At 42.0% G+C, this 230686-nt stretch carries 208 protein-coding genes and 1 pseudogene; 83 read left to right on the top strand and 126 right to left on the bottom strand.

Annotated features, from left to right (window positions below):
• Positions 1 to 409: 409 nt before the first annotated feature.
• The 5 genes from J3P37_RS06825 to J3P37_RS06805 all read right to left on the bottom strand — a co-directional run bounded on the left by J3P37_RS06825 (position 410) and on the right by J3P37_RS06805 (position 3746).
• Complete coding sequence (locus J3P37_RS06825; RefSeq protein WP_256010323.1) at positions 410 to 796, bottom strand: hypothetical protein; 387 nt, start codon at positions 794 to 796, stop codon at positions 410 to 412.
• Positions 797 to 1416: 620 nt separating this feature from the next.
• Positions 1417 to 1737, bottom strand: coding sequence for a hypothetical protein (locus J3P37_RS06820; RefSeq protein ID WP_256010322.1), 321 nt, complete (start codon positions 1735 to 1737; stop codon positions 1417 to 1419).
• A 374-nt stretch (positions 1738 to 2111) separates the two neighbouring features.
• Entirely contained in the window at positions 2112 to 2390 is a 279-nt protein-coding gene (locus J3P37_RS06815) for an AHH domain-containing protein (protein ID WP_256010321.1), read from the bottom strand.
• A gap of 205 nt (positions 2391 to 2595) precedes the next feature.
• The gene (locus J3P37_RS06810) at positions 2596 to 3342 is read right to left on the bottom strand and encodes a hypothetical protein (protein WP_256010320.1); all 747 of its coding nucleotides are present in this window, start codon (positions 3340 to 3342) and stop codon (positions 2596 to 2598) included.
• A 110-nt stretch (positions 3343 to 3452) separates the two neighbouring features.
• Positions 3453 to 3746 (bottom strand): YcxB family protein, encoded by a 294-nt coding sequence (locus J3P37_RS06805; protein ID WP_256010319.1) that lies wholly within the window; start codon positions 3744 to 3746, stop codon positions 3453 to 3455.
• Positions 3747 to 4234: 488 nt separating this feature from the next.
• Here J3P37_RS06805 and J3P37_RS06800 point away from each other — a divergent pair, with 488 nt between their 5' ends.
• The 3 genes from J3P37_RS06800 (at position 4235) to J3P37_RS06790 (ending at position 5882) form a co-directional block, all read left to right on the top strand.
• Positions 4235 to 4789: a hypothetical protein gene (locus tag J3P37_RS06800; protein WP_256010318.1), complete on the top strand. Its 555-nt coding sequence runs from the start codon at positions 4235 to 4237 to the stop codon at positions 4787 to 4789.
• 462 nt (positions 4790 to 5251) lie between these two features.
• The gene (locus J3P37_RS06795) at positions 5252 to 5560 is read left to right on the top strand and encodes a nucleotidyltransferase family protein (RefSeq protein ID WP_256010317.1); all 309 of its coding nucleotides are present in this window, start codon (positions 5252 to 5254) and stop codon (positions 5558 to 5560) included.
• Positions 5544 to 5882 carry a HepT-like ribonuclease domain-containing protein gene (locus tag J3P37_RS06790; protein ID WP_256010316.1) on the top strand — a complete coding sequence of 113 codons (339 nt, stop codon included), beginning with the start codon at positions 5544 to 5546 and terminating at the stop codon, positions 5880 to 5882. Before J3P37_RS06795 ends, J3P37_RS06790 begins: the two co-directional genes overlap by 17 nt.
• A 368-nt stretch (positions 5883 to 6250) precedes the next feature.
• Here J3P37_RS06790 and J3P37_RS06785 read toward each other — a convergent pair whose 3' ends face one another.
• Together J3P37_RS06785 and J3P37_RS06780 are read right to left on the bottom strand one after the other, a co-directional pair.
• Complete coding sequence (locus J3P37_RS06785) at positions 6251 to 6907, bottom strand: imm11 family protein (protein ID WP_256010315.1); 657 nt, start codon at positions 6905 to 6907, stop codon at positions 6251 to 6253.
• Positions 6907 to 7872, bottom strand: a complete 966-nt coding sequence (locus tag J3P37_RS06780; protein ID WP_256010314.1) for an AHH domain-containing protein — start codon at positions 7870 to 7872, stop codon at positions 6907 to 6909. Before J3P37_RS06780 ends, J3P37_RS06785 begins: the two co-directional genes overlap by 1 nt.
• 140 nt (positions 7873 to 8012) lie before the next feature.
• Between J3P37_RS06780 and J3P37_RS06775 the strand changes: the two genes are divergently transcribed.
• The 5 genes from J3P37_RS06775 (at position 8013) to J3P37_RS06755 (ending at position 19480) form a co-directional block, all read left to right on the top strand.
• Positions 8013 to 8240 (top strand): hypothetical protein, encoded by a 228-nt coding sequence (locus J3P37_RS06775; protein WP_256010313.1) that lies wholly within the window; start codon positions 8013 to 8015, stop codon positions 8238 to 8240.
• A gap of 754 nt (positions 8241 to 8994) precedes the next feature.
• The gene (locus J3P37_RS06770) at positions 8995 to 10077 is read left to right on the top strand and encodes a hypothetical protein (protein WP_256010312.1); all 1083 of its coding nucleotides are present in this window, start codon (positions 8995 to 8997) and stop codon (positions 10075 to 10077) included.
• 192 nt (positions 10078 to 10269) lie between these two features.
• Positions 10270 to 11124: a PhzF family phenazine biosynthesis protein gene (locus J3P37_RS06765; protein ID WP_256010311.1), complete on the top strand. Its 855-nt coding sequence runs from the start codon at positions 10270 to 10272 to the stop codon at positions 11122 to 11124.
• Positions 11125 to 11615: 491 nt separating this feature from the next.
• Positions 11616 to 18791 (top strand): FG-GAP-like repeat-containing protein, encoded by a 7176-nt coding sequence (locus J3P37_RS06760; protein ID WP_256010310.1) that lies wholly within the window; start codon positions 11616 to 11618, stop codon positions 18789 to 18791.
• Complete coding sequence (locus tag J3P37_RS06755; RefSeq protein WP_256010309.1) at positions 18788 to 19480, top strand: hypothetical protein; 693 nt, start codon at positions 18788 to 18790, stop codon at positions 19478 to 19480. Before J3P37_RS06760 ends, J3P37_RS06755 begins: the two co-directional genes overlap by 4 nt.
• A gap of 163 nt (positions 19481 to 19643) precedes the next feature.
• Here J3P37_RS06755 and J3P37_RS06750 read toward each other — a convergent pair whose 3' ends face one another.
• From J3P37_RS06750 to J3P37_RS06725, 6 genes are all read right to left on the bottom strand, one after another.
• Positions 19644 to 20231, bottom strand: a complete 588-nt coding sequence (locus J3P37_RS06750) for a hypothetical protein (protein ID WP_256010308.1) — start codon at positions 20229 to 20231, stop codon at positions 19644 to 19646.
• Between the two features lie 73 nt (positions 20232 to 20304).
• Entirely contained in the window at positions 20305 to 20535 is a 231-nt protein-coding gene (locus tag J3P37_RS06745) for a hypothetical protein (protein ID WP_256010307.1), read from the bottom strand.
• Between the two features lie 30 nt (positions 20536 to 20565).
• Complete coding sequence (locus J3P37_RS06740) at positions 20566 to 20922, bottom strand: hypothetical protein (RefSeq protein WP_256010306.1); 357 nt, start codon at positions 20920 to 20922, stop codon at positions 20566 to 20568.
• A gap of 103 nt (positions 20923 to 21025) precedes the next feature.
• Entirely contained in the window at positions 21026 to 21655 is a 630-nt protein-coding gene (locus J3P37_RS06735) for a dihydrofolate reductase family protein (RefSeq protein ID WP_256010305.1), read from the bottom strand.
• An 11-nt stretch (positions 21656 to 21666) separates the two neighbouring features.
• Positions 21667 to 22134: an SRPBCC domain-containing protein gene (locus tag J3P37_RS06730; RefSeq protein ID WP_256010304.1), complete on the bottom strand. Its 468-nt coding sequence runs from the start codon at positions 22132 to 22134 to the stop codon at positions 21667 to 21669.
• 5 nt (positions 22135 to 22139) lie between these two features.
• Complete coding sequence (locus J3P37_RS06725; RefSeq protein ID WP_256010303.1) at positions 22140 to 22463, bottom strand: ArsR/SmtB family transcription factor; 324 nt, start codon at positions 22461 to 22463, stop codon at positions 22140 to 22142.
• Between the two features lie 262 nt (positions 22464 to 22725).
• On the opposite strand from J3P37_RS06725, the gene J3P37_RS06720 reads away from it, so the two are divergent.
• The gene (locus J3P37_RS06720) at positions 22726 to 24084 is read left to right on the top strand and encodes a hypothetical protein (protein ID WP_256010302.1); all 1359 of its coding nucleotides are present in this window, start codon (positions 22726 to 22728) and stop codon (positions 24082 to 24084) included.
• Positions 24085 to 24153: 69 nt separating this feature from the next.
• Here the strand turns inward: J3P37_RS06720 and J3P37_RS06715 are convergent, their stop codons facing one another.
• From J3P37_RS06715 to J3P37_RS06690, 6 genes are all read right to left on the bottom strand, one after another.
• Positions 24154 to 24792: a hypothetical protein gene (locus tag J3P37_RS06715; protein WP_256010301.1), complete on the bottom strand. Its 639-nt coding sequence runs from the start codon at positions 24790 to 24792 to the stop codon at positions 24154 to 24156.
• Between the two features lie 31 nt (positions 24793 to 24823).
• Positions 24824 to 25090, bottom strand: a complete 267-nt coding sequence (locus J3P37_RS06710) for a hypothetical protein (RefSeq protein ID WP_256010300.1) — start codon at positions 25088 to 25090, stop codon at positions 24824 to 24826.
• 101 nt (positions 25091 to 25191) lie between these two features.
• Positions 25192 to 26580 carry a RagB/SusD family nutrient uptake outer membrane protein gene (locus J3P37_RS06705; RefSeq protein WP_256010299.1) on the bottom strand — a complete coding sequence of 463 codons (1389 nt, stop codon included), beginning with the start codon at positions 26578 to 26580 and terminating at the stop codon, positions 25192 to 25194.
• Between the two features lie 4 nt (positions 26581 to 26584).
• Positions 26585 to 29836 (bottom strand): SusC/RagA family TonB-linked outer membrane protein, encoded by a 3252-nt coding sequence (locus J3P37_RS06700; protein ID WP_256010298.1) that lies wholly within the window; start codon positions 29834 to 29836, stop codon positions 26585 to 26587.
• A gap of 64 nt (positions 29837 to 29900) precedes the next feature.
• The gene (locus tag J3P37_RS06695; protein ID WP_256010297.1) at positions 29901 to 31271 is read right to left on the bottom strand and encodes a TlpA family protein disulfide reductase; all 1371 of its coding nucleotides are present in this window, start codon (positions 31269 to 31271) and stop codon (positions 29901 to 29903) included.
• 4 nt (positions 31272 to 31275) lie between these two features.
• Positions 31276 to 31743: a hypothetical protein gene (locus J3P37_RS06690; protein WP_256010296.1), complete on the bottom strand. Its 468-nt coding sequence runs from the start codon at positions 31741 to 31743 to the stop codon at positions 31276 to 31278.
• A 557-nt stretch (positions 31744 to 32300) separates the two neighbouring features.
• Between J3P37_RS06690 and J3P37_RS06685 the strand changes: the two genes are divergently transcribed.
• Complete coding sequence (locus J3P37_RS06685) at positions 32301 to 32747, top strand: helix-turn-helix domain-containing protein (RefSeq protein WP_256010294.1); 447 nt, start codon at positions 32301 to 32303, stop codon at positions 32745 to 32747.
• 184 nt (positions 32748 to 32931) lie between these two features.
• On the opposite strand, the gene J3P37_RS06680 is transcribed toward J3P37_RS06685, so the two are convergent.
• The 6 genes from J3P37_RS06680 to J3P37_RS06655 form a co-directional block, all read right to left on the bottom strand.
• Complete coding sequence (locus J3P37_RS06680; RefSeq protein WP_256010292.1) at positions 32932 to 33552, bottom strand: hypothetical protein; 621 nt, start codon at positions 33550 to 33552, stop codon at positions 32932 to 32934.
• A gap of 287 nt (positions 33553 to 33839) precedes the next feature.
• A complete protein-coding gene (locus J3P37_RS06675; RefSeq protein WP_256010291.1) occupies positions 33840 to 34343 on the bottom strand; it encodes a hypothetical protein in 504 nt (167 codons plus the stop codon).
• A gap of 32 nt (positions 34344 to 34375) precedes the next feature.
• Positions 34376 to 34906 (bottom strand): CHAP domain-containing protein, encoded by a 531-nt coding sequence (locus J3P37_RS06670; RefSeq protein WP_256010290.1) that lies wholly within the window; start codon positions 34904 to 34906, stop codon positions 34376 to 34378.
• Complete coding sequence (locus J3P37_RS06665) at positions 34903 to 35283, bottom strand: hypothetical protein (protein ID WP_256010289.1); 381 nt, start codon at positions 35281 to 35283, stop codon at positions 34903 to 34905. The genes J3P37_RS06670 and J3P37_RS06665 overlap by 4 nt, the downstream gene beginning before the upstream one ends.
• Before the next feature lie 11 nt (positions 35284 to 35294).
• Positions 35295 to 35924 (bottom strand): DUF6266 family protein, encoded by a 630-nt coding sequence (locus tag J3P37_RS06660; RefSeq protein WP_256010288.1) that lies wholly within the window; start codon positions 35922 to 35924, stop codon positions 35295 to 35297.
• Positions 35925 to 35996: 72 nt separating this feature from the next.
• Positions 35997 to 36635: a DUF6266 family protein gene (locus J3P37_RS06655; protein ID WP_256010287.1), complete on the bottom strand. Its 639-nt coding sequence runs from the start codon at positions 36633 to 36635 to the stop codon at positions 35997 to 35999.
• Positions 36636 to 37428: 793 nt separating this feature from the next.
• Here J3P37_RS06655 and J3P37_RS06650 point away from each other — a divergent pair.
• The 3 genes from J3P37_RS06650 to J3P37_RS06640 all read left to right on the top strand — a co-directional run bounded on the left by J3P37_RS06650 (position 37429) and on the right by J3P37_RS06640 (position 40142).
• Positions 37429 to 38874, top strand: coding sequence for an aminotransferase-like domain-containing protein (locus J3P37_RS06650; RefSeq protein ID WP_256010286.1), 1446 nt, complete (start codon positions 37429 to 37431; stop codon positions 38872 to 38874).
• A gap of 47 nt (positions 38875 to 38921) precedes the next feature.
• Positions 38922 to 39218: a helix-turn-helix domain-containing protein gene (locus J3P37_RS06645; protein ID WP_256010285.1), complete on the top strand. Its 297-nt coding sequence runs from the start codon at positions 38922 to 38924 to the stop codon at positions 39216 to 39218.
• A 198-nt stretch (positions 39219 to 39416) separates the two neighbouring features.
• A complete protein-coding gene (locus tag J3P37_RS06640) occupies positions 39417 to 40142 on the top strand; it encodes a DNA-formamidopyrimidine glycosylase family protein (protein WP_256010284.1) in 726 nt (241 codons plus the stop codon).
• 357 nt (positions 40143 to 40499) lie between these two features.
• Here J3P37_RS06640 and J3P37_RS06635 read toward each other — a convergent pair whose 3' ends face one another.
• Together J3P37_RS06635 and J3P37_RS06630 are read right to left on the bottom strand one after the other, a co-directional pair.
• Positions 40500 to 41414, bottom strand: coding sequence for a helix-turn-helix domain-containing protein (locus J3P37_RS06635; protein ID WP_256010283.1), 915 nt, complete (start codon positions 41412 to 41414; stop codon positions 40500 to 40502).
• Between the two features lie 68 nt (positions 41415 to 41482).
• Complete coding sequence (locus J3P37_RS06630) at positions 41483 to 42277, bottom strand: SDR family oxidoreductase (RefSeq protein WP_256010282.1); 795 nt, start codon at positions 42275 to 42277, stop codon at positions 41483 to 41485.
• Between the two features lie 180 nt (positions 42278 to 42457).
• Here J3P37_RS06630 and J3P37_RS06625 point away from each other — a divergent pair, with 180 nt between their 5' ends.
• Positions 42458 to 43042 (top strand): Crp/Fnr family transcriptional regulator, encoded by a 585-nt coding sequence (locus tag J3P37_RS06625; protein WP_256010281.1) that lies wholly within the window; start codon positions 42458 to 42460, stop codon positions 43040 to 43042.
• 63 nt (positions 43043 to 43105) lie between these two features.
• On the opposite strand, the gene J3P37_RS06620 is transcribed toward J3P37_RS06625, so the two are convergent.
• The 4 genes and pseudogenes from J3P37_RS06620 to J3P37_RS06605 all read right to left on the bottom strand — a co-directional run bounded on the left by J3P37_RS06620 (position 43106) and on the right by J3P37_RS06605 (position 45546).
• Entirely contained in the window at positions 43106 to 43993 is an 888-nt protein-coding gene (locus J3P37_RS06620) for a helix-turn-helix domain-containing protein (protein WP_256010280.1), read from the bottom strand.
• Positions 43994 to 44210: 217 nt separating this feature from the next.
• Positions 44211 to 44453, bottom strand: coding sequence for a hypothetical protein (locus tag J3P37_RS06615; RefSeq protein ID WP_256010279.1), 243 nt, complete (start codon positions 44451 to 44453; stop codon positions 44211 to 44213).
• A complete protein-coding gene (locus J3P37_RS06610; protein ID WP_256010278.1) occupies positions 44414 to 44734 on the bottom strand; it encodes an NAD(P)H-binding protein in 321 nt (106 codons plus the stop codon). Before J3P37_RS06610 ends, J3P37_RS06615 begins: the two co-directional genes overlap by 40 nt.
• Positions 44735 to 44809: 75 nt before the next feature.
• A pseudogene (locus J3P37_RS06605) lies at positions 44810 to 45546 on the bottom strand (SDR family oxidoreductase).
• A 293-nt stretch (positions 45547 to 45839) separates the two neighbouring features.
• Between J3P37_RS06605 and J3P37_RS06600 the strand changes: the two are divergent.
• From J3P37_RS06600 to J3P37_RS06570, 7 genes are all read left to right on the top strand, one after another.
• Positions 45840 to 46130 carry a putative quinol monooxygenase gene (locus J3P37_RS06600; RefSeq protein ID WP_256010277.1) on the top strand — a complete coding sequence of 97 codons (291 nt, stop codon included), beginning with the start codon at positions 45840 to 45842 and terminating at the stop codon, positions 46128 to 46130.
• A 75-nt stretch (positions 46131 to 46205) separates the two neighbouring features.
• A complete protein-coding gene (locus J3P37_RS06595) occupies positions 46206 to 46973 on the top strand; it encodes a type 1 glutamine amidotransferase domain-containing protein (RefSeq protein ID WP_256010276.1) in 768 nt (255 codons plus the stop codon).
• 478 nt (positions 46974 to 47451) lie between these two features.
• Complete coding sequence (locus J3P37_RS06590) at positions 47452 to 48255, top strand: aldo/keto reductase (protein WP_256010275.1); 804 nt, start codon at positions 47452 to 47454, stop codon at positions 48253 to 48255.
• A gap of 115 nt (positions 48256 to 48370) precedes the next feature.
• The gene (locus tag J3P37_RS06585; protein WP_256010274.1) at positions 48371 to 49348 is read left to right on the top strand and encodes an aldo/keto reductase; all 978 of its coding nucleotides are present in this window, start codon (positions 48371 to 48373) and stop codon (positions 49346 to 49348) included.
• A 12-nt stretch (positions 49349 to 49360) separates the two neighbouring features.
• Positions 49361 to 50098: an SDR family oxidoreductase gene (locus tag J3P37_RS06580; RefSeq protein WP_256010273.1), complete on the top strand. Its 738-nt coding sequence runs from the start codon at positions 49361 to 49363 to the stop codon at positions 50096 to 50098.
• A gap of 16 nt (positions 50099 to 50114) precedes the next feature.
• Complete coding sequence (locus J3P37_RS06575) at positions 50115 to 51029, top strand: helix-turn-helix domain-containing protein (protein ID WP_256010272.1); 915 nt, start codon at positions 50115 to 50117, stop codon at positions 51027 to 51029.
• Positions 51030 to 51384: 355 nt separating this feature from the next.
• The gene (locus J3P37_RS06570; RefSeq protein ID WP_256010271.1) at positions 51385 to 51702 is read left to right on the top strand and encodes a peroxiredoxin family protein; all 318 of its coding nucleotides are present in this window, start codon (positions 51385 to 51387) and stop codon (positions 51700 to 51702) included.
• Positions 51703 to 51761: 59 nt separating this feature from the next.
• On the opposite strand, the gene J3P37_RS06565 is transcribed toward J3P37_RS06570, so the two are convergent.
• Together J3P37_RS06565 and J3P37_RS06560 are read right to left on the bottom strand one after the other, a co-directional pair.
• Positions 51762 to 52139, bottom strand: coding sequence for a helix-turn-helix domain-containing protein (locus tag J3P37_RS06565; protein ID WP_256010270.1), 378 nt, complete (start codon positions 52137 to 52139; stop codon positions 51762 to 51764).
• A 27-nt stretch (positions 52140 to 52166) separates the two neighbouring features.
• Entirely contained in the window at positions 52167 to 52613 is a 447-nt protein-coding gene (locus J3P37_RS06560) for an AraC family ligand binding domain-containing protein (protein ID WP_256010269.1), read from the bottom strand.
• Positions 52614 to 52700: 87 nt separating this feature from the next.
• On the opposite strand from J3P37_RS06560, the gene J3P37_RS06555 reads away from it, so the two are divergent.
• Positions 52701 to 53063, top strand: a complete 363-nt coding sequence (locus J3P37_RS06555; protein WP_256010268.1) for an alpha/beta fold hydrolase — start codon at positions 52701 to 52703, stop codon at positions 53061 to 53063.
• A complete protein-coding gene (locus J3P37_RS06550) occupies positions 53048 to 53563 on the top strand; it encodes an alpha/beta fold hydrolase (protein WP_256010267.1) in 516 nt (171 codons plus the stop codon). The genes J3P37_RS06555 and J3P37_RS06550 overlap by 16 nt, the downstream gene beginning before the upstream one ends.
• 216 nt (positions 53564 to 53779) lie before the next feature.
• On the opposite strand, the gene J3P37_RS23075 is transcribed toward J3P37_RS06550, so the two are convergent.
• Both J3P37_RS23075 and J3P37_RS06540 read right to left on the bottom strand, forming a co-directional pair.
• Positions 53780 to 54514 carry a helix-turn-helix domain-containing protein gene (locus J3P37_RS23075; RefSeq protein WP_256010266.1) on the bottom strand — a complete coding sequence of 245 codons (735 nt, stop codon included), beginning with the start codon at positions 54512 to 54514 and terminating at the stop codon, positions 53780 to 53782.
• Between the two features lies 1 nt (position 54515).
• Positions 54516 to 54929: an MBL fold metallo-hydrolase gene (locus tag J3P37_RS06540; protein WP_256010265.1), complete on the bottom strand. Its 414-nt coding sequence runs from the start codon at positions 54927 to 54929 to the stop codon at positions 54516 to 54518.
• 90 nt (positions 54930 to 55019) lie between these two features.
• On the opposite strand from J3P37_RS06540, the gene J3P37_RS06535 reads away from it, so the two are divergent.
• On the top strand, positions 55020 to 55451 hold the full coding sequence (locus J3P37_RS06535; protein WP_256010264.1) for a winged helix-turn-helix transcriptional regulator: 432 nt from the start codon (positions 55020 to 55022) through the stop codon (positions 55449 to 55451).
• 15 nt (positions 55452 to 55466) lie between these two features.
• Here J3P37_RS06535 and J3P37_RS06530 read toward each other — a convergent pair whose 3' ends face one another.
• Complete coding sequence (locus J3P37_RS06530) at positions 55467 to 56327, bottom strand: helix-turn-helix domain-containing protein (RefSeq protein WP_256010263.1); 861 nt, start codon at positions 56325 to 56327, stop codon at positions 55467 to 55469.
• A gap of 83 nt (positions 56328 to 56410) precedes the next feature.
• On the opposite strand from J3P37_RS06530, the gene J3P37_RS06525 reads away from it, so the two are divergent.
• From J3P37_RS06525 to J3P37_RS06495, 7 genes are all read left to right on the top strand, one after another.
• On the top strand, positions 56411 to 57346 hold the full coding sequence (locus J3P37_RS06525) for an NADP-dependent oxidoreductase (RefSeq protein ID WP_256010262.1): 936 nt from the start codon (positions 56411 to 56413) through the stop codon (positions 57344 to 57346).
• A 24-nt stretch (positions 57347 to 57370) separates the two neighbouring features.
• On the top strand, positions 57371 to 58495 hold the full coding sequence (locus J3P37_RS06520) for an L-dopachrome tautomerase-related protein (RefSeq protein WP_256010261.1): 1125 nt from the start codon (positions 57371 to 57373) through the stop codon (positions 58493 to 58495).
• 10 nt (positions 58496 to 58505) lie between these two features.
• Positions 58506 to 59993, top strand: coding sequence for an L-dopachrome tautomerase-related protein (locus tag J3P37_RS06515; RefSeq protein WP_256010260.1), 1488 nt, complete (start codon positions 58506 to 58508; stop codon positions 59991 to 59993).
• Between the two features lie 98 nt (positions 59994 to 60091).
• Positions 60092 to 60967 (top strand): SDR family NAD(P)-dependent oxidoreductase, encoded by an 876-nt coding sequence (locus J3P37_RS06510; RefSeq protein ID WP_256010259.1) that lies wholly within the window; start codon positions 60092 to 60094, stop codon positions 60965 to 60967.
• Positions 60968 to 61001: 34 nt separating this feature from the next.
• Positions 61002 to 61838 carry a helix-turn-helix domain-containing protein gene (locus J3P37_RS06505; protein ID WP_256010258.1) on the top strand — a complete coding sequence of 279 codons (837 nt, stop codon included), beginning with the start codon at positions 61002 to 61004 and terminating at the stop codon, positions 61836 to 61838.
• 215 nt (positions 61839 to 62053) lie between these two features.
• Positions 62054 to 62878: an SDR family NAD(P)-dependent oxidoreductase gene (locus J3P37_RS06500; RefSeq protein ID WP_256010257.1), complete on the top strand. Its 825-nt coding sequence runs from the start codon at positions 62054 to 62056 to the stop codon at positions 62876 to 62878.
• An 82-nt stretch (positions 62879 to 62960) separates the two neighbouring features.
• Complete coding sequence (locus tag J3P37_RS06495) at positions 62961 to 63851, top strand: helix-turn-helix domain-containing protein (RefSeq protein WP_256010256.1); 891 nt, start codon at positions 62961 to 62963, stop codon at positions 63849 to 63851.
• Positions 63852 to 63892: 41 nt separating this feature from the next.
• Here the strand turns inward: J3P37_RS06495 and J3P37_RS06490 are convergent, their stop codons facing one another.
• On the bottom strand, positions 63893 to 64765 hold the full coding sequence (locus J3P37_RS06490; RefSeq protein ID WP_256010255.1) for a helix-turn-helix domain-containing protein: 873 nt from the start codon (positions 64763 to 64765) through the stop codon (positions 63893 to 63895).
• 136 nt (positions 64766 to 64901) lie between these two features.
• Between J3P37_RS06490 and J3P37_RS06485 the strand changes: the two genes are divergently transcribed.
• The 3 genes from J3P37_RS06485 to J3P37_RS06475 all read left to right on the top strand — a co-directional run bounded on the left by J3P37_RS06485 (position 64902) and on the right by J3P37_RS06475 (position 66270).
• A complete protein-coding gene (locus J3P37_RS06485) occupies positions 64902 to 65030 on the top strand; it encodes a hypothetical protein (protein WP_369414057.1) in 129 nt (42 codons plus the stop codon).
• Between the two features lie 92 nt (positions 65031 to 65122).
• A complete protein-coding gene (locus tag J3P37_RS06480) occupies positions 65123 to 65692 on the top strand; it encodes a DUF417 family protein (protein WP_256010254.1) in 570 nt (189 codons plus the stop codon).
• Positions 65693 to 65727: 35 nt separating this feature from the next.
• The gene (locus tag J3P37_RS06475) at positions 65728 to 66270 is read left to right on the top strand and encodes a carboxymuconolactone decarboxylase family protein (RefSeq protein WP_256010253.1); all 543 of its coding nucleotides are present in this window, start codon (positions 65728 to 65730) and stop codon (positions 66268 to 66270) included.
• A gap of 134 nt (positions 66271 to 66404) precedes the next feature.
• Here the strand turns inward: J3P37_RS06475 and J3P37_RS06470 are convergent, their stop codons facing one another.
• Both J3P37_RS06470 and J3P37_RS06465 read right to left on the bottom strand, forming a co-directional pair.
• Positions 66405 to 66620 (bottom strand): hypothetical protein, encoded by a 216-nt coding sequence (locus J3P37_RS06470; protein ID WP_256010252.1) that lies wholly within the window; start codon positions 66618 to 66620, stop codon positions 66405 to 66407.
• A 124-nt stretch (positions 66621 to 66744) separates the two neighbouring features.
• The gene (locus J3P37_RS06465; RefSeq protein WP_256010251.1) at positions 66745 to 67038 is read right to left on the bottom strand and encodes a site-specific integrase; all 294 of its coding nucleotides are present in this window, start codon (positions 67036 to 67038) and stop codon (positions 66745 to 66747) included.
• Between the two features lie 519 nt (positions 67039 to 67557).
• Here J3P37_RS06465 and J3P37_RS23070 point away from each other — a divergent pair.
• Positions 67558 to 67944, top strand: coding sequence for a LytR/AlgR family response regulator transcription factor (locus tag J3P37_RS23070; RefSeq protein WP_369414056.1), 387 nt, complete (start codon positions 67558 to 67560; stop codon positions 67942 to 67944).
• Between the two features lie 50 nt (positions 67945 to 67994).
• Positions 67995 to 69011: a hypothetical protein gene (locus J3P37_RS06460; RefSeq protein ID WP_256010250.1), complete on the top strand. Its 1017-nt coding sequence runs from the start codon at positions 67995 to 67997 to the stop codon at positions 69009 to 69011.
• A gap of 43 nt (positions 69012 to 69054) precedes the next feature.
• On the opposite strand, the gene J3P37_RS06455 is transcribed toward J3P37_RS06460, so the two are convergent.
• From J3P37_RS06455 to J3P37_RS06390, 14 genes are all read right to left on the bottom strand, one after another.
• Positions 69055 to 71718, bottom strand: coding sequence for a carboxypeptidase-like regulatory domain-containing protein (locus J3P37_RS06455; protein WP_256010249.1), 2664 nt, complete (start codon positions 71716 to 71718; stop codon positions 69055 to 69057).
• Positions 71715 to 72578: a GLPGLI family protein gene (locus tag J3P37_RS06450; protein WP_256010247.1), complete on the bottom strand. Its 864-nt coding sequence runs from the start codon at positions 72576 to 72578 to the stop codon at positions 71715 to 71717. Before J3P37_RS06450 ends, J3P37_RS06455 begins: the two co-directional genes overlap by 4 nt.
• Positions 72579 to 72670: 92 nt before the next feature.
• Entirely contained in the window at positions 72671 to 73582 is a 912-nt protein-coding gene (gene lepB / locus J3P37_RS06445; protein ID WP_256010246.1) for a signal peptidase I, read from the bottom strand.
• A 167-nt stretch (positions 73583 to 73749) separates the two neighbouring features.
• Positions 73750 to 74865 carry a 6-bladed beta-propeller gene (locus tag J3P37_RS06440; RefSeq protein WP_256010245.1) on the bottom strand — a complete coding sequence of 372 codons (1116 nt, stop codon included), beginning with the start codon at positions 74863 to 74865 and terminating at the stop codon, positions 73750 to 73752.
• Positions 74866 to 74922: 57 nt separating this feature from the next.
• Positions 74923 to 75162, bottom strand: coding sequence for a hypothetical protein (locus J3P37_RS06435; protein ID WP_256010244.1), 240 nt, complete (start codon positions 75160 to 75162; stop codon positions 74923 to 74925).
• Positions 75163 to 75368: 206 nt separating this feature from the next.
• Complete coding sequence (locus J3P37_RS06430) at positions 75369 to 77396, bottom strand: hypothetical protein (RefSeq protein WP_256010243.1); 2028 nt, start codon at positions 77394 to 77396, stop codon at positions 75369 to 75371.
• 17 nt (positions 77397 to 77413) lie between these two features.
• Positions 77414 to 79021 (bottom strand): O-antigen ligase family protein, encoded by a 1608-nt coding sequence (locus J3P37_RS06425; protein WP_256010242.1) that lies wholly within the window; start codon positions 79019 to 79021, stop codon positions 77414 to 77416.
• 330 nt (positions 79022 to 79351) lie between these two features.
• On the bottom strand, positions 79352 to 80038 hold the full coding sequence (locus tag J3P37_RS06420; protein WP_256010241.1) for a bacteriocin fulvocin C-related protein: 687 nt from the start codon (positions 80036 to 80038) through the stop codon (positions 79352 to 79354).
• 3 nt (positions 80039 to 80041) lie between these two features.
• The gene (locus tag J3P37_RS06415) at positions 80042 to 80752 is read right to left on the bottom strand and encodes a permease prefix domain 1-containing protein (RefSeq protein WP_256010240.1); all 711 of its coding nucleotides are present in this window, start codon (positions 80750 to 80752) and stop codon (positions 80042 to 80044) included.
• A gap of 18 nt (positions 80753 to 80770) precedes the next feature.
• Positions 80771 to 81106 carry a PadR family transcriptional regulator gene (locus tag J3P37_RS06410; protein ID WP_256010239.1) on the bottom strand — a complete coding sequence of 112 codons (336 nt, stop codon included), beginning with the start codon at positions 81104 to 81106 and terminating at the stop codon, positions 80771 to 80773.
• Positions 81107 to 81453: 347 nt separating this feature from the next.
• Entirely contained in the window at positions 81454 to 84684 is a 3231-nt protein-coding gene (locus tag J3P37_RS06405; protein WP_256010238.1) for an error-prone DNA polymerase, read from the bottom strand.
• A 9-nt stretch (positions 84685 to 84693) separates the two neighbouring features.
• A complete protein-coding gene (locus J3P37_RS06400; protein ID WP_256010237.1) occupies positions 84694 to 86202 on the bottom strand; it encodes a Y-family DNA polymerase in 1509 nt (502 codons plus the stop codon).
• 3 nt (positions 86203 to 86205) lie between these two features.
• A complete protein-coding gene (locus J3P37_RS06395) occupies positions 86206 to 86943 on the bottom strand; it encodes an ImuA family protein (protein ID WP_256010236.1) in 738 nt (245 codons plus the stop codon).
• Between the two features lie 112 nt (positions 86944 to 87055).
• Entirely contained in the window at positions 87056 to 87325 is a 270-nt protein-coding gene (locus tag J3P37_RS06390) for an SOS response-associated peptidase family protein (RefSeq protein WP_256010235.1), read from the bottom strand.
• Between the two features lie 187 nt (positions 87326 to 87512).
• Here J3P37_RS06390 and J3P37_RS06385 point away from each other — a divergent pair, with 187 nt between their 5' ends.
• The 6 genes from J3P37_RS06385 to J3P37_RS06365 all read left to right on the top strand — a co-directional run bounded on the left by J3P37_RS06385 (position 87513) and on the right by J3P37_RS06365 (position 90869).
• The gene (locus J3P37_RS06385; protein ID WP_256010234.1) at positions 87513 to 87935 is read left to right on the top strand and encodes a helix-turn-helix domain-containing protein; all 423 of its coding nucleotides are present in this window, start codon (positions 87513 to 87515) and stop codon (positions 87933 to 87935) included.
• Between the two features lie 49 nt (positions 87936 to 87984).
• Positions 87985 to 88596 carry a DUF4304 domain-containing protein gene (locus J3P37_RS06380; RefSeq protein ID WP_256010233.1) on the top strand — a complete coding sequence of 204 codons (612 nt, stop codon included), beginning with the start codon at positions 87985 to 87987 and terminating at the stop codon, positions 88594 to 88596.
• A 48-nt stretch (positions 88597 to 88644) separates the two neighbouring features.
• Positions 88645 to 89022, top strand: a complete 378-nt coding sequence (locus tag J3P37_RS23065) for a sigma factor-like helix-turn-helix DNA-binding protein (protein WP_369414055.1) — start codon at positions 88645 to 88647, stop codon at positions 89020 to 89022.
• A 324-nt stretch (positions 89023 to 89346) separates the two neighbouring features.
• Positions 89347 to 89811, top strand: a complete 465-nt coding sequence (locus tag J3P37_RS06375) for an ATP-binding protein (protein ID WP_256010232.1) — start codon at positions 89347 to 89349, stop codon at positions 89809 to 89811.
• 125 nt (positions 89812 to 89936) lie between these two features.
• A complete protein-coding gene (locus J3P37_RS06370) occupies positions 89937 to 90260 on the top strand; it encodes an integrase core domain-containing protein (protein ID WP_256010231.1) in 324 nt (107 codons plus the stop codon).
• A 438-nt stretch (positions 90261 to 90698) separates the two neighbouring features.
• Complete coding sequence (locus J3P37_RS06365; RefSeq protein WP_256010230.1) at positions 90699 to 90869, top strand: hypothetical protein; 171 nt, start codon at positions 90699 to 90701, stop codon at positions 90867 to 90869.
• A gap of 304 nt (positions 90870 to 91173) precedes the next feature.
• Here J3P37_RS06365 and J3P37_RS06360 read toward each other — a convergent pair whose 3' ends face one another.
• Complete coding sequence (locus J3P37_RS06360; protein ID WP_256010228.1) at positions 91174 to 92154, bottom strand: carboxypeptidase-like regulatory domain-containing protein; 981 nt, start codon at positions 92152 to 92154, stop codon at positions 91174 to 91176.
• A 505-nt stretch (positions 92155 to 92659) separates the two neighbouring features.
• Between J3P37_RS06360 and J3P37_RS06355 the strand changes: the two genes are divergently transcribed.
• Entirely contained in the window at positions 92660 to 94012 is a 1353-nt protein-coding gene (locus J3P37_RS06355) for an ImmA/IrrE family metallo-endopeptidase (RefSeq protein WP_256010226.1), read from the top strand.
• An 83-nt stretch (positions 94013 to 94095) separates the two neighbouring features.
• Here the strand turns inward: J3P37_RS06355 and J3P37_RS06350 are convergent, their stop codons facing one another.
• The 18 genes from J3P37_RS06350 to J3P37_RS06265 all read right to left on the bottom strand — a co-directional run bounded on the left by J3P37_RS06350 (position 94096) and on the right by J3P37_RS06265 (position 119353).
• Positions 94096 to 94755 carry a SagB/ThcOx family dehydrogenase gene (locus J3P37_RS06350; RefSeq protein WP_256010225.1) on the bottom strand — a complete coding sequence of 220 codons (660 nt, stop codon included), beginning with the start codon at positions 94753 to 94755 and terminating at the stop codon, positions 94096 to 94098.
• Positions 94752 to 95159: a 7-cyano-7-deazaguanine synthase gene (locus tag J3P37_RS06345; RefSeq protein ID WP_369414054.1), complete on the bottom strand. Its 408-nt coding sequence runs from the start codon at positions 95157 to 95159 to the stop codon at positions 94752 to 94754. Before J3P37_RS06345 ends, J3P37_RS06350 begins: the two co-directional genes overlap by 4 nt.
• Positions 95141 to 95344 carry a 7-cyano-7-deazaguanine synthase gene (locus J3P37_RS06340; RefSeq protein WP_256010222.1) on the bottom strand — a complete coding sequence of 68 codons (204 nt, stop codon included), beginning with the start codon at positions 95342 to 95344 and terminating at the stop codon, positions 95141 to 95143. Before J3P37_RS06340 ends, J3P37_RS06345 begins: the two co-directional genes overlap by 19 nt.
• Positions 95337 to 96554 carry a PfkB family carbohydrate kinase gene (locus tag J3P37_RS06335; RefSeq protein WP_256010221.1) on the bottom strand — a complete coding sequence of 406 codons (1218 nt, stop codon included), beginning with the start codon at positions 96552 to 96554 and terminating at the stop codon, positions 95337 to 95339. Before J3P37_RS06335 ends, J3P37_RS06340 begins: the two co-directional genes overlap by 8 nt.
• A gap of 346 nt (positions 96555 to 96900) precedes the next feature.
• Positions 96901 to 97674, bottom strand: coding sequence for an 8-oxoguanine DNA glycosylase (locus J3P37_RS06330; RefSeq protein WP_256010220.1), 774 nt, complete (start codon positions 97672 to 97674; stop codon positions 96901 to 96903).
• Positions 97675 to 97954: 280 nt separating this feature from the next.
• On the bottom strand, positions 97955 to 98707 hold the full coding sequence (locus J3P37_RS06325; protein WP_256010219.1) for a hypothetical protein: 753 nt from the start codon (positions 98705 to 98707) through the stop codon (positions 97955 to 97957).
• Positions 98704 to 100029: an McrC family protein gene (locus J3P37_RS06320; RefSeq protein WP_256010218.1), complete on the bottom strand. Its 1326-nt coding sequence runs from the start codon at positions 100027 to 100029 to the stop codon at positions 98704 to 98706. Before J3P37_RS06320 ends, J3P37_RS06325 begins: the two co-directional genes overlap by 4 nt.
• Positions 100029 to 103097, bottom strand: a complete 3069-nt coding sequence (locus J3P37_RS06315; protein WP_256010217.1) for a DUF8426 domain-containing protein — start codon at positions 103095 to 103097, stop codon at positions 100029 to 100031. The genes J3P37_RS06320 and J3P37_RS06315 overlap by 1 nt, the downstream gene beginning before the upstream one ends.
• 5 nt (positions 103098 to 103102) lie before the next feature.
• Positions 103103 to 104179: a PD-(D/E)XK nuclease family protein gene (locus tag J3P37_RS06310; RefSeq protein ID WP_256010216.1), complete on the bottom strand. Its 1077-nt coding sequence runs from the start codon at positions 104177 to 104179 to the stop codon at positions 103103 to 103105.
• Positions 104180 to 104278: 99 nt separating this feature from the next.
• Complete coding sequence (locus J3P37_RS06305) at positions 104279 to 105355, bottom strand: hypothetical protein (RefSeq protein ID WP_256010215.1); 1077 nt, start codon at positions 105353 to 105355, stop codon at positions 104279 to 104281.
• Positions 105356 to 105864: 509 nt separating this feature from the next.
• Entirely contained in the window at positions 105865 to 108309 is a 2445-nt protein-coding gene (locus J3P37_RS06300; protein ID WP_256010214.1) for an SIR2 family protein, read from the bottom strand.
• Positions 108310 to 108514: 205 nt separating this feature from the next.
• Positions 108515 to 109936, bottom strand: a complete 1422-nt coding sequence (locus J3P37_RS06295; RefSeq protein ID WP_256010213.1) for a restriction endonuclease subunit S — start codon at positions 109934 to 109936, stop codon at positions 108515 to 108517.
• Positions 109933 to 111393: a type I restriction-modification system subunit M gene (locus J3P37_RS06290; protein ID WP_256010212.1), complete on the bottom strand. Its 1461-nt coding sequence runs from the start codon at positions 111391 to 111393 to the stop codon at positions 109933 to 109935. The genes J3P37_RS06295 and J3P37_RS06290 overlap by 4 nt, the downstream gene beginning before the upstream one ends.
• Positions 111394 to 111396: 3 nt before the next feature.
• The gene (gene hsdR, locus J3P37_RS06285) at positions 111397 to 114639 is read right to left on the bottom strand and encodes a type I restriction-modification system endonuclease (RefSeq protein WP_256010211.1); all 3243 of its coding nucleotides are present in this window, start codon (positions 114637 to 114639) and stop codon (positions 111397 to 111399) included.
• Positions 114640 to 114790: 151 nt separating this feature from the next.
• Positions 114791 to 115327: a hypothetical protein gene (locus J3P37_RS06280; RefSeq protein ID WP_256010210.1), complete on the bottom strand. Its 537-nt coding sequence runs from the start codon at positions 115325 to 115327 to the stop codon at positions 114791 to 114793.
• Positions 115328 to 115465: 138 nt separating this feature from the next.
• On the bottom strand, positions 115466 to 116929 hold the full coding sequence (locus J3P37_RS06275) for a hypothetical protein (RefSeq protein WP_256010209.1): 1464 nt from the start codon (positions 116927 to 116929) through the stop codon (positions 115466 to 115468).
• Positions 116930 to 117741: 812 nt separating this feature from the next.
• Positions 117742 to 118272 carry a hypothetical protein gene (locus J3P37_RS06270; RefSeq protein ID WP_256010205.1) on the bottom strand — a complete coding sequence of 177 codons (531 nt, stop codon included), beginning with the start codon at positions 118270 to 118272 and terminating at the stop codon, positions 117742 to 117744.
• A 28-nt stretch (positions 118273 to 118300) separates the two neighbouring features.
• On the bottom strand, positions 118301 to 119353 hold the full coding sequence (locus J3P37_RS06265; RefSeq protein ID WP_256010204.1) for a helix-turn-helix transcriptional regulator: 1053 nt from the start codon (positions 119351 to 119353) through the stop codon (positions 118301 to 118303).
• Between the two features lie 106 nt (positions 119354 to 119459).
• Between J3P37_RS06265 and J3P37_RS06260 the strand changes: the two genes are divergently transcribed.
• From J3P37_RS06260 to J3P37_RS06230, 7 genes are all read left to right on the top strand, one after another.
• Positions 119460 to 120899 (top strand): 3' terminal RNA ribose 2'-O-methyltransferase Hen1, encoded by a 1440-nt coding sequence (locus J3P37_RS06260; protein WP_256010203.1) that lies wholly within the window; start codon positions 119460 to 119462, stop codon positions 120897 to 120899.
• Complete coding sequence (locus tag J3P37_RS06255; protein WP_256010202.1) at positions 120896 to 123451, top strand: polynucleotide kinase-phosphatase; 2556 nt, start codon at positions 120896 to 120898, stop codon at positions 123449 to 123451. The genes J3P37_RS06260 and J3P37_RS06255 overlap by 4 nt, the downstream gene beginning before the upstream one ends.
• Before the next feature lie 66 nt (positions 123452 to 123517).
• The gene (locus J3P37_RS06250; protein ID WP_256010201.1) at positions 123518 to 124279 is read left to right on the top strand and encodes a nucleotidyltransferase domain-containing protein; all 762 of its coding nucleotides are present in this window, start codon (positions 123518 to 123520) and stop codon (positions 124277 to 124279) included.
• Positions 124276 to 125355, top strand: a complete 1080-nt coding sequence (locus J3P37_RS06245) for a DNA polymerase beta superfamily protein (RefSeq protein ID WP_256010200.1) — start codon at positions 124276 to 124278, stop codon at positions 125353 to 125355. Before J3P37_RS06250 ends, J3P37_RS06245 begins: the two co-directional genes overlap by 4 nt.
• A gap of 216 nt (positions 125356 to 125571) precedes the next feature.
• Positions 125572 to 126492 carry a hypothetical protein gene (locus tag J3P37_RS06240; protein ID WP_256010199.1) on the top strand — a complete coding sequence of 307 codons (921 nt, stop codon included), beginning with the start codon at positions 125572 to 125574 and terminating at the stop codon, positions 126490 to 126492.
• Between the two features lie 271 nt (positions 126493 to 126763).
• The gene (locus J3P37_RS06235; RefSeq protein ID WP_256010198.1) at positions 126764 to 126988 is read left to right on the top strand and encodes a hypothetical protein; all 225 of its coding nucleotides are present in this window, start codon (positions 126764 to 126766) and stop codon (positions 126986 to 126988) included.
• Entirely contained in the window at positions 126975 to 127367 is a 393-nt protein-coding gene (locus tag J3P37_RS06230) for a type II toxin-antitoxin system VapC family toxin (protein WP_256010197.1), read from the top strand. Before J3P37_RS06235 ends, J3P37_RS06230 begins: the two co-directional genes overlap by 14 nt.
• Before the next feature lie 85 nt (positions 127368 to 127452).
• On the opposite strand, the gene J3P37_RS06225 is transcribed toward J3P37_RS06230, so the two are convergent.
• Together J3P37_RS06225 and J3P37_RS06220 are read right to left on the bottom strand one after the other, a co-directional pair.
• Positions 127453 to 128532 carry a PorP/SprF family type IX secretion system membrane protein gene (locus J3P37_RS06225; RefSeq protein ID WP_256010196.1) on the bottom strand — a complete coding sequence of 360 codons (1080 nt, stop codon included), beginning with the start codon at positions 128530 to 128532 and terminating at the stop codon, positions 127453 to 127455.
• Between the two features lie 3 nt (positions 128533 to 128535).
• Positions 128536 to 137499: a PKD domain-containing protein gene (locus J3P37_RS06220; protein ID WP_256010195.1), complete on the bottom strand. Its 8964-nt coding sequence runs from the start codon at positions 137497 to 137499 to the stop codon at positions 128536 to 128538.
• Between the two features lie 779 nt (positions 137500 to 138278).
• On the opposite strand from J3P37_RS06220, the gene J3P37_RS06215 reads away from it, so the two are divergent.
• Complete coding sequence (locus J3P37_RS06215) at positions 138279 to 138572, top strand: type II toxin-antitoxin system HigB family toxin (RefSeq protein ID WP_256010194.1); 294 nt, start codon at positions 138279 to 138281, stop codon at positions 138570 to 138572.
• A gap of 12 nt (positions 138573 to 138584) precedes the next feature.
• Positions 138585 to 138986 (top strand): helix-turn-helix domain-containing protein, encoded by a 402-nt coding sequence (locus J3P37_RS06210; RefSeq protein WP_256010193.1) that lies wholly within the window; start codon positions 138585 to 138587, stop codon positions 138984 to 138986.
• A gap of 111 nt (positions 138987 to 139097) precedes the next feature.
• Here J3P37_RS06210 and J3P37_RS06205 read toward each other — a convergent pair whose 3' ends face one another.
• Positions 139098 to 139919, bottom strand: a complete 822-nt coding sequence (locus J3P37_RS06205; protein ID WP_256010192.1) for a hypothetical protein — start codon at positions 139917 to 139919, stop codon at positions 139098 to 139100.
• A gap of 329 nt (positions 139920 to 140248) precedes the next feature.
• Between J3P37_RS06205 and J3P37_RS06200 the strand changes: the two genes are divergently transcribed.
• Positions 140249 to 141202, top strand: coding sequence for an Rpn family recombination-promoting nuclease/putative transposase (locus J3P37_RS06200; protein ID WP_256010191.1), 954 nt, complete (start codon positions 140249 to 140251; stop codon positions 141200 to 141202).
• 38 nt (positions 141203 to 141240) lie between these two features.
• Here J3P37_RS06200 and J3P37_RS06195 read toward each other — a convergent pair whose 3' ends face one another.
• Positions 141241 to 141450, bottom strand: a complete 210-nt coding sequence (locus J3P37_RS06195) for a DUF2683 family protein (protein WP_256010190.1) — start codon at positions 141448 to 141450, stop codon at positions 141241 to 141243.
• Positions 141451 to 141739: 289 nt separating this feature from the next.
• Between J3P37_RS06195 and J3P37_RS06190 the strand changes: the two genes are divergently transcribed.
• Positions 141740 to 142381 carry a DNA alkylation repair protein gene (locus tag J3P37_RS06190; protein ID WP_256010189.1) on the top strand — a complete coding sequence of 214 codons (642 nt, stop codon included), beginning with the start codon at positions 141740 to 141742 and terminating at the stop codon, positions 142379 to 142381.
• A 48-nt stretch (positions 142382 to 142429) separates the two neighbouring features.
• Here J3P37_RS06190 and J3P37_RS06185 read toward each other — a convergent pair whose 3' ends face one another.
• A complete protein-coding gene (locus tag J3P37_RS06185; protein ID WP_256010188.1) occupies positions 142430 to 142834 on the bottom strand; it encodes a winged helix-turn-helix transcriptional regulator in 405 nt (134 codons plus the stop codon).
• Positions 142835 to 142956: 122 nt separating this feature from the next.
• Here J3P37_RS06185 and J3P37_RS06180 point away from each other — a divergent pair, with 122 nt between their 5' ends.
• From J3P37_RS06180 to J3P37_RS06170, 3 genes are all read left to right on the top strand, one after another.
• Complete coding sequence (locus J3P37_RS06180) at positions 142957 to 143751, top strand: SDR family oxidoreductase (protein WP_256010187.1); 795 nt, start codon at positions 142957 to 142959, stop codon at positions 143749 to 143751.
• A 19-nt stretch (positions 143752 to 143770) separates the two neighbouring features.
• A complete protein-coding gene (locus J3P37_RS06175) occupies positions 143771 to 144094 on the top strand; it encodes a nuclear transport factor 2-like protein (protein WP_256010186.1) in 324 nt (107 codons plus the stop codon).
• Positions 144095 to 144384: 290 nt separating this feature from the next.
• Positions 144385 to 145278, top strand: coding sequence for an Rpn family recombination-promoting nuclease/putative transposase (locus J3P37_RS06170; protein ID WP_256010185.1), 894 nt, complete (start codon positions 144385 to 144387; stop codon positions 145276 to 145278).
• 96 nt (positions 145279 to 145374) lie between these two features.
• On the opposite strand, the gene J3P37_RS06165 is transcribed toward J3P37_RS06170, so the two are convergent.
• Positions 145375 to 151191: an alpha-2-macroglobulin family protein gene (locus tag J3P37_RS06165; protein WP_256010184.1), complete on the bottom strand. Its 5817-nt coding sequence runs from the start codon at positions 151189 to 151191 to the stop codon at positions 145375 to 145377.
• Between the two features lie 155 nt (positions 151192 to 151346).
• On the opposite strand from J3P37_RS06165, the gene J3P37_RS06160 reads away from it, so the two are divergent.
• On the top strand, positions 151347 to 152228 hold the full coding sequence (locus J3P37_RS06160; protein WP_256010183.1) for an Rpn family recombination-promoting nuclease/putative transposase: 882 nt from the start codon (positions 151347 to 151349) through the stop codon (positions 152226 to 152228).
• Between the two features lie 116 nt (positions 152229 to 152344).
• Here the strand turns inward: J3P37_RS06160 and J3P37_RS06155 are convergent, their stop codons facing one another.
• The 13 genes from J3P37_RS06155 to J3P37_RS06095 form a co-directional block, all read right to left on the bottom strand.
• Entirely contained in the window at positions 152345 to 152773 is a 429-nt protein-coding gene (locus tag J3P37_RS06155; protein ID WP_256010182.1) for a VOC family protein, read from the bottom strand.
• A 221-nt stretch (positions 152774 to 152994) separates the two neighbouring features.
• On the bottom strand, positions 152995 to 153774 hold the full coding sequence (locus J3P37_RS06150) for a phytanoyl-CoA dioxygenase family protein (RefSeq protein WP_256010181.1): 780 nt from the start codon (positions 153772 to 153774) through the stop codon (positions 152995 to 152997).
• A 274-nt stretch (positions 153775 to 154048) separates the two neighbouring features.
• Positions 154049 to 154486 (bottom strand): luciferase domain-containing protein, encoded by a 438-nt coding sequence (locus J3P37_RS06145; protein WP_256010180.1) that lies wholly within the window; start codon positions 154484 to 154486, stop codon positions 154049 to 154051.
• Positions 154483 to 155394: an SRPBCC family protein gene (locus J3P37_RS06140; RefSeq protein ID WP_256010179.1), complete on the bottom strand. Its 912-nt coding sequence runs from the start codon at positions 155392 to 155394 to the stop codon at positions 154483 to 154485. Before J3P37_RS06140 ends, J3P37_RS06145 begins: the two co-directional genes overlap by 4 nt.
• Entirely contained in the window at positions 155378 to 155896 is a 519-nt protein-coding gene (locus J3P37_RS06135; RefSeq protein WP_256010178.1) for a hypothetical protein, read from the bottom strand. Before J3P37_RS06135 ends, J3P37_RS06140 begins: the two co-directional genes overlap by 17 nt.
• A 1-nt stretch (position 155897) precedes the next feature.
• A complete protein-coding gene (locus J3P37_RS06130) occupies positions 155898 to 156362 on the bottom strand; it encodes an SRPBCC family protein (protein WP_256010177.1) in 465 nt (154 codons plus the stop codon).
• Position 156363: 1 nt separating this feature from the next.
• Complete coding sequence (locus tag J3P37_RS06125) at positions 156364 to 157290, bottom strand: TIGR01777 family oxidoreductase (RefSeq protein WP_256010176.1); 927 nt, start codon at positions 157288 to 157290, stop codon at positions 156364 to 156366.
• A gap of 1 nt (position 157291) precedes the next feature.
• Complete coding sequence (locus tag J3P37_RS06120) at positions 157292 to 158119, bottom strand: DCC1-like thiol-disulfide oxidoreductase family protein (RefSeq protein WP_256010175.1); 828 nt, start codon at positions 158117 to 158119, stop codon at positions 157292 to 157294.
• A 66-nt stretch (positions 158120 to 158185) separates the two neighbouring features.
• Entirely contained in the window at positions 158186 to 158692 is a 507-nt protein-coding gene (locus J3P37_RS06115) for a GbsR/MarR family transcriptional regulator (RefSeq protein WP_256010174.1), read from the bottom strand.
• A gap of 186 nt (positions 158693 to 158878) precedes the next feature.
• Positions 158879 to 160150 carry a purple acid phosphatase family protein gene (locus J3P37_RS06110; protein WP_256010172.1) on the bottom strand — a complete coding sequence of 424 codons (1272 nt, stop codon included), beginning with the start codon at positions 160148 to 160150 and terminating at the stop codon, positions 158879 to 158881.
• 13 nt (positions 160151 to 160163) lie between these two features.
• On the bottom strand, positions 160164 to 163220 hold the full coding sequence (locus J3P37_RS06105; protein ID WP_256010171.1) for a TonB-dependent receptor: 3057 nt from the start codon (positions 163218 to 163220) through the stop codon (positions 160164 to 160166).
• A gap of 104 nt (positions 163221 to 163324) precedes the next feature.
• Positions 163325 to 164371, bottom strand: coding sequence for a FecR family protein (locus J3P37_RS06100; RefSeq protein ID WP_256010170.1), 1047 nt, complete (start codon positions 164369 to 164371; stop codon positions 163325 to 163327).
• A 58-nt stretch (positions 164372 to 164429) separates the two neighbouring features.
• Positions 164430 to 164978 carry a sigma-70 family RNA polymerase sigma factor gene (locus J3P37_RS06095; RefSeq protein ID WP_256010169.1) on the bottom strand — a complete coding sequence of 183 codons (549 nt, stop codon included), beginning with the start codon at positions 164976 to 164978 and terminating at the stop codon, positions 164430 to 164432.
• Between the two features lie 150 nt (positions 164979 to 165128).
• On the opposite strand from J3P37_RS06095, the gene J3P37_RS06090 reads away from it, so the two are divergent.
• Positions 165129 to 165395, top strand: coding sequence for a hypothetical protein (locus J3P37_RS06090; RefSeq protein ID WP_256010168.1), 267 nt, complete (start codon positions 165129 to 165131; stop codon positions 165393 to 165395).
• An 84-nt stretch (positions 165396 to 165479) separates the two neighbouring features.
• Here J3P37_RS06090 and J3P37_RS06085 read toward each other — a convergent pair whose 3' ends face one another.
• From J3P37_RS06085 to J3P37_RS06040, 10 genes are all read right to left on the bottom strand, one after another.
• Positions 165480 to 166394, bottom strand: coding sequence for an EamA family transporter (locus J3P37_RS06085; RefSeq protein WP_256010167.1), 915 nt, complete (start codon positions 166392 to 166394; stop codon positions 165480 to 165482).
• 122 nt (positions 166395 to 166516) lie between these two features.
• Positions 166517 to 168646 carry a GH92 family glycosyl hydrolase gene (locus tag J3P37_RS06080; protein WP_256010166.1) on the bottom strand — a complete coding sequence of 710 codons (2130 nt, stop codon included), beginning with the start codon at positions 168644 to 168646 and terminating at the stop codon, positions 166517 to 166519.
• Positions 168647 to 168655: 9 nt separating this feature from the next.
• Entirely contained in the window at positions 168656 to 170146 is a 1491-nt protein-coding gene (locus J3P37_RS06075; RefSeq protein ID WP_256010164.1) for a T9SS type A sorting domain-containing protein, read from the bottom strand.
• A gap of 24 nt (positions 170147 to 170170) precedes the next feature.
• Positions 170171 to 171280: an SGNH/GDSL hydrolase family protein gene (locus J3P37_RS06070; protein WP_256010163.1), complete on the bottom strand. Its 1110-nt coding sequence runs from the start codon at positions 171278 to 171280 to the stop codon at positions 170171 to 170173.
• A gap of 3 nt (positions 171281 to 171283) precedes the next feature.
• Positions 171284 to 172180 (bottom strand): endonuclease/exonuclease/phosphatase family protein, encoded by an 897-nt coding sequence (locus J3P37_RS06065; protein ID WP_256010162.1) that lies wholly within the window; start codon positions 172178 to 172180, stop codon positions 171284 to 171286.
• A 1-nt stretch (position 172181) separates the two neighbouring features.
• Positions 172182 to 173093, bottom strand: coding sequence for an endonuclease/exonuclease/phosphatase family protein (locus J3P37_RS06060; protein ID WP_256010160.1), 912 nt, complete (start codon positions 173091 to 173093; stop codon positions 172182 to 172184).
• 31 nt (positions 173094 to 173124) lie between these two features.
• Positions 173125 to 174594, bottom strand: a complete 1470-nt coding sequence (locus tag J3P37_RS06055) for a SusD/RagB family nutrient-binding outer membrane lipoprotein (RefSeq protein WP_256010159.1) — start codon at positions 174592 to 174594, stop codon at positions 173125 to 173127.
• 3 nt (positions 174595 to 174597) lie between these two features.
• Complete coding sequence (locus tag J3P37_RS06050; RefSeq protein ID WP_256010158.1) at positions 174598 to 178035, bottom strand: SusC/RagA family TonB-linked outer membrane protein; 3438 nt, start codon at positions 178033 to 178035, stop codon at positions 174598 to 174600.
• A 246-nt stretch (positions 178036 to 178281) separates the two neighbouring features.
• Entirely contained in the window at positions 178282 to 179235 is a 954-nt protein-coding gene (locus J3P37_RS06045) for a FecR family protein (RefSeq protein ID WP_256010157.1), read from the bottom strand.
• A gap of 113 nt (positions 179236 to 179348) precedes the next feature.
• Complete coding sequence (locus tag J3P37_RS06040) at positions 179349 to 179945, bottom strand: RNA polymerase sigma-70 factor (RefSeq protein ID WP_256010156.1); 597 nt, start codon at positions 179943 to 179945, stop codon at positions 179349 to 179351.
• Positions 179946 to 180293: 348 nt separating this feature from the next.
• On the opposite strand from J3P37_RS06040, the gene J3P37_RS06035 reads away from it, so the two are divergent.
• Entirely contained in the window at positions 180294 to 181088 is a 795-nt protein-coding gene (locus J3P37_RS06035; protein ID WP_256010155.1) for a helix-turn-helix domain-containing protein, read from the top strand.
• Positions 181089 to 181168: 80 nt separating this feature from the next.
• Positions 181169 to 182116 (top strand): nitrilase family protein, encoded by a 948-nt coding sequence (locus J3P37_RS06030; protein ID WP_256010154.1) that lies wholly within the window; start codon positions 181169 to 181171, stop codon positions 182114 to 182116.
• A 51-nt stretch (positions 182117 to 182167) separates the two neighbouring features.
• Here J3P37_RS06030 and J3P37_RS06025 read toward each other — a convergent pair whose 3' ends face one another.
• The 7 genes from J3P37_RS06025 to J3P37_RS05995 form a co-directional block, all read right to left on the bottom strand.
• Positions 182168 to 182806, bottom strand: a complete 639-nt coding sequence (locus J3P37_RS06025; RefSeq protein ID WP_256010153.1) for an HAD family hydrolase — start codon at positions 182804 to 182806, stop codon at positions 182168 to 182170.
• Complete coding sequence (locus J3P37_RS06020; RefSeq protein WP_256010152.1) at positions 182806 to 183399, bottom strand: sugar O-acetyltransferase; 594 nt, start codon at positions 183397 to 183399, stop codon at positions 182806 to 182808. The genes J3P37_RS06025 and J3P37_RS06020 overlap by 1 nt, the downstream gene beginning before the upstream one ends.
• Positions 183400 to 183457: 58 nt before the next feature.
• Entirely contained in the window at positions 183458 to 184144 is a 687-nt protein-coding gene (locus J3P37_RS06015; protein ID WP_256010151.1) for a Crp/Fnr family transcriptional regulator, read from the bottom strand.
• Positions 184113 to 184640: a hypothetical protein gene (locus J3P37_RS06010; protein WP_256010150.1), complete on the bottom strand. Its 528-nt coding sequence runs from the start codon at positions 184638 to 184640 to the stop codon at positions 184113 to 184115. The genes J3P37_RS06015 and J3P37_RS06010 overlap by 32 nt, the downstream gene beginning before the upstream one ends.
• Positions 184641 to 184713: 73 nt before the next feature.
• A complete protein-coding gene (locus J3P37_RS06005; protein ID WP_256010149.1) occupies positions 184714 to 185067 on the bottom strand; it encodes a hypothetical protein in 354 nt (117 codons plus the stop codon).
• Positions 185068 to 185098: 31 nt separating this feature from the next.
• Positions 185099 to 185296: a hypothetical protein gene (locus tag J3P37_RS06000; protein ID WP_256010148.1), complete on the bottom strand. Its 198-nt coding sequence runs from the start codon at positions 185294 to 185296 to the stop codon at positions 185099 to 185101.
• A gap of 8 nt (positions 185297 to 185304) precedes the next feature.
• A complete protein-coding gene (locus J3P37_RS05995; RefSeq protein WP_256010147.1) occupies positions 185305 to 186060 on the bottom strand; it encodes a hypothetical protein in 756 nt (251 codons plus the stop codon).
• 291 nt (positions 186061 to 186351) lie between these two features.
• On the opposite strand from J3P37_RS05995, the gene J3P37_RS05990 reads away from it, so the two are divergent.
• Positions 186352 to 187779, top strand: coding sequence for an SBBP repeat-containing protein (locus J3P37_RS05990; protein ID WP_256010146.1), 1428 nt, complete (start codon positions 186352 to 186354; stop codon positions 187777 to 187779).
• Positions 187780 to 187979: 200 nt separating this feature from the next.
• Here J3P37_RS05990 and J3P37_RS05985 read toward each other — a convergent pair whose 3' ends face one another.
• The 3 genes from J3P37_RS05985 to J3P37_RS05975 form a co-directional block, all read right to left on the bottom strand.
• A complete protein-coding gene (locus tag J3P37_RS05985; protein WP_256010145.1) occupies positions 187980 to 188636 on the bottom strand; it encodes a hypothetical protein in 657 nt (218 codons plus the stop codon).
• Positions 188633 to 189124, bottom strand: coding sequence for an RNA polymerase sigma factor (locus tag J3P37_RS05980; protein WP_256010144.1), 492 nt, complete (start codon positions 189122 to 189124; stop codon positions 188633 to 188635). The genes J3P37_RS05985 and J3P37_RS05980 overlap by 4 nt, the downstream gene beginning before the upstream one ends.
• 256 nt (positions 189125 to 189380) lie before the next feature.
• Positions 189381 to 190037 (bottom strand): thermonuclease family protein, encoded by a 657-nt coding sequence (locus tag J3P37_RS05975; RefSeq protein ID WP_256010143.1) that lies wholly within the window; start codon positions 190035 to 190037, stop codon positions 189381 to 189383.
• Between the two features lie 503 nt (positions 190038 to 190540).
• Here J3P37_RS05975 and J3P37_RS05970 point away from each other — a divergent pair.
• On the top strand, positions 190541 to 191746 hold the full coding sequence (locus J3P37_RS05970) for an ATP-binding protein (RefSeq protein WP_256010142.1): 1206 nt from the start codon (positions 190541 to 190543) through the stop codon (positions 191744 to 191746).
• A gap of 46 nt (positions 191747 to 191792) precedes the next feature.
• Here J3P37_RS05970 and J3P37_RS05965 read toward each other — a convergent pair whose 3' ends face one another.
• Both J3P37_RS05965 and J3P37_RS05960 read right to left on the bottom strand, forming a co-directional pair.
• A complete protein-coding gene (locus tag J3P37_RS05965) occupies positions 191793 to 192458 on the bottom strand; it encodes a homocysteine S-methyltransferase family protein (protein ID WP_256010141.1) in 666 nt (221 codons plus the stop codon).
• A 71-nt stretch (positions 192459 to 192529) separates the two neighbouring features.
• Positions 192530 to 192727, bottom strand: coding sequence for a hypothetical protein (locus tag J3P37_RS05960; RefSeq protein ID WP_256010140.1), 198 nt, complete (start codon positions 192725 to 192727; stop codon positions 192530 to 192532).
• Positions 192728 to 192941: 214 nt separating this feature from the next.
• On the opposite strand from J3P37_RS05960, the gene J3P37_RS05955 reads away from it, so the two are divergent.
• From J3P37_RS05955 to J3P37_RS05940, 4 genes are all read left to right on the top strand, one after another.
• On the top strand, positions 192942 to 194771 hold the full coding sequence (locus J3P37_RS05955; RefSeq protein ID WP_256010139.1) for a WG repeat-containing protein: 1830 nt from the start codon (positions 192942 to 192944) through the stop codon (positions 194769 to 194771).
• Positions 194768 to 195418, top strand: coding sequence for a DUF2306 domain-containing protein (locus tag J3P37_RS05950; protein ID WP_256010138.1), 651 nt, complete (start codon positions 194768 to 194770; stop codon positions 195416 to 195418). Before J3P37_RS05955 ends, J3P37_RS05950 begins: the two co-directional genes overlap by 4 nt.
• 48 nt (positions 195419 to 195466) lie before the next feature.
• Positions 195467 to 196231 (top strand): helix-turn-helix domain-containing protein, encoded by a 765-nt coding sequence (locus J3P37_RS05945; protein ID WP_256010137.1) that lies wholly within the window; start codon positions 195467 to 195469, stop codon positions 196229 to 196231.
• A 122-nt stretch (positions 196232 to 196353) separates the two neighbouring features.
• Entirely contained in the window at positions 196354 to 196749 is a 396-nt protein-coding gene (locus tag J3P37_RS05940; RefSeq protein ID WP_256010136.1) for a DUF1398 domain-containing protein, read from the top strand.
• Here J3P37_RS05940 and J3P37_RS05935 read toward each other — a convergent pair.
• The 3 genes from J3P37_RS05935 to J3P37_RS05925 form a co-directional block, all read right to left on the bottom strand.
• Positions 196746 to 198692, bottom strand: coding sequence for an ATP-binding protein (locus J3P37_RS05935; RefSeq protein WP_256010135.1), 1947 nt, complete (start codon positions 198690 to 198692; stop codon positions 196746 to 196748). The genes J3P37_RS05940 and J3P37_RS05935 overlap by 4 nt on opposite strands.
• Positions 198693 to 198835: 143 nt before the next feature.
• Positions 198836 to 199231, bottom strand: a complete 396-nt coding sequence (locus J3P37_RS05930; protein WP_256010134.1) for a DUF1801 domain-containing protein — start codon at positions 199229 to 199231, stop codon at positions 198836 to 198838.
• A gap of 121 nt (positions 199232 to 199352) precedes the next feature.
• Complete coding sequence (locus tag J3P37_RS05925; RefSeq protein WP_256010133.1) at positions 199353 to 200030, bottom strand: TIGR02117 family protein; 678 nt, start codon at positions 200028 to 200030, stop codon at positions 199353 to 199355.
• A 442-nt stretch (positions 200031 to 200472) separates the two neighbouring features.
• Between J3P37_RS05925 and J3P37_RS05920 the strand changes: the two genes are divergently transcribed.
• The 4 genes from J3P37_RS05920 (at position 200473) to J3P37_RS05905 (ending at position 206582) form a co-directional block, all read left to right on the top strand.
• Complete coding sequence (locus J3P37_RS05920) at positions 200473 to 202482, top strand: PAS domain-containing sensor histidine kinase (protein ID WP_256010131.1); 2010 nt, start codon at positions 200473 to 200475, stop codon at positions 202480 to 202482.
• A gap of 173 nt (positions 202483 to 202655) precedes the next feature.
• Entirely contained in the window at positions 202656 to 203054 is a 399-nt protein-coding gene (locus tag J3P37_RS05915; RefSeq protein WP_256010130.1) for a hypothetical protein, read from the top strand.
• A gap of 12 nt (positions 203055 to 203066) precedes the next feature.
• Complete coding sequence (locus J3P37_RS05910) at positions 203067 to 204503, top strand: aminotransferase-like domain-containing protein (RefSeq protein WP_256010129.1); 1437 nt, start codon at positions 203067 to 203069, stop codon at positions 204501 to 204503.
• A gap of 66 nt (positions 204504 to 204569) precedes the next feature.
• Positions 204570 to 206582 (top strand): thioredoxin domain-containing protein, encoded by a 2013-nt coding sequence (locus tag J3P37_RS05905; protein WP_256010128.1) that lies wholly within the window; start codon positions 204570 to 204572, stop codon positions 206580 to 206582.
• Between the two features lie 119 nt (positions 206583 to 206701).
• Here J3P37_RS05905 and J3P37_RS05900 read toward each other — a convergent pair whose 3' ends face one another.
• Both J3P37_RS05900 and J3P37_RS05895 read right to left on the bottom strand, forming a co-directional pair.
• A complete protein-coding gene (locus tag J3P37_RS05900; RefSeq protein ID WP_256010127.1) occupies positions 206702 to 207130 on the bottom strand; it encodes a GNAT family N-acetyltransferase in 429 nt (142 codons plus the stop codon).
• 28 nt (positions 207131 to 207158) lie between these two features.
• Positions 207159 to 207650, bottom strand: coding sequence for a YajQ family cyclic di-GMP-binding protein (locus tag J3P37_RS05895; RefSeq protein ID WP_256010126.1), 492 nt, complete (start codon positions 207648 to 207650; stop codon positions 207159 to 207161).
• Between the two features lie 172 nt (positions 207651 to 207822).
• Between J3P37_RS05895 and J3P37_RS05890 the strand changes: the two genes are divergently transcribed.
• The 3 genes from J3P37_RS05890 (at position 207823) to J3P37_RS05880 (ending at position 211513) form a co-directional block, all read left to right on the top strand.
• Positions 207823 to 208482, top strand: a complete 660-nt coding sequence (locus tag J3P37_RS05890; protein WP_256010125.1) for a hypothetical protein — start codon at positions 207823 to 207825, stop codon at positions 208480 to 208482.
• A 77-nt stretch (positions 208483 to 208559) separates the two neighbouring features.
• On the top strand, positions 208560 to 210614 hold the full coding sequence (ppk1, locus tag J3P37_RS05885) for a polyphosphate kinase 1 (protein ID WP_256010123.1): 2055 nt from the start codon (positions 208560 to 208562) through the stop codon (positions 210612 to 210614).
• 2 nt (positions 210615 to 210616) lie between these two features.
• Positions 210617 to 211513, top strand: coding sequence for a Ppx/GppA phosphatase family protein (locus J3P37_RS05880; protein ID WP_256010120.1), 897 nt, complete (start codon positions 210617 to 210619; stop codon positions 211511 to 211513).
• Between the two features lie 36 nt (positions 211514 to 211549).
• Here J3P37_RS05880 and J3P37_RS05875 read toward each other — a convergent pair whose 3' ends face one another.
• The 3 genes from J3P37_RS05875 to J3P37_RS05865 form a co-directional block, all read right to left on the bottom strand.
• Positions 211550 to 214354 carry a TonB-dependent receptor gene (locus tag J3P37_RS05875; protein ID WP_256010119.1) on the bottom strand — a complete coding sequence of 935 codons (2805 nt, stop codon included), beginning with the start codon at positions 214352 to 214354 and terminating at the stop codon, positions 211550 to 211552.
• A 32-nt stretch (positions 214355 to 214386) separates the two neighbouring features.
• Entirely contained in the window at positions 214387 to 215211 is an 825-nt protein-coding gene (locus J3P37_RS05870) for a hypothetical protein (protein ID WP_256010117.1), read from the bottom strand.
• 237 nt (positions 215212 to 215448) lie between these two features.
• Positions 215449 to 216450, bottom strand: a complete 1002-nt coding sequence (locus J3P37_RS05865) for a 3'-5' exonuclease (protein ID WP_256010116.1) — start codon at positions 216448 to 216450, stop codon at positions 215449 to 215451.
• Between the two features lie 100 nt (positions 216451 to 216550).
• Between J3P37_RS05865 and J3P37_RS05860 the strand changes: the two genes are divergently transcribed.
• The 4 genes from J3P37_RS05860 to J3P37_RS05845 all read left to right on the top strand — a co-directional run bounded on the left by J3P37_RS05860 (position 216551) and on the right by J3P37_RS05845 (position 223228).
• Positions 216551 to 218527: a DUF3858 domain-containing protein gene (locus J3P37_RS05860; protein WP_256010115.1), complete on the top strand. Its 1977-nt coding sequence runs from the start codon at positions 216551 to 216553 to the stop codon at positions 218525 to 218527.
• Entirely contained in the window at positions 218524 to 220431 is a 1908-nt protein-coding gene (locus J3P37_RS05855) for a DUF3858 domain-containing protein (protein WP_256010114.1), read from the top strand. The genes J3P37_RS05860 and J3P37_RS05855 overlap by 4 nt, the downstream gene beginning before the upstream one ends.
• An 80-nt stretch (positions 220432 to 220511) precedes the next feature.
• Positions 220512 to 221846, top strand: coding sequence for a 3-keto-disaccharide hydrolase (locus J3P37_RS05850; protein WP_439648954.1), 1335 nt, complete (start codon positions 220512 to 220514; stop codon positions 221844 to 221846).
• 23 nt (positions 221847 to 221869) lie between these two features.
• Positions 221870 to 223228, top strand: coding sequence for a Gfo/Idh/MocA family protein (locus tag J3P37_RS05845; RefSeq protein ID WP_256010112.1), 1359 nt, complete (start codon positions 221870 to 221872; stop codon positions 223226 to 223228).
• A 52-nt stretch (positions 223229 to 223280) separates the two neighbouring features.
• Here the strand turns inward: J3P37_RS05845 and J3P37_RS05840 are convergent, their stop codons facing one another.
• Both J3P37_RS05840 and J3P37_RS05835 read right to left on the bottom strand, forming a co-directional pair.
• Positions 223281 to 223775, bottom strand: coding sequence for a hypothetical protein (locus J3P37_RS05840; RefSeq protein WP_256010111.1), 495 nt, complete (start codon positions 223773 to 223775; stop codon positions 223281 to 223283).
• A 147-nt stretch (positions 223776 to 223922) separates the two neighbouring features.
• Positions 223923 to 225287 carry a dicarboxylate/amino acid:cation symporter gene (locus J3P37_RS05835; protein ID WP_256010110.1) on the bottom strand — a complete coding sequence of 455 codons (1365 nt, stop codon included), beginning with the start codon at positions 225285 to 225287 and terminating at the stop codon, positions 223923 to 223925.
• 68 nt (positions 225288 to 225355) lie between these two features.
• On the opposite strand from J3P37_RS05835, the gene J3P37_RS05830 reads away from it, so the two are divergent.
• From J3P37_RS05830 to J3P37_RS05820, 3 genes are read left to right on the top strand one after another with little or no spacing between them, the layout of a single operon-like run.
• A complete protein-coding gene (locus tag J3P37_RS05830; protein WP_256010109.1) occupies positions 225356 to 225877 on the top strand; it encodes a hypothetical protein in 522 nt (173 codons plus the stop codon).
• Positions 225878 to 225907: 30 nt separating this feature from the next.
• On the top strand, positions 225908 to 226405 hold the full coding sequence (locus tag J3P37_RS05825) for an RNA polymerase sigma factor (protein WP_256010108.1): 498 nt from the start codon (positions 225908 to 225910) through the stop codon (positions 226403 to 226405).
• On the top strand, positions 226392 to 226985 hold the full coding sequence (locus J3P37_RS05820) for a hypothetical protein (RefSeq protein WP_256010107.1): 594 nt from the start codon (positions 226392 to 226394) through the stop codon (positions 226983 to 226985). The genes J3P37_RS05825 and J3P37_RS05820 overlap by 14 nt, the downstream gene beginning before the upstream one ends.
• 35 nt (positions 226986 to 227020) lie before the next feature.
• Here J3P37_RS05820 and J3P37_RS05815 read toward each other — a convergent pair whose 3' ends face one another.
• A complete protein-coding gene (locus J3P37_RS05815; protein WP_256010106.1) occupies positions 227021 to 227701 on the bottom strand; it encodes a pseudouridine synthase in 681 nt (226 codons plus the stop codon).
• A gap of 3 nt (positions 227702 to 227704) precedes the next feature.
• A complete protein-coding gene (locus J3P37_RS05810) occupies positions 227705 to 227893 on the bottom strand; it encodes a hypothetical protein (RefSeq protein ID WP_256010105.1) in 189 nt (62 codons plus the stop codon).
• A 149-nt stretch (positions 227894 to 228042) separates the two neighbouring features.
• Here J3P37_RS05810 and lysS point away from each other — a divergent pair, with 149 nt between their 5' ends.
• Both lysS and J3P37_RS05800 read left to right on the top strand, forming a co-directional pair.
• Positions 228043 to 229764: a lysine--tRNA ligase gene (gene lysS / locus J3P37_RS05805; RefSeq protein WP_256010104.1), complete on the top strand. Its 1722-nt coding sequence runs from the start codon at positions 228043 to 228045 to the stop codon at positions 229762 to 229764.
• A gap of 204 nt (positions 229765 to 229968) precedes the next feature.
• A complete protein-coding gene (locus tag J3P37_RS05800) occupies positions 229969 to 230172 on the top strand; it encodes a hypothetical protein (RefSeq protein ID WP_256010103.1) in 204 nt (67 codons plus the stop codon).
• Between the two features lie 70 nt (positions 230173 to 230242).
• Here J3P37_RS05800 and J3P37_RS05795 read toward each other — a convergent pair whose 3' ends face one another.
• Complete coding sequence (locus tag J3P37_RS05795; protein ID WP_256010102.1) at positions 230243 to 230467, bottom strand: hypothetical protein; 225 nt, start codon at positions 230465 to 230467, stop codon at positions 230243 to 230245.
• Positions 230468 to 230686: the final 219 nt, after the last annotated feature.

The following is a 230686-nucleotide window of genomic DNA, read 5'->3' as shown; positions in this document are numbered from 1 at the left end:
CTTCCGAGATATTTTGTTTTACAAAATATCTGTTTTGGAATACATCATAACTTTTAGCTACATAAAAAGAAAAGGTGCCCCCCCTGGTTTATCAATATAATTGAATCCGAGATTTCCCATAAAGATCCCATCGTCACGATAAAAGTCTACTATTAAAGCGTCATTTTCCTTGACCGGTTTAGTAAGTTCCACTCTAATTCTGTCAGCCTGTCAAGCATTAACTTTTCAAGGGCGATAAGCTTTTCTTGTATCTCAAAAAATTGTTTATCAGCAATATGAGTATATATGTTATAGTAAAGCATCCTATTGTTTACTAAAAGTGAAAAGAACGGCATGACTCGAAAGTATGGCTTTCAGAATGCCTCTCCTTACATCAAGGCTGTGATTACCTACTCAAGCGTTTCTGAAACTAGATCTTTCCGAATTTTCTCAGGACAAATAACCCAACTAGTATCAGGCCTCCTGATGCAGCCACAATAAAGCCAAGCGTTTTGTCCCAGCTGCCTTTTTTAAAGACCGGTTCACGGCCCCTATCAATATATTGAACCAATCTTTGAATACCATCGTTCTCGCTATTGATGCCATCCGAATAATAGACCGTTACCTCTTCACCAACTTTCAATTCATCAATTTTCTCCAGATCGGGTTTAAAATCACCACTTTCTTTTCCAATAAACAGCTCGATTGTTTCCGGGAACCCCTCAATTTGAAGATAGCGATATTTTCCAAAGTCCCTGTTTGGCAGATCCTGGTAGGTTTTATTAATATACCTTATAGCACCACTAGCTTTGTTCAACTCTTGTTTATTGGCTCCACCTCTAATATATAAAATTACGCCTAAAATTATTATGAATACGCTTGATCCTAAGTACTTAATGAACATTATATCTTTTCCTGAATTAATATTGTTTATTCGTCTGCCGTTGCCGGTAAGCCTGGCATCTTTATTAAAAGCAGACTTTTAAATCCGTATCAATAATACAGAAAGTTCAATAAAATGAAAACTGTCACTCTTTTGATTCAAGCTGCTCATCTAGATTATTCTCCTTACCACCAAGTGCGGTAAAAAGATCAATGTTTCCCAAGAAAGCAGGGTCATTTATGTTAGTAAAGAAATGCCTTCTGAGACTTGGGGAAATGTTCCAATTTGTGCAATTATTCGAGGAGCGTTTTATTCTGAAATACTGCATTATAAGTCTAAATTATTGATATGACCATTTGGATTACATCTAAAGTAATTTAGATTTTTCATCACTTTCTATCATAATCGACGTAAGCCAAATTACAAGATCTCAGACACTCCTGAGACCTTATAATTGTGTTCAACTGCTTTCCGTAAAGACATGCAAACCTTTGTTCAAACGAAGCCAACATTCCTTTACAAAAGCTTAACCTTGTTTTTTAGATTGATTTACACTATCCGGGATATTTTTCGGTATAATTTACAAAGACGATACCAGTGCAACCAGCACCAATTATTTCATCCTTCAATCGTTCTGAAATATAATAGTTACTCCCGTCAACTCTGTCCAGAAAAAATATATCATCTTTTACATCATCTCTAAGAACCAGTTTCTCAATCCAAACTCCTTCTGGGGGTTTCATTGCCCTGATAGCTTCTTTAGGATCACTGGCCGATTGTATATTTAGCTGATCAATCTTAGTCATTCCTATACCCGCTTTGACAATAGAAGATCTTGCATAATCAATATTTTTCGTAGTCCATATCATACCCATTCATTATCCAATATTGAACTCTCTTCTTTCCAGTTAACAATCCGGTAACGGCAAATTCTAAACCATCGGTCCGGTACTTCTCAACGATCAACTTAAGCCTTCCACTAATAATTGGATGTCTTATGAGAGAAGAAGATACCAGGTCAGTCAACTTTGCCCTTGAATGAAGAATTGAGTCAGGTATATGTATATTCAAAGGAAATTGGCCCCAAACGGACATTATGTGGTTTGATGACTGCCAATTAACCGGGTCCTCCACTATTTTTTGCGATTGAGGAAAAGTACCTCCTATTATCTCCTGTGTATGTTCGTATTCTAACCTATAAATATTCATTACAAAAATTATTTATGTTTTCGCCAGGATGATTTACGACCTAAGTCCTAATTTTCGAAATTAAATTTTTAAACTCAGTTTTGGCAATTTTTGGAGTGAGATTAGCTCCGTGAAAGGTAGTAATAGCAGAAAGTTTATTTTGGATAGTAGTGTTGTAGGCATTATGCACCATGCCCTCAACATGGACAGATTTTGGCAAAGGAATACCATTTAAAGCTTCATTCATATGAAACCCGTGATTTGCCGCTTTTTGGACCACAGTATTGTCGATGAACTCCCAGGGAATTATATGATGAGCCTGTCTCGGATCACCCGTCACCAATTTTAAAACCTGCCGTAGTTGAGCTCTGTTAATAGCGTTTACACCAAGGAGTATGAATATTTTGAAAATTGAAAATCTTCATTGAGGAAATCTGACAAAATGTGACATGATAATACCTTGATATGATACAGGGGCTATATCAAAGAAAAATGAATAACGGGCTTCTATCATATTCCCGGCAGTTCTATCTTATTTCCCGCTCCTACTCGTTTCCATCCATCCCAACAACTTCCGTAATGGTTCTTGTCAATCCATACAAGCAACCAGCACAAGTTAGAACCGGTGGATTCAGCTTAGTCAAATGACCTAACGCTCTTTGCTGCTCCTGTCCTAGCTCAAATCCTCGCTTTCTCAATTGTATTAAGCCAGTAGCAGCATAAGCCTGCAGCTCCGTATTAGTAGAACTCAACCAACTATAAAGCTTCTTTTTGTTACCCGCAGCTACATACTTGTTCATCAAGAGAGCTTCTTTAGTGTAATTAGTTCCGTCAAGACCACAACCAAAAGTGTAGGTGAGCTGATTGGTTATCTCCTTTTCGAATCGCTTAATACTCAGGCTACCCTTATAGACTTCATAGTGCTGGTCCAGAAACTCGACGATGCTCTTTGTGTCTTTTACTAAATAGTCCTTTTCGGATACATGACCCCTCCAATGCATCCCTTCCAATTTTGCCAATTTGAGCGTATCATCTTTAGAAACCAGGTACAATCTGAAGTTCTGAAAACGGTTGCCAGGTCTCAGGGAAAACTCATAGTACGTATAATGGTATCCGAATCCCATCGGCCTGCTAATTCTTGCATCTGTTACGTCTCTTTGTAACACACGAACGGTCGCATGAATATCCTGTACTGTCCTGCAATTCTTCAGTCCACCGAACGCCCTGTAATAGTATTGAGCCTGGCAACTGTTGCCTAGTACAAGGAAGAATAAAAATAGACTTAATTTCATACCCTAAGCTTGTTCATTCTGTTTAAATGTTCCTAATGATAATTAATTAGTCGAACGGCGAGTATTGCCGTAAGCTAGGTTTGTCGGATGTTCCCACCAGGTAGCCTTAATTAAAACCATTTCCATTGCAGATCCTCCTTTACTATTACCTTATGCTCCGGCAATAACTTAAACAGTTGCTCTTTTAAAAGCTGGGTATCTACCTGCGTTTTTGGTAGAACTAATGATTCTCCAGTACTTATCTTAACAAAAAAGTGCTGACCCGTTTCATGCAGTTCCTTTATTTCCGTTAAATAAATTTTGCTCTCTCCCACTGCACTTGTTTCTAATATAAACTCTTTATCCAATCTTAGAATCCCCAGCTGATTAACCTTGTTGCTGTAATATTCCTTTATATGCCTCATATAATGCCTTTTATAATACCACTTTTGGTAGGTCGGGAAAAATAAAATAACCACCAGGGCCAGGGGAACAAGAAAGTAAAGATGACTTTGGTGTCCGGTTGACCAGGCCGTGTAACAAAGAAAAAGGGAAAGCACAATCATGATCAACCAACTCCTCCTACGATTTCTTTTCGAGCGGCGGGAGTTTGAAGCAGTGTAAAGCTGGAAAGCTAAAAAATCGGAATACGATAGTGTATATTGGAATGTTAAGGAGGAATTATCGGTCTCTTGCATCTGATAAAATTATAAATTTAATTATAATGTAAAGTGAAAGTCGGCGGGAGATGACTCTTTTAGTTTCGCGATCATCTTTTTCGAGTCACTCTTCTCAACAAACTGCCCCATCCCGAAGTCTCTAAACTAACGCTGCACATTTGCGCCAAATAGCGGTAGAACATTTTTTTATAAATTGATCAATGTATCTCCTATTTTTAAGCAAAAATCAAACGATGAATTTAAACCTTATTTGCCTATTGGCATTTTTCACAATTTCTTATGCACACGCCCAGGACACGAAAACCGAACACAAGACGAATCAGGCACGAGCCAAACACTCAGTACATAGCAGCGGGGCCATAAAAGATATAGCATCGCTCGACGAAGGCTTTAATGAATTTGAAGGAGGTTTATTTGCCATGAAAGATTACCTCGTGCGGGGTAATGTGACCCTGATAAGAGTGAGTTACGGTACAAGGGTTTCCAGTCAGAATTACAGGGATTGGCAAAACAAGAAAAAGTACTACCTACTGAAAGGTGACGACGAACACCGCGAAATATTTTTAACCAATCAAAACCCTTCGGCTACTTCAACTTTAGCTTTTGGTGGTATGGCGACACGGCAAAGCTTAAATAATAGGAAATTTACAGGCTCTATGCTTACATCCTCTCAAACCACCCTCAGAGAATTAATGGGGAATAAAGCAGAAATTCTGAAAAATATCAATGGCCTTAAAAAGATAACAGAAGCCAATATGAAAAAACTGGTAAAGGCATATAATCAATAAGGCTTTGTGCTGCATCCCCCTAAGTTTATATTTGCCCGGCTAACTACACGTTGCTGGCACGTTTGCAACAACGCTTCTTCGAAGTGAGAGGCAAAATACAGGATGCAAAGGACATTGGCAATATACAAGCTATGCTACTCACAGAACGGGCGATTGGGACGAACAGAAAGTTCCCGTATCACAGATGGCACGTTTTCCATCAATAACTGGCTATTTGAAGACAATGTACTGATGGCCTTTTCCGATGTAAGGAACACTAAGCGGCGGCGAAGTTAATTACCTTCCTGCTAACAAGCAGGTATTTAAAGTAAGGGGTTATACGCCATCTGCTACAACTTTGGACATGAACAAGCTTAATATGTAAAAAATATCAGGCGGGCAAAAGGAAAGAATCACACCAAGCTTGGAAACACATCGATGATTAGCCCGACCAAATTCTTTTCATTTTCGTAGCTTTGTAATATGAACCAGATAGAGAGACATTCGTCAATTATATCCCAACTCTGTAAGCGGCATAGGGTAAAGAGCTTGTACGCCTTTGGTTCAGTGTTAACCGACAAATTCAATAGTGAAAGCGACATTGACTTAGTTGTTGATTTTGAGCCATTAGATGTCCTGGAATACGCCGATAACTACTTTGACCTGAAATTTGCTTTGCAAGATGCTTTAAAACGACCAATAGACCTGTTAGAAGAAAAGGCGATAAAAAATCCTTATTTCAGGGACACTATAATTCAGCAACGACAATTGATTTATGGACGTAGAAGTTAAAGCCTGGCTGTATGATATATTGAATGCAATCAATGAAATAGAAGGCTTCTTTGTGAACACTCCAAAAGAGTTTCAATATTACCAAAGTGACCTACGAACCAAGCGTGCTGTGGAAAGGAATATAGAAATCATCGGTGAGGCAATGAACCGGATTTTAAAGAAAAGCAACTCTATCCAAATTTCGAATGCTAGAAAACTCGTAGATGTGCGAAACAGAATTATTCATGGGTATGACTCGGTTTCAGATGAAGTAATTTGGGGCATCCTGGTACGACATCTTCCGTTGCTACAGGACGAGGTCGAAAAGCTATTAGGGGAATAAAAGCCCATCGGTACCTTGCGCAGCTAATGCGACAGCTCATATGGCTGACCACTCACTCGGAGTTGCCTATCATGCAAGCTTTTTACCATGGTTGTTAATTCGATGTTCTCTTATGATCAAACCCGCAATTCGACCTTTGATAATCTTTTAATATACCCCTAAAAGCATTCCATCTACATCAATAAATCGGATAACAAAATGCCCAGTCATGGAGTGAGACTTTTTATCTTATTTTGCACCACATTTTCGAACGGCTTAAATCACCGCGATTCATAGGCATTACAAAGCTGTCTCACGTGTAATGAGACAGCCTTTGTATTTGAAATTCACTAGCAAGAAACGTTTTTCAAGCATTGCGTGTTGAAGATCTAACTGTGGAGTAATTCAAAATCAATTCCTGTACAATTCTGATTTTCAATTTCCGATTTTAATTTCTCAGACACATAATATCCTGTTCCTGCAGACACTTTTTGTAAGATAAAAAAATCATCTAAAATTTCTTCTCTAATCGCAGGTTTCTCTATTTGTAGATGTTTAGGAAGATCGATTTTTTGAGATTGAATATTAAAATCTTCCAGCGATGTCAACGGGACTTTTGAAATCTTTCCTTCTCGTATCGATTTTAGCCAGATATCTGAATTCTCAAAATCAAGATAACTCTGATCTGATGTTAACGGTTGAACAATCCAATATGTCTCCTTTTCGCCCGTTTTGTCAAGTAGGTACGACTCCAAAAACTGAACTTTATCTGCAGCGTATTTTCCCAGAATATTTTTCAATTTGTTACTGACAAATAAACGTCCTGAAAATCCCATGCTACTAACAGAAACCAAGTCAGTTTTTTTTGCCTTCTTGGCAAGTTTTGCAGCTGGAACGCTCACATTCCCTTGAATTTCCTTAAAAAGATCTATATTTTCTAAGAAAGCAGGGTCATTTATAGTAGTAAAAAACACACCTTCTGAGACTTGCGGAAATGTTCCAATTTGCGCATCATTCGACGACCTTTTTAATCTGAAATACTTCATTAAAAATTTAAATTATTGATATGAACAGTTGGATGATTAATCATCTCATTTCGAATTCTATTCACTAAATCTAATACCGCTTGCTCAGCCTGCGGAGGTGTGATATTAGATCCATACAATGTACGTATTTCTTCTAACTCGTCAAAAACCTTTGTGCTGTATGCTGTATGGCTTCCGTTATGTATCAATGTAGACAAAGGGATACCATTTAAAGCCTCATTCATATGGAAACCATAATCTGCTGCTTTTTGCACTACAGGATGTGTAGAATATTCCCAAGGAATTATATGATGCGCCTGTCTCGCATCCCCCTTGGCCAGTTTCAAAACTTGACGTAATTGGCTTCTTCTTCCAAATGAGATCTGACCACTTTGTGACACCACCCATTTTAAAACAGTTTTTGTATTACCTGTTGCATCTACAGCTTTAATCGTATACTTAGCGCCTAAAGAAAGCCAGCCAGCTACCGGAAGAGCAGCAGCTATAGATAATCCCGCGTTTATCTTATCACCATCGATCGCATACAAAATACCGTTAGTTAAATCAAAGACCTCCCCTACTACCGGCACCAAACCTGCGAAATCAAGGCCAGTATGAATCCATTCATTTGAAACTCTCCAATAGGCTTTCATTTTATCAGAAAAGCTATTAGTTAAGGTCGGATCGTGGACATATTCCATGGCAACCATCGCCTTAATATGGTTTTTTATTACAGGTATATGGTGCCGGTGTGTGACTGGAATAACACTTGATAGGATTAGTGTAAGACCAGCATCCTCCCAGTCAATGCTTCCAGTTTTAGAAAATTCCATAAAGGAGTTTATGGAGGATCTTAATTCGTCATCCACCGGAGAGTGTTCCAAATAGTTTTCTATTTCAGAAACCATTTCAGGGTTTGAGGTCAGCCACTCTTTTGTGGGTTCATCAAATCCAATTTGACTTTGCAAAGTGCTAATACGTAGCATTAGAGCACTATTATTGCCATTTTCAATACATCAGCAATCACTTGCTGTTCCAACCAAAACGGAAGCGGAGTTTTTAAATTTTAAGACAGGACATCCGCACCCATTTTCAGTACCCTGCCGTTACCTTGGCCACCTGCTGGATGGTTGGTATTTTAACCAATCAAAACCCTTCGGCTACTTCTACTTTAGCTTTTGGTGGTATGGCGACACGGCAAAGCTTAAATAATAGAAAATTTACTGGCTCTATGCTTACATCCTCCCAAACCACACTCAGAGAATTAATGGGGGATAAAGCAGAAATCCTGAAAAATATCAACGGTCTTAAGAAGATAACAGAAGCCAATATTCGAAAACTGGTAAAGGCATAAAATCAATAAGGCTTTGTGCTGTTACTGGGGCCTTGGAAATTGGGATGTTTCGCGAGGACAGGAACCAAGGCTGCTACCTGCACAAGTCTTTCGCCCCGGTTCGTGTCTCCGGCCGCAAAAAGGATACTTGTGCCATTTTACCTGTTTTATAAGAATAGGTAATAGGTAACAAGATAAACTTACGAGGAAGCATCCGCTAAATTTGGTTTTAAATGGGGCGATTAAATTTTCTAGAAAAAAATACATACTAATTCAAAACTACATACTAGCTTAATTTATCCGGCCTTGCAGTACCACTTTATAAAGATGGTTTAGTATTGGCGAGTTTAAGTGTATTTTTACCGGAAAGCAGGTATAAGCTGCTTGATCCGAAAGTTATTATTTCTGCAATGAGAGAGTCGGCAAAACGGATCAATGAAAATTTAGAACAGGAGTAAAAAACAAAGTACATATTGCAGGGGATGGAACGCCCCTGCAATATGGTGAGATTGTCTGGTCTGAAATTCCAGGAAGGTGAGAAAGATGGTGATTAACAATTTCATCGAATGGTTAGGTCTATGCGACTCGCTTAATAGACAACTGTTTATATAATTTGACAATAATACAAGCAAGGCCGATTGAGAAAAGAACACCTAAGCAATATTCTGGTATTGAAAATCTGGGGGTATTCCTTCCGAGGAACTTGTCAAAAAAGTTTTAAGCCTGCGAAAGAATTACAATCAAGATAAAATTTCTATTTTAGAGAAAAAAACATATGAGATCAATTCTGCTTCTGTTTTTCTCGATAGTAACCCAAGTTTGTATAAGTCAGCCTATTGGTAGTACAGGCATTCTAAAAGGCTATACTTTTATTAATGTTCCCTCAAACAGGCAAATTGTTGGAGCAAAATGGGTTGCCGGCATAGGTGCAACGACTTCCGGACTCCCCCCAGAACAATTGATAGAATCCCAATCTCTAAGCCAACAATCGTTATCTAATGAAACATTAGGTGGGTTAAAACTTTCCCTTAAATCTATACTAGGATTAGGTGCATTTTCCAACAGTCAATTGAGTGTAGAACTTGGAGACATTAAGATAATAACAGTTAAGGATTTATACTCGTTGCCACTTGTTAAAAATGAAAAGGTCATTTTTGAAGCAGCAAAAGTAAGTTCAATTGACATTATTTATTCTAAAGAATTAGAAGGATCGGTAAGGGCAAAACTGCCGAACGGGGTTAATGTATTTAACGCAGGTTTGCAAGCGGGTGGAAAGAAAAGGGCGACCGTGCAAGGCGAAAATTTATATATCGCACAGAAAATAGTCAAAATAAGCAAAATTGAAACTGATGAAGACACTCAAAAGATAAAAAACAACTTCAAAGTCGATAACTTAATGGGTTATGATATTCAATTTGACAATAGTGCATTAATCTACTCATCACTAGCAATCGCGAGGCAACAATTGGGACCTAACGCGCTCCAAAGTCTAAAAGATGTTTCACATGTTATAGCGCAGTATTCTCCTCAAGCTAAACCTGTTCTACTCTCCATCAATTCCAATTCACAAGGGGGAACTACCTCTGATGGAATGTTTTCAAAGGAAATAAGCTTTTGTTATTGCAAAGCTCAAGGACCGATTTCGGGACGGCTTTTCTTACTGAACAAAATTAACTCAGGAGATAAAGTAACATTCGATAACATAAGATTGGACGAATATGCAATTAGTTATTCTAAACTTCCTGGTGTTACGTCTGCTAATGGCGACTTTGTAAGCTTTACACCTGCCAAGCCGCAAGCTGGCAGCAAGGTTACGATCCTAAGAAAGACCTATCATTTACAGAAAGTGGAAGACTAGACTTCAGAAAACGTTCTGGCAAGAACAAACAATGTAAAAAGTATCAGGCGAAAGGAAAGAATCACATACATGATTTCCTGCTTTACATCCTGCAATTTCAGCGCAGCCTGTAGCATAAGATATTACTTTAGCGTAATTATTATTCAAATCACTTGAACAGGCAATGTTGCTGATTTCAAGTGATGTAATAACATGCAAATTGCCATAAACATATTAAACGCTTTTACCACTGGCGGTAGAGGCGGAAATCCGGCAGCCGTAGTACTGGATGCCGATGACCTATCCTCTGAACAAAAACAACAAATAGCAATGTTAGCAGGCTTGTCGGAAACGGCCTTCATCAGCAGGTCTGCTATTGCCGACTTTAAGTTTGACTTTTTCACACCGGTAAGGCAAATTGCCGATTGCGGCCATGCAACGGTTGCTGCCTTCGCTTATTTGAAGCAAACCGGAAGGATACCGGAGCAGAAAACTACATCAAACAAGGAAACGATTGACGGACGTCGTGAAATCATCTTCAAAGGTCAGGAGGTTTTTATGGAGCAAAAGGCACCTGTCTTCAGCCAACTAAATGCTGATGACGCCATGTCTGTTGCTGCATCTTTAAAAATTGCCGATACGGGGTATACGCCACTGATATCAGATAATGGCAATCGCTTTGTGCTTTTAGAAGTTGCGAGCGATAAAGCTTTGTCTGCATTAAAACCAGACATGCTGCAGATCACCACCATTTCTGCAAAACATAAACTGATCGGTTATTACATCTTTTGCAATGTACCCGGAGCTGATTCCACTACGCGTATGTTTGCACCGGCTTACGGTATTCCCGAAGAATCTGCAACAGGTATGGCTGCAGGGCAGCTCGCTGCCTACTTGTATCAATCTAAATATCAAAAGCAGCACTTTCAAATTCACCAGGGACATTTTATGAACCCGTCTTCGCCAAGCCTGATCCAGGTTGACCTTGATATTGCTGATGGCAAGGTTACATCCTTATTCGCTGGCGGGAGCGCCCAATTAGTTAGTAAGCGAATCGTAGAAATATAATAAGAAATGGAATACTCGCAAGCGAATGGTAGTGAAGAATTCTTTAAGAAGCTAAGGAAGCAGAACATTACCCATATATCGACCTGAATAGACAACCAGTTGTTGCATAATAAAAGCAAGACATAACACAGTTCATCAAATTAACGAGGATTGGTATGTTGACGTAAAATGAAGTCATAGAGTTAGGTGGCATTAGCGAATGGAGCAAATTAGCTTGAATTTGCCCCAAGCACAATATCGGAAGGGTTATAAAGAAGGGCGAAAGTCTTGGAAAATGCGGAAATTTCTTTGAAGACTTGAACTTGACTAAAAATTCCTGCCTTTTTGGATAAAGAAAAATTGGATTTCGGTAGGCTTTAGAAAAGAATATTGAAGAGAATTGTAGTAAAGTGCACTTATTTCGACAGCTACATGAGCTATAAGCTGTGCGATTTGTACACAAAATAATATCTTTACACTTAACTTTTTTAAAGACACACCTCAAACCTTATATGAAGCGTTTATTACTCTACATATTCTTATTGTTTACTACCCCCCTATTTTCCCAGTCTCCTTACATTAATAATGTAAATCCGTTATCCGGGCCCGCCGGCACAACCGTAACTATTTGGGGGCGGTATTTTAATACGGTAGCGGCCAACAATAACGTATTTTTCGGAGGTGTAAAAGCTACTGTAATATCGTCAACAAGTACCTCAATAACCACCATTGTTCCAATAGGAGCGACATATAAGCCAATTTCAGTGCTAAACACTACATTGGGTTTAACTGGCTATTCTCCCATTCCATTTATTACTACTTCAGACAGTAAAAGCTCAATCACTTCATCGGACTTCGATCCGAAAGTAGATTTAACCACAGGTTATTCTCCCCGGGAGGTGTGTATGAGTGATATAGATGGAGATGGAAAACTAGACATGGTGGTTCTAAACACCTTAATAAATTTCACTGTATCTATTTTTCGTAACACAGCCACTAAGAATGTAGTTAACAAAACCTCATTTTCACCTAAAGTTGATATTCCAACTGGAAATACCCCGATTGCTGTTGCCGTACAGGATATGGATGGCGATGGCAAACCCGAGCTAATTGTAGCCAACAAACTAGGGAACACTGTATCGGTATACCCCAATAAAGCTACAAGCGGAACTATTAATGTCGATTCTTTCGGGTCAAAAATTGACTTTGCAACGGCCGCTGGCCCTTTAACACTTTCAGTGGGAGATATCGATGGGGACGGCAAGCCAGACATTGTTACTGCCAACGGAGCAACAGTCTCTGTTTTGCTTAATAATTCAGTAAAAGGAGTGCTTGACAACGCATCATTTGCTGCCCCATACAACATTAGTGTTCCTTTAAAAAACATAACGCTAGCCGATTTAGACAGTGATTCTCGCTTGGATATTGCAGGCATAAATACGTACGGGATGGTTTCTGTAATACATAACGCAAGCACTTATACCGGCCCTTTGAATGCTTCGTCTTTCGAAACGCCCATTAATTTCCCATGTGGCAATGGTGCATCAGTTATTGCAACTGCCGACCTTAACAATGACTACAAACTCGAATTAGTAACTGTAGATAGGACTGACAACACCCTGTCTATTTTAACAAATGCTACGAATGGCGCTATTATCGACAGCGAGTCGTTTTTACCACGAATTAGCACTATAACGGGAAAAGGGCCATATCAAATTGCTTTTGATGACATCGACGGCGATGGGCTATTAGATATGGCTGTACCCAATTATAATGATGGAAGTGTTTCCGTTATAAAAAACATTTATACTAGTGGGCCTATCACAAGTTCATCGTTCGCACCTAAATTAGATATAAATATAGAGCAGAACACCTCGGCGGTTGCTCTGGCAGATATCGATGGAGACGGCCGAAAAGACATCATCGTAACAAATAATTTTAATACAGTATCCCTACTTCGTAAAAATCCAAACAATCCGCCGGTTATAGGTTCTATAACTCCATTAGCCGGTCCGGTGGGTACCACGGTGACAATTAATGGTTCTAATTTTAACAAAAATGCTCTTGATTATAATATAGTCCATTTTGGTGCCGCTAAAGCGAAAGTAATATCAGCTACGGCCAATCAAATTGTAGTACAGGTACCTCCGGGTTCCACATATAAGCCAATTAGTGTATTAAATACGGAGACTACCCGTTCCGCCTATTCTTTAAAACCATTTAATGTAACCTATACCGCCAGCACAAGTACAAGCACATCAGATTTTGAATCACCTCTAAACACCCACTATCGTGGACAAAAACTTATGAATCTAGAATTAAGTGATATAGACGGCGATGGCAATCCTGATATGGTTACCGCAGATATTACTGCAAAGAAAATATCTGTATGGCGAAGCAAAGGGTTAAAAGTAACCTCACTAACCGAGCAATTTTATGCGGCTATTGATTTTGAGGGCGGAGATGCTATAGAAAACTTTAAGATTGGCGATCTGGACGGTGATGGCAAGCCTGATATTATAACTATTAACGAAACCATCAATACAGTTTCCGTTTTGCGAAACATATCTACTTCCGGTAATATCGCATTCGAAAAAAGAACAAATATCACTTCGTATTATCATACTTTTGGTAACCGCCTGATCTTGGTCGATTTAAATACAGATGGAAAACTCGATATCGTTACGTCCCAGAGTTATGGCTTATCTTTGTATGTACACCGCAACGTGTCATCTGTCGGTAAGATCGCATTTGCAGCTAGTACGGAGCTGAATCTACCGACACTTTCTGCTTTTGCGGCTGGCGATATCGACGGAGATGGAAAACCAGACCTGGTAATTAGCTCTTACGACCGCGACTATCCTTACAAAAATGGCATTACAGTAATTCGAAACACATCAGCAAACGGAAAATTTAGTTTTGAGCCGCCTGTACTGATGTCTGAACATTCCGGAGAATTTGATCTGGCAGATATTAATGAAGACGGGAAACTTGATATTATTCTGCATCAATTAATCATATTAAAAAACACGTCTACAGCAGGCGTTATTAACGGTTCATCATTTGCTGGTCCCTTAGTGTTAAATAGCAATCAAGCTAGAGCTTACACACTGACTGTGGCAGATATAGACGGCGATGGAAAGCCTGATCTTTTAACGGCGGACGAAAAACAACACAACCATAGTACATTATCAATTTTCAAAAACAATACAAATACGAACAACATTGCGTTTAATGTCTCCGCGCATATCGAAATACCTTACCAAGCACACACATTGGCTGTCGCCGATATTGATGGAGATAATTTACCGGACATTTTAGCTGCGATGTCCAATAATTCTATACAGCCAGTCTACCATCACCCTATGCCGTTGGTACAAACTTCACCGCAAATCACAGGAGTTAGTCCGTTGACAGGAGCAGTTGGCTCTCAAATAACCATAACTGGCAACAACTTCAACATACTGCCATCGGGCAACACAGTTACCATAGGCAATATCAGCAAGGTCGTTACCACCCCCTCGCCTAATAGTTTAACGTTAACAGTCCCGGCAAGCAGTACATATAGCCAAATACTGGTAGCAAATAATGCTAATAAACGGATCAGTAATTCATGGTTGCCTTTTAACACTACCTATAATTCCAAATACAGCATTACGGAAAATGATTTTAACGCTCCAGCTTATATAAGAAGCGAAAATTACAATCAGCGAGCAGTAATAGCAGATATAGATGGAGATGGAAAGCTTGACCTGGTGGTAATAAGTAACCAGGATACTCATAGGATTTTTATTCACCGCAATATTTCTATCCCTGGAGCACCTATTAGTGCGGGATCATTTGCGCCACCCGCTAGTTTTGATGTAGGTCGTAATGTCAAGATAATTGATGTTGACGGCGACGGGAAACCCGACATTTTAGCTGAAGGAGGCGGGCCGTTTGAATTTGGCAATAGTTTTGGCGTACGAAAGAACACCTCGGTACCCGGCACATTCTCATTTAATCTGCCCGTATTTACGGGCGTATCATACGGTAATCAGCCATCAACCGTCGCCGATGTAGACGGCGATGGTTTAGCCGATATGATTTCAACCGATGCCGATTTTAAGGCAGTGAAAATTTCGCAAAACATATCACGCGACGTTCAGTTCACCTTCGGTGTTGAAAAACAATTTCCAATCAAGTCCTACGCGACAGATTTGTCTGTCGCTGACTTTAATAACGATGGAAAACCGGATATTGTTACCAATAACTCAGACGGAAGTATATCTATACTTAAAAACACATCGGTTTCTAATATCATCGGAACCACATCATTTGCCCCCCATATCGATATAAATACGGGCAACACCTTAACCGGCATCTCCCAAAAAATGGGAGATATTGATGGTGACGGCAAGCTTGATATCATTATATCATACCTATTAGATAGTACTTTTTCAATACTACGCAACACTTCAGTTAATGCTGATATAAGTTTTGCCCCCAAGGTAGACTTTAAGTTATCACAACTATTAGAAGTAATTATTAATGATATAGACGGCGATGGTAAGCCCGATATATTAGCGTCAAGGGGTAACAATTACACAACACCTACTGGGTTCTCCATATTTAGAAATACCAGTACTCCGGGTGTTTTCAATTCCAACTCACTGAGCGCAAGTGAAGATATTATAACCGGGAGCATTTCGTCGCTAGCCACTGGCGATCTTGATGGGGATGGCAAATCTGATATCCTTGCCTCTATGGGCTACGTATTATCTATCTATCAGAATAATCCCCATACCCCTTCCAAACCTACCATAAGCACTTTTGCACCGAAAAGCGCTCTAACTGGAACTGTAGTAACTATTAAGGGAACAGATTTTAACGGTACAACCGCGGTAAGCTTTGGCGGTGTTCCGGCAACTTCTTTTAAAGTTGTATCGCCAACCATTATAACCGCTGTGCCTGCAAATGGAAACAGCGGTTCTGTATCAATACAGACTCCACTAGGCAGTGTTAGTTTAGGCGGGTTTATTTATGGCTCACCGACTCCTGAAGGAACGTCTATAACTCCCCTAGCCGACACTATTAAAGTTACGCTAATTGATGGCAAAGCCAAAACCCTTACTTTAAGCGATCTTGCAACAATAAATTCAACAATTACAAATCCTAAAATTACTTTAAGCACCCCGAGCTTTAATTGTTCCTCAATAGGTAATCAAAACGTAAGTATTAAGATTGAAGATTCAGCCAGCCCTCTCAATCCGGCAGCTGTAAAGTTTGATAGACCGAGTTCTGTAGCATTTGATGTATATGGCAATCTGTATATTTGTGATGCGGGAAACTCCAAAATAAGAAAGATAAGCGCATCTGGTGAAGTCACAACGTTAGCCGGAAGCGGTTCATCTACCAATACCGATGGCAAAGGCACTTTGGCAGGCCTGGCAATTTCTAATTATTCGAAATTAGCAGTCGATCCGTTTGGCAATATATACTTTACTGCAGGTTCTGTGCGTAAGCTAGATACACAAAATAATGTTACCACCCTCGCGGGAAACGGGAGATACACGAGCGGACACACGTATCCCGGTTCTGACATCGCTTCTGCATTAAGTGTTGCGACGGGAATAGCGGCCGCGCCCGATGGCACGCTCTATGTTTCCGACATGAGTGGCGGAACCATATCAAAAGTAACGCCGACGGGTGTCTCAACTGTTTTTGCGGGTTACTATGGTCACGGCAGTCAGGACGGACAAGGTTATTACGCTGCTTTTAGTTCTCCGGGTGGAGTAGCAATTGATGATAACGGTATTGTTTATGTGGCAGATTCTGGCAATGGTTCGATACGTAAAATTACCCCATCCGGGCAAGTATCTACATTGTTAACGAAGAAATCTGACACTTACCTATACCCTTTAGGTATAACGGTTGACCAAGATGGAGATATCTACATTATCAGTGGATCCTCTATTGTTAAAATAACTCCGGACGGAACAGTTACCACCATTGCGGGAAGCAGAGCATCAGGCGGAGCATATATTGATGGCCCCGGCTCTATAGCAAGATTTAATAACCCGAGCGGTATAGCTGTTGATGGGAAAAAAAACGTTTATGTAGCCGACTTGGGGAACAATTGCATCAGAAAAATCGATGCAACTGGCTTTGTAACAACTTTTGCCGGTGGCGAAAAAGGATATCGCGATGGCCATCTCGGCGCGATAAGCTCATCGGCTACGGCACTTGTTAATATCAAAGTAACCAGTGACATGGAAATTACAAATACCTTTACTGATCAGCATTTAGCACTTGATGAAACTGGCACAGCCGAAATTCCTGATTATACTAAAAATGTGTTATTGACAAGTAATTGCGAATCGACAAATTTCAAAATCTCACAATTGCCTGGTAAAGGGACCAGATTAAATGCGACAGAACAAGCAACTGTAACAATTAGCGCAACAGATCCTGCTGGTTACAGTGTATCAAAGTCATTTAAAGTTACGGCCGATGTAAACAGAGCTATTGTATTAAATCCAATCTCCAGTGTAGTATACGGAGCTGCGGATATAGAGCCTCAAATTATACCGCCTACCAATAGCACAGTAACACTCAACAGCAGCAATACAGCGGTTGCAATTATTGTTGAAAACAGAATTCGTATTGTCGGGGCGGGTATAGCGACCATAACAGCAACGTCGGCCGGTGCTTATATTGATCAAAAAATGCGGCAACTTATCGTAACACCAGCTCGTTTAACCATTAAAGCACAAGACAAAACCATATTATCAGGATCAGAGCTTCCTATTTTTACATACACTACTAGCGGTTTTGTCAATTCAGACACCGAAGAAAGCATCACCATAAAACCTACTGCAGAGACCAGCGCAACAAACACTTCCATTTCTGGCACATATCCTATTTTATTTAAAGGAGCATCCTCAACAAATTATACCTTTTCGTACTTACCAGGGGTAATTACCATACTAAAAAGCTTACCAGTATCTAATTTTGTTATCTCGACTACCACTGCTACATGCAGAGGTTTAAATAACGGTAGTATCAGCATCACCGCAGCACAAGAGCTAAATTACATGGCTACGCTTACGGGTACGACAAAAAATACAGTTCAATTTGATAACGCCACCACATTTAAGAACCTTGCAGCAGGCACTTATAAGCTTTGCATTAGGGTAGCTGCTAATGATAGCTATGAACAGTGCTACACCCTTACTATTTCAGAGCCAAAAACTCTCGGCATATCCACCTTAAGCACTGATAATAAAAACATTAGATTTTCATTAGAAGGTGGCACTATTTACAATATCCAGTTAAATGGTATATCCCAAACAACACGAGACAGCATAATTAACCTCGAGCTTGCAGATGGGAAAAATGATATTATAATTACTACTGACAAACCTTGCCAAGGCGTTATTTACAAGACAGTTATTTCATCTAGCGATATCACCATATATCCGACACCATTTGAAAATATAATTTATATAAACTTAGGCTACCAGACTGTAGGTAACGTTAGGGTTGATGTGTATTCCACAGTTGGATTCTGTATTTATGCCTCAAAATTTAACCACCCAGGCGATACTTTAAAGTTAGATCTTTCTAGCATCTCGATTCCTGGAGTCTACATGCTTAAATTAACTACTGATAATACCCAACGTATATTTAAAATAATAAAAAAATGAGAACAGGAACATTGGTATTACTTGTGACAATGTTAATTTGCGGATGTAAGAAAAAAACTGATGGAGATAAGCCCGATATGGAAATTTCCAATAAACCGGTTCTACTGTTTCCGAGCCAAAATTCAGCTTGTACAACCAGTACAATCGTATCTGCTACACAAAGTATAATCTCATTCACATGGAAACAGGTCGATAATGCCAGTAACTATGATGTAATTATTAAGAACATGACAACTGGCACATCGATAATACATAACACTCCTGTGCCAATGCTGGAGCTAACACTTTCGCGTGATACGCCATATTCATGGTATGTTATATCCAAACCGGTTAAAACACCATTAGAATCACAAAGTGATATATGGAATTTTTACAACCCTGGGCCCGGTGAAATTTATTATACACCTTTTCCTGCGGACCAAAATTCCCCCATTGGTCAATATGTAACGGCGCTTAATGGTAGTATTCAATTAAGGTGGAGAGGAAGTGATCCTGATAACGACATAGTCAATTATGATGTATATTTTGGAACTTCTATTTCTCCTGAGATCTATAAAAGCAACGTCCCAGATATGTTTTTAAATAATATAAAAGTTATTTCTGGAACTACCTATTATTGGAAAATAATCACAAAAGATGAACATGGAAATTCATCTAGTTCAGCATTGTTTCAGTTTCGAGTAGTTTAGCGTTCCTTCAAGCATTCCACATTTTTAGTATCGAGCTACTGGATCCATACCGTAAAGCAGTTTTGGTTATACCCAACGTTGTGTTAATTTAGCCAGTTCTCTTACATCTAAACTATCTCAATCGTCCTGTAAAGGAACTAACCGGCAAATCATGATTAATTCCTCACCTCTCATACTCCGTTTGACCATTTATCAGCAATACCTCATTTAACGCTTCCAAAACCACTTTAACATTCTGATCATCGGATGCTAGTTCCAGCCCTCCTTCGTAATATCTCATCATAAAATAGTCATATGATTTATCGGGCAATTCTTCAGAAAAGGCAAGTTCCCAAAGTGCTTCATAAATGCTGAGCAAATCAGAATGAAGCTCTGACATAAAAAACTCGATATAGGAACGAGAATATGGATTTCGTTCTAAATCTTGTTCCCTGGATTCTGTATCAAAATCCGGGTCTTCAGAAATACTAAGCTCCTCGTCCGAAAGATTATTCAGGTTTGCAATGGAATTCCGGGCATCGGCCAGGATCTCAATTATCCTGATAACGCCAGGTATGGCCGGATGATTCAAAGCTTTTAGAATTTCCAGATCTACAGGAAGCTGGTCTCCATCCACCAGGGTTGCTTTCCAGTCCTGCCATTCCTCTTCCAGACCGATAGTAAAGCCCAGGTCATAAAACTCATGGGCGGCGTAGTCCAGCAAATGAAACATTTTAATCAGCTGCTGCCGGTATTCAGATTGATTTTCCATTTATCTTAAAATCAAGCTAAGCTGACCCAAAACGGTCAGACATATGAACAAAAGTAAATTATCCTCATGCAAATTAGGGATACATACGCCCCCTAATAACCAAACAAAAAATGATTGTGATCACAGCTCCGGTCAGCTCCCTCACACCGATCTGAGAAATATAAATCTCCTGAAGCTTTTTTCTTACAGTTACTGCCGGCGAGACTTTACCATCTGGATCATTTACACCAGCGCTGAAAGCGTAAACACAAAAGAGAATAATAACAGCAGATAGAAGCTTAAATAAATGATTACTCCGTAACATGGTGATAATGAATTAAAGTTATTTTCGAAACTATACTCTGAATAATCTGCCAGAGCCGGCCATAACGTCCTGATGAGCCACCAGGTAAGCGCTTTGAAGATCAGTAAGGCCACCACCGCTATAATAATAGCGCTGAGAGCCCCGGGATCGATCGCCGCTGAGGTGACATCCAGGTACCTGGATATCACCGGATAATAAATGAACAGCAAAAGGCTGATCAAATGGCCAGATGTTCTTTCTTAATCTGGAATACCGACAAGGGTAGTTTTTTCCGAACAACTTGGCCGAAACTTCCGAAGGCTTTCGGTACCAGGGGATAATCTTTTCGGGTGTTTTCTGGTTGGGTTCCGGTAGGGTTGTCGAATAATCAGGAAATGTTATAGTCAAGTTTATACCCGGCGTCGCAAGCGATGCCGGGTATAAAAAAGGCAAATCTTAAAAGCAGTATTCGAAGATTGTTAAGATTTAAATTAACCTGCTTCTTTATGTTTTACATCCTATTTTTGGTTAGGCCATACCGGATGTGCGTGGTGAGATCGGAGGGTATGACTTCCAGTACTTGCAGATTGTAAAGTTCGCTATCAATATTGTCAAACAGGCGGATGCCGCTGCCTAAAAAGACAGGCGCAATGTGAATGAAGAACTCATCAACAAGGCCTGCGTTAAGATACTGCTGGATAGTTTCGGCACCACCTTGTATCCTTATATCCTTTCCTTGGGCTGAAGCTTTTGCTTTTTCCAAGGCGCTTTCAATGCCGTCGTTTATAAAATAAAAAGTAGTTGATCCTTTTTGAACCCAGGGTTCTCGCTCTTCATGCGTAATTACATACACATCCGCCTTGTAGATGTCCTCTTTCCAATGTACTTCTCCTTCTTCGAACATTCTTTTACCCATAATGTAAGCGCCTGTCCTTTCGAAAACGTCATCGATCAGTTTACTGTCTGCGCCATATTCTTCACCATACCCTGCCATATTAATGTGGTTCCAGAATGCCTTTTGTTTAATCATCCAAGGATGAATCTTGCCAGATACGCCTCCCATTGGGTTGTTGGGCCCTCTGTGATCGCCCGCGAAAAAACCGTCCAGGGAAATTCCGCTGTCAAAAATTATCTTGCTCATGTATAACTGCTTTATGATGTTTTTAGATAGGCTTCCAATCTGTTCAAGGTTTGCTTGCCGCCTTCAATTGCATTTACTTTTCTGTTCAGTTCCTCGATGATCTCTTTAGACTTGAAGGTGGATCGCATTGTTAGTAATGTTTTCCCGTTCATCTCCTCAAATGTGATGGTGACCAAAAAGTTGTAGTCTTCACTATTTTCACCGGTATGCTTGTAGGACAAGAGGGCGGGCTCAATAACTTCTATATACTCAATCTTATTTTCCCAATCCTTTCCCCAGCCGTGCATCACAAACTCCCAGGTTTGCCCCGGCGACACGGTCATTGATCTTGTGGTGAGCGAGAACCCATCTGGCCCCCACCATGCTTTGATATGTTCTGGATTTGTCCATACTTCCCACACCAACGTTCTTGGTGCATTAAGAAGCCTGGTGTGAATGAGCTGGTTGTCTTCCTGCTTAAAGGTGTTGTAGGATTCCATGATTTCTATTTTTTATTTTGGATCTTTCCGAGGTACTCTTCTAAAGAGTCGAATTTCTTGTCCCAGTATTTCCGGTATTGGTCAACCCAGTCAGTAACTTCGATCAGTTTTTCAAGGCGTGCTTCGCAATATCTTTCCCTGCCTTTTTGTTTTATGGCGATTAAGCCAACGTCGTTAAGAAATTGAACGTGTAAGGAGACGGCCTGCCGGGTAATGCTGAACTCTTTGGCGATCGCGTTAACATGCAACGGCTCCTTGGCCAGCATGCCGATGATCTGTCTGCGGGTTGGGTCTGCTATGGCTTGAAAAATATCTCTGCTCTGTGTCATAATGCGCAAGTAAAACCTTGCACAAATAAACGCGCAAGATTTTACTTGCGCAAATTTATTTTCACATAACGTTGTTACAAGGCGTATTTAAGGGCATTGCAGATGTCTTCTAAAAACAAGAAGGCTGAACATGGCGGATGAGCAAGGGCGATAAAATATTTGTCGACGGTAGGATATAATAGTAGTAGCTTTTTAAATTGACAAGTGTAAATTTACATCTACAACATGGTATGATAAAGAGCTAATTCCACTATTTCAGCAGATGAATCAAACACAATGGACAGCCATCAGGGATTTTGATCTGGATCGGCCCTTACGCTCTTATGGTTTCTCCACCCGGCTTGCAATGGAAAATAACTGGACGATCAATTTCGCCAGCGAAGCTATTCTGGAGTATAAAAAATTTATGTACCTGGCCGCTATCAGCGACTCCATGGTATCCCCTTCCGAAATTGTAGATGTGGTTTGGCACCAACACCTGGTGGACACGAAATCCTACCATCAATTTTGCCAGGTACTGGGAAAGCGAATTGAGCATATTCCCTCAACACATCATCCGGCCGAGTACGACAGATTCCGGCACGCAAAAGAAACCACGCAAAAGCTGTATGGGGAAATCTTCGGAGATCAGCCGCCAACCTTCTGGAACTACTCTAACATCTACGAGCCACTCGCCCTCGGCAAAGCAAGGTACAAAATCAGGGCTTTCCTGCTTTTGGCCATTCCCCTAGTATTACTGGCGTATATACCCCTGTTTTATTTATTAAGAAATAGCTATGTTCAAATTGGCAATCCCGGTTTCTTGATTGGATACGTTTTACTTTTCACTTTAATCCTGCTTTTCCTCGAATTCTATAACAGGAAAAAGTTTGCCGAACTTTTAAACCGTACTAGTAGCGATGCCTTCATCTTCAAGCTCGATCCACTCGAACTTGTTTATCTACAAACCGGCAAGATAGAAAACGTACTGCACGGTCAGGTGAGTCTGATGATAGATAAGCAAAAACTCGACTTCAGCGAAAACATATTAAAAAATCAAGCCGACGCCGCGATAGAAACGGTAGTCGAATACTCTATCTCAGAGGTAATCGATACCTATGGGCCGAATCGATATCCTCCCCTGCTGAAACATTTAATAGCGAGACCAGTATTTAGGGCCATGGAGAACAGCCTAGATGCCGTCAAAAAATACTTTGTCAAATCCCATTTCTTTTCACGGATATTTTATCTCAACTTTTTTCTGCTAGCAATGACCTTACTCGCAGGATTCGTCCGCCTCGGTACAGGTATTAGCATGGATAAACCGGTCGGTTTCCTCGTGATTATCCTTTTCATTCTATTAGTAGTATCGGTTGCTTTCCTTAACAGGACCACGAACTTGATTGCCAGGCATAGCATACCAGCCTTCTTTAAACAGAATTTTAAAGACACTCCGGACGACTGGAGCTGGCGCTACTTTTTAGAGGGCAATGCCGTACTAAACAGTCTCCTACTCCCGGTTATCATCGTTATGACCAAAACAAACGGTCCTTTTTCTGATTCAACCGGTTCCTCATGCAGTTCCGGTGGTTCTGATTGTGGAGGAGCTTCAAGCGGATGCGGTGGATGTGGCGGCGATTGAACTAAATGCTAGCTTCTATCAACTGACGACCCAGTATTATGTGCGCAGTATTGACCCGCTTACGATTCTTTACACACCAAAAAATTCCTCAATTGCATACCATTCTTGTGAATGACCGTGTATAGCCTCCAGAAAACAGATCAGGTGATAAATCTCGAATACGAAATCTATCGATTTAACTTCCATATCTTTTAGCTCAGGATGAAAATAGCCAAGCACTTCCTTTCTAAGATGCAGGTTAAAGCGCATTGCCGGAACTTTCTTCAGAAAAGTAATAAGAGCTTCCTCGAGCTCCGCGTTGAAAATTTCATTCGGTTCTACTGGCTTTCCGTCTTTTTCCTCATTTATGATTCTCTGATATTCTTCGTTCGTTTCAAATGACTCGACTCTGCTTTCCTTTTCGTAATGACTCGTTTTATGCCATTCTTGTGGATGAGCATGTATAACCTCAAGAAAAGCGATCAGGTGATGGATATCAACCACGAAATCTAACGTGTTTACCTCCATATCGTTTAATTGGGGATGAAGAAAGCCAAGCACTACCTTTCTAAGATTTCGGTTAAGGCGCATTACCGGGACCTTTTTCAGGAATACGATAAGGGCTTCTTTGATCTCAGGATTGGGAATCTCCTTCGGATCAATTGATGTTCCCTCATGTTTATTATTTATGATTTTCTGATGCTCATTATTTTTGTCAGATGTCTCCATTTCTATGGTCTTTTGTAATTATTCAATTGGTTTATCTTATTAGCCAGTCTTCAGTATCACCCCGCTGTTCCTCATGTTTTTTAATAGCTAGTTCCAGTTCCTTCATCTGCTGAATGAAATCTGTAAATTCCCTGACCTTTTCTTCCGGCAGTATCTCTAAATCAGCCCTATTGAAAAGGAAGCACCACTCCCAGAATATTCGTTCGGCTTCTTCCGGAGGATAGGTTTGAAAAAACCTTTCCATTAATTCTAAAAAAACTTCTGAATTCCTTTCGAAGCTTGATATGTTAGTTTCCATATAATTGATTTAAGTATTTACTCTCTGCCTGTCCGGAGTGTCCACACTCCGGATTGAGCAATAAAAGCGAGTCTCCAGACTCGCCGTCAAATAACAATTACCTATCGCTCATTCTGCCCCACCCCAGTCTCCGTCACTACCACTTCCGGGATCAAAAACGCATACCGCTTATCCCCCGGCCCAAGCACATACTCCTTCCCGTTCAGCAGCCTCCTCAGCGTCACCGCAAACCTGGCGTCCCGGTTCAACCGTCTCAGATCCATCCAGCGCAGCCCGCTTCTGAACACCAGTTCCTTCCTCCGCTCCTGCAGGATCAGCCCCAGTGCTTCCTCTGCTGTACCAGCCGTAAAAGGCACAAAGCTGCTTGCCCGCCGCCTTTTGATCAGCAGCTTATTCAGCCATTCCAGCGCCTCCTCCCGCTTTCCCTCCCGTGCGTAACATTCCGCTCTCACCAAATACATTTCACTCGTAGTGATCCCGGCAAACAAACTTCCGTTGTTCTTCCCTGCATAATCTCCCTTAAAGAACACACCCTGGTCTGCCCCTAACGTAAAGAACAGCCCCTTCCTCAGATCATCGTCATCATAGGCATCATACAGCTCCCGGTCAACCCTGGCCACATTCGCTACAAATACCCCCGAGTTACCCTTATTGATCGCATGAAAGATCACTTCCTGGTTAAACAGTGTAAAAGGATTAGCAGCCGAAGCACTCAGCAGGTTGTAATCCAGCAAGCTGCTTTGCAGTGCCAGGCAGGAATCTGCCCAGCGGCCTGCCGCGGCATAGTCCTCCAGCACCAGGTTCAGCCTGGCCAGTACCGCAAAAGCTGCTGCCCGTGCCGGACGGGTCTTGTAGGCGCTGCTTAGCGGCAGCAAGCCTGCCGCCTGCTCCAGGTCGTTCCTGATCTGGTTGTAAGTTTGCTCCAGGCTCGATCTTACCGTCTTATCGTTAAAGTCTGAGCTCAGCCTTAAAGGTAATCCCGCTATAGAGGAAGCGGTAGCCTTATCATAAGGCAGCGTAAACACCTGGGCTAGCTGGAAATGGCTCAGTCCCCGGAAAAACAGCGCCGAGCCTTTCAGGATATTGTGCTGCTCTCCGGTAGCCGCCCTATCCACCAGGTCGAGCACCGCATTAGCGTTAAAGATGGTGTAATAACCGTTACTCCAGTCCTGGGTAGCCTGAGCATCCCCTTCCCAGGTATAGGTTTTCCGGTCGTCGATAAAAAACAGCTTGGCCCAGTCGGCCTGGTTCAAACGCAGATCGTCTGAGGCGATATCTCCCGCTGCCGGGTAATTGGTGTTCATCGCCGTTTCGTTATCCAGCAGGGCCTGCAGGTCTCCCGCCGTAGCCGGAACGGAAAGCGCCTTGTTGGGTTTCAGGTCGAGGAACTTCTCGCAGGAAGCCAGCAGCAGAGAAACTGCTAAAATCGTTAACGCAATTAATCTTGCTCTATATTTCTTCTTCATGATCTTTTCTTTTTGTCTTTCCATTTCTTTAAAAGTTTGCCCTGATTCCCGCCGAAAGGCTCTTTGCCGCCGGGATATTGTTTCCGTAGTCGGGATCGAGACCCGCTTTGTTCTTCCGCCAGAGGATTCCCAGGTTATTGGCATATAGAAAGACATCCAGCTGCTTAAAAGGCAAGCGGGGAATAGCGGTCCTGATAAACGAATACCCCAGGTTAATATCCTGCAGCCGGATATGATCTCCCCGCTCTACCGTCACTTCACTCTGGCTGTACACCCTTTCCCGCTGCGCATTGGCAGGATAGATCATCGAGGGAACCGTGGTATTCAGCTCATCGCCGGGCTGCTGCCAGCGTTTATCATAGTCGGGATGCCCCACCCAGGAGACCATCAGGTTGGCATAGTTGATCGTGCTCCTGCGGAAGTAATAGGCAAACCTTCCACTGATGTTGAACGACAAACTGATATTGCCATAGCTGAAGCTCTGCCGCAGCGAGCCGTACACCGGGGGCACCGCATCGCCATGAAAAACCAGGTCCTCCAGGGTGGTTTTGCCGGTGATGGCCGTATAGTCCTGGCTGGGCTGACCGTTCAGGAAGGCTATGGGATTGCCGGTGGCCGGATCCAGCCCTGCCCAGCGGTAGCTCACCACGTTATAGGCAGGCTGCCCTTCCAGGGGCGAGATGCCCGTGCCCTCTCCAACATAAAAGCTGAAGGAGCTGGGTTTGCTGTAGTACTTAGTCACCTTGTTCTTTGAGTACGAATACAGGGCAGCAGCTTCCCAGCGGAACCTTCCGGGAAGGATCAGGGTGTTCAGGCTGATATCTGCGCCGCGGGTGCGCATAGCGGCACTGTTGCGGGTCAGGGTGCTGAAGCCGCTGGTGATATCGGATGCTACCAGGCTGAGCAGGTCGCTGGCCCGCTTGTTATAGAGCTCCAGGCTGCCCTGCAGGCGGTTGCCCTTACTGGCAAAGTCGAGCCCGAGGTTGAACATCCGCACTTTCTCCCAGCGCAGCTCAGGGTTGGGCGGGTTTTGCACCTGGGCATAGGGCAGCCCGGTGGAAGAGTTGAACAGAGGCTGCCGGTAGGCAATGGTGGTCAGGGCCGACAAGCTGTTATCCACATTGCCGCTATAGCCGTAGCTGGCCCGCAGCTTGATAAAAGGCAGCAACTCCCGAATGGTGCCAGTGTAGAAGCTTTCGCGGGAAAGGTTCCAGGCCAGCCCTACCGACCACAGGGGCACCCCTCTCTGGTTGGTAGCTACTCCCAGCAGGTTGGAGGCGTCTTTGCGGATGCTGGACGAAAGGATATAGCGGCTCTTTAGTGTATAGGCGGCATTCCCGAACAGGGACACAAAGCGGCTGGTGACATCGGAGAAAGCATTATTTGGCGGCACCTGGGTATTAGCCAGCAGGTTAGCATAGATGGGATAGCTGTTTACAAGGTCCGTCTGCTTAAAGCTCATAAAGTTATCATCATAGCCATAGCTGCGGCCCGAGGAGGAAGAGCTCCTGCGCTGCCGGATCTCGGCCCCGGCCAGGGCTTCCAGCTGGTGCTGCCCTCCCAGGTGACCGGAGTAGTTGAGCTGCCCCCGCGCTACATGGGCATCGAGCACCTGTTCGGCCAGGTCCAGGATACCTCCGTCGGGGATGATGGTGGTACGGCTGGAAGCCGTGAGCTGGGTATAGCGGTTCACCAGGTCTCGGGCGAAGTAAGTGTCTTTGCTGTAATGCTCCCGGCTGCTGGTCGCGGCCCGCTCGTACTGGTAGCGCAACTCGGCGTTCCATTCGTTGGCTTTGGTTTTATAGAGCTGGTAGCGGCTGCCCAGGTTTAGCACCAGGTCATGGATCCGGCTGACATTGTCTGCTAGTTCTGCCTCATCCAGGGGACGGTAATGCCAGTCGAGCAGTCTGCCCTTGCCTGCCGTATCTACAAAGGACAGGCGGTAGTCTTTTTCCAGGGCCAGGGCATTGCCTGCGGCATCGGCCAGGCGGGCATAGGGGTAGATCACCGACTTGCCTCCCCCGGGATTGATGGCGGTATTGTAGTTATGAGCCAGGGTGGCGGTATAGCTGAGCCCGGCCTGCAGCTCGAGCTGCTTGATGGGTTTACTGATCACCGTGCTGCGCAGGGTGGTTCTTTGGTAGTCGTTACTCTGCTGGCTCAGCAGGTTCCGGTCGTATCCTCCCGAAAGGGTATAGTGCAGGTTGCTGCTTCCCCCGCTCAGGTTTAGAGCATACTGCTGGTTAACGCTTTTGCGGTATAGGTACTTGCTGATATCGTTTCGTACATCGTAACTGCTGAGCTCTGCGATCTGACTGTTAAGCTCCTCCTGGCTAAGCTGCCCTGCCCGGTGTTTAGCCAGCAGCTCCACCACGGGAGAGATCACCGGCCTTGCCCGGGTATTGCTTAGGGCGGAGTTATAAAAGCCTTTATCAAAGAGAAAGCGCTCGGCCTCGATAAAGGAGGCGGAGGACATTTGCGGGGCATAGAACACATCGGGTTTCTCGCCGAGGGTGACATTGCTTTGCAGGGAGAGCCTGAAGGGCTGATTATAACCTGCTTTTTTGGTGGTGATGACGACCACGCCGTTTCCTGCCCTCGCGCCCCAGATGGAGGAGGCTGCCGCGTCTTTTAAGATGGTGATCTGCTCGACATCGTTGGGGTTGAGGTTGCGAATATCTCCTTCATAGGGGAAGTTATCGACAATGAACAGAGGCTGCCGCTGGGTACTGCTGCCCAGGCTGCTGATACCCCGGATACTGAAATTCTGGTTAGCAGCACTTCCCCGTTTGTCAAAGAGCACCTCGGAGGCAATGGCATCCAGCCGGCTGAGCACATCGGTACTCACCTGCCGGTTATAGAGCTTCTGATCAATAACCTCAAAGGAGCCGGTGACACGTTCAAGGGGTAGCTGCTGGTAGCCGGTAGAAACGGTAACCTGCTGCAACTGGGCACCGGAGGGCTGGAGCTTTAAGATCAGGGGGCTACTGGTTTGATTGTTTACGTGTACCATTATTTTCAGGGTTTTAAACCCGATATAGGAAACCTGAAGCTGAGCGCTGTCTGCGGGCAGGTTCAGCTGGAAGGTGCCATCCGCATTGGAAGTAGTATGGATGCCGGTGCCGGGCACCATGATAGAGGCTCCGGCCAGGGCTTCCTGGTCCGTGTTTGACAGAATGCGACCGTTTATTGGGTGCTGCTGTTTCTGTTGAGCGCTGAGGTGACTGGGATAAAGGTTTAGGAGGAACAGGGTAAAGAGGACTACATAGGGTGTTTTCATTTTTGAGGGTTGATTTCTTGTGATTTTCTGATTTACCGGATAATGATTTGATGGTTTTTACTGATCAGTGGGTTAGGGTGGTATCGGTGGTAAAGGCGGGTTCTTTAAGGATGAACATTTCTAGCTCCCGCTCCTGGCTTTGCAGCAGTAGGCCTTGCTTTTTGAGTTCTTCCTTGAAGGATGTTAAGTTGTTCAGGGGCTTACTAAAGCGGAGATCTGCCGGACCGGCAAAACCGGTTTCATCCAGTACGGGCGGAAAGCCGGAAATGCGGTTAAGAGCGAGCACCAGGTTTTCCAGCGGGGCATTTTGCATAAAGGGTGTTTCTTCTTCGGGCCCCAGCGCGACATAGCGTTTTTGCGCTGTTGGTTGCGCTTGTGATCTAAACAGGCTTACATCTTTGATTTTCAGCACCAGGCAACTGACCTTTCGTTTTTCGATGGAGCTTTTAAGGCCGGTCATTGCGTCCAGGTCATGGCGCATCCAGGGATAGACATCTTTCAGATCAGTTCGGGCAGGAAGGCTGCATTCATAGCTGTACTGGTGCTTCCGCTCCCATTCGGTCAGGTAACCGGCTTTCGGGCTGTACACCAGAGCGGCGGTATCTTTGACTTCCAGGATTCTGCGGGAAGGGTTAAAGATCAGGCCCCCGCGTTGGTAGGCGATCGCGTAGAGATGCAGCAGGGTATGGTTGATGGCATAAAAGCGGGTGATCCGGCCGCTGCTGTCTTTCTGGGTGCCGGAACGGGTGCTGGCTCCCGGAACATAACCGGTCAGCAGGCTATTTCGCTTGTCTCCTGCAGCAGGGCTCTTAATTGCTGCCAGCGGTTTGTTGTAATCATAGGGAGCTTCGCTGTCTTTCTGCGGCCAGTTCATGGGGCCGCCAGTTAAAGCCTGCCGGATATTGTCTGCGTTCAAGTATTCGGCATAGGTAACCGAGCGGAACACGCCTTTCTGATCGATCCAGATGATATGGGGTACGGTTTTATAAGGAAAGAATTGTCTTAAGAGGGTATCACCTGTGGCGATGGGCTGGTTCAGGCCGGAAAGCTTTGGGCTTGCTTGCAGGTAAGCCTGTACGGTTGTTGCTTGCTGCGAAGTTACCGGCAGGATCAGCACTCTATCATTGAACTTCGCCTGGAGCTTTTTTACCGTGAGCAGGTATTCAGCGGAGCTGCTGCAATCGGTAGCCCAAAAATCCAGAATGATCAGTTTGCCTTTGTGTTCTGTTAAATTTATGCTGCCTGCCTTAAGGTCGATAACATTTGTGATACTTAGTTCGGGCAGCTTCTCCCCTATTTTTAAGGGTTTGGTTTGTTGCTGAGCGTTGACAAGGGTACTGACCAGCACGATCGTGATGATCAGCAGCAGGATACCGATAGTAATCAGGAACGTTTTGAAGCATTCTGCTTCTGTATTCTTAGGTGGCTGTGTCATGTTCTTAGTTTTTGTCAGGGTTGGTCTTCCTGTCTCCGAGAAGCTTTTTGTGTATAAAGCGGAGATCATAGGGAGCCAGCGCTTTGTTGAGTTCTTCGATGGTGTTTAAGGGAGTATCCAGCAACAGGTCGATCTGGCCGATGTAACCGGTTCCATCTATCAGCGTCAGCCGGGAATCTTTCAGGTACGAGACTTTCAGCCCCTGCAGGAACTGGCTGATGGAGCCATTGTATACCCGGCAACCGAAAGGTTCGAAATCGAGCTGTGCTATTGCTCCAATGGCCTGTATTTTGTCGGCGCCCGAGGTACGGATTAGAATAAGGCTATCAGAGTCGTAAGGCCCTTTTGCCAAACGAGCATTAACAGCTGCACTGGGTTTGGCGGCGTAAAAAATCATGAATGTCAGCCCCGCTAAGAGCAAAAGCTTTTTGCCAGGAAGAGATATATAGAAGGATTGTAAATGATGTACCATAAAGAAATCAAGGAGGTTTTTGTGGAAAAATGGGCAATAGGGTTCCTGCATGCTCCATAAAAGACATTTAATCGAAATCCTGGAAATGAAAAGAAATAAACCTGGAGATTAAAAAGCAAAAGAGATCTTATCAGGCTGATAGCAACCTATTCAGGGGGACAAATTAACAGGTTCCAGTTCAAGACGTTTAGATTAATCATGTTTATTGTCCTGAACCAGTTTAGATACCAAATTGACTTTTATACCTAATCATAACTACTTTTGCTTGCCCGGGTAAACCATACAGGGGCTATATCAAAGAAAGCAGATTTTCCCGTTCTATCCTATTCTGAGGTTTTCTATCTTAGTAATTGAAACGGATATTTTATTCCGGCTACACTACCAGGAACAATTGAAAGCTCAGCCGTTCCTGAATCGCAAAAGAATGGCAAATGGATGCTTATAACATGTTCAGACTCATCCACTTAAATAAGTCAATCCTCCTTCTTGCCTCCCGCAGTTCCCGCCTCTCAAGTATTTTTTTATATTTGTCTTAACCAACCCTATTAATTACAGGTATGAGCACTACATCCGAAAAATCAGGAAAAATTCACCAGGGCAGAAATGTACGGCGCTTCCGCGAGATGCTTGGACTAAAACAAGAAGCCCTTTCAATTGCCCTTGGTGAAGACTGGAACCAGAAACGGATCTCTTTATTAGAAGCTAAAGAAACTTTAGAACCTGAAGTGCTTGCCTTGGTGGCAAAGGCTTTGAAAGTGCCAGAGGAAGCTATCAAGAACTTTGACGAAGAGATGGCGGTAAATGTTATTTCGAATACATTTTCAAGCCATGACAACTCGACTCTTAACGCAGTGAATATTCAGCCTTCCTTTAATCCTATCGACAAGTTAATAGAAGTGGTTGAAGACAATAAAAAGCTTTACGAGGAAAACAAGAATCTCTATGAAAGACTGCTTAAAAGTGAGCGGGAAAAGATAGAAATCCTCAGAGACATAAAAGCTTAAGATCCCTTATTATTTGAGGATAAGTTTGAGATGGATTTTGACAATAAATCAGTCTCAAACTGGTGAGGATTTTGGAACAGTATTCAGGTAGAATACTTAGAAATAAATAACCAGCACTAAGTTGAAACTGTTCTTTCCGAACGGTACTTTCAGTCCCAACGTTTCATATCTCCAATATTCCTTATCAATCCGTTTTCAATTGACAGTTAAGCAGTACCACCTTATTCAACGCTTCTAATACCACTTTAACGTTTTGGTCGTCGGTATTAAGCTCCAACCCACCTATGAAAAATCTACGCGCAAAATCTCTATGTACCTCACTTGGAGCCTCTTTAGAAAAGGCTATTTCCCAAAGCGCTAAATAGATGTTGACTAAATCTTCGAAAAAAATCAACTTATCGAAAAAGCTATGGAAGTTCGAAAATATAGCAGTCTCATCTTCTGATACGGGTTCGTCATCTGGTAAGGGTTCATCATCTGATTCAATCAATGGTTCGACCGGTGGTTCAACCAGCAAAACCAGGTCCTCCTTCGAAAGCTTATTCATGCTTTCCACTGAATCCCGGGCTTCCCACAGGATCTCAACTATATTTATAATATTGGGTATGTCCTGATGATCTATAACCTTAAGGTATTCCAGGTCTATCGGAATACCTTCATCATCTTTCCAAACAGCATTCAGGTCCTGGAATTCGTTTTCCAGACCAAATTTAAAACCCAGACTGTAAAAGGAGAAAGCAGCTTCGTCCAGCAGGTAATATAATTTGACCAGCTGCTGGCGATAGTTAAGTTGATTTTCTTTCATGTTGAAATTATAAGATTGTTTATATTGACGTGAATTGGTCAATTATCCGGATCAATTGATTGCGGTAATTAAAACTTTGTTTTTGCATAAGACGATTATATTAGTATTATTTTACTGAGAATGAACTACATACCATGTTCAACTGTCCGGACAAAATAAGAACATTCCTGACAATACAAAATGATCAGCCAAGCTTTATTTCAGGAGATTAAAAGCTTGGCTGTACAGAGTTGGGAATTCCACTGCTGAATACAAACAATCCATAGTCGTTGTCCACCATCGGCAATTCAGGCTAGAAGACGCTTCTTGAGAATTAACAAACCAATTAATACGGCTGTCACTACTAACAACCACACATACCATTTACCCTGCTTTTCGGTCTTTACTGAGGTTTGGCTGTTGCTGATCCTTAATCTTGACCTCATATCTTCACTGCGGACCGAGTCGATTTTTATGTCATTTCGCGCAGACAGAGTTGAGCGTCCCCCCCTCCAGATCTCCCCATTACCGGAAATCTTTAGCATTTTTGCTTTACCGCTAAATCCACCAACCGGCGAGTAGGTAAAATCACCCTCAGGACTTATTTCAACCATGAACGTATGTTTGCCGGAATCTGCATAGATGAGACGGATTTCACTGTCGGTCCTCTCTTTTAACGACATTGCACTGGTCAGTTTTTCTCGCTGAACAAAGCTGCTGTCCGTTTTATTTACCGAGCGATTTTTCAGCACCGAGCAACCCGGGAAGAACAAAATCATCACAGCTAAAACCAAAACTACTCCGATCTTCATAGGGGTTTTCACAACAAATTTCCTAAGGGATTTCATAAACTCTTCCCTCCTATGTAATCTGCCACCTTGTAAACAGAGCTGATCATTCTTCGCCGACGGTAAACCCCATCACCTTCAATCCCTCCTGAAACATTGGTGTTGCCCTCGACGGTGACAAGATATTTGCCTGACCACTCATCAACGAATCCGACATGGGCCACTCTTCCCTTTTCGGGGAACCAGATGCCAAACACATCACCAGCTTCCGGTGTCTTTCCCTGCTTCATTAAGCTTCTTCTTCGCTGCCAGATCACTTTAGAGTTTGGCAACAGATCAGGCGACCAGCCGCTGCCAGGGTTGGGGATTCCGGCCTGACCAAGCCCCCAGCACACAAAGGCTGCGCACCAGGGATTTGAAGCTTTAAGATGAACGTACCGGAGGTAAGTTTCCACCCGGTCCCCATCGTTCTTACCGGTTTTCTCTTTTACACCCAGCTCTGCAGTGTAAATACTTTGCAGACTCAGGCGCAGAGACGAGCTTCTCTGTCGTTTTCCAACCAATAAATCGCTACCGGTAAACTTCATACCAGCGCTGCCAGCGTAAACACAAACGCAAAAAGCAGCAACAAGTAAAAACTTAAAAAGATCAGTAATCTTTGCCATGGTAATAGTTGATTGAAAGTTTGCTCAAAACCGAATTCAGAATACTCAGCCATCACAGGCCAGATGGTCCGGATGATCCACCAGGTCAGAAACTGAAAGAAAAACACAGCTAGTGAAGCCAGGATGATAGCGCTAAGAACACCCGCATCGAAAGGCGCTGCTGAGCTATCAAACAGCCGTATTGCTCCCGGAAAAAGCAGGAACATAAGCACCCAAAGAATCAGGTTGATCAGTTCGCGGTTGAAGTTAACGCGCGGAATATGTGGCCACTTAAGCCACTTCAAAAGTATCGTTGTCATGATTTTAAAAATTAAGTGTTAGAAATAAAACCCAGGTAAGTAGTTGGTGATGCATCCTTTCCATTACGTTTAAGAAACAACAGGTAGCCATGAATTTTACCTTTAACGAAGCCCTTAGGAAGCACTACACGCATGAAACCATCTTTGCGGATGGCTTTTTCCCTGAGAACAAGTCCGGCCTCCGCAGTTTCGTTATAAAATACAGCAATTGCTTCGTCATCTACCGATAACTTGGGTGAGCTCGTCCATTGTACAATGGCTTCTCCCTTGTCGAATTGAAAAGATGTACTCAGTGGCTTGATAAGTTTCCCACGGCTAAGCCAAACCTGGTCAAAGAGGATTCTTGGTTCATCATCCTCCATCTTAATAGCCTGGGTCAAAACATGGGACATCGCCGCATCGAAAGGATACATCTTTTTATATTTCTCAGTCCAGCAAATACAGATAATCTGCCTGAACGTATTTACAAATAAATTAGCCTTCTTAAGTTTAGCCCGGACCTGTAACTGAGCGGCAGATGCGGATTTAACGCCAGTCGGCCGTTTTCTCACATAAGGTCTCTTTATCTTTCCATTACAAAACACCTTATCTCCCAGTGCACCCGAAAAGGGGAATAAATTTGCACCATTTAAGTTTGACATGATTTCTACTTGTTAAAAATGAAAGGAATAAACGTATGCCGGCCGAAGCCAGGCATACGTAGATAATTAAGATCAGGGAATCTTTACAGAACCCATATAAATGGATTTCGAATTTAGTTTACCAGTTACATCTGTGAAAAAAATGTAACCGTGAACCGTATCACCCGAAAACGACTTTGGAAGCGTGACCAGCATCTCGAGTTCCGACCTTTGCGCACCAACATACACCGCATGCAGCTTCTTTTCCTCGCTATAGAGCACTACAGTTGCCTCATCTGAAGGCTCCTGGTTCTCTATACTCCCCTGGTCATCCCATTTTACAGTTAAGTCGCCTTCGGCATCGGGCACCATCTCAGGACCAGAACATGGAAGAAGGTAGCCTGCACTTATCTCTATCAGGGCCAAATCTATCTCCAGATCCGGATACGTCCCTTTAAAGGCTGCCATATTCTTTTTCACTGCATGATGATACGCCGTAGACCTGCCGGTGTATTTGTTTTTGAAACCCAGCTCCACAATCCGTTTTATCTGGATCAAAAAGTCAAACATCATCTTAAACTTCTCCCGTACTATTTTTTGTTTGTCGGTCGGGTCGTTCTTGCTGCGTTTGCCTTTAGCTCTGAGGTAGCTGATGTCCCTCCAATTGCTGGCAACCATATTGCCCAGTTTGCCAGAGATCCCTCCGAGGGGACCGTTGTTTAATTCTGCCATTTTTTTAAAATTTTAAAATTGTTATTTATTAATTGTCCCTTCCATTTGCCTCCCAAGGGAATTAAGAGGATCAGCCTAAGTTTTGTACCGGTACGTCGGCCTGACAGAACAAACGTAGCAGAGCTGCAACCAGAGGGCAATTTTACCTCCTGATTTTCCCGAATTTTCCTGAACTTTCCCGGTTTTTTCCCGACTTTTCCCGGTTTGTTTCCGGTTTATCTCCGATGCTTCTTCCGAAAACGGAACCGAAAACTCCAATACCAGGGCTTCTGTTCGGATTAAAGCGAGATTAGAAAATTGAGACGAAATGAGAAGACGACGAAACAACAAGACGAAACGATAACACACGGTCGAAATTCAGCTGATTTGTTCTACTCTTCATCATACCAGCTCCTGAACAGGCTTTAGAAGTTTATTGTGATGGTTATGAGATCTATTGGAGATGGTTTAGGACCTCATTAGAAAATATCCTAGAGCAATCTAACCGGTAGCTTGACATCTCCTAAAAACAGTAAAGCGTGGTCAGGAGAAGATCAAAAGAAGGTCAGATGAAGATTAGTAAACCGCCTCACTCATAGGCTATTCCTTAAAATAACCTATAAAAAAAGGTACATCTAATTTGCACAGTATGTAAAAAGCCTGCGTGTAAAGAAGCCGTTTAAAACTACTTCCGCACAGTACAAAGAAGGTAATTGGTGCAGACTGTACAATTCACGCCTTACATCATGTACACTTTTCCCCACCAAATATATATTTGCTTTACACACCCAATTGTTAACTAAAAAAAACAACAGTGGAACTCACGTTGAAAAAACTTGTTGCAAAAATTTCGGCACGAGGCAAGCCGCTAAGTTTGCATATTGAAGAAGCAATTGAGAGCTGCGTTCATGACGGGACTCTCGGTATGGGAGATCCCTTACCTACCATTACATCTCTTGCTAAGCATCTAAAAGCCGCTCGCTGCACCGTGGCAAAAGCTTATGTTCGCCTGGCAACGAAAGGCATCCTGTCCACCCATGGCAGAAAGGGCACTTTCGTGGAGATGAACCGGCGCAAGAGATCGGTCGAAACCGAAAAAGTGCTGGCTGGTCCTGCACCATTTAAATTCAGAAAAACAGCAGCAAACGCTGAAACACCGGGTTTTCGAAAGTTATGCTGGTTTGATATTGGATCGAACATCCTGTCAACTACAGAACTTCTTGATTTTGAACTCCTGCATTTAAGGAGAAAATTTGAGAATGTGTTAGCATTAAAGCCTGCACAAGGTTTACATGCAGACGCGGACCTGAACGATGCTCTGGTCAACTTATTGAAAAAAAGGAACCTTTGCATCAATCCTCAACAGTTTTGTGTTGGTCCATGTCATTCGGAATTTGTGCAGATTGCATTGAGAAGCCTGATCAACCCCGGAGAAGTAGTAGTAATGTCGTCAGCGTACGACAGAACCTGTTACAATCTTTTGCTAAACTGTTCAGCACAGATAAGATGTGCCCCGGCAGACAAGGAAGGGCTTAATACCGATTTGTTGGAACAAATATGCCGAAGGGAACACGTCAAAGTGGTTTTAGTAAGACCATCTGCTGATTATCCCATCCCTGTTGCGATGACGATGGCCCGGAGGAAACGACTTCTGGAACTTGCAAAACAATACGAATTTGTCATAATAGAAGTAGATGAAAATTACGAATTCTGCTATCAAAATGCGCAGTGCCCCTTAATAGCAACTACTGAGATCAACCGCGTGATATACATCAGCACAGTATGTTCAGCTTTACATTACCAATTTGCATGGGCACTCATAGCAGGTCCCGAAAGTTTTATAAAAAATCTAAAGAGAATTACCTCTAATGCGGTTCCGAAATTCAGCAAAGCAGTGGAGCGAACGATGGCGGAAGCAATAAACCAGGATACTATTACAGCGCATATTACCAAGCTCTATCATCAGCATTCCTGTACAAAGCGAAAGATCATCAATATGGTAGAACTACATCTGGGCACGCTCGTCAATTACCATCCACCAGACTCCGGTTTGTATTTCTGGCTGGATTTTTTGAGGCCTGTGTCAAGCAGATGCCTGCATGATATCTTCTACAAGAATAACCTGGGTATTCCAAAAGAAGATCGTAAAGGCCTCCCTCAAACCTATAATAGTCTTCGTATTGCATTCGGGAATATCAATTTGAACAACCTGGACGCAAGCCTCAAACAGATTGCTAAACTATTAAAAAAAAGCCAATAACAACAGAATAAGTCAGCAACTAATGGTCATCACTAAATTTATTAAAAATGTCCCATCTATTACGAATTACTCGTCAACTTCACGATACTACAGAAACACTTCACCGCATGGAAAAACGATTAGAGGCCGCGGAGGAATACCATAAAGAAAGCCTTAACCTGCAAAAATCACAGATAATTGCCCAAAAGCCCGACCGTCTTTTAACGGCTAAGCAGGCGAGTCTTCTGATAAATGTTGATGAAAAAACTGTGTATAACTGGGGTCAGAACGGAACCCTACCTCATACGAATATTGGACGCAGAAAATACTATCGCGAATCGGAAGTGCTCAAGCATAAACGATGAAATGAAACTGAAGTTCTTATCTGTCTGGCTATTTCCGCCAGTCGAGTTTCTTAGTATGAAAGAAGCACATAGAATACTATTGATGTACCAAATAATTTTAAAAAAATTTTAGCTTTGAAAAACCAAACACATCCTACACTTTAATAAAAGAGTAGAACTACTTAAACGCTGAAAAGACTATCTAAACTGAAATAAAACATGCCTGAAGCTCCTACCATTTTAGTTCTTTGCGAAAACGCCAAACAGTTTATTGGAGAAAAGATAATAGCAGTTAACGGTTCGGTTGATGAGAAGATTAAAAAGCGCCTTACCAATAACAACATTGTCAACATAATGACCTACGGGAAGCAACTTCTAATCATTTTCCCTGATTGTGCTATTTCAGTTCATCTGATGTTGTTTGGGTCGTTTACCATTAATTCGGAAAAAAAGGGAAAACTTACTATTGGACTTACCTTCGACTCTAAAAATATTAACTTCTATGCCAGCGTTGTAAAGCTAATTGAAAAACCGCTGGATGAGGTGTTCGACTGGACCACCGAGGTGATGAACGAAAAGTTTGACACCGTAAAGGCGTTTGAGAAGTTGAGGCAAACTGGCTCAACATATATTATTGAAGCACTTATTGATCAGGATATATTCACCGGCATTGGGAATAAAATCCGAAACGAGGTTTTGTACCGCGTTCAGGTACATCCATTGAACAAAATACAGGATATTCCTGACAAGAAGTTAAAGGAAATTATCACTGAGTCTGTTAAGTATAGTTTTGAGATGCTAGAATGGAAACGTGATGGTGTTATGGATGATATGCTTGTTGTATATAAAGCGAAGGAATGTGTCAGGGATAAGGTGCCTGTGATTCATCAAAAACTTGGGTCGAGAACTATTCATTTCTGTGACAAGTGCCAGGAGCTTTATTAGTTAATTGTCCGTTTGGTCAGTCGTAATAAGCATCAATTTTATTTCCAATTGCGTCAGCTTCATACTGGCTTAAACCGCCTTCGCTCCACTCCCACCGGTCGTTTGCTGTACGGTGTATGACTCCTAGTATCTGTGCCCTGCCGGCGGCGTGTTGTAGGAGATTATTAAATTTGAAAATTCGTCTAAAAACCGGTTCGATTTCCGGGAGGGTAACATTTAGGTTCAGAAAGTTATAACTTTTTGAACCTTAAAAGAAAGTAGAAAAAATTGAGGCCAAAAAGTAGGACCAACTTTAAACAAAAGAAGACCTGGAATCGGTTATCTTACTTACATTTTCCTCTGCCCATGACCAGGATGCTAATTAAAACTCATTCTGAATTCTATAGGAGACAAATTCGTTTTGGATTTAAATAGCTTGCTAAATGATTGAGGGTGTTCGAAACCCAATTTATAGGCAATTTCACTAATTGTTAAGTCGCTAATAACTAAAATCTCTTTAGCTTTTTCGATGAGCCTGTTATGTATGTGCTGCTGTGTATTATGTCCGACCAGCGCTCTTAGCATATCGCCTAAATACTTTGGTGATAGGTTGAGTTGCTCTGCAAGGAACTGAACTGTTGGTAAACCTTGTTTTAGGGCAATTTGGTCATCGAAATATTTATCGAGAATCTTATCGAGCCTTTCCAGCAAAGCATTATTAATGGGCTTTCTGGTTATAAATTGCCGCTTAAAAAATCGTTGGCTGTAGTTCAAGAGTAATTCTATTTGTGCTATCAGCACATCCTGGCTAACATCATCTATTGCTGTCTCTAGTTCATCGTCTATATTCCTGCCAATGCCGGCAATAATCGTTTTTTCCTTATCCGAAAGGTGCAGAGACTCATTTACCGAGTAATTGAAAAATCCGAAAAGTTTGATTTTTGTGGCGAGTGGATAATTCCGGAAAAAATCAGGATGGATCAGTAGGGTAAAACCGGCATTTGCCGTGGCCGCTTCAATGCCAGTCAAAGGTTGTCCTGGTGAAGTAAAAAACATTCCCCCTTCTTCGAAATCATAAGTCGTTTGCCCATACTTCATTCTGCAACCCTCTGATTCGTTGTAGGTGATGTTGTAAAAATCCATTACAAAAGGATCTTTCAGCATTGCAGGAGTTATTTCCACTTTGCTATAGTCCAACATGCTTATTAAGGGATGTAGTGGCTTTGGTAAACCAAATGCACGTTGCATTTCTGTAATAGAATGAAATACTTTCAGCTTATTCTTCTGTTCCATGATTTAGCTCATTTCAATTACCACCGGTAAATATGGTTAAAGATATCTACCGGCAATGTAATTTCCCTTTATCCCATCATTTGTTTAATGCCCTCACGAAAAGCTTCGTCCCCTACGGCAAGACGCTGTGCATATAAATTGATGGCATCTTCTCCGCATATGTAACGCAGGGTGATTTTACCGTCGGTGGCAGCTCCATACACAACTTCTGCGATTTGCTCTGCTGTTGAAACGTTTTCTCCGGATTCGATCAATTTCATGAACTTGTTCATCAAAGTTTCATAAGCAGGATGTGAGACAATAACCGACCTGCTAGTAATGTCAGTTGCCACAAGTCCCGGTTCAATAGTTTTGATGCCGATACCTACCTCATTTAATTCATACGATAAGCTTTCGCTCCAGCCTTCCAAAGCCCATTTACTTGCGTCGTACATAGAACCTACCGGGAAGCCCATTAAACCGGCAGAAGACCCGGTGGTAATAAAAAGGCCAGAGCCTTTCTGCCTGAAATAAGGAATAAAAGCTTGGGTTACTCTAACTACCCCAAAAAAGTTCGCCTCCATTTGTGCAACCAATTGCTCGTCTGTCATGCCTTCCAACACGCCCAGCAATGCATAACCGGCGTTATTAAAAACCGCATCTATATCCCCCAAGACCATTGCTTTCTGTGTGGTTTCTTTAATCTGCTGAAGGTTCGTAACATCTAGTGGCAACAAAGTCACGTTTTCCAACAGGTTCAATTCTTTTTCATTCTCAGGCTTACGCATAGTGGCAATTACATTCCAGCCTTTTTCAGCAAATAGTTTTGCCGTCGCTTTACCTATTCCAGCCGAAGCCCCGGTAATAAAAATCGTCTTTCTCATTTCTTCTCATTTAATATTGGATGCAAAGCTCCGTTTTGAGAAGGGCTGATATGTAGCGAAACTGGAGTAACTTGTAGCCAAAATGATAACAGAGAACGAATCTGTTTCTTAATGACGATGCTAACATGGCAGGTTGAAGCAATTTCATATCTTTAACGCGTTTTATCGATCTCCAGCTCTATGACTAGTATTCAAACAGCGCCGCAAGAAATTTTAAAGACGCACGTTTCCAAAACCATTAGTCTCAGTGATCAAGAGTTTAACTATTTCTATTCTCACTTTAAGCCTATTTTATTTAAGAAAGGTGAAATGCTGATCGGCGAAGGGGAAGATGTAGACCGTGAATACTTCGTTTTAGAAGGGTGTTTGAAAACTTATTTTGTTAACGAGGATCTAAAAATGTTTATCCTTCAATTTGCCTTGTCTACCTGGTGGGCCTCTGACTATGGCGCATTATATGGAGGACAAAAAGCAACGTTCAGTGTAGACTCTGTTATTGACACTCAAGTCTTATGCCTGGCGAGTGAGGATCGAGAAAGGCTATGTAAGGAAATTCACCAACTGGAATATTTCTTTCGCTGGCGCTCAAACAGAGGATATGTGGCTCAGCAAAAGCGCTTGTTATCGTTTATGAATAATGATACCAAGGCTCGCTATGAAGAGCTGCTGAATATGTATCCTCAATTGTATAATATCGTACCTAAGCAACTAATTGCTGCTTATTTGGGTGTTTCCCGGGAAACTCTTAGCAGACTAAACCCTTAGGTAAATGCTTTCCACAAAAGTTCTGACTCGTCTGCCCTATCTTCTGATGGTCAAACTTCTGCCTTAATGGTACATTTCCCGAATATAAGCTCGATACTCTGCGGGTGTTACACCTGTTTCCCGCTTAAAGAACCGGTTAAAATAAGATGCATCAGAAAAGCCCAGGTCGAAGCCAATTTCTTTTAAAGAATTACTCGTGTGAAAAAGCAGCCTCCGGGCCTCAAGCACCAGTCGCTCATGAATATGTTTGATGGCGGGCTTTCCGCTCTGCATTTTCACCACCTCGCTTAAATGACCTGGAGAAATATTAAGCATAGCAGCGTAATCGCCTACTTCACGAACTTCGCGGAAGTGCTCATTTACCTTGCCCTGAAAATTTTTGAGCAGGAGCTTGTCTGTCAGAAAGTTTTTTTCGTTAAACTGCTCGGTATAAAGTCGGCTAAGGTAAGTTAGCAGTGTATTTAAGTAGGCAGAAAACATCCGGTGTTGCCATTCGCCCGGTTGTTGATATTCGACATTAATTTTAGCTATTAAATCCTCAACAACTCTAACATCTGCCTCGTTTAAAATTAACTCGTGTGCATTTGCTGGATTATGAATGATAGGCAAACTGCTGATCGCTATGTTTTCCTGAACAGATAGGAACTCAGGTGTAAATGCAATACCCGTGCTCCAGACTTGTTTAAATTCTTCCTTAACGACAACCTGACCGGGCCCGGTAAAGTAAATCGTATCATCCTTTAATATATAGGCTGTCGTATCTATCCAATGCCTAATTCCACCCGCTCGTTTGACAAAGACGAGGAGATAATTTTCCTTCCGGTGAGGGATAAGCAAGTCCGACTGATCAGGCAAATTCCCTTCAAAATTATACACTCTGAAGTATTTACTGGTGTTTCTTTCGTCGGGTTCAAATGGATAAGCTGGTACTTGGGCAATATTATTAAACATGTTTTATGCTTGCTTAATCAGGAACGTCTAAAACCTTTTTCAATTCAACAACAAACGGGGGAGATCCTCTGTTACGTTGCATCAGACAGGAGTTCGAATGGCTGTCTGTTGTTTTTTGAATCCCTGTCTAGTTAAAAGCGTTTCTCCGTCAAGGTAATGATTGTTTAACAAATTATGCATGCAGGCAGCTAAATTAAACTGCAATGCTGCTAGTGATCTATTTATCATTAAACACCTCTGCAAACTCCTTTGCAAAATCAGCCATTTTGATATTCCCCATTTTTACCGGGGTATGCAGATCATAATCTTCACGAAGGGCAGCACTATGAATACTTGAACCTAGTTCTACAAGCTTTTCAGCTACGCTTAGGGGAACACCTGCCTGTTGCAAGCCGGTTAAGGTTTCCTCATCACTAAATGTTACCCATTGAAGATCAGGCCTGCCGATAGCCTTACCCAAGACAGATAATTACTTCCTACGCTCCGATAGTATCCTCTTGGATCAGTCGCAGCGAAGTTTGGTGGTACCATTAGGAAAACGGCATCAGCGCCCTCAAAAGCAGATAGAAGAAAGTCCGGATCTTGAAGTGAGCCGATCGCTGCCGCCGCACCCAGAGCCTCGATATCTGCTTTCTTTTTAGGATTGCTACTGATTACGGTAAGAGTATTACTTTTTTTTAACAGCTTTTCTGTGAGAGGCTTACCAACATTTCCTAATGAGCCAGTTATAGTTATTTTCATTTTGTAGAACTTGGTATTCTTTGTATAGGAATTAAAATATAATGCTGTGTCTTACTACGATGCCTAAGGCTTTTTCTACCAGGGACTGATACCAGTTTCGGGTGAATTGTCATCGCTAAAGAATTGGCCGGTAGGACCATCAGGACCTAGAACAGCTGCTTTCACTACGCGAGCGGCAGCATCTTGCACCGTTCCGGGACCAGTGTGGTTATTAAAATCCGTAGCCGTGTAACCTGGATCGACCGCATTTACTTTGATGGCAGTATCACGCAGATCATAAGCAAGCACGATGGTATAAGCATTAAGTGCTGCTTTTGACGCTACATAAGCTGAGGGTTTTACCAGAAAGTGCTTCCATGAGGGATCGTTTTGCAACGCAAGAGAACCTAGTCCTGAAGTAACATTAACAATCCTTGGCTCGGATGACTGCCTTAATAAATCAGCAAATGCCTGTGTTACTTCTATAACGCCAAAGAAGTTAGTCTTAAAAACCTGCCTGAATATATCAACATTCGACTCCAGCGCTTTTTGTGGCATCGCTCCGCTAATGCCAGCATTGTTAATTAATACATCAAGCTTTGTGATTTTTTCACCTAATATTTTGCGTGCTGCTGTTATCGATTCAGAGTTATCGACATCAATCTCTATGGCTTCAACCTGGTTTAAGCCAACTTCATGCAATTGGTTAATAGCAGCTTGTCCTTTTTCCTGTCGCGGCATCCCAGGTACACGTAATATCCCTGATGTAATAATTGTTTAGCTGTTTCAAATCCAATGCTCTTGTTTGCTCCTGTTATTAATACTGTTTTCATGTCTGATTATTTAATTACAAACTTAGTTGCAGTATGAGGAGTAGATGAAACACATCCTACGGTATTAATGGTACATTTTACGGATGAATCCATGTGAAAGAGAGTACTAGCTATTTTTGGATGTCGTCTTCACCATTTCTTCCCAATTGTGACTTACCTCACATAATCCAGCCTGCAATTTGAATGTGATATAGGTCACAGTCATTTCTTCTCCATTTAGCCCAGTTTTGTAATGTCAACGGAGAGATATGGATCTCCAGAAAATAAGAGCTTAAAAAATTAAATAGAAAAAAATGGAAAAAGAAGTAATTGTAAAATGGAAAATCAAAGAAACTGAAACTGAAAGAATACTGAACCTGCTGCCTACTTTGGTAGAACAAACAAGAAATGAAAAGGGAAACCTTTCCTACAATATTTACCAATCAGCCGAAGACCCTAACGTACTGTTCCTGCACGAACGCTATGTTAACGCTGATGCTGCCGAGGAGCACAAGGCTGCTTCACATTATCAGGAAACAGTCGCCCTTCAAATCATTCCACACCTGGAAGTCCGCGAAGTATCCGTCCTTAAGAAGCTATACTAATCTACAGGTCTTGCTAAAGAGATCAACAAATAAAATCAATCAATCATTCGAATAAACAAACAAAAATTAGAAATCATGAAAACTTTAAAATCACTATCTATCTTGATCTTAGCCTTAATGTTCCAACCTAGCGCTGATGCACAGCATACAGCTGCTCCCAAAAAAACTTCATCAAAAAAGATTTTAATAATCGTTTCAAATGCTTCAGTTATCGGACCAAACCATAGAAAAACGGGTGTGTTTTTGGATGAGGTTGCACATCCTTATGTGGAGTTTGATCATGCTGGCTACCAAATTGATTTTGCAAGTCTTACCGGAGAAGTTCCTCATCTGGATAATCTGGAGGCAAAAGATGAAGCCTCAAACGCAGAGTTCCTAAATAATGGAGGCTGGAAAAAGATGCAGAATAACCGAAAACTAGCGGATGTGGATGTTCGTAAATACGATGCCATTTTTGTACCTGGGGGTTTGGCACCAATGGTAGATATGCCTGAAAATGCACGTTTAAAACAAGTTATCAAAGAAACTTACGAGCGCAATGCTGTGGTTGGAGCTGTTTGTCACGGCCCTGTATCCTTACTGAACGTAAAGTTAAGTGATGGTACCTACCTTGTTAAAGGTAAAAACATTGCCTCATTTACAACTGAAGAAGAAGCAAACTACGCCATTGCCGATGTGCCTTTTGATCTTCAAACAGCATTAATGGCACAGGGAGCTATATTTCACGCGGCAGCTCCATGGGCATCAAACAGTATTGTAGACGGTAACCTGGTTACTGGTCAGAATCCGGCATCAGCAAAACTGGTTGGTAAAAACATGATAGCACTTCTGGAAGCTAAATAGGAATTCCAAGTAACTATTTAAAGACCAAATCTCCCATCCAGCCTTTTCATAGAAAAGGCTGGATGGAAAGTATTTGAAGAGGCTGTTTATATTTTAGTTTCCTAAATTGACAGAATTTCCTACTATCGAATTCAAAAAGCGGTTCCTTTACCTCATACCTGTCTTGCCCCGGAATGTATGTAAATATAGCCTCCAAACGACTCAATAAAACTTATCTCAGAGAACATTATTTTAACAAGCTTTTTCTCAGATTTAACGAAAACAAACTCATCTATTGCGCTTTCCTTTTCTTTAGCAGTAAAAGTTTGTTTTATTCCTGGTATTCCTAGAAAACGTCTCCTTTCTAAAAATTGTAGTTGTCACAATATATAAGTAGTAAAGCTCTACAATACAATTTAACTACAGCAAATACCATTTCGGATACATTTTAGGTGATTAATATCAAGAATTTTGAACTTGACCTTCAAGTCAGTGCAAAATGGAAAAAGTAATATTAAATAATAGAGTAAAGATGCCGCTATTGGGTTTTGGTACATACTTGCTTCGGGACGAGTTTGAGTGTGAACAGTGTGTGTTAAATGCTTTAAATATCGGTTACAGACTTATAGACACAGCAGCTGTCTACAACAATGAGGATTCGGTGGGCAGAGCGATTAAAAAAAGTAACGTGAAACGGGAAGAAATCTTTGTAACCACGAAGTTTTTACCCGCGAATCTGGGGTATGACAAAACAAAGCGTGCTTTCGAGGCATCGCTAAAAAAGTTAGGTCTTGACTATATCGATCTATACTTGATTCATCTTCCGCAGGGCGATGTAAATTCCTCATGGAAAGCAATGGAAGAATTATACAAGGAGGGTAAAGTGAGGGCGATCGGTGTTAGTAATTTTAATATGAATCAGATTTTAGATCTAGTTAAGCAGCATAACGTGGTTCCGGCAGTCAATCAAGTGGAAACCCATCCATTTTCCCAAAGAACAGAAATGCAGAATGCTTTAAAATCTCTAGGAATCCAGATGGAGGCTTGGGCTCCCTTAGCTCAAGGTAGAAATAATCTTTTTAACCAAGAACCCTTAGTAGCGCTCTCATTCAAATATAACAAGAGTATCGCGCAAGTAGTTCTACGATGGTTAATCCAAAAGGAAGTTGTGGTTATTCCGAAATCAGCAAATGTGAAAAGGATCTTTGAAAATTTCAATGTATTTGACTTTGAGTTGTCGGCCAATGATATGGTAACTATCAGATCGTTAGATCAAGGTAGCGGACTCATTTATAGAGTGTAAAAAACATTTGAAAATTGGACTACAACAATTACCAATCCAGCTACTTTTTATGGAACTGCAATGGGGAATTTTGTACTTGAGATTTATTTAGTTTCAACAATAATCAAAAAGCATTATGCAAAAAAGAAGATTAGGAAATAGTGGATTAGAAGTTTCCGCATTAGGTTTTGGCTGTATGGGTTTGAATTTTTTGGATGGCAAAGGCCTGGAAAAAAATGAAGCCATAACACTACTGCGCGACGCAGTTGAAAGGGGTATCACATTTTTTGATACTGCAGAAGCCTACGGACCATACACCAATGAAGAACTCATTGGCGAAGGATTACAGCCTTTTAGGAAAGACGTTATTATCGCAACAAAATTTGGTTGTAAAGATGCCAGACCAACAACTGGTTTAGACAGCAGACCCGAAACGATAAGAGCAGTAACCGAAGCATCTTTAAAAAGATTAAGAACAGACTACATCGATCTGCTGTATCAGCACAGGGTTGACCCCAATGTTCCAATAGAAGATGTTGCAGGAACAGTAAAAGACCTAATACAAGAGGGTAAAGTAAAATATTTTGGTTTGTCGGAAGCCAGTTCAAAAACTATTCGTAAGGCACACTCCATCCATCCCGTATCTGCATTACAAAGCGAATACTCATTATTTTGGCGTGAACCCGAAAACGAGATCATACCAACATTAGAAGAGTTAGAAATTGGGTTCGTTCCATTTAGTCCGTTGGGTAAAGGCTTCCTCACAGGTACAATAAGTTCAAAATTAGCAGATGTCGATCGCAGAAATGTCATTCCTCGCTTCAGTGAAGAGAACATCAAAGCTAATTTCGTTCTGGTGGACGCACTTACCAAGATTGCCAAACAAAAAAATGTTACAACCGGACAATTAGCATTGGCTTGGATCTTAGCTAAAAAGCCCTGGATAGCACCAATACCAGGAACGACAAAGTTGCATCGTTTAGAGGAAAATATTGCAAGTACTAATATTATACTAACAGCTGATGAACTTGCAAAGATCAACACAACTGTAAATGAAATTACCCTTGTAGGTGACCGCTATCCTGAAGTTTTAGAAAAACAAATCGATAGATAGAAACTAACAGCAATGCAGAATATTGAAGAAAAAGTAGTTGCTATCACAGGTGCAAGCAGTGGAATAGGTAGAGCCATCGCCATGGAACTGGCAAAAAACGGTGCAAAGGTTGTTTTGGGTGCAAGACGAACAAAACATTTACAACAACTTGTTGAAGAAATTAAAAGCAAAGGTGGTGAAGCCACCTTTGCGCAAATTGATGTTAAGAATAAAGCTGATCTAGTTAATCTGGTAAATACAGCAGTTCAGCGGTACGGAAAATTAGATGTCATCGTAAACAACGCAGGTGTAAGTCAATTAAGCCGGATTGATGAATTGGATATAGACGGTTGGGAAGAAATGATCGACATTAACCTTAAAGGTGTTTTGTATGGGATGGCGGCTGCAATTCCTGTTTTTAAACGCCAACAATCCGGACATATCGTCAATATCATTTCAACTTCAGGAATAAAGATTGTGCCTATGCAAGGCATTTATGCAGGAACTAAAAATGCCATTCGCACTATTGCGGAAGCATTTCGTCAAGAGTCAGACGGAAATATTCGAATAACAGGAATTTCACCGGGAATTGTGAAAACAGATTTTGCAAACAACATAAAAAATGAAGAGATGAAAACAGCCATTCAAAAAGGAATGGAACAGATTGCCATCGATCCCATACCGGTCGCCAATGCTGTAATTTATGCAGTAAGTCAGCCGGAAGACGTTGAAATTGGTGATATTGTAATTCGTCCTGCAAAGCAAAACTGATTAAAATTAAAACAAAGTGAAGCAACAATCTAACATCCATCAGATACAAAGTATATCGAAATTGCTGCGTATCCTTGGACTTCCTGCCCCATTGCACCCATTGGTTGCTTTGGTTGATTACAATAAGGTTTCGATTGACAGCTTTCCAAGAGGGCAAAAAGTAAGTCTTGATTTTTATAAAATTTCCTTCAAGACTAGCTTCAAAGGACAAATAAAATACGGACAAGGATATTATGATTTTGAAGAAGGCGGATTAGCATTTTTGAAGCCAAAACAAATCGTTCATCCGCCGGAAGACATAGAAAGCTATGAAGGTATCGCTCTATATTTTCATCCCGACTTTATACGAAATCATCCGTTAGGAAAAAAAATAAATCAATATGGCTTTTTCTCGTACGATGTTTCAGAGGCCTTGTTTTTATCAGCAAAGGAGAAAAAAATCATTGCCAATTTATTTGCCACAATAGCTCACGAATTAGACAATAATATAGACCAATTTAGTCAGCATGTTCTGGTGTCACAAATAGAATTGCTATTGAATTACAGCAATCGTTTTTACAACAGGCAGTTTATTACGCGAAAAGCAATCAATCACGATATCGTAACTTCTTTGGATAACCTGTTAAACAAGTATTTCGAGGAAGACAAAAGTTTACAAATCGGCTTACCATCAGTTAAATATATCAGTAGAGAATTGAAGCTGTCACCACGCTATTTAAGTGACATGTTAAGTTCATTGACAGGGCTAAACACACAACAATACATTCAGAATGCAATCATCGAAAAAGCTAAAGAAAAATTATCAACTACAAATCTTTCAGTTTCGCAGATTGCTTATGAATTGGGCTTTGAACATTCACAATCGTTTAGCAAACTTTTCAAGACAAAGACAAATATTTCGCCTTCAGAGTTCAGACATTCATTTAATTAAAGAGCGCCAGAAAGCCAATGAATAAAAGCCCTCGGCACTAACATTAATTTGACAATTCGTGTCGTTATTCGATTTAACAAAATCGCTAACGGCCACCCTGTATGATAGCTTGAAATCAGTTGCAGAAAAACCACTCTAGTAGAGAAGTTAAGAAAAATAGTGAGTGGCGACTCTGTAATTACCATATAAAATTTTAGGTCGGGAGCAGTTAACCCGACGAGCAGGTTCCTAACAACTTATCTACATAAATCAGTACCAGAATTTTCTCTAACAGACATATATGACAGGGCTGTTACTCTTTCTCAATTAAAACGTAAAATAATTCATATAAATTTTGGTCAATATCAAGTGGGCCATGTATCGCCGAAATCCCTGCTTGAACCAAATTGCTCAAAAGTATAAGGAAGATAAGGAGGTGGTGCTGTTAGCTATGGCGCCGGAAAGCAATGATAAGGTAACAAACTTTCTAAAAAAGCAGCCTTTCAATTATGAGTTAGTTAGCGGAGGCCACCATTATTTCAAACAGCTGGGCATCAATTTTTTCCCCGCTAATTTTTTCATTGATAAAAAAGCTTTAATTCAAAATATAAAAACAGGAACGCCAATCAAGGACGGCGCTGTTGCTTTTTATGAGAAATATAGTGCAATTATTGAAAAACTAAAGCAGAACTAACAGTTACATTCATGAGAGACTTAATTAGTGAGGGTATTTTGTTTCTAAGGGCAAAAAGACTAGAAAGGATTAGGCAAATTAGAAATATTAGCTTTAAAGGCTGTCGGTCTTACCTTACGGTGCTTCTTGAAATAGTTGGAGAAATGACTTTCATCGCTGAACCCAAATTCTGCAGCAATCTGCTTCATATTTAAACGGCCGCTTTTAATCCTACTTTCAATTAATCCAATCCAGTACTGATCCAAATAAGCACGGTAGCTGATATCAAAATTTCTTTTAAAATAATCACTGAAATAGCTTGCCGCTGTGTTGAACTTCCTGGCAATATTGCCGATTTGGCATTTTTGCGGGTCATATATATTTTGATGGATATAGTCAAGTATCTCTTGCTTGCCAGGTTTCCAATTGGGCGATTGCTTAACGGGGTGAGCAAGCACTTCTTGAATGAGCCCGAAGATGGATAATCACTGAAAATATATGTAATTAGAATGCGCTAAATCAACATCATCCTTATAACGGGTAATGTTTTGCACCGTGTTTCTTAATGATAAAGCTGCAGTCTGGCTGAATGACACTTTATTCTCCTTCAAAGACCGTGCTTGCATAAGTACCTGCGGAACCAGATCTTTTTCAGTATTTCTCAGGTGTGATGTACTAAAGTAGTGTTCGGTAAACTTTATGACGATGAAGCGTGTTGCTTGTTTCACTTCAAAATGATGGTGGTCGTCGGGGGCCATCAAAAACAGGTCACCAGCCTGGTAATGAAACTGATTATTATTTAGTAGATGAGTCCCATTTCCTTTAAATATGTAAATAAGTTCGTAATACGTGTGTCTATGGGGTGCAAATTGGTAAATGTCGGTAACGTAATCATTTACTACTAAGGGGTCAAATTGCCGCATAGTGCTCATATGATAAATCTACAAGTTTATACCGGATTTTTCCAACTTTTTGAACGGGTAGTTTAATTACTTTGCTAGTAATTGACAATGAACAACATGAATTTATCTATTGAAATGCCAGATGCAAAGGAAGCAGTTATTGGGGGCATTGCAGTAAATTATTATGAAGGCGGCAGCGGGTCAACTATTATCTTGCTGCATGGCTGGCCTCAAACATCTTATATCTGGCGTAAGGTGTGGCCTGAATTGCAGAAACATTATCATGTCATTGCGATAGAGATGCCGGGGCTTGGAAATAGTAACGCTTTGCCGTCTGCTGATACCTTATCCGTTTCTAATTTTATTAGACAATTTTGTGAGCAATTGAAGATAAAGAGTTTTCATCTTTTGGCTCACGACATAGGCGCTTGGGTTGCTGTCACTTTTGCTCGGAATTTGAATATATGCTCAAATCATTAATAGTTTTAGATGCAGGTATTCCCGGGCTGATACCAGAAGAGATTTTTTCACCCGCGAATGCAAAAAAGATATGGCAATTTTATTTTCACGCTATAGACGATATTCCTGAATTTCTACTTGCTGGAAAGGAAAGCGATTATTTAAGATGGTATTTCACTAACAAAACAACGATTAAAGATGCCATTGATGAAGCTGATCTAGCAGTTTATATTGGCGCTTACACGGGTGAAAGTAGATTAAAGTTTGGATTTGATTATTATCGGGCATTTACAAGGAGTGCAGCTGAAAATAAAGCTTACCAAAAGAAGCTTGCTCTTCCCATTCTGGCAATAGGTGCTGAAGATGGGCAGGGTTTAAATATGGGTACAGCTATGCAGAAAGTCGCTTTAAATCATGTTCAGTCGGCCAGTATTACAGAGTGCGGTCATTATATTCCGGAGGAACAACCTGGTAGGCTGCTAGAACTGGTTTTAAAATTTTTGCAGCACCCCAATTCGTGATTTTACTGGCAACTCAAGTCTTAAAAATTCTAGTTTCAAGATTAAAAGATTATACCGGCATTTGATGGCAAGCGTAATAATTTTGCGGTTTTAACACCCTCATTCAATAAGGCAGCGTTGGATGGATTAATTGAATTTTTTATTGGTTACTTTCCTACGATGCATTTAATTTCCTACTGCAAAACGTATAATGTATTGAAGAAAGCTAATTGCCGATCAGTTAAAAGAACGCCGGAATTCCAAGGGTGATTGTTCCGTTTTCTTCTTAAATAGCTTGTTAAATGACTGCGGATAGTCGAAACCCAACTGGTAAGCAATTTCAGCGACCGACAGGCTGGTTGTACTCAGGTAATCTCTGGCCTTCTGAATCAATTTGTCATGGATATGCTGCTGTGCACTTTGCCCGGTAAGTGATCGCAGCATATCGCTTAAATAGTGCGGCGATAGATTAAGCTGACCAGCCAGGTAGTCAACCGTTGGCAATCCATTTTTCAATGCAGCTTCATTAGCAAAATAATTACTTAAAAGCTCTTCCATTCTTATCAACAAATCATGATTTACGGCTTTACGAGTAATAAACTGCCGCTCGTACAAGCGCTTACTGTAATTCAGCAGCAAGTCAATATGGGAAAGCACAATCTCCTGAGTATGCCTATCAATGCACCTTATTTCCTGACCGATCTTCTTAAAAATATCAGCTACATTCTGTTCTTCCTGCTCAGACAAATGCAGTGCTTCGTACACTGCATAAGAGAAAAAACCATAATTTTTTATGGCTGCAGAAAGCGGATGACCATAAAGAAAATCCGGGTGTAACAGTAGGGCGTAACCTTTACCGAATTCGGCATTTTGTATTCCTCCTTCAGGAATTTCAAGCGTTTGAATTTGTTTAGCAGCAACAAAGGTCATCAGGCCTTTGTCGAAATCATAATATTGCTGCCTGTACTTCACTTTACTGTTGATTCCACCCTTTATGGATACGCAATAAAAATCCAGAGCGTATTGCTGCCAAGCCGGGTCGTTGGTAAATCGGAGGGATACCGATATCTTCCGGTTTTTTACCAATGAACGCTAAAGCCTCGATCAATCTTCCTGTAAGATGGGGAGCCATCTTGGTACCCATACCAGTGTCGATCAGTACGGGTTCATGCTCATCTGATTCGATTAGAAACGAACTTGTGGTAAGGATCAGGCTTTCGGACCTGAAAGCTTTTTTCAGAGTTTCACCAACTCCACCTTCAGGTAGTTTCGTGAAAAATTCTTCACCAGCGTTGAAGTGACTGTCGACAAGCACGGTAACTTTTCTGTCTCCAATAGACCATTGCAGCACACCAGGCAATAGCTCATTTTGTTTAATATCTGTCATGATTTGTTGTTATTTTTGGTAAAGCTACCGGGCACAGTATAATTTTGAAATACGGCACTTTTTAGTGCATTATTAACCAAAAGGTGAATTATGGATCAGGAATCAGCAGACGCAGAAAAAAAATTGTCACTATTGAGTCAAATCAAGAATCTGGGTTATGAAGATGTGGTTGTCGATCAGGATTGCATTCTACATGAAGCAGTAATGTTGCTTGCAGATAAATGGACCGTACCAATTTTACTATCATTAATGCAAGGCCCGAAACGTACCAATCACCTGCTAAAACAGGTGAACCCGGTCTCGCCCAAGATGCTCGTCCAAACGCTTAAGAAACTGGAAGACGCGGAACTGATAGAAAGGAAAGTTTACCCGGCAGTTCCACCAATGGTTGAATACACCCTGACTGAAACGGGTTGGGGGCTGAATGAAGTGCTGTCAAAGCTCTTTGAATGGTCTGTGACCAGAGCCTCAAAGAAAAAGAACTTTAATGATCGGGGGACTACACTGCAAAAAGTCGTTTGATCAGTCTTGAAGCGCTTAATTGATCAGTGCTAATAGTCTGGTTGAGTTTTTGCTCCGAAAGGCCCGGGGACTGATTCCCTTATTATTCCTGAAAAACTTATTAAGATGGCTTTCATCGGTAAAGCCAAATTCAACAACAATTTCTCCCAGCCGTTTATCACTGTGTATCAATCGGTGCTCGATCAGGGTTTGGCGATATTGGGTGATATACTTTTGCAGGGTGCTTCCGGTATGCTGTTTGAAATATTTGCCCAGGTAATTGATCGATACATTGAATTGCCTGCACAGGTAGTCAGCACGTAACTTGTCAGGATAGTAGATGTTTGCCTGGATAAAATTCAAAATATTGGCAGCCCTTTGATCCGTATTCTCAGAAAGCTCCAGGTGCAGGAACTTGGCAATATTACGCGCCACCAGCACTATCATCGTATTTACGTATTGCTGGATCAGTTCCTGGTTATAGATGTCGCGGGTCTCGTACTCTCTGATGATCGCATCAACCAGTGGCTTGACTACCTGCTTATCCACAACGTTTTTTAAAATACAGCCCGGTTTATGGTTGGCGTTTTGTAATATAAATTCCAGCTTTTGAATATTGCTTGTTAAGATTCCCGATTCCCGGATATAGATATCATTAAAACGCAAAAAGAAGAAGGTAGTGGTGGCTTTTACCTCGAAAGAGTGGCAATCTTCTGGGGTAATCAGGAACATGTGTCCGGGCACGTAAGCAAACTTGCTTTGATTAATGCATTGTATTCCTGTTCCTTCTACAATATATACCAATTCAAAGAAGCTGTGCTTATGACCTTCCCGAGGGCCTTCCTCCAAGGTTTTATATTCGATGGAGAATGGCTCATGTAAATCTTCCCGTTTCATACTTGTACTGATTTATGGCAAAAATATACCAATATTGTTTATGATGTCAAGTATAATTTTGCTTTCATCAAAATACATTAGACATGAAAGCAATTGTTGTCAATAATCCTGGCGATGTAAGCCAGCTGGAATTTCAGGAAATCGCAAGGCCAATACTGCAAACCGGTGAGGTGCTGGTACAGGTAAAAGCCATTAGTATTAACCCCGTGGATGTAAAAAGCCGCGCTGGTAAAGGTGTTTACGGCCGCATTAAAAATCAAAGCCCATTGATTCTCGGCTGGGACATTTCCGGTGTAGTCACCGAATCAAAAGTGGAGCAATTTAAAACAGGCGACGAGGTTTTCGGAATGGTGAACTTCCCCGGCCACGGAAAAGCCTATGCCGAGTATGTGGCGGCGGCGGCGTCACAACTGGCCTTGAAGCCAGCTAATATTTCGCATGAAGAAGCTGCAGCATCAACCCTTGCTGCCTTAACTGCTTATCAGGCAATGGTTCATAATGCCAATGTTCAGGCCGGGCAAAAAGTCCTGGTACATGCGGCGTCAGGTGGTGTAGGTCACTTTGCCGTACAATTGGCTAAATACTTGGGCGCCCATGTAACTGGTACCTCATCTGCGAGAAATAAAGACTTTATCCTGAACCTGGGTGCCGACGAGCATCTTGATTATACTGCCTATGACTGGGCTAGTCATCCTGAGGAGTTTGATTTTGTACTGGATGGTGTGGGCGGTGAAACTGTTGATAAATCATTGCTGGTGACTAAAAGAGGCAGCACTATTATCAGTATCCCAACCGGTTTGAATGAAGCAGTAACCGAAAAAGCAAAAGCAAAAGGCGTAAATGGCTATTTCATGCTGGTACAATCTAGCGGGAGCGACATGCAGCAAGTTGCAACGCTGCTTGAAAAGGGTATCTGGAAAGCCCATGTATCAGAGATCTATCCATTCGAACAGATGGCCAGTGCTCATCTACAGGTAGAAAGCGGTCGCACTGTAGGAAAAGTTGTGGTTACCCTTTAAGCATCTGATTCAAATTATAGCAAGATGAAAAATTTAATAATGGCCACCATTGTGGTAATGCTCATGGCTGCTTGCAAGAATAAAAAGCAAGGGAACAAAGAGCAAAATTTAGTGGATGCAGATTCTTCAGCTGCAGCAAAACTTGAAGAGGTATTTGCAGATAGCACCTACCAGCTGACCGGCGTAGCTGTGTCAACTGATGGCAGGGTGTTTACCAATTATCCCTATTGGTTAGACTCCCATTCGTATTCGGTAGTTGAAATAAAAAATGGCAAACCCGTTCCTTATCCGGATAACAACTGGAACAGCTTTAAAAAAGGGCAAAACGGGCTGAACAAATTTGTTTGCGTGCAGTCTGTCGTCACTGATCAAAAGGGGTTTCTGTGGGTAGTGGATGCTGCGGGCATTGGTTTAGGTTCCGTTTACCAGCAAAGCAACAAGGTAGTAAAGATTAGCCTGGCTAATAATAAAATTGAACGCATTTATCGCTTTCCAAAAGATGTCGCCGGGCCTGATGTGTACCTGAATGATATCCGTATTGATAACACGAATGGCTTTGCTTACCTGAGCAGTTCGTCTAATGGAGGTATCATCATACTCAATATTACTACTGGCGAGTCGCGTTTTGTATTGGGCGACCATATATCCGTTAAATCTGATTCGGCTTACCATTTCTCCCCCGGCGGATCGGAGTTGCTTAAAGGTGACGGAAGTTCCTTGAAGGTGAACTCAGACGGTATTGCCCTTACACCTGACAACAGGTGGCTGTATTACAAGCCGCTTACTGATGATAAATTATACCGGATTAGTACCTTACTGCTTCGGGATTTCAGCACGCCTCTTCATGCAATAGCTGACAGCGTAATGGATCTGGGTCATTTTATAACTACCGATGGTATGATCTTCGATAAGGCAGGTAACCTTTACCTGGGCGATCTGGAGAAAAGCAGCATAGTTAAGATCACCCCTGATCTGAAAATGCATACTCTGGTAACCGACGAGACCAAACTACTTTGGCCGGACAGTTACAGCATCTCACCTGACGGCTACCTGTACATCTCAACATCGCAGATACAGTTGATGCCCTGGTTCCATAAAGGTGAGGACAAGATCCAGCGTCCGTTCAAAATTTACAGGTTCAAAATCTAAGCAACAAATTATGAAAAATTTACTATTCACTAGTTGTATGATGTTTATGCTTCAGGCAACTGCCCAGGAAGTTCAACATTTTAGTTTGAAAGACCTTCCAGCCAAAAAAGTAAATGCACTGCTTACCAGGAGTACTTTATCCGGTGAGTCAGGAACCATCGGCTACTTCACTTACCAAAAAGGAGCTGTCGTACCTACTCACCAGCATCCAAACGAGCAATACTCGCTGATCACCAAAGGTAGTGTAAGGGTATCAGTTGGTGGAAAAGAGATCATCGTCAAAGCGGGCGAGGGTATTATCATACCTCCCAATGTACCTCATAGCTTCACGGCACTGGAAGACGGCACGCTGGATATAGATTTCTTTGCCCCATCACGTATGGACTGGCTTGCTGGTACTGATAATTATTATGCATCCACCGGTGCTAAGCAGGAAAGCAATAAATGGAACGGTAAGGTTGGGAAGCCTGAACTTTACGCGACAGTAAGCGGAGCGGTCGGCAATATCACCTTTACACCGCAGGGCGAACTGGTTTACAGCAACCACCCCTTCTTTAATCCCGAGATTCGGGTGATGAAATACGATGCTAAGAGCAAGAGAAGTTCGCCTTTTCCAAACCTCGACTGGAATACACCCCGCAGCACTGATGATCATTACTTCAGCAGCGTGCTCGGCATTCGAAATGATGCAAATGGTATTATATGGGTACTGGATATGGGGCAGCGAAATAACATTACACCTAAGATAGTGGGCTGGAATACGCGAACAGACAAATTGGAAAGGATATATTATCTACCGGCATCATCCCTGGTCAAAGAATCACAACCGAATGATATGGTGGTTGATCTTAAACATGGCGTGTTTGTGATCGCTGACGAAGGTATCGGTTACGGTGGTGACGGCAGTAAAGCAGCATTGATTGTAGTAGATATGAAAACCGGATCGACAAGGCGACTGCTGGAGGGCACCCACAGCACCCGGCCTGAAAACATCCCTTTGGTGATCGGTGAAAAAGGGCTGAAAATAAAGGACAGGGATCTTTTGGTGGGCTGTGACGGAATTACGGCCGATGCAAACTTTGATTGGCTGTACTATGCCCCGCTGAACGGGTCGAAAGTTTACCGGGTGCAAATTACAGATCTGCTGGATACGAGGATAAGTGGGAACGAGCTTGATAAGCGTGTAGAAACTTATTCCTCGAAACCGAATAATGGTGGCCTTAGCATCGATTTGGATGGAAACCTTTATCTGACTGCTATGGAAACCAACAGTGTGAGCGTGATACTGGCCAAGGACCGTAGCGTACACCAGCTGGTGGCAGACAGCAAACTTCTTTGGCCGGACGGAGTGAGTTATAATGCAGCCGACGGCTACATGTATGTATCCGCAGCGCAGGTACATCTAGGCGCCACTTTCAACGGCGGGACGAATAAAGCCAAAGCTCCTTATTATATCTACAGGTTTAAACCCCTGGCAGCCGGGGCGCCGTTCAAATAAGCACTTGTTGCTATTTGATATTTTGAACAAAGCAAAATTGATATGCTGAACAAAACGTGCCAGACGTCTCCCATCTAACTTTGTTTAAAAATAATATAATGATGAAAACAGAAAGAAAAGTATGGTTGGTAACGGGAAGCGGTAACGGCCTTGGCCGCAGCATTACTAAAGCGGCATTAACTGAGAGACATACCGTCATTGCGACTGCAAGAAACATAACGCAATTAGCCGACCTGAAAGCTGAGTTTGGGGCGCAGCTGATGGTTTCGGAGCTTGATGTCAACAATGAGCAACAGGCAGCCGATGTAGTAAAAGACGCCGTTAGCCGATTTGGACGTATTGATGTGCTGGTTAACAACGCAGGGTACGGCGATAACCGTCCGTTTGAACAGGTACCTGCAGATGAGTTTCGAAAACTGGTGGAAACCTGTTTTTTTGGTGTGGTTACACTTACCCGCGAAGTATTGCCCTATATGCGCAAACAAAAAAGCGGGCACATCATACAGATATCTTCGGCAGGCGGCAGGATGGCTACACCCGGCAACGCCGCTTACCATGCCGCCAAGTGGGCGGTAGGCGGCTTTACAGAAAGCCTTGCACATGAAGTTGCTGCCTTTGGCGTGAAAGTGACGGCCTTGGAGCCAGGCGGAATCCGGACTGGCTGGGGGAAGAAGGCATTTGCCGATCCTATTGAACTACTACCGGAATATGAACCAACGGTAGGTGCTACAATCAAATTCCTTGAGAATTACTGGGGCAATGAGAACAGCGATCCCGAAAAGGTGGCACAAATTGTTTTAAAGGTAAGTGAAGCTGATCAGCTCCCACCGCATATTTTAATAGGAAGCGATGCCTTTCAGCTGGTGAAGGAGAATACCGAGAAAACTTGGAACGAGGCTGAGAAATGGATAGAGCTTACCGCCTATGCCGATGTAGCCGGCGAGACGCTCATCCCAGAATTTTTGAAGGACTAAATAAGGCATCCGTGCGATTTTGTAAATTTGAACAATGACGGATAGGAAGCAAAATACTCTTGCAGAAATACTCGTATCATGTGTAGATGAGAAGTATTATAAGGCTGAGGTAGTATCGGATTGCCATGTACTCATGAAGGTATTTTCCGGGGAAATGAAAATCATCCAGGCTGACCGTTCATATACACTTGTGTCAGGAGATATCCTGCTGGTGCCTCGAAATCAGTTATGCTCAGTCATCAAAAAGGCCAAAGATGGACGACCCTATCAGTCGGTAGTGGTCATGTTCAGGCCTGATCGGCTGGCTGCCTACTATGCTGGTAAAGCGATCAAAGCAGGTTCTCCAGCAAATACTAAACTCAGAACTTTTGATCCGCATCCTTTGTTTGAAAGTTATTTTGCTTCCTTATTACCCTATTTCGAACTGAATGAGGACCTTCCGGAAGAGATCATCCTATTGAAAGTAGAGGAAGGAATCAGTATCCTGCGCACGCTGGACCCTGATACAGACGCTCTTCTCTCAGATTTCTCTGAACCCGGGAAGATTAACCTGACAGCATTTATGGAAAAGAACTTCATGTTCAATATGCCGTTGGAAAAGTTTAGCTACCTAACCGGTCGGAGCATCGCGACCTTTAACCGCGATTTCAGGAAAGCTTTTCGCACTACGCCGCAAAAGTGGCTTACTGAAAAGCGGCTGCAACATGCGCATTACGAATTATCCGTAAAAAACCGGAAGCCCGGGGAGGTTTATTTAGAGGTAGGATTTGAGAATATTTCACACTTCTCTTTCGCTTTCAAACGATATTTTGGTTATGCGCCGACAAAGCTACAGGCGGCTGGAGCGGCAGTCCCAAAGCCTGCCAGGTAATCTACGCAACCCTTGCTGTGGCTGCTTGAATTTTATCAACCACTACCTGAAAGGTACAATCAAGTAAGCTTAATCCGTCCCGGCGTCCCGAACGCAAGAAAATAATTAAGGTAGTACGTAATTCTGTGCTATTCTTCCCGACAAACGGGTTATTTATCCCATGTAAATCAGCCCACCTTTGAAATATCAAAAACAACAAAAAAAATATTACAATCATGAGCAAGACAATTTTCATCACCGGAGCATCAAGAGGATTTGGTAAACTTTGGGCAGAGGCCTTTTTAAAACGTGGCGATAAAGTAGCTGCTACGTCACGGAACATCAGCGGACTACAGGATCTTAGCGATACATACGGTGACAGCCTTTTACCAATTGCCTTAGACATAACCGACCGTGAAGCAGCCATTGAGGCCGTAAATAAAGCGCATCGTCATTTTGGAAGTCTGGATGTGGTTATTAACAACGCAGGATATGGTGTATTTGGCGCTGTGGAAGAAGCCAGCGAACAGGAAACCAAAGATGTATTTAATGCCAATGTCTTCGGGACACTGTGGATTACACAAGCAGCTCTGCCCATTTTCCGTGAACAGCGTCATGGCCACATTATTCAACTGTCGAGCGTTCTGGGCGTATGGTCATTGCCAACATTGGGAATTTATAATGCCACCAAATTTGCCGTGGAAGGCTTTAGTGAAGCTCTGGCTAGTGAGGTAGCCGAATTCGGCATTAACGTAACGCTTATAGAACCTAACGGTTACACTACCGATTTTGGTGGCGCATCAGCAGTGCAGAGCAAAGCTATTGCTGCATACGACAATCTCAAGGCCGGCCTGGCAACAGCCGAGGGCCTGTTGCCTGAAGATTATGGCAAACCCGAAGCTACTGTACCTGCCATTCTGAAATTGATTGATGCAGAAAATCCTCCCTTACGCCTCTTCTTAGGCAAAATTGGTTACAGTAAAACAAAACGTGTGTACCAGGAGAAACTTGACACCTGGAAAGCATGGGAAGATGTATCGGTAGCTGCACATGGTCATTAAGAGCTCACAAACCAAATATTGCAACCTAACAGCAATATTTGGTTTTATTTTTTAGTGATAACGCCCTACATTGTATGACAATATGAAACATTACAGTACACTTACCGACCTGCATAAAGGAAATGGCTGGGCCCCACCTGAACACCCACTGTTCAGTGTAATAGGCTGTCAGAGCGAGTGCCCTTTGGGGGACCGTGAGTTTACCTCTGACTGCTATATGATCGGCTTCAAAAAGGTTAAATCAGGCGTGATACTTTATGGCCGTACAGAGTATGATCATTCCAACGGATCCATGATGTTTGTAAGACCCAGGCAGATCATCGAAATGAAGAACCTGGAGTTTGAAGAAAGGGGATTTATGCTGCTGATCCATGAGGATTATTTGAACGGACATGAACTTTATAAAGCCATACAGAAATACAGCTACTTCGATTATGAGGTCAACGAAGCTCTGCATCTGTCGCCACGTGAAGAAGCCGTTATTTGGGAGCTGCATGATAAAATCAAATCGGAATATGAAAATAATCCTGATGAGTATAGCAGGGAAATCATTCTTGGTCATCTTGCATCCGTACTGATGTATGCGCAGCGCTACTACAAACGCCAATTTGTTAATCGCACCGAAGTATCCGGCAAAACGGCCACCCGTTTTCTTGAGGTTCTTCAGGACTATTACCACAAGGGCCTTTTACAAACACAAGGACTACCATCTGTGAACCAGCTGGCTGAAAGTCTGTTTGTCTCCCCGCGATACCTGAGTGATCTGTTGAAACAGGAAACCGGCAAAACGGCGATGGACCTGATTCATATCTCATTAATTGGTGAAGCCAAGAACCTTTTGCGGGAAGGACAGCAGGGTGTTGCTGAAATTGCCTACCAACTTGGCTTTGAGAATAGTTCTTACTTTACCCGACTGTTCAAAAAGCAAACTGGCATGAAGCCATTGGAATTTAAAAAATTACATCTGAACTGAACGGTATAAGATAATTCACCCAAGAGCTGAAATTTGATTGATCAGCTTTTGGGTAAATCTGCTACAATAGATATCCCGGTTTTGTCCCTGAATACCTGGGGTGAAACTTTAGCGATTTTTTTAAAAAACCTGCTGAAGTAAAACTCATCCTGAAATTTCAGATTAAAAGCGATTTCCTTGATGCTTTGCCGTGTCAGGTGAAGCTGTTTTTTAGCTTCCAGTACCAGCCGTTCCTGGATTAACTGCGAGGGTGTCTTTTTGAAGTAGTGCTGACAGCGACGGGTGAAATTATCCGATGTCATCGCTAATAAGCCCGCATAGGCTGCCGGTTTGCGAAAGGTAAGATAGTGCTCGTCTAATAGCTGTCTGAATTTTTCCATTTGTTCATCTTTTTTGATCAAAACAGGAGCTCCATCAAGCTCCTTCATTTTGATACTGCTTGATTTCGCAAGAAAGAGTTGCAGATAGGAGCGGATAACGATCTCCGAAGGGTTATCCTGCCTTGCTTCCTCCTCCATTTCCTTTAGAATTCCTGAAAAGCTAGCGGACTGCGTGGCGGAGAGAGAGATGATCGGATCTATATAAATATTATTGAACAAAAGCCCGTTACACGCCACTTCTTTGCGATGATATTCGATGCAGTAAAAATCACCGTGGAATTGCAGGACAATGCATCGCAAATCATCGCAGTCCCGCAGGTGAAGTACCTGTAAGGGGGTAGCAAATAAGAGAGCGGGAGCGGTAAACGGGAAAGCCCCGAAATCAGCATGATAATTACCTTTTCCTTGTGTAATCAGTAAAATGGTATATTCTGAATACTGCGTCGGTTCACATAAGGCTTCTCCCTCCAGGTGTTGCAAGCCTAACAAATATTCACCAGATGAAGAATAAATAACCGGTATCGGCTTTAACATAATAAGTATTGCTATTTGTTATTTACCTCCAAAAATAGAGGATTATGGCCTCCATGAGCTGATATAATTATCAAATTCATTATCGATCAGAGAAAATGTTAAAAGAGGGCGTGAAATGCTTATAAAATTTGCAGTTATGAATCAAGCAGCTACAATAACAGGCGCGTCTTCCGGGTTTGGCAGGGACACAGAGAAGCTGTTCCAGCAAAAAGGATGGAATGTTGTAGCGACCATGCGCATTCGCCTGAAAAAGAACAAGAATTAACTTCTGGACTGTGGGATTTGTCCATGGGTTAGCCTGTTCCGTCCATGTTCCGGGCTTGAAGGCTGCTGTAATTTTGGTAAAAAATAAACAGCATGAAAACTTCAATCATAAATACCATCGCCGGCCTGGAAAAGTTTGGAATAAAAGCAATACGATTATGCATTGTCGTCGTATTTCTCTGGATTGGCGGGCTGAAATTCTTCACTTATGAGGCTGACGGCATCGTACCTTTTGTGGCAAACAGCCCTTTTATGTCTTTCTTTTACAACTATCCAGCCGACTACAAGCAGCACATGAACAAGGAGGGCGAGCTGATTGCAGTGAATCATGAGTGGCATATTCAAAACAACACTTATGGCTTTTCCAAAGGGCTTGGTATCCTGCTGATTACCATGGCTGTTTTAGTTGCGCTGCATCCAGTAGCTCCGCTGTGTAGTATGATCGGCAGCATATTGATTTCCATTATGACGCTTGGTACCCTGTCATTTTTGATAACAACACCTGAAAGTTGGGTGCCGCATCTGACTGATCACCAATGGGGATTTCCTTATTTATCAGCACGTGGCAGACTCGTTATTAAGGACCTTGTCATCTTTGGTGGCACTCTTGTAACCATGAGCGATTCAGCCACGGCCTACCTCAACCGTCACCCTCGTGTCTAAATACGGTATAATACTAATAATCAATCAAATATATCATGAAAACTATCACAGTACCTGCCAGAGAGCAGGTAAGCACTGAATCACAGGCAATTTTTGATCAGATACAGAAAAAAATGGGAAAAGTTCCTAACCTGTACGCAACTATCGGCTATTCTGCCCCGGCGTTGAAAGGCATGCTGGATTACGAAGCAACTCTAACAAGCAGCAGCATTTTTACAGCTAAGGAGCGTGAGGCCATTAATCTAGTCGTTTCGCAGGTAAATGCTTGTAATTATTGTCTCGCTGCTCATACCGCCATTGCTCAAATGAAAGGCTTCACTAAGGAAGAAACCATTCAGATCAGGAAAGGCATTTCGAAAGACACAAAATTGGATGCGACTATCCTCTTGGCGCAATCAATTGCAGAGAATAAAGGCCAAGCAGATGTTACGCATATTGACAATTTTTTTGCTGCAGGTTATGATGAAGCCGCTTTAATCGAGCTGATCGGACTGGTAACTTTGAGAACATTTACTAATTATGTTTACGCTGCAACCGAAATTGCTATTGATTTTCCTGCAGCACCTCCAATAGATTAGAACATATGTTCTCAATTTATCGAAGAAGCATAGTGGTCTCATGACACTTATGCTTCTTTAATTTCAAGATACAAATTATCATGTTTTAGAGTGAAAAGTTTAAACTTTGCGGGCATCGTTACGTCCCGTATCAGCTACCATTGCTGAGGCTTCAAGTTTTCAAAAGCTGTTTTACTTTCTTCAAAAACCTTCAAATCATCATCAGACCAGACAGAAACATTAGCCAGCTTCTTTCTAACATCTGACAGATTTACCTTTTTATCTGGTTGTATAATGACTCCGAGCTCTTTTAAAATCTGTTTTACCAGTGAGCTTTTTTCGTCTGGAATATTGATGGTTAACCTTTCCACATCTCAAATTTACGAATAGTTTACAACAATAACTATGCTACTCTTATACAAAAGAGCAGGTTTTAGGCAAGATAATAGTCTTGTTTCTTTCTTAATTGCAATGTGCATTTCATGCACATTGCAATTACTTCTTCTGATTTGATACTACAGGAAAAACGGTATTGGTCAGTAGGGCTCTTTTTTGATTGCTTTTATATTTCTTAAGGATTTCTACCGCTTTGGGTAATAGCGGGGTATTAACCCGAATATCGGTCTTCTGTCTGCAAGTTCTCACCCACATCTCACCGTCAGCGGCTTCTACGATGTTATCGTGCTTGAGATTAATCACATCAACATAAGTAAGGCCGGTATAGCAGCAGAAAACAAAGAGATCGCGAATCATATCAATCCTGTCGATATCAAAAACTTTGTTCTCCATGGGCAATATTCCAGGTATCCTTTTTCCGCATAGAAATACTCTTTCCTTTCCCCGTCCTTATGCTGCTTCTACAAACCACATCCTATGAGGTCCCGCAAGGTCATATTGGCATTTCCTCTTGAGATGCTCAGGGCTTATTGTTTCTTCCGTGGTAAGCGCTTCGGGTGAGATAGCAGCAGCGCATGCACCTGTGCCATCGTGCGGTTGATCCCCACTCTGATCCCAGCTTCCCCCATGCCTCGCTAAACTTTTGCTTTGCTTCTGCTAATCCCATGATGTAAATGCAGAGACTGGACATAGCTTTACTCGTTTTCCTTTCAAGCATCATTAAAACAAAACGTCATCGAATATCGAAATATTTAATATATTGCACTACGATATATGTGTTAAAAACACAACACTATTGAAAGTTTTAAAAAGTTTTGTTGAGAATGTTGTCTTATGATTGATCAATTAAAAAATGTTATAAACTGAAAGATTCACGCCTAGGCATAGCTTAACAACCAAACCTACCCAGCAATGAGAAACAACTTAAAAAAACTCGTTATTCATACTCAAGACCAGGTCCGCTTCATAAACCAAGACGATATCCTTTATTGCAAATCAGATGATTGCTATACCTGCATCTATTTTTTTAATGGCGAGACCCTTGTAATCTGTAATTCATTAACCAGATTTGCGAAAAAAGTGGGACATTGGAACTTCATTAGGGTTGGACAATCCTATCTCATTAATGCTAATTATATCAAAACAATTGATAAAAAAAGAAAGCACATTGTTATGGTTAATGACTCGATCGTTCCTTTTACGGCAACGATTAAGTGCATACTTGGATCACTTGATCTAGTTATAGATAATGATTCAACATTTTTAACCGACGATAAGGCCAGTATGCAGATTTCTTGACTTAATCCTTGAAATGACCAACCGAAACAACCCTTTAATGGATACTAGAAATGAATCATACTAACACAAACAACTTGAACTTTAGTCGGAAGCCATTTGAAAGAATAGAAAGATTTCTGATCCTTTCTCTTTTAATGATTTGCGGCAAAGCCTCTATCGCAACAGTCACTATTAATGGATATATTGCTAACCCTTCCCGCCCATTAGTTATAAGTTATTGGAAAGATTATGCTTATGTGTCTGATACGATGAAAGTCAACAAAGACCATTTTTTTGAAAAAACATATAAGTTAGACGGACCAATGCATATATGGATTAATTCGCTATCATATTCTTTCATTATGCCTGGTGATACATTAACTCTGAATGTTAAGGGAGATAAGATCAATTTAAACGGAACTGCTGCACCTTATATTAATTTTAGAAAAGACTTAAAACAGGAATTGCAGCAATTGAACACAAACAGCGATTATAACGATCGTATTAAATACTCGCTTGAAAAATCAGAAATTTTTTTTTCATATTTTAAACACAAGCAATCAGGCTTAATTAAAAAAATAAATGAAATAGATCTCATTTTAACTATTAAATTCTCCTCGTTGCTATTTAGCTATAATAACAATGTAAAGAAAATGGATAGTATTTCGAACTTTATCAGAGTAAAGCAGAAGGATAGCACGTACCAAGATGATAGTAAGCTGCTTTCCTTTCTGGGGCGATTAGATTTTAATGACGACCTGATGAGTTCTCACGAGGCGCTGAATACTGTTAACAATTTCATTAGAATCTTGCGGTTTCATGAGAGCGAAAAGAATAAGGGCATAAACGGTACTGATTTTTATTTAATTGAACATGACATTATTAAATTCATATTTAATGACTCATCTTTTAGAAGATCGTTACTTTCCTACAATCTTTACAAGAGGATTCAATCATCCGAAGACCTGAACTCCCTCCTTAGGACATGTAAGTTTATTAGTGATTTTAAAGAGGAGGATAATGCCTTAGAACCAGTAGCTCTAATAAACATCTATCAACAAAAGTTATCTGCTTTTGCGGGAGAATAGTCTCCGATCTGATAAAATTGAAAAATAGGTATTTGGAAGCATGTCAATACTGAAAGATCAACCTACCCATTACCATTCTTCCTAATATTTTATGAGTGCTTGCACTAAATAAATTACTGGATAGATATGTTGTACTATATAAGGTTGTATTAAAAAGATTTATTAGATTCAACTCAAGTTTGATCTTCCTCTTCGGGATATTGACTTGTGTGGTAAAATCTGTAAAAAAGCTCGAGCGGTTTTCAGTAAATTGCTGATGTGTTATGTAATAGTCGCCAGACACTCTAAATAAAAGCTTGTCTAATGGAGTGTAGTTAATGCCGGTATGCTGTCTAATCTGAATGAATTCGACGTTGGGAGTTTCCGAGGAAAAGCTGTTAAGATGTGTTAAGTAATTTCTATAATTTAAATTCACCTTGGGGCTTAACTTGGTTTCGATCCCCGCATTAACCGCAAGAACTTTTGTTTTATACGGTAATAAAAGTCCATTTTGTAAAATATTGATTTTGTTCAGCTGAAAGGTTGGACTAAAACTAGCCGTAGATTTTATAAAAAAGAGATACTTACTGATAAGCCCTGTTATTGCCCAGCTGTCTGTGTTGTTGGCAAAAGGTAAAGTTATTTTTCGTTGGAATTCCGGTGTGACTACACTGCTTGTGATATTATTTGCACTGGTATGTTTGTAGCTGATATTGATATTATAGAAGAATAATTTTATTCCTTTCCGATAATGAAACCCCAGTCTTACATTCTGATCTTCTTGCTCTGTAAGAGCCGTGTTGTTAGCGATAAGGGTTCTGTAGTTATGCAGTATATAGCCCCGGTATACATCAGTTAAGCTGCCAGGATTAGTCATTAGATCATAATCGAAAGAGATATAATTTTCCAGCCCTGTCTGATATTTTAACTGTAACAGCGGATTGAAATATATCCGGGATGAGGATTGCGATAATTTATACTGATCATCTTGATAATCTGTTTGCTGTAAAGAGATTGGGAAAGCAAGGTTCAACTTGAATTTTGTAGCGGAGAAATTAATTTCCGAGGAAGCATAAAACTTTTTTCTTGACCAGGAGAGGTGATTTGATGAACTATCTATAGCATTAGTGTCAAAATTGTTGTCTACCGCATGAAGATCTGATTGAAGCAATTGAGATTGAGAACTAAAACCAAGTTTTTGTTGGAAGCTGAACTTCCTAAACTGTGATCTTATGGAAATGTAATTGTTAGTGACCCAAGTAGGAATATCAGTTCGTTGTTCTAAACCTTTATATGGATGACCATCATTAAAAATCAAGGCGCTTATTCCTGGGTTAATTATCCGGAACTCAGGCTTTGAGGTATAGCTTGTATAAGAATAAATATTGAGAATCAACTCTTTATTTAATGATTGAAGGAAGGTAAGCTCATTCGAAAAATCACGTCTTTTCTCTTTTAAATTCTGTTCAATATAGCTGTTGTTAGCCGTCAGCATGGCGTAATCTGAATTAATACCTATATCACCCGAAAAGGAATTGCTTAAGTAGTACCTGTCTTTGTTTACATTGATATTTACTTGACAAACAAAACCGTTTATTCTTGATCGGCTATTTTGGACTTCATCGTAAGCAACAGTGTCATTGCTCAGGTAAACTTGCTCTAATTTTTGATACTGTTGATTTTGAACGTCATGCAAGTAAGACACATTTGCTTTAAGCTGCAGATCCCTCTTGAAGCGGACTAAATTATTAAAATTCAGTAACAGTCCCTGATTAAATAAAAATCGATTTTTAGGCAGATCAGGGGTTCCTGCTGTTCCTAACGACAACATGGATTTAGGCATGAGGTTTTCTGCCCGCTTTAGATATTCAGATGCGTTATGGGAGATAAGGTCATTCGCTACATCAGTACCAGTATTATTTGCTTTCACATAATTGATAGCTTTGTATTTGTCTTTAAATGTCATACCGTTAACATTAACATCGTATTTCCCAGGAGCTCCCCCGGCAATTATCCCCTGACCTAATAGTTTTAGTTTTGCGTCTTTTTTAAACGTAATATTCACTGCAACATTCTCACTGTAAGACCTTTTACGCAAAATTTTTATCGGTTGATCATTCTCCAGGATTTGTATATTTTCAACAATGCTGTTAGGTACCGTTTGCGTAGCTATATTATATTTATCATCAAGGAGATTATCTCCATCAATGTAAAAATTAGATATAGCCCTACCATTATAACTTATTTTCCCATTCTCGCTAACCTCAATTCCCGGCAGTTTTTTCAGTACGTCTCCAATAACGCGATCTTGTGGATTGCTAAAATCTGAAACTTTGTAATTAATTGTATCACCTCGCACCTTCAGCATCGGTCGGGAATCTTTAACTACAACTGTCTTCAAATGCTGATACTCAGGAAATAAAATGAAAGAATATTCTTTAATAGATTCATTTAAAGGTTTAGACTGTTTCTTATATCCCAGTATAGCTGCTTCTATCCTTAGCGTTCCTGCTCGAAGATTGTCAGGTATGGATAGAGAGAAAGATCCGTTCTCTTTACATAAAGTATATGCAACTATAATATCGTCGGAATTCTTTACTGTAATACCCGCATAGGGTATGGCATTTTTGAGCGTATCAGTAACTGTCCCGTGGACAGTTTGAGCATGTGTGGAACATATAAATAACAGGCAATGGTTAATAAGGAGAATAGTTATTAACGATCTCATTTTTTTTCAGGAAGTTCAATCGGGTTGTTAATCTTCTTGCCAAAGTTTACTACGGGCGAATTAACTCGAATTGAATTCACCCGAGACGGATTGACATCACCTAACACCCCTGAAACTTTACCTGCTGGTAATTTAGCATAGGCAGCAGGATCCTTTCGTTGTAATTCCAATAATCTGTCTACATCTTTTCTTGTCGCCTTTACCCACCCCCCGGGGATCTTAATTAATAGGTCTTTGTCAGTAATATCTTCCAAACCTTTAAACTGAAAGACTACTTCCTTTTTCACGTCTTCCGCTTGCATGATCAATCCTGGCAATCCATTCAACTTCCATGGGCCAACTTGTATTGGAAAATCCGCACAAAACCATGCTATGTAATCTCTTCCTCTAAAATGAGCAGTAGCCTTTTGACACTGAAACCCATTTATCATCATCTTGTCGTTACTTATTTTCCAATTAATCAATGGAAGTGGTTCTTCTGTCAGATAGTCATTGTTTAACTTCTCCCTGATAAAAAGTTTCCGGATAGATAGAAACTGAAAATATTCAGCAGAACTTACCGGCCGGGTACCTGTAATAACCAGATCCAGGCTATTAGGATTAGTTGATTTACTGATTTGCTCTTTAAGCTCTTTGTTGCGAAGCTCAATTTGCCTTTGCTCGTCTTCGCTAAGATAGGCACTGGAACTTTGACCTATCAGGAGCACCAAATCTTCAGTATATGGCCTTTGCCGATCTGTTGTATCTCGGACATGTATGAAGCGATATTTCACCCGGATCCTTGCTTTTTCGGTAGTTTGGGCTTTTGTTGAAATAGTAATGAAAAAAAGGATTGATAATAAATAATAATTAACGCTCATGGTATTAGTAGGGTCGTTTAAATATATTGATTGCTAACAATTCTATAATCTATGGAAATTTTAAAATTCTCGACTGCTGACAGTTATCTTCATCAATTGAATAGTATACACTGAACTTTTCCAATTACATGTGTTTCTGGTAAAAATCCCCAGTACCTAGAATCATCCGAATTATTACGGTTGTCTCCTAGCATAAAATAATAATTATATTTGAATGTATAATGCTTAACAGGGCGTCCACCTTCTATGTACATACCGTTAGGCAACCTCAAAATAATTTTCTTTTCATACCTAACAAGTATGTCCTTATATAATCTGTAGGTAAAATCATTTAGCTTTACACACATATTCCGCTTCGGAATAATGACGGGCCCGAAATTATCAACAGACCAACTGAAGTATTGATTAAGATATGCTCTTGTCTCTTTAAAAAAGGGACGAATACATGAACTCTGTGTTGTTATACCTAATTGTTTAATATCGAGAGTACTTAATTCGATTTCTGCAAATCGTCTATTAATATCAAAATGGTTGAGGTTATAGTCAATATGTAAGCTATCTGCAGTAGATACAAATCTCTCTATATCCACTTTATATAACTGTTTTTCGTAAGGCAAGGGTAATAAAGGTTTGTTATTAATAAAGATTTCTCTGTTTTTAATTGTAAGCATTTCGCCTGGTAATCCTAAACAACGCTTTACAAAATATGATTTTTCAGAGTGGCGTTTAAATATTAAGATATCATTTCGTTCACAAACAAGATGATTATCAAACGAGAAAAAATGGTTATTCCTGTTTTGCCCTAAAAACAAGTCGAGCCAACGAATACCATTTAATTTACGAACTAAAAGGATATTACCAGGTTTTATACTATCCTCCATAGATGTACTTGGAACATTATATATTTCAAAAGCAGATAAATGTAAGAGTATTGCTAAAACTATAAAAACTGATAAAAAAAGAAACGGTTTCTTTTTATGCAAATAGTATATTCCCAGCATCATGCCTGCAAGAAAAAGTATGGATAGAAAGCTTCTAGAAAGATCACAAGTTAAAAATATCGCGCCCACCAAGATCACATTCTCAACCTGCTTATGGAAAATCATTAATAATTTTCGGCTGTTACGCCTATCCTTAATGTAGAAATCTTTGTTGCACTGCTCTCAATAAGTTAGAACTGAAACGCTGTAAACATAATAATTGGATTATCACCACTTTTAATTCCAGCTAGCGTCTTTTGCACTTCAGTACTGGCAAAATTATATTTACCGGATTTATAGGAGTCTAATAATTGCTCGGCTTTGATACTAGCAATAAAATGATTATTCTGATAAGCCTGGAAGCCAAAATCACCACAATAGCTGGAATTAAAATCACTAATAAATACAAGATCCTTTTTTTGTTTATTATATACAGCAGTATAGATTTTATTCTTAAGCATAAAAGAAATAGTTAAATATTTATCTCCTTCAAGCGTGTTGAGAAAGTATACGTAGCCTGACTGACTAAGTTCACTGATGAATGTACCCGGATTCTTTCTCGAGTAAATAAAATTGTCTGTCATCCAATTTTTTCCAAAATCTAAGTGATATTTTTCAAAAACACCTTCTGATGTAATGTTGAACAGATCCGGACTATAAATCGGCAGGAACGAAATGGATGCTTCATTTCTTTGAAGTGGATTTTGCGGAGCAAATGTAAGATCGCTGGTAGTCTGGATTTCCACGAATTTATCAATGATTTGAAAGTTTTTATCAGTGACTATAATCTGGTACATTAAATCAGACTTATAGGGAGCAATATCCCTATGAAAGATGATTTTATTTTGATTAAAAGCAAATGCATCCGCCCGAAAAGGTAAACTAGCTTCCTTCAGGAACTTGTTTCCTGAATATGTGATTATTTTGTTGCTAACACCATCGAGGATCTCTAATAAAGAACCGTCAGAATTAGTTTCAAAATCATCTATCCGCATATATTTTCCGACGCCTGGGCCTAGCTGTGCAATTTTGGACAGAAATCTTCCTTCCTTGTCGAATGTATATATTGAAGACATTTTTTTGTCGAGAATCTTTATTTCGTCTTTTAGAATACATATTTTACTTATCTCCCGAATAGTACAATTGCTATCAGTGGCAAGAGGGATGAGCTTCGAGATTTTCGCGATTTCGTGATATTGTTTTCTTTTATCGCTCTCGGCACTTATCTTGATGGTTTCAACATCAGTTTTATAGTATTTACAACTAGCTAAAATCAGGCTTGATAAAAATATTTTCCAAATCTTCATGGTGTCAGAATTTATGTAAAGTGCCGCAATTGCGACACTTTTCCTTCACTTAATTATTTATAAGGGACAGGTATTGGTACCACCATGTGTACATGTCCAACTGCATGCTGAATGATAAGTAACTATCCAATCTCCTGGAAGACCGGTAGTTGACTCACAATCAGCAAGAGCTTGCTTTCCCAATGAGGAAAGAGATAATGCCCCAGACAAGGTTTCCGCACTGCCTGATTTTACATTATAAATAACCAGTGCAACAAACGAAAGTGCCGCTAACGTTTTTAAGATTGTTTTTTTCATGTTTTTAAATTTTACGTTAAAATATAATTATTGTGCTCGAGCCCTTAAATTGCAGGAGATTAGTCGAAAGTCCCGCTTTCAACATCTAAATTACATTTTCCTTTTTATTAATTTTTTGAAGAAAATCGATAAAAAGGAAAATGAGTATTTCATTAAGAATTTAGTTAACGACACAAAGAATCTGGGTTGATGTGAATATTTTAACGTCAAAACCAATGCTGTTTTCCATCACTGTAAGTAAATACCCGGCTATAGCTTCCAGATTGACAGTTTTTTACAACCAATAAAGTACTCTCCGGTACATTTGTGAATGACACAGAACCGGAGAATCCAGGTTTCCTCCGACCTAGCGACTTCCAACCGAAGTCCCAATACAAAAGTTCGTATATATAGCCCCTGTTTATACTTGTGTCGAAAGCGTAATAAAATTCAAACCCACTGAGAGCAACTGGTCTCTTGAAATCATACCCAATCCAGCGTTTATCATTGAACGTTGAGGTTCCACTCGGTTTGAACACCGATTTTGTTGTTAGATCTCCATCAACCAATCTTTGGAAGAGAAGGCTATCCTGAATAGATGACTTTATTAACGTCCCTGAGATACAGCGTTCGGCCTTACTTTTCTTATTAAAAAATGTTATTTCATTTAGTATTATTTTGGAAGAAGGAAGTGCAAGTCGAAAATACCGATATTTTTTTTTTGAACTTATGGAAACCCGATAGGTTCCTGGCTGATATGGTCTTTCAAACCTGTGAATAACTTCATGTGGTTCAAAGTTATTGTTATTTGAACCTTCAATAGTAGCACCGATAAAGCCGTTTTTATATTCTTCATAGTCAGGCCATTCGAAAGCCATATGCGAAAAATGAATTTTGCGTCGCCGCGATTTATCAGGACAGAGAACGATAGGGATTCCATTTTTATTTAAGTAAACGGGATATGCCGCAGGTATGAGCGAATTGAGTTTATAATATGCTGGCAGATATACATTTTCTGAACCTAAAGATTGAAAGATAATAAGGTCGTCTTTAACTTTTCCAAAGTCTACTGGTACCCAAGTTTGATCGTTCCCCATGACACAGGCATACGCATAATTCAGTTCATTTATCTTCCTTAAGATAGGAGATCGTAAGTTGAACGTTTCAAAATATTCATCAGTAACATCCTGATAAAATGGATTCTTAAAGAACTGAGGAATATCTTCTCCAATATTACCTTGATTTAATAGTTCGTTGGCGTTTACTTTAAACGTTTTACGATATATTTTCGGAAAATGCAGTGGGCCAATTTTGGGATGAATTTTTTTCCGACTATAAAATGGCATTAAATCACGCAAACTGTCCTCCCAGAAGGGTTCAAAAGGATGAAGACTCTTTTTCAACTTAATTGCGTTCCATTCATGCCCGGCAGGATGAACCCTAGAGGCTGGAACAAAATCAATGGAGACTGGTATACCATGAGACCGAAGGAGAAGACAATTGAACCAGCATTTTTGGGAGCAATGCGTTGTTTTAGATGTTAAGTAGTCATTGAAGGTAAGGTAAGGAAAATTGTCTGCTATTCGCCACCCAATTTTCACGTCGGCAAATTTCACTAGTAAAGAGTCGGAAAGCTGCTGAACCGAAGAGAAGCTTTGCCCTTTCTTTAATTGATACTCTCTTTTAAAATAGTCTTTCCAGTCTTCGAGGCTGTATCCGTTTTCAATCCGGTATGGCAAGATAAAATTTAAAAAATCATCAAAAGAAATCTGGCTTTTGAAGGGATTTTCTTCATAAGCTTGGAAAGAATGATCAATCGACCGGATTAGATACTCTGAAGAAATAGAATTGACATCGTTGTTATCCACCAAATACGTATTGGCAAGAGGATAGATTGTGGTAAGACTGTCCATCATAGGGTTTACACCGTTCTTTATTTCTTCTCTGGAAAGTCCTCTTAGACGAAGCAGGCGAATTCGTTCAATAACTGGGCGATATTTAACCAAGTAGGTCGTATCATAGGAAAAATGTAAAGGCATATTTTCTATCAAGAAGTATGCAGCCTTCAACTTTAAACTATCTGCAGGTCTTTTCTGATAGTGACTTATTACCTTTGCTAGTTCGCTTTTGTTTGTGCCCGCTTGGTCGAAAGCTGATGCCAATTGAGATTGTCGTTCCTCGCAGGAGATTGAAAGAAAGCTAAACAATATAAAGACATAAATTAGCTTATTCAGGTTGGTTGATTTCTTTTTCATAGGAGTAAAGACAAGGATTATTTATTTCGCCCTTGTGTTATTAGTTTTCTAAGCTCTTCTTTCATTTCCTGAATCGCTTTTGAGTGCACTTTTATTTCCTTGTTTAATAATTCGTTTGCTACCGTAGTTGCTTTTTCTTTCTGACCACATTGGGCATACAGTTTTACCAGCAGATAAAGAGGATAAAAACGACTTGGGTTCATATGCCATGATTGAAGATAAGCCTGTTCAGCCTGCGTGTATTGGCCAAGGCTTTTATAACAGTCGCCTAACGTTATGTATAAAATTGTATTAGGATAATGATTTTCAGCCTTTTTAAGTATTATTTTTGCCTCAATATACTTTCCGGAGAGAGCGAGAGCCTTACCATAATTCGTAAGAAAATTACCGTTGGCCTTAAGTACTGGTAAAGCTTTTTTATATTCTCTGACCGAGGCGTCATAAACGCCGAACTGGTAGTAATCATAAGCACTTTTCCAACAGTGGTATGCAAGCAACGTGCTAGTTAGTTTTTTCCAGGAGTTAAAGATTAGAAAGGTGACTGTTGCTATCAGTACTATTTTGCCTGACAAATTAAGCAACCTGAAGAATCTTTGAGTTGGAGGGCTGAACAAAATAAACTCCCTCTTTGATAGGTTGGCAACCGTTGCCAAATATAGCACAAGGGTAATTTTTATAGGAAGAATCTGTCCAGGATAAGAGAAAAGTGAGAAAACAAGGATGTTAATTATCCCGGCTTTCGCACTGACAAATAATATACATTTATTCTGCAAGCCCTTACCAGTGCGCGGCCTCAAATCAGAAGCATTGCCGATTTTCTCATTACTGATCTTGGATTTTAAACATAGAATAAAGAAACTTGCAAGTATTAGCAACCCAACAATTCCACTTTCTATTGTCACCTGTAATGGCTCATTAAAGGCATAATTGGTGTCGCCTGCGACCGTTCCCTTAGGAGAGTGAGGATTCTGTTGAAAAAAAGCCGCCTGATAGTTCATATAATGGGCCTTGAACTGATCAAAACCAAATCCCAAAATGGGTTTGTCCTTAATCATGCTGGTACCAATCTGCCATATGAACAGGCGGCCATTTGCTGAATCTTTTTTTAGATAAAACAAACTTATTAGTAAACCACAGCAGAGAGTGATACCAAAGACTGTTAAACCCAACTTCTTAACAGTTGAATTGGAGAACTTTTTAAAAAAAGCATTAACTTCATACTTATAAACATAGATAATCATATACCCCACAGAAACCAGTAAAGCTAACAAGGCCGCTCGTGAATGGGTTGCTGCCAGAGCAAGAGCCATTAAAACAAGTGTTGTAACTATCAGGGGCTTTATAAGAATAATTAGCTTTGACCATTTTTGCTTGTTAACTTCCGCAGGAGAACCAGTTTGAAAAAGACAAAAACCTAAAGCTATTGTAAAGACGCTTGCAAGATAGCCCGCATAAGGCCCCGGGTTGAAGAAACCACCTGTAACTCTGAAGAAGCTGTGATTTGATGGGAAATATCCCCATAACTGAAGATTTCCCTGAAGAGCCTGTAATCCGCTACCTATGACCAGCGAAAGATAGATCCATAATATATTATTATTTGAAGTATGACGCAAAACTAGGTACATAATAGCAAGGCCATAAAAGTCGAACGCGGGCAATGATGAAAAGGAAATATTAAAATATCCGTTAAAAACACAATATGTTACCCAAATCAAGAAAAAACCATCTATTACACTTATATTAAGGCAAATAGACTTAGAAAAAAGAACTTTCAATATAGATAGAAATGCCATCATCATTACCAGATACGAGAAAAAAAAAGACTTTCCACTTTGAGTTCCATCCATGAGTATATCTGATGCTATCGATGGAAGTATCAAGTAAATCCCGCAGATCATGATCAGAATAATGCGCGTTATTTTCACTGGTAAATTCAATATTGAACTGGTAGATGATCAATAGCAGCTTCCATCACAAGACATTGACCACACCCAGCCACAGCCAGTTGTAATTTGACATCCTCCGCGTTCACAAAATAAACTGCAGAAGTCAGATGATGTATTGCAGCTACAATTGCCAGCTTCTGAATTCGTGTTCAAGGATTCGGCGGCTATTTGCAGGTTCGAAAGCTCCCTATCTAACTGAGATTGATCCGTATAAAGTCGGTATACTATAAATGCAATATACTTTTTGGACCATTTTAAATCTTTAGTTGCATAGGTTACCCATTCCGCTGCAAACGCCGAACGTGAATGCAAATTATTTTGTAAGATCTCTTTATTAAAGTAATCGTCGTCGAAATGGTCAATCAATGTCCGAATATGGGCAGCTTCGGCGGCTGTAAAGGGTTCATGGCTGAGCAAATATTTAAACTTATCGACCCAGATACTTCTCTTTTTATCTTCAGCCCAACTATTGAAGATTGCTCTTTGTAATTGAAGATCATATGAAACAAGTTCTTGAGTGCTAATCTTCGATAATTCATATCGGTTACTAAGTACGAATTCGTTTATCGCAGGATCACACGCAAATTCTAAGGATGGCTTTTTACAAGATGAAAAGATCGAAGTAAGGAAAAGAAAAAGAAACAACTTCTGCATATGTTTTATATATCGCAGTGCAATATATAAAACTTTTATCATTCATTAAATAATAAACTTTGCAGCCCTGTAATACTTGCTATAGAGTATGGCGAAACTTGTACAGATGAGGAATGGAAAAGCATAGTCAAAGTAGAGATAAACCTGGTATAGATGACTTATAAGAGGGCGGTCGTAGCCTACAAGTGTCTTTGTGAGAGGATTTAGGCAGGTATTTAAGATGCTTAACAGGATTGCTATGAGCAGCAGATAGACGGTGTGTCTGGGTTTTAATTCAATACTTTCAATAAATGAGATTGTTTTTCGCTCAAAAAAATAGATGCTTGCTACAAATACCATCACCATTAAATGAATAGCAATCAAGTATTTTGAGATCCAATCAATCGCCACATACCCGTTCGCTTCGTTATAAATCAAAGCAACGTAGAGGAGCTTAGCAGAACAGTTTATGAAATAGTATAGCAAAAAATAAGCTAAAACTCCAGCCAGGATTATCAATGACCGTTTCAACTGAATTAGGGGTTTATTTACATCTGCGTAAGCTGTAGTCCAATCAAAGTCTCTACCCATTCGCTTACACGCCACCCAAAATGCTTCCTCTTCATCAAGTCCTGCAATAGTAAGTTCATCAATGATGTCCAGAAAATGACTTTTCAATTCTTCAGCATCGGCCTGTGTAACACCTTCCCGGTCCTTGACCTGGTTATGCCAGAGCTCAAACTGTTCTTCAAAAAGAAACCCGCTGTTCTTTTCCATTAAAAGACAAGCTATCCATTAAGATATTTCCGTTTTCAACTTCCCAAAAATGGAATAAACCAAGTCCCATTCTGCCATATTTTGTTTCAGCTGTTCCTTTCCATCAGCCAGAAGAGTATAATATTTGCGTGGTCGCTCACCTTCTACTACTTTCCAATAGGATTTGATCATGCCGCTGTTTTCAAGTTTCTTCAATACAGGGTAAATACTGGGCTCGTTCCATTCGATTTTGTCTTTCGCAAGCTCCTTTACCTTCTGTACTATTTCATATCCATAACTATCTCCGCTTTTAAGCACCGTTAAAATAATTGGAGCGGCTGAAGCCCCCATCAATTCCTTAGATATTTTCTTCATCTCCACATTTTGATTTTACAAATATATCGCAGTTAATTAGATTGTGAAACAAGTACTGCATTAATTTCAATACTGATCTTCATTGGGGTCGTGTTGGAAATATTCATAGCAAAATATACAATTCATGTTCATGCTTTTCTGTTAAATGCTACAACAATTAAAGCACGAAACAAAAGAGACAAAATCATCGCTTCGTAAGCAAGCAGCCAATAATAGGCCGACTTAGTCATCCTAAATGGCTTGAATATCATCTCATCCGCCAATTCCTCAAAGTTTCTGCCGGTAATTTTTCAATCACTGAGACCAAAAGATTATGATTTTGGACTGACTCTTTGCTGCAGATTCAACTATTTGAAATTCCTGCCCCCATGAAACGCTCCTTTAGGAACTTCTTCCCTTACCTGGGTACGCTTATTTTGCGCCGGATACGGCGCATTTTTTTCATTTCCACTGGCATGCCGTAATACGGGCAGATCATCCTGTTCGCGCTGCACCAGTTTTCCCAGGAGCTTTGTCAGATCAACACACTTATGCACAATCACATGAACCACCTCCTTTTCCCGTTGAAGCTTTCCCTCCACCATCAGAAGACGTGCATGAAGAATCTCTTTGCGGTACGTTTCAAATAGCTTTTCAAACACCACCAGGTTAGTAAAACCGGTTTCATCTTCAATGGTAATAAAACAAACGCCGCCTGCTGTACCAGGGCGTTGACGCACCAATACCAATCCGGCCACTTTAACAGATTCACCGTTTTTTGCCTCGTTGTTGATCACTTTGGTTGGTAAAACGCGTAACATATCTAACTGGGAACGAACAAAGCTGACTGGATGCGCTTTGAGTGAAAGCCCTACTGTGGCGTAATCCTGCACCACATGTTCGCCTTTGGACATTAAAGGAAGCTCTACCTGAGTTTCTAAAACGCTTTCGGATGGCTGCCCTTTAAAAATCTCGACTGGCATATCCTGCAAAGCAGAAATCTCCCATAAAGCTTTCCTGCGGTCAAGGCCGATAGAATTAAAAGCATCTGCATCTGCAAGTCTTTCCAATGCACTAAGTGATACCCCAGCGTCTCTTAAAGCTGTAATGCTTCGATAGCCCTTATCACGGCCATTCACCAGAAGTTCGATATCGTCTTCACGAATTCCTTTAATTTGGCGGAAACCCAGGCGAATAGCATAATACTTGCCAGATTTTTCTTCTAAGAGATTGTCCCAGGTTGAATGATTAATATCCGGAGGGCGCACCTCCACCTGATGCTTCTGGGCATCAATCACAATTTGTGCAGGCTGATAAAATCCCATAGGCATGCTGTTCAGCAAGGCCGTTGCAAAGGCATCGGGGTAATAACATTTCAGCCAACAGGAAACATAGACCAGTAGAGCAAAACTTGCCGCATGACTTTCCGGAAAACCGTAACTTCCAAAGCCTTCTAATTGCTTAAATATCCGTTTAGCAAACTCTTCGGTATAGCCTTTTTTTAGCATCCCATCAATCAGCTTTTGCTCATACTGATTCACCAGTCCTTTGAACTTAAAGGTCGCCATGCTGCGCCGCAAGCCGTCAGCTTCCGCAGGGGTAAATCCCGCAGCTACTATTGCGATCTTCATGGCCTGTTCCTGAAACAGGGGAACACCCAGCGTGCGTCCCAGGATTTCTTCAAGCTCGGGAGATGGGTAATCGATAGGCTCTTCACCATTGCGCCTTCGCAGGTAGGGGTGCACCATATCGCCCTGTATAGGACCAGGCCGCACAATGGCAACTTCTATCACGAGGTCGTAGAAACATTGTGGTCGCAAGCGGGGCAGCATAGACATTTGCGCACGGCTCTCAATCTGGAACACGCCCAGGGTATCGGCAAGGCTGATCATTTTATAAACGACAGGATCGTCCTGAGGGATATTTGCTAGTGTTAGGTTCCGCCCATAGTGCTTTTTACAGAGATCAAAAGCTTTTCGGATACAGGTCAGCATTCCCAGTGCCAGTACGTCCACTTTCAAGAATCCGAGGGCATCAATATCATCTTTGTTCCATTCAATATTGGTACGGTCTTCCATCCGGGCGTTCAGGATGGGACAGAGATCGGTGAGCTTGCCCTGGGTAACTACGAAGCCGCCGGTATGCTGGCCAAGCTGACGCGGAAAGCCTAACATCTGCCCGGTAAGCTCAAGCGTCTTTTTTAGATGCGGGTCATCAGGATTCAAACCTTGTTCGGTCACACGCTTTTCGTCAAACCACTCATCAGTATACTCCCATATGGAATTGGAAAGCCGGTTAATGGTGTCAAGCGACAAGCCCATTGCTTTGCCCACATCTCGTATAGCACCTTTTTGATGTTGCTGCGTAACCGTTGCTACAATTGCAGCGCGGTCACGCCCATACTTATTGTAGATGTACTGGATGATCTCCTCCCTCCTCTCATGCTCAAAGTCGACGTCAATATCCGGCGGTTCATTTCGTGCTGGAGAAATGAAGCGCTCAAATAGCAGATCAAATTTGGTAGGATCCACAGAAGTAATCCCGAGGCAAAAACAAATGGCTGAATTTGCGGCAGACCCCCTCCCCTGGCAAAGAATGCCTCTACTTCGTGCTTCGCGGACTATATCTTCCACAAACAAGAAATAATTCGCATAATCCATTTCCTTCACGAAATCCATTTCATGGTGGATCATCCTGACTACCTTTTCCGGAATTTCTTCACCATAAAACTCATGGGCTCCTTTCCAGGTAAGGTATTCCAATTCGGCTAATGGCGTGCGGCCGCTCTTGTTAATTTCTGCGGGATAAACGTATTTCAATTCGTCGAGGGAAAAATTACAAGCTTCGGCTATAGCCATAGTGTTATAAATTGCATCCGGGTATTTCCTAAACAAGCGGTGCATTTCATCTACCGGCTTCAGAAAACGCTCGGCATTTTGGTGTAAGCGGAAGCCTGCCTGCTGAATGGTACATTTCTCGCGAACACAGGTCAACACATCCTGCAGTTCCCGCCGCGACGGATCATGATAATGCACATCGTTTGTGGCAACTATTGGTATATTAAACTCCTTCGAAAGCTGATCTATCCGAAAGATGCGCTTATCGTCATTGCCGAGGTAATTTCGGGTTACGGAAAGGTAAAGCCACTTTCCGAACGCTTCGCGATACTCCGCTATAGAATTTAAGAATAGTTGATCGAACCGGAAGTAGCGGTTTAGTTCATGAGGCATAATGGCAGTGAAGATGATATCTTTTGCATGCCGGTAGACATCCTCTTTATATAATTCGCACTTCCCCTTTTCTGTGCGGATATTTCCTTCGGTGAGCAATGCGGAGAGCCTTCCATAAGCTTCTTTATTAGTGGGATAAGCCAGCAAGCTTGGGCCATCTACCAGGTCAAGCCTGCAAGCGGGAATTATCTTTATCTCCTTCTCTCTTGTTGCTGCATGCGCACGAACGATCCCTGCCAGGGTATTTCGATCTGTTATGGCGATCTTTTTATACCCTAAATCCGCAGCAGTTTCGACGAGTTCATTTGGATGCGAAGCACCACGAAGGAAACTAAAATTAGAGGTTGCCTGTAGTTCACTATATTCCATTTCCAACTCCTATGCAAAAAAACCATGTAAAAACCATTGATAACGCCCTGCATCTGAGTAGTGCCCGGAGCGAAAAAGCCAGTAGCGCCGGCCTTGCTCGTCTTCCACCTGGTAATAGTCCCGGTGTTCACCCGCATCAAGCCACCATTCCCGTTCAATACGTTCGGGACCGTCGGCTTTGACGATATTGTGCCTGGTGTTTTTATAGACAAAGAATTTGGGCGGATGATCGGGAATGATCGCCATCACTTCTATCGGGTCGGGCCTGGATAACAGCTCCGTAGGTCTGGGTTTATTATTACGCCAGCCGCTTACCGGTAATTCGGTAATTGTGAGAGATTTTTTGAATGACCTCTCCGGCCAATAGTGCGTATCAGGCACATACCGGCGGATCACATTCGGACCAACCTTACCGGCAACCCTGTCGAGCATCTGAATCAGGCTTTTATCATTCATCCCCAGCTTGTCTGACCAAATAGCTTCCTGTGCTGCGTCTACATCATCTGTTTTGGGTGCATCGAGTACGAAAAGTTCAATACCTAAGGCGGGACGTATCTGCTCAATTTTGAGTTCAAAAAGTTTATACAGGTGACTTACACTATGACTGGCGCTGTTGGTGCCTATTTCAATACGGACGATCTTACCATCAATACGGTAGCCTGTTAAAACGCCAGAACGCAAGCCTTTTCCCTCCTGCTGTAAACGCAAACACAATTTTTTAAGCAGTCGTTTAATTGCAATTTCAATTCCGCGCCTGGTTTTAATCGGTTCCAAACACGGTAAGCGCTCCTGAAATGCAGTTGCAACCTGTATAGGTTCTATGATTTCGTTCTCTGTTCCAAGCGCCTGACCTAAGCGCAAAAGAAAGCCTTCTCCAAACCGTCGCCTCAACACTGACCTGGGCATGCCTATAAAACTCTTGATCTGGTAAAAACCCAGCTTTTGCAATTTGGCCAGCGTCCCTTGTTCCAGGCGCAAGGCTTCGGGCGGCAATGGCAGTAAAGCTTCAGCATGCTCTCCTGCATGAATGAGCGGTGTAACACGTCCAAATCGCGCGATGGCCCAGGCCGCCCCTACAGTATCGGCCATGCCGAGCCTTACCGTATAGCCCTTGCTTTTTAAGCGGGAAACGATTTCTTTAAGATATTCGCGCTCGCCTCCCCATAGGTGCGGGCAACCACTCACTTCCATAAATAGTCCGTCATTGGAGAAGTCGTCGACTGCAACTGTTGGAGAATACCGGATACACCATTCGCCGATTCCACGCAACAGTTTCTTTGCTCTGTCTGGCTTGTCGTCTATAACCTCCAGGCCAGGGCAAATGGCCTTTGCATCAGCAGCACGCATTCCGGTTTCAATGCCGGATTGTTCTGCCAGCGGACTTACCGCTGTGATGATCATTCTTCCATGATCAGGTGCAGCAAAAACATAAGGTACATCCTTCAGCTCTGGCCGGCGGATAGCCTGCCAGTCGGCCAGCAAGTGGCGGAACCATATGGAAACGTACCGTTTAGACATCTCTTAACCAATTTGTCGCTGTTCTTGCCCAAATATTCTTGTGCTTACCTTCTCTGTTACTACCTCTTTAAAGTGGTCTGCTTCCCACTCCAGCGTCCACCAACCCGGCGAGCCGTTGCGAACCTTCAGGAGCTCAACACGCCAGCGCGGGAATCCGATACCAGGCAGATTGTCTTCGTTCTCACTTGGCAATGGAGTGATCTTCCAGCGGGCGGTCACAATGGAACTAGCCTTTTTACCGGCATCTTTCCGTAAGATAAAACCCGTAACACCGCTATTTTCGACAGCAAGCTGCAAACGCCTGGATTCCGTTAAACTCAGATCATTGATTTCTGCAACAACAGCAGCAAGTCCTTCGCATTTCAGAGCCTCCTCCATGATCCAAAGCACATCTTTCTCCTTTGCCACATCCATAAAAATGATGCGTTCCGTGGGAACGTTAAAAGCACTGAGTGAAGAGGGAAATAGTTTCCGGGAGGTACTGACCCATACGCAGGCGGCACCCTCTTTCATCAATTGTGAAAGCAAACCAGCAATAAAGCCGTCGCTAGCAGCGGATTGTTCCGGAACGAATGTGATAAACTCATGGATAGCCCGTTTGGGAAATACGCCATTGGGAAAAGCGCTTTCAATTTGCCCCAGCCCTATTGTATCAGCCTTTCCGGCAGGCTGCGCCTTATAACCCTGCCATAGCAAAATGTCTTTCTGTAACTTATCAATCAACGCTTTCTTTGAGTCCATTTTTGTGCTTTGCGGTCATGTGCTGTGTTTAGCATCTAATGAACAACAAAAATAATGCTAAAAAAGTTAGCAAAAAGAAAAAGATTGAAAAGAATTTTTAGGCCTTGAGGATCTATGCTGCCCAGTGGTCAAAATCAAGTATTTCCTGGTCGACAAAGGTCTGATCAATAGCAGGAAGTTCGGGATATTCTTGTGGAGCAGTCTCGCCACTTGTCCGGTATTCAGAACTGATCGTACAAGCTTCCAGCATCCTGGAAGGAACTTGCGTCATTGCAATTTCAGTAAGGCGACCTTGCGACGGCTCCTCCATCAGCCATTCCCAGGCGAGATCTTCGGTGAGTATGGCCGGCATCCTTCTTTTAGAATTATGGATCTGCTTCATTAATTCGTTCGCAATACTTACCGTATTGATTAGAAACCATTTTTAGCTGGCGAAGATTGTTTTGTTTCAACGTTACAAATCATCTAAGTTCCCCAATTACAGTCTGTGGCATCTTTGACCGCAGTTCTTGCCTCTCAAGTATTTTTTTATATTTGTCTTGATAACCCTACTAGTTACAGGTATGAGCATGACATCTGAAAAATCAGCAAAAATTCACCAGGGCAGAAACGTACGACGCTTCCGCGAGATGCTTGGGCTTAAGCAAGAAGCTCTTTCAATTGCGCTTGGTGAAGATTGGAACCAGAAGCGAATCTCCTTATTAGAGGCGAAAGAAACACTGGAACCAGAAGTGCTTGCTCAGGTTGCTAAGGCATTGAATGTACCTGAAGAAGCGATTAAGAATTTTGATGAGCAGTCAGCGGTAAATATTATTACAAATACGTTTACAGACTTTAAAGATAACGCATCTGCTTTTTACCAAAATTGCACCTTCAATCCGTTGGATAAATTGATTGAAGCATTAGAAGAGAACAAGAATCTTTATGAGCGCTTACTTCAATCTGAACGTGAGAAAAATGCTCTTCTCGAGAAATTGCTGAAAGACAAGTAATCTCATTTTTGACCCGTATATTCGTTCGTTGTGCAAAACTAAGATTAACATGCAAAAAACTGACGTTGAGACAGGATTTGATTTTCTCGTTTCTCAAGTTATATGGCCCCATTTTAAGCAAAAAGGCTACAAAAAATCAGGAAACAACTTGCGTTTTTATGATACTTCTAGCTGTTGGGGGAAGATTGTAAACTTTCAGAAGAGCTGTTTTTATGGCAAGAACCATATAAGTTTTACCGTTAATATTGGACTCTATCTACCAGAAGCCGAAAAATTTCATTGCAATCAACAAGCAAATGAAAAGTTTCAGGAAGTTAGTTGCATTGTACGAAAACGAATTGGCAGACTAACGAAGGAGAACAAAGATCTATGGTTCGACTTAACTGTCCAAACAGACAAAAATATGCTTTATACCACAGTCGAAAAACATTCTATAGATCTAGTAATTCCATACCTGAATAAAGTAAATTCTAAAGACGACATCTTAAAAATCCTGTCCTGCGGTTATCGGTCTGAATACAAGGCATCTCAAATTCAGACCTTGTATTCAAATGGCTACAAGAAGGAGGCAAAACAACAATTGGAAGAGGCTAAGAACAGCACTCGAAATGTATCTTTTTTAGAAACGCTAAATGAAATAGAGCAGAGTTTCCGGGAATGACATCACTCAACAATCATTGAATATAAAGAAAACCTGGAAGTAATTTCAATGAGATCTGTTGAGAATTCCGGGTACGATCGTTTGGCGAGTATTGATCTTGAGACTCAGTTGGACGCTTACCTGGAAAATTTACCCAAAAGATGCAGGGAAATCTTTTTTATGAGCAGAAAACAAATGCTAAGCAATGATGAGATAGCTGCCAAATTGGGCATTTCTAAACGTTCTGTAGAAAATCAAATCACCTTTGCTTTGAAACATTTACGTGTTTCGATAAAGGATATATCAATTGCTTTGATACTGTTGAGCTGTTATAAACTTAAAAAAAACTTAGCTAAGTACCTCTCAAACGACTTCGGCTCCTGGAAGGAAGTGCTCCTTGAATTAATTCCACGATGTTTATTGTTATTTTATCAAACTAGTATTTAAAAAAATGATGCGCTCTCATACTCATATAAAGCCAAAGTTTAAGGATATCTACTTTATTATTTCAGTACCATACTCGCACAAGACTACCTTTTCCATTCCATTACTTTAAATTCTGTAATTAAAGAATCTTTCGAATATGTGAATACTAAATCCTTGGTATATACAGGGTCTATATCTCCTCCATAGTCAACCAATATCCTGTAAAGTACTAAATTACTATCCAATGATGGTTAGGTAGGACACAAATAAATCCCGTAAATCAACGTTGATAACTCGATTTGCGAAGCACTACCCTACTAATTATATTAGCAGAAAACATTTGAGATGGATAAACATATTGCGCAGATTACCAATAAAAGTGTAGAACAGAGGGGCTTACCAAACGATTTCAAAAAAGCTTTAGCAGAATATATCTGGAATGGCTTCGATGCTGGGGCTACAGAAGTGCTTCTCAACTTCGAAAGCAACGAGATCGGCTACATCTCCTCTTTTTCCATCAGTGATAATGGCAGCGGTATCAACATTGAAACCATTGGCGATACGTTCGGTCACTTCCTGGATTCCCAGAAACTATTGTACTCCAACAAAAACAGCTTTGTTAAAGGCAAGAAGGGTAAAGGTCGCTACGCATTCAGCACTTTCGCTAATGCTTGTAAATGGACAACGACTTACGCCGCCCTAGATGGCAAATACCTTCAATACAGCATTACAATAAACAAAGGCGAGCTGCAAGCTTTGAAACCTTTGACACCATCATCTCCAAGAAAAAAAAACTGGAACCGTTGTTAGTTTTACTGATTTCTTCGGCTTAACCGGAGACTTGCTCTTTACCAAGGAATTCACCGATTACCTGGCCAGTGAGTTCGGCTGGTTTCTGTACCTGAACCGGGCGAAGGAGTTCAAAATCCTCATCAATGGCACAAAGCTTTGATACGACGACATCATCGGACATACACAATAGCAATCAGGGCAGTCAGTTTACCAGTGATGAGTATACATTGCTTCTTAAAAGCAACACTATTCAGACCAGCATGGACGGTAAAAGCAGAGCGACAGATGATATTTTTGTAGAGCGGCTTTGGAGAAGTTTGAAGCAGGAATATATCTATCTGAATCCGGAAGCAGGCGGCTTAAAGCTTTACCAGGGGGTAAAGAAGTGGTTTAGTTTTTATAACCATAAACGACACCACCAGAGTCTGGGCCATCGTCTTCCTGCCGATCTGTACAATGGAGCTTAGGCTGTTATCAACAATGATTTTTAAAGAGAAAAAAAGTAGCAAAAAAAGAGAAAGGACTGGAAATGTGGAAAGCTCTCCGAGTTTACACACATTCCCACACCTGCAATAACAACAACAATGCTTATTATGGTAGTAGTCTTCTCCTAAGACATGGGCCGTTAAATGGCGATGGCGCCTATCCTTGCTACTGGGGTGTAACTAAGAAGGAGAAGTCGTATTCCTAGTTATTGACTTTCTTATATTTGACAAATATGTCCATGTTACTTCTTAGGTTTAAAATCTATTAGATACTTGAGTCTCTCAAGGTATTGAGAGCATTTTTCTAACTCACTTTTTTTGGATGTTTGTTGAGATGCCAGTTCCCAGAACCGGAATTTCTCGATGAAGTATTTTCCCATCATCCATAAATACTTCCCAAAAAAGAAGAGTTACTTTTTTATGAAAGATTTTTTTCCAAACATCATGAGTCCAAACGTAATTGTTAAACACGACTTTATAATTGGCATTGACCCGGGAACAAATACCGTGCTTGCCATTTACTGCAAAAAGACTAAGAGTCTGGTGCTGATAAAGACGGTTCCCATTCACCAGGCATTTGAGATTCGTTAAGCAGTCTCACACTTCAAGCTGCATTCATGTGGTAGAGGATGCTCGTAAGAGAAATTGGTTCGGTCCCAACGCTCAAGCAAAGCAGCAGGGGTGCCGGTTCGATCAAAAGGGAATGCAAAATGAGGGAAAGCTTTTTGGGTGAGAATGGATTCATTTTGATATGCCAGCTCCTGGAAGGGGTAAAACAAAGGTTTCTAAAGAGTACTTCCAGAAGCTGACAGGTTACACCAGATCGACATCAAATCATGCAATAGATGCCGCTGTGCTGGTGTGGAAATGGTGACTTGATTTCGGGTCTTACCCACTATTCTTTTTTCTTTTCTTCGAGATTGCGAATTACTATTCCGAACGTATAAACAGGATGAAATCTTTTGGAGTAGTTGCCGTCGACAAGAAAGCCAAATCTGTCTGAAAGTGGTAATATCAGTGATGCTGCGAGAGATGTAAACGACCCTCGCCTTTTATTAAAAATAGTATTGTATCTATCCTTGCTGAATAGATCAATTCCAACTCCAAATCCAAGGTGGACCTTTCCGCCGCCTAGTAAATCGAAGCCCTCAAGTTCCACTCCTAACGAATTATGCCATTGGTTCAAAGCAACATTTGATGTATCACCTGACAAGGTGTTGTCCGCATTTTTATTAGCTACTTTGAAGGTATTTAATTTATACGATGTGTTAAAAAATGGCCTTAATGTAAATTCATCATCTTCGCCCAGTGGCTTTTCCCAAGTACCTCCAAGGCCAATACTCAGTCCTGTTTCCTCTTGAGCTAGTTTAACGAGTTTTTGTTGTGTCTCGTCGTTAGAAACATCAGTGGAGGCAAAGTTTCCTATGTTACCGACGATATCCCACCTTGCATTGAAATATTTTTTTGTGAACTTATTTATAATCACAGATGATCCACCAACAATTTCGCCAGTACCTCCATTCTCAACATTTATGTTATAACCAACTTTTGCACCCGACCAATAACTATATAGAGAAGAAGAAGATGCTGATCCCGGCAGAAAGGCCTGCAGTCCAGCCGACGTGAATTGATATTCCTGGAATTTATTAGAGGCTCGTATTTCTCCTGAATTGTACCCTAAGAAAGAAACTAAAAGAACGTCATCTTTACAAGTTCTTAATGAGAATTCCCCATTCATATTTGTTGTGGTACCGATAAAAGAGTCTGAGTAACTTTTTATCGAAACGCCCGGCAAGGGATCTCCTACCTCATCGAGAATTCGACCTGATGTTTTAATAGTATCACATTTTCCTACCTCTTGAGATTTAACTGTCACGTAAGAAAAAATTAACATTAAAATAAGAATAAGTAGCGAATTGATTTTTTTCATAAAAAACTTAGATAATTTCTTGTGTAATTGTAAGGATTTATTTTCTTAAAGGCAAAACTATTAAACGTAAATTTCCGTTTGATGATTAGATTATAAAGTGACATTGATTGGTAATAGAGAAGACTCAAAAGGAAATTCATCATCTTCTGTTGTGGCCCAATTTAAAGTTAATTAGGGGCGCATGAGCGTCCTAATTAACAGCCATATAACTCCAAGTACCCCAAATCATACCCCATACGGGAAGCAACTCTCAACGCTGGAGAATATCACGAAAATCGCATTTGAACAGGACTGAAACTTAGTTGAAACGCAATAGTTGGGGGAAAAATAAATGGAAATATTAAAAATATTACCATTCTTTTTTTTTCCACTTATTAAGTTCATTGTTGAAAAGAATACCTTTATATAACATCATTCATATCCTTATTTTTACTTGTACAAATTTCGGTAAATGAATACGACATTAAAAGGTGAACTATTTGAGCAAAGGGCTTATGATATTATCCAAAAATCCATTGCCGAAGGTAATTTCGGTCTAATGCCGGAAACATGCCGGGTGTTGAGAAAACCAAGGTATTATTCCAGTGATCGGGAGGGTGATATTATCTTTGATCAGAGTATAGAAGTTTGGCCTAAAGGAGCGGAACGGTGTCACTTGCTGTATTTGGTCGAATGTAAAGATTATAGTGGTGATGTACCGGTCAATGATGTCGAAGAGTTTGTATCGAAGATCCGGCAGGTCGCCGGTGAGTATGTAAAAGGCGTGTTTGTAACCACCGGACGCATGCAGAAAGCCGGATTAAATATTCTGAAAAACCGCAGGTTTATGTTTATCCAAATTGACAGGGGTGATAAAGCAAACATTGTTCTTCACAACAAAAAACGTGGCAAATCACTTCTTACTGATACAGCTCCAGTGGTATCATGGACTGATCAGGCTACCAGATTGGCAGAGATACGCGATTTGCTGCAACGAGAAGAATTAGGTAGTGATGACTGGGATAGGCTAATTGAACATCATTTGACCAGTCAGTTAAACGCGCGTGTTTATTGGGAGCAGCCTGGTAAAGAAATTGCCGGATTGGAATATCTGTCAAAAAGTTTGATTGAGGATATGACCCAAAATATTATCAATGAATTTGATGGTTCAATTTTATATCATGGTAATCCGTTACCATTGGAGCGTTTCATGGTTTACCTGACTGAAAAATATGGTTTAAGATTTATCGTTGATGAACCGTTACCAGAAAATAAACGCCACTTGAATGGCTATTATGACCGTGAAGCCAAATGTATTTATATTGATCAGTCGCTGAGAGATACCGGACAATTTGCTTTTGTCTGCGCACATGAAATCGGCCATTTCTTTCTTCATGAGAATTTAGTGCTGTCACAACAACTTTATGATGCCCAGGCAGATTCGACGTACAATAAGGAGACACGAAAATATGCACTAAAAAACGAAAAACACTGGTTAGAATGGCAGGCTAATCAATTTGGAGCTGCGTTAATTATGCCTCGACGTTCGCTGTTAGCTCAGTTAATTTGCTGGCAAATCGAACATGGTATCCGTAACAAGGGTACCATGTTCCTGGACTATCAGGAACAGAATATTTTGGATTTCAAAAAAGTGATTACGCTGCTGGCTTATAAGTTTGAAGTAAGCCGTACCATATTGGAATATCGGATGCGAGACCTGGAAATCATCAAATATAAAAACCGCCAGGGTTATAATGCTTATTCTTTATTCGGCAACCTTCGTGAACCACAAGCCCTAAGCAAGATCTTAAACCGAATATTTTAAGAAGGGGGTATGATCGAGCACTATTAAATCTGACATTTGACCGATTCATTAGCGAAACCTTGTATCGCATTCGAAAATACTTTTCAACCGATAATTAGTCCGCCAGAACCAAATACATCCGGATCGGCAAAAAATTCTGAGATGTAGGGCTCACCTAAACTGCCAATTGGACAACTTCTCAGATTTAAAGCAGCAGAAGTGAGTTGAATGCTATTGATCAGTGCGCCCGCATCTCTCCAAATCAGCGATTCCGAATTCTCGTATTTACTTGCATTTCTTCTTGAATGAGCAACAAACCAAAGTAATGTACCAGGGCCAATTGCAACGATTTTATTAATATGGACGAGAAATGGTTGAATATCTTTATCAACGTTAACAATTTGATTAAGTGAATGATCGAATGGGTTATAGTAATAGAAATCTTCATTTTTGAAAATTTCGGGATTGAAAACGATAACATCTACAGGATGTCGTGCTCCTGCAGATGGTGCACCGCGATGAGTAAGAAGATAACCGCTTTCATGCATTTGAAAGCTTTTGACTTTCGCTGTGTACCAGAGCACCTCGCTTAATTGTTGCAGGGAAATTGTTTGAAACTTTCGGACGGACCTTCTGTTCGAAATGACTTCACCAAATGAAGCAGTCAATACTTCTATAGGCCGAAACAGTTTTATTCGCTCACCCAGCCTATACTCAAAATCACGAATTGGATCTTCTTTTTGTCTTACGGTCGGGTTTTTCACTGTTTATCATATAAAGTTCTTAGCGTATATTGATATTTACGACAGCCTCGGCACTCGCCGCAGGCGATGTCACCGGTATGACAGGAATGTGCCCAGTGCAGCAATGAGTTTGGGATGCCTGAGGTTTTAATAAGTTCCACAGAAGACAACTCGATTGCGGGTGCAGTTATCCGAACATGGCCTTCCTGATAGCTCATTAGTTCATTAATCCGCTCGTAGAAGCCCGCCGTGCCATCTTTGTGAAATCCATCTGTCTTCACAGATCCGACCATTAGTTTATTAATGCCTAAACTGATACCTCTCATACAAGCCAGGGTAACAAGTAGTTGATTTCTATAGGGCCACCACTCTGAAGAAGGCGAACCCTCAATAGGATTGCTATTAATTAAATCACCGCTACCCAAACTGCTACAGTCGATTGTATGACCTCATGTGTCATACCCAATTCCCGGGCGATGATTCCGCTAACTTCCAATTCCTTTTTTGCTGCGGCCTGTCCATAGTTTATCGAAATCGCAAGAGCTGGCCGTTTCCAGTAAGCAAGCGAAACTGAATCAAGACCACCCGATAATAGAATACCTTCAGCCATTGACCTTAGCGAGCGCCCAAAGGCATTTATATAATGCGGTGGTTAAATCCTTCTCGATGTGACATTCCGTGCCTTCCAGCATCTTGATGCTTTCAGAAGTCTCATTCTCGACGTAGCCAATGACCGTACATTCCTTTGCTACGCCAAATCCAATTTCGAATAATGTTCCTGAGTCGAGTCCATCCAGAACGGCGAAAATCACTTTGGACTCATTTAATCCTTTGATGTCCATGGGTACAACTTTGGATGCTTCGCCCAGGCCGACGTCATGCCAAGGGGAAAACACTCGAATATTCATTGAGTGAAGGCAGTGATAGATCTCGTTAATCAACCATCGCTCAGAAAAGGTAAAGAATGGTCCGGCCAAATAAAGTTGAGCTTGAGGATAATCTTTAATAAGAAATGGCTTGAGTTCAGGAATACTTTCAAAAGGTACAAAATTAAAACTACGTGTGTTGCAATAAAGAGCCGTATCCCAAGATGCCTGCCTGGCAGCGAAAACCGGATCATCTGTTTCATCCCAATAGTGCGCAAAAGAAGCTGCGAATACATCACCTGAACCGATGGGCCATACTGACTGTGTTTGATAAACTGGAATAAACGATTCGATACCTTTTCGGGTTCTTATACAGGCACCTTTCGCACCCATTTTCAGTACCAGGATCTCTGCATTTTCCTTTTCGAAGAAAAATTGCTGGATTGCTTGAATGTCGTTATTGCGAACACCGCTGATCTTCTTGGCTTCGGTAAGATTCACCACAATTGCTAGTCGCTCGGCAGTTGAACCGGTAGCATGAAAAGCTACTGGATTTGAAGGGGATTGCGGATCGTAGACCACTTTATTACCTGTAACTTTGCCATTACCTTCAATCATCCCATAATATAAAATGACATGACCGCTGGCCTCCAATACGTTTTTATGATTGTTTAACGTATCCGGACGCGGCAGAACCACTGGATCCGCCAATGGATAATCGTACCGGAACTGTATATTCTGGGGAATGGGTGTTACCTGACAAATAAGGCTGATACTTTCGGCAACCTGATCAAGATACTGCATGGTTGCTTCATTACCGAAAGTATGAAATTCGATCTTTTGCTGAGGCCTAAGCTTTGCCATAGCCCAGCAGGCGCGTAAACCTGAGCCAAATTTTTTATCCCAGCGGGGTTGGAAGCAGTGTTCATCATAAGTGCCACCAACAATGATCATACGCTGTAAATCAAAAGTTCACAAGAGCCACCTACCAGAGAGGTAATTCTCGCCTGATAAGTAAACTGTTCGTTGAGACAATGGATTAATGGCAAAGAGACATCATTCGTAAAAAATACGGTTCCTACCAACTGCCTAGCTTGGGTCCATGCTTGTACCGCCGCAGCTGTTCGCAGATTGATGTTTAATATATCGCCGACCGCTAAGGTTGCCAAAACCGCTGCACTGGGAGACATGATAGTTCCGCGTCCGCTAAACGCACTGCAATTAATATCGTTAATATTACTCCACGGGGTTGAAGATGAATCCGATTCGTTATTTCCGTTTCCTGACATTTATAATTGGCTTAGTCTAAGTTCTTTAGTACACTTAAGGCTAATCTATTAGTTTTTTTCATAAAATCCCAAATTATTGCGTCCATAATTGCTGAAGAAACTTCCAAGGCATCGCAAAATGAGAGATATTGCCGTTCTAAGTCCAAATAATATTTAGTTAGATCACATTCTTTCTGATAAAAGCCAGCAAGCAGTCCGGCTCTTAAAATATGTATGTCTAATACAGCCACCTTATCACTGTCCAACCAATTCCGGGTTATCCAAGAAGCAGTTTTCAAGCCAATACCATCAACAGAAAGTAACCATTTACGTAATACTAAATCGTTATCAACCGGAATATCATCTAAGTCGTTCCTATCTAGTAATCTAAAGATGTAATTGCTTTTCTGGTTATAAAAGCGGTAAGTGATTATTCTCCCATCCGCCAGTTCAAATGGCTGAACCAAAGCTTGGTGTAATTCCAGCTTACTGACTTTAGGCCTGATCAATTGACGAGCCTTCAGTCGCTCAAATGCGGCCAGGCCAACTTCCGACGGCATTCCAAACCCGCCGAGCAAACAGACGACGATCTCTTCTAGTATATTTTTACCAAGTTTATAAATTTTTCTGGGTTCATGCCGCTGCATATGTGCCATATACTGCACTTTCCAAAAAGCCGGCGTATAAAATTGCGCGCAATCGCCCCATTTGACGCCAGGCAATAATTCACGGTCTTCATGTGGCAGCTGCCGTGCGGCATTACATAATAGCTGCCATCTCCGATCTGTGTCATTCGAAATCGTCATCGTAATTATATGTTGTTTGTTGAAAAAGTTTAAGTAATAAGTATATATTCAAGGAGATACCAAGGCTACAGGTATTCGATCACTTGTCTCGTCGACAAACTCGAATTCTTCGTTGATTGCAAATATAAATTTATAATTGATTTGCTCTCTACCTTTCATTAACCAATACCTGATTGTGATAGTATATAGTATTCTAGTTTAAATTGTGCACTCTTCAGCTATCCGTATTAAGCTTCGGTTGTGTTATCAGAGTGGCTAAGAAAATTCACGAAAAAGCTCCCTAATATACAATTTCATAAAGCCTCGATACCCGGTCCTGCTCAATAGTACAATCAACTTCATTCAAATCCTTACCGTTAAATAAGGCGTATTGCAAAGCCTTAGCTTTCAAATTCCGGGAATCAGGAGCAGTATTGCTAGTCGAGAAATAATATCGGTTTTTAGATGATAAAAAAAATCTTCTTTTCGCCATCTTACATTGATTCCCCATCGGAGAATGAATAGGATTTAATATCACGTTCACTCTCTTCAACAACCTGTCAAACCTTCTTTTGAGATCTTTATTATCTGCCAAACGGAACTCTACTCTATTTCGATCGGATTGATAATTCTTCAAGATGTTAATTTCCCCGCATTGTAAAACGAGAAAATGTAAACCATCAATCTCCACGCATCTATTATGCTCAAGTTCGTATAGTAGCCGATCCGCGAGCTGGTAATTTCCTTCGATCTCTCTAGAGGTGGAGAATAATTGATTGGTATACATACTTATCACCTTTCCTTTCGAAAGCCTGTACATGCAATTGTTAACCTTGGCTGAGTTAATGTCTTCGAGCTCAAAAAACGCCTCTACCCGTCGGTTTCTAACAGATTCCTTCAAATCCTCAATATTGTTGACAAAACCAATTGTATGTCCACTGAACAAGACCACGTCAGCCTTCGTTTTATTTATGATTTCACTTACCAAAGTAAGACGTCTTGAATTTGATAATCCGTTCGAAAACGAAATCAATTCAATAGATTTCTTTCTCATGTATTCGGGGATGTTATGGTTGAAAATACAGAGGATTTAGGGAGTAATTCTTCTAGTCGGGTCTTGAATTCCTTTTTGCTTATTAAACCCTTCCCTTCCAAAACATTTAAGAAAAGGAGTCCGCCATGCAAACCGACTACCTTTTCAGAATGGGGCATTTCAAAGGGCGTCTTATTGTATTCACCATTAATAACACTACCTTTCTCATCAGCTGATGGATAGAGTAAATAAGCCATATGCCCCTCGTAGTATAACTTATACGCAAGCAGCTGTCTTAAATCATCGTCATTTGGTTTTTTCCTGTCTGGTCGCTTCCATTTTGTATCAATGATGATATTGCCTCCGGCGGCACATTCAATAACAATATCCGGAATCAACAATTTACCACCATTATCTCCCTGCCAGTAGCGCAACCTTCTTTGCGCCCTTACCCTCCAGCCAAAGACCTTCTCGCATGACTTTAGCCTTTGGTGGATAAATTCCTCCCATAGCTCATTCATGTTGAACATCACAGCCAGCACAGATTCCTTTCCGCCCCTCAGATCAGGGTGATAATTCAGGAGCAGTAATTTAGCAATTTGTAAAGCTTCCTGATAGGGTTGAAGCTTGCGGCTTTGCGAAAATCGTTTGAACATATCCTCACTTATTTTCACCGTCTTGCCGTCCGGCCATAAAGAGGAAATTAGCGATAAACGCTCCCCCATATGCGATCGCTCCTTCATCCGGCAAACAACTTCCAAAGCTTGCCGGAGTACCTGGTGTAACAAATGTTGACTGTCGTACACCCCGTACTCAACGTAAAATCTCTCGGCGTGCACCAGATTGTGCCGGATGTGTTCGTTGAAAAGTAATTTACCCTTCAGGGAGTTTTGATTTCCCTCTTCGCTCCGGTACCGTTTAATTAACCCTCTGTTTAGCAATTGCTCCAGCTCATTTAGGTATTTTTCAAAATAGAAATCCAGTATAGAGTTCGACCGTAGTTTAAGTGATGCGTAACCAGTCGACTCCGGCTGGATGAACTTACACTCTTTCAGCATATTCAACAGGAGGTCGTGCCACTGAGCTTTATCAGACTCGCTTCGATCAATCTTCGGAAGCACCTCAATTGTGAGTTGGTTAATTTGAAGTACTCCGACCTGTTCTTTGAATTGGATGCCGTTGTCTATCAGATCATAATATTTCCCTTCGCTTGAAGTATGAAAAGCACGAAGAGCATTGATCTGAGAGGTGGTAAATTCAAGAGCCTCCGATCCTGAAGCACTTGAATGCTTCTTATTAAACTTTATCCGATCATATTCAAAGAAACGAAGTATTGCAGCCATTACTGAATTTTCATACTTTTCAAGGCCTCATCGAACTTTTCCACGTTGTTTAATGCATCCTTATTGATGCTGTAAATCCGCTTGTCATCATATTCTTCCTCCTCATCTATTGCAAATGATATTTTAACCTGAGAACTTTTAATAAAACCAGGACCCAGCACCAACTGAATTTTATAATAGTCTCCAAAGAAGTACTCCTGCAGCAGGGGTACAATACAATCGCGAAAAACATCCATCAATTCCCTTAGGCTATATACATGAATAAAATAGGCGTGGCCGATCTGGTGGTCCCGGTCTTTTAAAACCTCTAGTCTGTTATTAATGGTATTAAGAACCTTCTGAAGATTAACATTTGTATAAGCATATTCTTTCACCAGGTTGATTTGACTTTCCTGATCTCCGTTTTGCGTGAAAGCCTCCCAAATCTTATGTCTATCATTCTTGAATTCTTCACTTACTCCAAGCAGCTCAAACACCCTCAACTCTTTTTTCTTATAATCCTCGTCCTCCCATTTGTAATTCTCATACTTCCAAAGAAACCGCCATAAAGTATGTCCAGGCGACAACAATTCTGCCTCAGGCTGCATCTCTTCAAAACTAAACCGTCTTCGAAGTGCCGTGTCTAAAGCTTCAACACTCCTGTCGGCGGTATTCATAGTACCAATAATGAACAAATTTGATGGCACTCCAAACGATTCCCTGCTATAAGGAAGCGTTAAGGTTACGGCCTCCTCATTACCCAGGCGTTTGTCCTTCTCCAGAAGAGTGATCAACTCTCCAAAAACTTTTGAAACATTCCCCCGGTTGATTTCATCGATAATTAACACGTAAGGTTTTTGACCTGCTTCTTCTCCTTCTGACTCCTTTTTGAAGAGGGTTTTAAAGGTTTCCCTTTTTACATCATCCTCAAAGAAAGGGTAGATACTTTGCTGACTTATTTTCTTTTTGAAGAAAATAGAAGGATCCTGGTTCAAGTCTTTTACCAGCCACTCTACTTTTCTAAATTGGTAATACTCAAAGTCATTACTATCGTCCCAAAAGTATTCACCGGTCACTTTCCCAATTGCGTCTATTATATGGTTGCCTCTTGTAATTACAACAATATCCCCTACTTTCATTTTGAAGAAAGTGAACATTGCGACAATATGAAAACGGCTTTGAGAAACCAGGTCCGGAAATTCTTGAACAAATTTGTCTCTGAACTCGTCCCAGATCCTGATACTCTTAAAGGCTTCGTAATTCTTTTCCCCACCCCAACCTAAACCTATACAGTTATTCTTTATGCACCAATCGTGAATATGCGGATTTTGTAAGCCCCCTAGCGACATCTTGAAAAACTTGGCCTGGTTAAAAAGATCTTCCGGTTGCCGTTTTATTTCTTGTAAGCCCCTTGCTGTATTACATATATTTTTGAAGATTCCTGCCTTAGTTTCATATTGAATTGGCTGTGAAGGATCATCGTTTTCTACTGGCTTTATTCCTTCTACGAAGTCCTCGTAATTCAGGCTCTGATGAAATGTGGTGAAAACAATTCGTTGATCTCTCACATGCTGGTCAAAGACTTCTTTAAGCTCTTTTCTTGGTCGTTGAATGCCTTCTCCAAGAATTTCTAAGGCTTTACTAATAGTATGATATGTTTTTCCGGTTCCTGGGGGACCGTAAAGGATTTGATTTAAGGGAAACTTTGAGAGAGAGGCATCAGTTTTCATTTTTCTTTCTTTAGAGAGAGGTTGTTGGACTATAAATCTAATTTTGTCTCCAAGCTGGGTATCCAGATACTTCAGGCATTCAATGATCTGTTCAACGGCTTTTTCAGTGTAAAAATTAAGATCATTTTTGAAGCGGATGCTATCTGCTTTGAACCAGGAAAACCATCTCAAACCGTCTGGCAATTCTTTACCGATCTCGGAAATAAACTTCTTATTATTACGCTCATCTTCAAAATGCAGGGAGACGCGAATCTTGTCCCGCTTGTTTGCCGGAATTTCCATCTCGTAATGAGCAGTTACATTACCAATTAAGCCTGATGAATCGGAAATCCATACCCACTCCCTTCCCTTTCCTTCCTTACCCGAAACCTCTTTCACCACTTTAAACCTGGGTAAAAACTGATCGTCTTCCAGCGATTGTGCTAACTCATCAACCAGCGCCCTAAATGTGCGCCCGTTGATCTCCAACATTCGATATAGAATGTCCTGTGCTAATATCTTAAAGCTGGTGTCAGAAAAAGCGTTAGCGCTTTTGTACTTAGCTACCAGATCAAGTAGTTCCTGATCGTCTTTAATGTATTCGTCAATAAATCGATTAACGAGGGTCAGGTAATGAACATATTTCTTTCCTGCATCTGCAGCCTTTATTCCCAATACCTTGCATAGCGTCTGATAAAAAGAATCCTTATAAAGCGTGTAAGTGCCCGGATCATGATAGGTCAATATAGTCGCAATAGTCCTTTCATCATGATGTGCTTGCTTCTTTTCGTCCGCCTCGACCTTTCTGTAAAGTATGCCCGCCTGTTTCGTAAAGAGCTCAACCCTTTCCTGTAACTCTCTCTGTTCATCAAAGAGCAAAAAATAACACTCCCTATATTCCACAGGAAAAGTCTTTGCCAACTGCTGCATTACTCCTAGGCCCGGCCCATAGATCAGATTGGCAAAATCCACCGATTTCACTTCGACGGCAAAATCGGCCGCTTCCGGGTTCGGCATTCCTTTAAATTCCTCCAGCAACTCCCACTTATATAGCTCATCACTCAAACCCTGCTTTGAAATCAATGCTTTATAATCGCGAATGAGACCAGGAAAAGGATCAGGTTGTTCGCTTTTTGTGACGATAGTAAAACCAAGTTTGATGAGAAAGTCGTTGGTAGGTGGACCGCCACTCCGCTTCCAGAGCCTTTCGCCGACTGCAATCTGATGCGCGTCTCTCATCACCTCCTTAGGCGGATAGGTCTTTCCCTCAAAATGTAGGTCGTATATGGTAGAGCCTTTTAGGGGCTTGTTTTCTTTATCAATTTTAGCGAGAGCTTCCAGAACGTGCTCCCGTGTGATCTTTTCAGGTTGAAATGGCATTTTATCTATTTGCTAATCTTAATACCATCTATTTCCTTGGTTAACAGAGTAGTCAGTTCTCTCCCCTTCTCTATTTCTTCACGAAGATACGCAGCAAGTTCATAGGGAGTTTGGTGCCAGTAATTCTTTACTTTCTTCGAAAGGCTGACATACGCCTTCTCCTTTGGCTTGTTGACTTTAGTGTAGCCAAAATCGTTACTTCTTGCAATATTTTCCATGAACGGAATTACCTTCTGTATCCAATTCTTTTTAGAGTTACCGTAGTGACGATCAGCTGTAGTAAAGGCAAACTTTATGTTATCATTCTGTAATTGAATAATTGTTCTAAAATCCTTTCCATCCACTTTAATTGCCTCTGCTAATGTGAAATTAATCAGTGCATCACCTCGTGTATCAGTAACAAGCACATCACATTCCTCCATAATTTCTGCCACGGAACACAAATAGGACTTTTGAAGTATGGTTTCAAGCTGGTTAGCAGCTATGAATTTCTCCCCATCCGTTTTGTATTCAAAATCAATTTTGTCTTCCTTCTTTTTCTTGCCATCCAGGAAAACCATATCGTACGACTTCGTATTCGTTTTAAAGTCATCAACAACATCTACCAACTTCCTCAGATAGCTTAGGTATTCTTCCAGAATAATTGTATTATTACTATCGTGCTTTAACTTCAGTGATATTAGGCACTCATAGAGCTTTTTATACGTGAGCTTTTGCCATTCACTATCTGTACAAGGCTCTCCTATTAAAGTCAAAAAGTAGTAACGTTTCTTAACATCCGGGTATAGCTCTTGAGCCGTCAGCTTATATCTGCCCAGTTGGTTTGAATGCTGACTTGATTTCAGTTTATTCTCCACTATAAGCACCGCAGTCGTGGTTTCCACTACAAGGTCTATCCCTTTCCTTTCGGTATAAATTCGGGTAATTTCTGATCCATCAGCTCCAAAAAGGCCAGAAAGCAGGGAAGCCTTTTCTGTTGCATCGACTGCTTTGCAGTCTTTTGAAATAATCCAGGATAAAAATTGCGTGTGAACTCTTTCAACATCCGCTATGCCAATGTATTCAAAGAATGATTTACTCATATTAACTTTTACGATTACTAAATTGATTTTTATTGGGAAAGTTCCATATTTCAAAGTGGAACCAGCGCTGCTTTATTCCATGCTCGGACCAGCAGAGGATTAATGAAGGACGTGTCCAACTTGATACTTAGCTAACTCGTTCTCAACCTTATAAAAGTCAGTATCTACATATAAAGAAGAGCCAGTAGTTTTCTTCCCATTTAGTAAAGTATCAAAAGATTTTGGAATAGTTAATTCAAATGAAGAACTTAAAAAATCACAAAAGCCATCTTTTTTATTACATTTTACCGGAAAAACATAATTGTGAGTGATTAAATCGGAAAAACCATTAGACGCATCGATTTTTGTCGAAGGGAATTTTATCCCTCTTATTTTTTCTTCGTCACTAACATATTGCATTAATAGTTGAGGGACTATATATTCTGGTTTGAATGCACCCTTTGGATGCAAAACTTTCACCGTACAAGCAACATATAGAGGATATAACAAAAGAAATCTTAACAAATGTGTGAGCAGGTGGTTCTCTCTCTTTTCATTATTAAACTGCTTAATAAAGCTTTCTACTGTTTGAATTTCGATGATATCTAAAAAGGTTTTAGATATATATTTAGAAATAAAAGATTCAGCATATATAGGTTCGCTTACTTCCTCATAACAGATAAATGCAGAATCTCCAAGATAGAGAGAAGGAACGCCTGGAATACTATATCGTTGTGTGGCGCAAATATGTCGAAGGTCGAACTGGATGTGAAAATTTTCCTTCCTGTGTTTAATTGTTTTATTAGAATCTGGTCTAATTCGGTAAAAATTGGAATTTGGTTCTAAACGTGTTAATACAGTATTGTCTTTGAAACGAACTACAGTATCTAAAGAACCGTTAAATTTCTCATAAGCTTTTGCGACCTTACCTTCGTAGTAATAACCTAAAGCACCAGTAATTGCATCTTTAAAAATTCCTACCCTGCGCAGGAAAGAGAAATGACTTTTTTCGCTCCATAAGATTTGAGCTACAATTTTGCCGACCCCGTTATATTTTAAAAATTCATAATAGTTATCAAGCTTTTGTTTTACATAGTCAGGAAAATGCTCAGAGGTTGTATAATTTGTGGGAATTTCAAGAAAACTTTTATTAGTGACTATGATATCGTAAAGCTTGTTGATAATGGTTCTTGACATTGTTTATATTTACTCTATTTTTTTAATCGTATTTAGGAAAAGTACGAATGGAACTAGCTATAAAATGGCCCTTACATCTTAGCTCGAATTCATTGCAAGGGAAATCTAGCTAAACTGTTCTTTACAATGTTAACATTTGCCCTACTTATTTTAGGGTAAGAAGTAAGGGTTATATTTTATCTTCTTCAGATTTAAACCTAATTTCGGAAGAAAGCATTCCCAATGCACATCCTGAAGACCGGCATTCTTCAACTTTTGAATAAGATTTTGATCAAAAAGTCCCATTTTTTATGCGAGAATAATTTAACTAAAGTAGCTTAAAGCGAGAATAAAAACTGATAGGGTTGTTGTTATAGTCACGTTGTTTGTGATTTAACGTCTATCAGTTTACTGTGTCCAATTGCTAATTCAAACCAGCAACTTATTTATTCTAGGCTTAGGTCAGCAAAGGATTCCAAATCCCTTTTTGTCTTAAGTTCGAGATGCCTTGCAGAAGATCTCTAACAGCGTTAACTATTTTTTGTCAAAATCCTATTCAATTCATTCTCACACTTAGGGACAGCCTTATTCCAGCGCATTTGGTCCATTGTAAGCTTGTAATCATTTATTTTCTGCATTATTTCCGCGCATGACAAAAGAAACACCTTCTGATCTTGCCCTGTAAGATCATTGAAATATTTATCATAAAATTTCCCATAATTAATAGCTACTCTAATAGGATAATGCCTATTCTCGTTAGCGGTCGACTTGAAAGACAATATGTTGTGGGCTTTAAGAAACTGTTCCATTGCTGAATCAATTGAACCGTTGTATATCTCATTTTCCAGCAGATGTCTAGCATAATGGTTGTCAATTTGAAATGTATCGAAGTCTGCATTTGATCGAGCATAGCTATACGCAGCTTCAAAATATTTATCAGCAATTAAATAATCGCGAGAAGAAAGTCTGGCTATTGCATACTGAAGCCAAAAGAATGGATTTTTTGCAGCAAAGCTTGTGCTTTTTACGTCTTCATAAAAATTTAGGACTACGGCTTTGAAGTGGCTATTTTCATCCAAATTGAAGATGGATTGCAATCGTGAAAAAGAGACTAAACTTTTCAGGATTAGGTGATTGTTCTTATCGAAAGACCTTCTTTGATCTAATTTCTTAAATACTTTTATCAATAAGTTGATTAGGGAATGATGGTACTTAGGTTGAGACAACAATGATAATGCTAAGATAGAGGAACGTACTTTTATCGAGGAGTTATTAAAATTAATTACTTCTTGCAAATGGTCGTTATTGTGAAAAGCAGGGTTATTCAGGAGGTCGTCGTCTAGAATATATACTAACTTATCTAAATCCATTTGAAAATCAAACACACTGGCAGCTAAAACTAAAAGAGACGCTTCAAAAAAAGATTTGTTGGCACCTTCAATAAAGGTTAAGATCGAATCAAATCTTCCTTTTATATCAGGAGAATCGAGGAGGTAAAGGAGCAAAAGACGAAAAGATCTCTTACAATTCTCTTCTATAATTCTACGTTTCTGATCTCGAGACGCGGATGAATGTTTACCCCATAAACCATAATGAGTTAGAATTTCCGATAGTTCATTGATTTCAGTTGACGATAACTTATTTAGATCTTTAGTTAGATACTCCTGTTCGAATATACCTTTATCTAGGTCAATGAAAGCTGTATCATTTACAATTGATCTTTCAGTAAGTATTACTATTACGTCTTGGGTCCTAAACACTTGTAACTTTCTTATTAAATCGAAATGATCGCTATATTTCTCAATGATTATTACGCAACGTGCTACTTTGGTACACAAATATTCGATCTCACTGTATATGTTCTCAAAATATTTTTTGAATATAAAGACATTATAATGGTTTGCAGATAGTCTTTCGCAAAGTCCCTCAATAAATAATGTTTTGCCGTTGCCTAAATCAGAATGAATAAGAATATTTCTGCCACCGTTAGCTATATAGTTTAAAACCTCAGATAGTTCGTCTCGTTTCAAGTAATATTTGTACTCTCCACCACTAGCTAAGGAATAATGTATGAAATCTAAATTTGAGTTTCCCTTAAAGAAAAGTTCAAATACGTCCTTATCTTTCATTTTGGTAGAGGGATTACCAAGCACAGGTTTAGTGAACGACTGTATGATGGTGTTATCTTCGACTGGTGGATTGTAGGTTAGTTTCTTGTCGTTTAACGCATCTGCTAATCCATCAATACCGATATCGAAAACATGACCATACCTTTCTAGTTTCTTTATAAGAAGTTGAGAATCCTTAGGTTTCACAATAAAAACAAGGCGATCTTTATTTGAATGGGCAGATATTACACGTGACAAGTCGAGATCGCTATTTAATGAAAATCCAATAAAAATAACTAGTCTTGATGTTTCGATGTCACTTCTAAAAAGATCAATCCAGGGACTTGCTAAGAAGTCTGTGGTTAGGTAACTACTATCTGTTAGTTTAAAATCATTATGTAGACTAGCAGGTGTTAATCGATCTATAAAGCCATTGAGATGGACACAAAATGTACGTTTATCTTTGTACTGATCTATCTTATCCCCCATTATAACCGGGCTTAGGAGCTTACCCTGGCTTTTAAACGCCAGTTCCATCACATCATCGTAATTTGTTGTATATATTCTTTTCCAACTTGAGCGAGCTATCGTCAGATGAGCTTGACTGACTTCTGAAATCGTATAGTTATTTCTTAAAAGGTCAATCAGTGCATATTCCGAATGATTTTCAAGATATGTTTGTGAAGCATTCTTCAAGTCCCCATCCGTTTCGTTAATATTGCAATCTCTATAAAGCTTTTCTGCCAACGGTAAGGCCGTCATTGGATTTTCCCCTTTAATGTTCTTCGACCCGTATGAAAAGCCAGATCCTGCGAAAAGTGTACAATCACCAGTGATGATTTTTTCTAAAATTGTGCTTAGTTCCATTTTCTATAATTCATTCGTTTTATTCAATAAAGGTTATGGCTAAAAAAGCTCATCTTGGCCATTTTTTGGATAGATGATATAACTTGTCGATCTCGTACAAATCCTGGAACAGTGCCTTTAATTCTTCAAAGGCGCCAATAGGATCCTTATCAACACTAAATAAAAAGTCAAGATTAAAGTATTATTGTTGAGGTTTTTGTCGCCATTATAATAATGATAAGCCTTTAATTAAACTTTCTGCATAAGTTTCTTCTTGCGCTATTAATTCTCCCCGAAATGCCTTTGCCAAAAGCGTCTGCGGTAATCTATCAATTTTTACTCTCAGTTCCTTGTATTGTTGTGCTATCATATCGGCTTTCGTAAACAACGTCTGGACTCGTCCAATAATTTCTTCTATTTCTTCACTTGGAGGTAACGGAATAACTATTTTTCCTATCGGACCTAAGAAAATATTCGATTGCGCAGTAGATTTTTGCAGTCTAGATATTTGTGATTGCCCTATGTCGGACCTCAGAGCGAACTCGACATATTTAGCTATTTCCGGATTGGACTGAAGCTTCAACAGCGCCGCGCTTCTTACCATAACAAATTTCAAATTCTCAGGTACTATAGAAACTCTACCTACGGTGCCTGAACAGGATATAAGAATATCATTGGCCTCCGGATTACAACGCATTCGTATTCTCTCATATTCGTCTTCCGGTACGTAGTCTACCTTTTCCAAAGATATATATCCGTCCTGTACATTACGAGCTGAGAGTAAATAATATCCAGTTTCTGTCCTTTTCGGTGTTGCATGCTCCCCGTCAGTTATAAAATCAGCTATATTTTTCAGATTCGAGATTGCCCAACATTCGGGAAACAAATATGTACAACCAAGCTCAAACCGTTCGAAAGCAGATTCATCTGGTTTTCGCGGCTTTTTACCGCCCTGGGTGCTTCCTCTTAACTTTTCTTGATAATAGTTCCGTCGATTACTGAGAATTGTGTTGAGCGCGCTTTCCAACTGCTTCCCCTTTCTCCACTCCTCCGTCAACTTACCAGTAACAGCATGAGTCAATACAGTTTGACGAAACTTTTTAAGCAGTTTAGGAATCCGCTCTAATTTGGCTTTTAGTGTTTCCAAATGCTTAAAGGCTTCATCTAATTTGGCTACAATTCGTTTTTGTTCCGCAAGTGGGGGAAGAGGAAACGGATGTTCTTTTAAAACAGCTTGTGAAATGTTAGGTTGAGCTCCTCCTTTGCCTTTTTCAATGAAGGCTTCCTTCTGGGATTTTAAATAATAGTGCAGAAAGTGATTCGAGACGAACTCCCGTGCCTGGGCTACTGCACAAGCTTGATTGGTAGCTGCATCAATACCAAACATAGCAGTTTTTCCAATGGTAGCTCCATACATCGCGATACCAACGGCACCCTTTGGAAAAATCTTTGCACTTGATTTTGCTAATCCTAACTCGGTTATAAATTCGCTGGCCTCGTAAATTACACTGTCGTTTAAATCCCCTGTCTTTATCCACGGAATACTCCCGCCGTAAAATGCAGAATTACTTCTATTTGGAGTGCCTCCGGATCCCCATACCGCTACCTTGCCCAGTGTTGTTAATTCCCAGTGTTTAGGTATATTCATCCCAACAATGCAATTATAGCGTCCAACTCCTTTTGAATCCCCTTCAATTCTTCCGCTGCTTCCCTCGCAATATCAATCGGCTCCTCTGTATGCGCATTAGCAGCAAAACTTGCATCCTGCATCAATCCCAGATCCAGCGAATCATTCTTCTTCTCTATGTCTTCCCTTGTCAAACAAGACCAACGCCCATCCTGAACTGCTGCTCTTTTTTCATCATCCACCGACCCATCGTACTTTTCACGAACGACATTCAGACCAATTCCCCCGGTGTAAGCCTTTACAAAACCATCAAATGCAGCACGTGTAAAAGGCGTACGTTTACCGAAACTTGGCGCATTGGTACGCATATCGTAAAACCAAACCTTTTTGGTATTACCTGTTTCTGTTTTGCCACGCTCAAAGAAGAGCACATTGGTTTTTACACCGGCCGCATAAAAGATCCCGGTAGGTAAGCGAAGAATAGTATGTAAGCGGCATTTATCCATTAAGTCGCGTCGAATCTTTCTACCGTCCCCATCTTCAAATAACACGTTATCTGGTAATATCACTGCGGCTCTCGCCTTTCCGTCTTTTTTAAGGGAGCGGTATATATGTTGCAGGAAGTTTAACTGTTTGTTGCTCGTTGGATAAGTAAAGTCGTCACGGGTTGGGCGCTCGCCACCCTGTTTGGTTCCGAAAGGAGGATTAGCCAGTACGCCATCAAAACCGGTAAAGGACTTACCCAGATCAGATAAGGTATCCCCTAATTCGATCCGGCTTTCCAGTCCGTGCAATTTGGCATTCATCAAAGCCAGTCGGTGAGCATCCTGAACCAGTTCACATCCACTAAAGGCCTGCTCTACCTGGAACTTGCGTTCCTTGCTGCCGAGCTCGTAATAATGATCATGCTTTTCCCGAAGATATTGGTCTGCGGCAATCATAAAACCGAAGGTTCCGGCAGCAGGATCGTTCCAGCGTTCACCCAATTTAGGCACTAGAAGATCCACCATAATATTTATTAGCGGCCGGGGCGTAAAATATTGTCCAGCTCCGCTTTTCTTCTCGCCTGCATTCTTTTCTAGCAGCTCTTCGTAGATCGTAGCGATCTTGTCTTGCTCCTTCTCATCATACCAGTCGATGGCATCGATACTGGTAATGAGTGTACGCAGGTTTACCGGCTTCCGTAAGGTTGTGGAAGCATTGGTATAAATCTCTTTAATGGTTGCATTGTCCGTCTTGGTACTAATGGAAGCTAAAAGCTCCCGGTAACGGTCAAACAATTCTTTGTTATCCTGAATGCCCCTCAAAGTAGACCAACGGTATTCCTCCGGCAGTTCATCTTCAAACTTCTTTAGTTCAGATAATCGTAAAAAAAGTATATAAGTTAACTCGTTAAGGTACTGGTGATAGGTTACTCCGTCATCACGCAGTACATTACATAAGTTCCAAAGTTTATTGGCTATTTCGTCCGCACTCATTCTCTATGCTGATTGATTATATAAATTCTCGTTAATGGTATTAATGACTTCCTCCAGGCGGTTCTCAAAGATCTTATTGAGTCGTTGATACCCCCCTGCTTCATTGAACGGATCTTCGTCAAGATCTGTTGGTTGTAATACTGACTCTTTCAGAAGTTGCTTTTCGAAACGTTCGATCCATTTCTCTTGAATGGCGCTCCATTTCTTTATTTTCCTGACTTTAGCTATAGCTCCCTTTATCCGCTCCTCCTGACTTAATAAAGCGTTACCAACGGCAAGAGTACGGATAAATGATATAATATCTGCCGCGATATCTTCATTTTTTGCCTCCTTCCAGGCGGCTTTCAAAGATACTTCGTCGAAGCCATCATGAGCAAGTGTGATAAGCAGTTCACGTAAAGATTTTCGATCCAGCTCTTTCGGACTGGTACAGATGATGTTAAGAGCTGCAATTTTGTTCTGATTCTCTTGAATATATTTTGAGAAGCTTTCCAGGTAATCTTCTGGCCTCTTGCCCTTACCGTACCCCCGTTCCATACCTCTAAATTCATCGTCATGAAATGAAATAAGCATTGATTTAGGCAGCGGACGGAACTCATCAAGAAACTTCCATAATTTAGATAGCTCGATTATCTTCGCTGCACTTTGCTCCACTGGCTGATTCCTTAAATATTCTATCAGGTCATCCGGATCATTTCCGTTAGCGAGGTAATTAAACTCCGCCGGCTTCTGCTCTTCTATTAACAGCTTTTTGCGCTGCAGCTTTGCGAGTATTTGCTCAATCTGCAAAGTAGCTCTTTCTGCACGTTCTATCTGTTTTAATTCTTCGGTTAATTGCGTAAAAGACGATTTAGGATTGGCAACTACGGGCTGCATTTGGGTATAGTCTTTCAGCGCTTCATAAATGCCTACTGCGTCATAGATTTTAAATGTTTCTTTCCCAATATGATCCGCCCTTCGGGTAGCACGTCCAAGCATTTGATCATAAAGTATCCTCGACTTAACCCGTCTCAAAAACACCAAATTGCAGATAGTTGGCACGTCAATACCTGTAGTTAAAAGATCGACTGTTACTGCGATATTTGGATACTTTTCGTTCTTGAATCGCTTAACCTGCTGTTCTGGGTCGTATGACTTTCCAGTAATCTTTTCGATCATAGAATCATGGACATCAATACCTACTGCCTGAAACTCTTCTTTCAACATCTGGACAATGGTATCTGCGTGTTCATCAGTTGCAGCAAAGATCAGGGTTTTTTCTTCTCCATCAGGATCGAGTACTTTAACCAGTTGTTTAACAACCGTGCGATTAAACGGCTCCGTAAGAACCTTCTTATTAAATCCGACAACATCTATATTCAACTCATCGGGCAATTCTTCCAGCTCGACAATGGAATTGTTTTCTTTATCAAATGCTTTGGGTTTCTCTCCCTTTTCCCATTTAATGCCTTCCTGGTTCAGTTTGGTTTGAATGATGTAGGGAGGCTCCTGGTCTATGAGGTAGCCATCTACCACTGCTTCCCGGAAAGAATAGGTATAGACCGGTGATCCAAAAATCTCGTGAGTATGAAGCGCCGGAGTTGCAGTTAATCCAATGGAATAGGCATCGAAGTAATCAAGAACCTTGCGGTACTTGCTTACATAGTCCATCTGATCTTTGAAGTCAAGATCTTCCTCGTCTAGTTCTTTATCTAATAGGTATCCCCGGTGAGCTTCGTCTATAATGATACAGTCGTATTGATCTATAGTTGGAACATCTCCTGATTCGTTATAAAACAAACGTTTAACCATTCCCTGTACAGTCGCAAATTGCAGACGGGTATCAATATCAGGGACAGCCTCCTGCATATTCTTCACATCGTAAACTTCGGCAAAGGTATTTAGTCCGACTACCTTATTGTCTTTAAAGGCATTAATTGCTTGGATGCCGAGTAAAGTCCTGTCGACCAAAAAAAGAATACGGTTAAAACGGTTTGTCTGAATTAATTGATAACATAAGCCGATGATCGTTCTGGTCTTACCAGTACCGGTTGCCATGGCGATCAATGCTCTACGCTTCTCCGGTTCGTTAATCAATGTTTGCTCAATTGCTTGAATAGCCTTTACCTGGTAGCCGCGCAGCCCTAAACCAGATTTACTTTGCAGAAAATCCAACGGAGTATTTTCCATCTTCTGGTTGGCTCTAGCAATGTCCTGCTGAAATAATTTTACCAGCCCTTCAGGCTTTTGCCAGCCTTGCAGCGCACGAGCAGTGTTGTAAGGGTTGCGAACATCGAAAAACCAGACACCAGATTTCGTTTTTATTTGCTCCAGGTATGGACGACCGTTGGTTGAGAATAAAAAAGGCACTTTATATCCCTGCCACTCACCTAACAACTTGGCGCCGTACTTTTCTTCGGCCAGTTCTGCATAAATTTTGGATTGACGAAGATCTGTAGAGATATCGTGTGCATACTTTTTTGCTTCAACTATGCCGTACAATTCAAAGCCATTAAATAAGGCATAGTCGGCCCACTTCCCTCCTACAGGCCATTCGGATATCGCTATTTTCTTGTTCCTTTCAGGAATTGTCTTATTCTTTTTGAAATTGAGAACCAGAGTGTCTGCTTCCCATCCTGCAAGCCTTAGTTGAGCATCTATAAGCTCTCTTGTCTCAACCTCCGACATTTCTATCTTACTTGCGGCTTTAGCTGAACGCTCAAATATCTCTTGTTTAACAGGCTCTGGTATTCCTTGGGTTTCGCGTTTTTCTAAAAGTTGATTGTACCGCAGCTCGAGCTCTTTAAATTGTCCCTCAAGTTCCTTCAATGCATGGCGAGCGTCCAGATTCTCCGGAACTTTAAATTTTAGCTGGCTGATATCGGCATTTTTTACGGAGAAGGATTCATAAAACCACTTGCCTAATTTGAAAGCGGAAAACAATACTGTCTTACCCTCTTGCACAGTCCCAGTCGCTTCATGAGCTGCTTCATTGCCTATCTTACGTATGGCATTAAATAAATCACGAATGGTTGGCTGAAGGACGCGTTCAAACTCGAGCGTTTTTAAACGGGAGTTGAAATTATCAAGGGAGGGGAATGGTATATTGTAATTTTCAAAGATTAAACCAAGCATCTTCTCTCCAAACTGCCTCATTTTTACGAGGGTTACGTTTGGATCAGCATACAGATTGTATTCTGCCGATTGCCCTAAATTGAAGAGAATTGCAAACTCTTCTTCAAGGAATTCGAAATTAGATTGTGACATTTAAGTTTTAGGCGGCTTTTCTAAACTTCAAGTATAAGAAATTTAAGGGGAAAATGAAAAAGGGTGTGGAAAAGTTCTCGTCGCTACTTAGGAAATCAGAATATGCATTTAATTTATTATTGCTTTAATATAATCCGGGAACAACGTCGTTTCAGCCTACTCGACATGCAGGATTAATTTGTGGAAGAACAGTTGGCTCATAAACGAACTTTTGCTCGTAACGAGTGCCAACAAGATCGGAGTACTTGATTAAAATATTACTATAAACATTGTGAAACTCAGTATACATTATCTCTTCATTAACTTGTTGCTGGTCGTATGCAAAGTTGAAAGAAACAAGTTCCTTTGGTAGCCATATTTTTGCTACTTGCAAGTCAGGAAGTCTAAATGTTATCAATTCTGAGCAAAATTCAATTACTATTTCTAAATTTTTCATGCAGTTCTTCTGCACTTCAAATTGCACCTGTTGTTGGACAAGATTTTGATCATCCCATTCGTAATTAGTAAAATTTATCTGATCCTTGAACACTAAAAATGGCATAAGCTCCATTCTATGTAATTCAATCTGCATTCTGGCTAGCTCCAACTGAGATTGAGTTGCCTTTTCTTGTTCTCTAAATGTCTTTATCACATAATATGCACCAATACCTGCAAGTGCTAAGCTGAAGAAAGATAAAATTGATTGCATAATATCCGTCCATGATGCAACAGACTCATTGAAATTGAATAAAAACTGAAACACTTTTTAGTTGAGAAAAAGAGATTATAAAATTTGTGATTGTAGTTTAACGAGGCGTTGGTAAAATTTTACTCGTGCGGTTGAATTTTATAAATTAAACATATATCCCAGTGACATGTAAGCCCCTGCTTTAAACCTCGATACCATAACATCAGCCGGTTGAGTACTATAGACGGTTGTCTCATCATAGACATTACTTAATACGTCCACATATCCCATACTTAGACCGAAATCAATGAGAAACTTGTGCTTGTACCCAAATGCCGCACCTGTCCCTATTAAAGCTCTTGGCTTAATTTTATTAGTTACAGTTACTCCGGGGCCAAATCCAAATTGCCATGAGACATTGTCTTTTATGGCAACTCCAAATCGTAGCATCACATTACTACCGAATTCAAATTTACCCGGTTGCTCCCCGGATAAGGAATAAGTTGTATCTGTTGCCGAAACAGTAGTCTTTGTTGAAAATGCCTTGTTATGCAATGTGCTTACGAAGATTCCGCTACTTAGGGCGACATAGGAGCGTTTTGTAGTCGGAAAAGTATATGTCGTTTTGTACGCAGGCAGGTAATTATCATCTCGCAACGGTTTTATCTCCAAAGTTAGGGTTGTTTCGTCTTTGCTGAATTGCAAAGGTAAACTGGAATAAGTGCTCGAATTGTTGTTTTCAAAAACAATCAGAGGTTTCACCATTCCCAGTACTATCGAATCACTCAAACTTGCTTTGCCCTTTTCCAAAACTTTTGAAAATTCTGCATACGCTTTCCGTGCTAACGAATCTCGTTTGATTAAATCCCTATCTCTTAAAATCACGCTGCGTAAACTTCTTAAATTCTGACTATAAGTATTATATTCCTTTACAAGATCCCAATTTATCCTGTTAAGATTATCCCGCAGCGTTTTACTGTTATCCAAGATGTCCGAAATTACTGGTTTGTTTCCCGATAATTTCAAATAGGATTGCGAATTTTTATCTTTTATCAGATAACTCATCGCGACTTTACCTGCATCGAGCTTTAATGCATCAATAGAATCTTTTTGTACCAGCAGTAATTCATACTGCTTGTCTATATATGCTTCGAATAATCCAATTTCCACATCTGCACGCAATGGAGGCGCTAACAGATTTTTTTGCAGAGTCCCACTCTTATGCGATGAAAATACTTTCATGTCTATTTTAAATTGAGGGTCGTTGATCGCGTTGACAACCTTACTTGAATCATAAAGCGATGATAAAACAGCATTTATGCCACCGCTTGCTCCTATATCTTTAACTAACGTGGCAAGAGTTGTGATATCGAAGGTACCAAACCCTGGAAAAGCAATAGCTTTCTGCGTTACCGAATCAACATTATTGATAATTACTTTATACAGGTTCAAATCCACTCCATTTACGACTACCTTATATGTTTCACCAAGTTTTATTTTTTCGACAGAAACATCGACCGTTAAGGTTTGACTTGTGACATTATACGTAATATTACCTACCTGACCATTTACATAAGATGGCAGAAAACAGCATAGAGCCAAAAACGAGATAAAAAACTTCATACGTAAAAAGGTAATTTTTCTCTAAATTATATCAATTTTAATATTCGCAAAAATAAATTAATAGAATTTTCAAAATCTTGCTGCGACCATACACTAATTGAACTATTTAGATTATTTGGCTAACCGGTTAGACAGATAAGCCGAAATACAAGCTTTGCTAAGGCCACCACGCTTTATGCAATTGAAAGGACCTTCTCCTTTCTATAGAAAAGAGGAAATAAGGAAAATAGCAGAGAGGTGCTTAACTTGGTCAAATCATCCTTTGGTTCAGACACGATGAGAAGTATATTTGAGTTTTTGCGAGCACTATTTAAAGGAGAAGAAGCTGAACTAACCATGGAGTTTCGATGGTGGGACATTATGGCATTTTGATTATCCTGATCTTAATAAACAAAAAATTCCATATGTTTTTCGCTCGATAATGACGCTATCCGCTGGCAATTGTGCTTTTAGAGTGACTGGAAAGAATAGAGCTAAGAACCAGGCAATAAATATATTATGATTAAAACAAAATGAAAGCTTATTGAAGTGCTGCATCTTTAATTTTCGAAGAGGTTTGCAATCCAGACTGCCAGCATGATTAAAAGACCGAGCAAAATAATAGTGATAATTACCCCTTGTACAATGCTGCCAAACCGTGTTTTGGGCTCAGGCTGGGAGAGTATTTCAAATAATAGTTCTATTCCTTCAAACATTGGGATAAGGGTTCAATTCATATTCAGGTAAGTTATCAGCTAATTATCTGATCTGTATAAAATGCAACTTTCATGGCTTTCATGAACGACTGCCTTTTGAACTTCAAACTCGACATTCTAAATTCGTTCATTTAACAGTTTCTGTGCTGCAATTTTTGCTTCCTTGACAAACCTTTTATCTTCAATTAGCTCCTGAAGCTCAATAACGGTTTTGTGCATATATTTAGTTCTGAACTTGGCAATCTGTGTTTCGTCGGGCACCTTATCGGCTTCATTTTCTTCCGGGCCTTCCAATCTACTTTTTACGAGGCGATAGTTTAGACCAAGATACATTAGTGCAATGCCTGCAGAGAGAGGCTGAAATGGAATAATGAAGACAAATGTATAGGTGGTAGACGTAAAACTCAGGATTCCGAGAAATCCGAGAAAAACAGTTGCTATGCTTAGGTACTTAAACTGTCTGCGAGCAAAAAAATATGTTGCGATACAAATTGAAACTGACAGGATTGCGAATAAGTTTGCCGTCGAAAATTGTCGCTTATAGGCTGTTCCATCTATCTCAATCGGATGCATCAGGACGTCATAAATTGTCCATAGACAAATTATTGCCAGCACTAGCATTGGGAAAAGGTTTTTATGTTTTATCATTTATAAGCTGATTGTTTTATTCGTCTTTTTAGCCAAAAATTGAAGCCTCCCTTCCCTCTTCATCAGTATTCAGATAACACTCCAGCGCTTCGGCCAGATTCTCCTGAATTCGTTTTACCAAAATTCTCGGTCTCAACACTTTTATCCTGCACCCGAAACCCAGTAATTCCCTTTCCAATTCGTAATTTAAAATCACCCGGATGGAGAATACCTTTCCTTCAGGATTTTTATCAATTAATTTCTGGGTATGATGAAGTGGCTTAGTAATAACATAGGGAGCATTTTTATGATCGATTTGAAAAACGACTTCGCAGTCCGCTTGTCCGGGAGTTTTCGTCACACCTATAACATCAGAATAGTAAGTGCTTAGATCGAGCGTTTTATTTTCTCTGTACAACTCATTCGATGCGATCTCTAGACCTTCAATTCTGTCAAGCGCAAGCGTTAAAAGCGGACTGCTTTTCTGATGCGATTCACAAAGAATGAACCAGCGATTCCGGTATTCCTTCAACAAATAAGGACTTATACAGAATGTACTTGCTTGTCTGGCTTTAAAGGACTGATAAGTGATGCACAGTACGACTTGTGAGATAATGGCTTTCCGAATGATTTCAATATGCTCAAGCCCTTTCAGATTATCATTCTTTTCAAACTCAATCGCCGAGATACCCGAAGTTTTTTGTACGTACACCTTATTTTCGAGTTTACTTACCATTTCTGTAACGTCAGAAAAATGGTTAAAGCCTTTAAACTGTTTCAACAGGTCCGCTACTTCAGTAAGCACCTGCAGATCCTGATCAGTAAGGGGAATATTGGTTATGCTGTAATTGCTATCCGAGTAGCTGTAATACTTTTTGTCGGTAACAACAATTGGCGCATTATAACCTAGTTTATTACTGCGCATGGTTTCCAGATCTGCCTGAACCGTTCTCCGGCTTACCCCCTTATCTATTCCCTGGTATTCATATAAAGCATCCGAACAAGCATCTATGAGGTTCTCCAGTGTCCACTTTTTATACTTGTTCCGAAGGCAGGTGTCAATGGTTCGGTAACGGATAAGGGCATTACGGTTAACGGGCATGGAAATTTTTTGAGAAAAATAGTAAATAATTTTTCACTGCGCAAAAAGACTGCGCAGCGGCTTGGTTACTTTGTACCGTTAAGTAAATAAATATTGTTATTAAAATATGTTATTAACCATTACCAATCGTCACAAACCCGCTACTGATCTTAGCTTTTTGCTGCATAAGCATCCGGCAAAGATTCAGAGTGTCGAACTATCAAATGGGAAGGCACACGTGTTTTACGAACGCGCAGATGATGAAGAATGCACTGCTGTGCTTTTGTTAGATATTGATCCGGTAGGACTTGTAAGAAATGACGGACCCAAAGGAAATGATTTTGCGCTGGAACAATATGTTAATGACCGGCCGTATGTTGCCAGTTCGTTTATGAGTGCAGCCATTGCAAAGGCTTTTTCAACGGCGCTAAACGGCAGATGTAAAGATAAACCTGAATTGGTAGATAGGCCCTTTTCCCTGGAAGTGAAACTGGCTGTATTGCCGGTAAAGGGTGGCGAGGATTTTTTGAGGAAGTTATTTGAACCATTGGGATATACCCTTAACGTAACCACACATCTTCTTGATCCGGCATTTCCTGATTGGGGACAAAGCAGGTATTATACGCTTATCCTTAAAAATGAAATCACTGTTCAGCAATTACTGTCTCACTTATATGTTCTTATTCCAGTTTGCGACAACGACAAGCACTATTGGGTTACGGAGCATGAAGTAGAGAAGTTGCTGGAAAAAGGGAAAGATTGGTTGGATACTCATCCCGAAAAGAAAACCATTGTAAGGCGATATCTGAAACACCAAAGATCATTGGCAAATAAGGCTTTGGAGGTGCTGGTAAGTAAAAACGAAGAGGATACAGAATTGCTTGACGCTGATTTTGATGCAGGGCTTGACGCAGGGCCGGCAGATGAGGCTGAAAAGGTTATTCGGATTCACGATCAGCGTTTAATTGCTGCTAAGGATGTTCTGCTACATGCTGGATGCAAACGTGTGGTAGACCTCGGTTGCGGAGAAGGCCGTCTGATGAAATTACTTTTGGCTGAAAGAGCGTTTGACTATGTGCTCGGCATGGATATCAGTTACCGGTCTCTGGAAATAGCGAAGGAACGCTTAAAACTTGAACGGTTTTCCGAAAAACAACTAAGCCGTGTACGCTTGATTCAAGGATCCTTAACCTATCGGGATAAGCGAATTGAAGGTTTCGACGGAGCGACATTGGTAGAAGTAATTGAACATCTCGACCAGCCAAGATTAACCGCTCTGGAAAGAACAGTATTTGAGTTTGCAAAACCGGCAACAGTTGTGATTACCACTCCTAACGCCGAGTACAATATTCGGTTTCCCGATTACAAAGAAGGGAAAATGCGCCACTCCGATCACCGCTTTGAATGGACACGGAAGGAGTTTGAAAGTTGGGCAAGTGCTATTGCAAGCAAGTATTCCTACGACGTGAGCTTTAGTCCCGTGGGCGAAGTAGATGTTGAAGTAGGGGCTTTAAGTCAGATGGCAGTATTTAAATTAAAAACAGAAAAGGAGGAATTCTTATCATGAGAGATAATAAAGTAATCAAGGTTCCGGAGTTGTCATTAATCGTACTGATCGGAGCTTCAGGATCAGGGAAATCTACGTTTGCGAGGCAGCATTTTAAGGAAACTGAAATTGTTTCGTCTGATAAGTGCCGCGGAATGGTAAGTGATGACGAGAATAATCAGGTTGTTTCTTCGGATGCCTTTGCACTGGCAAGATATATCACTTCTTTACGGTTGAAGAATAGCCTTCTTACCGTAATTGATGCAACTAATGTACAGGACGATGCCAGAAAAGATTGGATAAAGTTAGCCCGCGAGTATCACGTTTTACCCGTAGCCCTGGTTCTGAACCTTCCTGAAAAGGTTTGTACGGAAAGAAATGCACTGCGATCCGACAGAGACTTCGGGAAACACGTTATTCCTCAGCATATTTCGCAGCTTAAGCGTAGCCTTAAAAAGCTTAAACTGGAAGGTTTTCGCCATGTGATTGAACTGAAGAGCCTGGAGGAAGTGAATGCCGTTACTGCAATTGCCCGCGACCCCTTATACAACAATAAAAAGAATGAAAAGGGACCGTTTGACATTATCGGCGATGTGCATGGCTGCTACGATGAACTGGTCGAGTTGCTCCACAACTTAGCCTATGTGCATAACGGCAACTTTTACGCTCATCCGGAAGGAAGAAGAGCGGTGTTTCTGGGAGACTTAGTGGATCGTGGACCTAAAACGCCTGCTGTGTTAAAACTAGTGATGGAAATGGTGGAAGCGGGAACTGCTTTGTGTGTACCTGGAAATCACGACATTAAATTAGTCCGCTGGTTGAATGGTAAAAACGTACAGGTAAAACACGGGCTTGCCGAATCTATCGGGCAACTTTCAGCAGAAACGCAGGAATTTAGAGATAAGGCAAAAGTCTTTTTGGATGGACTGGTGAGCCACTATGTTTTAGACGAAGGAAAGCTGGTTGTTGCTCATGCCGGATTAAAGGAAAATATGCAGGGAAGAGGTTCTGGGGCTGTCAGAGAGTTTTGCTATTATGGAGAAACCACCGGAGAGATAGATGAATTTGGTTTACCGGTAAGATATAACTGGGCAGCGGAATATGCAGGCAAAGCGATGGTTGTTTACGGTCATACGCCGGTTCCGTTGCCTCAATGGTTAAACCGCACGATTGATATTGATACCGGTTGCGTATTCGGGGGGGCGCTTACTGCATTACGATATCCTGAAAAGGAGCTGGTATCGGTTAAGGCTGCAAAGGTTTATTGTGAACCAGTTCGTCCTTTGCTTCCCGAAAAGCAATCTAATCTTAGTTTGCAGCAAGAGAACGATGATGTGCTGGATATTGCGGAGTTAATTGGCAAACAAATTATAGAAACAAAATATGCGCACAATGTGACCATCCGCGAGGAGAATGCCATTGCAGCATTGGAAGTAATGAGCCGGTTCGCGGTAAATCCTAAATGGTTAATTTATCTTCCACCTACAATGAGTCCATGCAAAACCAGCGAAGAGGGTGACTATTTGGAATACCCTAGCGAAGGTTTTGAGTATTACAAGAATGCCGGTGTAAAGAGAGTGGTATGCGAAGAAAAGCACATGGGTTCAAGAGCGGTTCTGATTGTCGGCAAAGATGAAGGTGTTATTGAACGCGTTTTCGGAATCAGAGATGAAGGAATTGGAACGGTGTATACCAGAACAGGTCGTGCATTTTTTAATGAAAAGGAAACCGAGCAAGCCCTGCTAAACAGGATGAATGATGCTTTAGTCGCATCCGGATTCTATGAAAAGTTTGAAACAGACTGGGTGTGCCTGGATACCGAGTTAATGCCATGGAGTGCAAAAGCACAGGCTTTGCTTGAAACGCAATATGCCTCGGTAGGTGCCGCTGCTACTCATGCTTTAACGGAAACTTTAGCTATTTTAAATGCGGCTTTAGAGCGTAATCCTTTGCTTGCGGAATTATCTGAAAGATATAGTAATAAGCTGGATCAGGTTTCAAATTATAAGAGTGCTTATGGCAATTATTGCTGGAACGTAAATAAGCTGGAAGATTACAAAATTGCGCCATTTCATATTTTGGCTACAGAAGGCAAAGTATGGACAGAACAGAACCACGAATGGCATATGGAAACAATTAAATCTTTCTGCCTTAAAGACCCGGCCATCTTGCTGGCTACGCCTTATCGCATTGTTGATCTGGAAGATGCAGACAGTGTAAATAAAGCAACAGAATGGTGGTTGTCATTAACAGGAAAAGGCGGCGAAGGAATGGTGATCAAGCCTTATGATTTCGTTGAACGCGATAAAAAAGGCCTGGTACAGCCAGCTGTTAAAGTTCGGGGCAGGGAATATCTTCGAATTATTTACGGACCCGAATATACCTCGGAAGAAAATTTGACAAGGTTAAGATCACGCAGCTTAAATGCGAAAAGATCACTGGCCATGAGAGAGTTTGCTTTGGGTGTGGAAGGGCTAGAAAGGTTTATCCATAAAGAGCCTTTGAGAAAAGTTCACCAATGCACTTTTGGGGTACTGGCATTGGAGAGTGAGCCTGTCGATCCGAGGTTGTAATCAAACACGGCGTTAAACGGAGCTTGTGATTCAAAAAAAAACAAGCTCCAATTTAAATTATTCACAATGCGATCAACAATAATTAAAAAGCTTGAAGAGCTAGAGCTTGAGCACAACACACGTATACTTTATGCCTGCGAGTCTGGCAGCCGGGCATGGGGATTTGCCTCTCCCGACAGCGACTATGATGTCCGTTTTATATACGCTCGTAAAACTGAAGATTATCTCTCTATAGCTAATGTAAGAGACGTACTGGAACTGCCCATTAATGAGGTTTTAGACATCAGTGGTTGGGATGTTCGAAAAGCGCTTCAACTTTTTCTCAAATCGAATGCACCACTATATGAATGGCTTCAATCACCAATAATATACCGGGAAGACAAAAACTTCAAAGAAGAGCTCATGTCGCTTGCATCTAAATACTTTTCACTTAAGGCAGGAGCAAATCATTACCTCTCCATGGCAGTTAATATCATTAATACCCTCGGGAACGATTTGGGAGAAGAACAAGTTAAACTCAAGAAGTATTTTTATGCGTTGAGGCCTGCCCTGGCTTGTTTATGGATCATTACAAAGAGAGAAGTACCACCAATGGAGTTTGAAAAACTAAGGGCTCTAGTTGCAGATAACGTTTTACAAACTGGTATTGATGAACTTTTACAGCTTAAGCAAGTATCCGGTGAAAAGACATTCATAGAGCCGAAAACCGATCTATATGAGTGGCTTCAAGAAATAACAGAAAAATGTAAACGCCAGGTTGCTCTTCTTCCCTCGGAAAGATACGCGACGGATGAACTCGATGGCTTGTTTAGAAAACATATACGATGATGACTTTCGAATCCCTGCATCAACAAAAAGATCACCTGCTTTTAAACTGCATCAGCGGAAGCAAGGCTTATAACCTTGCTCTCCCCTCTTCAGATACCGACAAGAAAGGAGTCTTTATTCTTCCCAAAAGGCAATTATTTGGATTTGAGCAAGTTCAACAGGTGAGTAATCAGAGTAATGATGAGGTGTATTTTGAGCTGAAGCGATTTCTGGAGCTACTGCTAAAAAATAACCCGAACATTCTCGAACTTTTAAACACTCCTAAGGATTGTGTTCTTTACAAACACCCTTTGCTGGATTTAATTAAACCGGAGGACTTTCTTTCCAAGCTATGCCTTGAAACTTTTGCGGGATATGCAGCCAGCCAGATAAAGAAAGCCAGGGGACTGAACAAGAAGATCAATAAAGCTTTTGAGTCTGAACGCCGAAGCGTACTAGATTTCTGTTATGTTGTCCAGGGGAGTGGAAGTGTTGCGTTAAAAGAGTGGCTGACGGAACACCAATTCCGACAGGAAGAATGTGGGCTTTCTAAGCTGCCTCATTTTAGAGATGTCTATCTGCTGTATCATCAGCATCAGTTAAAGCAAGGAGAGAAACTGTTTGGAATTATATCGGGCAGTAATGCCGACGACGTTCAGCTTACCTCAGTGCCAAAAGGGATTGAACCCTTGGCGGTAATGAATTTTAACAAAGATGCCTATTCTGTTTATTGCAGGGAATTCAGGGAATATTGGGACTGGGTAAACAAAAGGAATGAGATACGATATCAAAGCACGCTTTCTCACGGCAAAAACTACGATGCAAAAAATATGATGCATACCTTCCGTCTGCTTGCAATGGCCGAAGAAATAGCGCAATACAAGGAAGTACGCGTTCATCGTCCTGACAGGGAGTTTTTATTAAAGATCAGATCAGGAGCATTTGAGTACGATGAACTGATGGCGATGGTAAAGGAAAAGCTGGAGGAAATCAAATCAATTTATGAGCGATCGACCCTTCCGGAAGCTCCTGATGCAGCTCATGCCGAAGAATTACTTATTTGGATAAGAGAGGAGTTTTACAAGGTTTGGAAGTAAAGGTGAATATTTACTTCTTGACGATTGCCAGTGCGAACCGAATACATTGCCTGCTCCAGTATGGGGCCCACCGATCCCGAAGCTGTTGGGTTTAGCAAGTAGTTCTCCGATTAATCTGTTCCTGCCGGAGGTTATGGTAGTTTTTGTTTTTTGTTGGACGTATTTACTCATCATCAAAAAAACTTACACATTTGCAGGATTAAAACAATTGAACAAATGGCAGGTGCAAAAGATATCCTGGAAGAGTTTTTCAAAGCCTTTCCTCAAGCGCAGACCGGAGAGTTATCTCTGGAAGAATTGAATGAGCTAATGGCGAAGTTCCAGCATAAACTGAACGATAAACCGGAGCCCGACTTTGACGGTCTTAGTCCAACGCAGATGCACCTGCTCCTGAACATGCCTTTTAGCAAGGGTTGCCCCATCATTATCCCTTTCAGTTTGAGCGACGACCTGCTGCAGCAATGTCCTATCCTCGTTTTATCGGACCTTCTGCTGTCGGAAATCAGGAAGGCGGGAAAAGTAAAACTTACTTCGAAAGGCAATTTGCCCGTGGCCCTGTGTCAACTTCTATACGACCAAAAGGTGATTGAATACAAATATATGGATCTTATCAAAAAGGTCATCGAGGAAAACATACCATATATCACTCCTCTTAAGCTTTTCCTCCAAACCGGGGGATACATTAAGAAGAGGAACAATCAGCTATCGATAACCAAAAAAGGGGAAGCATTTTTGAATGGCCCCGCTACAGACCGGTTTAAAAGCCTTCTTTTATTTTTTGCCAGGGAAATTAACTGGATGGTTTTTGCACCGTATCATGAAGCTCCTACTGGTCAGAACGGCTGGGCTTACACGCTTTACCTGCTTAGAAAATACGGAGATAAGCCGCAGCCCGGTACATTTTATTCTGATATGTTGATGAGGGCCTTTGATAACGATCTTTGGCAGCACAGAGGTGATAAAAATTATGCTGCCGCAATAGAGGAGTTTCACTGGGCTTTTCAGTACCGCTTCTTCGAGATATTTGCCACCTGGTTTGGTTTTACTCACGTAACTGACTCGGAAAAGGTCTCTTATTTTACTGAGTATTGGACTTTGAAATCTTCGCCTCTCTGCCGGGCGTTGTTTAGGATTTAAGTCCGTCATGGTGCTCCATAACACCTGTTTGTATCTTTAAAAAATTATTAAGGTAGCAGAGGTTGCAGCATTAACAAAGGAGAAATCCTGTGCTGCCGCGGCGTTATACTTTGGGCGCGTACAGAGTCGGCTTGTGCACCAGATGAACGCTGTCCAGAACACAACAAAATTATTTATCTTTGTAATCTAAGTTAAATATGAAACGTTGTACTGGAACGTTGTTGCAGTACATGTAATTTTGGTTAACTTACCACATCAAATTAATAAAACGATGTTTACTGAAGCGCGCAGATTAAATCTCATCGAAAAAGTACTTAAAGTGAAGAACGAAAGTATATTGATTGCTTTAGAAAATGTACTTAATTCATCAAAGCCTGAGGAAACTAAAAAGTCGATCCATGACTTCGTAGGCTTTCTTTCAAAAAAGGAAGCTGATAACATGCGGACGGCGATAGCAGAATCCTGCGAAAATATTGATGAAAATGACTGGAAATGATTTCCTGATCGATACGAGTATCATTGTTGATATTTTCGGAGGTAATACGGAGTTTGCAGATAAACTTTCAGACGTTAATAGTCTTTATATATCATCAATTGTCTTGGGTGAATTATATGTTGGTATCAATCGGGTAAGTAACAAAACGAAGCATTTAAAGAAGCTCCAGTCATTTTTAGATTTATGCACAGTCCTTCCTGTGGATGATAAAACAGCAGATTATTTTGGTCAGATTATGGCATCATTATTCAAAAAAGGCAAGCCAATTCCCACCAACGATGTCTGGATTGCCGCCACTGCTAAGCAATACGCTCTTACCCTGATAAGCAAGGATGCTCATTTTGCTTTGGTTGATGATCTGTTGCTCTATTCCTGGTGATATCTTGTCGGCCAATAAGCCCTTCTGAATTAAAAACAGGATTAACGGGAAGGCTGAACGTAAGCAACATTAGAACTGACAACCTCTAATAGAAATCATAACACCGTTTTCCAAAATTATACCGATTACCCAAGCCTCCTCCATTCGATGCTCTGTTCGGAAAAGTTGTTTCCCAGGTTATTGCGCCTTCCGTGCTTCCTGAGGTATTGGTATAGTTTAGTTTGGAAGTGGTGGCGTCATGGCTGATCCCTAATCTTACTTTATCGTAAGAATCTCTCCTGTTAAAAATGTCGAGGATGAGGGAGACCACGATAGCATCCTGACGACTCCCTTCTCCCCTATACCACAAACCAACGTTCATTCTGCGGTTCTTTAACTGGGCGCCTAAGCTGAAGGATTGTGCTTGTCCCTGCTTATAAAAAAGCACCGAGGGGATCAGCACCGGGCTGTTTTCATCGTCATAATAATCGAGGTCCAGGCGATAGCTGGCATGTCCGTTGTAACGGATGGGAAGTTTCGCCTTCGAGCCTGTGAAGGATTCGTCCGGCTGATTTAGATGCTGTGCTGCTGCTCCTACCATAAACTTTCCTACGACCAGGTTGGCGCCTGCTCCGGAGTCGAAGAACAGGCGATTGTTCAGGGTTAAGAGATTGGCCGACGATTCGCCATCAAGGATAATACCGTTCCTGTCTAGCTGGTCGCCAAAAACGAGCTTGCTTTCATCGATCCGGCGGTTGGTCACTCCCGCCTGTATCCCTAAAGATAGTATCGCATTATTAAAACCTACACTATACGAATAGATCCCTGAAATATTGTTTTTCCTCAGGTAGGCGGTTCCCTCACTGCTGCTGGTTGCCAGTAAACCTATCCCTCCGTTGAACTCGGGAATGGCATAATCTGCTGAGAACGAATAATAGGTTAAGGGCCCTGAAATATTGGTCCATTGGTTCCGGTAGATCATATTGAGACGCAGATCGCCTTCGAACTGCCCGTTTAAAGCGGGGTTGAGATAATTGGGGGCATTGTAAAACTGCGAATAAATATGATCCTGTGCGTAAAGATTATTTAAGTTTAGGCTTAGCTGCTGCAGCACTAGTATTGCTTGTATGCACCCTATTAATCTTGTTAATCTTATAAATCTTATAACTCTAATTCTTCTGCTCATTACTTATCTTATTAAGTGGACGGGACCGCTTTTCTTCCTGGTGCCGGTTTGGTATTTCATCCCTTTCCATTCCGATCCATCAAAAAACCGGGCATCAATATCCCAAACGTAAACGTCCTGCGGTGCCGGTTGCCCCTGATAGGTGCCGTCCCAGCCTTCCAGGGGTGCTCCCTCGGCATCTAGTTTGGAACTCTGCCACACTACTTGTCCCCATTTATTGAAGACCCGTACGGAGTATTCCGCCATCCCGGAACCTACCGGCTTAAAGAACTTCACGTCGTCTTTAGTATTATTGGGTTCGAATGCATTGGGTACATACAGGTATCCCGGAACACCCTGGACCCTGACTTGTCTTGACAGTGTATCGTTACATCCCTGGATATTGGTAGCGATTAGCTGCACGGTATAAGTGCCGGTGTCGGTATAGGTGTGAAAGACATCCCGGGAGTCATTAATATTACTAACATCAACACTAATGTCTTGAAACTTACCATCACCAAAGACCCAGCGGTATTTTACCGGGTTACCTTCACTGGTATTGACGAAGTGGAAAGTATAATCGGGTATCTTGATCAGGGTATCGGGCAGGACCTTGAAATCTGCCATAGGTGGTGCCGTTACCCGGATATAATTCACCATAACAGCGGTGTCTGCACATCCGAATTCGCCTGTGGCAATCAGCTTTACCGTATACGGTGAATTGAGGTAATTGAAGGAATGTGTAGGGTTCTTACTGCTGGAATAGGTGCCGTCGCCGAAATCCCAGAGGTAATCTGAAGTGTTGTCGGAAAGGTTCTGAAAGTTCACTTCGATCCTGGTACAGCCGGAAGTGGTATTGGCAATAAACCCGGATTTGGGAGGTTTCGAGATGTATATTTTGCGGATGAGCGTATCGCTGCAGATATTATCGAAGGCTACCAGTCGCAGCTCGTACGTTCCGGCCTGGGCGTAGGTATGCGCCGGAGCCACAGCTGTGGATTCGGCCGTGTTGTCGCCGAAGTTCCAGAGGTAGCGGACTGCCCCGGTACTGGTGTTGCTGATGCTAATATCCAGTTTGCCATTGCAGCTGATGCTGTCCTGCAGGCTGAACTGTGCAGTAGGTTTGGGATAGGTGCTTAGTACCGTGGTAAGGCTATCTTCGCGGCAAGCGTAGTTATTACTCACCACCAGTTTCAGCGTAAAGGATTTGCCGGCTTCGGTCAGCAGGACGTTTTTGGGATCCTTATCGGTGGAGACAAGCACATCGTCCAGGTACCATTTATAATGATCAGCGTACAGGGAAGTGTTGGCCGGGTTCACCCGGAAGGGTACACAAGCAATGGTGGCTGGCGGCGTGAATATCGCCTTTGGCAAAGGATTAAACTGCATGGTATGCTCTACCGTATCGGAACATCCCAGGGTGCTGCTGGCTACTAAGCGGACGTTGAAGATGCGTGGCATGACAACCCCGGAAGGGATACTGAAAACATGACTCAGGTCTTTAAATGTGGATACCTGGGTGTTATTTACGAACCATTTATAGGTTACGAGGTCGGCTCCTTTATAGGTACTGGTGTTGGTAAAATGAACCAGGCCACCCGGTCCGCAGATCACCGTATCCGGGGTGGTAAACTGGGCCACAGGGCTTGCAGTAACCTGCACGTACTGTATGGCCGAGTCGATACATCCCAGCAGGTTATAGGCTTTTGCTTTTACGGCATACAGGCCGGGCTCGGTGTACACGTAAGTGGCGGTATGTCCCGCTGCCTGGTTTCCGTTCTTACCGGCATCGCCAAAATCCCATTCTACATTGGCGGCATTAGCAGGTGTGGAAAATACGGTCAGGCTAAAGGGAGCGCAATTGCGGGTGCCGGCATTACTGTTGAAATTAGCTACCGGGCGCGCAATGATCTCGACTTCGTGCGAGATGGAATTGCTGCAGGTGGTGCCGTCGGGGAAGGTCTGAACGGCGGTGAGTTTCACCATATACTTGCCTGCTGCAGGGAAAGGGTGTTTAGGGGCTGCCTGGTTGCTGAACTGACCGTCGCCAAAATCCCAGATATAGCTGAAATTATTTAAGGGAGAATTGTTTACTAGCTCTACCGAGTCTCCGGCGCAATACAACGGCTGGAGGGTACTGAAATCTACCAGGGGTTTTGGATAGACCGTGATCGTTTCGGTGGTGGTAGTATCTGAACAGCCATTGGAGGCCAGCAGGGTAACTTCATAAATGCCAGGGGCGTTGAAGGTATGCTCCTGGCTTTCGGGAGCGCTGCTGCTTGACAAGGTGCTTCCGTCTTTGAAATCCCAGGTGAAGGCATTTGCCCCGGTAGAGTTGTTATCGAACTTAACAGTGAAGGGTGCGCAGCCATATTTTTTGTTTCCGGCGACTACCAGCTCGGGCGTGACCGTATTGGGGAACACCACTATTTCATAGCTGGAGGAGTCTTTGCCGCATTCGTTTTCGGCGATCAGCTTCACCGTAAGGGTGTCGGTCTTCCCGGTAGTAAAGGTGTAGCTTACTTCCTCGTTGGTAGTTTTCGTTATCTTATCTCCGTTACCGAAATCGAAGGTATAGGTATTGGGTATGCCGCGCGACTGGTTCCGGAACTTCACCGTAAAGGGCGAACATCCAATGGTTTTGTCGGGCGAAAATATCACTTTAGGTTGCGGACGTACCTTGACTGAGTCGGTGAAGATGGCCGACTGGCAGTCTGTGGATGCTTTTAGTGTGATGGTATAGGTGGTATCCCTGTTCATCGGGTGTGCCTGGAAGGTAATGGTGCCGGGCTGTTCCAATGTGGAGGTCTGACCGTCGCCAAAGTTCCATTCGTAATTTGCTCCGGCCAGGGGACTGGAGGTATTGTTAAAGCTTACTGCCAGGGGACCGCAGCCGCTCTGAAGATCCTTAGTGAAGGCCGCTGTTACGGCTTTGATGGTGGAGAAGCTGAGGCTCATACTGTCGGCTTGACACCCGTATTTACTTTCGGTAACCAGCTTGATGTCGACGGTCTCCCCGTCGTTCTGGATGGTGAAACCTGGAAAGCTGTTCCCGATACCTATCAGGACGTTATTGGCGTACCATGTATAACTGGCGTTGCGATCTGGATAAGGAACCGGGCTGATCACGCTGGAAAGATCGAAGGGTACGCAGGCTTTTACCTTAGCTGCCGTGTATTCGGCTTTTGCATGAGGGTTTACTGTTATGCTGACGTTTTCTGTTGATGAGCAGCCATTCGCCGTAAGGGTGTAGGTATAGACAACCGTGATCGGAGAATCAGTGGTGTTAATTAGCGTTTCAAAAATGTTGGTATTTCCGCTTATCGCGGGATTGCTGATGCCGGCGATTGCTGCACGGCTCCATTGGAAGGCTGTTCCCGCGACAGCGCTCGTTGGGGTATAGTTGAACTGCTCGCCGGTACAAATATCGGATGGATTTAGGGTGCTGCTTAATACAGCTGAAGGGTTAACAGTTACTTTAACTTTGTAAGTGCTTCCGTCGGAACAGCCGTTATATCTGAGCGTATACACGTACTCTACCTCCAGTGGGGTGCTGCCGGTATTGAGGAGGGTTTCGTTCGGGTTTCCTGTTCCGGATGCTGCCGGGTTGCTGATGCCTGCTACTGCCGCTCGGGACCAATTGAATGTGAGCTGGCCTGAGTTATTTGTGGTGCTGCTTGTTGGGCTGTAGCTGAAGCTGCTGTTGCTGCAGATTGCGTTTGGTGTTAAGCTAGAGGTAAATACCGGTGTTGGATTCACTTTTACCTTGACCTCCTGGATATTCTGACAAGAGTTGGCTTCAAGCGTGTACTTGTAGACGACTTCTATGGGTTCGCTGGTGGTATTGATTAAGGTTTCGGTGATGTCGCCCGTTCCGCTGTTCGCTGCATTGCTTATACCGCTCACCTGAGCCCTGCTCCAGATGTAGGTAAGTCCGGCAGTATTGCTTGTTGGCTGGTAACTGAAGGCGGTATTGTTACATACTGCGGGCGGGCTTAAGGTACTGCTGAGCTGTGGCGAAGGGTTCACTACCACCTTTACCGTTTGAGGAACCGAACAACCGCTTGAGCTGAGCGTATATACGTAGCTTACTTCTATAGGCGCATCGGTAGTATTGACGAGTGTTTCTTCTATTTTGTCTATGCCGCTGCCTGCTGAATTGGATATTCCTGCCTGTACTGCACGTGTCCAGCTGAAGCTTACACCGGTAGTAAGACTTTGCGGTGTGTATGAGAAAATAGTATTGCTGCAAATGGCCGGAGGTGTGAGGCTGCTGGAAAGAACGGGACCGGGATTAACCTTTACCTCGACGTTTTGCGTGTTATGGCAGCCGTTAGCCGTGATGGTGTAGGTATAGACCACCGTGATTGGCGCAGGACTGGTATTTTCGAGTGTCTCGGAGATGGCTCCGGTGCCATTGTTAGCTGGCGTGGAGATCCCGGGTACGGCTGCCCTGCTCCAGCTGAAAGCTGATCCGCTTACTGTTCCGGTTGGTGTGTACTGGAACTGGCTATTGCTGCAAATGGCTGAGGGCGTCAGGCTGCTGCTTAGGGTTGGCGTTGGATGAACGGTGACATCGATCTGGGCGCGGGCGCTTTCACATCCTTCGGCAGTGGTCTGGCTTACGAAATAGCTGATGGTTCCTGGGGTGCTGGTTACTGGTATGGGTGCAGTGCTGCTGCCGGTGGCGGCGGTGGCCGTGGCGCTGGTGTACCAGGTTAGGGTGTTTCCGGGTTGGGCAGTTGCTGTAAGCGCAGAAGCAGGCTCACCAAGACAGTAGGATATCTGAGATGTAACCGCCGGAGCACTGGCCGTTTGATTAATGGTGACGGTGACACTTGCGCTGGAAGAAACGCAGTCATTCTGAGTTACGGTAACTGTATAGGTTCCGGATGCGGTGACAGGTACATTGCTAAGCTCCGGGTTCTGTTGGGCGCTGGTGTATCCGTTAGGGCCTGTCCACTGATAGGTCAGGGTTCCAGTGGCTGTACTGGTGCTTGTGGAAGCTTGTAATTTTAATGTTTTACCGCTGCAAACCGGGCTGTTGCTATTTACCGAAGGTGTCGCCGGTGCTGGCGGATCTTGCAGGGTGAATGGTCCCATGGTGTTGGAGGTACATCCCGTTAAGGATACTGTAATATTATCGTATGTAGCAGCGCTGAGATTGGTTAATTCCAATGTTCCTGCTGCATTGGATGTTAGTGTAGCAGTTTGCGAGGTTCCGTTTCTGGTGTAGTTAAGGGTGTAGCTAGTACCGGCACTTAATCCGCTTAAGCTAAGTTTTCCGTTGCTTCCGAAGCAGGTAGAGGGATTAGTTGGATTAACAGCGGTGATAGCGGGTACCGGGTTAACTGTTACGGTTATGGCTGTCCTCGAGCTTTCGCAGTCTTCAGCAGTTTTCTGGCTGACGTAATAGGTTTTGCTGCCTGTGGTTGCCGTGGAAGGTACCGGAGCTGTAGTTGAGGGCATCCCTCCTGTCGGGCTTTCGTACCATTGCAGGGTGTTGCCTGCGGAGGCGCTTGCTGTTAGTGCGGATGCTGTTGCGTCTTTACAGTAAGCTAGTACCGGCTGACCTGTGGTTGGTGCTGATGGTGTTGGGTTGATGGTGACGGTAACACTTGAGCTTGAAGACACGCAGTTATTCTGAGTGACGGTGACGGTATAGGTTCCGGATGCGGCAACAGGTACATTGCTAAGTTCCGGGTTCTGTTGGGTGCTTGTATATCCGTTAGGCCCTGTCCACTGATAGGTTAAAGCTCCTGCGGCTGTACTGGTGCTGGCTTGTAGTTTGAGTGTATTCCCGCTGCAAACCGGGCTGTTGCTGCTAACTGCAGGTGTTGCCGGTGCGGGCGGCTCCTGCAGGATGTACGGTCCCATGGTGTTGGAAGTACATCCCGTTAAGGATACTTTAATATCATCGTATGTAGCAGCGCTTAGGTTGGGCAGTTCCAGGGTTCCCGCTCCATTGGATGTTAATGTAGCAGTTTGCAAGGTTCCGTTTTTGGTGTAATTAAGGGTGTAGCTTGCACCGGCACTTAGTCCGTTTAAGGTAAGTTTTCCGTTGGTTCCGGAACAGGTGGATGGATTGGCTGAGGTAACTGAGGTGATGACTGGCACCGGGTTCACGGTTACGGTTATCGCCGTCCTGGAGCTTTCGCAGCCTTCGACAGTTTTCTGGCTTACGTAATAGGTTTTGCTGCCGGTTGCTGCCGTGGAAGGTACCGGAGCGGTAGTTGAGGGCGTTCCTCCTGTCTGACTTTCGTACCAGAACAGGGTGTTGCCTGCGGAGGCGCTTGCTGATAGTGCGGATGCTATTGCGTCTTTGCAGTAAGAGACCAGCGATGTCGCTGAGGGCGCGGCTGGAATGGGGTTGATGGTGACTGTTATAGCTGCGCGAGGGCTTTCACAATTGTTGGATGTCCTCTGCGAAACATAGTATGTTCTACTTCCCAGTGTACTAGTCGAGGGTGTAATGCTGGTTAACGGTGTTGTACTTGTAAGTGTGTTATACCAACGTAGGGTGTTTCCGGCATCAGCTGTTGCTGTCAATGCAGAAGCCGGCTCATTTTGACAATATTTTAGTGCGCTAACCACCACCGGTGCTGCTGGTGTGGGATTGACAACAACAGTGATGGTAGATCTCGGACCTTCGCAACCTGCAGAGTTGACTCTGCTTACATAAAAATGGAATGTTCCGCTGGTAGTGGTTGACGGAACCAGGGCACCTGTTGAAGGGGTACCACCTGTAGCTACCGTATACCAGCGTAAGGTATTGCCTGACCCTACAGTTGCATTGAGAGCCGCAGCTGTTTCACCCTGGCAGTAAGTTAGGTTAGGCTGGCTCACCGGCGGAGCTATTGGAAGAGCTGTTACGGTAACTGTGATTGAGGCCCGTGCGCTTTCGCAAGATAAACCTGAAGTTGTTTGACTGACGTAATAAGTAGTAATGCCCGAAGCAGCGGTAGAAGGTGTAGGTGCTGTATTAGTCGGTGTTCCCCCTGTTGCTGTTGTATACCAGTTGAGTGTGCTTCCAGCCAAACCTGCTGCCGATAAAGGATTGGCTGTCTCCCCTACACAGTAGTTAACTGAACCAGTAACTGTGGGCAGTGCCGGAGCTGGATTAACAGTCACTGTGACGGTCTGAGGAGTACCCTCACATCCTACTGGGGATATGGGGGTAACCGTATAGGTTACCTGTTGAGCGGTACCGCTGGTATTGGTAAGAGTCTGGTTTATGGTGGAAGAGTTATTAATTGCAGTATTGTCACCGCTTACATTTGGATTATTTGATGCTGACCATTTGAAAGTAGAACCTGCAATGTCCGATGTAAGCGCGAGGTTGACGGAGCTGCCGCTGCAAATTGTCTTTGTATTGGGGCTGGTCATTACGGGCAAGGGGTTGACAGTGATAACCACCGTTTTTGAATCGTCACCACATGAGTTTCCGGTATAGAGAGTTAAGGTATAGGTTCCCGGTTGGGAAAATGTAATACCAATGGAACTTGAGCCCCACGTGGCCGGATTGTAAGTAGGATTAGCGCTTCCTAAAGTTCCGGTAGTAACCGTCCAATTAGGGGTACCTAGTATAGACCAGCTGTTTTTATAAACGCTTGAACAAGTGGAATTAGAAAAATATGCACCTGAAATAGAAGTATTAGAAAATCGGATCTCTTTATTAACACACGTAGTAGTTAAAGGAGCGCTAATTTGGGCCGTTGGCTTTGCCGAAACATTTATTGGTTCAACTGTTACAGCAGATGACCCGCAGGGGTTTGAAGCTACAATACGAACATGAAACGAGTTGGCGATCCCTCCTAAACTCGTATAACCGCAGGAAGACTTTGTAAATGTATGTGTAATACTCGTTGGAGGGGTTGTGAAAACCTCGTCTGGACTTCCATCATTGAATGAAACGGTATAAACTGTTCCGGGAGGATTATTTCCAGTACCTGTTATTGGAAAAGTAAATGGAATGGGAGCACATCCCTGGGTATTCCCAGGATTTCCCATTGAAACCGAGGGATTGCTCCCATTGAAAACCCTATAAGTTCTTTGGCTAACACATCCATTGGCTCCGGTCACTTTCAACACCAGATCAAAATACCCGGTGGCTGTATAGGTATGACTTAAGCTTGTGAAAGTAGCCGAATTGTAATGAGGAGAACCGTCACCCCAGTCAATTTCATAGTTGGTATTTGTAGGCAGTGTTGCTGAGGTATTATCAACTGTTAAAGTATAGGAAGATCCCGCTCCAGCGGTCTGACAGTTAACGAATTTGGGGATAGAAGCAAAATCATCTAATGATGCGTCGGGCTTCTGCTTAATTGATACGTTAATGACCTTTGTATCACTACAGCCTGCGCTATTAAAAGCAGTTAATTTAACTGCATATACTTTAGTACCTGAACCTATTGAAGAAAACTTATGAGAAGGGCTATTAGAGTTAGAGATATTATCTGCACCCGAAGACGGATCATCAAAGTCCCAGACATATCTTGTTGCGCCAGTCGAGGCATTTGTGAATTGAACCACAACGTCTGAACACAGTCCTCCAGGTGAAAATGTATAATTAGCCGTTGGCTTAACGCTTTCGGTAACAGCAGCGGGATCATACCTGACCGTAGTACCGTTAGCTATCACATCTACCGAATAGGCACCGGCTCCGGTAGCTTGGTAAGTTTGAGCAACGGCACCCGGAATATCATTACCATCCTTTTGCCATTGAAACGTAGCTCCGGCTGGGGCATTATTTGCTGTTAACTGCAGTCCACTACTTCCCTGACATATTACAGATGGCCAGACATACTGTATTGTATCAGCTATTGCACGTTTTGCAGCAACATTTCTTTTATTCAAGTCTCCACTAACAGCACCTTCAGAAGCAAATACCACATAACCCTTCAGATTTATTAACAGGAAGATCAGCGTGAATAGTTGAGGTAAAATGTAAAACCGGGAAGCACTAATCCTTAAGTAGAAATTTTTCAATAACAACAATAAAACTGTAAACAAAAAAGTCACAGCGGATCAACCCGAAAGGAAAAAAGATTAAATTTTCTTTTCGAATTAATTTAATCAGCTCACAATTCCGACCCTAAAAGGTTTAGGCTAATCGTTTAATGACAACATTAAAACTCATCATAATTCATCTTTGAGGGGATGAATTTTTCCGTAAACTTATGGAAATTAATCCATAAGAGGAATTTTAATGTATGAAAATATATCACATCCTGATCAGTTAGAGGAATATCGTTTATGCTGTAATTGCTGTCCGATTGACCTTTCCGGAAGCTCCTGATGTAGCTCATGCCGAAGAATTACTTATCGGATAAGAGAGGAGTTTACAAGGTTCGGAAGTAAAGGTGAATATTTACTTTTTGTTTGTAGGAGAAAAATAAGTGTCAAAACTGGGCGCCTAAGCTGAAGGATTAACAGCAAGCCGTTGGAATCTAGTTTTAAACTAGAAACAATGACTTTTATGACCACCGTCATTCCCCTCTATATTATAAACCGTGTATATTCCGCTTCGCACCAACCTGTGCTTCATACAACAGAATGAAGCAAATTGAATAGAGGAAACGATGATAATATGAAAGGGAAGCAACATAAAGTTGGCAATATACCAACAAACCATTATATTTGTATTAGTAAGTACTTTACGATTTCGATAATATTAGTACTTGAGTTATTGGAATTACTATTTTAAACTTAAAATTCATTTGGCATGGCAACATTCGAAAACCCAACAAAAAAACAAATTCCCGCAGATGAATATTCTTTATCTAAAAAAAATTCTGGATTTCTCCCGTAAACATGCAGATTCGGCATCCAGCCTGACAGTTTGGAAAACAGTCACTGAAAAAGCTAAATGGAAGAAAAGTACAGACATACTTGAATCCTTTCCGACAGCCAAGACAATCAAAGGCAACAGAGCCCGATTTAAAATAGTGGGAAATAAATATCGCCTGGTTGTTGAAGTGGATTATGAGGACGAAATAGTTGAGGTAAGGTTTGTTGGAACTCACACGGACTATGATAAGATTGACGCAGCAACTATCTAAGTATTTAAAAACATGATTACAAAACAACAGTGGTTTTTGATTGAATCCGAGCAGGACTATGAAAAAGTTACTGCCAGGTATGAGGAAATAAAAGATGCGCCCAAGGGTTCAACAGAACATAAGGAAAAGCTTTTACTGGTTCACCTCATTTCTGAATATGAAAATAAGCAATGGGATCTACCAGAAGTAGACCCGATAGAGTTAATCAAAATCCGGATGCAGGATTTTGGATACAAATCTTCTGATCTGGCTAAGGAATATGGTGATAAAGGAACTGTGAGTAAAGTACTTAACTACAAGCAATCCCTTTCAATTACGATGATCAGAAAGTTTAGTGAATTGTTGAACATTCCTGTTGAAGCTCTTGTGAAAGAATACGAACTGAAAACGGGAAACCAGCCCTTAACTTCGTAGGTTTAATAATTCATAGCACCAATCCTGACAGAAGGGTCTATATCAGAGGCTTTAACAGCTGTATGGATTTGACCGCTATCCTGCGAATAAAACGCCATCCTTTTTACGGAATTAACCTCTTATTGAATTGACGCTTACCTGAATTGCCTTAACGATCGTATCATATAGCAATGACGACAACTCTTCATATCGGGCACTTACTTTATCGTCACCGAAGCCCATATCATTCCAGGATCCCATACCTCCGAAAACATTGGCTTTTGCAGCTGAAAAAAGCACCTGTTCGGCCTCTTTAGAATAAACATCTGGCGGCAACAGGTCATGATAGTAATAATCTTCCTGTGGTGTTTTTGACGACAAGGTAAACAGGGCTTCCTGGAAGATTGCCCCCCAAGGCTCCAGATTGTGCTGCTGAGCAAATTCTGATACTTGGTCAAGTACACGATATAGCTGTTCCCTAACCTGTTGCAGACTTTCGGAATATCCCAGCGCTACTTTCATAATATCTAAAGAGTAATACCGCACACCCCATATCTTCTGATCTTTAGCATTCTCATCTGTTGAATCCCATAACGGAAACCAAAAATCCAGATCTTTGGGATAAAATGCTTTGATAGCCCATCGTCCCCCTCCGCCAACAAATCCTGCTGACTTATAGTCCTTCACCAAACTTTGATCGGCTGAATACTCAAAATCGAGTGTCAGAGCGGAACACCGGCACTGTTTCAGGTAATCAAACCATTCTTCAGGACTGGTACCTATCTGAACCTCTCTCCTTGTAAAGAAAGTCTCTCGGTACCCCCGAAACTCAACATTGCCGCAAAATCGATAAGTGGTGTTCTCCTTAAAATATTGTGTATAGATTTGCCTTCCCTGGAGAAAAGCATTACCATGCGCACAAAGGGAGATAAGCTGGGCTAAGATATCGTTCATGACCAGTTGGCTTTTTGGTTAGTGAGCCAAATCTTTAGTTTGCTCAGAATAAACCTCTCATCTGATTCTCTATTTATAACTTTTTCTTCGGGTAATACTTCCCAATTCATTGGTTTTAACTTGTTCTAAACTCTAACCTTTGAAATATGCTAGCAAGGGCTGCGATGTCAGCCGAGGAAGATATGATCGTGAAAAGGTTAACCCAAAACTATGGAAGATATGTTAAAAAGCAACGGCCTCGCATAATTTGTATTTCTTTTTGTTACTGATTTCTCAAGACCCGGCCTGTTTTATGCTGATCCTGATGCCGTTAAGAAACAATAAATCTTATGATCACCGTCATGGTGATCAATAACACCAGCTTGTATTTTGCAGCCCAAACTTTGATTATGCTAACACCCCCAGGCAAGTATATTGACGCAACATCCGACTTTGGCTTTAAAAAGTTATTGGGGAGCGAGTCCAACAAACTCCATCTTATAGATTTCTTAAATGATATATTTATTGGCAAGCACGTGATTACAGACCTGGTTTTTCTTAAGAATGAGCATCAGGGGGAAGATAAGAATACGGCTAAAGTGATTTTGGATATCTCCTGCATAGATAATCAAGGGAACTACTTTCTGGTAGAGTTGCAATCTACCGACCAAAGATTCTTCAAAGATAGATGCCTGTATTACTCCTCTCGTTTTATCAGCGATATTGCCCCTAAAGGAGCCGTCGACTTGTGGAAATACGAGCTACCTCCGGTATATCTGATAGCGGTGATGGACAGGTTCTCTTTTGAAGATAATCTTCCAGGGCAGTATATCCGAAGGGTAAGTCTGATGGACAATGAAACCGGAAAAGAATTTTATAACAAACTCGGCTTTATTTACATCCAGCTGGCAGCGTTCGAGAAAGCAGAAGAAGATGTTAAAACCGGTCTGGAGCAATGGTTGTTTACAATTAAGCATTTGAGTAAATTTGTGGATATTCCCTCGTTTATAACGAAACCTATATTTAAAAGATTATTTAAAATAGCAGAGGTTGCAGCATTAACAAAGGAGGAACGAATGGCATACGAAACTAGTTTAAAAGACAAATGGGACAGGCAGAATCAGCTTGATTTTGCGGTAGAGAAAGCGGTGGAGAAAGCTGTAGAACAGACTATTGAAGACGAGAGAGCTAAAGCGGCACTGGCAATTGAAAATATTGCCCGAAATTGTAAAGCTCTAAATATTCCTAATGCTGACATAGCTAAAGCTACAGGATTGTCGATCGAAGAAATAGAGCGGTTGTAATAGTTTGCTGTACCAAGGTGTATACTAAATTGCTAAACTCATTTCATGAAAAAAAGCATATCTTTTATACCGGTATAAGGAGTTAACTGACCTTTATTGGCTTGATTTAAAGACTGAGTCACACCTTCCACCTCTTGCAGTGGATACACATCACTTTCTTGTTTAAAAGCAATTTTCATGGCTCTCATGATGGCTTTTAGCGCGTCAAGCTGCTCTTTATTTTCAGGATAAACAATCAGTACGTCCATATAACAAATATAAGCGTCGATTCGCGAGTCGAAAAAACTAAAGCTGCCCTTTTTATTTATTTGCTATCAACCTTCAATTGCCTCGTTTTTATATTTGTATAGTGTTGCCGGGTTTAACACTGCCATTGTAAGGAAAGGAGGTGATGGTTTTACCTGGATCAGACGACAAGGTAATTTCGGCAGGCTAAGGCTTTCGTATATTTGAACGATTCAAAGCCGTCTGTCTAAACAAAGTAAACGGACAGTTATATAAAAAAGAATAACTTGTTTCAACAAACCAAAAACTGATATGAAACTATCTTCGAAAGCAGACAACATCCTGAGTCAGATCAATAGCAAGACCAAGCTGGGTGATTTGCGGAAAATTGCGAAGGACATCAAAAAGGATCACGAACTGGCTATGGAACTTTGGTCAGCCGGGAGCTTTTTACCCCGGCAATTGGCAATCTTGATTATGGACAACAAGCTTCTTTCACAGGATTTGATTAACAAGCTTGACAAAGACATACAGGATCATCCATTTAACGAGCGAAATCAACTGATCGATTGGTTGATGGCCAATCAACTATCTAAAGACAAGAAAACTATAGCTCTGATGGAATCGTGGAAAGACAGCCCTTCTGCAATTCAAAGACGAACTTTCTGGTACTACCAGGCTCGCTTGCGTTGGCTGGGACAAACACCTCCCCCCAACACTGAAGAATTGTTATCGGACATTGAAAAACAAATAGTGAACGAAAAACCTGAAGTACAGTGGGCAATGAATTTCACTGCTGGCTGGATCGGAGTTTTTGATAAAAAATACAGGGCACGCTGTATTGGGATTGGGAAGAATACGGGACTTTATAAGGGCGAAATGGTATCAAAGGGATGTACGCCAAATTATCTACCAGAGTTCATTGAGATTGAAAGCAATAAGAGAAACTTATGAGTTCTTTCGGGAGCGCTGTTGCTTGACAAGGTACTTTTGATATACGAGTTATCGCGCCTTGCGTGCTTCCCGATGTATCGGTAAAATTGAATAATTATTTGGATACTGTTTTAAGATCACTCTTTTCAGGCGCTCCTGATGCTCGTCTCCCCAAAGTCCAATGGTTTGGATCAGAGGTATTAGTGTTTTACCAAAATCCGTAAGCTCATATTCAACTTTTGGAGGCATAACCGGATAGATCGTTTTGCTAACCAGCTCATGCTCTTCCAACTCTTTTAATTGGACGTTCAGAACCCTCCTGCTTACATCTGGAACCTTGCGCTGCAATTCACTCGGGCGTTTGTGGCCCTCATGAATGAACCATAGTATCCGGATCTTCCACTTACCATAGAGTACCTCCCCTACCAGGTCGAGACCGCAGTTGAGGTATGGCATAGTCTTTTTTTCGTACATAAGACAAATATACGGTGGTAGCGGTATTGAGCAATAGGGATAAATTTGTCCCTATCTGATTCGTAAGTCCGTACTTGTTAGAACTTTAGGCACTGTCGAAATTTGGGCAAAAAACAAAGGTTATGGAACAAGATTCTCAATTTCATAGTGAACTGTCTGGCAAGATTGCGCTGGTCACCGGTGGTACAAAGGGGGCTGGTAAGGCCATTGCAAACCGTCTGCATGCGGCAGGGGCAACCGTTATTATCATCGCGAGGAATAAACCAGAGCATAACGAGCAGGAGCTGTATTTTATTCAAGCGGATTTAAGTCAGCCTGAAGGAACAGGAAAAATCGTCGGTGAAGTGTTGAAAAAATTTGGCAGACTCGATATTCTGATCAATAACCTTGGCGGTTCTGAAACCCCTGGAGGGGGATTTGCAGCATTGACCCACGAAGATTGGGAGCTCTCGATCCGCACCAACTTATTGGCACCAGTCAGCCTTGACAGGGGCTTCCTGCCTCAGATGTTGGAGCGGGGTAATGGTGTGATCATTCATATTGCTTCTATCCAGGGTAAGCTGCCCCTGCACGATTCAACATTACCCTATGCAGCGGCAAAGGCAGGTTTAATCAATTATAGTAAAGGTTTATCCAAAGAGGTCGCTTCAAAAGGTGTGCGCGTACTTACCGTTTCACCAGGATGGATCATGACCGAATCGTCGGTACGAATGATGGAACGAATTTCAAAGAGTTCCGGCATCACCCTGGACGAGGCAACGCAAAGTGTGATGGATGCATTGGGCGGAATACCCATGGGCAGACCTGCGAGGCCCGAGGAGGTTGCTGAACTGGTAGGCTTTCTGGCTTCACCCAGGGCCAGCTATCTTACCGGCTCTGATTTTGTAATTGACGGAGGAACCGTACCAACCGTTTAACATCTAAATACAATTGACAATGAATTTACACCAGGTCGTAGCGAGCTTGATAGAAGCTCAGAACAGCTTTGACAGTCAGGCTTATGCTGATTGCTTTACGGAGACGGCCATCGTTCATGATGAGGGCAAAACCCATAAAGGTAAAGCTGAGATCCAGCAGTGGATCGAGAATTCAAACCGGGAATACCAGGCTGTATTAAAACCGCTCCGTTATGAGGAAACAGGAGCCGAGAGATTGCTCATCGGCGAAGTATCCGGAACCTTTCCCGGGAGCCCTGCAATCCTAAAGTTTCATTTGAGATTGGAAGCGGATCTTATTCAGTCACTGACCATCACGGGATAAACCGCGTATTTTCCGTCATCAATTTGGCGTTCTAAAGGGTCACTAATTTTCGAAGCCCCAGACTGTCCTGAGTGTTCCGAAGGGTCACTCAGGATTCATAAATAAAAGAGAGTCTCAGACTCGATTAGGCGTTATACACATGATTACAAAACAACAGTAGTTTTTGATTGAATCCGAGTTGTGTATGAGAGTCGCCGTATTTTGTTATTGTTTAAGAAACAATAAATTTCATGACCACCGTCATGGTGCTCCATAACACCAGCTTGTATTTTGCAGCCTAAACTTTGATCATGCTAACACCTCCAGGCAAGTATATTGACGCAACATCCGACTTTGGTTTTAAAAAATTATTGGGGACCGAGCCCAACAAACCTCATCTTATAGATTTCCTAAATGATATATTTATAGGCAAACACGTGATTACAGACCTGGTCTTCCTCAAGAATGAGCATCAAGGAGAAGATAAGAATACGGCTAAAGTGATTTTGGATATCTCCTGCATAGATGATCAAGGGAACTACTTTCTGGTAGAGTTACAATCTACCGACCAGAGATTTTTCAAAGATAGGTGCCTGTATTATTCCTCTCGTTTTATCAGCGATATTGCCCCTAAAGGAGCCGTCGACTTGTGGAAATACGAGTTACCTCCGGTATATCTGATAGCGGTGATGGACCGGTTCTCTTTTGAAGATAATCTTCCAGGGCAGTATATCCGAAGGGTAAGTCTGATGGACAATGAAACCGGAAAAGAATTTTATCACAAACTCGGTTTTATTTACATCCAGCTGGCTGCCTTCGAGAAAGCAGAAGAAGATGTTAAAACCGGTCTGGAGCAATGGTTGTTTATAATTAAGCATTTGAGTAAATTTGTTGATATTCCCTCGTTTATAACGAAGCCTATATTTAAAAGATTATTTAAAATAGCAGAGGTTGCAGCATTAACAAAGGAGGAACGCATGTTATACGAAACCAGTTTAAAAGACAAATGGGACAGGCAGAATCAACTTGATTTTGCGGTAGAGAAAGCTGTAGAAGAAGAAAGAGCTAAAGCGGCGGTAGAAATAGAAAAGGAACGGGAAAGGGCGCAACAAGAAATTGCCCGAAATCTCAAGGTCATGAATTTTCCTATTGCTGAAATAGCTAAAGCAACAGGTCTGTCAATTGAAGAAATTGAGCGGTTGTAATCTTTTTGCTGTACAAGGCTTTCCTTAGTGTCCGCAGGATCACTAAGGATTATAAATAGAGTACTAAAGGACCTTACCTGCCTCGGCTTGTTGCTATTACCTGCCTCCAATCTGAACCCTCCTCATCTCTTCCCTTCCGTAGAACACCGGGAAATACATCATTTCAGCTTTAGCAGGGTTTAGGGTATACAAACCGTCATAACGCGGCATCAGCTTTACCTGAAATGTGTATCTGCCTTGCTTCAGCTTGCGGCAGAAGAATATTACTTTGTTTTTAAAGTACTCCCTGTGAATTTCTGGTCCCCACCAGCTCTGCTGCTCCTTTTCCTCATAAGAACAACCTGCAGGGATCGGAACTTCCACCATCACATATTCGGCATCTGCTTTTACAGTAACTTCAGCTTTCAAGGTAACGGACGACCCTCCTTTTAGACGGGTTTGACGAAGGCCGGACTGGTTTTCAAACCAGGTATCTACACGGAAATCCTTCGACTGCTTCTGGGGTTCTGAATTCCAGAACTCCTGGTAAGCGCTCAGGTAAACTGGCATATCGCCTCGTTTTTTTATTTGTACCGTGGTGCCGGGCTTAACATTGCCATCGTAAGGAAAGGAGGTGATGGTTTTACCTGGATCAGATGACAAGGTAATTTCGGCGGGCTGTGGCTTCTTTCCTTCCTGAAGCACGTCGGGAATGATGGCTTCAAGAATAAGGGAAGATTCGTAGGTATTCCTCCACTCGCCTGAACTTCTCTGCTCCAGGAAATAATTCCTTATCTTCTGAAGCAGCGCCGGGTGCTTTCCTTCTTCCCTGAGAATGTGATAGGCAAGTACGGTGCTCTGAATGCTGTTATCGAAGAAACGGTATGAATCATTTCCGAAGTACAAATTCCCAAACATCGTGCTCCGTTTATACTGCAACAGGGAATCAGCAGAGATGGCAATGCCTGCTTTTTGCTGGAGGTAAAGAAGCTTGAGTTTTTCGTAAATGTTTACTTTCTCTTTGGCTTTCTTTAGTTCCTTCTCATAATGTCCCAGGGGCGTCTTGTAATCGATCTTTGCATCCAGCTTATGGAGCATCAGCAAAGCATCAAGTTTATCCATTCCCCGGTCAGACGAAACTTGATAAACGAGGTAATCTTTGATCTCCTCAACCCTGAAGGGAATTTTATAACCGGCTTTAGAGGCTTCGACAAGAGCATCAAGGACGTGCCTGCTGATCCATAGTTCGGTTTCACTATTTTTCCACCAGCCCCATGTGCCGTCGGCTTTGCGCCCCTCATTCAATTTCCGGATCAGTGTGTTAATCTCGCGCTCGTGGTCAAATCGTTCCTTTAAATGTTCCCTGATCTTTTTTTCAAGCAGCAATCCCTTCAGCTTGGAAGCCAGCTGCTCATTACACAGATACTGATACCTGCGCAAACGTTCTGTTTCCTGGAGCAAAGTGGGGAACACGGATGCTTCGGCCCGTAACTTCACCTCGCCGAGCCTGGGATCAAACCGTATGCTGAGGCTGGTATCCCCTTCCAGCTGATGAAATGCTCCGCTCCTTTCCAGCACTCCTACGGGATAAACCGGTATCCGGCGTTCTTCACCGTCGGAATAACCTCCTTCTTTTTCGAAGCTGTAGCGGAAGCTCAGGCTATCAGTTCTTTCTGCCACCAATGAAATGGTATCTATATGGGAATTATTTACCTGGAGCGGGCCTTTGAGTTTCGGCTGACCATTATAGAGGAACTCGCGGTTCACAGAAGCGGGTTCGGTGGTATAGTTTGCTATCTTTCCGAGCGGACTGAACTTGTCGCCTGCAAGAACGAAAGCCGGACTTACAAAGCTTGCGCTAAGTGGCTTGAACGACTTAATACTATTCTCGCTAAAGCCGCTCTGCTCCCTGCCATTGATAGCAATGAAGAAGGTGCGCCAGCTGGTGATGTCATCCGGAAAGGTAACGCTGAACCGCGTTTTTCCTTCTGAATTAGTTCTTAAAAGTGGCTGCCAGAAGGCATAATCTGAGAAATTCGTCCTTAATGATGTGGAGATTAAAGATGCGCTGCCGGCAGCGGCAAGTTCTGCAGCGTCTTTTTCTGCTTTTTCTTTTCCTTTTCTGGTGGTGATGATGATCACACCGTTAGCTGCCCTGGCGCCGTATATAGCAACTGCTGCATCGTCTTTGAGCGTAGTTAAATCGGAAATTTCAGAGGGATCCATCGATTTCAATGCATTTTCTACCGGGATACCATCAACGATGTACAGGGGACTGCTTTGATTGCTTATGGAACCGACTCCACGGATGTTAATGGTGGTAGACGCTGCTGTCACACTTCTCTTTACGGAAACTCCTGCCAGCCTTCCCTGCAAACTTTGTTCAAGTGCTTTGCTATTTCTTGAGTTTGCGCCATAACCGACCACAACTACCTCTTCCAACTTCTGCGTACTTTCCTCGAGGTAGATGTCAAGATATTTTCCAGGATCGATATTAAGTTCCTGGGAATCGAAACCAATGAAATTAATCAGAAGCTTGCCCTGCAAGGGAACACGGATATTGAATTCTCCATTAATGTCGGTAGAGCTTGCAAAGTTGGTTCCTTTAATTTTTATAATCACGCCTGGCAAAGCTGTCTTATCGCTCTTCGCCAGAATCCGGCCTGACATAGTTGCTTTATAAACCGAGGGATCTATAAACTGCTGGTTGAAGCTTTCCTTGATGTTATCCACCAGGGGCGAGTCCTTCCCCCCCTTTCCCATTGCTTGTTCCCTGATTTTCTCAGCAATTTTAATGCTGGTGGAATCAGGAGGAAATATCTTATTGAAATCTAGGGTCAGCAGATTCTTTCCATTCGCTGCTATTTTAACGTTTTCACGCAGGAGGTAACTATCGCCTTTCAAAAGCAGCATGAGGCGGTAACTGCCAGTGTCCAGGCGACCGAGATCAGTGTCGCTTCCCCTGTATATATTAAGAAAATCAGGATTGTCATTTTTATAAAGAAGTATGCTTTTCACCAGTGGCAGGGAATTTTGTGGCACAGGCTTTTTCAGTTTGATTTCCAGCCTCCCGGAAACTCTACCGGCGGGAGACTGATTTGAAAAGAGCTGCATGGTATGGCTCCGCAGGTCAAGGTATTCCAGCCAAAGGCTGTCGACCTGGTTGTTGCGTAAAACATATTGCGTATAAGCAGGTGCGCTGGTATTTAGGAGCCGGGTACTGAAGGGATACTTTGCGGGGATTGACGTCTGTTTGATCAGTCCGGGTTGAAAGGTATAAACGTAATTTGGTTCGGCTACAAAACCCGTAGGCGCTTCCCCCATTATCCGGAACTCTGCCAGGTTGTAGCTAAGCGGCCCTACCAGGATATCATTATTGTTATTGCTCCAGTTCGACTCGGTTGGACGAAGGAGGATGGTTTTCTGGGGTTCCCGGATAGTGGCAAAGCGAGGCGACCAGGTATCCCTAAGAGATATCATATAACGGTTCAGGACATTGGCTTCTGCATCAGTAAGTGTGGGAGAAGCCTTGACAATCTTAATACTTTTATTAAGTCCCGGATCTGCATTGAAGCTAAAGATTGACTTTTTCCCCGGAAGCAACAATACAGAGCCGGCATCCACAATCTTGCCGGCTAGTCGGAACTTCAGGTTAACGAGCCCGGGCTCCACTTTAAACGAGTATGGCTGCGACTGCTTCGCCTGACTGAAATACACCGGTTTTCCGTCGATATACAGGATCTCGACGGGTAGGATATTTCCGCCGGAGACCAGGAAAGGAGCAATTTGAGTGATGCTATCTGGCGCAGGCTCCTCGGTTTTGTAGGTATTTAAAGGATGGGTGAAGCGGAAGTATTCAATGCTGTCGAGTCCGAGCTCTGCCGCCCATCGCTCCCAGTCAAGCTTTCTTCTAAATTCGGGAGTATACCCCTCCTCAAGCTGAGGCTTCGATTTGAAACTTCTGTATCTTTTGCCGAAGTATGGAATATTTGGAACGTTGTAATCGAATTTGGAAGTGATTGAAAAGGCCGTAATATCCACGTTCTCCACCGGCTGCCCTTTGGCATCTCTTACAGCAAGCTCAATTTCAGATTTTTGTCCGGGTGTTACCGCCAAAGGCTGCTGAACATCCAGCAATAGCTCCTTTTCGGCGAACTGAGCCTGCACACTCTGCTCTTTAGTTTCGCCGCCCCAAATAAAGCTGTACCTGAAGTCGGCCTTTCCACCTCCTTTCCAGGCTACCCTGTAGTCCAGATCAATAGCCCTGCCTCTGTCGACCACTTTTTTACCATTCAGGACAGTGTACCAGAAAGAAATCCTGTGGGGGTTAGCAACCTGCACAAAAAGAGAGTCGGCGGTACGACGGCTGCTGGCATTAATCCGCGGATCCTGGTCTTCAAAATCAAACCAGTCAAGGATATCTTTCCCCTCAAATTCATATTCTTCGGCGTTGGGATCAATTTTAAAAGCGCCGGGGATAGTTAGCATAAAGGTCTCGATTGTATCACCCTCAGTATTGCTTGCAGCAACCCGTACCTCTGCTTTTTTTATGCCCTTTTCGGCGGCAAAACTTACATGAAGACTATCGGCCCTGAGTTCAAACCGGAGATCCTCATCCGGTTCAGGACTGAAGTCAAACTCTTCCTGAGCATTTCTGCTTTCATTATTGCTGTTTAAAAAAGTAGCTTCAGCTGCATAGGTAATATCAGCATCCGGAAAAATATGATCTGGCAGAAGGATCTTTGTTTCCCCGAGTGGATCCAGCCTGAACTGATGCTTCCACAGGGTATCAGGAACGAAAACGCTTTCTTTGTCAAGCGGGGATGCTGAGCGTGTAAGGATATGGAGTTCTACGCGACCGTCGAGGACGTTGAGGCCATTCTCGTCTGTTGCTTTGAAATAAAGCGAGTTCGCTTGTCTCCTGCTATGCTCTTTTTCCGCACCCCTCATGTTGAAGGTGATGGATTTCAGTTCGTATTCTTCATATCGGATACTGCCGGCCTGGAAGAGCTTGTTTTTATGATATAAGCTGATGGAATAGTTACGGTCAAGCTCGAGCTTCAAACTGTCGTGAAGTGGAAATTCAAAATTATAGGAACCTTTGTTTACCGGCTTCAGCGTTCCCAGCACTTTGTTCTTGTTGTTGCCTGACAAACGTACTTCCATCTCCTTATCGACCGGCTTATGCGATTTTCGATGCAACAGGAAGGCTTTCAGTTTTACGGTATCGAGTGGCTTATAGATGGGTTTGTTAAAAACTATATATCCTGAAGCGAGCTGTTGCTGGCTCGCGTTTGAGCGGTAGCCGGCGTTTCCGTTCTTGATTCTATAGTAGAGACTTCTTGTTGGAATATACACGTATTTAAGCGGGCTCTTCCGCAACACCCAGGCTGTGTATTGAGAAAAAGGTTTGGAGTCTTTCTTGTACTCAACTATTGAATAGTTGGCCACTCCCTGGTAAAACACCCGTAGCAGGTTTTGCTCTTTTTTAGGGAAACCAGCCCTCCATAATCCGCCCTGCCTGTCGTAGGCGATCCTGCGGTCGTTTACGGTCACTTCGGCATCTTCCACTTCATTTCCTTCGCGGTCCAGCAAAATGAACTGCAGGTCTTTTCCGTTATGCAGCAACTTAAGGGAAGCCGTTCTTTTTTCCAACAGTGAATAGTGCAGCAAATTTTTCTCGGCAAAAACTTTCAGGTAGTTGCCCGGAGGCAAATGATCTTTATAGGTGCTTTTCGTTCTGAAAGAATCGACCGGGTTCTTCAGAACACGCTCATCCAGAGCTTTATTCTTCAGAAGGCTTTTTACAGTTTCCTCGTTCAGCGGATAGATATAGGTGAGGTAGCTGCTCTCCCTGCTCTTATGCAGTGATTTTTGAGCAAAGGCGGCATAATTGGTTACAAGTAAAAGTAACAGTGTAAAGTATTTACTCATCAGGTTGGGATAAGGGAAGCGAAATTTAACAAATTTTACGAAAGGTTAAAAAGATGTTGCTAGTATGCTGGTATTGTTGCAAAACAATAAATTTCATGACCACCGTCATGGTGCTCCATAACACCAGCTTGTATTTTGCAGCCTGAACTTTGATCATGCTAATACCTCCAGGCAAGTATATTGATGCCACCAGCGACTTTGGCTTTAAAAAATTATTCGGATGCGAGCCCAACAAACCTCTTTTGATAGCTTTCCTGAATGAGATTTTCATAGGCAAACACGAGATCACAGACCTGGTTTTCCTCAAGAATGAGCATCAGGGGGAAGATAAGAATACGGCTAAAGTGATTTTGGATATCTCCTGCATAGATAATCAAGGGAACTACTTTCTGGTAGAGTTGCAATCTACCGACCAAAGATTCTTCAAAGATAGATGCCTGTATTACTCCTCACGTTTTATCAGCGATATTGCCCCTAAAGGAGCCGTCGACTTGTGGAAATACGAGTTACCTCCAGTTTACCTGATAGCGGTGATGGACCGGTTCTCTTTTGAGGATAGTCTTCCAGGGCAGTATATCCGCCGGGTAAGTCTGATGGACAATGAAACCGGAAAAGAATTTTATCACAAACTCGGCTTTATTTACATCCAGCTGGCTGCGTTCGAGAAAGCAGAAGAAGATGTTAAAACCGGTCTGGAGCAATGGTTGTTTATAATTAAGCATTTGAGTAAATTTGTGGATATTCCCTCGTTTATAACGAAACCTATATTTAAAAGATTATTCAAAATAGCAGAGGTTGCAGCATTAACAAAGGAGGAACGAATGGCATACGAAACTAGTTTAAAAGACAAATGGGACCGGCAAAACCAGCTTGATTTTGCGGTAGAGAAAGCGATTGAAAAGACTATCGAGGACGAAAGAGCCAAAGCAGCGCTGGCAATAGAAAATATTGCCCGCAATTTTAAAGCTCTAAATGTTCCTGTGGCAGACATAGCTAAAGCTACAGGCATGTCAATCGACGAAATTGAGCGATTGTAAACGCAAAAGCCACCAACCAGGTGGCTTTGTCGCTTAGTACTTCTTCCGGAAAAAAGTTGAGATGTATGTCATTTCATTAAGCTTTCTTAAACGCTAAGGTTTATTATTTTAAAAAGTTATAAGCCCGGGTCAAATTCTACAATCCATTCAATACCATACTTGTCTCTAAACATCCCGGCGTATGTACCCCAGGGACTGTCGGCCATGGGGCCTTCAACCTCACCTCCTGCTGATAATCCGTTAAATATTTTGTCGGCTTCATCACGGCTTTCTGTGCTCACAACTATTTTAGACCTGTTTTCATTTTCGTTTACTCTTCCCATAAATTCCGGAACATCATTGGCTATTAATACATTGTGCTTGCCGATAGGTAAACCAATGTACATTATCTTATTTGCTTCGTGTTCAGGAACCTGAAATTCGGGACCCGAAAGATCCTTGAAGCGAACGATCTTTGCGAACTCACCGCCAAAAACTGATTTATAAAAGCTAAATGCTTCTTCGGCGTTGCCATTGAAGTTGATCCAGGGATTGAGGCTTCTCATAATTTTATTTTTAAGTTTTTATTTTTTCTTCTTAGGCTATTCAGTATATAATGTTATCGAGCAGCAATATATGATTTTTCTAAATTCGTTCAAGAGACAGATCTTACTGTTTTGCTTCGTAAAAAACTACGACTGCTATTGCAACAAGGAAAGAATAAAATTGAACTTAATGGACTGAGCCCGATGGAATATCGGGCTCAGTCGGGTCTCTTTCTAAATGGCTAATCAATTGCCATACGAATGGCTCGCTCAACCGGCGAAAAGCCTATTTCTGAATCGGTAAGGTTTAATTCACCCCGAAGCAATAGCGGCGGTTGGGCCATAAACCTGGGATTGACGCCTTTGTGGGACTGCGCTGAATGTACCAGAAAAGGATGGCAAAGATATATTGTACCGGCTTTACCTGTAGCCAATACTTCATCGTGTTTTGGCAAGTCGTCCAACCTGGCTGCCAGTTCCATAAATGACAAGCCTTTGTCGCCCTCAGGATAAAGCAACTTTGCAACGTCAATATGCGACTTTTTAAAGATCACGGTCGGCGCATCGTCGTTACTTACATCCGAATATAGAATTAACATAAGTAATGCTCTGCCCATTGACCTGATATTGGCACGCCATTCAAAATAATTTCCTGGGTCACCCCCCGGGAAACTCACATCTACATGTTTACCGGTATCATTTGGTTGTTTGCTGGCAGGAAATCTAACTGGGAATGCACCAACGCTTCTGCACGGTATCCATTTATTCGCGCCGATAAGCTGGTCAAATATCGCGTATAAAGCGGGAGTATTTATTGACTGTATAAATGGCTCCTGCGAATACATTCCTAAGCGAATGACAGGCTCTATCCAGCTTTCCTGGTTTGAACGATCAAAAGGAATATCTTTCCATAAAATATCTAAAGCAGCATTGGCCACTTCGGCAGAAAACGCGTTATCAATACGAACAAATCCATCTTGAATGAATTGTTCAACTTCTGTTTTACTTAAAAGGGATGACATGTAATAAAAAATTGAGGCCTCCACACGGCTCGGTTGCACGCGTGAAAACATTGTTAATAAAAAAATAATGCAATAGGAATCTTGCTTAGACAGTAGTGTTACTGTGCTATTCGCAAAATATATTCGAGGAAGGATATTATAACATTACAGTCATTCTCATGAAGCAAAATTATGAAAATATCGGATTGGGTAAAAAAATGTTTCTCATGCTTATTTTGGTTAACTAGCACACGATGTTTACCGAAGCGCAAATTACATCTCATCGAAAAGGTTCTTAAAGGCTGGAACTACAGTGCCCTATCTTCATTGAACAGCTTATCTCAATCAACCTAAGGGCATACTTCAAGTCTTCTTCTGACCTGAGTTGAAAACTTACCCAGCCAGTGTGGGGAAGTACATGGTGTTCGGAGATCCTACCTTCAGTAAGCAATTCTTGTTTGATCTTGAGGCTATACCGTACGTCGAGCAAGCCATTACTATGCAGGTGTGCAATCTCCCTCCCCTGGTAATTGAACTGCGAGCCGCCATATTTATGCATGCTGATACTTACACCTGGCCAGCTCTGCAACTCTTTCTCCAGGCTATCCAGCCAGCTAAGAAGTTCGGGTTTGGCGATTAATGCCTGAACCCGCAGCAATGCGTCGAAAAGCTGTGGTAGTAAGGGAATCCTTTTTAGAAAACCGAACCTCTTTACAATAAATTCAAAGATCATCTTTTTTCGCTGAGGACTTTGATATGATCCATTACACGCAAATGCACGTTCCTTGTGATACTTTCTGCCCAAGTATCATAATACCAGAGGGGGAATACATAGAGCCGGTACCAGCTATTGCCGGTTAAGGTAGTAGTACCATCACCATTATCCTTCAGAAGGAATTGTCCGCGCAGGATGTCAATGTGCCCCATAATTTCGGGATCCTGCGGCTGACTGACGATCTCGAATGTCAGATCCTGCCCTGGCTTATACACGGTAATTTTTTCATCGAATATATAGCCGTTACTGAAGATACATTTCCTTCCTGCTCCCTGGTAATAGCCGTCGACGGTTGCCTGTACTGGCGAAGGCATTCCCATACGAAAAAGCCAGAACTTGTTCTTCTCTTCTATTTTCTCAAATGCTACCACATGTTTCCACACTTCTTTTGCGGGCGCATTGATCAGCATCACATCAGATACCATATTTTCGTGATGATGGGTAGCAAGAGAGTCGGCTACAAATAGCAGCAAAAGCAGCGAAAAGATGCTTATGTTCAGGTTTTTATTGTTCTTACGAAACATCGCCTTTCCTGTGAATACGCCTGTAACGATAAATGCAAAGATGAGCGGAGAAACAATAATGAGGCAGATGACGCCTTCGTCAAGAATAAAAGCACTTAGAACAATGGCGATGATGCCGTTCAGACAGGATAGAGTTGTTAGTTGTTTACCCTTTAAATCAAGGTCTTTCCAGCACCAGGCGCTTATCACTCCCATCAGCAATGGGATAACGACGAACTCTGTATAGACGAACACTCCGGGATGTAATAGCAACAACTTGCTGATGCCGATCAAAGAAAAGCCAAAAAGATTGGAAAGGAAAAAGCCTTTTATTAACGTAAAGTTCTCAGTGTTTGTATTCATGGGTTTGGGATAAGGGTCTAACTTGTATTGATTCTAAGGTTTTAATGTATCTGTAGCAAACGTAGAGAGGAATGATTCCGAGCAGGCCGAAGGAGCAGTCGATAAGCTGCCAGAACATAGGAATTCCTCTTATCGGACCTGCGATGAGCGCGAGCGGAAATATCATAACACAGGCAATCATACCGAACTGTATCACCCAGATATTTCTGAGGGGATCTCTCAATGGACCGATAAAGGCAGTGGCTATTACGATATGAGCAAAGGCCAGCCAATCGGTTCCATAAGCGAGGTAGGGATAGTTAGTGTTTGTTGTTTTTACCGCACTGTAAATGGTACTGAGCCAATTCTGCAGCGACAGGGGAAAACGATCCCGGAACTTCATTACCACTGACAGCTGGCTTTCGATTGGAAACGCGGTAATGCCACTTAAGATTAGAGCGATGATAAAAAAGGTAATCCAGGCTTTGATTTTCCTTCTTAGTTGTGCTTCTTCTGGTCTCATATTAAGATTCTTTGAGTGTTATTTCTGCTTTTTGTTTGATCCGGGCGTTTCTCTGCTGCAGTAGACTTTTCATATACTTTTTAAGAAAGAGCCTGTCGGCCAGGCGTCCAAGCAGGCCGAGAGGAGATTCATACTGAAACTCATCCACCATAAGGGTATAATCCTCCTTTGCTTCGAAACGATGTGTATGTTGCAGCTTTTTAAATGGCCCGTTAAGCATTTCGTCAATGAAGACCTGTGGGAAGATGCATTGAGTGATCTTACTTGTTAGTTCCATTTGTACCCCGAAATGCCGTGCGCACCAGGTTACTGTTTCATCTAGACCGATAAGCCCGCTTGTTACTCCTGCAATGGCGGTTTCGTTGGTATGTTGCATGGTTTCCTGATGCAGGTCAATGCTTCTGGCAAGGTCGAAGCAGACTTCCCGTGGTGCTTTAATTTTGGTTTCTAGTGTGATCAGGGGCATATCAGAGTGTGGTGCTTAAAATGTCGTGAACTGCAGGGGCGATTTCGGGAAAAAGGAAAGTATAGCCGCTTTCAGTAAGCCGTGTTGGCAATACCCACCTGCTTTTCAGAATCAGTTCTGTTTCTGTTCCTATGAGCACGGCTCCTGCTCCCAGCAACCAGGCGGGCGCGTTTAAGCCAAAGGGAATTCCGCGAGCTTTGCGGATGGCAGTCATGAATTCTGCGTTCTTTACAGGTCCGGGAGCGGTGCAATTAAACACCCCGCTTAGCTCCTTATGGTCCATTAGCCATTGGGTACATCTCGCAGCATCTTGTTCATGTACCCAGGAAACATATTGTCCTCCGTCGCCTTGCTTACCTCCCAGGCCAAGGTTCACGAGGTTAAGCAAGCGAGGGAAAGCGCCGTCTTTGTTCCCCAGTACGATTCCCATTCGCAAAGCAATCTTCCTTGTACGAGGTGTAGTGGTCTTAAAAAATATTTTCTCCCACTTCTGACAGACGTCAACAGAAAATCCGTAACCCATTTCTCCGTTTTCTTCATCCTGTGGCCGGTCCTCCGCGTGCCTGTAAATGGTTGCAGAAGTTATGTTAATCCAGAGTTCGGGAGGATTGTCGAGTTCTGCAACTACTTCTCCGAAAAGAGCTGTAGGAACCAATCTTGAACTGTAGATCTCCTTCCTGTTCTTTTCTGTATACCTGCAGTTTACGTTCTTTCCACAAAGGTTCAGGAGGAGGTCGGCCCCGTTTAAACTATCGACCCAGTCTCCTTTGCTCCTCCCGTCCCAAAGCAGGGTTGTTACGTTTTTGTCCCGTGGAGCCGGCTTACGACTCAGGATGATGACTTCTTCAGCAAGATCTTTATAAAATCGGGCGAGTACGCCGCCAAGGTAACCGTTACCTCCGGCGAGTATGATTTTACGGTACTTCATGTCAGGTGGTGATAAGAATAAATAATAGAACCAATACGCGGTACAGTGCCCAGCTAAAGCTCATGCCGTAGCCGAGTTGGAGTAATTTGCTCCGGCGGATATGTTCCAGCAACATCAGAGCGGCTACTCCCAAGAACCAGCCTCCATAAAACGCAGAAGAAAGATTTAGCCATGGTGCAAGCAGCAGGGCGGGCAACAATAAAAGCGCTCCTGCAAAAGAGATGGTCATCATATTTCCCAGATATTCCCAGCGCTTGCTCCTATCTAGAACTCCTATGATTATTCCCTGAAAAAGTAGTTGTCCGCCGCAGATCATGTATTCGCGGAAAGGATTTCCGGCGGGAATAAGTCCTTTTAATAATAGGGAGTAATCAGACAAGATTTTTGCGGTAAACAGACAGCTGACCAGTAAATAGGCAATTCGATAATCTAGCCTAAAGGAGGGTTGTATATTAAAGTCGCCTTCGCTTGTTATAGATGCAGGAACGATCACCCTCCGGTTATAGGATATAAAGGCGTAAAGCCTGCTCATTAGCCAAACGAAAGGCAGAAAAAGAAACAAGGGTTTAAGTACTGGGAAGGGTGCAGCGAATACAGTAAACAAACTTTGGACTCCGTAAGTAACCTCGCCTGTCTCCAGGTTTACCAGGGCAATTTCGTTTGCTGCCCGTTGGCGGTCTAGTACCGGACAGGCCTGCTCGTTAATTTCCTGGTAAGCAGCCCTTCCCTGCCGGTCAAGCATGCCACTTTCTACAAAGGCCCGGGTATACACCCGGCACATAGGACATTCCGCATCGAAGAGGATAAGATGATTTTTAAGCGTCGTCATAGCGTTAAACTTGTTTGTAAATCTTGAACTTTCAAAAAATTTTGAAATATATATCAAAAAAATATTCTATTTGAATATTTTAAAGATTGAACCCCAGAACCAGTTCTCTTCCGCCTTTAGCATGGTCTCCAGGGTTTTATCCACATTTTTAGCCAGCTTATTGATATCCGTTACTGATTTGTTGAAGGTTTTATATTCGATGTCTTTCTCGTCGCCTTTTACTTTCGACAATTCGTCCAGCACCCTTAACACGGGGTCTAATTCTCTTTTCTTACGCTCCTTGGCTACCTGGCGGGCAATGTTCCAGGTATCTTTATCTGCAAAGAAATACTCTTTTCGCTCTCCCGCCTTATGCTGCTTCTCCACCAGCCCCCATCCTATCAGGTCGCGTAAGTTCATGTTGGCATTTCCTCTTGAGATGCTCAGCGCTTCCATTATTTCTTCGGTGGTAAGTGCTTCCGGAGAGATCAACAGTAGCGCATGCACCTGTGCCATCGTGCGGTTAATCCCCCACTCTGATCCCAGTTTCCCCCATGCCTCGATGAACTTTTGCTTTGCTTCTGCTAATTCCATGATTCAAATGTAGGGGTATTTATTTAAACTTTCAAAACTTATTGAAAGTTTAAATAAAATTATTTTAAGGAGGCTTGCCTGTCTGAATTCTGGTCGCCTGCGTTTCGAAAAAGAATACACTAGCTATGAATAGTTTTAACAAACCCTAATCAAAGACTAAGGTTTGTTAGAACTATAAATGGTTTTTTATTGGCTTTTTTTATTCAGGTCAGTAAAGACAGCTGCCTTATCCTTGCTTGTTTTCTTAAGCTTGAAGGAATCAAACACCTCTCCCGACGCTTTATACGCTGTATACAGTAGCTCATTATTGTCGACTGAGATGATCTGAAACAGCTGAGTGTTTTCTGCAAAAACATCCATCCAACGGGGTGAAACGTCGATCTTGTACATCTTGGGTCCGGCTACAGAAACCACATACATCGGCCCACCCACTTTTCCGGACACCCCGGTGGGCAAGTTTTGACCGCGGCTGTAAGTATGGTCATGTCCCTGCATCAGGATATCGACATGGTATTTGTCGAATAGCGGCTTAAACAAGTCCCTGAACTCTTTATTGTCCCGGCCTTTCGCCGTTGAGTAGATCGGGTGATGGTAAGTGATCATCGTCCACTGCTTGGGATTATTCTTCAACACACCTTCCAGCCATTTAGCTTGTTTTTTCATCGACGTTGAATCCAGCACGATCATCTGCGAGTTCAATGATATGATCCGTACATTGGAATAATCTATATAATATACAGATTCTTCCAGGCCGGCCGGGCCATTTTCAGGCAGGGTATACTGCATTCTCCAGTGCGGGTCAAGCGTTAAGTTTTTCTGCGCGTCCCTGAAATATTCGTGATTGCCTGAAGAAGGAATACTGGGGATCATCCCATTAATAAAACCTCCGCCAAAATGCCACTCGCCCCACTCATTATCATTATTTGAGCGATTAATGAGATCGCCGGCATGGACGATGAAGCGGGCATCGCCGTGGGTAGCAAAGGCTCTTCTGATCACACGCGACCACTTGGATTTGATGTCGTTTTGCGCATCTCCCAGATAAATAAAGGAGAAGGGTTTGGTAACGGCCGGTGCAGTTTTGAATTGAAACCACTCGCTCCAAATCTTGCCATCTCCTACTCTGTAAGCGTAAAGCTGATCGGGCTTCAGACCGGTAAAAGTGGCACTGTGGTAATGGGCTTTCTCATAAGTATCCCCTTGCAAAGCGGAGGTAAGTGCAGCGATTTCCTGGGCACTCCCCTTGTCAAGATCAGGTGAACTTCCTTCGATCAGTACCTGTGCATAAGCTTTGTTCACAGTGGTATCTGTACGCCAGGTTACAGACTGGGTGCTTGTCGGGTCGGCCGACCAGGTAAGAATAATGCGGTCTGGAACGGCCGAAGCTTTATACAACTGAGCCTTGATTGAAAGGGTTCCATGCAAGATCAGAACCATCAGAAAAACTTTTTTTATCATACTTTTCTAAAAATTAAAAAGGGCTGTATTTGAAACCTGCGTTAGCCCATGCAGAATAATATTTGTGGTCGTTAGGACGTCCGTCACCATAGTCTATAATGGTTTGTGCATTGTTGATGTTGCTGATTCCGATAAAGACCGTAAATTTCCTGTTGATACGCTGAGAAGCAGAAAAGTCTAACTGCGCCCGGCTTTTTTCCATCAGGTCATTAGCTTGTTCTTCTGCAAGTTCGTTGATGAACGTATCGAAAAAGTTAAGTGACAAACGTCCTGAAAAACCAAATTTCTCATAAGACAGGGACGCGTTACCTACTTTTGGCCTCATGGATGGCAAACGAACAGTTCGGTCGCTCACTAAACCCGGCACCTTAAATTTCGACTGTATTTGAGTATAGTTTCCATAGATTCCAAAACCGTTTAAAAATCCGGGTAAAAACGTTAGCTGCTGCTGCCAGGCAATTTCGTAGCCATATACATGCGCATTAGCACCATTTACCGTTTGCGTCACCTGGTACTGATCAAACTGTCCTCCCTGCTGGGTATACACACTCTCATAAATATAATTGTCAATATTTTTATAGAATACACCACCGGAGATTAATCCAAGCGATTTAAGATAATGCTCGAATAGAAAATCAACATTGACTGAAGTTGCCTGGTCAAGGTCTGGATTTCCTTGCTTCATTCTTTTTCGCCTGACTTCGACTTCCTGCCATGGCACCAGATCATAATATCCCGGGCGGGAAAGCGACTTTGTTACGGCTGCTCTCAGGTTTGTGCGCTGATCAAGGGCATATTTCAGGTTTAAGCTAGGGAAAAATCCGTCGAAAGAAGACTTAGTATTTACCTTTATCGTGCTAACATACTTCCCTTGGTCATCAAAAGATACCACATTTCCCTTATAATTAAATCCAGTTCTTTCATATCTAAGCCCGGTAATGATGTCAAGTTTGTTGAGCGTAAGTTTACCCATTGCATATCCTGCACCCATAGTTTCTTTACCCCGGTAGGAATCCGGATCAGTATTCTGCCTTACATAGGTTTCATCGGTTTCGAACAAGGATAAGTTATTCTGATAATAGTCTTCCATCAGGTAGCCGTTGGCTATGGCTCCCGACAGGTCGTATTTACCATTGAAATAATCTGTGCGGGAATAGTCCGACAAAAAGTCCTGCATGGATACTGTACCAGCTTTCAATTTATGCTGGAAATAATCCCTGGTATGGTCGTCTTCCTTATACCTGTAGCGTCCGCCGAACTTAAACAAAAACTTATTCTTCTGACTAAGCTCGAAAGTTCGCTGAATATTGAAAGAGCCTTGTCCGTCCCTGTCATGGGCGATCTGATGCCTGTTCACATAGGAAGAAGTTGTATAGTTAGCCGCATTTTTTATGTCGCCATTAGTGAAGTTAAACTGAGGAGCTCTTGGGTCGCTCATATCGAGGCCAGCGTTCAAGCCGTTGTAAGTAAAATACCCATCATAATAGATCGGCTGATCGTATAAACCACTGCCATAAGTCAGATCAATGTCGGCCTTCCAGTTATTTATGTTTGTTTTAGCGCCAACAGACAAGCTAAACAGATCACGGTGGTAATCTCTCGGAGAACCGGCAGATCCGATAGTAATGTCGCCGGCAGTATTTTCATCCGTATACTCACCTATTTCGAAACTTTTGGTTCCCCTGGTTTGCAGTTCATAGAATTTATTGTATGACGTTCTTCCGTATATTTGTGTTTTTTCTGAAGGGAAGAAGCTTAGTTCGGCCTGTAAACCCAGGTTTTGTCTGTGGAGATCTGAACCTTCCAATTCAAGGTTCGACAATTTGATCTTTTCCTCCCCGTTGATCTCATAAGTATCGTAATCTTTTTGCACCCGATCTTCCCCCCGGTAAGTATTGCTGTAATTCAACCCGATCTGGTACGCCCATTTATTATCCCTTCGGCCGTATTCGAAGGACCCATCAAAGTTTTGCTTACCTAAAAGAAAGTTATTCCCGAACGAGCCTTTTACCCGAATTTGCTGCGATCCTGGCTTTGGAGTCTTAGAAATGATATTCACAGAACCCGATGTTCCGTCGGCATCCATATCAGGAGTTAGTGTTTTATTCACTTCGATCGCTTCCACTGTTGATGAAAGGATCCCATTCAGGTCAATATCACGAGAGTTGGTTTGTGTAGAAGGTAACCTGTTTCCATTTAAGGTAACAGATCCCATGCTCTGATCTAATCCCCTGATGATGATATTCCTTGGCAAGCCATAACTATAATCCATTGCAATACCAGGAACCCGTTGAGCAGCCTCGCCCACGGTAGCATCTGGAAAACGCTCAATCTGCTCCTGTGATAATACATATTTAATATTATCGGCGTTCCGCATATTGCTCAGAGCAACGGCTTCGCCACGCCGGATACCTGTGATGGTAATCCCATCCATTTCATTACTCCGACTTTTCAGCTTCAGCTCTATTCTTATTGTTTCACCGCCTTTAATATCCACAGGAAATTCTGCTGTTTCATAACCGATATAAGTTACTAGCAATACCGCATTACCGGCTTTCAGGTTATTTAGGACGAAGTAGCCGTTCAAATCTGTGAGGATTTTTCGGTTATTTTCTTTAAGTATAATTGTTGCATAGGGTAAGGTTTGATTGCTGGAAATATCTTTAACATAACCAACCACTGCTCCTGTCTTCGGGGCGGTTGTTGTTCGTGCAGTCTTTTTTATTATTACTGTTGAGCCTTCTTCAATTAATTTTAGATTATTACTCTTCAACAAGGGAAATAAAATCGCTCTAGCTGTTTTGGTCTGGCTGGAAACAGATACGGCACCTTCTACCCTTTCATTATTGGTGTACACAAAGCTCACACCCGTTTTTGTTTCAATCGCTTTCAGCAAGTCGGCAAATGCAGCATTCCTGATGCTGATTGAGATCGGCTGGTCTAATGCACTTTGTCCATTAACTACAGAGGCAGCAAGCAACTGGAGACCGGTCACAAAAATAATACTGATTAACAGGCTTATACGCATAAGTATTTTCATAAGGCCTGAGGCCTCATTAATTTTTTTCATAAATTTGTTTTGTTTAAATTTTTCCGATTTAAATTATTAAACAGCCAGCAGCTTGCCGGCAAATGGCTGTAACAGAGTCCGCTTCCTTCCAGGAAGCGGCTTTTTTATTTGGTACTACCGCATGCTGCTCCTCCTTCTATATAAATGGTTTGTCCAACATATTTCGACCGTATATTCGTAGCAAGCTTTAGTGTTTTAAGCACTTCAGCAATAGATTTATTTTTAAACCTTGCAGTAAGGGTACATCCCTCCAGTCGCTGATCATCCGACACGATCTCAAGGTTGTATTGTCTTTCAAGGGTTCTGAAAACTTCGTTAAGCGGAGTCTGATCAAATATTAATTCGCCTTCCAACCATGAGTTGACATCGGCCGTCCTGATCTCAGACATGGACACCTGCTTATTCCACTTACTATAAAGCAATTTCTGTCCTGGTGTTAAGAACATGACACTTTGCTTTTCTGAAGGTGATCCTTTTAGTTTTGAAGAGGAATTTACGGGTGTAGAGACGCCTACTTTTCCAGAGTTTACAGATACCGAATAAATACGCTCGTTCTGGTATGCTCTTATGTTGAAGCTTGTACCATACACGGTGGTTTTTACCAGACCGCTTTGTACTATGAAAGGTCGCGATGGGTTATGACTTACGTCAAAATATCCCTCGCCACTCAATTTTACCAAGCGAAGCTTATGATCGCTGAATGCTCTACGGAAGCTTATTTCACTTCCGGCGTTTAGCCAAACCTCAGTACTATCGGGCAACACCAAATGGATTTTTGATGCACCGGCTTTTTTAACGATCCATTGCTCCCTGGCAGCTTCTTTTTTACCTGTTTTATAAAATTGAAAAAATGCAGTCAAAAGAAACACTGCGGAAATGGCTGCGGCCAGGCCGTAACTCCAGAGATTGCGTCGAAGAGGCCGGGTTTCATTCGGCTCCTCGCTGGTTTGTATGCGGGCCTTTACATCCGAAAAATTGTTCAGACCTTTCACCGCCAACGTGCCTCCCAGCTCCCATACGGCTTTTATTTCGTCGTATTCTTGCTTATTTCTGAGATCCTGATTTAACCAGCTGTCAAGCAAAGCCGTTGACTCTGCCGTTTCCTCGTTGGATAATCTTTTAATGATACATGCCCAAAGTGTGTTGTCCATATGTATTTGCGTTCAACTGTAAGACAGTTTTGGCGGCAGGAAATACGGGCTGGAAATATTAAGCTTCGGTTAACTTTCTGCAAAGAAAAGGTTTTGAATGAGTATGAATGAACTGCATCGCTTTCGACAAATGATCTTCGACCGTCCTTACCGATATTTGTAAAAGTTCAGCAATTTCGGCATAGCTAAAGCCCTCTATACGATGCATTCTAAAAACCAGCTGTCGCTTTTGAGGAAGCTGGCTTATTAAATTCTGCAACATCGATAGCTTGTCAGCATGGTCAGATTCGGGGCTTATAGATGAAAGGTCAGAAATTGTAGTGAGCTCTTCCTGGTCTAATAAGGTAAGGGGATAGTTTTGCCTGGTAGCCAGGTAATTGATCGATGCATTTTTAATTGCCCTGAACAAATACCCCTTTAGATTTTCGGGCTTGGTTTGCTTGAACCACAATTGCACAAACAGATCATTGACCAGGCTTCCGGCTACCTCCTCATCCCTAACAATATAAAAAGCATACTGATGGAGAAGTCCACTCCAACGATTGTAGAGTAACTCAAAATTAACCAGGTCAACATTTTCACCCATGATATCGCCGCAAAGCTCCATAAGTGATATAAATAATATATTAATTGAGCATTATTATTATAAACGATAAACCAAATTAATCGAAGCAGCGCGTCCTTTACGTCGTCATTTAGGGATTTAAAGTGTGAGAACTATTTTACCTTCTTAATGTTGTGTAATAAAACAAATCCTATGTCTAAATGCAACTTTACAATCGAGTTTCAGGGCTCGGCTGATTATTTGATTCAAAAAGCACAATCTGCAATAGCTCAGGCGGGCGGAACTTTTAATGGCGACCCATCATCGGGCAATTTTAATATATCAACCCCGCTCGGCAAAGTATCAGGAGCATATACAGTGGTAGGTCAGGGATTTAATATCAGCATTGATGACAAACCCTTTCTGGTAGGTTGCGGAAAGATTGAAAGCACATTGAGAGAATACCTGAGTAAGTCTTGAGAAGGGTTAATTATGGTTTTCTCTTGAAAGAATGTAGTTCTTAAGATCCGGCAGACGGTATTCTATCCGGATAGTACGCCTGGGTTAACCTGCTTTTTCAGGAGCCAGGATCCGCAAAAGCGAACGTATCTGCCGCTCAAGCAAGCCAAAAACAAGTCCGCCGATAATAAACAAGGAGGCTAAAAGTTTCCAGGAAGGCAGGTCTTCGCCTAGAAATACTGCTGAACTAAAAAAGCCTACAACCGGGATCAGGAGGGTAAAAGGAACCACGGCTGACGGAGAGTAAGACTTCAAAAGAAATCCCCAGGCACCGTAGCCAATATGTGTGGAAATATAAACGATATAGAAAACTGCAGCAATAGTTTCCCAGGACGCCTTATGCAGTGAGTGCTCAATTAAAGCAGGCCCTTCCAAGACCAAAGAGAGCACTACCATAAAGGGAAAAGCGATCAGATTTCCCCAGACCACAAGCGAAAGTGGGGATTGGGCGTTAACTTTTTTTGTGAACATATTGCCGGCCGCCCAGGAGAACGCAGCAAGCAAGGTAAGTACAAGGCCAATAAAGGTGGCACCCCCCTTAATATGTGCAGCAACAATGCCAATTCCAACGAAGGATATCAGCGAACCACATATTTTCAGAACGCTTGGTTTGTCCTTAAAGAATATAAATGCCAGGCCCATAGAAAAGAATACTGAAATCTGAAGAAGAAGCGAAGCGAGTCCCGGAGACAAACCGAGATGAATTCCACTGAAAAGCAGCCCGAATTGCATAGCGAAATTGAACAGACCGTAGCCTAAAACAAATTTTAATGGAGCATCGGGTTTGGGCAGCATAAACACCCAGGGCAAGGCCGAAAGCCCGAAGCGGATAGCAGACAACAGGAAAGGGGGAAAACTTTCTAGTCCCACATAGACAGCAATAAAATTAATTCCCCAAATCAGAACGATAAAGAGAACCAGAAACAGGTGTTTCAGGCTTAAATTGACGGCATTGCGCATATCCCGCGAAACTAAGCATAAATAAAAAATAATAGAGAGCTGGTTGTATTAGATGAACGGATTTTTGCCGGCATAAATCGAATGATGTTATGCCGGCATTTCTTTTTATCATTCTTTTTTTATTACTCTACTTTCGAAATCCATGGTTTGCTTATTATCATCGTATCCTCCAGGCGGGTGGAAGCAACAATTTTAAGAGTCCCGCCATTCCGGATCTCCTCATGTGTAATATAATTACGGTCGAGCACTTTACCATTCAAAATAACCTTTTTGATGTATTTACTGTCAGCTGCGTAGTTCTCTACGCTTACCTCAAACGACTTGTTGCCTGGCAAGGTAAAAGAAGCTGTTTTGAAAAGCGGTACGTTTAAGTAATAGACAGGCCAGCCGGGACAAGCGGGCATGAAACCACAAGCAGTCAGCACATACCATGCAGACATAGCGCCTCCGTCATCATCCATTGTTCTGATGTAGGCTTTCGGCTGATTTTTATAAACCACATCTACAAAGGGGTCTATTCCCCTGCTATTTTCATTAAAGTAATATTGGATAACCGTATCCACAGCGAAGCGGTGCATCAGCTCTTGTGACTTTGCCGGAGTTGTGGTAACATTATACATTAGTGGGGCTTGCAGATCGGGCTCATTAGCATGGTTGTACAGGTCATTTTCAAAGAAGTAATCCAGTTGCTTCGTATAATTATTCATGCCGCCGGAAAGTTCGATCAGCCCCTTCATATCAAAAGGAACGAACCAGCGGTACTGCCATATTGTGCCCTGGTACAATCCCCTGGCCTGCACTTTATCTACATCTTTTTTGGTAATGTCTTTAAAATCTTTATTCCAGTAGTCTTTGTATTGCAGCGCCTTTGCTTTATATATACTGCTTAATTCCGGTCTTTTAATGATCGCTAAGATCTCTGACAGGGCCCAGTTATCGTAACTTGATTCGAGTGCTTTGTCTGGTTTGGAGAAATCTAAGCGGTCGGCGTCCTTTATTAAAGAGTCTGCTATCTTTTCGAAATCTATCTTATAACCCTTACGGTAAGAATCCAGCAGGACAACAATGGCATGTTCGGTCCTGACGGTATTACTCGGTTCGGTATTCGTTGCGAAATCCTTTTTGCCTGATTCATAAAGCCTGGCAAGTGATGACACCATTCCCTGGTACTTTTCTGGCCAGCCTACAGACAGCAAGGGCAGTTGCGTACGGTAATTGTCCCAGATAGCCCAGCCATTGTACATGGTCTCCCTTGATTTTTGAATGCTGCCATCTGTAGCTCTGAATGTGCCGTCCTCTTCAGACAGGTTGTATGGAGATTGCAATGTTCTATATAAAAGCGAGTAAAACAGCTTTTTCCTGGAGATGTCTCCGTCCACCCTGATCTTACTTAGCTCCTGGTTCCAGGCTTTACGCGACATGGCCTTCATTTCATCAAAACTTCCGGTATATAAGGATGCCCTGGCATAGGCCTCACTCACTGATGACAGCGCTACCCTGATTTCGGCATTTCTCAATTTGGAAGGAAACTCAGCGATCAGCTGGTGAGCATTTTGCTCTTTGAAGAGCACATTCCGGGGGAACTCAAGGTAGTAATAGATTTTATAAGTACCTGCATTACATGTGGTACGGGCTTGTACCCAGCCACTGATGCTATTACCCTTTACCTGGTGCTGTTCTGCCACAAACTTGTTAGCCAGGGAGTGAGAAAGGTCTATAAAAAAACCATTAGTTTCTTGTCCTTCCGGGAATTGGTAACGATGCATGCCCGACTTACCATAGACGGACATTTCGGCCTTAATTTTATTTGTAAAGGAGACCTGGTAGTAACCAGGGCTTGCAGATTGATCTAACTTAACCAGGTCAGGCTGGCTTGATGTCCCAATAAAAGGTTTAATCAAAATATTCCCTCCACTGCCCTGACAGCCTACTCCTTCGAACCTGTTGTGCGTAAAACCAAGGAATCGTTTAGCCTCATATTCATACCCGGCATGTAGCTTGGGATAAGTTTGAGGCCCGATGCTTAACATACTGAATGGATAACTGGCAGCAGGCGATAGTTGACCGTGATCCCCTGATGTTCCCAAAAAGACGTTTACCAGGCTTGCGATATCCGGAGAGGTGTTTTGGGCCTGAAGATTACCAAAGCAGCATACCAAGAACAAGAGAAGCGAATTTTTTAAACAAAGTAAACGAGCCATTGCGTTAAGGATATTGAAATTAGGCAGGGCTTCCGCCCTGCTTAATTTCATTTAAACAAATTATAAATATGCAATTTTTTTGGTCACCACACCATCTAGAGTACTTAAAGAAACTACATATATTCCCTTTTCCAGTTGCACTGGCACCTGAAGGGTATTGTTTCCTTTTTGTATAGTGAGGCTCCTCTTCAAAACAGTTTTACCAGCTAAGTCAGCTATTCTCACGAAACCCTCTCCTGCTTTAGTAGCATCCAAAACCAACTCAAGGTTTTGATCTTTAAAAGACAGGACTGACTCAGTTGCATTTAATCTATTTTCAACAGCAAGCACATCAGATACCGAAGATCTACCATTGAAATCAACCTGTCTTAACTGATAGTAAGAGGTGCCGCTAAGGGAATTGTGGTCTATGTAGTTGTAATTCTTATTGATGTTGCTTGTGCCACTTCCCTGCACCACACCTATCGCCGTAAAATCTTTCCCGTTTGCCGAACGTAATACATCGAAATGAGAATTATCCTGCTCTGAGGCTGTAGACCAGTTTAGTTTAACGCCATTATGTTGTTTTGTGGCGGTGAATGAAGAGAGTTTCACAGGTAAGGTTACTAAGTCTGTAATGTAATTAGCGTAAACGAAATCGTCTAAATAAGCCAGAGCTTTGTTATCAGCATTATTGTAGCCTAAAAACATGAAGGCATTAAGCGGATCTCCGGCAGCCAGGTTGTAACTATCCGTTGTTGGGGTGAAATTAGGTTGATTAGCGCTGTATAATAATTGTTGACCGTTTACCCATATTTGACTTGAGCGCGCAGCAACCGTATAAGTTACCTTGTTCTTTATATAGCTGGAGTTGTCAGTATTTGAGGTATTATTTGAATATATCTCGATGTCGTAGTTCTCGCCATTTTTAAATTCTACCTCATGTTCTTTATATCCATCCAAATTTGTCAATGTACTCGTACTTTTCTGCTCTCTTATCAATAACTTATAGCTTGAGCCGGTCAGTTTCCAATGCATAAGTAAAAATGCAGGAAGAGCATTTATATCGTTAAAATTGAATTGATTAGAGAATTGAGAGCTACCATGTTTTGTAGTCCAATTGACAGTACCAGCATCACCACCGATAGCAAATCTATAATCTGCCGCTACACCTGCATGAAACCGCAACTTAAACTTAACACTTAGTAGCCCCGGAGTAGCACCACTTGCAATATTTAATATGGAGAACTTACTGGTTGAAGATGTAGGAGCAGTCAAAAACCGTAACCTGCTTCCTGAACCGAAACCCGGAACTTCAGAGTTATTCAAAGTATAGCCTGCAGCATTTTGGTTTCCGGTCCAAACTCTCGCAATTTGCCCATCAGCCGGCGCAGGCAAGGAAGCATGGGTGTGCCCGCTCACCCCATCATTTGCTGACAAAATTCCGCCTGCCGAAACTGGAGAAAGATCTGCTTCGGCCGTTCCAAAGTTATAGGTCCAGCTTTTAGGAGTTTGTGCCTGCGTCCCTATAAACGACAGTGCTATACATCCAACAAGAAATAATTTTTTCATAACGCTAATTTTTGAGAAATAATTTTATTGTGCTTTTATATCGTACTTACTTAAAACTTCAGTGATTAGAGGTTGCAGGTACCTTACCATGCGGTCGTACCCCAGATCGCTTGGATGTACGCCATCCACGGTACCCTCGTGATCAGTACCGAGCATGTTTTCTGAAGTGATGAAATACAGATCTTTTACATCCTTTTGTAATAAGGCGAGCACTTCCTGCTGGATGTTAATGTTCTGATTTTTAACCTGCTGGCCTAAAACCTTATCCCAATAGCCGCTTTCCCGGACTACGCTTTGCATCACAATAATGGGCTTTCCAGGCTGTTTCTTCCTGATGGTGTTCACCAGGTAAGCCGTACGCTCTTTGATCAGATCGGGATTAGTGTTAGGTACACAATCCAGGATATAAGCATCGGCATCTATTTGAGCGATCATATCGGCCACTTCAGGTTCCATTTTGGCACTGCCGGTTACTCCCAGGTTAATGAAGTTAATGCCTGTTAAGCGGGATAAGCGTGCCGGATAGGCCATACCCGGCCTGCTGGCACCGGTTCCATGTACGATGCTTGAACCATAGATCAATACCTTTTTGGCGAAAGGTTCGGCTGCTGCCTTGATCTCTGCTTTTCTATCAATTCCTATTTCAACACCGGTTACCGCATCAAATAGGGGTAAATACAGCAAGCATTCTTTTTCAGAATTATCCATCCGGCTAATAATGATCTCCTCGTTACAGCCATTATTTACCGTTGCCTTGCCAATGCCGGCAAACTGCCATTGGTTTCCGTTTTTAATATACAGGTCGACCCCCTTTTGTGTCACAGGCATCACAACGGTCGACGGTCTGCTACGGGTAACACACCATTTGGCCGAAATAACGGTACTGTTAGTGGTAAAACGAATGGCTAAACCAGCAGAATTAGTTAACAACTGCGCTACTCTGGGTGGTAAACCTTTATATTTAGCTGTATCTACACGATCGTAAGTATTGGTGGTAGAGATCCCCTTTCCGGATATAGTAAGGGATTGGGCGCTTATATACTTTAAGTTATTTGTTTTTTGGGCAAATACCTGGGAGCCTGCAAAGCTTAGGACCAGTATTAGTGTGATCTTTTTTATATTAAACTTCATCATCTATTATCTGTTTTTAAGGGTAATCAGCATCGGATAATGATCGGACAGCACGTCGGTGAGATCGTCTTTTACGAGCTCTGCGGCGATGCAATCATTTTTCAGCGCAGCGTTTATGTAGATGTAATCGATGCGTGTATAATTGTTATGATTCCTGATCTTGGTAGGTGCACTTTTTTCATACTCCTGGTGGAATAGGCGCCAGGAATCGTACAGGCCGGCATCTAGTAATTTTTGAATGGCCGTATAGTCAATTTCTCCATTCCTGGTGATCCTGGTTTCGAGGTTGTTTTTCTCTGAGTTGAGTACGAGTTTCATTTTCGCAGGATTATCGTAATCCTTTTTGTCTAAGGGTGACATATTATTGAAATCGCCCATTAGCAGGATCTTTTCATTTTTAGGAATAAGATGGAGGTACTTTAGCAAGGTGTCTACTTCGGAAATCCGCTTTTCATAAGCCCTAGGGTCTAAATGAGTAATAAAGAGATGATAGTTTAATACTTTCCCGTAGAGAAGACCGTGCTGCATTCCTTCTGTGACTTTTCTTACATTGGAAACAGGGTATTTTGACATGAGAGCTAAGGGGAAGCCCGCTCGTTTTTGTAAAACCGTATACCGGTAGCCTGCATTTTTTGCCATCGCTATCAGCTTCTCCTTGGAGAATCCGTTTAATTCCTGGAAGGCTACTACGTCGGGGTCTTTTTCTTTCACCCATTTTTGGAATGCTTTGATGTAAATGCTATCTTTTCTGAATCCTTCGTAAACATTATATGAAAGGATCTTAAACGAAGGTTTAGGTGTTTGATCTTTTTTAACCTGCGTGTTTTGCTTGGAATTTCCGGCAAAAAGCCCGGTAAACAAGATCAGTAGCAGGCCAGTAAAAAGCGTGTATTTCTTTGTCATTTTATTTTTTTAAGAGCAGAACCATCGGGTAATGATCAGAGAGGTAATGGGTAAAAGAGTCTTTTATAAAGTAGGATTTGAGGTAGTCGTTTAATAGTGGCTCATTCAACCAGATATAGTCTATCCGCGTGTAATTGTTATGTGACCGTAACTTTGTGGGCGCACTCTTTTCGTACGAGTTTCTGAACATTTTCCACGAATCATAAAAGCCGTTATCCATTAGCGCCTGAATGGTTGAGTAGTCGATATTCCCATTATTCAGGATCTTTACCTCCGGGTTGTTGGCTTCGCTCAGCCTCACTAAAGCCATCTTTTCAGAGTTGTTGTAAAAAGTCGCATCCTGCGGAGACATATTATTAAAATCGCCCATGATCAGCGTTTTTTCGTCTTTTGCTAAATCTCTGCATCGTTCAAGCACCAGCTCGATTTCCTGTCTTCTTTTCTCGTAAGTGAGCGGGCTCAAGTGAACCACCATAAGGTTGTAATCCAGCACTTTGGCCTGTATCAGGTGAAGGTCTGACGGCACCTGCTTGACATCGGTAATTGGATAACGTGAAACCAGTGCTACCGGAAGTCCGCTTTCATGGAACATCAGGGTGTGGGGATAGCCCATTTCCAAGGCAAAGCTCTTCAGGCTCGCCTTCGTAAAGTACTTCATTTCCTGCAGTGCAATTACATCCGGTTTAACGGTATCTATCCAGGCTTTAAAGTTTGCTATGTTTTGCTGATCCCCCCTAAAGCCTTCATAAACATTGTATGACAGTATTTTGAATACTTCGTGCTGGCTAACGGACACTTCTTCCTTCTCTTTTTTACAAGAAAAAAGAGAAGACGTTATAGTCACAACTACCAGGAAGGCCGTAAATCTGCTTACCGAAGAGAACATGAAAATAATGGATAACTTGGAGAACATAGTACTTTGTTGGCGCTTATAGTTTTAAGGCTTACTGCTTTTGTGCCCACCAAACATCTACTCTCAGGTTATCGCCGCCGATCCTTGAAGAAACCTCCTCATAATTTTCCTTATTGGTAGCCTTGACAATAAGCGGATATTCGAATCTTCTCGGCAAGATCCTGTCATTTTCCACAGCCGGTCCTATAGGAAGATTTGGCAAACCAGTTCTCCTGTAATCATACCATGCTTCGAAGCCCGAGAAGAACATCGCGATGTATTTTTGATTCATCAGCCTTTCCATGGTAGCAGTTGCCCCCGTAAATCGTACTGTTGACCGGTTCAGGTAATTTGTGCCTGCTGTTCCGTCCCAGGTACAGCGCCACTGACGCCAGGATGCTTCTATACCTTTATTGTAATACGTTTGTGCATCGGCCGCGATCCAGCCTTTAAGTGCTGCCTCGCTTAAGCAAAAGTTAACCTCCGACCAAGTCAAAATGGGCAAAGGGTAATCATCCGCTTTGAGGGTGGTAGCATATCTTGAGGTACCGATGCCATTGTTTGCAGCCATTTCCACGCCCTCCTGTTCTGTATATCCGCTGGGAATACCTACATAGGCTCCCGCCGTGTTTTTTGTAGCATACCTGAATCGTCTGCCGTCTACCGTAGAATTCATGAGGTCCATTAAGTGCTTACCCATTCTTTTGTTTCCATTGAATTCAGAGTCGGACATTTCAAAGAACTGATTGATGAAGGGTTTTACCCCAGTATATCTCAACATGGCTTCATCGTCATTACTTCCAAATAATGGAAACTTATCTGGATTGCTAAACATCTCGTTGATCTGGGCAGGGGCATCCATTTCTTCCTTTCCGGAAACGCGCATTAATAAGCGGAGGCGCAATGAATTCGCAAATCTCTTCCATTTCACCGGGTCGTTATTGTAAATGAGATCTGAACTGTCAAAAGGTTTGGTTTCGGAAAAAAGGTCGTTGGCTCTCTTCAGGTCGGTAAGCAGGCTTGCGTAGATGGATTGCTGAGAATCAAATTTTGGATAGTATAATTCTTCTTTCCCTCTGAAGGCCTCTGTATAGGGAATTTCGCCAAACATATCGGTCAGATTCGATACCAGCCAGGCCCTCATCACGAGGGCAGCTCCCATATTGTTTGCGTCATTGATCTTTTCAGCCAGCTGATACATCTCATGCATGTCATTCGCCCGGCGGTAAAGGGTAGACCAGATGGCATCAAATTCGTTCTCTCTGAATACATACCTGGTGAAATCGTTCAATGAACCTATTTCCACGGAATACTGCATCAATTCATTATTTATCCGGTGGGCCCGTTTTGTGATGAGCCACATACCATCGAACTGTGCTGGGGCCAGTAAAGTTCCCGGGGCTACTGCTGTCAGCCTGTTAGGATCGGTGTTTATATCGTCAAAATTTTTCGTGCACGAACTGGTGCTCACCATTGTCAGGATCGACAATAGCGTATAGAAAAATGCAGATACGTTTTTCATATATTAAAAAGATACTTTAAGGGTTGTGCCAAAACTTCTGGTTGAAGGAAACTGTCCGGTTTCAAAACCGGGTTCTATACGATTCCTGTTTAGCGTAGCTATTTCCGGATCGTATAAAGGGAATGTGGTGAATAGCAAAAGATCCCGTCCGTAAATGCTAAGTGAAGCGCCCCGGACATGCAGAGCCTTCAGCGTCTTTGGACTGAAGCGGAACTCTAAATTAGCTTCCCGCAATTTAATATAGGACGCATCAAAAGTATTTGCTTCCACATTATCTCTCAGGTATTTTGCATTATAATAGCCGGCCGCATCGGCAAGAACATCGTTCGGACGATAAGAACCGTCAGCATTTTGCTGCACTCCCTCTCCTATTAAACCCTCATAACGACCGGGCAAGGTGCTGGTCAGTTTTCCGTTCCCGGCTAGAACAGAGTTTGAGAAGGAGTAAATATCACCGCCTTTCTGCCCGTCAAACAAGAACCCGAAACTCCAGTTTTTAAAGCTAAGCTGGTTTTGAATTCCAGCTTTCCAGTCCGGGACGGCAGAACCGATAAATTTCATATTTTCAGTATCTACGATGGGGTATCCACTGGCGTCGTTCACAATCTGCCCATCCGGAGAACGTAGATAGCCTGAACCATAGATATCGCCTATTGCTCCGCCCACCCTTGCTTCAATATAGCCCCTGGGGCCTGTAGCCATAATGATAGATTCCACTCCGGGAGATAGTTCCCTGATTTCACTTCTGTTTGTGGACCACGTAATTGTAGTCTTCCATTTCAGGTTGCTGTTCTTTGAGAGCGGACTGCTGCTAAGCGCAAGTTCCCAGCCGGTATTGTTTATTAATGCGGCATTAAACACCCGGCGCTGGTAACCAGTTGCCGGATCAATAGGCACTTCGAGGATCTGATTTTCGCTATTTGAATTGTAATAGGTAAGATCAAGGTTTAAGCGACTATTAAGAAACCGTATGTCTGCCCCTGCCTCCCGATTGGTAATGATCTCAGGTTTTAAATTTTTGCCTCCCGGCAATACGGTTGGGTTATTATAACTCCCTCCGAAATCAGAGTTAGTATAGTACAGGGTAGTTCTATAAGGGCTAGTATCATTACCCACCTGTGCAATTGATCCTCTTAGCTTTAGAAAGGAAAGTACGTTTTTATTGGCGAGTTTCAGCATTTCCGAGACAACAAGGCTCCCCGATGCTGAATAGTAAAAATAGGAACAATTTTCTTTAGGAAGTGCGCTCGACCAGTCGTTCCTTCCTGAAAGGTCCAGAAACGCAAATGTTTTGTAGGAAAGCTGGGTTAGGCCGTATAAGCTTTGTACCTCTTTTTTTGACCTTTCGGGATCAACAAGTGGCCGGTCCTTTGCATTTGCCAGGGTGTACATTGCCGGGTAGCTTAAGCGTTCGGCCAGCGTAGAAGTGTTGTTTGTCTGCTGGTAGGTGACACTTCCCCCGGCTGAGAAAACCAGCCCAACATTCTTTGAAAGCTTTTCATCATATTTATATAGAAAATCAAAATTTTGTTCCCTGGAAACCACATGCTGCTCCTGGTAGCGTCCAACCGCAAAACGCACACTACTGTATGGTCTGCTGAAGGTTCTGAACGATGTACTTTGATCAGTACCACCCCTCAGCTGTAAATTCATCTTTTTATTAAAAGAATAAACAGCCGTTATACTCCCAAAAATGCGATCGTAATCTACTGTGTTCAAACTTTCATACAAGGTGAAATAAGGATTATCAATTGCCGGGTTCAGCCGGTTGTTTTGATCAATTCCTTCTTTACCCGGGGCCCAATAATTGGAGTTCCAGCTAAATGGAATGTTTGCAGCACCGTACATCAGAGCATACATATAAGTATTGGAGTTATAGCCCGACAGCGGCAGGTTATCACTTCCTTTATGGTAGTAATTAACCCTGGTGCTTAGCTGGAACTTGTTTAGCTTGCTGTTGCTCGAAAAAGAAAGCCTGTTAAATGAGTAGCCTGTATTGGGCAAGATATGTTCATTGCGGAGGTCGTTATAAGAGAACCGTACCGCATTTTTAGTATCTCCGCCTGTCACCGAGACCGTATTATTATAAGTCACTCCCCTGTTAAATGCGTCTTTAACATAGTTTTTATCTGCAAGCCAGGGTGTTTTTGCGGTTCCTGTTGTTTGGGTCTCAGGATCATACTGGTAAAATTGCTGGCCTTCAAACTTTGGTCCGAAGGATCGTGAAGAGTGAGTGCTGGGACCGTCGGGACTGGCACCAAAGGAATAATAAAGATGTTTGCCTGCATTACCAGAGCCAAATTCATACTGAAAATCAGGATAATGCAGAACGTCATCAAAGGTTACGCTACTAGTAAATGCAACTGCAATCCGGTCTTTCTTTTGATTGTTAGATTTCGTGGTGATCAGTATAGCGCCCGAAGCCGCCCGTGATCCATAAAGGGCTGCTGCCGAAGGCCCCCGTAAGATGGTTACATCATGTATATCTTCCGGATTGATATCGCTTAGGGCGTTGCCGTAATCCACCGGGGTTTCAGTGTTGCCGGTGGCCCCATAACTTATCCCATTATTCCCGATCATTCCGCTCGTTACGGGTACACCATCGATGACGATCAGAGGCTCTCCTTTATCCAGGTCCAGTGAGTTTTGTCCCCGCAGCGTGATCCTTACCGACCCTCCAGGCCCGGTACCGGCTTTTGAAATATTCAGGCCCGGCACTTTGCCCGATAAAGCATTTACCCAGTTGTTAGGAGCTGTTTTTGAAATCTCCTCTCCTTCTATTTTAGTGACCGCGTAGCCTAAACTTTTTTCTTCACGCTTTATGCCCAATGCCGTTACTACTACATTTTGTAATTGCTGACTACTTGATTGCAATACAATGAGGATCTCCCTGGGACCGGTGCTAACGTTTTGAATTGTTTTGCTTTCATAAGACAAAAAGCTTACTCCAAGTGTATAAACTCCCTCATCAGCCTCTATTTTAAATAATCCTTCACTATCGGTGGAGATACTGCTGTTTAACTCTGCGATCTTAACAGTAGCCCCGGGCAGAGGCTCGTTCCTTTCATCAACTACTTTGCCGCTGATAAAATGTTTTCCCTGAAGTGCCGGCCTGTTTTCTTGTTTAGGCAGGATAATGATCTTGTTCCCTGTAATCTGATATTTTAATGCGGTGCTTTGTAATAAGCGGTCCATAACCGTGGTAAGAGAGACATTAGTTAAGGTAAGATCCACTTTTTTATAGGCAGCAACCAAATCTTCGTTATAGGTTACTTGCAGGCCTGATGCCTTTTGAATGATCGATAAAGCAGACTTAAGGCTTTGATCTTTAATATCAACACTGATCTTTGAGCCAGAAGCTGTTTGTCCTTTAGATTCGGGCGCCATTAAAGAACAAGATCCAATCAAAACAACCAAAAGTATACGGTGTAAAATTTTCATATCAGTGAGAGAAAAATGTCATCAAATTTTTCGGTATTTGCCTTTTGATAATGTTGGGTGATGAATTTCCCCGGTGGATATGTGCTTGATTGTGCCATATTGTGTAACGTGTTTACAGATATATCGCCACAAGCAGGGCTAGGTAGTAGGCAGGTGGTTAAAAAACTATAGAAAAAATATAAAATACTGATATTCAGATTTTTATTTTTAGATATCCAGATCTAAACCTGATTGCTGGGTCGGGGCCTAATTGCGGGTAAAGTACACGGTATTACCGTCAATTTGATATGACAAGCTATTGATACGGGCGAGGATCTCTAAAATATCCTCTATGCGTTCTTTGCTGCTAAAGCCTGCAGTCAGCCTGTAGTCCTTCAGTTCTTCCTGCCTGAAACGAATCTTCACAGGATATTCACTTTCCAGCATAGCACTAATGTCAGCCAGCCGCTCCGCATTAAAGGTGATATATCCTTTCTGCCAGCTTGTAACACCGGAGGAATCAACCCTGATCTTTCTTAGAGTGCCGGTTGTCCGGTCGACGCTAACCTGGTCATTAGGTAAAAGAACAGTGCTTTCTGATGCACCACCAGCGCTTTGCTCAGATACCCGTACCTTTCCTCTCGTTACAGCTACACTTACATTGCTCAGGAAAGGATATGCTCTTATATTAAAAGCTGTACCTAAAACCTGCGTGGTAGTGTGTAAGGATTTTACAATGAAGGGCTTTTCTTTGTCGTGCTGTATATCAAAATATGCCTCGCCTTCAAGCGTCACCTCTCTTACCTCGCCATTAAACTTTTCGGGGTATTTTAACTTACTGTTTTCATTTAACCAGACCTTCGAGCCATCGCTTAAGGTGATTTTTATCTGCTGATCTTCTGAAGAGTGTTTTTCGATATAAACAACGGGGTTAACTGCATTATAGATCTTAGTTCTGTTAAAGAATATGATACTGGAAACAAGGAGCAGAACAGCGGCGGCCTTAAATATTATCCCCCATTGAGTTTTGCGAGATTCTAATCGCCTGTCGATACGTTTTTTGATGATTTCTTCTGTATGGGTCTCCTCCTTTTCTTCAAAATCCCAACTACCGGCATTAGATTGAGCATCAAACCATTGTTCTAAAATGATCTTTTCCTGCGCGGTACACTTACCCTCGGAATAACGCTTTAGGAGTTGGTCCAGCTCTTTTCTATCCATGTTTATTATAAATATCTCCAAAAATAGCCTTTGGTAGTAGACCCATTTGAAAAAAATATTTAGAGCAAAAGAAGGAAATTTCAGGCAATTGGTAAGATTTTTTGTCAATAGGGCTAAAGCAGGTAAGACCCTAGCACTAATATCTGGTAAAAGGAGCCTTCATTGAGGATTAATTTAAAGTGCTTTAAGGCATTGTTAATCTGCTTTTTAACAGTTTTGTCTGAAATATTCAGTTTTTCAGATATTTCCTTGTAGCTTAAATTTTCCTTTCGGCTTAAGACGAATACTTCCCTCATTTTGGGTGGTAGCTTTTCGATTTCCTTATTCAATACTAGATTTAGTTCTTTGGCGGCATATTCTTCATTAACCACATCACGCTGCTCAGAATAATATTTTATGAGATTGTCCAGATGTTTGGTTTTGTTAGCAGAGGCTTGTATATGGCTGATACCTTTGAAGCGGGCTGCCGTAAAAAGGTAACCTGCTAGTGTGGTAGAGTGTGGAATGCTATCCCTGCGCAGCCATAAGGAAACAAAAATCTCCTGAACGATATCCTGCGCTGCTTCTTTGTCCTGGATCACCTTTACCAGGTATACAAACAACTTTTTCCAATAAAGCTTATAGATCTTATCAAAAGCCTCTTTATTCCCTTCACATAACAAGGAAAACAAGCGATTTTCTTCAGAGATACCGGAAAAATTATCAGACATAACTCAAAAACAAAATTATTCTGACAGCATTAAGCTAATCATTATTTAATGTTAACAAAAAAGACAAGACCAGGAGTGTTTGCCCGTGTACACACGTCGCGCATGTGTCCAATCATGTAAATACTAGTGCACATTCTGATGCTCTGTAACAATTGAAAACATCATTTGTCGAATATTTATGGAAAACAAGGCCATTACCCTAATTTTATTCTACCTGGTTTCGATAGGTGCTGTTAAAAGCCAGACAAGCAGCGACAGGTATGTTTCAAAACCGTATCAACCTTCGTCAAGTAAATTATACGATACTATTCGCGAATTAGATAGAGCTATTAGTTTACATTAAAACTTATGCAGATAGCACCATCACAAGAAGTCAGTCATTTAGTACGCCATTACCTCATCTACCATCCGGGAAGTTATAAAGGACCCATGCGTTTTTTTACTGACGGTAGTCCCGGTATTATCATACCAAAGGAAGACTCAGCTTTGCCTTATTTCCCTGACGGACCCGGGAAAATGGGAGAGCTTCTGGTATACGGAATTTTTGACAAGTATATTGACATACCCGCACTGGATTGCTCCGGAATGATCATTGCCGTTCTGCAACCCTATGCCCTTGCGGTACTGACTTCACTAAACGCATCCAAACTGAAGAACCGGATTTTTCATTTTAGTGATTTGTTTCCTGCATATGATGCAATTAAGGCTATGAATAACAAAGCTGGCAATTGTAACGGCATCATTGCTGAATTCGAGGACTTCTTAACTCAAATCCAGAATAAATCCATATTAGCCGACAAGATTGTTAGCGGCTGTATTGACCTGATTCGTTTGCATCATGGAAACATCAGGGGGAAAGAGCTTCTCCGTCATCTGCCGACCACTGAGCGCCAATTACAGAGACGGTTCCACTATGAGATTGGAATATCTCCAAAGCAGTTTAGCGGGATCCTTCGGATGACACACTTCCTTAAGCTCTTAAGAAGCTCGGGGCATGACCACTCTCCAACGAGATGTGCATTACACGCAGGTTATTATGATCAGGCGCACCTTAACAATCATTTCAGAGCCATGACAGGTACAACGCCGTTAAGCTATCTTTCGGGTGCAGACCCCCTCGCTTTAAACCTTTTCTGCCACTAATCGCTGCTGAAAGAGATAGTTTTTGTCGGAAATTTCCAATACGCATACTTCTCCCAGAGATAACTTTGGCGAAAAAAAATATGAAAAATTTAAAGATAGCAACTGCACAGTTCGAGAATGCGAGTGGCGATAAAAACTACAACCTTTCGGTGATAAATAAAATGGTTGAACAGGCTTCCGCCGCCGGTGCAGAGGTAATTTCGTTTCATGAATGCTCTGTTACGGGCTATAGTTTTGCAAGAAAATTAAATAAACAGGAACTGCTTAACTTGTCTGAAAGCATTCCCAACGGGCCGACGGTATCTGCACTGGTTGCCATGGCGAAGAAAAACAATATTATCATCTTAGCGGGATTGTTTGAGAAAGACGAACAGGATAATCTCTATAAGGCTTATGTATGCGTCGATGGTAATGGCCTAATTGCGAAGCACCGCAAATTACATCCTTTTATAAACCCTGCTCTCCTGCCGGGCGACAGCTATACTGTTTTTGATATTAAGGGATGGAAGTGCGGCATTCTAATATGCTACGACAACAACATTATAGAGAATGTCAGAGCCACCGTACTTATGGGTGCAGAGATTGTTTTTATGCCGCACGTTACCATGTGCACTCCTTCTCCAAGGCCTGGAGCCGGTTTCGTTGACGCTTCTCTCTGGCTGAACAAAGCAACGAATGCGGAAATACTTCGCTCGGAATTTGATGGAGACAAAGGGCGCAATTGGCTGATGAAATGGCTGCCAGCACGTGCATATGATAACGGAGTATTTGTTGTTTTCTCTAATCCCATTGGGATGGATGATGATCAGCTGAAAAACGGCTGTTCAATGATACTAAATCCGTTTGGTGAAATTATTGCGGAATGCAGAAGTCTTGGAAATGAGTTTGCCCTTGCAGAATTGGACCATGAGTTGCTTGCACTGTCGGGAGGATATCGTTATAAGAACGCGAGAAAACCTGCGTTATATGAGAAAATCATCTCCTCAGCCCATCATTCGGTACAACGGGTTGCATGGATTGACAAGTAATTTCACCAACTCCGCAATAATTAATCATAATAATTTGCAAGCAATACTGATCTAACAATTGAGCCAGGCCTTAAAGTCGTCAACGGTTAGAAACAACTCATCCGGCTTCATTGACCTTAGCACTTCCGGTTGGGCTGTGCTCGCCCAGGCCGCAGCCACAACCGGAACACCGGCTTCCCGACAGGCTGTGATATCGCTGGGTGCATCACCCACATAGATCACATTGTTTTTATTGATGTTGTTCCACTTATTTAGTACCGCCCGAATGCCCTGCACTTTTCCTGGGCCCGCGGGTGAACCGGTTTCAATGATCGAAAAGTATTTGGTGAGTGAAAAATGTCTAAGAGATATATCAGCGCTGTGCTTCCCTTTCCCCGTGACCATTGCAATCGGGATATTTTTTCTTGTTAGTGTTTCCAATATCCCGGGCATGCCTTCGAAGGGATGGGGACAGTTGTGATGCAAATCCTGGTAGTTTCGTAGATAAGCAGATACACCTTCATCATAAAAATCAGGCGCCAAAGCCATTATGGTGCCTTCCTCGGATGGACCGAAGGTTGCTATAATCTCATCATCAGACAAGGAGCGCCGGATTAAAGGTTCTATCGCCGCTCTGAATGCTGAAATGCAAAGTGGAAGGGTGTTGGCTATTGTGCCATCGAGGTCGAATATTACTGCTTTAACTTCCATTACTTATCTATTGAGCGCACCACGCGACAAGGGTTTCCGTAAGCGACGCTGTTTTCGGGAATAGACTTGGTTACCACACTTCCTGCACCTATTACTGTGTTTTTGCCAATGGTTACTCCGGGCAGGATGACAACGCCCCCGCCGATCCATACATTATCTTCTATCTTTACGGGTAGTGCATATGTACGAAAAAAGGGATTCTCATGTCCTTCCACCCATCCCTCTACCAACCTTTCATTAATCCCCACAGGGTGTGTAGCAGTGTAGATTTGTACGTTGGAAGCGATCAGCACGTTGTTGCCGATCTCGATCCTGTTACAATCTACGAAAGTGCAGTTAATATTGATAATAACATTACTCCCTATAGAAATATGTCTTCCATAGTCGCAGTAGAATGGGGTGTCGACATTTACGTTGCTTCCAAGACGATCAAACAGCATAGACAATAAGTCCTGCCGTTTCACACTATCTGTACTGGCGGTTTGATTGTATTCTTTTGTAAGACTTCTGGCGCGGTGAATTATAACCTGTATCTCTGGATCGGAAGTATTAAATTGCTCGCCTGCAAGACATTTTTCTAGTTCTGATTTCATTGAATATTATTGCTCCGGCAAATTTAAGCTTAGCGACAAGAAGTTTTTTTAATCTATCTTAAAATCGGTGATCGCCTCTGAGGTTACTAAGATATTGCTGGGAAATTCCAAGATAGGAAGCGATATGGCCCAGATTTACACGGTTTAACAAAACCGGATTTTCCCTGCAGAATTTATCATAACGTTCTTTGGCTGACAGGGATAGCCTGTCGAGCCGGAGCGTTTGCATTTTTAATAGTACTTCCTGGTGAATAGTTCTAGACCAGTTGGTTAGATGAATGTCTGACAATAATAGTTTTTCCAGGTTTTCAATACTGATTGTAAATATGGTAGATTTTTCTAAGACCTCAACGTATTCAAAAGGAGGTGCGTCATGGTAAAGTGATGACGAAGAAAAAGTAATATCCCCTTCACAGCTAAACCAATTGGTGATGTCTTTTCCTTTGGCTATGATATACGTCCGGGTACAGCCGTTTTCGATAAAGTAAACATACCTGTTTCTAACGCCTTTACGAATGAGCAAATCACCCCGGAGGTAATCTCCATGCTCCAGATATGACACCAGTTGAGCCATAGAGGCTTCGGGAACCGGATAATATTTCCGGATACCTGCAAGGATATTGGGTATACTTTTCGGACTCATCGCTCTGAATAAGATCTGGTTATTGAAGTTTGACCCTGAGTAATACTTCAGGAAAGCTGTTCTCCTATCATTACAAGGCAACAACCAGAAAATTTGGAACATCCTGGCCCTGGATCTTTAAGAGCTCAAAGGGATGATCTGTAATGCTGACTTCAGAAACGGAATAGTAATATTGGGAACTACAGGGTGAGTCACTGGTGTTTTCTTTTTTGCTGACTTTATAATTCAGCGTTATATCACCAAAGTTCCCCAGCGTAATTTTACGGATATACTGCCCCTCTCCTGCCGGCAAGGCCAGTAGCTGCAGAACGCTGTAATAGGGTGAAGTACTGGCGTTTGTAGTGATACGCCAGTTTTGCGGTGCAAGTTGTTCCGTAGTTTGTCCAACTGTAACTTTCACTTCGTTGCTTGTCAGGTTGTTTGACGCTATGATGTTCGCTCCTGTTTGCTTATCAACAACTTTGACAAAAATATAGGTCGGGGCAGCCTCACTAATAAGTTCTTCACATGGGGCTTTTTTGTCAGACTTCTGACAACCTGAAATGAATCCGACAAAAAGCAGTGCCAGGATTGAAAGCAGATGCAGGGTTTTATTCATGTATGTTAGAATCTATGTTCTTTTACGATACGGCAAGCGACAGAAAAACGCAACATTATGGTATGTATTTCATCTATCCAGTCTGAATTCCGGCGGCTTCAGGCTTTAGAAATTTGACCTGACATTCCAGCGCGAGCTTCTTAAGCTCATAGTTATAACCGGTACTGAAATTTACAAATGCGTTGGAAGCTTCATTCAGCAGGTCGAGCTCTTCATTAAGGTATCCGCCTTCCGCGAAATATGAATGATTGCTATCACATAACCGCCGGATTACATCTAAATCATTCTTAAAGGCGGGGATTTGTAGGATACTTTCGTCCTTAAGTATTTCATGCATCCGCTCTTTCATCTGCTTTTCCTTTTCGAGAATCCGGGACACCAGCCCGTTAATAACGTCAAAAGGTAATTGAGTATAAGCATTACTCAATTCCTGGTATAATTGGTTAAACAGGCTGATATCACCTCATGGCGAGCAGTACGGCCAGGAAGCCAATTAAAAAGGCAATACCCACGGTTGCAGCCAGAAGGACCAGGTACCATAACAAAAACAGCACGCAAAGGAAAAAAACTTTTACTACCTCCTTTTTAAAGGCCGCACTAGGCTTGCTTATCTCTTCATTAATATCACCAGGTTGAGGAGGATATAGATTTTCCATGTGATAAATTACTGTTTGGAAATCACAGCGCTTGCCACAGTCTGCCAATTTTCAGCAACCTGGTTGAAAAATGGTACGTCCTGAGGTCCACCCTTCCAGATTGTATAGATTCTTTTACCTTCTGTGACATGGGGATTTAATGATTGGAGCGTGCCCATCGAAATCCCTGCTAATACTTTGTCGAGATTAAAGTTGAACACTACTTTATAGCTATCAGAAGCATTAATAATAATGTCGTTGACCGCCAAATCTGCTTCAAAGGGCAATGAACTTGCCACTATCAGACTATCACGAGTTCCCTGGTAACTTATAAATGTTCCTCCAAGATTGAAAGCTAACTCTGGATAATTTGCTTTTCTAAGGAACAATTTGACTTTCACGTCCCGATAGGATCCTGCGGGTAAGCTGAACACTCCCGTCAAAACATCTGTATTAAGAATGTCCAGGTTTTTCCTTACCCAAATTGTTGTATCAAGCAAACTGCCATTTCGGCCAACAAATGATATTTTTTCAACGAAAATAGATGCAGAAGACCACTGCACATAGGTTGAGTCTGCTAAAACTTGTGCGGTCTTTGTCTTTGATCCTTTTGGGGCTGTACCTGAAGCTTTTGCAAAATATGATATGCTGCCATTTGCTGGTTTAACGGTTCCATTTTCATTGGGAGTTTCAGCTTTGGCGGGAGTTTCAGGTTTTTCGCAAGAAACAAAAAGGATTGCCAGCACTAGTATGGCTAGGGATTGCTTTAAGGCTGAGGCGTTCATTTTCAACTGTTTTAGGGTTCGAGGTTTATTAATGGTATAAATATGCAGAAAGAATTTATAGAAATGAAACCTGGAAATAAAAAAATAAAAGAAAGATTAATTTCCCGGGTATCTGGGGGATTTTTTTAAGCTTTTTAAGAACCAGGCGACAAGGCTGCACTCGCATAAGCGCTAACCTGATTAAGCAATAGCCAGTTAGTTCTATTATGGTTATTAAATAAAGCAGGGCGTCCGAAAATTCGGCTGTCATGCTTTTTTTTATCTTTTATTTTTGTAAGAATTTTGCTTTATATGAAACATTCTAAATTATTCTACTTCACTATTCTTACCTTGACAAGTGTCCTCGCGTCCTGTAAAAAAGATTCAGGAGACGAGAAGCGGGATCAATTCAAAGAACGTTTTTTCATTCAGTCCTCCGAGGCAAATTATGACATGGATCTTGCTCAGGACAATTCCAACAATTTTTACATAACCAGCTCTACCAAAGTTCGAGGGGCTGGCTTCTTTTTTGACATGAGTCCGGGCCTTCGCCTCAAGGCAAATGGTGATCATGATGCCTATGTTGCTAAGTTTAATGAAAACGGAAAAATGATCTGGGCCACTCTCCTCGGCGGGAGCCATGAAGAAAAAGGTTATACGCTGGCTGCCGATGCTGAAGGGAACGTTTTCGTAGGAGGGACTTTCCGGGGCCTCACCCGCATAGGTGATATGTCGCTTGAGCTGAAAAGGTTAAATAACTCGAGCGGAATGCCTAACATGACGGATATGTTTCTAGCGAGTCTGGATCGTGAAGGCAAAGTGCGATGGGTAAAACAGATTTCAGGTACTGGGTTTGAGAGACCTACTTCAATCATGGTATCAGCTTCTGGAAAGGTTTATGTTACGGGCTACTTCTTTCACGATATTTATTTCAGTGATACCCGCATGGGGGTGAACGATCAGTCGGGATTTTTTATCGCCTGTTATGACCAGACCGGGACACTCGACTGGGGAAAAGTATATGGGGTTATTCCCGGGGACTATACCACACATGGTTCAATTTACCCTTCTAATATGCAGTTTGCGCCGAATGGAGATTTGCTAATTGCTGGGTCTTTTGAGGGGCAGAAAAAGATCGGCTCTTTTTCACTTACGAACAATGGCGATCAGGATGTCTTCCTGGCGAGATTCGACGAAGATGGAGAGGTGATATGGGTACGCACCTTTGGGGGACCATCTACTGAAAACTGTCCCGGACTTGCTGTCGATAAGGATGGAGATATTTACATCGGGGGAAGCTTCCGGGAACAAATTAGCATCGGTTCTCACTCATTTACTTCGGCTATGCAGCACGGTTCTTCTTTTCTGACTCGTTATAACGGTAATGGCTCTCTTATATGGGCTTCACAAGTGGGATTGCCCGGGGCTCAGTATATTTTTGATCTTGTTGAGAACGATGGCAAATTGCATTTTACAGGATACTATGATACTGCAGCAACCATTGGGGATATCAAGCTAAGCAGTACAAGCAACATTCAAGGGTTCACTGCTGTGTACTCTGCTTCTGGGTTACCGGAGAGCGCTGAAAACCTGGGCACGATAAGCGGAGAAGCAAAACGGATAGCAATCGATAAAAAAGGTTACAAGATCCTTGCCGGAACCTATTATTCACCTTTTAGCTTTGGAGGCAACGTTTATCCTGCTGCAAGCGGATATGATCTGTTTATTACTAAGAACTGATACGGAATAGCTACTTGTCGTTAATTGTTTTGAACTATTAACGACAAGTAGTAAGTTTCCAACCTGCTATAAAAAGCGGTAGTAGTGAGGGACCTTCCTCAATAGAAATGAAGATTGAAACAGAGGAATAAAGGATAGACTAACTGATCTCTTTTATCCTAGAAACGATCATGCATGGTGACCGCAAATATTCCCGAATACTATTCGTCTTTACCTAACTCCTCCGATAATCCCTTCAGCTCCATCAATTCTTTCAGATCTTCCTGAAACTTCTCTCCCTGCCGGGATTTGAACGCACCCAGAAGGTGTGCGATGACGATGACGATTATGGAGATTGTTATCGGGATCATCGTGTCTGTAAGGCCACCCCAGAAACCCATAAGTTCAATCTTTCTGGGCAAAAATGATAGCGGGAACAGAACTGCGGAAGAAAGCAGCATCAGACTCAGAGTAAGAGCCAATAGCCTGCCGGGGCGTTCGTATTGGCTTACGATTCGAATTACTTTCTGCAGGTTTACTACTATGGAATCTGCGCCGATCTCTATCTTAGTCAAGCTATGAATAAATCTGGTTAAAGCCAGTACAAGCAAGACCATGCAGAGACAGCGGATCCCAATTGGGATATATTCTACGGTTTGTGTGTAGTCAAAGGGGTTTCCAATTAGAACTGCAAGATCAACAACAACCCAAAACACCATAAAGCTGAGCAAGGCCACGTATTGTTTTTTTACTTTTGATAAGCGGGAAGATGAGCGCTCTTTGATCATACTGTTTATCAGCTTTTGGTTTATTACTTGTGCTGATTGCAGTTTTACATCGTATTCCTGCCAGGCTGTTTTCATTTCTTCTAAGTTCATAACTCTTGTTTTTTAATAATTGATTCCAGTTTACTCTTGATCCGGTTGATTTTGACTCCTACATTGCTCCGTGTTACTCCTATAATGCAGGCTATTTCATCGTAGCTTTTTTCATCCAGGTAAAGCATGATGATGGCTTTTTCAATGGCATTTAATTGGTCTATTGCCTTTTTTAAAAGGTTAAGATTTTCGCTTTGCAGGGCGAGGTCACTAATGTCGGGGATCTGCAATTCATTTTCGGAAATGCAAAACCGTTCGGGCTTACGGCTTTCCTTTCTGAAATTAGTTATTGCAGTATTGAGCGCCACACGGTACATCCAGGTTGAAACCCGTGAATCTTTCCGAAAGGTTTTGATAGAGCGCCAAAGCTGCAGTACCATCTCCTGGAAAAGGTCTTTTTTGTCTTCCGGATCATTGCAATACAGGTTGCAAACCTTATACAAGATTCCGCGGTGCGCATTTATCATTTCGATAAATTCTTTTTCCATCAGGATTTGTTTTCAAAGTTAGTCGCAGGTACTTGTGTAAAATTACAAGGTTTGTGGTTTTGAGATTAAAAGTTTGGGAAGTTGATTGGGTTGGTTGCAGAGAGGCAGAAACCGGGTTGACAAACCCTAAGATCAATACCCAATCAGTACTATTATCAGGACCATTAGATATAACCGGCTTTTTTTTCGGCCAGCAGAAGAAAGACAGGTAGCAGCTACTCTGCATCCAGTTTTTGGTGTCCGGGGGGGAGTAGCATCAGGCACCCTGACTGTGCTGCCAGCACCTTCCTCCTCCCTCAACTTTTCGTTGACAAGGTTTCCCGCTTGTTTTAGTTGCTGCGCCACAAACGGACGATTGCTTGCCTACATTGGTTACCTGCGATTTATTTTTTGATGAACTTGAAGCTGGTGTCGTTTTTCCTGAACTTTTTCTCCTTCCGGATCTTCTGAACTCCCAGGGTTCCTGGGGTTTGGGATGAGACCACAGGCCTTTTTTGGCAATCCTTGCCTGCTGTTCGAGAAGAGCATATTTTTCCGACTTGTCGTATTGCTTATAGTGCCAGGCAAAACCAGCCTTTAGCAGATTCTCGTTAAGCGTTGAGCCATTTGGCAACATAGCAACGCCGATGGTGCGGCCATAGCGGTCTTTTCCTTTAGATTGGACTTTAATTGATTTTGCGAAGATGTTGGCCGATGTAAAGTCTTTTGCTTTTGTCCCAAAGTCCTGGTTCTTCTCGGGGCAGTCCACGCCATGCAGCCTGACTTTAACCTGCTGGTTTCCGCTTATCAGGATGGTAAAGGTGTCGCCATCTGAAACGCTGACAACCTTGCCGGTAAGGATAGTTTGACAAAGAGCAAGATTTGTAGCAAGAAAGAAAAAACCAAGAGATAATGCAAACTTATTAAGAGCCATGAAAATACAGCGTTATACTGTGATAATGATTAATATTGGCTTCTAATATAGGTTTTATTTGAGAAAACAGCACTTGAGGCGCACATGCGGTTCGGCAAAAGAGCAAAGCACACGCGTGCCGCGTGTTTTAAAAAACCTAAAATTCTTACCTGCTAATTGTAGCTTTAAGCCCTAACCCGAAACATTTTCTTCCATCAGTTATATTTTAGATATAGCTGTTTCTATAAAGAGTTACATCATCTAAATCGTGAAACATTGTCGCGATGCTGCTGAAGACCTCCAGTTAAATTTGCTATTATTCATTTCGACACGTTAAATACTATTCCCCCTTGCACATTAAAGATATTTTTATGATAGAAATTAAGTGATGGAGTAAGCAAATAAGTACGAAAAATAAAACAAAGTACTTCCTGATTGCTTTCCATCCAATGTGTCTGCATCTAATATTGATTTCACTCCAAACCATTTTTATACTATATTTGATTTGGCCTCAAATCAATATTATGGAAAAATTATTTCAATATCAGGCAACTTTGCTCCAAAAAGTTAATAACCAATTTAACCGCTATCTATTTCACCAGGTTCAATGGCAGGAGAGGTTTGTGGGTGTAAAAGGACTCAGAGGAGTTGGCAAAACTACGCTCTTGCTTCAACACCTCAAGTATAACTTAAAAGACACAAGCAAAAACCTTTATGTTACACTAGACCATCCCTGGTTTTATAACAATAACCTCTATGATCTGGCCCAACAGTTTCACCAATTAGGAGGTCGAACCTTGCTGGTAGATGAAGTGCATAAAATGAAAGATTGGTCGAGGCAAATTAAGATCATTTATGATGGACTTCCCGATCTGCAAGTTATTTTCACCTCCTCGTCTGCACTTGATCTATACCGTGGCGAAGCCGATCTGAGCAGACGAGTATCGAGCTATGAATTAGCAGGTCTTTCTTTCAGAGAGTATCTTTCCTTCTTTCATAACATTAATTATCTCCCGATAAGTTTGACTGATCTTCTCGAAAACCATCTTGAACACGCGGCCCAATTAACAGGTTTATTTAAACCACTGTCACTATTTACCGACTATTTAAAGAAAGGATACTTTCCCTTTAGTAAAGGCTTGAACCAGGAAAGTTTTGAAACGAGGCTGGTACAAACGATGGAAGTTACCTTAAGTGAGGATTTAGCTTATATAGCAGGGTATACTGCCGAACATATTTTCAAGATTAAGAAATTACTCGGAATATTAGCAGAGTCTGTTCCTTTTACCGCCAACATATCAGCTATAGCCGAGAAATTGGGTATTGGGCGCAACACCATTAAAGAATACCTTCACGCACTTGAAAAAGCTGGTTTACTTCACTTTCTCAACCGGGATGGCAAGGGTATCAGCTTATTGCAAAAGCCAGATAAGATCTATCTGGCAAACACCAACTTTTCATATGCGTTAAAAACGTCTCCTGATGTAGGCACACTAAGGGAAACGTTTATCCTGAATCAGCTAACGAACTACAGAGCCGAAGCGTATCTGCCTGCCGAAGGAGATATTTCTGTAAGAGAGAACGAAAAGCTTTTTACATTTGAGGTTGGGGGTAAGAAAAAATCAGCGAAACAAATACAGAATGTCCCGAACAGCTTTGTGATCGCAGATGATATAGAAACTGGTTTTATGAACAAAATACCGATTTATTTATTTGGGTTTCTTTATTGACAGGCGCAACCTAATCGATCCATGGAAGTGGAATGGTTAAAGGTTATCAGGCCTTCGCTAAAAGCGATTCACAAATACGTTCAATATGGGTATGGTCGGTACCACAACAACCGCCTATAACAGAAAGCGCGGGCATCGAATTTCTTAAATCCAGATATTCTCTGGCAAGCAGATCCATGTCTCCTTTATCAATTTCTACTGAGTTATCGAGTTCCTCATGGCTTTTCGTAGAAGAGTTCGCCCTAAGTCCTTTAACCCTTTTTAGGGTTTTCTCTGAGCCAAGCTTATTTTTAAAGTGAAGTGGATGCGCACAATTTACCATATAGTAAAGCGGATAATTACCAGTTGTGCGGTCAAGAGTTTCAATCGCATTTTCAAATGTTCCTCCATCGGGTAATCGACCATCGGTTTCAAGGGTAAAGGAAATCACAACAGGGATTTCCTTTACCCTTGCGGCGTTTACTCCCCCCAATGCTTCCTCCAAATAGTTCATAGTAAATGCAGAAACCAGATCGGCCTCAGCATCTTTGAATGTGGCTATCTGATCTGAATGATAACTTTCGGCTTCGGCAACATTTAACATATCTGAGGGTTTATACCCATCGCCCCTTGGTCCGATGTTTCCGCTGATGATGATCCGGGATCTGTCCGTTTCAAATGCTTGCCGCATAGCTTTCATGTGCTCTACCGCAGTTTTGTTTAGCCTGTCCAAATCCGTTGGTGTATATCCTAGTTTATCCCCCAGTCTTTATTGCAGCCATGTGGGCGTTTCAAGAATAAAGTTCACATATTAACGACGTGCCAGCTTGAGGTAGTCGGCATAGTAGTTTTCCAGAATCTCCCTCCCCCCTGCCTTGTCGTAAGCGTGAATGCTGCCATGTGAGGCAGGTCAATACCCTTATTAAAAAACAGGTCCGTTTCAAGACCTCCGTCGCTTAAGAAAAATTCATTTCCGAGTAATGTGGCTATTCGATTATTCATGTCGTGTATTTTTCGGAGATTCTATTTGGCACACCTTTGAGTGTTTTAAACGGCTGACTTTGTAAATATACTCATTTTAAAAGCTGTAAATCAAGCACATTTCTACCTGATTTACAAATAGTTTTGTATTGTTCGGAAGGGCAAGCCAGCATGCTTTTCCCATAAAAAAGATTTATTATTTTAGCCTCTTTATAATAGATTTAAAAACCTTATCATGTCAAAAAACAGGCTTATTATTGCAGCTAGCATCCTGGTTGTTGTTCTTGCAGGCTTTCTTTTCGGGAAGCAATACCTCAATAAGCCGGAGGAAAACGAAATTCAAGCCTTTTTAGAAGTACTGGTCAATGACCTTAATTCCAAACCTATAGAATCAGTACGGATACACTTTGATGTACAGCAGCCCAGAAAAGAATTAGCTCGTCTTCTTAATTTATTAAGCGGAAAGACCGGACTCGATGCTCGTTTTAAACCTCTTTACAAAACGGCAATTTCTTTCACTGATCCTGAGATAAAAATGATCAATGAGCGACTAAGTCACGTAAAGGTCAATATGGTATTAAGTCACGAATCTTTACCCGACTTTGAGTCGGAGCTGAACCTGGATATACGAAAGGACGGTGCAAACACTTTTAAGGTTATTAAAATTAATGGAGAAGAGCTTTTCGGTGACTTCGTTGCTTACGAAAATGCCATCAGAGCAAAGATGTACCAGGCAGACGAAATCTATAGTCCGCAAACGCTGGCTGCCTTCAAAACGGCAGAACAGCTGAAAACGAAATATGATTCCGTACTTTGGTTTAGCTACGTGGATGGCCGATCCTACTTTTACGTGGTAAAAGGAGAGTGGAATGTTAATGCAGTAATCTACGGGAATGGTCCAAAGCCAGAGTACAGCATGGGTTTAGTTGATGCGGAGATGAAAGAGATCGTCCCTCCCGATTATAGCTTAATCCACAATATTGGGGGGACGTTTGAAGGCCTGATTGAGGTAGAAAAGGATGGGAAACGGGGATTCTACAACCTCGAAGGAAAACTAGTGGTGCCCGTAGACAACGACCAGATCATTCCCATCCATGATTCTACTCACATCGCTGTGCTGAATCATGGACAGGACTATTATTGGCTGAACAAAGATTATAGTATCAGTGAAAAAGATAGTACGATCAGGGTTGACGATATAATGAACAAAGTAAGTAAACAGGCAAACCGGTATCGCGTTTCTGAAAATCAGATTCAGAATTTGCTTGAGTACAATTCGCGCGAAATACATGGTTGCCTCTACCTGGCTCCTTCGCATTTGGTTGACTGGAAAATCATGTATCAAATGACTCATTTCAAGAATCCTCTACGAAAGAAAGTTGAGTTCTTTGAAATCAGTGACTGGATAGACATAAGGCTTACTAAAAAGATTCAGCCTGCTGATTGGCTGGAAACCATTTTTTATTCCATCCGGGATAACTACATAGGTGGCAGGTCAGACTTTTACGACACTGAAAAAGTGATGATGGTGGATAAGAAGAATAACCAGATCCACAGTTTCGACATCAGTTCTGATTATCCGGTAGACATAGAATGTAATGAGATTCGCGCCGCAGCGTTATCAGACACAGAGGTGGAGATAAAGACAGACCATTCTTTTGATGTCAAGATACAGGGAAAGTATCTGCAAGCCATGCCCTTTTATCACTATTATAGGTTGGAAAACGGAAAAATGAACGAACTCCCGAATAAACGGATCTTTAGCTTTAGTAAATATGTAAAAATTGACGACAGATATCTTAAGGGCTGTTTTCGATATGGCGATAAAAAGCTTATTTCTCCAACCAAAGGCATGCTGGAGTATATAAAAATGGAGATCTATGCTGACTATGATTTTAAGTTTGAGGACAAGAGCTGGATTGACATGTTTGAAATGAACATGATGGAATACAAACCAAAACATTCAAACGTTGATGATCAGCTGACCGAAATAGACCGCTATAACATTAACTGGATAGACAAGAAACTTCAGACTTTTGATAAAAAACTGGCTGTCCTGAAATGAGATGGAAACGCTTTCTATGGTGGATTGCTTTCTTTTGGGTAGTGATTTTAAGTGTCTCTACGCTGGAATACATCGACTTAAAACCAGATACCGGCTTTTTAAAACTAAAGCAGCAGGCAATAGCCAGTGGCTGGTATTTGCCTGCCTTTCATGCGCACATATTTGGAAGCGCTCTTATTTTGCTTGCTGGATCTATCCAGTTCCTGCCGCTTCGCAAGAGATATCCAAAACTCCATCGCGTCTTAGGAAAACTCTATGTGTTTGGGGTCTTGCTTTTTGCTGTACCGGGCGCCTATGTGATGACATTCTTTATTGACAGAGGTACCGGGGTCTTTACTTCATTTCTTCTTCAAAACACCTTGTGGATCATTTTTACCATGGCAGCTTATTTAGCTGTGAAAAAGAGACAGTACGAAGCTCACACAAGGATGATGAGGAGAAGTTATGCACTTGCCTTTGCGGCAGTTACATTGCGCTTTTATATCTGGCTATTTACGGTTCTCGGTAACGGGGTGCAGTTCGAACATAATTATCTTATCATTGCCCTTCTCAGCTGGATTCCCAATTTGCTGTTCGTTGAGTATTACAACAATAGCTTCAGCGACTGTCAGACTAGGAGCATTCAGTCAATCTCATCATTTCACTGAAAAACGATCAGATGTTCCTATCTTTAACATATTAATTGCTAAGTTTCCGTGAAGTTTGACAAGTACTCGCCAACCGAAAAGTTACGCCCCTACATCAAGTACTTTGTAGTGTCGGAAAATCAGTTGGAAAGCGAGTATAAAGTTTTTCCGAGCTCAGGACTTGTAATTGGCTTTCAATACAGCGGGCAGCTCACGGTTATGAAGGATCAGCACGAACGAACACTTAGTGCAGCGGGCATCACAGGGATTTCTGACAGATACAAAGTATTTAAAAACTCGGCAAACATAGGAACTATCCTGGTCTTTTTTACGGAAACAGGCTTTACGCACTTTACTTCCCATCCGGCAAACGAGCTTTTCAATCTCAGTGTTTCTCTCGAGGATATTTTTGATAGGAGCAGCATTGGGGAGGTAGAGGAAAAACTAGTGCTTGCTAAAACCGACAGTCAAAAAATAAATACTGTGGAGCGGTTTTTACTGTCGAGATTGAAAGACAAACGATCGGACAACCTGATCGCAGAAGCAATAAAACTTATCTACCAAAGCCGTGGAACTATCAGGATCCAGGAACTTCTTGACAAGCTGTTCATCAGTCAAAGTCCTTTTGAAAAACGCTTCAGAAAAGTCGTGGGTGCCAGTCCTAAGAAGTTCGCATCGATCATCCGTTTTAATGCCCTTCTGGCTGACCTGAACCCTACCAAATCGCTTTCGGAGATCTGTTACGAAAATAATTTTTTCGACCTGGCTCATTTTATCAAATCCTTTAAGCAATTCACAGGTGATACCCCCGAAAATTTCAAACGGTTTCTGTAGAAAAACGATTTTTTACAATAGCAACGCCTGCGTTTGGCGGAGATTTGTATGGTAATTGAACGCAAGGCAGATATATGCTGACTTGTGCTCAACCAATCGTTTAACAATTAAATCAGAAAGCAATGATTTCATTAGAACAAATCAAAGCGGCACACAGCAAAGTAAAATCGGGTGCGGACTTTCCTGCTTACATACAGGATATTAAATCTCTTGGTGTAAGCTATTATGAAACCTTCGTTAACGACGGACACACCATCTTTTCTGGTACTAATGGCTACACAACCATCTCCCCGGCAAGGTATGAGGCCCTGACAATTGCAGATAATTGCAATAAGGAACAATTCAAATCAGATCTCAAAGCGCACCAGCAAGGAGAAATCGATTATCCGACGTTTAGCAAACTGAGTACTCGCCTGGGTGTTGAAAAATGGGCAGTATCCATGGAACAAATGACCTGCACCTATTATGATAAGGCAGGAAATCAAGTTCTCGTAGAGAAAATCCCGCAGAAAGTTTAAGCGGACTGCTCAGCAGGTAAATTAACCTTCTGAGCGGCTTCTTTTAAAACTTCTATTAGTAGCTCAAGATTTATTGGCTTCGAAATATAATGATCCATTCCTGCCTTAACGCACTCGTCGCGATCTTCAGGCATTACATTGGCTGTCATAGCCACAATAAAAGGCTGTCTCATATTTTTCTTCCTGATAGCTCTGCAGGCTTCGAGACCATCTATTTCCGGCATTAGTATATCCATTAAAATAACATCAAAACCACCTCCCTCCGACATATCTATCGCCTCTCTCCCATTATTAGCTATGGCAGCAGCATAACCCAGTTTTTTCAGGATCATCAATGCCAGCTTCTGATTAATCAGGTTATCTTCTGCTATCAGGATGTTTAAGGGGTATCTTTCAGCGAGGTTTTCCTGCAAAACGGTTTTGTTTTTATCAACTACCACTGGCCTGGCGACGCTAAGGTTGCTAGAAGCGCTTTCTTTGGTTCGTATGCTGAAGCTAAAGGTAGTTCCAAGCCCTGGTTCACTGTCGACCGAAATAGCTCCGCCCATTAAGTTCACGAGTCTTTGGCTGATGACCAGGCCCAGGCCTGTTCCCCCATATTTACGCGTTGTTGATGAATCTACCTGAGAGAAGGTTTTAAACAACCTGGATAGTTTATCCGGGTGAATTCCTATTCCTGAATCACGCACGATGAAATTAATTTTGCGATTCTCAACCTCCCCCTCCGAACTTATTTTTAAAAACACACCGCCTTTATGGGTAAATTTCAGGGCATTGCTTATCAGGTTGATCAAAACTTGCCTTAGTCTTAAACCATCACCTAAGATTTGTGCTGGTATCCCGTCTTCAATTTCGTACGTAAGGTCCAATCCCTGATCTGCAGCTTTTCCGGCAAATAGATCAATCACATCGTCCACGCATTTCCTCAGGTCGAATCCGTATTCATCAAGCTCCATGTTCCCAGATTCAATTTTAGAGATGTCCAGGATGTCGTTAATGACAGCCAAAAGCGCATCGCCACTCACTCTGATGGATCTCACATATTCTTCCTGTTCGGATGTTAATGTTGTTTCGGCAAGCAGGCCAGCCATACCAATCACTCCATTCATGGGAGTTCGAATTTCGTGACTCATTGTAGCCAGGAATACACTTTTAGCCTGGGTCGCCTTCTCTGCAGCCTCACGGGCCAGCACCGCTTCGCGTGTTTGCTTGTCAAGACTATCGTTTATTTCCTTTAGGTAAATGGATTGCCTGTACAACTCCTCTGCGTGATGATTCAAACTGTCATTTATTTCCTGCAAGTGCTCGGATTGCGCCTGTAATTCTTCAGTCTGCACCTGAACCTCCTCTGATTTTTCCTGAATCTCGAGTGCCTGTGATTCCACCCGTATGAGAGAATCTTTAAAAGATCTTATAATATGGTAACAGGCGAATACGACGAAAGAAGCATGGCAAGCTATATTGACTATATAGGCTATCATCGAATGTTCAGACTGTATGATACTTACTGCACTTGAATGATCTGTCGTGCTTAACAATAGAATCGACGGAATGAACGCTGCAAGGGAATATAGAAAGGTCCAGCGATTCTTCAAACTAAAAAACCCAAAGATCAGGATCTCGAAAAACAGTAAGAAGTCCGTTAGTGTTGCAAGAAAATCCTGAAATACAAAAAAATTAAGCCAAATAGGAAAAAGGGTGAATAAAATCCGAATGTGTGTAGCCGGCACGATCCAGCCACTCTTCAGTATCTTAAAATAGAGTAGAATGTTCAGAATTGTGACCACAATTAAAAGCGGAATTGCGGTCATATCATCACCAAACAAAAGGGAAATAGCAATATTGATATGACTTACAATAAAAGCTATTGTTCCCCACTTCAATATTTCAACCTGGGCCTCCTCTATAGGAGTGTGATTATAGTGCCTATTAATTCTTAACACGCCATTTTCTTTGTCCGTTCTACGGTGATTAATATGGCTTTGTTTCCTTATTGTAAAATAATTTACGGCATAAATTAGACGATACGTAAATGATTCTGCAAGTCAAACAGGGAATACTGCTCTTGTGGTACAACGCAAATGTATTAAAGTCCTCTGAGGGGTTCCAGCACACCTTTACGCTTCACTATGTTTTTATAATCCCATTGGATGTCCCGTGCTTTTTCAAGCCATCGCTTTAGATCTTGCTGGTTAATTTGTTCAGCATTAGTATAACGGGCTTCTGCTGCTTTGAAGGTCCCTTCTGGTTGCAGGTTGGGTTCATTGAAAGATCGACCACTCCAAAACAACAATCGAATACCGCCTTTTAATTTACTGTATCCCACAATTGGATTTCCGTCCAGGAACCACACAGGATGCCTGTGCCAGATCTTGCTTTCGGCTTCAGGTAATCCTTTGTTAATTAGCTGGTATAATGTGTGGCACACCGCCGCTTCCTCGTCGGTTTGAGTACTGTTATAGTTTTCGATATCCGGATTCATTGTATATTCAGTTATATTACTTCTCTACCATCACACCAGCCAAAATAGTAGAAATATTTCAGGTTGGTTATACACCACCAAAATGATCTCCATTTTGATTTCTTCAAGGCTATAACCGATTTCAATTTTTATACTGATAAAATATTCCCGTGTCAAATGGAGTCCAAAAGCTTGCTTTCTGTCCGCAGCTTTTTAAAGCATTATTCGCCCAGGTATTGCAGGTGTGAAAAAGACTGTAACTACCCACAGCGTCATAAAAAGCATCGTCATTTCCGTAATTAGCTGTTGTTGGGATGAACATGAAATGCCCCTTCGGATCTCGTTTAAAACTATTCTCGATATATGTTACGAGCCGCTGATACTGATGTGCACTGATATCTATCTTAACACAGGTATTATCCTCTTTCAAAGTTTTATAAAACGTGGTGTGGATGGCTGAAGTACTTAGGCTAAAAGCTGCTTTAAATGCAGTACTTGCTTTCAAATCTTCCCATGTTGGAGTTTCGAGATAAAAGCCTTTATCCCCCCATCCCATAGCTACATACTTAAATGCTGTGTCCTTTTTCAATGTGTTCAAAAACTTTATCTCCCGGCTCCAATCCTTGTACGGACTTTTAATTGGCACTGCTACATCAGTATGGACATCGTTGGTAAGAATATATATGGCTACATCATTTGATCCGGAAGCTTCTCTGCTGGTTCCCACACGAGACAAGACATAAGCAGAACCTGCATATACAAGGACAAGCAGGATTATACACAAAACTGAGGAAAGAAATATTTTAACTATTTTTTTCAATGTATAGGATAAGGGTTTTGAACAGCAGTTATGGCACACGGGGCACGCCTGCGCAAGCAATACTAAGCTAGAAATTTATGTTGATCTATGCAAGGTAAATATTTTAAGGATTGACAAATAAATTGGGGAAATGGCATTAAAAATTTTCTTTTTATCATTAAACAATATCAATAATTAAAAAAGTTATAAATTTTATTAAAATCCTTTGAAATATTAACAATATACATATATTTGTATCGGTTTATAATTGGTTAGTTAAAAGGTCTTCATCCTCCCCGTTTGAAGACCTTTTTTTATGCTCGAGAGAGAGGCGGCTTAAGCCCGAACTCTTCTGAATCTCTGAGGTGTTTATCCTTAATTAAACCTTTACGACCTCTTTGCGTATACTTAAGCTGGTATTGGCTGACAAGCAAATGTTCTGTACCTTCGAAATATATAATTAATGCTGAACTCCTTTTCTCGTCTCACAAACGAACAATTACTTGAAATTCTAAGCTTCAGCGCCGAAGCTGCAGCCATCTATATTTCAGAAGATCTGGAAATTCAATACGCAAATGACGCTATGCTCCGGATCTGGGGTAGGGAAAAGACCGTGATTGGAAAGGCCCTCGAGCACGCTGTTTCTGAAATAAAACATCAGCGTTTTGCCGCCTTGCTTCAGCATGTCTGGAGAACCGGTAAAATTTACGAAGCAAAAGAGGCTCCGGTCAGTATCCAGGTAGATGGAGAAGTAAGAACCTCCTATTTTGATTTCAGGTACCTGCCCATACTGGACGAAAATGGTCAAACGTATTGCATATTACATACAGCGCGCGAAGTAACCGAGCTGCATTTTCAGCAAAAAACGATTGAAGAGGGCGAGCAGCGTGAATTCATCCTTATTAAGCAACTTGCAGCCATCAATGAGGAGCTTGGAGCTGCCAACGAAGATTTGGAGACGATAAATGAAGAACTTTCGGCCAGCAATGAAGAGTTAAATAACTTAAACAACCTTCTGTCTGAAAGCCAGGCACAATTGAAGGAGATCATTGAACAAGCTCCTATCGGGATATGTGTATTTCGGGGAAAAGAGATGCTTATTGAAGTAGTCAATGATGTGATCTTAAAAATCTGGGGACGCACAAGGGAAGAAGTGGAAGGAAAACCACATTTTATCGCCAGGCCTGAACTTAAAGATCAAATCGTTCTTAAGTGGCTGGACCAGGTTTATGAAACCGGCGTTGGTCGAAATAACGAGGAATTAAGGATTTTGTTACATAGCCCTGAAGAGGGACTCAGGGAGGCATATGTCAACTCCATTTATCAGCCAATTAAAAATACAAAAGGCGAAACAACTGGGATTATTGTCATCCTTCAGGAAATCACTGAGCAGGTTAAGACCAAAAGAGAGCATCATCTTATCCAGGATATGCTTAACCGGGCCATTGAAGCCGCTGAACTTGGCACGTTTGACTTTAACCCCGCTACAGGCAAGTTTACTGGGAATGATCAGCTGAAATCCTGGTTTGGATTAAACCCGGATGATCAAGTTGACCTTTCTTTAGCCACTGCGACGATAGACAAGCAAGACCGTCCCCGGGTGGAGAAAGCCATCAGGCAGGCTTTGGATTATGAAAGCGGCGGAAACTATGAAATTGATTACACCATTATTCATCCGGAGAATGGCTCAGTCAGAACAGTAAGAGCAAAAGGTAAAGCCTCATTTGATGAAAACCGACGCCCCATCCGACTTAACGGCACCGTCCAGGATATCACTGAACGGAAGCGGGATGAACAGCGAAAAAATGACTTCATCGGGATTGTAAGTCATGAATTGAAAACCCCATTAACTTCGGTAAAAGCCTTTTTGCAATTGATCCATCAGAGAGCCGAAAAAGAGGGTAAGCAATTCTATCATCAAATTTCAGAAAAAGCACTTGTCCAAACGGGGAAAATGCACTCGCTCATTAATGGATTTCTTGATGTAACCCGCTTTGATTCAGGAAAAATCCATTTACACAAAGAATGGTTTAATTTAACAGAATTGATCGATGAGGAGGTAGAGGCTCATAAAATGCATTCCCCGCATCACCAGATCATCTTCGAGAATACTGTTGCAATCCCTCTCTATGCAGATAGGGAAAAAATCAGTCAAGTGATCAGTAATCTCATTGGCAACGCTGTTAAATATTCACCCAACGGCAACCGAATCGAAATTTCCTGTCATCACACGGACGATACCATTACAACAAGTGTCCGGGATAATGGAATTGGAATAAACGAAAGAGATCTCGACAAGCTGTTTGAGCGCTTTTACAGAGTAACCGGTGCTGATACAAAATTCATATCCGGATTTGGTATCGGATTATACCTATCCTCAGAACTGATAAAGAGTCATCATGGGAAAATATGGGTAGAAAGTGAACCTGGTCAAGGCTCAATATTCTATTTTTCATTACCAGCAAACCCTTGAAATACCCCTCTCTTCGCTCCTGATTTAGAGATCTGTGCTTTCAGAACATTGCAAAGGTATATATGTGCTGAAGCGAATCTGTATCCTATAAATTATTGATATTTGTATCTGTACTCGTTTTGACACCATTCATAAATTTGTTTTTCATCCGTTAACAATAAAAATTTAATCAGATGGAAAAGATGGTTATTAATGCAGTTACAGAAAGTTTCGTGACTGCTGCTGGCACTATTCGTCTTCGAAAGGTTTTCTTAAATGATATCAATGCTGCTATTGCCCTTTATAAAACAGGATCGGAACCGGATATTGGATTAGATTTCGGAATTCCAGTTTACATAGCTGAGATGAACGGAGAAAAGGTAGCTACTCTTAGCTTATGCGTTGATGACCTGGATCAAAATCAGATCGTTCCTGTGATTCGTGCGTACGAGGGATTTGAAGATAGTTTTGAAAGGATGACAGAAATGATGAATAGCCAAAATCCGCCAGATCTGGCTAAGCTGTTTGGTTTTGAGAATGAGAACGGGTTCAGAAGGGCTTTGTACCAGCTTGTAAATTGGTTAAATTCTTGATCGATAAAAGGTATGCTATCAGAAACTTATCCTGCTTCAAAAAAAGAAGTTCTTTACCTTAAAATTGCAAATATTCTCGCACAGCAGATCCGTAGCGGGGTGCTGAAAGTTGGTGACAAACTTCCATCCATCCGCACGGTAGAGAAGATTTACCAGGTAAGTATTAACACCGCTAAGCAGGCATATATGGAACTGGAAAAAAAAGGGTTCATTGAGGCGCGACCTAAGTCGGGATATTTTGTAAGTAGCGCTCTGCAGCGGAAACTATCCGTTCCTTCTGTCAGCGCTCCCGACACGGCAGAGGCCAGGGAGCCTGGAGACTTATTAAAAAAGGCGTTTGATTCGCTCAGCATACCTGGAATGACCCAGCTGTCGTTTGGTGTTCCTGATCCTTCCCTCCTGCCGGTTGAAAAGCTGAACAGAAGTGTTGTAAAAATGCTTCGCACCCTGCCTGATAGCGGATTGGCTTACGATACCCCTCAGGGCTCTTTTAATTTAAGAAAGAATATTTGCCACTGGGCATTTGTATGGGGAGGTAACCTGCGCGAAGATGATATCATCACCACTTCAGGTACATCAAACGCCTTTTATAATGCACTGATGGCTACAACCAAGCCTGGCGATACTATCGCTGTTGAAAGTCCAGTATACTTTAACTTGTTGCAAATCGCTTATTCTCTCGGACTTAAAGTGATCGAATTGCCTACTCATCCCCTTACAGGCATTGATCCGGATGCGTTAAAATCAGTACTGCACAAAATCCAGGCTTGTGCACTGATCAGTAATTTCAGCAATCCTCTCGGAAGTTGTATGCCGGAAGAACATAAAAAAGCAGTCGTGAAAATGCTTGCCGCCAGAGGTATTCCCCTGATAGAGGATGATATTTATGGCGACATATTTTTCAATGATAAACGTCCGGTTCCGTGTAAAGCTTACGACGAGGAAGGAATGGTACTCTGGTGCAGTTCCGTTTCAAAGACCCTGGCTCCGGGATATCGTGTAGGATGGGTAGCTCCGGGGAAGTATAAAGACAAGATCCTTCGCCAAAAGTTACTTCAAACGATAGGTATTCCCTCACTGTACCAGGAAGTTGTTGCCGACTTTATGCAGAATGGCCGGTACGAACATCATTTGCGTAACCTTCGGAGGGCTTTACATGCCAATAGCCTTCAATACCTGAGCGCTATTGAAGAGTTCTTCCCTGAGGGAACAATGGTGTCCCGCCCTAAAGGGGGATTTATGTTATGGACAGAGCTCGACAAAAGAGTTAACACGGTAGACCTTTTCGAGACAGCACTTAAATACAAAATCAGCATTACCCCCGGAAGGATGTTTACCCTGCAGGACCAGTTCTATAATTGTATGCGTTTGAGCTACGGATTAAACTGGACTCCTGAGATTCGAGATAAATTATCATTGTTAGGCCGGCTGATAAAAAACATGATCTAATGCACCTAAATCAAATTCGGCGCAACAAATAAAATCGAGCTATGTTTGTAGCTTAAACAGCAACAAATGTCCAACAGATTAAGTCAAGAAAGCTCGCCCTATTTATTGCAGCATGCAAACAACCCGGTCGACTGGTATCCCTGGGGTATTGAGGCATTAGAAAAGGCCAGGGTCGAGAATAAACTGATCCTTGTAAGTGTGGGTTATTCTGCCTGCCACTGGTGCCATGTGATGGAGCATGAAAGTTTTGAAGATCAGTCTGTAGCTGATATCATGAACGAACATTTTGTTTGCATAAAGGTTGACCGGGAAGAACGGCCCGACATCGATCAAATCTATATGATGGCGGTTCAATTGATGACCGGCCGTGGCGGCTGGCCTCTAAACTGCGTGTGTTTACCAGATCAAAGGCCAATCTATGGGGGAACCTATTTCAGAAAGGACGACTGGAAAAACGTGCTGCTAAACCTGGCTGAATTCTGGCAACAAAAGCCTGAAGAGGCAAAGGGCTACGCCGACAGGTTAACGAAAGGAATTGAAGATTCGGAGAAACTAAATCTTTCTGATGAGGAAATTCAGTACTCAACTGAAGACCTGAAGGACATATTTAATCCATGGAAACAAACATTCGATCTTTCGGAAGGTGGTCATAACCGGGCGCCCAAATTCCCTATGCCAAACAACTGGCTATTTATGCTACGGTATGCGCATCTTCTTAAGGATGACACCGCACATATAATCGTCAAACTTACCCTTGAAAAAATGGCTTTCGGAGGCATTTATGACCATATAGGAGGAGGTTTTGCCCGTTATTCAGTAGACGGGTACTGGCATGTGCCACACTTCGAAAAAATGCTGTATGACAATGGACAGTTACTGAGCTTATATTCACAGGCATATCAATATTCACCTGAAGAGCTTTACAAGAATGTGGTGTTTGAAACAATAGCATGGCTTAAAAGGGAAATGACTTCTCCGGAAGGTGGTTTTTATTCAGCTTTAGATGCCGATAGCGAAGGTGTGGAAGGCAAATTTTATACGTTCACAAAAGCTGAACTTGATAGTATTTTAGGTAATGATGCACAATTATTTGGCATTTATTACAACGTGACTGAAGAGGGTAACTGGGAAGAAGAACATACCAACGTACTGATCCGGAAAGAGGATGATGAATTCCTGGCCAAGGAAATAGGTATATCAGTGGATGAACTAAAAGAGGTGATCGCATCTTGTAAATCCAGGGTATTCAGCTACCGCGAGAAGCGAATCCGTCCGGGACTCGACAACAAGATCCTGGCTTCATGGAACGGCCTGATGTTAAAAGGGCTTACTGATGCCTACCGGGCTTTCAACGAACCTGAATTCCTCAACCTTGCTATTGCTAACGCGAACTTTATTAAGGATAATTTAATGATTCCTCAGGGAGGCTTACAACGCGTTTACAAAAAGACGGGCAATAAACAAGCGCCGCAAATTGCCTTTCTCGACGATTATGCTTTTGTGATCGATGCGTTCATCGGACTATATGAAGCGTCCTTCGAGGAAAAATGGCTTCAGGAAGCTCGGAAGCTTAATGAATATGCGCTGCAGAATTTTTATGATGCCGGTACAGGAATGTTGTATTATACCTCTCAGGCTGACGAAGAACTTATTGCCCGGAAACATGAAATATTAGACAATGTAATCCCTGCTTCAAATTCTGCAATGGCTATTAATTTATACAAATTGGGGCATTTCTTTGACCGCTTCGACTATTTGGAACAGGCTCGCCAGATGCTGCAGAATGTATTCCCGCACATCAGAACTTACGGTTCAGGGTATTCCAACTGGGCTATGCTGTTGATGGATGAGGTATCCGGTATTTTTGAAATTGCCATAACCGGTGAAGAGGCAGAAAAGAAAAGGCAGGAACTGGAAAAAAACTTCATCCCCAATAAGATATTGCTTGGCGGAAGAACCGGTACCCTACCCCTGCTGGAGGATAAATTTTCAGATCAGACTAAGATATTTGTTTGCAAAGACAAAACCTGCCAGCTGCCGGTTACGGAGGTTTCGGAGGCGATGAAGCAGTTGGTATAAATATGATTGATGAATTATGAATGATCGTTTCCTGAGGTTCTTTCCTGTCTGGAGAGTTAGCGCAGCGGAACTCTATGGACAGAGTGGGGGACAGAGTTGGGAGCGCGCAAGACTCTTCCTTATGATCCCGAATAAGCGTTGTTAACAACAATCTCCATCATACTGGCAGGCTTAGACAGTTTCCTGAATCCGAACTGCCGGTACAGCTCCTGGGCATCAGAAGTAGCAAGCATCCATCTTCGCAATCCTTGTAGGGATGGATGCTCTTTTATAAACTCCATTAACTTTTTAGAAACACCTTTTCTTCTGTATTGCGATAAAACAAATACATCTGCGAGGTATGCGAAAGTGCTGAAATCTGAAATTACCCTGGCAAATCCGATCTGACTTTCGCCAAGATAAACGCCAAAGCAAAGTGAATTTTCGACCGATTGCTTGACGATTTCGAGTGGAATGTTTTTAGCCCAATAAGATTCTTCGCTCAGAAATTTATGAACTAATGCCAGGTTCAGTTTCGTCTTGTCTGTTGAGATCAGGAGTTCGGGCATAAGGCTGTAGATTTAACAAACAAAGTAATTAAGACCTCATATTAATATACTGCAGAGGCTGACCAAAATCTTCGCCTCGACAAACGGAAATAACCGCCTGGAGATCGTCGATTTTCTTTCCTTGTACACGAACCTGATCGTCCATAATAGAAGCCTGCACTTTAATCCCGCTGTCTTTTATTTTTTTCACGATCTTCTTCGCCACTTCCTTATCAATCCCCTCCCGTACCAGGATCTCTTTGCGAAGCATATTCCCCGAAGCATATTCTTCCTTGCCCATATCCAGTGCTTTAGGATCCAGATTCTGTTTAACCATACGGGAAATAATCGAATCCACGATAGCTTTCAAACGCATATCATTCTCAGTGACTATTGTTATTTCATTGGATTTTTTATCCAATTCAATAGTGCTTTTAGAGTCATTAAAATCATAACGGTTAAGAATTTCTTTCTTCGCGTTATTGATTGCATTATCGAGAGTCTGAGCGTCAAATTTGCTCACAATATCAAATGATGGCATACAAATTATTTGAGACTTTAAAAATATGTCGATATATTTAATAATAAAACAAATTTGTTAACAAATTGTATTTTTGAATATTAAACCTGCGTGAGCCAAGCTCACAAACGAAGATGAAAGTAAGGGCAAGTTCTTTGCGGCCCTAACAAACAACCAACTCACAAAAATAAGTATGAAGAAAAAGAAGAGCGAACCGAGTAAGCCTGCTAAGAAAAGCCAAAAAAAGGCAGCGAGAAAGGAACTTGAAATTGGCATGGCCCAAAAGTTCCTGGACGCTGTAAATAGTCTTGGTCACGATGCTGACCGGATAGCTAAAGACATCAGGAAAATGAGCCGGCAGCTGGCGGATAAACTATCGGAAAAGATAAAGAACGCCAAAGAGGATAATAAAAAAACTAAGAAAAAAGAACTTGTAAAAGCTGTGGCTGAAAAGGCCGACGTTAAGCCCTCAGCAAGGGCAGCCAAAGTTGTTGCTAAGGTTCTTGCAACTAAGGAGGGGCCTGCCGATGCAGCTCCGGTTAGAAAAAGGAGAAGCAATGCAACAACTTCTTCAGCTTCAACACCAACAGCTGAAAAATCTGCACCTGCAAGGAGAAAAACAGCTGCTGCACCCAAACAAGAAAATGCGGAAGATACACCTGTAGTAAGGCGAACGAGACAAGCAAAAGCGGAAGCAGAGAAACCGGCCGCCGCCAAGCCTGCGATAAGACGGAGCAGGAAGCCTGCTCAGACAACTAAAACTGAGCTCAGTAGCAATGCACCAAACTCTGACAACACCGATACTGGCGACTCAAGTTCTGACATTACAGAAAGTAAACCTAACCAGAATTAGTTAATATTAAGTTAACATTATTTTGTACAGTTTTGCAGTCCCGGCTCATATAAGTTGGGGCTGTTCTATTTTAATTCATGCCGAGGCAAAAAACACTGTTTACTAACCGAGAAATTAGCTGGTTATACTTTAACGAAAGAGTATTACAGGAAGCTGCGGACAAAACAGTTCCATTAATTGAGCGCATCCGTTTCCTGGCTATCTTCTCTTCTAATCTCGATGAATTTTATCGGGTAAGAGTACCGACACTAGGCCGGCTGGCTAATGTGAACACCAAAGCGAAAGAGTTATTCGGATATAATCCGAAGAAGATCCTAAAAGAGATAAAGAACATTGTGGTGAAACAGGAGCGACGTTTTAACCACTTGTATGAGGATGAGATCGTTAAGGAACTTGCGCAAGAAAAGATCTTTATAATCAACGATAAACAGCTGAACGTAGGACGTGGTGAATTTTTAAGAAATTATTTCCGAGATAAGCTGCTCTCAACCCTTGTACCGGTAATGCTGGAAGATGACAAGCCCTTTCCTGAGCTTAAAGACAGGGGAATATATTTCCTGGTCAAATTTTCAAAAGCTGGCCAGAAGGTAAAGTACAGTCTTATTGAAATCCCTACAGAAAGCCTTCAACGCTTTGTGGTGCTTCCGGAAACCAATAACCTCAAGTTTATCATTCTGCTTGATGACATTATAAGATACTGCCTCGAAGACATCTATTTTATCTTTGATTACGATGAAATTGAAGCCTATTCCATTCAGTTAACGCGGGATGCAGAGCTCGAACTGGATCGTAGTGTAAGTGAGAAATTCATTGTTACGCTGACCAAAAGTTTGCAGAAAAGAAAAAAAGGCAAGCCTATGCGACTGTTATATGATAATAATATGCCGCTTGATATGCTTACTTACCTGGTTGATAAACTGAAGCTAGATGCCGACGGACTTATCCCGGGCAACCGCTATCATAATTTTAAGGATTTTATCAGCTTTCCCAATGTGGGCCGAAAGGAGCTTGAATATCCTAAAGATCCGGTTTTAAATGTGAAAGGTCTGGATGCTAGGAAAAGTATTTTTAACCAGATTGCCAAACGCGATTTCCTCATTAACCTGCCGTATCAATCTTTCGACTATATTATCCATTTTCTTCGGGAGGCTGCAATTGACCCCAAGGTAACCGAAATTAGTATTACTCTATACCGGCTGGCGCAAAATTCAAGGATTATAAATGCATTGATCAACGCAGCTAAGAATGGTAAAAGAGTGAACTGCCTTGTCGAACTGAAGGCGCGTTTTGATGAAGAGAACAATATAAAATGGACTAACAGGCTCGAAGAAGAAGGCGTCATTGTTAACTATGGACTGCTCGACTATAAGGTACATTCAAAGATTTGCCTTGTAACACGAAAAGAAAAAGGCAAACTGATGTACTACGCCAATTTGGCCACCGGAAATTTCAATGAAAAAACTGCGGGACTGTATTGTGATCACAGTCTTTTTACTACTAATGAGGAGATTACAACAGAACTCAAAAAGCTTTTCCGAGGACTTGAAAAAAAAGTATTTTACAAAGATTATAACTGTCTGATCGTATCTCCTCTTGAAACGAGAAGCAAGATCTACGGATTGATCGAGAACGAGATCCAAAATGCAGCATCTGGCAAACCTGCATACATGATACTAAAGATGAACAGCCTTGCGGATGAGGAGATGATTGAAAAACTCTACATTGCCAGTCAGGCAGGAGTCAAAATCCAAATGATCATACGTGGAATGTGCTGCCTTGTACCGGGAGTTCCCGGACTTAGCGAAAACATCGAAGTGATAAGTATTATTGATAAGTACCTCGAACACGCCCGCGTCTGGATCTTCGCAAACGATGGCGAGGAGAAGATCTACTTGTCTTCCGCAGATTTTATGACCCGGAATCTGGACCATCGTGTGGAAGTGGGCTTTCCTATCCTGGACCCCAACGTACGGCGGGAGGTACGAGAAATAATCAATATTCAGCTAAAAGACAATACAAAAGCAAGGGAAATAAACAGTTTGAACAACAATAATTACCGTAAAGATAAAGCCAAAGTAGCTTACAGGGCGCAAAGCGATATCTATACTTATTTAAAATATAAAAACTATTAACATTGAGATACGCTGCTATTGATATCGGCTCCAATGCCGTTCGTTTACTTATTGCCGATATAATTGAAAAAGGTGAAGAAACTTCGTTTAAAAAGAACACACTGATCCGCGTTCCTTTGAGGCTGGGAGATGATGCATTTCTGGATAAAGAAATTTCTGTAAGGAAGGCAGATGAGCTGGTTAAGACCATGACGGCCTTTAAGCTTCTGATCGACGTTTATAAAGTTGAGGATTATGTAGCCTGTGCTACTTCGGCAATGCGTGAGGCGAAAAATGGGAAGGAAATAGTTGAACGTATCCGCAAAGAAGCAAACCTGAACCTAGAGATCGTCGAGGGTCAGAAAGAAGCTAACATTATCTATTCTACACATATTGAACAAACCCTGGATAAGAAAAAGAACTACCTGTATATTGATGTGGGCGGCGGCAGTACTGAGCTTTCCGTTTTTGTAGAAGGAGTAGTTGAGTCATCCAAATCATTCCCCCTGGGTACTGTCAGGATACTGGATAACGCAGATACCGAAGAAACCTGGGAGGATATGAAAAATTGGATAAAAATACATACCAGGAAATATAAGAACCTTATCGGGATTGGAACAGGCGGAAATATTAACAAGTTATTTAAACTTTCAGAAGAAAAAGAAGGCATGCCGCTTCCAATAAATAAGTTGAAGGATATGTATAATTATCTCTCGTCTTTTTCTCTCAAAGAACGTATCAATGTGCTGGGCTTGAACCAGGATAGAGCCGACGTTATCATTCCTGCCTGTGAGATTTACCTTACGGTAATGAAGTGCGCCGGAGTTAAGCAGATTTTTGTTCCCCGGGTGGGTATGGTTGATGGCATTATCAACCTTTTGATTGAGAAGAACATCACTGAAAAAGCAGAAAATATCTAGATTGATAGGCAAGCCCTCGAGGGCTTGCCTATCAATCTAGTAAAAACTACCGTCCCCTCTCCGGTTCATCATACGGCCATTCCTGCTGGCTGCAGCTCCCGTCCATTTTTGAGGCGTCCACCGAAAATTAAGCAATACGTAGCGGCTTAAAGCGTTTGAACGGGTATCTGTGTAGCCGTTTTCATTGATATCGCGATTAATAAAATTATTTTGGTTGAGAAGGTCAAAAGCCTGGATACTTAAAGCTCCGTTTTTACGCTTAAAAAATTGTTTCTCCAGTGCAGTATTAATGATAAACGGATTGTTCGTAACATTTGCGTCTATCCCACTCACGAAGTTCTTACTTGCACTAAATGAAAACAAGATCGTTTTTGTGAAATACACTCTGCCATCACCACTTAAGGCCCAGTTCTTTGTGTTTATGTCCCTTGATGCAGGAAGTGTAAAATCCGCCTTGGTATAAACAAAGTTGACATGTGGATTAAGCTCGAGCCATTCGTTCGGATTGATCTGAGGACCTAAGCGCTGAGAAAATGTCCATGTGGTACCACGGTTTTCCAGGTTGTTACTCATAGAGATACTTTTACGGTTCACCACACTACCATTCAGGCGGATACTATATTTCCGGTCGGCTAATGATTTCGATATGCTGTAGTTACCCGTGACTGTCGATGCACCGTTCATGTTGAGAAAGCGTGTCTCATTGATATAACTGGTCACAGTTTTCCCGTCCTCCTGAATTTCAACAGGAATGTTCACTATGTTAGAGACCACTGAATTGTCAACGAACCTGGCGTTCAGGTTAAGGGAATAATTAAGCCTGGAATTCGAGATATAGTTATTATAAGCAGCACTAACAGTATGATTGAACGCAGCTTTCAAGTCGGGGTTACCTACCACCGGATTATTAGCCCTCGACACATCTCTTACTGGTTGAATTTGATCGAACGATGGTTCGGATGCGTTACCGGTATAATTAAGGCTAAAACGGTGCTGTCTTGAAAACTGGTACTCAAACCGTGCTATGGGGATCAGATAAAAATTACCTCTCCTGGTTGTGGCGTCGAGGTGAACCTTAGTACCCTCTAAAAGAGTTGGGATACCGGTCATGCCAAGCGAAAAATTGTATTTCTTTTCAGTAAAACGATAGTTTAAGGAAAGCCTGCTTTCTGTAAAAGAATAATTAAACACATTGGTCAATGAATCAACGGGTGTTTGAATACCTGAAGCATCCAGGTTATTGGTGTACGCACTGTTATCATAAGACCTGCGGTTTATCTGTGCGTTAAAATCAAGCCTCGACTTTGTGCCTAAACGTTCAGAGAAGGTTGTACTACCTCTGAAGGTGTTGTTCAGGTTTTTACGAAGTACCATTCGGTGCACCAGGGAATCCTTCAACAAGACGTTGGCATCGGTATCGTCATAATATAATATGTTTACATTCTGCTCATTATCCCTATCCTGATCACTTTGCATATAACTTAAATTGAGGGAAAAGTTCCGGCCTTTCTTTTTGAACAGGTGCTGATAAAAAATGCTTCCCCCGAAGTTCGGCGTAGTGTTCTCACTTCTATTCCTGCCATCATGGGTTTGGTTGAACACCCCTGTTTGTATATTCTTTGAAAAACTACTGTTTGAAGAGCTGCTGTAAGTAATAGAAGGTCGTATTCTTAAAAAGTTTGCACTGTCAATATCGTACTCGAGGTCAAAATCGAAAGAATGATTCTTTGTATTGTTGTCGGCATTACTTTCGTTAGTTGAGTATATGCTGCCGAGGGTAGTTGTATTCTCAGAAATACTGCTGTTTAAAGAATTGACATTATTAAAGCCATAGGAATAACTTCCGTTGAAGCTCACTTTCTTACTCCATTGGTCTCTATACCCGAAGGATCCTCTTCCCAGAGTTGTGGTACCACCGCTGCCTCCGGTACTTCCGGAAAACCCTCCTCCTCCACGACCGCCTCGAGAACCGAAATCTCCCCCCGAAAACGAATTATCATTATTGCCACCTGCCACTCCATTCACGGTGTTATTGAACCGCAGATTGGTATTGATCTGCTGGTTGCCATTTATCCGGTTACCAAAAACTGAAACACCGTAGCGTTCATTGTTTCCCGCGCCGGCATTAAGCCGTCCCATATTACCCACAGACTTGTCCCTCCTGGTTACGATATTTAATACCTTTTGCGGATCTCCCTCCTTAATTCCGGTACGGGCAGCCTGATCGCCGTAATCATCAACGATCTGAATCTTATCTACAATATCGGCAGGTAAGTTCTGAATGGCATTAGCTACATCGCCACCCGAGAAGTCTTTCCCGTTTAAACGCGCTTTCGTGACCTGCGTTCCCTGGGCAGTAACCGTTCCGTCTGAAGCGACCTCTACTCCCTCCATCTTCTTTAAAATCTCATCGACCGTAGCATTTTCCCGAACTTTGTAATCGCTTGCCCGGTATTCTATGGTGTCTTCTTTGTAGGTAATACTTGGTGTCCCATCTATCTTTACCTCATTAAGCATATTGGTCTGGGCTTTAAGAATCAAGGGATCCAATACCAACCGCTTAGTTGCATCATTATAAAGGAAGCGCTTGGTGTAATTCATGTAGCCCAGACTTCTTACACTGATAACAAACTGCCCTGCCTGAACATTTTTAAAAACGAATATTCCATCAGGATTGGTGCTGGTGCGCAGGGTATCTTTAGCAGACATCAGTGTAACTGAGGCACCAATTACAGTATTATCTGTACTGTCTTTAACAATTCCACTCACTTCATGATTTACCTGTGCCAGTAGATTGAAAGAGCAAAGGAATAAAGCGAGGGAGAGTAAATTTCTATTCATGTTTGAGAATATGAAATGATTGTTTAAGGGGATTATTTATCAGCCAGCGTATACTTTCCCCAAAAATCTGTAGCTGCAAACATGGATGGGTCAAATGCGGGACGGCCCCCACTGCCTCCGAAGTTACCTCCTCGTCCGCCGCCGCCACCCATAACTACTATGTTGCCACCCACGCCAAAATCCCTGCCATTAAGTTTAATATTATAGGCAAACTCTTTACCTGGCTTCAGCCCTATCAGTTCTAAGGGAATGGCCAGCTCGTAGATAAAACTACCCTTGGTATCAAAATTTACGCCTGTTTTAATGCCGAATTCATTATAGATAGATACCAGGGAATCTGTTATAGCAGGTATTCCCGATACCTTGATTTCTTTGAACTGTGCCAGTTGCTGCTTTCTTCTTTCAACTAAAGCTGCTGAATCAGCCGGGGTTCGGTTTTCCCTGTTTTGTCCTTGCCACACACGTTGTCCGCCAGGTCCTGAACCTCCACGTCCCTGGCCCCTCGGGGTTCTCACTATGACGGGAAATGTTAGAGAGGCAGCATCTTTTTCTTTTTTCTTTGCACTGGCATTAAAGCTTACCGTAATACCTCCCATCAAAATCTTATTGCTGTTAAGCGGATCTTCAGATTTTAAGACCAGGTAAAGATTTTTAGCATCATTGGACATGTTGTAAAAGAGCAGGGTATTCCGGTTATAGGCTGTAAGCGATTCTGTCTCGCTGAGTTTCCCGTCAATCTTTGGTGGAACAGGAGCCCATTGAGCCTGTTCCTGATCTCCTGGAAGCTTTTGTGCGCTGCAAACCTTGCCGTAACCCAATATTAAGAGTACAGGAATTGAGAATTTAAAAAGATTCATCTTGTAAGTGTTGATGTTGAGATTAACAATTTTAGCAATAAGGAAAATAATAAAAAAACTTTTGATACCTGCTTGTATAATACTGCTACCAAATGGCATTATTCGGCGATCTATATTTTTTGTCCTGCTTCCAGCGCACGCGGCACGCCTACGCTGGAAAGGGTAATTCCAGGCAAAAAAAAACGCTTGCCTCTTATGGACAAGCGTTTCGCTAAATGGTTTAATTTGTTATTTATGTTATTTACCAAACTTAAGTTTTAACTGATCCAGCATATCACTGGTTATCGGCTCTGCCTTGTCGGCCTTTTCAGGTTTTTTAAATCCGGGGTTGAAATCCTTCTTTTGATAATAAGGTTTTGTTGCATCCTGTTTAGGGCGACCCTCCGCGTTTTCAACAGAAACTGTTTTTGTTGTTTCCTGTTTTACCAGAACCTTTTTACCGTTCCAGCGTACCCAGATTTTTTCAAGGCACTTCTTAGTATACAAGGGAAACTCCCCTTGCTGCATCCACGCATAGTAGCTAGGTTCTGCAGTAAATACTTCCTCTACACATTTGCCTTTGTGTTTACCAAAGTTAAATACTTCGATACCATGTTCGTTAAACACAATACGACCAGCAAAATCGACCGGACGACTTAAATTGGTGAATGAGTGCAATGCTTCCACATCGTTTTTTACAGGAACAGACTTATTCCCTTTTTTATCTTCCCACTCGGTATCTTTATACTTATCCAGCTGTGCCAGTAAAACCTCGTAAGTGGCACGAATATCGGCCTCTGCTGAATGAGCATTCTCAATATTTTTACCACAATAGAACTTGTAAGCCGCCTTTAAAGTACGCTGTTCCATTTGATGAAAAATATTCTGAACATCAACGAAATGACGGTTCTCTAATTCAAACTCAACGCCTGCACGAAGGAACTCCTCCATAAGCATGGGAATATCAAACTTGTTGGAATTATAGCCTGCCAAATCACAATCATTCAGAAAATCTGCAAACTCTTGTGCTACGTCTTTAAAAGTAGGCGCATCCTTTAAATCTTCGTCAAAGATCCCGTGTATCAACGATATTTCATAGGGAATAGGGATTTCAGGATTAATTCTTGAGACTTTCATTTCCTGGGAACCGTCAGGAAGGACCTTCAAAATAGCTATTTCTACGATACGATCGGCACCTAAATTAATACCGGTAGCCTCCAGATCAAAAAATGCAAGAGGACGTTTCAAATTGAGTTTCATCTGAACCAAAGGTCGGAAAAAGCTTTTACAAACAAATTAAAAAATAATAGCTGTTTGAAATTTTTGTCATTGTGATTATCTTTCGGCACCAACCCATCACATGAGAAAAGTACTTATAACTTTTGCCATAATTGCTATGGCATATTTTGCGTCCGCACAGCAGGATTTCAGCTTTGCAAAACCTGGCACTGAAGAATTTAACCTCAAAAGATACGATAAAGATACCAGCGCCAATGCTGTAGTGTTGCGTGAGTTCGGCACAGCCTATTTAAGCAGCAGTGATTCAGAGCTTATTTTCGAATATCATGTGCGTACCAAGATCTTTAACAGTAAGGAGTTCAGACAGGGAAACATTGAGATCCCTATCTACAAGAAGGATGCTAATTCCTTCGAAAAACTGAGCAATATCAAAGGAATAACTTTTTATCCGGATGAACAAGGCCTGATCAGGTCATCGGAGTTAGATCCTAAACAGATCTTCACAGAAAAAAAAGCCTACAAAAATGTCGACGTGACTAAATTTGCCATGCCTAACTTAAGGGATGGCTGCATCATTGAATACTCCTATCGGCTGCAGTCGCCTTTTGTTTTTAACTTCAGGAAATGGGAGTTTCAGTCAGATCTACCTAAAATTTATTCGGAATATTCACCAAGGATACCTGCAGTTTACAATTACAATATCTCCATACGTGGCCCCTTGAAGCTGTCTAAAAATACCGGCTCGGTAGAAAAAGATTGCTATAGTCCCGGCGGGGGTTTTAAAGCCGACTGCTCCAAAATGATCTACGCCATGGAAGACATTCCTGCATTCAAGGAAGAGGATTACATGACTGCAGCAAGTAATTTTAAGTCGGCCATGTATTTTGAACTGTCTGACTACACCAGTTACAACGGCGTTAAGACCAAACTAACGAAAGAATGGAAGGACGTGGATCATGAACTTAAAACACATGAGGCATTTGGTGCTCAATTAAAGAAAAAAGATTTTTTTAAAGACAAGATCAGCCCTCTGCTGTCGGGACAGAAAGATGAACTGGATAAAGCAAAGCTGATCTATAAGTACTGGCAGAACTGGTTTAAATGGAACTCCAATTATGGCGAGTATAGTAATGATGGTCTGAAAAAGGCATTTGAGACACATACCGGCAATGTTGGTGATATCAACCTCTCCCTGGTGGCAGCTATGAACGCAGCCGATTTAGACGCCGAACCAGTCATTTTATCCACCCGTTCAAACGGGACGGTCAACCCGCTGTTCCCGGTTTTAAGCGATTTCAACTATAGCATCTGCAAGGTTAACATCGGCGACAAGTCTTACCTCCTTGACGCAACCGATCCGCTTCTGCCCTTCGGGTTGCTTCCGATGCGATGTATCAATGACAAGGGCAGGGTGATGAGCTTTAGCAAGCCTTCGTACTGGATTGACTTAAAAGCCTCCCAAAAAGAGTCTAAAACAATCAATTTAAACCTTACCATTAACGAGTCTGGAAAAGCTGAAGGCACTATTGTTATTTATTCTTCTGGATATGAGGCATATAATAAACGTAACAAGATCAGAAGATTTAACTCCACTGAGGAATACGTAGAAGATCTTGACGAGCGAATGCCGAAGATAAAGATTATGAAATCGGAGATTCTTAATCTCGATACTCTGGACAGATCATTATCCGAAACTTATACCATAGAGATGGATGTAGCCGACAAGCAGGATAGGAGCACATTGATCTTTAACCCCTTCTTTTTGGACCGGGTGACGGAAAATCCTTTCAAACTGGCCGAAAGAACTTATCCGGTGGATATGGGAGCTCCGTCTGAGACAAGGATCATGATGACGCTTTCCTTCCCTGAAAAGTTTGAGGTAATCAGTAAGATTGACCCGGTGGGATTAGCCTTGCCCGACAAAGGAGGTAAATTTATAGCACAGGTTAGTGCAGAGGGCAATACCCTTTTGTTTATGAATCACACCCAGTTAAATAAATCTATTTACAGTGCCGAGGAATATCCTTACTTGAAAGAGCTGTTTAACAAGATCGTGCAGTCGCAGCAAATTGACCTGGTTTTTAAAAAGAAGATATGAAGCGCGCTGTATTAGTTTTTACTTATTTACTATTAATTTTCTCATCAAGGGCTCAGGTAAATTATGCTGTATCAGCTATCCCCAAAACACTGTTACCCAGAGCCGGCGCAATAGTAAGAAACTCGGAAACGAGTATTGAGGTCAAGGCACTGGATGATGTAATCTCAAAACATAAGGTGGCAATTACTGTCCTGAACTCTTCCGGGGCGAATGAGGCTAATATAGACCTTTACTACGACAAAGTCACTCAAATTAAATTAGCGAAAGGCATCATTTATAACGAATTCGGGCTGCCGGTGTCGAAATTCACTGAGAAAAATTTCAACGATCGCAGTGCCGTAAGCAGCATGTCAATATATGATGACGACCGCGTGAAGTTTTTTCATCCCACACAAACATCATACCCCTATACTATTGAGTATGAATATGAGATACGAAGCAAACAAAGTCTTTACTTCCGGGACTGGCTTCCGGTAACCACAACGGGAGTCTCTATTGAAAAAAGCTCATTAAGCTTTATCTGTCCCCTGAACTTTAAGCTCCGTCATAAAGAATTCAATTATACCGGCAAAGTGCAAGAACTATCCGATAAGGATAGCAGAACGTTTAAATGGCAGGTGAGTAATATCAGTCCCCTGCGATATGAGCCCTACAGCCCTGATCATGAGCAATTTCTGGTTTCAGTAAAGCTGGCTCCCGAGACTTTTGCTTTTAAGAACATCAAAGGAAGTTTCAGAAATTGGGATGAATATGGACGATGGATGTATGAAAACATTCTGAAGGGGAGAGATGAACTCCCCGAGCAAACCCGTTCATTAGTTCTGGATATGGTGAAAGACCTGCAAAATCCAAAAGAGAAGGCCAGGAAGATCTATGAATATATGCAGAGTAAAACACGCTATATCAGTATTCAGATCGGCATTGGTGGTTACCTGCCCTACCCTGCTGCCGAAGTTGACCGCTTGGGTTATGGCGATTGCAAAGGATTAGTTAACTATACGCAGGCCCTTCTTAAAGTTGCCGGAATAGAGTCCTATTATGCTGTTGTAGAAGCTGGAGGCTTAAAAAAAGACTTACTGACTGACTTTACCAGCATGAATCAGGGGAACCATGTCATTTTGTGCCTGCCATTTAAGAATGACACTACCTGGCTGGAATGCACCAGTAAAATTAAACCTTTCGGGTTTCTGGGTGACTTTACTGATGACCGGCAGGTGGTAGTGTGCAGTGCAGAGGGAGGAAAATTAATGCGGACGCCTAAACTAGAGACAGCAGGCAACCGCCAGATACGCCGGGCAGAATTCCAGGTGTCTGACAAGGGTGATCTGACTGGATCGATCGTTACAAACTTTGAAGGTTCGCAATATGACAATCATGATGTTCTGTATAATGAGGCTTATGCTGAACAACTGAAAAAACTCCCTGACCTGTATCCTTTGCCGAACCTCAAAATCCAATCTTTTCAATATAAGAAGGTCAAAGAAGCCAGACCGGTCACCACAGAAAGCTTAAGTATAAACTCGACGGATTATTGTTCTTTTAACGCCGGTAAGTTGCATTTGGTAGTTAATAGTCTGAATAAATACACCAATGTACCTAAGGAAGTACGTAGCAGAGTAAACCCGGTGTTCATAAACCGCGGCTGGCACGATGAAGATGAAATAACTTATCAGCTACCCGACTCTTACAAGCTTAACTTTCCTCCGGAAAAGAAACGTATTGAGAAACCTTTCGGATCTTATACTACAGATATTACCTTTTCAGGGAATAAGATCACCTACAAAAGGATCATGCAGTTAAATGAAGGAACTTATGCTCCTGAAGAATATCAGCAGCTGGTAGACTTTTTTCAAACGGTTTATGAAGCTGATCATGCTAAATTAATTGTGGAATCTGCTAAGTAGAGATATTTTTTTCTAAAAGAAATATAATATCTTGTGCGCATAAACAACCACATAAACAACACATGAGATTTAAAGCATTTATGGTACTGGGTTTTATTGCCAGTACCTTCTGCGCTGATGCACAAACTAAGTGGCATCCGCTTTTTAATGGAAAAAACCTGGACGGCTGGAAACAGCTTAACGGTAAGGCAAAGTACGAAGCGAAAAATGGCGAAATTATCGGAACCACGGTAAGCAATGAACCAAATTCTTTTTTAACTACTGAAAAAACTTACGGCGATTTCATTCTTGAACTGGAGCTCTTCGTTGATCCTTCAATGAACTCGGGTGTCCAGTTCAGAAGCCTCAGCCTTCCTGATTATCAAAATGGCCGGGTGCATGGTTATCAAATGGAGATAGATCCGTCAGAACGCGCTTATAGCGGTGGAATTTACGATGAAGCACGGAGAGGCTGGTTGTATACCCTGGATATCAATCCGGAAGGAAAAAAAGCATTCAAAAATAACACCTGGAATAAATACAGGCTGGAATGCATTGGAAACAGTATCCGGACCTGGGTGAACGGCGTGCCTACAGCTCACGTGATTGACGACCTCACCCCTCAGGGATTTATAGCCTTGCAGGTGCATTCTATCGGCAAAAATGATACCCCCGGCAAGCAGATCCGCTGGAGGAATATTCGTATCAGCACGGAAGACCTGAAACCTTCTCCTTATGATAATATTCATGTCGTGAATCTGGTAGCCAATAACTTGTCGCCTCAGGAAAAAAAGAACGGGTATACTTTGTTATGGGACGGCAAAACTACTAATGGCTGGAGAGGTGCCTACAAAAAGTCTTTTCCTGAAAAAGGCTGGGAAATAAAGGACGGCATATTAAGTGTTCAAAAATCGGGTGGTGCGGAGTCAACCAATGGCGGTGATATTGTTACAGAAAAAGAATTTAGTGCGTTCGAACTGAAGTTCGATTTTAAGCTTTCCGAGGGTGCGAATAGCGGGGTTAAATATTTTGTAACTGAGACGGAAGGCAACAAAGGTTCCGCTATTGGCCTGGAGTATCAGATCCTGGACGATGATAAACATCCGGACGCAAAATTAGGACGGGATGGCAACCGTACCCTGGCATCTTTATATGACCTAAAGACGTCTGAGAAAATAAAAGCTTCAAGAAAAAAGATCGGCGAATGGAATCAGGGTATCATTAGGGTTTATCCTGATAATAAGGTGGAATACTGGTTGAACGGATTCAAAGTGCTGGAATACGAGCGCGGATCTAAAGAGTTCCAGGACCTGGTATCTGTTAGTAAATACAAAGACTGGAAGAACTTTGGAATGGCGCCAAAAGGCCGTATACTCCTTCAGGACCATGGCGACCAGGTTTCATTTAGGAGTATTAAAATCAAGAAGTTTAACTAATCTATCGTTATAAACATTAGACCATGCAAAATTCTCGAAGAAAATTCATCAAACAGTCTGCTATTGCTTCTGCCGGAGTTTATCTGGGTACTATGGGGATGAGTGCCAAAAGCTATGCAAAAATAATAGGTGCCAATGACAGGGTTAGAGTGGGCGTTGTCGGTTTCTCCGACAGGTTCAGAAGCTCTCTGTTCCCGTCTTTTCTTAATCATAACAAAGAACTCAATTTTGAGATTGCAGCCGTTTCTGACCTCTGGAAGTTAAGAAGAGAAGAGGGACAGGCATTTCTTAAAGAAAAAACAGGAACGGTGGTAAAAGCCTTCCGCAACAATGATGAGTTATACCAGATGAAAAACCTGGATGCCGTTATCATTGCTACCGCCGACTTCCAGCATGCGCTGCATACCATTGAAGCGGTAAAAGCCAATTGTGATGCTTATGTAGAAAAGCCATTCGCTGAAACGATGGAAGATAACAAAGCAGCATTTAAAGCGGTCAAAGACAGCAACCGGATAGTTCAGATTGGCTCTCAACGCAGAAGCGGCACTAATTATAAAGCTGCAGCCGACTTTATCAAAGAAGGCAAATTCGGCGATATCACCATGGTGGAACTTACCTGGAATGTGAATCAGCCAGGCAGGTGGCGCCGGCCGGATCTGGTAGCTAAATGTAAGGAAGAAGACACCGACTGGAAGCGTTTTTTGATGAACCGCCCATACGAAGAATGGGATCCAAGGAAATACCTTGAATACCGTTTATTCTGGCCATACTCTTCAGGCATGCCCGGGCAATGGATGTCGCATCAGATCGATACCGTTCATTGGTTCACCGGCTTACAGCACCCGAGAAGCGTTGTAGCAAACGGAGGCATTTACCAATGGAAAGACGGCAGAAGGAACTGGGATACTACCACCGCTGTATTTGATTACGGTAAAGAGAATGATCCGGAAAATGGCTTCCAGGTTACCTTCGGATCAAGGATGCACAACGGCGATGAACATCCGGCAGAAATCTATTATTCCAACGGCGGTGAACTTAACCTGATAACGAATAAAGTGTCGCCTAAGGGTGGTTTATCGGCAAAGGCGGCGGCGGCCATGAACATGAAAGCGAATTTGCTGCCTGAAGTTAACCTCGCAGAGAACGCGGTTAAAGTAGCGGCTTCAGCAAATACAGGGGCAGATATTTTAACCTCAAGTCATATGCTTAACTGGATGGAATGCGTCCGCAGCAGAAAACAACCCAATGCTCCGGTAGAGGCAGGTTATTATCATTCTATCGCTAATATTATGACCAATGCGGCTGTAAGAACCGGTGCTAAAGCTACCTTCGATTCAAAGAATCAGGAAGTAATAGCGGACGGGAAAGTGTTTAAGTATTAAAAGTTGAAGTTGGTAATCGCACGCGTGACTGCGTGTGACTACCAACTTCAACTTATCTTCTGGTTTCCGCTTCCTTAACCCTCTTATCTACTTCTTCGATAAGTTGACGCACAGCCTGGCTTAGCTTGGGTTTGCCGGCGTAATCAAGGTCAAAATCTATATGTTTGGTTTTGCGCTGGTATTTGAATTCGAGGTAATAGTGAGGGACGGTTGTCTTGCCTCCTGATACACCTTCCATCACTGATGGAAAATTCCAGAATCCCAAATCTGCTGCTTTGCGGTGCAGGTACAATAAATCGTCTTTATTTAATTTTACTTTCACTTTTACCAGGGAATCTCTGTCGTTAATATACTGGTATACCTGGGTTTTAGAGTTGTATTGATTTACAAGACTATCTCCCAAACCATACTTAAAGGTAAGCGATTCAAACTCGGCGAACTTGTATGGCGCATTTTTCACCATCATTCCATAGTAATACATGCAATACAATAAAAATGGAACTGCAATACTAAGCGCTAAAAATATCTTCTTCGTCCTGTTATTCATTTGTACATTGTTTCGATCCGCGAAAATAGAAGCTTTCCACGACTTTTCACGCTAAACTTTCAACCCTGAACTTTCAGCTTAAACTTTCAACTCTCAAACCTTAACTTACAACTTTCAACCCTGAACTTATAACTTACCGCTCATCACTCAAAACTCACCCTCCCCTTCCACGAACTCCCCTTCCCACTTCGCTATCACAATAGTAGCCAGGCAGTTCCCTATTACATTTACAGAAGTACGTGCCATATCCATTAGCTCATCTATTCCCAGGATGATAAATATTGGCCAGCTAGGCATTCCAAAGGAAGAAGCGGTCCCTAACAATATTACCAGGGAAGCCCTTGGCACTCCGGCTACACCCTTACTGGTAAGCATTAGCGTAAACACGATCAGCAATTGCTGGCCAAGACTGAAATCAATCCCGGCTGCCTGGGAAACAAAAATAGAAGCCAACGCCAGGTATAAAGTTGTACCATCGAGGTTAAAACTGTAACCTGTAGGCATTACAAAGGCCACGATCTTGCGGGGAACACCCAGTTTTTCAAGGTTTTCCATGGCGCGGGGCAAAGCTGCCTCCGAACTTGTGGTAGCAAATGCAATAGAAACAGGTCCGGCAATAGCCTGTAGAAATTTCTTAATAGGCACACCCACCAAAAGCGCTATCGGAAGCAGCACTCCTAAAAGGAAAATAATAAGCGCCACATAAAGGGTAAACAATAGTTGAATCAGGTTTAAAAGAATTCCCAATCCCATATGCCCAACCGTATAGGCAATGGCAGCCCCCACCCCTATTGGTGCAAAATACATTACAACGTTGGTGAATTTGAACATTACTTCGGCAAGACTTTCCGTAAACTGAAGCATGGGCATCCGTTTATCCTCGCGTACCATGGCAAGAGCAATCCCGAAGATTATGCTGAAAACAACAATTTGCAGTATTTGTCCCTCGGCTACCGACTTAGCTATATTTTCAGGAAAAATATGTAAAATGATATCCGTCCAGGACTGTGGCGGTACATGCGGAAGCTCCTCATGCAAGCTGGCGGGCGGTTTTATACCTGCACCAGCCTGCGATATATTGATAGCCGCAAGACCTATAAACAAAGCTAGTGTAGTGACGATTTCAAAGTAGACAATTGATTTCCAGCCCATTCTCCCCACTTGCTTCAAATCCGCATGACCGGCTATTCCATAAACCAGGGTAGCAAACAGCAAAGGAGCAACAATGGCTTTGATCATTTTTAAGAACACCTTACTCAAGACCTGCAGGTTCATGGCAACTTCGGGGTAGTCATGACCGATTTCAGCTCCGATCACCATCGAGATAAGAATCCAGGAGGTTAGAGACTTTTTCTTAACTGCAAATAAGATTAGTGCAACTACCGCCAGCCAGCGCGAAAATAGTAATGCAATAGGAGAAACAGCAATCAGGTTATAGTGATTAACAAAGGCCAGAATAGCTGCAATGGTAGCGGCAATTAGAGCAGCAAAGCCTGCTTGTTTTAACTTCATATATTGAGTTGATGGGTAAACAAATGTAAATAATTAGATTTACAGCACAAATTTGAGCTTGCTGAAAGATGAAACCCGAAAGACTAAGCGATATAAAAAAGGAGCTGATTTCACTTAGCAATGAACAACTGATAGAAATCTCCCTGAAACTCGCTAAGTATAAAAAAGAAAATAAAGAGCTTTTAAGTTATTTACTGTATGAAGCAGCCAATCCTCTGCAATACGCTGACTCAGTGAAAGCAAGCCTGCTTGAGGGCTTTCAAACACTCAAAAGACATCACTACTACAGTACTAAAGAACTTCGAAAAATCCTGCGTTTACTTGCCAAACATGCAAAATATACCGGCCTGCCACAAGTAGAACTAGAGCTCCTGTTATGGTTTTGCAAAAACTATCTTCACTATGCCGATACCCGCTCTAATCATAAACCGCTGCAGATGATTTTGGTAAGACAGCTGGAGAAAGCAAAGAAACTGCTGGGTAAACTTCACGAGGATCTGCAGTTTGATTATGCAGAAGAATATAATGCTATTTTAGAGGAAGCAGAACAGAACGCCCGTTGGTTTAATAAAAAGGCATTTGAACTGTAACAAAGGCACCGTCCATCTATCTAAAATAAAATGCTTAACAAGGAAGCCCTCTTTAAAGAAATTTTCCAAACCAATTCAAAAAAGATCTTTCATTTATGCTATGGTTATACCGGAGACGCTGAGGCTGCTAATGACCTAATGCAGGAAACCTTTTTGAAAGTTTGGCAAAACCTCGATAAGTTTCGTAACCAGGCAATGATTTCCACCTGGATCTATCGCATCGCGGTTAATACCTGTTTGTCATGGCTGCGCGTTGAAAAGCGACAGCAAAAAGACGAATTGACCGATTCTATTATTGAAAACAAGCAGGAAGACCTGTCGGACAAGAATGAACAGGTTGCACTTTTGTATAAATGCATTTCTCAGCTGGAAGAAAATGAGCGGATCATCATTACTATGGTCCTCGACGAGGTTCCTTACACTGAAATTGCTGAGATCTCTGGTATCTCCGAAGGGAACCTCCGGGTAAAGATTCATCGTATTAAGTTAAAGCTGACTGATATATATAATAAATATGAAAGATTTTGATGCACTGAAAAATATATGGCATGGTCAGGCCGCCCGTCCCAAAATGAATTATGACGATCTGTTGAAACAGATAAAAAGATCAAAAAACGCCCTGGCTAGTAAGTTGCTAAAAGAAACGATAGGTATGGCTGCTGTTATCCTCTTCTTTGTTTTGATATGGACCTTTCAGCCTTTTCTTATGTGGACCTCCCACTTGTCGCTGCTAATACTGATCCTGTGCTGCCTGTATTACCTCTTTGTGCAGTTCCACGATTATCGCAGCATATCAAACAGCGAGTCACTTTTCCAAAAGCCCGATGAGTATATCACATTTCTAAAAAAATACCAGCAACATCGTTACACTTTAAATACCCGGAAGTACGCCGCTTACAGTCTATTTATTGGCCTGGCTTTCGCGCTATATTTTATTGAAGTGTATTTTTCTGCTCCGCTCTGGCAAGCCCTCAGCGGCGCTGTGTTCACCATCCTATGGTTTATAATTTGTGCCTGGCTGATGCGTAAGTACGCGAGGAAAGAACAGGATAAGTTAAACGATATTATAGAGAAGCTTGAGAACCTGGGAAAACAGTTTAAAGACTAATAGTATTTCAGACCAACCGCACAGAAGAAGAAAACTTATTCCCAACCCATTATCTTCTTCACTCTATTAAACTCATCCTGCAAAGGTGCCTGAATGTGGATGGCCTCCTTAGTTAGAGGATGTTTGAATTCAAGCTGTGATGCATGAAGCAGCATGGTGGTCATATCCCAGTTTTCCTTGAAGAAGCGGTTCTGCTTATTGCAACCATGCGGCCTGTCGCCAATAATAGGATGTAAGATATGCCCGAAGTGTTTCCTGATCTGGTGCATTCTGCCGGTAGAGGGTGTCACCTCCACAAAAGAATAACGGGACGTCGGATGATTTCCCAATGGGATATCCAGTTCAGCCCTGTCTAAGGTATTGTAACGTGTAAAAGCATCCTGCAAGACACCATTCTCTTTCCTCAGCGGATAGTCGATTTCCTGCTCGTCGGGAGTATATCCTCTCACTATGGCAAGATACTTCTTCTCCACCAGATTTTCTGCAAACTGCTGATGCATTTGGGTTTCTGTTTGTTTATCGAGCGCAAACAAAAGTATACCGGCCGTTTTTCTATCCAGCCTGTGAACAGGGTTCACCCACTGGCCGATCTGGTCCCTCAATAGCTGAAGCGCGAACTCTTCGGCGTCCCTGGCTATAGATGATCGATGTACCAGCAGGCCATGAGGCTTGTTAATGGCAATAAGATGTTCGTCTCTGAATAGAATTTCCAGCATCCCTTATTCGCCCGTTTCAGGAAGAGCTTCAAGGATTGTTGTCAGAAAATCAGGACGTTCTTCCAGGATCTGCAGCTGACCTTCAAGGGTTTTTACCTCTTCCTCCAGCTTCTGAATGTCCTCTCTTTTCGACTTTATTTTTTGCTTTATCGAAGAAATCACTATCTGTGATCTGCTTTTTGCTTTAGCCATTCTGATTGTTTTTATGCAATGATTAACGGGGCGAAATTAATGCTTTTAAACAATACTTAAGCAAATACTCTTCACATTCAATAAAAGCGAAAGTATGTTTATTGATTAATATATCATAAATACTACTTTTGCAGAAAAACTTGTATACAATGAGCATCGGACTGTCCGAACAGGAAATTTTACGCCGCGAGGCGTTGCAGGAGCTGCGCAAGTTGGGCATAGAGCCCTACCCCGCTGAAGCTTATGAGGTAAATGTTACCGCCCGGGATATCAAGGACAACTATGAGCGCGATAAAACTAATTATAAGAACATTAGCTTTGCCGGCCGGATTATGAGCCGCAGGATAATGGGCAGCGCGGCATTCGTAGAACTCCAGGATTCAACAGGCAGAATTCAAACTTATTTGAAACGTGATGAGATCTGTCCCGGTGAGGATAAGACCTTATATAATACTGTCTTCAAAAAGCTTCTGGATATAGGCGATTATATAGGAATCAAGGGATATGTTTTTACCACGCAGACCGGAGAGATCTCTATCCATATTTCTGAGCTAAAAATTCTTGCTAAATCATTGAAACCACTTCCCGTTGTAAAACGCGATGAAGAGGGCCATGTATACGATGGATTTACTGATCCTGAACTACGTTACCGCCAGCGATACGTTGACCTGACGGTGAACCCGCACCTGAAGCAAATTTTCATTAACAGGTCGAAGGTGATCAACACCATGCGTGCTTACTTCGACAACCAGGGATGGATGGAAGTAGAAACCCCTGTATTGCAACCCGTTCACGGCGGAGCTGCAGCACGGCCTTTCAAAACGCATCACAACACCCTGGATATGCCCCTGTTTCTGCGTATTGCGAATGAGCTTTACCTGAAACGCCTTATTGTTGCCGGTTTTGATGGAGTATATGAATTTGGTAAGATGTTCCGCAACGAAGGAATGGACCGTACGCATAATCCCGAATTTACCTCCATGGAAATATACGTAGCTTATAAAGACTATGTATGGATGATGGCGATGGTAGAGGAATGCCTGGAGAAAGTGGCTTTGGCTATCCATGGTTCAACGAAAGTGCCTGTTGGTTCTCACGAAATTGATTTTGCAGGACCTTACGAAAAGCTTTCCATGTTTGAATCAATACAGAAGTATACAGGCATCGATGTTTCGGAGCTTGACGAGCAAGGCTTAAGAAAAGTTTGCGCAGACCTTGGAATATCTGTAGATCCATCCATGGGTAAAGGCAAACTTATCGACGAGATCTTTGGTGAAAAAGTGGAGGCCCAGCTCATTCAACCTACTTATATCACGGATTACCCGGTGGAAATGACTCCCCTGGCGAAAAAACACCGCAGCAAAGAAGGATTGGTTGAGCGCTTTGAACTCTTCGTAAACGGTAAGGAAATAGCCAACGCCTATTCAGAATTGAATGACCCTCTTGATCAGAGGGCACGACTGGAAGATCAGCTTTTACTTGCCAATCGCGGCGACGAAGAAGCGATGGCAATGGACGAAGATTTCCTGCGCGCATTGGAATATGGCATGCCTCCTACCGCAGGGTTGGGAATCGGCATCGACCGTCTGGTAATGTTAATGACAAATCAGAGCACTATACAGGAAGTACTGTTCTTCCCGCAGATGCGTCCGGAGAAAAAACTAAAAGTTGCCTCTCTAGACGACTTTGTTGCTATCGGGGTGCCTGCAGTATGGGTTGCTGTGCTGATAAAAATGGGATTTAATACTATTGAAGAGCTTAAGGCAGCAAATCCAAATAAAGTATTTAACGATCTGGGTGGAATGCGAAAAAAACTGAAGCTTGACATCCCGGTGCCTTCCAGAGATGAAGTGCTGTTATGGTTCGAATAAAGGCTTGCCTTTTATATCATATTTCATTAAGGAGGCTTGCAATAAAAAATGCAGGCTTCTTTTTTTTCAGGCAGGTGAAATTTTGTAAACAATCTATGTAAACTGTGTGTAATTACAAAGAATTTCTTTACATAATGTTATTATAAGGGAAATATTTTTTTTACAAACGATTTATACATTTATATTGAATAAAAATTACGAAATATGAAACTATCTAGCATTGAAATTACAGAAAACGAATATCTCATTAAGTTAAACAAAGATGAGTTTGATCTCTCTCTCATTAACACTTTACTTAAACGTATACAGGCTGAAAATTTCTTCTCATTTCAACGAGAGGACGATGAAGACTTAATAAGCAGAAACAGAGAAAGAACTTCGTACTTTGGCCATTTAGACGATAAGTAAGATGTTACCCTAATCCAATGAATATGATTATTCTTTACCCGATACCCTATTATACAGGGGCCTGAACTCTTCAAGCCCCTTTTTTATTTCTAAACCTCTCCCCCATCCTGAACCTTTCCGTCATCCTAAAACTCTCTTTTATCCTGAACCCCTCCGTCACCCTGAAACTCTCTGTCATCCTGAAACTCTCTTTCATCCTGAAACTCTCTTTCATCCTGCCCCCTCCGTCATCCTGAACTTGTTTCAGGACCTCTTGCCCCAGAATGGCCTTCAAATGCTCCTCATCAAATCCCATTCACCCTACCCCTCTCTATTTACCATTTTTTCCTACCAATAAGCCACACCCGCGATCAACTCATCAAAAAAAAACAGAATAAACTATCACAAAAATCAAAAAAATTCACCATTCAATCATTTTTCCATTAGAAAAATCGCAATAAAACCAAACAAAATCCAAAGGCAACTAAGAAAACTAGTCAAATACAATAATAAATGTTGTCATAATTCTAAAAAT

It is taken from the genome of Desertivirga xinjiangensis (assembly GCF_024436435.1).
Lineage (GTDB): Bacteria > Bacteroidota > Bacteroidia > Sphingobacteriales > Sphingobacteriaceae > Desertivirga > Desertivirga xinjiangensis.
This window is presented reverse-complemented; position numbering and strand designations above follow the sequence as displayed.

Bases quoted from the DNA above. Each gene is read 5' to 3' on its own strand.
- J3P37_RS06820 (WP_256010322.1), bottom strand. From the start codon at position 1,737: ATGGGTATGATATGGACTACGAAAAATATTGATTATGCAAGATCTTCT.
- J3P37_RS06810 (WP_256010320.1), bottom strand. From the start codon at position 3,342: ATGAAATTAAGTCTATTTTTATTCTTCCTTGTACTAGGCAACAGTTGC.
- J3P37_RS06805 (WP_256010319.1), bottom strand. From the start codon at position 3,746: ATGAGGCATATAAAGGAATATTACAGCAACAAGGTTAATCAGCTGGGG.
- J3P37_RS06800 (WP_256010318.1), top strand. From the start codon at position 4,235: ATGAATTTAAACCTTATTTGCCTATTGGCATTTTTCACAATTTCTTAT.
- J3P37_RS06795 (WP_256010317.1), top strand. From the start codon at position 5,252: ATGAACCAGATAGAGAGACATTCGTCAATTATATCCCAACTCTGTAAG.
- J3P37_RS06790 (WP_256010316.1), top strand. From the start codon at position 5,544: ATGGACGTAGAAGTTAAAGCCTGGCTGTATGATATATTGAATGCAATC.
- J3P37_RS06785 (WP_256010315.1), bottom strand. From the start codon at position 6,907: ATGAAGTATTTCAGATTAAAAAGGTCGTCGAATGATGCGCAAATTGGA.
- J3P37_RS06780 (WP_256010314.1), bottom strand. From the start codon at position 7,872: ATGCTACGTATTAGCACTTTGCAAAGTCAAATTGGATTTGATGAACCC.
- J3P37_RS06775 (WP_256010313.1), top strand. From the start codon at position 8,013: ATGGTTGGTATTTTAACCAATCAAAACCCTTCGGCTACTTCTACTTTA.
- J3P37_RS06770 (WP_256010312.1), top strand. From the start codon at position 8,995: ATGAGATCAATTCTGCTTCTGTTTTTCTCGATAGTAACCCAAGTTTGT.
- J3P37_RS06765 (WP_256010311.1), top strand. From the start codon at position 10,270: ATGCAAATTGCCATAAACATATTAAACGCTTTTACCACTGGCGGTAGA.
- J3P37_RS06760 (WP_256010310.1), top strand. From the start codon at position 11,616: ATGAAGCGTTTATTACTCTACATATTCTTATTGTTTACTACCCCCCTA.
- J3P37_RS06755 (WP_256010309.1), top strand. From the start codon at position 18,788: ATGAGAACAGGAACATTGGTATTACTTGTGACAATGTTAATTTGCGGA.
- J3P37_RS06750 (WP_256010308.1), bottom strand. From the start codon at position 20,231: ATGGAAAATCAATCTGAATACCGGCAGCAGCTGATTAAAATGTTTCAT.
- J3P37_RS06745 (WP_256010307.1), bottom strand. From the start codon at position 20,535: ATGTTACGGAGTAATCATTTATTTAAGCTTCTATCTGCTGTTATTATT.
- J3P37_RS06735 (WP_256010305.1), bottom strand. From the start codon at position 21,655: ATGAGCAAGATAATTTTTGACAGCGGAATTTCCCTGGACGGTTTTTTC.
- J3P37_RS06730 (WP_256010304.1), bottom strand. From the start codon at position 22,134: ATGGAATCCTACAACACCTTTAAGCAGGAAGACAACCAGCTCATTCAC.
- J3P37_RS06725 (WP_256010303.1), bottom strand. From the start codon at position 22,463: ATGACACAGAGCAGAGATATTTTTCAAGCCATAGCAGACCCAACCCGC.
- J3P37_RS06720 (WP_256010302.1), top strand. From the start codon at position 22,726: ATGAATCAAACACAATGGACAGCCATCAGGGATTTTGATCTGGATCGG.
- J3P37_RS06715 (WP_256010301.1), bottom strand. From the start codon at position 24,792: ATGGAGACATCTGACAAAAATAATGAGCATCAGAAAATCATAAATAAT.
- J3P37_RS06710 (WP_256010300.1), bottom strand. From the start codon at position 25,090: ATGGAAACTAACATATCAAGCTTCGAAAGGAATTCAGAAGTTTTTTTA.
- J3P37_RS06705 (WP_256010299.1), bottom strand. From the start codon at position 26,580: ATGGAAAGACAAAAAGAAAAGATCATGAAGAAGAAATATAGAGCAAGA.
- J3P37_RS06700 (WP_256010298.1), bottom strand. From the start codon at position 29,836: ATGAAAACACCCTATGTAGTCCTCTTTACCCTGTTCCTCCTAAACCTT.
- J3P37_RS06695 (WP_256010297.1), bottom strand. From the start codon at position 31,271: ATGACACAGCCACCTAAGAATACAGAAGCAGAATGCTTCAAAACGTTC.
- J3P37_RS06690 (WP_256010296.1), bottom strand. From the start codon at position 31,743: ATGGTACATCATTTACAATCCTTCTATATATCTCTTCCTGGCAAAAAG.
- J3P37_RS06685 (WP_256010294.1), top strand. From the start codon at position 32,301: ATGAGCACTACATCCGAAAAATCAGGAAAAATTCACCAGGGCAGAAAT.
- J3P37_RS06680 (WP_256010292.1), bottom strand. From the start codon at position 33,552: ATGAAAGAAAATCAACTTAACTATCGCCAGCAGCTGGTCAAATTATAT.
- J3P37_RS06675 (WP_256010291.1), bottom strand. From the start codon at position 34,343: ATGAAGATCGGAGTAGTTTTGGTTTTAGCTGTGATGATTTTGTTCTTC.
- J3P37_RS06670 (WP_256010290.1), bottom strand. From the start codon at position 34,906: ATGAAGTTTACCGGTAGCGATTTATTGGTTGGAAAACGACAGAGAAGC.
- J3P37_RS06665 (WP_256010289.1), bottom strand. From the start codon at position 35,283: ATGACAACGATACTTTTGAAGTGGCTTAAGTGGCCACATATTCCGCGC.
- J3P37_RS06660 (WP_256010288.1), bottom strand. From the start codon at position 35,924: ATGTCAAACTTAAATGGTGCAAATTTATTCCCCTTTTCGGGTGCACTG.
- J3P37_RS06655 (WP_256010287.1), bottom strand. From the start codon at position 36,635: ATGGCAGAATTAAACAACGGTCCCCTCGGAGGGATCTCTGGCAAACTG.
- J3P37_RS06645 (WP_256010285.1), top strand. From the start codon at position 38,922: ATGTCCCATCTATTACGAATTACTCGTCAACTTCACGATACTACAGAA.
- J3P37_RS06640 (WP_256010284.1), top strand. From the start codon at position 39,417: ATGCCTGAAGCTCCTACCATTTTAGTTCTTTGCGAAAACGCCAAACAG.
- J3P37_RS06635 (WP_256010283.1), bottom strand. From the start codon at position 41,414: ATGGAACAGAAGAATAAGCTGAAAGTATTTCATTCTATTACAGAAATG.
- J3P37_RS06630 (WP_256010282.1), bottom strand. From the start codon at position 42,277: ATGAGAAAGACGATTTTTATTACCGGGGCTTCGGCTGGAATAGGTAAA.
- J3P37_RS06625 (WP_256010281.1), top strand. From the start codon at position 42,458: ATGACTAGTATTCAAACAGCGCCGCAAGAAATTTTAAAGACGCACGTT.
- J3P37_RS06620 (WP_256010280.1), bottom strand. From the start codon at position 43,993: ATGTTTAATAATATTGCCCAAGTACCAGCTTATCCATTTGAACCCGAC.
- J3P37_RS06610 (WP_256010278.1), bottom strand. From the start codon at position 44,734: ATGAAAATAACTATAACTGGCTCATTAGGAAATGTTGGTAAGCCTCTC.
- J3P37_RS06600 (WP_256010277.1), top strand. From the start codon at position 45,840: ATGGAAAAAGAAGTAATTGTAAAATGGAAAATCAAAGAAACTGAAACT.
- J3P37_RS06595 (WP_256010276.1), top strand. From the start codon at position 46,206: ATGAAAACTTTAAAATCACTATCTATCTTGATCTTAGCCTTAATGTTC.
- J3P37_RS06590 (WP_256010275.1), top strand. From the start codon at position 47,452: ATGGAAAAAGTAATATTAAATAATAGAGTAAAGATGCCGCTATTGGGT.
- J3P37_RS06585 (WP_256010274.1), top strand. From the start codon at position 48,371: ATGCAAAAAAGAAGATTAGGAAATAGTGGATTAGAAGTTTCCGCATTA.
- J3P37_RS06580 (WP_256010273.1), top strand. From the start codon at position 49,361: ATGCAGAATATTGAAGAAAAAGTAGTTGCTATCACAGGTGCAAGCAGT.
- J3P37_RS06570 (WP_256010271.1), top strand. From the start codon at position 51,385: ATGTATCGCCGAAATCCCTGCTTGAACCAAATTGCTCAAAAGTATAAG.
- J3P37_RS06560 (WP_256010269.1), bottom strand. From the start codon at position 52,613: ATGAGCACTATGCGGCAATTTGACCCCTTAGTAGTAAATGATTACGTT.
- J3P37_RS06555 (WP_256010268.1), top strand. From the start codon at position 52,701: ATGAATTTATCTATTGAAATGCCAGATGCAAAGGAAGCAGTTATTGGG.
- J3P37_RS06550 (WP_256010267.1), top strand. From the start codon at position 53,048: ATGCTCAAATCATTAATAGTTTTAGATGCAGGTATTCCCGGGCTGATA.
- J3P37_RS06540 (WP_256010265.1), bottom strand. From the start codon at position 54,929: ATGACAGATATTAAACAAAATGAGCTATTGCCTGGTGTGCTGCAATGG.
- J3P37_RS06535 (WP_256010264.1), top strand. From the start codon at position 55,020: ATGGATCAGGAATCAGCAGACGCAGAAAAAAAATTGTCACTATTGAGT.
- J3P37_RS06530 (WP_256010263.1), bottom strand. From the start codon at position 56,327: ATGAAACGGGAAGATTTACATGAGCCATTCTCCATCGAATATAAAACC.
- J3P37_RS06525 (WP_256010262.1), top strand. From the start codon at position 56,411: ATGAAAGCAATTGTTGTCAATAATCCTGGCGATGTAAGCCAGCTGGAA.
- J3P37_RS06520 (WP_256010261.1), top strand. From the start codon at position 57,371: ATGAAAAATTTAATAATGGCCACCATTGTGGTAATGCTCATGGCTGCT.
- J3P37_RS06515 (WP_256010260.1), top strand. From the start codon at position 58,506: ATGAAAAATTTACTATTCACTAGTTGTATGATGTTTATGCTTCAGGCA.
- J3P37_RS06510 (WP_256010259.1), top strand. From the start codon at position 60,092: ATGATGAAAACAGAAAGAAAAGTATGGTTGGTAACGGGAAGCGGTAAC.
- J3P37_RS06505 (WP_256010258.1), top strand. From the start codon at position 61,002: ATGACGGATAGGAAGCAAAATACTCTTGCAGAAATACTCGTATCATGT.
- J3P37_RS06500 (WP_256010257.1), top strand. From the start codon at position 62,054: ATGAGCAAGACAATTTTCATCACCGGAGCATCAAGAGGATTTGGTAAA.
- J3P37_RS06495 (WP_256010256.1), top strand. From the start codon at position 62,961: ATGAAACATTACAGTACACTTACCGACCTGCATAAAGGAAATGGCTGG.
- J3P37_RS06490 (WP_256010255.1), bottom strand. From the start codon at position 64,765: ATGTTAAAGCCGATACCGGTTATTTATTCTTCATCTGGTGAATATTTG.
- J3P37_RS06485 (WP_369414057.1), top strand. From the start codon at position 64,902: ATGAATCAAGCAGCTACAATAACAGGCGCGTCTTCCGGGTTTGGCAGG.
- J3P37_RS06480 (WP_256010254.1), top strand. From the start codon at position 65,123: ATGAAAACTTCAATCATAAATACCATCGCCGGCCTGGAAAAGTTTGGA.
- J3P37_RS06475 (WP_256010253.1), top strand. From the start codon at position 65,728: ATGAAAACTATCACAGTACCTGCCAGAGAGCAGGTAAGCACTGAATCA.
- J3P37_RS06465 (WP_256010251.1), bottom strand. From the start codon at position 67,038: ATGGAGAACAAAGTTTTTGATATCGACAGGATTGATATGATTCGCGAT.
- J3P37_RS23070 (WP_369414056.1), top strand. From the start codon at position 67,558: ATGAGAAACAACTTAAAAAAACTCGTTATTCATACTCAAGACCAGGTC.
- J3P37_RS06460 (WP_256010250.1), top strand. From the start codon at position 67,995: ATGAATCATACTAACACAAACAACTTGAACTTTAGTCGGAAGCCATTT.
- J3P37_RS06455 (WP_256010249.1), bottom strand. From the start codon at position 71,718: ATGAGATCGTTAATAACTATTCTCCTTATTAACCATTGCCTGTTATTT.
- J3P37_RS06450 (WP_256010247.1), bottom strand. From the start codon at position 72,578: ATGAGCGTTAATTATTATTTATTATCAATCCTTTTTTTCATTACTATT.
- lepB (WP_256010246.1), bottom strand. From the start codon at position 73,582: ATGATGCTGGGAATATACTATTTGCATAAAAAGAAACCGTTTCTTTTT.
- J3P37_RS06440 (WP_256010245.1), bottom strand. From the start codon at position 74,865: ATGAAGATTTGGAAAATATTTTTATCAAGCCTGATTTTAGCTAGTTGT.
- J3P37_RS06435 (WP_256010244.1), bottom strand. From the start codon at position 75,162: ATGAAAAAAACAATCTTAAAAACGTTAGCGGCACTTTCGTTTGTTGCA.
- J3P37_RS06430 (WP_256010243.1), bottom strand. From the start codon at position 77,396: ATGAAAAAGAAATCAACCAACCTGAATAAGCTAATTTATGTCTTTATA.
- J3P37_RS06425 (WP_256010242.1), bottom strand. From the start codon at position 79,021: ATGTACCTAGTTTTGCGTCATACTTCAAATAATAATATATTATGGATC.
- J3P37_RS06420 (WP_256010241.1), bottom strand. From the start codon at position 80,038: ATGATAAAAGTTTTATATATTGCACTGCGATATATAAAACATATGCAG.
- J3P37_RS06415 (WP_256010240.1), bottom strand. From the start codon at position 80,752: ATGGAAAAGAACAGCGGGTTTCTTTTTGAAGAACAGTTTGAGCTCTGG.
- J3P37_RS06410 (WP_256010239.1), bottom strand. From the start codon at position 81,106: ATGAAGAAAATATCTAAGGAATTGATGGGGGCTTCAGCCGCTCCAATT.
- J3P37_RS06405 (WP_256010238.1), bottom strand. From the start codon at position 84,684: ATGGAATATAGTGAACTACAGGCAACCTCTAATTTTAGTTTCCTTCGT.
- J3P37_RS06400 (WP_256010237.1), bottom strand. From the start codon at position 86,202: ATGTCTAAACGGTACGTTTCCATATGGTTCCGCCACTTGCTGGCCGAC.
- J3P37_RS06395 (WP_256010236.1), bottom strand. From the start codon at position 86,943: ATGGACTCAAAGAAAGCGTTGATTGATAAGTTACAGAAAGACATTTTG.
- J3P37_RS06390 (WP_256010235.1), bottom strand. From the start codon at position 87,325: ATGAAGCAGATCCATAATTCTAAAAGAAGGATGCCGGCCATACTCACC.
- J3P37_RS06385 (WP_256010234.1), top strand. From the start codon at position 87,513: ATGACATCTGAAAAATCAGCAAAAATTCACCAGGGCAGAAACGTACGA.
- J3P37_RS06380 (WP_256010233.1), top strand. From the start codon at position 87,985: ATGCAAAAAACTGACGTTGAGACAGGATTTGATTTTCTCGTTTCTCAA.
- J3P37_RS23065 (WP_369414055.1), top strand. From the start codon at position 88,645: ATGAGATCTGTTGAGAATTCCGGGTACGATCGTTTGGCGAGTATTGAT.
- J3P37_RS06375 (WP_256010232.1), top strand. From the start codon at position 89,347: ATGGATAAACATATTGCGCAGATTACCAATAAAAGTGTAGAACAGAGG.
- J3P37_RS06370 (WP_256010231.1), top strand. From the start codon at position 89,937: ATGGCACAAAGCTTTGATACGACGACATCATCGGACATACACAATAGC.
- J3P37_RS06365 (WP_256010230.1), top strand. From the start codon at position 90,699: ATGAAAGATTTTTTTCCAAACATCATGAGTCCAAACGTAATTGTTAAA.
- J3P37_RS06355 (WP_256010226.1), top strand. From the start codon at position 92,660: ATGAATACGACATTAAAAGGTGAACTATTTGAGCAAAGGGCTTATGAT.
- J3P37_RS06340 (WP_256010222.1), bottom strand. From the start codon at position 95,344: ATGGCTGAAGGTATTCTATTATCGGGTGGTCTTGATTCAGTTTCGCTT.
- J3P37_RS06335 (WP_256010221.1), bottom strand. From the start codon at position 96,554: ATGATCATTGTTGGTGGCACTTATGATGAACACTGCTTCCAACCCCGC.
- J3P37_RS06330 (WP_256010220.1), bottom strand. From the start codon at position 97,674: ATGACGATTTCGAATGACACAGATCGGAGATGGCAGCTATTATGTAAT.
- J3P37_RS06325 (WP_256010219.1), bottom strand. From the start codon at position 98,707: ATGAGAAAGAAATCTATTGAATTGATTTCGTTTTCGAACGGATTATCA.
- J3P37_RS06320 (WP_256010218.1), bottom strand. From the start codon at position 100,029: ATGGCTGCAATACTTCGTTTCTTTGAATATGATCGGATAAAGTTTAAT.
- J3P37_RS06315 (WP_256010217.1), bottom strand. From the start codon at position 103,097: ATGCCATTTCAACCTGAAAAGATCACACGGGAGCACGTTCTGGAAGCT.
- J3P37_RS06310 (WP_256010216.1), bottom strand. From the start codon at position 104,179: ATGAGTAAATCATTCTTTGAATACATTGGCATAGCGGATGTTGAAAGA.
- J3P37_RS06305 (WP_256010215.1), bottom strand. From the start codon at position 105,355: ATGTCAAGAACCATTATCAACAAGCTTTACGATATCATAGTCACTAAT.
- J3P37_RS06300 (WP_256010214.1), bottom strand. From the start codon at position 108,309: ATGGAACTAAGCACAATTTTAGAAAAAATCATCACTGGTGATTGTACA.
- J3P37_RS06295 (WP_256010213.1), bottom strand. From the start codon at position 109,936: ATGAATATACCTAAACACTGGGAATTAACAACACTGGGCAAGGTAGCG.
- J3P37_RS06290 (WP_256010212.1), bottom strand. From the start codon at position 111,393: ATGAGTGCGGACGAAATAGCCAATAAACTTTGGAACTTATGTAATGTA.
- hsdR (WP_256010211.1), bottom strand. From the start codon at position 114,639: ATGTCACAATCTAATTTCGAATTCCTTGAAGAAGAGTTTGCAATTCTC.
- J3P37_RS06280 (WP_256010210.1), bottom strand. From the start codon at position 115,327: ATGCAATCAATTTTATCTTTCTTCAGCTTAGCACTTGCAGGTATTGGT.
- J3P37_RS06275 (WP_256010209.1), bottom strand. From the start codon at position 116,929: ATGAAGTTTTTTATCTCGTTTTTGGCTCTATGCTGTTTTCTGCCATCT.
- J3P37_RS06270 (WP_256010205.1), bottom strand. From the start codon at position 118,272: ATGATAAAACATAAAAACCTTTTCCCAATGCTAGTGCTGGCAATAATT.
- J3P37_RS06265 (WP_256010204.1), bottom strand. From the start codon at position 119,353: ATGCCCGTTAACCGTAATGCCCTTATCCGTTACCGAACCATTGACACC.
- J3P37_RS06260 (WP_256010203.1), top strand. From the start codon at position 119,460: ATGTTATTAACCATTACCAATCGTCACAAACCCGCTACTGATCTTAGC.
- J3P37_RS06255 (WP_256010202.1), top strand. From the start codon at position 120,896: ATGAGAGATAATAAAGTAATCAAGGTTCCGGAGTTGTCATTAATCGTA.
- J3P37_RS06250 (WP_256010201.1), top strand. From the start codon at position 123,518: ATGCGATCAACAATAATTAAAAAGCTTGAAGAGCTAGAGCTTGAGCAC.
- J3P37_RS06245 (WP_256010200.1), top strand. From the start codon at position 124,276: ATGATGACTTTCGAATCCCTGCATCAACAAAAAGATCACCTGCTTTTA.
- J3P37_RS06240 (WP_256010199.1), top strand. From the start codon at position 125,572: ATGGCAGGTGCAAAAGATATCCTGGAAGAGTTTTTCAAAGCCTTTCCT.
- J3P37_RS06235 (WP_256010198.1), top strand. From the start codon at position 126,764: ATGTTTACTGAAGCGCGCAGATTAAATCTCATCGAAAAAGTACTTAAA.
- J3P37_RS06230 (WP_256010197.1), top strand. From the start codon at position 126,975: ATGACTGGAAATGATTTCCTGATCGATACGAGTATCATTGTTGATATT.
- J3P37_RS06225 (WP_256010196.1), bottom strand. From the start codon at position 128,532: ATGAGCAGAAGAATTAGAGTTATAAGATTTATAAGATTAACAAGATTA.
- J3P37_RS06215 (WP_256010194.1), top strand. From the start codon at position 138,279: ATGAATATTCTTTATCTAAAAAAAATTCTGGATTTCTCCCGTAAACAT.
- J3P37_RS06210 (WP_256010193.1), top strand. From the start codon at position 138,585: ATGATTACAAAACAACAGTGGTTTTTGATTGAATCCGAGCAGGACTAT.
- J3P37_RS06205 (WP_256010192.1), bottom strand. From the start codon at position 139,919: ATGAACGATATCTTAGCCCAGCTTATCTCCCTTTGTGCGCATGGTAAT.
- J3P37_RS06200 (WP_256010191.1), top strand. From the start codon at position 140,249: ATGATCACCGTCATGGTGATCAATAACACCAGCTTGTATTTTGCAGCC.
- J3P37_RS06195 (WP_256010190.1), bottom strand. From the start codon at position 141,450: ATGGACGTACTGATTGTTTATCCTGAAAATAAAGAGCAGCTTGACGCG.
- J3P37_RS06190 (WP_256010189.1), top strand. From the start codon at position 141,740: ATGAAACTATCTTCGAAAGCAGACAACATCCTGAGTCAGATCAATAGC.
- J3P37_RS06185 (WP_256010188.1), bottom strand. From the start codon at position 142,834: ATGTACGAAAAAAAGACTATGCCATACCTCAACTGCGGTCTCGACCTG.
- J3P37_RS06180 (WP_256010187.1), top strand. From the start codon at position 142,957: ATGGAACAAGATTCTCAATTTCATAGTGAACTGTCTGGCAAGATTGCG.
- J3P37_RS06175 (WP_256010186.1), top strand. From the start codon at position 143,771: ATGAATTTACACCAGGTCGTAGCGAGCTTGATAGAAGCTCAGAACAGC.
- J3P37_RS06170 (WP_256010185.1), top strand. From the start codon at position 144,385: ATGCTAACACCTCCAGGCAAGTATATTGACGCAACATCCGACTTTGGT.
- J3P37_RS06165 (WP_256010184.1), bottom strand. From the start codon at position 151,191: ATGAGTAAATACTTTACACTGTTACTTTTACTTGTAACCAATTATGCC.
- J3P37_RS06160 (WP_256010183.1), top strand. From the start codon at position 151,347: ATGCTAATACCTCCAGGCAAGTATATTGATGCCACCAGCGACTTTGGC.
- J3P37_RS06155 (WP_256010182.1), bottom strand. From the start codon at position 152,773: ATGAGAAGCCTCAATCCCTGGATCAACTTCAATGGCAACGCCGAAGAA.
- J3P37_RS06150 (WP_256010181.1), bottom strand. From the start codon at position 153,774: ATGTCATCCCTTTTAAGTAAAACAGAAGTTGAACAATTCATTCAAGAT.
- J3P37_RS06145 (WP_256010180.1), bottom strand. From the start codon at position 154,486: ATGATCTTTGAATTTATTGTAAAGAGGTTCGGTTTTCTAAAAAGGATT.
- J3P37_RS06140 (WP_256010179.1), bottom strand. From the start codon at position 155,394: ATGAATACAAACACTGAGAACTTTACGTTAATAAAAGGCTTTTTCCTT.
- J3P37_RS06135 (WP_256010178.1), bottom strand. From the start codon at position 155,896: ATGAGACCAGAAGAAGCACAACTAAGAAGGAAAATCAAAGCCTGGATT.
- J3P37_RS06130 (WP_256010177.1), bottom strand. From the start codon at position 156,362: ATGCCCCTGATCACACTAGAAACCAAAATTAAAGCACCACGGGAAGTC.
- J3P37_RS06125 (WP_256010176.1), bottom strand. From the start codon at position 157,290: ATGAAGTACCGTAAAATCATACTCGCCGGAGGTAACGGTTACCTTGGC.
- J3P37_RS06120 (WP_256010175.1), bottom strand. From the start codon at position 158,119: ATGACGACGCTTAAAAATCATCTTATCCTCTTCGATGCGGAATGTCCT.
- J3P37_RS06115 (WP_256010174.1), bottom strand. From the start codon at position 158,692: ATGGAATTAGCAGAAGCAAAGCAAAAGTTCATCGAGGCATGGGGGAAA.
- J3P37_RS06110 (WP_256010172.1), bottom strand. From the start codon at position 160,150: ATGATAAAAAAAGTTTTTCTGATGGTTCTGATCTTGCATGGAACCCTT.
- J3P37_RS06105 (WP_256010171.1), bottom strand. From the start codon at position 163,220: ATGAAAAAAATTAATGAGGCCTCAGGCCTTATGAAAATACTTATGCGT.
- J3P37_RS06100 (WP_256010170.1), bottom strand. From the start codon at position 164,371: ATGGACAACACACTTTGGGCATGTATCATTAAAAGATTATCCAACGAG.
- J3P37_RS06095 (WP_256010169.1), bottom strand. From the start codon at position 164,978: ATGGAGCTTTGCGGCGATATCATGGGTGAAAATGTTGACCTGGTTAAT.
- J3P37_RS06090 (WP_256010168.1), top strand. From the start codon at position 165,129: ATGTCTAAATGCAACTTTACAATCGAGTTTCAGGGCTCGGCTGATTAT.
- J3P37_RS06085 (WP_256010167.1), bottom strand. From the start codon at position 166,394: ATGCGCAATGCCGTCAATTTAAGCCTGAAACACCTGTTTCTGGTTCTC.
- J3P37_RS06080 (WP_256010166.1), bottom strand. From the start codon at position 168,646: ATGAAATTAAGCAGGGCGGAAGCCCTGCCTAATTTCAATATCCTTAAC.
- J3P37_RS06075 (WP_256010164.1), bottom strand. From the start codon at position 170,146: ATGAAAAAATTATTTCTTGTTGGATGTATAGCACTGTCGTTTATAGGG.
- J3P37_RS06070 (WP_256010163.1), bottom strand. From the start codon at position 171,280: ATGATGAAGTTTAATATAAAAAAGATCACACTAATACTGGTCCTAAGC.
- J3P37_RS06065 (WP_256010162.1), bottom strand. From the start codon at position 172,180: ATGACAAAGAAATACACGCTTTTTACTGGCCTGCTACTGATCTTGTTT.
- J3P37_RS06060 (WP_256010160.1), bottom strand. From the start codon at position 173,093: ATGTTCTCCAAGTTATCCATTATTTTCATGTTCTCTTCGGTAAGCAGA.
- J3P37_RS06055 (WP_256010159.1), bottom strand. From the start codon at position 174,594: ATGAAAAACGTATCTGCATTTTTCTATACGCTATTGTCGATCCTGACA.
- J3P37_RS06050 (WP_256010158.1), bottom strand. From the start codon at position 178,035: ATGAAAATTTTACACCGTATACTTTTGGTTGTTTTGATTGGATCTTGT.
- J3P37_RS06045 (WP_256010157.1), bottom strand. From the start codon at position 179,235: ATGGATAGAAAAGAGCTGGACCAACTCCTAAAGCGTTATTCCGAGGGT.
- J3P37_RS06040 (WP_256010156.1), bottom strand. From the start codon at position 179,945: ATGTCTGATAATTTTTCCGGTATCTCTGAAGAAAATCGCTTGTTTTCC.
- J3P37_RS06035 (WP_256010155.1), top strand. From the start codon at position 180,294: ATGCAGATAGCACCATCACAAGAAGTCAGTCATTTAGTACGCCATTAC.
- J3P37_RS06030 (WP_256010154.1), top strand. From the start codon at position 181,169: ATGAAAAATTTAAAGATAGCAACTGCACAGTTCGAGAATGCGAGTGGC.
- J3P37_RS06025 (WP_256010153.1), bottom strand. From the start codon at position 182,806: ATGGAAGTTAAAGCAGTAATATTCGACCTCGATGGCACAATAGCCAAC.
- J3P37_RS06020 (WP_256010152.1), bottom strand. From the start codon at position 183,399: ATGAAATCAGAACTAGAAAAATGTCTTGCAGGCGAGCAATTTAATACT.
- J3P37_RS06015 (WP_256010151.1), bottom strand. From the start codon at position 184,144: ATGTTCCAAATTTTCTGGTTGTTGCCTTGTAATGATAGGAGAACAGCT.
- J3P37_RS06010 (WP_256010150.1), bottom strand. From the start codon at position 184,640: ATGAATAAAACCCTGCATCTGCTTTCAATCCTGGCACTGCTTTTTGTC.
- J3P37_RS06000 (WP_256010148.1), bottom strand. From the start codon at position 185,296: ATGGAAAATCTATATCCTCCTCAACCTGGTGATATTAATGAAGAGATA.
- J3P37_RS05995 (WP_256010147.1), bottom strand. From the start codon at position 186,060: ATGAACGCCTCAGCCTTAAAGCAATCCCTAGCCATACTAGTGCTGGCA.
- J3P37_RS05990 (WP_256010146.1), top strand. From the start codon at position 186,352: ATGAAACATTCTAAATTATTCTACTTCACTATTCTTACCTTGACAAGT.
- J3P37_RS05985 (WP_256010145.1), bottom strand. From the start codon at position 188,636: ATGAACTTAGAAGAAATGAAAACAGCCTGGCAGGAATACGATGTAAAA.
- J3P37_RS05980 (WP_256010144.1), bottom strand. From the start codon at position 189,124: ATGGAAAAAGAATTTATCGAAATGATAAATGCGCACCGCGGAATCTTG.
- J3P37_RS05975 (WP_256010143.1), bottom strand. From the start codon at position 190,037: ATGGCTCTTAATAAGTTTGCATTATCTCTTGGTTTTTTCTTTCTTGCT.
- J3P37_RS05970 (WP_256010142.1), top strand. From the start codon at position 190,541: ATGGAAAAATTATTTCAATATCAGGCAACTTTGCTCCAAAAAGTTAAT.
- J3P37_RS05960 (WP_256010140.1), bottom strand. From the start codon at position 192,727: ATGAATAATCGAATAGCCACATTACTCGGAAATGAATTTTTCTTAAGC.
- J3P37_RS05955 (WP_256010139.1), top strand. From the start codon at position 192,942: ATGTCAAAAAACAGGCTTATTATTGCAGCTAGCATCCTGGTTGTTGTT.
- J3P37_RS05950 (WP_256010138.1), top strand. From the start codon at position 194,768: ATGAGATGGAAACGCTTTCTATGGTGGATTGCTTTCTTTTGGGTAGTG.
- J3P37_RS05940 (WP_256010136.1), top strand. From the start codon at position 196,354: ATGATTTCATTAGAACAAATCAAAGCGGCACACAGCAAAGTAAAATCG.
- J3P37_RS05930 (WP_256010134.1), bottom strand. From the start codon at position 199,231: ATGAATCCGGATATCGAAAACTATAACAGTACTCAAACCGACGAGGAA.
- J3P37_RS05920 (WP_256010131.1), top strand. From the start codon at position 200,473: ATGCTGAACTCCTTTTCTCGTCTCACAAACGAACAATTACTTGAAATT.
- J3P37_RS05915 (WP_256010130.1), top strand. From the start codon at position 202,656: ATGGAAAAGATGGTTATTAATGCAGTTACAGAAAGTTTCGTGACTGCT.
- J3P37_RS05910 (WP_256010129.1), top strand. From the start codon at position 203,067: ATGCTATCAGAAACTTATCCTGCTTCAAAAAAAGAAGTTCTTTACCTT.
- J3P37_RS05905 (WP_256010128.1), top strand. From the start codon at position 204,570: ATGTCCAACAGATTAAGTCAAGAAAGCTCGCCCTATTTATTGCAGCAT.
- J3P37_RS05900 (WP_256010127.1), bottom strand. From the start codon at position 207,130: ATGCCCGAACTCCTGATCTCAACAGACAAGACGAAACTGAACCTGGCA.
- J3P37_RS05895 (WP_256010126.1), bottom strand. From the start codon at position 207,650: ATGCCATCATTTGATATTGTGAGCAAATTTGACGCTCAGACTCTCGAT.
- J3P37_RS05890 (WP_256010125.1), top strand. From the start codon at position 207,823: ATGAAGAAAAAGAAGAGCGAACCGAGTAAGCCTGCTAAGAAAAGCCAA.
- ppk1 (WP_256010123.1), top strand. From the start codon at position 208,560: ATGCCGAGGCAAAAAACACTGTTTACTAACCGAGAAATTAGCTGGTTA.
- J3P37_RS05875 (WP_256010119.1), bottom strand. From the start codon at position 214,354: ATGAATAGAAATTTACTCTCCCTCGCTTTATTCCTTTGCTCTTTCAAT.
- J3P37_RS05870 (WP_256010117.1), bottom strand. From the start codon at position 215,211: ATGAATCTTTTTAAATTCTCAATTCCTGTACTCTTAATATTGGGTTAC.
- J3P37_RS05865 (WP_256010116.1), bottom strand. From the start codon at position 216,450: ATGAAACTCAATTTGAAACGTCCTCTTGCATTTTTTGATCTGGAGGCT.
- J3P37_RS05860 (WP_256010115.1), top strand. From the start codon at position 216,551: ATGAGAAAAGTACTTATAACTTTTGCCATAATTGCTATGGCATATTTT.
- J3P37_RS05855 (WP_256010114.1), top strand. From the start codon at position 218,524: ATGAAGCGCGCTGTATTAGTTTTTACTTATTTACTATTAATTTTCTCA.
- J3P37_RS05850 (WP_439648954.1), top strand. From the start codon at position 220,512: ATGGTACTGGGTTTTATTGCCAGTACCTTCTGCGCTGATGCACAAACT.
- J3P37_RS05845 (WP_256010112.1), top strand. From the start codon at position 221,870: ATGCAAAATTCTCGAAGAAAATTCATCAAACAGTCTGCTATTGCTTCT.
- J3P37_RS05840 (WP_256010111.1), bottom strand. From the start codon at position 223,775: ATGAATAACAGGACGAAGAAGATATTTTTAGCGCTTAGTATTGCAGTT.
- J3P37_RS05835 (WP_256010110.1), bottom strand. From the start codon at position 225,287: ATGAAGTTAAAACAAGCAGGCTTTGCTGCTCTAATTGCCGCTACCATT.
- J3P37_RS05830 (WP_256010109.1), top strand. From the start codon at position 225,356: ATGAAACCCGAAAGACTAAGCGATATAAAAAAGGAGCTGATTTCACTT.
- J3P37_RS05825 (WP_256010108.1), top strand. From the start codon at position 225,908: ATGCTTAACAAGGAAGCCCTCTTTAAAGAAATTTTCCAAACCAATTCA.
- J3P37_RS05820 (WP_256010107.1), top strand. From the start codon at position 226,392: ATGAAAGATTTTGATGCACTGAAAAATATATGGCATGGTCAGGCCGCC.
- J3P37_RS05815 (WP_256010106.1), bottom strand. From the start codon at position 227,701: ATGCTGGAAATTCTATTCAGAGACGAACATCTTATTGCCATTAACAAG.
- J3P37_RS05810 (WP_256010105.1), bottom strand. From the start codon at position 227,893: ATGGCTAAAGCAAAAAGCAGATCACAGATAGTGATTTCTTCGATAAAG.
- lysS (WP_256010104.1), top strand. From the start codon at position 228,043: ATGAGCATCGGACTGTCCGAACAGGAAATTTTACGCCGCGAGGCGTTG.
- J3P37_RS05800 (WP_256010103.1), top strand. From the start codon at position 229,969: ATGAAACTATCTAGCATTGAAATTACAGAAAACGAATATCTCATTAAG.
- J3P37_RS05795 (WP_256010102.1), bottom strand. From the start codon at position 230,467: ATGGGATTTGATGAGGAGCATTTGAAGGCCATTCTGGGGCAAGAGGTC.